Below are 230,686 nucleotides of genomic sequence, written 5' to 3' on the forward strand. Positions count from 1 at the left end.
TCCCCACCTTCCTCACGGTTTGCACCGGCAGTCTGGCTAGAGTTCCCGACATTACTCGCTGGCAACTAACCACAGGGGTTGCGCTCGTTATAGGACTTAACCTGACACCTCACGGCACGAGCTGACGACAACCATGCAGCACCTTGTAATCTGTCCGAAGAAAACTCTATCTCTAAAGCTGTCAGACTACATTTAAGCCCTGGTAAGGTTCCTCGCGTATCATCGAATTAAACCACATGCTCCACCGCTTGTGCGGGCCCCCGTCAATTCCTTTGAGTTTCATTCTTGCGAACGTACTCCCCAGGTGGGATACTTATCACTTTCGCTTAGTCACTCAGTCCGAAAACCAAACAACTAGTATCCATCGTTTACGGCGTAGACTACCAGGGTATCTAATCCTGTTCGCTACCTACGCTTTCGTCCATCAGCGTCAATATATTGTTAGTGATCTGCCTTCGCAATCGGTATTCTATGTAATCTCTAAGCATTTCACCGCTACACTACATATTCTAACCACTTCACAATAATTCAAGACATACAGTATCAATGGCAATTCTATGGTTGAGCCACAGACTTTCACCACTGACTTATATGCCCGCCTACGGACCCTTTAAACCCAATGATTCCGGATAACGCTTGCACCCTCCGTATTACCGCGGCTGCTGGCACGGAGTTAGCCGGTGCTTATTCTTATGGTACCGTCATCAGTCTACACGTAGACCTTATTCTTCCCATATAAAAGTAGTTTACAACCCATAGGGCAGTCTTCCTACACGCGGCATGGCTGGATCAGAGTTGCCTCCATTGTCCAATATTCCTCACTGCTGCCTCCCGTAGGAGTCTGGTCCGTGTCTCAGTACCAGTGTGGGGGATCTCCCTCTCAGGACCCCTATCTATCGTAGTCTTGGTAAGCCGTTACCTTACCAACAAACTAATAGAACGCATAGTCATCTTATACCGCCGAAACTTTAATGTCCAAATGATGCCATTCAAACATACTATGGGGTATTAATCTTCGTTTCCAAAGGCTATCCCCCAGTATAAGGTAGATTCTATACGCGTTACGCACCCGTGCGCCGGTCGTCAGCAAGTAGCAAGCTACCTCTGTTACCCCTCGACTTGCATGTGTTAAGCCTGCCGCTAGCGTTCATCCTGAGCCAGGATCAAACTCTTCATCGTGTATTGTAAATAAATTTAACTCCTCACGACTCGAAATATCTGGTCAATAATAAACTTCTAGTTTTCAAATTCTTTGTAATAATACCCGAAGGTATTAATACGCGCTGTCAATTCAATAAATCAATGAACTTTCTCTACCAATATTAATAATAGAAAACTCTTGTAAATGCTAAGGATTCGAACCCTAAATTAGACTAACTAATCTTCCAAAACATCTCAATAAATTACTTTTGAACTTCGCTAGATATGTTACTGTTTCTCTAAGCGGGTGCAAATATACAACTGTTTTTTAAACTCACAACTTAATCTTAAAAATAATTGAAAATTTAATTTTCAACCCTTAAAAACCAAGCAACAATCGTAATGAACATAACTCCCAAATAATCTCCATTTGTTAGCGGCTGCAAAACTACAACCTTTTTCCTAATCACAAACTATCTTTTTAAAAATAATTTAAATTAAAAATAAGAGACTAATATATGAGATTTGATAAAAAAAGCTCCAATACAATAGTTGTATTGGAGCCTTAAAAAGGCGGCGACCTACTCTCCCACGAGTGCAGTACCATCGGCGCTGACGGGCTTAACTTCTCTGTTCGAAATGGGAAGAGGTGAGCCCCGTCGCTATAACCACCTTAGTTTTAGCTTCGGTTATAGACTATAAGCAGTTGGCTTGCGCCGCTTGCTTAAGGACTATTGCCTAAAGCGTGCATCTTTGATGCACAAATATCTTAACATAAAAGGAAGTAATTAAAGTAATACTTGAAGTATATGGTATAGGTAATCTTACTTATTTAATCTATTAAAAGAGTTTCCTCCTCCGCTATTGCTAGCGGAGGAAGCGTACATAAGCTTACGGGTTATTAGTACTACTCGGCTATGACATTACTGCCTTTACACCTATAGCCTATCAACGTGGTAGTCTCCCACGACCCTTTAAAGAAATCTCATCTTGTGGTGGGTTTCGCGCTTATATGCTTTCAGCGCTTATCCCTTCCCGACATAGCTACCCAGCAATGCTCCTGGCGGAACAACTGGTACACCAGCGGTCAGTCCAATCCGGTCCTCTCGTACTAGGATCAGATCCACTCAAATTTCTTGCGCCCACTGTAGATAGAGACCGAACTGTCTCACGACGTTCTGAACCCAGCTCGCGTGCCACTTTAATGGGCGAACAGCCCAACCCTTGGGACCTTCTCCAGCCCCAGGATGTGACGAGCCGACATCGAGGTGCCAAACCCCCCCGTCGATATGAGCTCTTGGGGGAGATCAGCCTGTTATCCCCGGCGTACCTTTTATCCTTTGAGCGATGGCCCTTCCATGCGGAACCACCGGATCACTATGCTCTACTTTCGTACCTGATCGACTTGTAGGTCTCTCAGTCAAGCTCCCTTATGCCATTGCACTCTACACACGATTGCCAACCGTATTGAGGGAACCTTTAGAAGCCTCCGTTACTCTTTTGGAGGCGACCACCCCAGTCAAACTACCCACCACGCACTGTTCTTCTCACAGAAGTTAGACTCCGAATAAGTAAAGGGTGGTATTTCAACAATGACTCCACCACGCCTAGCGACGCAGCTTCGATGTCTCCCACCTATCCTACACATTACTTATCCAAAGCCAATACGAAGCTATAGTAAAGGTGCACGGGGTCTTTTCGTCCCACAGCGGGTAACCGGCATCTTCACCGATACTACAATTTCACCGAGCTCATGGCCGAGACAGTGTCCAGATCGTTGCACCATTCGTGCAGGTCGGAACTTACCCGACAAGGAATTTCGCTACCTTAGGACCGTTATAGTTACGGCCGCCGTTTACCGGGGCTTCAATTCAGATCTTCGCCGAAGCTAAACCCTCCTCTTAACCTTCCGGCACCGGGCAGGTGTCAGGCCCTATACATCATCTTTCGATTTAGCAGAGCCCTGTGTTTTTGATAAACAGTCGCCTGGACCTCTTCACTGCGGCCCATCCGAAGATGGGCGACCCTTCTCCCGAAGTTACGGGTCGATTTTGCCTAGTTCCTTAGCCATGAATCTCTCGAGCACCTTAGAATTCTCATCCCAACCACCTGTGTCGGTTTACGGTACAGGCTGCTTCACTTGCTTTTCTTGGAACTCGATTTGCTGGATTATCACCTTGACCGTAGTCTCAGTGTACTATCGGAGAGTTACCTCTTCCTTCAACGCACAATTCCGTCTGTGCGCACCAACTTTTCGAATCCGTCGCTTTTAATGTGAGCAGGTACGGGAATATTAACCCGTTGTCCATCCACTACCCCGTTCGGGTTCGCGTTAGGCCCTGACTAACCCTCAGCTGATTAGCATAGCTGAGGAAACCTTGGTCTTTCGGTGTGCGGGTTTCTCGCCCGCATTATCGTTACTTATGCCTACATTTTCTTTTCTGTACGCTCCAGCATACCTCACAGTACACCTTCAACGCAAACAGAATGCTCCCCTACCGATCACTGCTCGTGCAGGATCCCATAGCTTCGGTAGTATGTTTATGCCCGATTATTATCCATGCCGGATCGCTCGACTAGTGAGCTGTTACGCACTCTTTAAATGAATGGCTGCTTCCAAGCCAACATCCTAGCTGTCAAAGCAATCCAACCGCGTTTTTTCAACTTAACATACATTTGGGGACCTTAGCTGATGGTCTGGGTTCTTTCCCTCTCGGACATGGACCTTAGCACCCATGCCCTCACTGCTGATTAACATTTTATAGCATTCGGAGTTTGTCAGGAATTGGTAGGCGGTGAAGCCCCCGCATCCAATCAGTAGCTCTACCTCTATAAAACTATAAATCAACGCTGCACCTAAATGCATTTCGGGGAGTACGAGCTATTTCCGAGTTTGATTGGCCTTTCACCCCTACCCTCAGGTCATCCCAAGACTTTTCAACGTCAACGGGTTCGGTCCTCCACTTTGGGTTAACAAAGCTTCAACCTGCCCAAGGGTAGATCACACGGTTTCGCGTCTACTCAAACTAACTAAACGCCCTATTCAGACTCGCTTTCGCTACGGCTCCGACTCTAAAAGTCTTAACCTTGCTAGTTAAAGTAACTCGTAGGCTCATTATGCAAAAGGCACGCCGTCAGTCCGAGGACCTCCGACCGCTTGTAAGCGTATGGTTTCAGGTTCTATTTCACTCCCTTATTCAGGGTTCTTTTCACCTTTCCCTCACGGTACTGGTTCACTATCGGTCTCTCAGGAGTATTTAGCCTTATGGGATGGTCCCCACAGTTTCATACAGGGTTTCACGTGCCCCGCACTACTCAGGATACCACTATCTGTAACTGTCTTTACTTATACCGGGCTATCACCGTCTATGGCTACTCTTTCCAAAGTATTCTAATTCATAAAGCACAAAATGTCGTGGTCCTACAACCCCAGCAATGCCGTAACATTACTGGTTTGGGCTAATCCGCGTTCGCTCGCCACTACTAGCGGAATCACTATTGTTTTCTTCTCCTCCGGGTACTTAGATGTTTCAGTTCTCCGGGTTTGCCCCATTTCTGGTACTATATCTTCAATATAGTGGGTTGCCCCATTCGGATATCTACGGATCAATTCTTGTGTGCAGATCCCCGTAGCTTTTCGCAGCTTATCACGTCCTTCATCGCCTCTGAGAGCCTAGGCATTCCCCATACGCCCTTAATTAGCTTATTGTACTTATTGCTCTTTTAAGGGCTTATGTATAAAATACATAAACCTTTATATTATAATGAGTTAATCATATTATATTCATATTCTTGCGTATATAACCGGCTAGGTTACATACGACTTCTCGTATTCTTTAATTATTTCCCAATATGTCAATGAACGTTTTCCAATAATCAGTATAATATCTATGTAAATAAAAACGTATTACACTCTCGTGAATCCTGTGTTTTTAAAAACTATATCCTTTATACCTAAGGATGATAACTACTATAAAGTAACTATCTTGGTGGAGAATATCGGAGTCGAACCGATGACCTCCTGCGTGCAAGGCAGGCGCTCTAGCCAGCTGAGCTAATCCCCCATTTTTATGAAATTCCGATGATGACATCAGTTTTCGAATGACGAAGTAATGATTCTCAACTTCTAAAATTTCCTTCAAAATGCAATAAAATGAACATCGCGATTTATTAAGCTTTCGCAAAAGCGTAACTAACAATCAAATACATCTTTTAAAATATATCTACTTATTAATTAGTAGTCTCAGGCAGACTCGAACTGCCGACCTCTACATTATCAGTGTAGCGCTCTAACCAGCTGAGCTATGAGACTGTAATTAAACAATCTATAGTCGTTAAGTAATAGTCTTAAGTATAAAACTATACACTAAAGTCTAACTACTATTTACTTGTTTTATTAAAATTAAATCGACAGCTATTGAAAACTAAAACCTATTTTAACCTTTCGGTCGTAAGTCGTTTGCTGTATGTTAGAGCGCAACGCATTGCGCACTCCACAGGGACAAGCTCTAGAAAGGAGGTGTTCCAGCCGCACCTTCCGGTACGGCTACCTTGTTACGACTTAGCCCTAGTTACCAGTTTTACCCTAGGCCGCTCCTTACGGTGACGGACTTCAGGTACCCCCAGCTTCCATGGCTTGACGGGCGGTGTGTACAAGGCCCGGGAACGTATTCACCGGATCATGGCTGATATCCGATTACTAGCGATTCCAGCTTCATGGAGTCGAGTTGCAGACTCCAATCCGAACTGAGATAGGGTTTATAGATTCGCTCCTGGTCGCCCAGTGGCTGCTCTCTGTCCCTACCATTGTAGCACGTGTGTGGCCCAGGACGTAAGGGCCGTGATGATTTGACGTCATCCCCACCTTCCTCACGGTTTGCACCGGCAGTCTGGCTAGAGTTCCCGACATTACTCGCTGGCAACTAACCACAGGGGTTGCGCTCGTTATAGGACTTAACCTGACACCTCACGGCACGAGCTGACGACAACCATGCAGCACCTTGTAAATTGTCCGAAGAAAAAACTATCTCTAGTCCTGTCAATCTACATTTAAGCCCTGGTAAGGTTCCTCGCGTATCATCGAATTAAACCACATGCTCCACCGCTTGTGCGGGCCCCCGTCAATTCCTTTGAGTTTCATTCTTGCGAACGTACTCCCCAGGTGGGATACTTATCACTTTCGCTTAGTCACTCAGTCCGAAGACCAAACAACTAGTATCCATCGTTTACGGCGTAGACTACCAGGGTATCTAATCCTGTTCGCTACCTACGCTTTCGTCCATCAGCGTCAATATATTGTTAGTGATCTGCCTTCGCAATCGGTATTCTATGTAATCTCTAAGCATTTCACCGCTACACTACATATTCTAACCACTTCACAATAATTCAAGACATACAGTATCAATGGCAATTCTATGGTTGAGCCACAGACTTTCACCACTGACTTATATGCCCGCCTACGGACCCTTTAAACCCAATGATTCCGGATAACGCTTGCACCCTCCGTATTACCGCGGCTGCTGGCACGGAGTTAGCCGGTGCTTATTCTTATGGTACCGTCATCAGTCTACACGTAGACCTTATTCTTCCCATATAAAAGTAGTTTACAACCCATAGGGCAGTCTTCCTACACGCGGCATGGCTGGATCAGAGTTGCCTCCATTGTCCAATATTCCTCACTGCTGCCTCCCGTAGGAGTCTGGTCCGTGTCTCAGTACCAGTGTGGGGGATCTCCCTCTCAGGACCCCTATCTATCGTAGTCTTGGTAAGCCGTTACCTTACCAACAAACTAATAGAACGCATAGTCATCTTATACCGCCGAAACTTTAATGTCCAAATGATGCCATTCAAACATACTATGGGGTATTAATCTTCGTTTCCAAAGGCTATCCCCCAGTATAAGGTAGATTCTATACGCGTTACGCACCCGTGCGCCGGTCGTCAGCAAGTAGCAAGCTACCTCTGTTACCCCTCGACTTGCATGTGTTAAGCCTGCCGCTAGCGTTCATCCTGAGCCAGGATCAAACTCTTCATCGTGTATTGTAAATAAATTTAACTCCTCACGACTCGAAATATCTGGTCAATAATAAACTTCTAGTTTTCAAATTCTTTGTAATAATACCCGAAGGTATTAATACGCGCTGTCAATTCAATAAATCAATGAACTTTCTCTACCAATATTAATAATAGAAAACTCTTGTAAATGCTAAGGATTCGAACCCTAAATTAGACTAACTAATCTTCCAAAACATCTCAATAAATTACTTTTGAACTTCGCTAGATATGTTACTGTTTCTCTAAGCGGGTGCAAATATACAACTGTTTTTTAAACTCACAACTTAATCTTAAAAATAATTGAAAATTTAATTTTCAACCTCTAAAACTAAGCAACAATCGCAATGAACATAACTCCCAAATAACCTCCATTTGTTAGCGGCTGCAAAACTACAACCTTTTTCCTAATCACAAACTATCTTTTGAAAAATAATTTGAAGAAATAAAAACAAACTTTTTGAAGACATTTAAAAGAACAACCGCTTGCTGTTAAGCGGGTGGCAAAGATACACCGAAGTTCTAATCTGACAAGAATATTCTTAGGAAAATTTTAAGAAAAAATGCAACTCACTGTAAACTCAAGAAATAGCTTTTAAAATAATTTGATTGACACCTCAACAACTATAAAAGAACCCTGTTTTACACCCTAAAAACTCAGGGAAACTAGCAATTCCTACCTCAGCAACCATCAAATAGCGGCAAAAACTACCCTAGATATTTTCGCGAAAGCGTAAACTACCTATAAGAAGAAGTTCCACACGATACCAAAACGTATATTAAAGTCTCTATATGGATATCCAGGGGCACTGTAAAAGTCGTTTCCTGTAAAACTACTATTGAAATGTTCTGCTTTTATAAAGATTCTTGTTTGGCGGACTTTCATATTAATAAAGAAGTCCAATAATGGAAAGTTACCTAGCTCCTCTGTGTTTTGTACATAAAACTCAGCTAAGATAGGATCATAGCCATTGAGGTTATACTTAGTAAAGTAGTTTGCTGTGATACCCGTCTGTAAAAACAATGCTTTCTTAAAGAGACGGTCTGTAAAGTAAAAACTACCTCTCCCTACGACATCTGGAACATTGAGCACACCCTCTGCCCCTGTTACGTTTTGATAGGTAGCCGTGAGATCAAGGTTAAACTTACCAAACTTGACATCTCTATTTGCACTTATCTTTAAATGATTTACCGCTTCTCCAGATTGACGAGACGCTACAAGCCCGTCTTCCCCAAGTCCAAAATATGCGTAGTCCTTTATAGTAGACGCAGACGCCTCAAGATTTACGAGACTCTTTGCATCTAGTTGTGCTGCTAGCGTATTTGTTTTTACAGTAGCATAGTTGTCTTGATTAGACCAGTTATAGTTTAAATAATTACTTTGAAACAGTAAGTGATTAAAACTAGCTTGTCTTGCATTACTAAGAATGCTCACAGAGAATCGCTTATCATCTGCTATCGAATATCCCGCTTCTCCATATATATTGTACCCATCAAAATCACCCACCACATTTACCTGTGCCTCTCCTTCTATATCAAATCCCCCAATCCTATTTTTGTAAGCTCCACCCACAGCAATATTTGTACCCTGTAATCTGTTAGGCACACGCTCAGAAACACCATCCCCATCTGCATCTTGAATAAGCACTGCGTTATATCCATAATCATAATACAAAGCGTTTGCTTGAAACTTGAGCTGCCCTAGCTTTTTATCTTCATAAACAGCATTGATCTCATTATAGGTTTCTTCGTGATCTGTTCTATCTGAAAAACTGGTCTGACTAAACGCCTCACCAAAAATTGCATTTGCCGCGTCTTGTCTATAAGTATAGAACTTATTCTCACTATTAAAAATATGCCCGACTCTAAGACTATAATCCTTGAGGCTATCTTTTTTCTGTACAAGATTATAATGATGGTTAACATATATGCGTGTCCCATCAAGTATACTTTCTGCATCCTCAAAGTTTACAGGTAATCTTGATCTATCACTAAAGTCTCCTTCACCACTATTAAACTGCTCTATACCTTGCTCTGTAAGTCCGCCGTTTTCTTGATTTAATAAATCTTGTGCAACCCAGTGTCCTCTTATATGATATCTATCGTTTTTAGTACGATAGCTACTTGCAAATCTAAAGTTACCAGAACTCGTTAAGGCATTTTGATATTTACCTAAACTACGCACTCCTTTATATGCAATAGACATATTAAGTCGTGGATGTATATTTAAGGTAAAGAATGCATCTAGCTGCTGCCCTTGCTCAAAGGCACTTCTGTAAAACAATTCTGTAAGCGGCGTAGGTAGATGATAGTAATTAATATCTTCTACCTCCATATATGCAAAATGTCTAGCCTGCGCTATATATCCCGGTGTAGTACGTCTATTATTAAAGTCATAGATGAGCGTGTTATTAGTTTGCCCAGTGTTTGCAAATGGCAATAAGCCATATCTATCTTTACGCAGGTAATTAAATTTGTAGTCCTTCTTTATGTTAAGTGTAGTATCTACATGCGTAGTATCTCTAGCAATTGATATGATTTTATAATCCTCGACTGGAGGTCTTTCAAACTTCTTTATGTTAGTAGAAGAAACCTCTCTGGCATTAAGAGGATCACTATTATTGTCTTGCTGTATAATACCCGTAGATGACCCTTTAGTAGGAATTCGAGAAATTTGTGCAAAAAGCATGGTTTGCAACAGGCAAAATAATAAAATCAAAACTCCTCTCATACAAAAAAATTATAGCGTCAAAATTACATTTTTATCCTCGAACCTCGTATTTTCAGCTCCACAAAGATGCTTAAACTCAAATATCATACTCATCTCATAGAATGTGGCACGGACGAAGCTGGCCGTGGCTGCCTCGCAGGCCCTGTTACTGCTGCTGCCGTAATGCTTCCAGACAACTTCATTAACGAGATACTTACAGATTCTAAACTTCTCACAGAGAAGAAACGTGAATTACTCAAACCTATTATAGAAGAAGAAGCAATTGCTTACGGATTTGCTCATGTTATGATGAGTGAGATAGACGATATTAATATCCTTAATGCTTCCATCTTAGGAATGCACCGCAGTATTGAAAGTATGATAAGTACGCTTTCGCGAAAGCAAAAAAAACCACAACACATTCTTGTAGACGGCAATCGGTTTAAACCTTTCCCTAAGATTGACCACACCACAGTCATAAAGGGCGACGGAAAATACTTGCCTATTGCTGCTGCGTCTATTATTGCAAAAACTGCTCGTGATGAATATATGAATCTCATACACGAAGAGTTCCCTATGTACAATTGGAAGAAAAACAAAGGATACCCCACCAAGGAACATCGAGAGGCTATACGCAGATATGGTATTACAAAGTATCATCGCAAGAGCTTTAAGTTACTTCCAGAACAATACGAACTAGATTTTACGTTTAAGAATAACAGCTAATCCCTTGTTTAAAAAGTAGTCAATAACAATATGAGGTTCTCAAGAAGTTCTCAAGACTGAGGTTGTATTTTTGAACCCACCTTAAGCGCACTTATGAAATCTTTCTTTTACATACTTTTTAGCCTTGTTATTCTCGCTAGTTGCGATACTACACCAAAGGCATCATCTTCTCTTACTAAATATATACCTCGCAAAGCGGCGGTTGTCATAAAGACTAATGACTTTAAGGATCTTAAAAGTGCACTTGTAAATAATGACCTTATACAAGAGCTAGCTCCTACGGCACTTTATAAAACCCTAGTTAAAGGGCAGACATTGTTTAAAGACATACAACCAGATGGCGAGACCTTGTTGTGTTATACAAAACTAGGCCGTAATGACTATGACATTAGTATGATCACAAAAGCGCATGCTTCGCTTTTTAAAGGAGACTCGCTACTAATGAAAGAAGCAGCACTTAAGGACCCTACTATTAAAACATTAGGCGGAACTGCGCATTATCTTATATATAAGGACGTGCTCATTGCTAGTACATCAAAAATTCTTTTAGAAAATGTATTGAGAGAGGATAACACAGACATCTATGAAGATAACCTTTTTGAAAAAGCATACACCTCTTCTAGCAATAGCGCTACGGCTTCTATATTCATAAGAGGATCAGAAGGTGCTAGCTTGTATAAAAGTCTATTTCCTAATGCAACAGCAAATGCGCTCAAAAATTCGTTTTCTTGGACTGCCGCAGATGTTGACTTGGATAACAATGACATCAGATTGAGTGGTGTTGCGCTGGTGCAAGATTCTACATCACAAAGATTAAGCTTACTTAAAGACACACAACCAGTAGTGAATAGAATTGCATCTATTACTCCTACGGCTGCAATTGCTGTAGAGGCTATCACCTATGACGACTGGCAGCAGTTTAAATCTAGTAAAGCAGATTTTTTAAAACTAGATCTCTCTAAATATACGCTTGCAAGAGAGGATCTTTTTGCTAGTTTCTCAGAGGTAGGAATGATTCATCTGCCTAAAGGGAAAGTAATAGTAGGAGTTTCTACAGATATTACGGTTACTGGCAATGAACTCGCGAGCGCTTCAGAAAAAGCTGAGTTTAGAAAGGTTTCCATCTATGCGATTAATATGGGTTCCGCTTTCGCGAAAGCGTACTCACCTCTACTCAATCTTTCATCTCCTACTTTATACGCATCTATAGATGACTTCTATCTTTTTGCCGAAAATCAAGAAGCTCTAGAAACTGTAATTGCCAACTATCAGAATAAAGCAACCTTATCTAACAGCGCTACCTTCCAGAACACGGAAAGCACTTTAAGTCGTGCGTCTAGTTATTTACATATTTCTAGTCTGAGCAGTAATGCATATAAAGAGCTCGCCTCAGAAGATGGTCAAAAAGTATTAAAAGATATCACTCTGGATGGCTATGATTATAGCGCGCTACAACTCATACAAGAAAAGGACTATTTGCTACTAAATATGGCAATTCTCAAGAACGATGAGGCTACTACAGATGCAAATATTGCTCAAATTGCCAATGTAAAACTAAGCGCAGATATCACAATGACGCCGCAGCTAGTAACAAATCATCGTACTAATGGGAAGGATGTAGTGGTACAAGACGTAAACAACACGCTATATCTAATAAGTAATGCAGGAAAAGTATTGTGGCAAAAAGACCTAGATGGTCAAATACTAGGTAACGTGCAGCAGATTGATTTATATCGTAATGGCAGATTGCAACTCGCTTTTACGACGCCGTCTTCATTTTATGTGTTGGATCGTAATGGTAAAGAAGTGAGTCCTTATCCGCTCTCTTTTAAAGATAACATCACGCAACCGCTTTCTATCTTCGACTATGACAATAACAGTAATTACCGTTTTGTCATCGTACAAAACGATAAAGTACTGATGTATGATAAAAATGCAAAAGCTGTTTCTGGATTTACCTTTAGAGAAGCAGGAAGTGCAATTTTATATCCTCCAGCACATATGCGCATAGGTAACAAAGATTATATCACGATTGCCGAGAATAGCGGGAAGCTGCACATCTTAAATCGCACAGGAAAAACGCGAATTGACGTTAAAGAAAAAATCAACTTTGGAGATACTCCTATATATAAGTATGGCAACAACTTTGAAACCTTTACAGTTAATGGTGAGAAAGTGAGCATTAACACTTCTGGGAAGCTTACCCAGAGTATTTCAGATTTTCAATCGGATTCAAAAATCGCTATTGAGGATAAATTGAAAGTAGGTTTGAGAGAAAACAAACTTGTGGTAAATGGTAAGAAGAGAGAAATTGCCTTTGGGACTTATACTTCGCCTAGTATCTCAAGCACTGGAAAATCACAATACATTGCTATCACCAATACAGAATCTAGCGAAGTCTATATCTATGACAATAAAGGTGTATTACTACCTAACTTTCCTATCTATGGAACCTCTAAGGCAGATGTTGGCTTTTTACGAAGCAATAAGTCTCTAGGTTTTGTAACTCAGGGAGGTAGTAACTCGGTATTGATTTACAAGATTAACTAGCGCGTCGTCCTTATATATATTCCGCGCCCGCTTCTGGAGTTATAAAGTTGGCTTCAAAGAGCGCTGTAAAGTGTTTGAGTAATTTCTCTTTTACTTCGGCTTCGTCTACGGTTGCTTTACCTAGCTCTACATTAAGAGAGGTCACTGCTTTGTCTTTTATCCCACAAGGAATCATCAGGTCAAAGTAGCCCAAGTCTGCATTTACGTTTAGTGCAAATCCGTGCATGGTTACCCAGCGGCTAGCGCGCACACCCATAGCACAAATTTTACGTGCAAATGGCGTTCCCACATCAAACCACACACCCGTTTCTCCAGGAGAGCGTTCGGCCTTTAGTCCGTATTCGGCTAGGGTAAGAATTACCATCTCTTCCAGTAGTCTCAAGTACTTGTGAATGTCTCTAAAAAAGCTATCAAGATCAAGAATAGGATATCCTACAATTTGACCGGGACCGTGATAGGTGATATCTCCACCGCGGTTAATCTTATAAAAACTAGCTTTTTTCTCGGCAAGCTCCTTTTCGCTAACAAGCAAATTAGAAAGATCACCACTCTTGCCCAGTGTAAACACATGAGGATGCTCTACAAACAAGAAATGATTAGGCGTTACCAGTCCGGCGTTTTGTCTACGGTTTGCGATTTTCATATCCACCGTTTTCTTAAAAAGCGTCTCTTGGTAGTCCCAAGTTTCCTTATAATCTCGATTTCCGAGGTCCTGTAAAATGATATTTTTATTCACGGCGCAAAGGTAAGAAAGGGTTGAGAGTATTGAAAGTTTTATTAATTGATTGCTGTTGTGAAAGAGTTCTTCTGGTTTTATTTAGTGTATGTGAATACTCTTATGAAACATCTCCCCTAGCCCCTCTTCAAAGAGGGGAACACTCGCATGAGAATTGCAACGAAGTTGCAAAAATTGAAAGCCCCTCTTCGAAGAGGGGTTGGGGAGATGTCCGCGAGTTGTGAAAAAACCACCCTTCAAGGACGGGGAAAGCTTTTAAAACTAAAAAAACCTCCTACCATATAGTAGAAGGTCTTTATAATAATTATCGTGACTTATTTATCCTCAAGAACCACCTCAAAGTTTTCTAAGGTTTTGTCTGTTCCTTCTAGTAGGGTTTTATAGTCTATGGAGAAGGTTACTGTTTTGCCATCTTCTGAGATTATTGCGCCTTTAGGAGATACGGAGATTACTTTTCTTGGGAATACGTATTCTAGTTCCATAGTAGATTGATCTAGTACTTCGTCCATACCTAGCACCATCTCTTTCATCATATTGTTTTCCGCTTCTCCATTCTCATCTTTAAAGACGGCATCCTCTACGTCTTGTCTTGTCTTTTCAGATAATTCGCTGCTGCCTTCTAGGTGTCTTGATAGCGCTTTAGGGTCTGTTCTTCTAAAGGTATTATCAGTAAAAGTATAGATCACCTTGTTTGTACTCAGCATACTATTTGCTGGGCTACTACTTGCTTGCTCTCCGCCTGGTGTGGTTTTCTTTGCGCTTTCAAATACTTTATCTACATCATATGCGATGCGCTCTATCTCCTTAAACTCTTTGAAGTCTTTTATGACAGTAAGTACCATCACCCCATTCTCCTCGTCTATGTTCATATTCATAGCAAAGTCTTTAAGTGCTTTCACATTCTCTTGCTGTGCAGCTGGTAATGTGGCGATGCTATCCTTGTAGATTTCTAGAAAGTCATTAAACACCATTGTGGTGTCCATCTTTTCCTTCTTCTTTTCTGGGTTACTTGCTCCGCTCTGGGCAGCGATTGCCATAATTTGTGATAAGTCAAATTTAGACTCATAACGACCTCCCATGTCTTCATTAAAAACAATACGCTCATGCATACTACAACTCACCAGTAACACTAAGAGTACTACGAGCAGTCCATAAACCTTTTTACTCATTCCTGTTTTTTTGGATTATTTAATATTACGAGTGCTGCAATTACGCCAGGCACCCAGCCACAGAGCCAAAGTAAGAAAACTATTAATACAGACCCACATCCTTTGCCTATTACAGCTAGTGGTGGAAAAAAGATGGCAAGTAAGACGCGCCAGATACTCATAAGTGAAGTTTTTTTTATCCTCTCCTTCGGTTGGAAAGGTTGATTGATGTACTTAATAAGACGACATAATTTTCAGATTGTTACAATGTTGATTTCTGAGCGGGCTATTACTATCTTTGCGCCGCTCTACCGCTATTTGTGTGTAGCGCTTATTTGCAAAAAATATAAAAGAATTATTACTGTATGCAACTGTCAGAACAAGAACAAGTACGCCGTCAAAAATTATCCCGCTTGCGCGAAATAGGAATCAATCCTTATCCAGCAGCACAATACCACGTTACTCATAGCTCTAAGAAAGCAATCGCAGACTATAAAGAGGGTGAGAAGGTAGTAATGGCAGGTCGCTTGATGCGAAAGAAGATTCAAGGTTCTGCATCTTTTGGAGAGATCCAAGATGGTGAAGGTCGCATACAATTATACTTTAACCGTGACGAGATTTGCCCGGGAGAAGATAAGTCTCATTATAACGAAGTGTTTAAAAAACTACTAGACCTTGGTGATTTCATTGGTGTAGAAGGAACGTTGTTTACTACACAAGTAGGTGAGATAACGGTATCACTTACTGGCTTTACACTATTAAGTAAAGCACTTAAACCATTACCACTTCCTAAAACAGATGCAGAGGGTAACACCTATGATGAGTTTATAGATCCAGAAATGCGTTACCGCCAGCGTTATGCAGATCTTGCTGTAAACCCACACGTAAAAGAAGTATTTGTAAAACGCACCAAGCTTTTTAATGCGATGCGTAACTTCTTTAACGACGCAGGATATTTTGAAGTAGAGACTCCTATCCTACAGCCTATTGCTGGAGGAGCTGCAGCACGACCATTTGTGACGCACCACAACTCACTAGATATGCCATTATATATGCGTATTGCAAATGAGCTGTATTTAAAGCGTCTCATTGTTGGCGGATTTGAAGGAGTGTATGAGTTTTCAAAGAACTTCCGTAATGAAGGGATGGACCGCACGCACAATCCAGAATTTACCGCGATGGAAATTTATGTAGCTTATAAAGACTACAACTGGATGATGGAGTTTTGTGAACAGTTACTAGAGCACTGTGCAATTGCTGTAAACGGAACTACAAAGGCAACCTTTGGTGAGCACGAAGTAGATTTTAAAGCTCCGTATGCTAGAGTAACCATGGCAGATAGTATCAAGCACTTTACAGGTTTTGATATTCTTGATAAAACAGAAGATGAGATACGCGCTGCCGCACAAGGCATGGGTATCGAGGTAGATGAGACTATGGGTAAAGGAAAACTCATAGATGAGATTTTTGGTGAGAAGTGTGAGGGTAACTACATACAGCCTACCTACATCACAGACTATCCTAAAGAGATGAGCCCGCTATGTAAGGAGCACCGTGATAACCCAGAACTTACAGAACGTTTTGAGTTGATGGTTTGTGGTAAAGAGATTGCAAATGCATACTCAGAGCTTAACGATCCTATCGACCAGCGTGAGCGTTTTGAGGCACAGCTAGAACTTGCAAAACGTGGTGATGACGAGGCAACAGCTTCTATAGATTATGACTTCTTGCGTTCATTAGAGTACGGGATGCCTCCTACCTCAGGAATGGGAATTGGGATGGACCGTTTGATTATGTTCTTGACTAATAACCAGTCTATACAAGAAGTACTGTTCTTCCCACAGATGAAACCAGAAAAGAAGGCACTTGATCTTAACGAGAACGAAAAAGCAATTTACGACCTCCTTAAAAAGGAAAGCCCTCAAGAACTTGGTGCACTCAAAGCTGCAGCAGGTTTAAGTAACAAAGGATGGGACAAAGGCCTTAAAGGTCTTACCAAACTAGGCGCTGCCAAAGTTTCTAAAACAGACGAAGGTTTGTTTGTAACCATTGCAGACTAACTCCACCGTCTTGCTATAAAAGACAACCTAAAAACCGACTATCAAATCCCTGCTTTTTAAGTGGGGATTTTTTTATGCGCTTTCGCGAAAATTTGAATTGGTTACCTCGATGCTGTTAGCCCCCAAACTTATCTTCAAGACTCGAACACCACTTTTTAGTAAGATATTGATAAGAAAATAGCCTAATATTTTTCGTTGAATTTTAAATTATATTTGCCGAAAATCAATTATGAAAATTACTTGCATTTTATTGTTTGCTATATTTTTTACAAATAATCTCATTGCACAAGAATGGGAAAGAATTGCAGAAGTTGCTGATGTAAATGGTATGCTATTAAGCAACAACGGTGAAATTCTCTACGAATACAAGGGATCACCTTCACGCTACAATTTTTATAATGTATTAGAAGAAGAAATTTCTTTTGATTATACTGTTGAAGTAGAGCGTCGCGGCCAGTTTTCCCAGAGTACTGACGTGTTTGTGATATTAACCGAAAATGCAGAAGAAATTAATGTCTACTCTAACGATAATGGAAACCTAAGTCTTTCGCAGACTATAGAATATGAGTATTCTGGTCAATCTATTTATCATTTTTATCAAATATCTGGTGATGGCTCAAGTATTTTGGTTTTGAGTAATGTAGAATGGATTCAAAATGAATCACTTGAAAATAGAATCACCAAATATAGTCTTATAAATGGCGAATATACTTTTGATGGTACGTTTACATATACAATGGGAGATGTATATAACGCTGGCACTGAATTTTCGGTAAGTCATGATGGCAATCGAGTTTTGATAAGCTCTCCTGGACCAGGTTCCAATAATGGACTAAATGGAGAGACAAGGATTTATGAAAATATCAATGGAGCTTGGAGTCAGGTGGGTAATACGATAACTGCTTATGCTGATGAATCACGAGTAGCACGACAAGATTTAAGTGCTGACGGTAATAGAATTATTATGACATATTTATTCGACGATACTGCAGCAGAGGATGCGGGTGCAGCACGCGTTTTTGAATATGATAATAGTTCTTGGAACGAAATCGGATCATTTTTCGGAGAACAAGCTTTTGATGCCATGGGACAACGTGTGCAAATCTCTAATGATGGTAAAACGATTGCTGTACAAGCACTTCAGAACAATAATATTGAAGATTCGAGAAGAGCTTACATTAAAGTTCACGAAGAAATTAATGGCACTTGGTTTCAAAAAGGGACTACATTTTATAATCCAGATATAAGTAGATTTTATTTTTACGGCTTTGGCTTTACCCTTTCTGAAGATGGACAACGCTTAGGAATTGACAACTCTTTTGACAATACTGATCCGGATTACGTAGGCACGTACAATGTGTATCAATTTAATGAAAATCTAGGGATTAATAATACGTATTCACTTAGCCATAGTGTACATCCTAATCCAAGTAGTGGGAATTTTAAAATTGAATTCAAAGAATCTCAAGAGTCAGCAACTCTAAATCTTGTTGATATTTCTGGGCGAATCCTATATACTTTTTCCATTACGCAATCTTCACATTTTACAGTAAACGAAACCCTTCCTGCAGGTATTTATTTTCTTACTATAGAGAGTGGAGGATTATCATCTGTAGAAAAAATTATAATAGAATAAACTGGTTCCTAATTTGGCTCAAGTTAGAATAGCAATTTATCATACCTACAATTAGAACGCTTACTTTTTTTAAGCTTAAGTATATCCCTGCTTTTTAAGTGGGGATTTTTTTATGCGCTTTCGCGAAAATTTGAATTGGTTAGCTCGATGCTGATAATTATGCATATTTATTGCATTAATTAACCCAAAGTAAGGTAAACCGTAAAGGAGGTGTATTGGGATGTTGTATTTTAGATTTTTAGTATTAGCTCCTATTCAGCTCAAAACATAATAGAAAAATTCATGCACAAATCTGACTTAAATAGAGTTGTCTTTTACTCAAAAGAAGACATGGCGAGTGGTCATCAACTTCGAAAAGGAGAGCTGATTTTGCGAGCTGAAATAAAATCTGAATACAACGACGTTAATGAAATTTTAGAACTTTATAATATAAAGAAATATATTGATATTGAACTGTTTTTGAATGACTGGACTTCTGAGGATATTTTAGTATTCAAAAATAAAGCAACTGAGTTTGGGAAAATTATTGGAAGATTTATGTCACAAATTAATGACATAAATATTATTGACTTATATAACAAAACTCTTAGAAATTATATTAATTCATTTTGGGAATTAGTTAATAATCAAAATGTATTCAAACGTATTTCTGAAGAAAACTTTCAAAAATTATTATTATACGAATCTCACTTAATTCATATCATTTTAAATCATAAAAATATTGTTGAAAGATACAATGCAACTATAAGAGATTTTCTTCTAACCTATCCTCAGTCTGCTGAGATATTACTTTCAATTTACGAGGTAAAAGATGATTTGAAAAAAAAACAAAAAACTCTTCCTAAAAGTCTCACAGCTATAGACAAAGAAGCTATAATCTTAAATTATTTAAATTCTAACGTAACAAACTTAAATTATGTCGAATTGATACAAAATTTCAGAAACAAAAATGACTTTAAAATTTTAGATAAAACTAGACTAAAAGCAAAACGTTTACTCAAAAAAGAAACTGATAAATTATTTGCTAACAAACAAGGACTAAACTACGGGGTAAAAATTAGTTTCCCTGAAAATCTTAATAAAATCAAAGATGGATTTGTTGATGATAATCTCATAGCTAATTATTCTTATAGTCTAGATTTTATAAAACAAAATAGAGCTACCTATCAATTGTTTCTCAATTTCAAATACTTATTCGAATATCTCGATAATCAAAATAGAATAAATCTTGTCAGTAAGAGAAGTGAAATGGGAGCATTGGAGCGTATAATGGGCGTTCATTCGCAAAATGAATATAGAAGTGGAACATCATTCTCGTTATCTGAAGTAACTTCACACAGCCAAATTTATACTTATAGCCAAGTTCTCAAGAATTTAAGTAATTCATTAGAAAATATTCTTCACCTTACATTTACAAATGTATTCCAAAAAAAATACTCTTTTGCTGACAATGCCAGATTTTCAATTCCAACGGCAACATCATACTTTGAAAAAGTCAGATTATTAGCACCTGAGTTTGAATCCGCGTTGAAACAATTTAAACTCTATGTTGAAGACGGAATTATTGATTTTGAACTTCTGCAAATATCATCTTCACCATCAACCATAAAAGATATTCCCAGTCTAAATTCAAAAAAATATATTTATTTGAATGAAACTAGTGAAGTGATGGTTGGCTGTTCAAATATATTTTTTTCAGACCAAACTCTTTTAGCCTATGTTGAACCATTCAAGGAAGACAAGTATAGTAACTTTTTTGACCTACTAGCAAATGAAGAAGTGAAATTCACTAGTTACGAAGAATATCAAAAACCTAGATTGAACTATCTTATCAAAAACGGATTTATCAGAGTTAATAAAAATAATTTTATACAAATGGTAAATCCTGCTAGGGTTCTAATATTAAAAGATTTATATGAAAATGATGTTGGTTCATATTATAATTACCCAATAGATTTTCAACGAGAAGCTCAAAGAATGGATTCAGAGGATATTATCAATTTTGAAAATTCATTATTCTCAAAAACTGAACAAGATTATTTTAATTATTTTTTAAACAAAAGCCAGTTTACAAATGGATTAGATTTGAGAAATAGTTACCTACATGGAACTCAAGCCGACCCAAATGAAATCGAAAAGCACGAATACGCATATTTCACATATTTAAAATTAATATTCTTAGCCTTTTTAAAAATAGATGATGATTTAAGTATTTATCGTGCTACAAAAAAACAGAACGCAGAAGGCTAATTCGGAATTCAATGCTCATTTAAAAAGTTTGAGAAATTTTAAATTGGTCTTATTAAACGAAAATTACTTTAAGAAATTAGGATCAGTTTTAAACTAACGTTTATTTTCACCCAAAAATGAAAGCCATCAAACCCATACTATATATACTACTCATACTTTCAGTGTTCGCTGCAATAAGAGCATTGCTAAGTCTTGGTTATTATGCACTAGATTGCACAAGTGCTGCTTGTAAGGAGTTTGGGATGATTTTTATCTATATCCTTAGCTTTGTAATTACTTTAAGTATCATTTACATAGCAGATAGACTTAAAGGTGATAAGCGTAAAACAACCTTTATCATTATAGCACTAGCGAGTATCGCTATCAATATAATATTCAGATAAAAAATATCACGTCATAATGCGTCCACCTTACTCCTACCTCATCATCTTCCTCCTACTCCTAAGCACACACATCACCAGCGCTCAAGAAAAACAAGTAGTTGAGTATTTCAATTCAGGTGAGAAAAAAAGTGCGGGGCTTAAAAATGCTGCTGGCTTTCCTACGGGTGAGTGGGTTTATTATAGAAAGGATGGAGCGATAGATACTAAGCTCAGCTTTAATGGCTCAGATAATCCAGTAGGCCCTTTTAAAATGTATTACCGCAACGGGCAGTTGCAAACTAAAGGTTCTTATGCGAGTGAAGGTTTCTATAGTATGGATGGCCCTTACGAGGATTATTACAGTAATGGCCAACTAAGATCTAAAGGAGTTTATAAGGAGAATCGAAGTGTTGGCAGTTGGATGGGGTATTGGGAAAATGGCCAACTCAAATCAAAAATCACCTATAGCAGCGAAGGTGTGATTATAAGTAATACAGAATATCACAGCAATGGCAACTTGAGACTAGATGCTACCTATACTGATAAAGGCGACTTTACCGGCAACCTCAATATTTATTATGAAGATGGAACGCTATTTACCTCTCAAGAATTTGATGCGCTAGGTAACAAGAAAGGCGTGTACACGTCTTTCTACAAGAACGGCAGTATCAAGGAGCAAGGTGAATATGCAGGCATCGATTACTTTAAGAAAAAAGGCGCCTGGAAATCTTTATACAAAGATGGTACACTACAAATAATGGTTACCTATGATAGCCAAGGCAACCGTCTAGAGATTAAACGCTATGACACCAATGGGGATTTGATTCCTGAGAAGGAATGATATAGGAGCTGTTTTCGCGAAAGCGTACTAATTATCTATTTACTAAGTTGAACAATAATTAAAAAAGCAGTCGACTAATTATTCTTTATCCTTCTAGTTACTAACTAGGATCTTCTAGAATTAATCTGAAAAGTAAAAAAGCTGAACAATCAGTTGACTGTTCAGCTTTTATTTAAGTTAATTTATTTTTGAATAATCTGATTCTATTAGTTAGAACGCAATAAACTTCTAGTTACAATCCAAAGAATATGATGCACTATCATCTTTCTGCCAATCACTTGGAATATTGTCTACATCATCTACCTCAATACAACTTAAATTGGGGCTCTCGTTTACGATCATTAATTCCAACATCGAATTATTACCATTCCTTAAATCTAACTGGGCAAGTTGAGAACTTCTTAGGGCTACGAATTCTTCCAAGTTGGGCTGATTAGATAAATCTAACTGTTCAATAAATGTATCACTACAATAAACACCTTTCAAGTTGGTATTTTGCTCAATAAAAAGTGATGTAAGTAAATTTTCAGAAACATCCAATTTTTCAAGATTTACGTTACTACTTACATCAATTATTGTTAGGTTATTAAATGATAAATATAATTCTGTTAATTCTTGGTTTTGAGAGACGTCAACTTGAGAAATAGAATTCCTAGTTAAGTTCAATATACTCAACAAAGGATTATTTGATAAGTCAATACTAGATAAGTTATTATTACTCAAACGAGCACTTTCTAAGTTCACAAATTGAGATAAATCAATCGAAATCAACTCATTATGCTCAATGGATAGTACTTTAACATTAGAATTACCCTCCATATCGAAACTTTCCAACTGGTTGAAACTTAAAAAGATTCTTTCAAAAGAGGAATCTGTTAAGACGGATACGTCTGTGATATTATTACCGACCGCATTTAAGTCTCTCGCATTTGTAAAGTAAACTATGTCACTTAGGCTCGATATCTCCTTCTGCGACAACGACAAAGTTTCAGTAAATAAAGAGGCTTCACATTCAGAAATCTCACCATCTAAGTTTATATCAATAGGTTCAGGGTTGTCTAGTAATGCTTGCTTCAAGTTTGCATCTGTAAAATTTATGTTATCACTTACCGGAAATTCTATTTCGAGAGTATTACTCAGCTCTGATTCTGCTTGAAGATTATCTATTGCCGTAACGTTAATTACAGCTGGATAGTTTGATAAACTAACCTCGGCTGTATACGTAAGGCCTGTTAAATCACTAGCTACAAGAACATCATTAACGTAAACCTTATAAGTAATTGAGTTATTTTCATTTATATCACTTGAGGCAGACCAACTTAGTCCTATCATATTACATTCTTGTTCCTCTAAAGATAAATTAACAGCTGTAGGGGCAGTATTCACCTCTGGTGGCGAAACAACTTCTACACTAACACTGTCATCTTCCGAACTACAGGAAAAAAATGTGGTTACAAGTAAAATAATTGACATTTTGATTAAAGCTTTCATATCTGATTTTAGTTTTTTGATTGGCTGGCAAATTAAGAAATAAAAAAATAAATTGTCAGAATAAACCTACTATTTAGAAATACTCTTTTTAATAAAGAATCAACAAACTATTGGATTGCAAGTTTGCGATTCGATCTATTCAAAGTGATTTGTAGATAGCACTAACCAATTCTTATTTTGGTAACAGTAGTGGTGAGATATGCTTTATAGGAAACTATAAAGAGCTTCATCTACGACAATTAAGGAAAGCTCCTTAACTTCAAACGCTATGACACTAATGGTAATTTGATTCCTGAGAAGGAATGATATAAAAGCTATTTTCGCGAAAGCGTTATTAGTAGCTATCTACTAGTTATTGCACTACCATAAACGGAGTTAAGCTAGTTACCCCTTTGCATCAATTAAGTCTGCAAGATAAAGCGCATCCTTAGACACTCCGCCTAAGGTTGCAGATCCGCGAGTGTACATCCACGGTAGGCCTAAGAAATACAGGCCATCGATGTTGCTTACACCTCTGCGGTTTTTTGGATAGCTATCTGCATCAAGCTCTAAGCCCTCTATCCATTGAAAATTAGGGCGATATCCAGTTGCCCATATGATGTTTTTAATACTAGCTACTTTCTTGTTTTCGAAGATGATTTCCTCATGCATGGCATCTTTAGTTCTACCGCTTATAATGACGTTGTCTCTAGAAAGAATTTCTTTTACATCTGTGCCTATAACAGGCTGAGTAAATGAGCTTATCCTCTTACCCATCCAGCTATACTTATTAAAACTTAGAAAACCTGTGACAGTAAACCACCACCATAATGACTTGCCCAAAATATGCTGCGGTAAGGATTTTACCGTGGTATCTCCAGAAAAAAAGACCTTCCTGCGACCATCTTTTGAGAGTTCGTTTAAGATTTGATATCCAGAGTCTCCTCCACCTACTACGAGCGCATCGCCCTCTTGTAATTGATCGAGTCCTTTGTAATAGTTACTGTGCATCTGCGTGATACTGTCTGCAATTTTAGTATTACAAGGTGGCGTGTATGGCGTGTGAAAAGGACCTGTGGCAACCACCACATTTTTTGCCTCAAGATCACCATCCTTATGTGCGAGGATAAATCCTTTTGCTGTCTTAGTTATAGCAGTAATTAATGTATTAAGTTTTACAGGGATTTCAAAAGTAGACACATAAGACTTAAAATAATCTGCTACTTCATATTTACTTGGGTAATGACCTTTAGGAGTGTCAAATTTTAAACCTGGCAGATGGTTGTATTCGGTAGGGGTAAATAGTTTTAAGGAATCCCATCTGTTTAACCACGACGCCCCTATTTCTTTATCACCATCTACCACCACGTAGTTCTTCCCCATCTTTTTTAAATGGTACGCTATAGATAATCCAGCTTGTGCTCCTCCTATTACTACATAATCTAACATCTGTTGCCCTTCTAATTTTTTGCAAAAATAGACATTAAGAATAGCTTTCCTCCTTTTTATAGCTTTCAATAAAATCAAACACTATAATCAGAATATTTTACTATAAATATTCCGTATCACAATCACTTTTTAGATTATTTTTCATGTACGAAATATTACAATGTGGGTGGTTACGCTTTCGCGAAAGCATACTTATCATAAGGCTAGTTCACGTGCAACTCAAGGCCAATAAAACCACTTCATACAAATAACCCTACCTTTGTAGTCACAAAAAAAATAGCTACAATGAATAATACTCCCCTAAGAACCCTTGTACAAGGCATTCCAAAAACAGAACTTCACCTCCATATAGAAGGTAGTTTTGAGCCAGAATTGATGTTTGAGATTGCAAAGCGCAATAACATCACCCTTGCTTATGATTCTATTGAATCATTGAAAAAGGCATATACATTTAATAACCTTCAAGAGTTTCTAGACATCTACTATACAGGTGCACAAGTACTCTTACACGAGCAAGATTTTTATGATCTTACGTGGGCATATCTTACCACAGTACATAGTGAGAACGTGGTACACGTAGAGGTGTTCTTTGATCCACAAACACACACAGATCGCGGTGTTCCTTTTAAAACAGTAATCACCGGGATTTACAATGCGCTTGAGAAAGCAAAAAGTGAATACGGTATTACTTATAAACTTATCATGTCTTACTTGAGGCATTTAAGTGAGGAAGCTGCTTTTAAAACGCTAGAAGAATCACAGCCATACAAAGCGTGGATAGATGGTGTAGGGCTTGACTCTTCTGAGCAAGGAAATCCTCCTAGTAAATTTAAAAACGTATTTGAAGCCTCGGCAAAAGAAGGTTACAAACTAGTTGCACACGCCGGTGAAGAAGGCCCAGCAGATTATATTTGGGAAGCGCTTGACGTATTAAACGTTGTGCGTATAGATCACGGTAATCGCTGCCTAAGTGATGACGCACTTGTGGAGCGTCTTGTAAAAGAGCAAATTCCGTTAACGCTTTGCCCTACTAGTAATGTAGCGCTTAAGGTGATTGACAAGATGGAAGAACACCCAGTAGCACAGATGCTAGACAAAGGGATTCTTGCGACGATACACTCTGATGACCCAGCTTACTTTGGCGGATACATGAATGAGAATTACTACCAGACAGCAAGTGCCTTAAACTTATCTAAGGAGCAAATCATGCAACTTGCTATTAATGGTTTTAAAGCAAGCTGGCTTACCGAAGATGAGAAAGAAGCACACATCACAAAGGTGAAAGCATACTTTGCTTCCATCGATTAAGTATTTTAATAAGGTTGCGCTTTTGTAAGAGCGCAACCTTATTTCTATCATTCTGTAAGGGACATCTTACCACCAATCACCACCACCTAAGAGACTGATAACTCAATCTTTATAGCTATTTTTGAACCAACTTAAATAGGAATACTATGGAGGTAATAAAAATTATATTCTTTGCGCTTGGCACTTTTTTTGGCGTTGAAGATAGTACCATTGTGGCAGAAGAAACTGCCGTCCACATTGACATTACAGAACAAATTATAACGGTAGATCAACGGGATGTTTTTGCACTCGTAAGCAATGAGAAAGACAGCCTAAAGATTAGAAACACCCTCTACAGAATAGGCAATGCGCAAGCACAAGAAAAGCGCCTTACCTTAAAGGAAAAGTTTGACACCTACGCTTGGTCCACTTCGGAGATAGTGAGCCGTAAAGAAGCAAAGCAACTTGACATTAAACTCAAATTCAAATATGTTGCTAAGGAGCAGCTGAAAGATTTTGGAATAGACTACGTAGAAAAAGATAGCTCCTATGCTATGATTAATATCCCAGCGTGGAATATCAAAACCACTACTGGAGCACTGCGAGATAATTACTGGTACTTTAAGGATAGTATTTCCTTTACCCTTTCGCCCGCTAAGGATATGCCTAAAAAATACCTTCCTCTTAAAAAAGGCTTGTATAATTACTGGGAGCAGGTAAAACCATAAGCATAGATTTTAAGAATTGTTGTTACGCTTTCGCGAAAGCGTAATTACCCACCATCACTACCTATCACCTACAATCCTCATCATCTATATGATGGGGATTTTCTATTTATAATACGGCTATTACATAAATAATTGTTAAACCCTTTTTAATTACTAAACGGTTGGTTAGTTTTGCACAGTAATAAGAAACAAGTGGCTAGAAAAAAGAATTATGATGAGCGTGAAGTAGTCGAAAAGGCTATGAACCTGTTCTGGAAAAATACCTACGAGTCTACCTCTATGCAAATGCTAGAGAAGGAGATGGGTATTAATAAATTCTCAATCTATGCGAGCTTTGGAAATAAGCACGGTCTGTTTATGGCAAGCTTAGCTTATTACAAAGAAAAGGTAGGCGCTATCATTAAGAAGTTTGCTAGCGGCACAAACGGAGTGCAAGATATCAAGCAGTTTTTTATAGACTCTGTGACCATCATTGACCGTGACGGATCGCGCAACGGATGCCTACTTACAAATACCTATAACGAGTTTGCAGTAAGTGAAGACGCTGTGATTCAAGAAGAGATGAATTCCTTTATGAGTAGTATAAAGGAGCTTTTTATTGAAAAACTGAGAATGGACGGTAGTAAAGATGAAGAAACCATTATGCGAGAAGCAAATTTTCTTTTACTAGCCAAACATGGCCTAGCAGCTGCCTCACGAGTAAACACAACACAAGAGATTGAAGATTACATAGAGATGACGTTTAAAAACATCTAACTATTTTTTTACCCTAAAACTAAACGAACGTTTAGATATAATTAACATAAATTAAAAATTGCTATTATGACAACATTAAAAGTTCACAACATCGAGAGTGCTCCACAAGAGAGTAAGCCATTATTAGAAAATTCTTTAAAGTCTTTTGGAATGCTTCCAGGATTACACGGAGTACTTGCAGAGTCTCCACAGATCTTAAAAGCATACCAAGAACTACATGAGTTATTTACAAACTCTTCATTTAACGCAGACGAGTTAACGGTAGTATGGCAAACAATTAACGTAGAGCATGCATGTCACTACTGCGTACCAGCACACACAGGTATCGCAAAAATGATGAAAGTAGATGACGCAATCATCGAGGCTTTACGTAACGAGACTCCACTAGAAGATGCAAAACTAGAAGCACTACGTACATTTACTTTATCGCTTACACGTAACCGTGGTAACGTTTCTCAAGAAGATCTTACTGCATTTTATGCAGCTGGATATGGAGAAAGACAAGTACTAGATATCATCTTAGGATTATCTCAAAAAGTAATAAGTAACTACACAAATCACATCGCAAACACACCTGTAGATGCTGCATTTGAGAAGTTTGCTTGGGAGAAAAAATAAGTAACTCCCCCAACTTAATTAATAATAAGCCTTCCTCAATATTGCAGGAAGGCTTCTTTAAAACAAATCATATGAGTATTTCAATAGAAAATAAAGTAGCATTAGTCACTGGCGCAAATAGAGGTATTGGTAAAGCGATTGTGGAGTCATTTTTAGACCACGGAGCAAAGAAAGTATATCTAGCGGTACGTGATACAAACTCTACAAAAGAACTAGAAGAAAAGTATGGTGATAAAGTAGTCACTTTACAAGCAGATGTGTCAAACACAGCCTCTATAAAAACACTAGCAGAACACGCTACAGATGTAGATGTAGTAGTAAACAATGCAGGTATAGGGACACCACAGTCTATCATAAGTGATGATGTAGAAGAAGATTTTCTTAATCAGCTACAGGTAAATGCTTTTGGATTAGTGCGTGTTGCAAACGCTTTCGCGAAAACTTTAGAAAGCAACAAAGGAGCGCTTGTACAATTGAACTCTATTGCTTCTATCAAGAACTTCTCTCAACTCTCTACATACTCTGCATCAAAAGCTGCATCGTATTCTTTAACACAAGGAATTCGCACAGAGTTAAGTCCTCGAGGAATTAATGTACTAAGTGTACACCCAGGACCAGTAGATACAGATATGGCAGAAAAGGCAGGTTTTGAAAATGGAGCTACAACTTCTGAAATTTCTGAAGGAATTGTAAGCGCATTAAAAGCTGGAGATTTTCACTTATTTCCAGATGATATGGCAAAGCAGTTTGAAAAAGAATATCAAAACTTTTCTGACAACATCGTAACTTCAGATTTTTAAGAAGTACCATCACACTAAAAACATAGATCATGATAAAAGTATCTGTAATGTACCCTAATAGTGAGAGTGTAAAATTTGACACCGACTATTATAAAAATAGCCACTTACCTATGATTCAAGAATCACTAGGTGACGCACTAAAGGGATTAGAATTAGAAGTAGGAATTGCTGGAAGAGCACCCGGAGAGCTTGCTCCTTATGTAGCGATTGCTCATTTAAAATTTGATAGTGTTGCTTCTTTCCAAGAAAGCTTTGCACCACACGGAGAAAAATTTGCAGCAGATGTTGAGAACTACAGCAACGTGCAAGGAGAATTACAAATAAGTGAAATCATAGCTTTGTAATACACCTCTTTTGAAAATAAATTTTTTAAATATTATAGTTTGTGTACTTCTATTATCGTGTGGAGATAATAGAAGTACTCAACAAACTGAAGAGTCAAAAGAATCTGTAGTGACTTTTGATAACAAAGGTCATGAGTTGGTGTATAATATGGTTCAAAAAGTAGGTGACTACAGAAGCCTATTAGACAAGAAAGATGTCATTTACACATACACCTATAAAACTGCTGATGGTAAAGTAGATGTAGCTACAGAAAAATATTTATTTGACGGAGAGCTATCCTACGGTTTATATGATCAACATGAAAGGACAATTCCCCAACTAGAAGGAGCTATAGAGCAAGGATATGATGGGAATGAGTATTGGCTAAAACACGACGAAAAACTTGTAACAGACCAACCTCTTATTGACAAGGTGATGTTTAATAGACCTACCAATTTATATTGGTTTGCAATGATGCCAAAATTACTAGACCCTAATGTAGTGTATCATTATATAGGAGAGACGGTAATTAATGAAGCAACGTATGACATCGTCAAGGTTTCCTTTAATATACCCAATAAGGAAAATACAGATATATATCAAGTATATATTAACCAAGACACAGGTCTCGTAGATCAGTTTCTTTTTACGGTCGCAGCATACAATGTTATTGATGTTCCTTATTTAATGGAGCTCAAATACGAGTCTATAGACGGACTATTAATTCCTACTCAAAGAAAATATCAAAAATCAAACTGGGATGGTGTTGTACTTAATGGACCTTTTACAGAGGTTACTTGGACTGATATCTCTTTCAATAATAGATTAACCATAAAAGATTTCAAAAAATAAAGTTGCTATCGCTATGGAAAAGTTAAGTGTCGACATAGAAGCAATAGCAAAAAATGCTATTAGAGATGTTTTTAGAACTGATACTAGCAAACCTGGTTTTATTCATATTGATTTAGGTAAAGAATCTTCCTCTAGCGAACTAAGAGCTACCATGGTTGCTCTTAAAAAAGAATTATCTAGCTACACAAAAGCGACTTACGATAGACCTTTAAGCTATCACTGGCTTGTTCGTTTTGACCAACAAGTGAACACACCTTTCCACGTAGATAACGCTGCAAATCAATCTTTTTTGATGCTGGGTTATGAACCCACACCTATACAAAGCGAGCTTTATTTAGGAGACTATCACAAGTATGCTAGAGAATGTATAGATGCTCCAAAAAATTATCTTAAAGATTTTACTCCAGTTTTTGAAAATAATCACGAGCATCTTAAACCGTACATTACAAAAGTGGATACCTTGTCAAATAATTCTTATAGTATTGTATTGATAAATAATAGTGTTCCTACTAATCATAAAGAAACACTAGGTACGTTTCATAAAGCAACAATGCGTTCTCAAGATTTCTCAAAAGAGAGAGTGGTAAATTCTATGATTATGAATATGCTTTCTGAACATGAAGAAGCACTCAATGAACCAGATGAACAGCGCTTTATTACAACTAGCGAAATAAGTAAATAGCAAAGAAATGAAAGAAAAATTAAAAATAGATATTGTCTCAGATGTAGTTTGCCCATGGTGTACCGTAGGTTACAAACGCTTAGAAAAAGCAATATCAGAACTTGGCATTGAAGACCAAGTAGAGATAGAATGGCAACCGTTTGAGTTAAATCCTCAAATGCCTGCCGAAGGTCAAAATGTAGATGAGCATATTACAGAAAAATATGGATCAACTGCAGCGCAACAAAAAGAGTCTAAACAACGACTAGTAGATGCTGGAAATGAGCTTGGTTTTACGTTTGACTATTTTGACGATATGAGAATTGTAAACACTTTTGATGCGCACGTACTATTAGAGTATGCAAAGAAATTTGACAAGCAAACAGCATTAAAAATGCGACTTACCGCTTCTTACTTTAGTGAGCGTAAGGATGTATCACAAAGAGAGGTCTTAAAACAAGCACTTCTCGACGTTGGCTTAAATGCAGAAGAAGGTATGGCCTTACTTGAAAATGAAGAAGCTCGTTATGAAGTAAGAACACAGCAAGGTTACTGGAAGAACTTAGGTGTAAATTCAGTTCCTACCATTGTTTTTAATCGAAAGAGTGCGGTTACTGGAGCACAACCTGTAGATTTATTTAAGAAAGTACTCTCAGAACTTATTGCAGAATAAGAGAACAAACATACTACTCTTTGAAATTCGCTTTTCCCTAAAAGCATTTTTAAAGAACATAGAACCCGTACATAATGCTCAAAAAGCATCTTGTGCGGGTTTTTACTTTTGATGCTGCGTGGATGTATTCAAGTAATTACGCTTTCGCGAAAGCGTAACAATACCACTACCCTAGTACTTCCACTCAATTTTTAAAACTATTTTCTCTTCTCCATGAAAAGAAACCACCTCAACTCCGACCTATAGCTGAAGAACTTAATATCATCGCTATGGAACCTTTACAAGAAAAAAGCATAATTATATTTGACGGAGCTTGTAATCTCTGCAATGGTGTTGTGGGCTGGCTCCTTAAATTTGCACCAAGCGAATTGTTTGAATGTATCGCCTTTCAATCTCCAAAAGGACAGCATATTTTAAAAGAATATGGAAGACCTACAGATCGATTAGATACAGTAATGCTTATTGAAAATCAAGAACTACATACACATTCTGATGGGTTTTTAAAGATCATTTCTAAAATCCCAAAATGGAAATCGGTAGCAGCACTACTTGCATTTATCCCAAGAATCATACGTGATTTCATTTACAATACTGCTTCTCGTAATAGACTTAAATGGTTTGGTGCTTCTTCATCTTGTACCATCAATATTTAATATAGAAACCCAACACTCCCTAAGAAGCATTGGGTTTCATCAAACAACAAAAAGCGACACCCGTAGGTGTCGCTTTTTGCTAGTTGTCATTAATACTATCTATAAATTTTACATCTCTCGTATTCTTTTGCACCGCTATGGCCGAAAACAGACTTAATGTAAAAGACATTCCATAAAATCCTTTCTCACTTAATTCTAGATCTGCATTCCATAAACCTACAACGAGTAATAAGATAGAGACGATGGTGACAAACCAACTTATACCATAATAAATATCTGTTACTGGGACTCCTTCTAGTCTATCTCTCACGCTTTTTTGTACAGATACTACGGCAAATAGTCCAAATAATAATACCGTAAAGTAATACCCCTTTTCATTAAGGTACATATCTGCATTCCATAGTCCTACACAAAATGAGATCATCCCGACAAATAACGCACTCCATGATGCACTTATAAAAGCTCCCGTAGGTTTGTTTGAAAATGGTTCTTGTTTTTTATTCTTCTTTTCTGTTACTGGTGTTTCAAATTGATTTTCCATAATAGTTGTTGTTTGTTGTTGTTTAATTGGTAATTCTGATATTCTAAAAAGCTTCCCCCATCCCTAAAGGGTGGCTTTTCTAATTGTAAACCTGATTTTCTCCCTTTAGGGTTGGGGTAAAAAAATCTCATTTTCTAAAAAGCTTCCCCCTCCCTAAAGGGTGGCTTTTCTAATTGTAAACCTGATTTTCTCCCTTCAGGGTTGGGGTAAAATCCTGATTACCTCCCTTTAGGGCTGGGGTGAAATATCGTCTTTAATGATCTCCCCTTCAATTTTCTCTTCCGTTGTTATCTCCATAATGTGATCTCCGCAAGAGTAGCAGTGTGGTAGGTGTGCATAATTTGTAGTTTCACAGCTGTTACAATCTTTAAAGAGTTGGAGACCGCAGTGGCGGCAGTAGTTGGTTACTTTTAGACTTCCCGCCACTCCTTTTTTACCTCCGCTCTGGTGGAACTCATTAATAAGGTAATCTTTACCACAGCTAGGGCACATATGGTTTTCTAATGCTTTCTCGGCAACTTCTTCTTTTATTTGCTTTGATCGCTCTTGAGTAGATTGTTGTAAGTCTTCCTTCTTGCGTTTTATAAATGATTGTAGCGATCGTATTGCATACACTCCTAGAAAGAGAGAAAGTAAAATCCCAATAGTATATCTCACATAACCTCCGTAGCTAGGTAAGTACGGCACTAGACCTACAAAAAAACCGTAGAAAGAAAAGAATACAAAACCACGATATAGCGGCCAGTACGTATGCTTTCTTTTCTTTACAAGCATCCATAAACCTAGCAGCAGTATAGGAAGCACAAATAGTAGACGTTTTAAAAAAATGCTCAGCTCATAACTTCTCACGGCATCATCGTGTAAATTGTACACTACCTCCATAGCCTCCTGCTCTTGCAAGCTATAGACTGCCTGTGTATTTCTTAATGTTAAGATAGCGGCTGCATAAGCAGATTTTTCTTTCTCATAAGATTGTATCACATCTTGAATGGAATCCATCGTTAGGTTGCGCTTTCGCACCTCGGCATCTACTGTAGATGATTGCGTAGCTGTACGTGTAGAAATCCAAGATTTAAAAGAGCGCTGCTCTTGAGATAAGGTAGTTTTGTCTAACTCAAGATTTATTTCTAAAGCTTCCTGACTACGGTATTGTTCATTAATTGAATCTTGTACGGTGCTGTATAGCTTTCTGTAAGTAGCGACATCTGTTTGCGATTCAAAATTTTCTATCGTAGGACGATTATCAGATTCATCAATATCCCAGATAATTCTATTTGCAAGTCCTATTAAAAATGCAGCCAGTAATATACTTATGACGTAGTGTACTACGGTTGTCGTTCTTGACAGTTTTTTGTTGTTAAATTCCATGACCTTGTTGTTTGATTACAGGGCAAAGATGCAGTGATGTAGCAGATAATAAAATCTAACATTTTAATATTACTTATGATATAAATAGAAATACATATCATTAAATACCTATATTTATTAATCTTTGAACAAATAAAACTTACGATTTAAAATGGATATAACAGCTATTATACAATCTTTCTCTACAGAGGACAGTAAGTTATTCAAGGCCTATTTACGTTCAAAAAACAGAAGAACAGACACAAAGAATCTCACATTATACAACCTTATAAGAAAGGGAACTCCTCTCAAGGAGATAGATATTCTGCTCTATGGGAGTGCAAATCGTAATGCGTATCATGCGCTATCAAAAAGGCTACAAGACAGTCTCATTGATTTTATAGCCACTCAAAATTTTGAAAATGAAACCTCAGATGATATGCAGGTTTTTAAATGGATACTCGCGGCTCGTATTCTTTATGAGCAAGATCTCCATAAACCAGCTCAAAAACTTTTAAAAAAGGCAACTCAAAAAGCAAAAGAGCTTGATCTGCACACGGCACTTATTGAAAGTTATCACACCCAGTTCCAGTACAGCCATCTTCATCCAGAGGTAGATTTACAAAAGCTCACGCAAGCCGCACAACAAAACCAGCAGCGATTTATACAGCAAGAACAACTCAATATGGCATATGCACACATCAAGCGTATACTCATATTTGAAGAGCATCTATTAAAAAAAGGAATCCAGAAAACGGTAGAAGAGATACTCGCTGCTTTTCATATTGAAATCAACGAGACGTTCACCTTTAAATCCCTGTACCAGCTGCTTGAAATCATAAATACTGCAGCGCATTTAGATCACAATTTTGGGGACGCTCTACCTTTTATCACACATACCTACAATCTGATAAAGAAAAAAGACATCATTCAAGAAAAGCAGCGCTTTTATCACATCCAGGTGCTCTACTTTATGGCAAATGCTCACTTTAGAGTGCGCGATTTTGAGCAGGCAACGCATTACCTCTCGTTAATGAACACTGAGATGAATGCCGAAAATGGAAAGTGGAAATCCCGCTTTCGCGAAAATTTGCTTCTCATTAACTCCTTCGTTTTAAATTACAGTGGTAACTCCTCCCTGGCAATTGCAGATATAGACAACCACATCTCAACAACAAAACAGAAAGTTGATCCAGATATATTGCTCGCACAAGTAGTGTTTCTCACACAGCAAGGTGAGTACAAAGCCGCTTTAAGTACGCTCAATAAATTTAAACATACCGATAGCTGGTATGAGGAACGACTAGGAATAGACTGGATGATTAAAAGAGATTTACTCTCATTGATTAATTATTATGAGCTAGAATATATTGATCTAGTTCACTCACAACTACGTAGCTTCAAAAGAAAGTATAAAAAAATCATCCTTTCCGAAGTGAGACTGGAACGCTTTATAAAAGTATTTAGCCAGATTTTTAATGATCCGACTATTGTGAAGAAGGCAAATTTTCGCGAAAGCGTAATGAGTCAATTTACTGTAGATTCCCTAAAAGATGAAGATATTTTTATGGTGAGTTTCTTTGCCTGGATAAAGGCTACGCTAGACGGATCAAAACTTTATGAGACCACACTTGCCATGTTGTGATTTTCTTAACAATATAGGGAGTCGCTGGTCTGTACCTTTTACCCACCAAAAAAGGTCAACCGAATGAAAAGAAAATTATCCTATGTGATGGCAACCCTATTTGCCATTACTATCGCAAGTTGTAGCACGTCACAATCTAAAGTTGCCAGCAAGGCAAGTGCTTCAAAATCAAAAGCAAAAGACAGTAAAAATGCCATTAAACCTTATGGCAAAGTCATCACAAAAGACGCAAAGACTGATGAAGGTCTTTTTACCGTACACAAACTAGACGACAAATATTTTTATGAGATTCCAGACTCACTTATGGGTCGTGAGATGCTCATGGTTACTCGTATTGCAAAAACTGCTGGAGGCTTAGGCTTTGGTGGTGGAAAACAAAACACATCTGTGTTACGCTGGGAAGTAAAAGACAAGAAAGTATTATTACGTGTGGTATCACACCAAGTATATGCTGCAGACTCACTTCCTATCTCTGAGGCTGTAAAGAACAGTAACTTTGAACCTGTATTATATGCTTTTGACATTAAAGCGTATCATAAAGACAGTGTTTCTGGTTCTAGAAATACAGTAATTGATGCAACTGGTCTTTTTGAGAGCGATGTAAAGCCGCTAGGTTTACCACAAAGAAGCCGTAAAGGATTAAAAGTAACAAAGCTAGATACTAAGCTTTCTTACTTAGATACTATAAGAAGTTACCCAGAAAACATAGAAGTACGTAGTGTAAAAACGTACGCTTCTTCTGATGCACCGTCTAATAGTGCTACGGGAGTAATATCTCTATTAATGAGTAACTCAATGATTTTACTACCTAAAGAGCCTATGCAACGTCGTATGTTTGACGAGCGTGTAGGATGGTTTGGACGTGGTCAAACAGATTATGGAATTGACGTTCAAAAAAGTAAAACAGTGCGCTACCTTGACCGCTGGAGACTTGAAGTAAAAGACGAGGACATGGCTGCCTTTAATCGTGGTGAGCTTGTAGAGCCTAAAAAGCAGATTGTTTACTATATAGACCGTGCTACTCCAAAAAAATGGATTCCATTTATCAAGCAAGGTATAGAAGACTGGCAAGTAGCATTTGAAGCTGCAGGTTTTAAAAACGCCATCATCGCTGCCGATCCTCCATCTGTAGAGGAAGATCCAGACTGGAGTCCAGAAGATGTACGTTATAGTGTAGTACGTTACCTAGCTTCTCCTATTCCTAATGCAAATGGACCTCACGTAAGTGACCCACGTTCTGGAGAGATTTTAGAAAGTGATATTAACTGGTACCATAATGTAATGACATTATTACACAACTGGTATTTTGTACAGACTGCAGCTATCAACCCAGAAGCTCGCAGTAACGAATTTAAAGATGAAATCATGGGACGATTAATTCGTTTTGTGAGTTCGCACGAAGTAGGTCACACACTCGGACTTCCACACAACATGGGAAGTAGTGTTGCTTATGCGGTAGATGATTTACGTGATCCTGAGTTTACTAAAAAATATGGAACTGCACCATCTATCATGGATTATGCACGTTTTAACTATGTAGCTCAACCAGGAGATGGTGATGTAGCTTTAATGCCTAACATAGGTATTTATGATAAATATGCTATCAACTGGGGTTACCGCCCTATCCCATCTGCAAAAAGTGCAGAAGATGAGAAGAAAACACTAGATAGCTGGATACTTGAGCATGCTGGAGACCCTATGTACCGTTTTGGGAGACAACAAAGAGGAGTAATTGATCCTAGCTCACAAACAGAAGATCTAGGTGATGATGCTATGAAAGCAAGTGCATATGGTATTGCAAATCTTAAACGTATCGTACCTAACCTTATCGAGTGGACCGCAGAAGAAGGTCAAAACTACGATGAGCTAGATAAAATGTATGGTCAAGTATTATCACAATACAACCGTTACATGGGCCACGTTGCTGGTAACGTAGGTGGTGTATATGAAATGTACAAAACGTATGATCAAGAAGGAGCGGTATACACACACGTACCTAAAGCAAAACAAAAAGAAGCATTAGATTTCTTACAGACACAACTTTTTAACACACCAGAGTGGTTACTTGACAACAACATTTTTGACAAGATTGAAAATGCTGGAAGTGTAGAACGTGTAAGAGGCTTCCAGACTAGAACACTTAACAACCTTCTAGACTTTGGACGTATGGCTCGTATGCTTGAAAATGAAGCTATGAACGATGCAGATGCATACTCACTGGTTACTATGATGTCTGACTTAAGAGCTGGTTTATTCTCAGAGTTGAGAAGCCGCCAGGCGATAGATATTTACCGTCGTAACTTACAGCGTGCATATGTAGAACGTCTTGAGTTTATCATGACAGAAGATCAAAGTGGCGGTCGTTTCTTTAGCGGGACTAGAGTAAATGTAGGTCAGAGTGATATACGTGCCGTAGTACGTGCAGAGCTTAAAGATCTTAAACGTGATTTACAAAACAACAGACTTAGAGAGCGTATGAGCCGCATACATGCAGAAGACCTTGTAGAGCGTATCAACATGATACTTGACCCTAAGTAATAATTACAATAGCTTACTTATTAAAACACCCAGCAATCGTATGATCGCTGGGTGTTTTTTTATGGTTCATTTTTATGAGACTACTCTCTTATAGAAGATGCTTGATAGGGTTACGCTTTCGCGAAAGCGTGCTTCGATAAAATCATAATAAAGTCACAAAAAAGTATAATCATTAAACCTTCCTCTTTTTTTAAGGTCATATAAGTGTTCAACAATTAAAAAGTAAAAAAGATGAAAAAGTTAATGATGATGTTTCTAGTACTTGCGACCATATCAATGTCTGCACAAAGAGGTCCAAGGTCTGGAGAAGAAAGAAGAGGTAATGACATGACTGCAGAACAAGTTGCTACACTAAGCACAAAGAAGATGACACTTGCACTTGCCCTAGACGATAACCAGTCTAAAAAAGTGTACACCGTACTTCTTGATCAAGCAAAAGATCGCAAAGCGATGCAAGCAAAGCGCAAGGCAAATAAAGAAAAGCCAGAGCTTACAAAAGAGCAACGTTACGCAATGCAGAATGAGCGTCTAGATAAGCAGATTGCAATGCAAGAAAAAATGCAAAGCATCTTATCTGAAGATCAGTTCAAGCAGTTTAAAAAAATGAATGCTAAGAGAAAAGGAAAGCGTGGTGACAAAGGAAAAAAAGGTCACAAAGAATCACGCAGAGGGAATAAATAATTTTGATTGATTGGTTTATTTTTAGATTGAAAACGGCATCCTTGATTGGGATGCCGTTTTTTTATTATAGTGATTTTGATAAATGATTATGGTTGTTCTCCTTCTAGAATTTTTGAGAAGTCAGTTATATCTGCTTCTGTATATTCTCCAACTCTCAACATAAATGAACCCTTTTCATTAATCATCATAAGAGCATAACAATGTCTTCCACTTTTTAAGTTAAACGTTTTGGTGAAAAAATCATCCTTGTCCTCATAAAAGTCTTTTCTAGACTTTGTAAGCTTTCTTAATAGATTATCTTCAAGCGAGATGTAAATATTTGTGACATTTTTCAATGCTAATTTCCTATAAAACTCATCATTCCAATCATTATCAATTACTCGATATTGATTGCGCGGACAAGTACTTAAAAAAGTTTTAAAATTAATAATAAGCTTGGTTTCTGCTTTCCAATTATAGTTTTGCTTCAGAAATGCCAGTTTATGTTCAGGTATGGAACCTTCAAAAACAAATTCACTTCTTCTATCTACTTGTGCATGGCCTTCAATTGAGAAAGAAAACAATACAAGAACTAATACGATAATATTTTTCATGTCTATAAAATGAGATAAAAAACTTATTTAAGATTGAGAGCTACACTTTTAATGATTACGTCTTACAACGTCTTCCCCACCTTTGCTACTGCAGCAATCGTTTCATCAAGATCTTCATAAGAAAGAGCGTCATTTAAAAACCAGCTTTCATAGGCACTTGGTGCAATATAAATACCCTCTTCAAGTAATCCATGGAAGAATTTCTTAAACGTATCATTATCACCCACCGCAGCCGATTTGAAATCTGTTACTGCGCCTTCGGCAAAGTGTACAGAAATCATTGAGCCAATTCGGTTTATGGTAAAAGTAACTCCACTATCAGTTAAGGCTTTATCAATTCCTTTGTGTAAGTACTCGGTTTTCTTTGCTAGGCTTTCAAAAACATCACTGTTATTAAGCTCTGCAAGCATGGCTAGTCCTGCAGCCATCGCCAGCGGATTCCCACTTAAGGTTCCTGCTTGATATACTGGTCCTTCTGGAGCAAGATGACTCATGATTTCTGTGCGAGCTGCAAAAGCTCCTACTGGTAATCCTCCACCTATTACTTTTCCGAAAGTGACAATATCTGCACGAACATTCATAAGCTCTTGCACACCGCCTTTTGCTAGTCTAAAGCCTGTCATCACCTCATCAAAAATGAGTAGCGCACCATGTGCGTCACATAGCTCACGTAATCCTTGTAAAAATCCTTCGGCTGGGAGAATACAACCCATGTTACCTGCAACAGGCTCTATAATAATTGCTGCAATCTCCCCTGGATTTGCTTCAAAAAGTTCTTTTACATTTTCTATGTTATTATAATCTGCAAGTAAGGTGTCTTTTGCCGTACCAGCCGTTACTCCTGGACTATTAGGAGATCCAAAGGTTACAGCACCACTTCCTGCTTGAATAAGAAATGAGTCAGAGTGACCGTGGTAACAACCTGCAAATTTGATAATCTTCTCTCTTCCAGAAAATCCGCGGGCAAGACGCACTGCACTCATGCAGGCTTCTGTTCCACTATTTACAAAACGTATTTTATCAATTCCGGGAACCATAGAGATGGCAAGCTCGGCTATTTTTGTTTCTATCTCTGTTGGCATTCCAAAGGAAGTGCCTTTTTGTGCTTTTTCTACAACAGCATCTACCACAGGTTTATGCGCATGACCTAAAATCATAGGCCCCCAAGAAGCGATGTAGTCTATAAGTCTGCGTCCATCCTCATCATATAAATAAGCTCCCTTTGCTTCTTTTACAAATACAGGATCTCCTCCTACAGATTTAAAAGCTCTTACGGGACTATTTACTCCTCCTGGTATTACTTTTTGAGCTGCTACAAAAAGCTCACTACTTCTTTTATAAATCATCTAAATATGCTATTTATTGTCTGTACATTTTACACTGCACAATCTTGTACTGTATTTTATTCAAGGATCTAATGTATTAATACCCTCTATCAAATGGTTTGATAAAAAGCACTTGACCTTCAAAGATTTGATCACCATCAATACCATTCCATTTTTTTAGTTCTGGCACCGTTACATCATACATGCGAGATAGACGGAAAAGCGTTTCGCCCTTTTGCACGGTATGTTGGTTATTATTATCTGTCACTTTTTTATAGTCTGCAACATCTTTACCTAGCACTTCACCGTCATAACGATATAACTCGTAACGTTCTACTAGGCTAATTAATTTTTGAGGATACTTCTTATCTGTTGCATATCCTGCAGCACGTAACCCATTTGCCCATCCTTTATAATCATCTTTAGGAAGTTTAAAAAGATCTGTATAACGCTTTCTTCCTGTCAAAAACAAGGAGTGATCTCTGTAAGAAAACTTAGCCAAACTATATTTCCTAAAACATTCACCCTTCGTATCATCGTCATGATAAACGGTCTGACCTTTCCAGTCGTGACATTTAATACCAAAGTGGTTATTTGCTTTTTGTACTAGCTCTCCTTTTCCGGCACCAGACTCAAGAATTCCCTGTGCTAGTGTGATGCTTGCTGGGATTCCGTATAGCTCCATTTCTTCTTTTGCTATATCTGCAAAGTCTTCTATATAACCGTTTACGCCACCCTTAGGAACTGGATTAACTCCATTATCAAGATTGTCATCTGGAGTTGCTGCCTCCTCAACTTTTGGAGAAGGTTGTCTTCTCTCGACGGTACGTGTAGTTTTTGTTCTTTTTTTAGAACGTGTGGCTTTTTTAGAACCACCACAACTTACAGACAGTATTCCTATTAATAAAAGTATGGTAAAACGTTTGAACATATAATTAGTGTATGAGTGGAAGTCCTTTTTTGACTAGCTGGATATTCATTCCTGCAATTCCTTGTAAACCTCCCGTATGAACGGCTAAAATACGAGAATTCTCGCGGAAATACCCACCTTTCATAAGCTCTGAAATACCATAAAGCATCTTACCCGTATAAATAGGATCTAGTAAAACGTGATGCATTGCGTGAAATTCATTTATAAAGTTAACGAGATCACCATTCACCTTTGCATAACCACCAAAATGATAGTCGGCAATAATCTCCCACTGCTCGTTCTTTGCATATTTTCTCACCTCATCTGCTACCCAATCTCCTTTAAGAGCTGGAAACCCTAATGCCTTCTGGTGGGGCTTTAGGCTATTTATGATACCAGAAATTGTACCTGCTGTTCCTATGGGGCAGCATATATAGTCAAAGTCTGTATCATCTTCAGTTAAGATTTCTTCACAACCTTTGATAGCGAGATCATTGGTTCCGCCTTCGGGAATAATAAACGGATTATTAAAGGTTTTTGTTATGCTTTCGCGAAAGCGTAACTCATCTTTCTCACGGTATTCTTGCCTTGATATAAAGTGAAATTTCATCCCACACTTATGTGCAAATCCCAACGTGGGATTACTTTCAAGCGTCTTAGCAAGATTAACACCTAGCTCTTCTCCTCGTATAACTCCTATGGTTTTGAACCCTTCTAACTGTCCGGCTGCTGCTGTCGCCGCAATATGATTTGAGTAAGCTCCTCCGAAAGTGAGTAGCGTATCATAACCTTCCCCTCGGGCTTGTATAAGGTTATATTTAAGTTTTCTAAACTTATTTCCAGACACTGTAGGGTGCAACAAGTCTTCCCTTTTAATAGAAAGGGAGCGTCCATTTGTTTCTGAAATAAATTGATTTTCCGAAGTAAGATTCACGGGTTAAAGATACGCTAGAAAACTCCAAAAAGGACGTTTTTCTAGATAGCTGAGCTCGCACTCACGAGCATAAGCCTCTCTCTCAAAACTGATATTAAGGTAAGCCACATAGTTGTCTCTATACTGTATAAGTCTTATAAAATACTCTATTACATACCATATAAAGAATGGCAGCACAAGCATTTCTGCTTGCTGTCTAATATGGATTTTCTCGTGATTAATAAATACAATATCCTCCTTAAGTTCTGGAGTACGCATCACTATAAATGGCCAGAGAGTAACTCCCACAAAGCGTTTACGCAATAAATATTTATTTACAATTAAAAACATAGGTCAAAAATAAATTAATTATAACATCTAGCATCTTAAGATCTCCTTAATACTTGTACGTTATTACTAATACTATAGACGTTATTCAAAGTCTATGCCGTATCCTTATCTTTGTCTTATGTCCTACTTAAAAAAACATATTCCTATAGAAGACGGCGATTATTACCTAACGCCAGAAGGCTATAAATGTTTTACAGAGCAATACCACCTCAAAAGAGGTTATTGTTGTGAGAGTGGCTGCCGTCATTGTCCATATGGATATAGTAAGAAAACAAACAAACAAGATGGATAGTAGGCTTAAACATTATAGAAAGCGTACTTATAAATCCTATCATCGCGTAGATATACGTTACCCTTAGTGAGTAGAAGCAATTTGTAATCATTGTTTCACTTAACACTCACATCTTATGACTTTTCAAGAACAAATTTTAATGGGTATTCCTGCTAACTTACCACCAGCAAAGGAGTACAACCCATCGATTAATCACGCGCCAAAACGCAAAAAAACACTCTCTCCAGAAGAGGGGAAACTGGCTTTAAAAAATGCACTCAGGTATTTTGAACCTCAACATCATGAAGTACTCCTTCCTGAATTCAAAAAAGAGCTAGATACCTACGGCCGTATCTACATGTATCGTTTTCATCCAGAATATGATATTTATGCAAGACCTATAGATGAATACCCCTCGCAATCTAAAGCGGCAGCGGCAATCATGTTAATGATACAGAACAATCTGGATCATGCGGTTGCACAGCACCCTCACGAACTCATTACCTACGGAGGTAATGGCGGTGTGTTTTCAAACTGGGCACAATATCGTCTTACAATGCAATACCTCGCCCAGATGAATGATGAGCAAACACTTGCCATGTACTCTGGTCACCCTATGGGTTTATTTCCTTCGCATAAAGATGCTCCACGAGTGGTGGTGACTAACGGTATGATGATTCCTAATTATAGTAAGCCAGATGATTGGGAAAAATTTAATGCCCTTGGTGTTACTCAATATGGTCAGATGACAGCAGGAAGTTTTATGTATATCGGCCCGCAGGGAATTGTGCATGGAACTACAATCACGGTTCTTAATGCGTTTAGAAAAATAAAGAAATCTCCTATAGGTGGCCTCTTTGTAACCTCTGGACTGGGCGGTATGTCAGGAGCGCAACCTAAAGCTGGTAACATTGCTGGTTGTATCACGGTATGTGCAGAGGTAAATGAAAAAGCGGTACACACAAGACACTCACAAGGATGGGTAGACGAAGTGATAATAGATACAGACACGCTTGTTAAAAGAGTACAACAAGCAACAAAGAAAAAGGAAACCATTTCTATCGCTTACCAAGGAAATGTAGTTGAAGTTTGGGAAGCTTTTGACACACATAACATCACCATAGATATAGGTAGTGATCAAACTTCTTTACACAATCCATGGGCAGGCGGCTATTACCCTATGGGCTACACTGTAGAAGAGGCAAATGATATGATGGCAAATGATGTAGACCGCTTTCGCGAAAGCGTACAAAGCACCCTCAAGCGTCATACTGCAGCCATCAATGCTCATACAGCAAAGGGCACTTACTTTTTTGATTATGGGAATGCCTTTTTATTAGAAAGCAGCCGAGCGGGAGCAGATGTATTTGCCGAAAATGGTCTCGACTTTAGATACCCAAGCTACGTACAAGATATCATGGGACCTATGTGTTTTGATTATGGTTTTGGACCTTTCCGTTGGGTATGTGCTTCTGGAAAACAAGAAGATCTCTTAAAAACAGATCAAATAGCTTGCAGCGTTCTTGAAGAACTTGCCAAAGATGCTCCTCCAGAAATCCAGCAGCAAATGCAAGACAATATCACTTGGATAAAAGGAGCGCAAGAAAATAAGCTAGTCGTAGGATCACAGGCTCGCATTCTCTATGCAGATGCAGAGGGAAGATCAAAAATAGCACAAGCTTTTAATGATGCAATCGCACGTGAAGAAATAGGTCTTGTGATATTAGGACGCGATCATCATGATGTGTCTGGTACAGATTCTCCATATCGTGAGACGAGTAATATTTATGATGGAAGCCGCTTTACGGCAGACATGGCGATACAAAATGTAATAGGTGATAGTTTTCGCGGTGCTACATGGGTAAGCATACACAATGGTGGTGGCGTAGGCTGGGGAGAGGTTGTAAATGGCGGTTTTGGTATGGTAATTGATGGTAGTAAAGAATCTGAAAGACGCTTACAGTCAATGCTTTTCTGGGATGTAAATAACGGAATTGCTAGACGAAGTTGGGCTCGTAACGAAGGTGCTGTTTTTGCAATAAAAAGAGCCATGGAAAATGAACCTAATCTTACAGTAACATTGCCAAATTTTGTGGATGATCACTTATTAAATAATCTTTAAAACAAACTACTATGAAAGCACTTAGACTTTTACCATTACTAGGAGCCGTACTCTTATTGGCTTCATGTAGCACTGTGCGCGTAGCTTCTGACTACGACAAAGAAACAAACTTTAGCGAGTACAAAACGTTTGCTTTTTACAAACCAGGAATAGACAAAGCAGAGATTTCTGATCTAGATAAAAAACGTGTACTCCGCGCAATTGAATCTGAGATGATGGCAAAAGGTTTTACAAAATCTGAAAATCCTACGGTGCTCGTAAGCATATTTACAAAAGCTAAAGAGCGTATTGATGTATACCAAAACAACTTTGGCTTCCGTGGAGGCTGGGGAGGTTTCTGGGGGCCATGGGGAGGCCCTTGGGGCTGGAACGGTGGTTTTAATAATAATACCGTTGCAAGATCGACTCAGGGCACTTTATACATCGACTTAATAGACGCAAATAAAAATCAGCTTATCTGGCAAGGTCAAGGTACAGCACCACTAGTTACTGGAGATGTAGATAAGCGTGAAGAACGCATTAACCTAATTGTTCAAGAAATATTGGGAGTATATCCTCCACAAGTAGCAGGAAACTAAAACACAGGTTTGAATTAGCCCTTAAACTTAAAAAGCACCCCTAGGGGTGTTTTTTTTAATATGTAAAGTTTATAATTGATAAAGTCATTTTGGTTACAAAGCTCCCAATGTGTCTTTTGTAAACTTACTCAGCACTAAAGTACCACTCATCTCAGCACGCTCTTCTAAAAGTGATGGCCAGTGATTTGTACCTTCCCATAATGCCTTTTTCATAGCGCTTACAGCTTCTGGGTTATAAGAAGCAAGTTTTACGGCTAATGCTTGTACAGCTTCATCCATCAAAATGGACGTCTCAAAAAGTGCTGCATAGAGACCTTTTTCTTTTGCCCATTCTGGGCTATAAAATTCTGTTGCATTCAGTGTCAAGTCGCTTAGTCCATTCAACCCTATCTTGCGTTCAACAGCGGGAGCAATAACAAATGGACCTATACCTATGGTGAGTTCGCTTAATTTTATACTCGCATACTTAGTCGCATAGCAATAATCTGTTGCAGCTGCAAGACCTACGCCACCTCCTACTGCTTTACCTTGAATACGACCTATGATCATCTTAGGGCAAGAACGCATGGCAAGAATCACGCGCGCAAATCCCATAAAGAATTCTTTTCCTTCTACATTATCTTCTATGCTTTTAAGCTCATCAAAACTGGCGCCAGCACAAAAGGTGCGTTCTCCTCCACTTTGTAATACAATTACTTTCACATCTGCATCTTGACCACTGTTGTTTATAGCATTTTCTAAATCTGACAACACTGTACTAGGCATGCTATTGTGTGACGGATGAAAGAATGTGATGGTAGCGATTCCATTTGCTTTTAATGTCTTTACGTAAGGTTGTGTCATTGTATATAGCTGAAGTTAATGTTAGGTAAAAATAGGTAAATAGGGAGTAATGCGTGTTTTGCCAACTCACATTTTCGCGAAAGCGGATACCCAAAAATAATTTAACGCAAACGATTTAGGAAAGCATTTTAATCACGACCAATTCTTCGTAAATTTACTTTATGGAAATACCAGTTACATCAAACCCGTTATTAGATCGTCTGCCTAAGCATTTAGGGCAATATATCAAGGCGCAAGATTATGATCAATACACTCCTATCAATCAGGCGGTGTGGAGATATGTGATGCGTAAAAATGTAGCTCATTTAAGTCAGGTGGCTCATGAGAGCTATATGTCTGGTCTTAAAAAGACAGGGATTTCTATAGATAACATCCCTTCTATGTACGGGATGAATCGCATTCTTAAAGAAATAGGGTGGGCTGCTGTTGCGGTAGATGGTTTTATACCTCCTAATGCTTTTATGGAATTTCAAGCATACAAGGTGCTTGTGATTGCTAGTGACATACGCCAACTAGAAAACATAGAATATACGCCTGCACCAGATATTATTCATGAAGGTGCTGGTCATGCTCCTATCATTGCAAGTCCAGACTATGCGGAGTACCTGCGTAGATTTGGAGAAATAGGTGCTCGTGCGATATCTAACGCACATGATATGGATATGTATGAAGCAGTGCGCAAGCTATCTATTTTAAAAGAAGCCGAAGGTATTGCTCAAGAAGATATAGACGCCGCCGAAGATGAGGTAAACCGCCTGCAGCAAATGACGGTAGAACCATCTGAAATTGCATTAATAAGAAACCTTCACTGGTGGACTGTAGAGTATGGGCTTATAGGAACACTAGAGGATCCAAAATTATATGGCGCTGGTTTATTATCATCACTAGGTGAGAGTAAACATTGCCTTACAGATGCTGTAAAGAAACTACCTTATAGCATAGATGCTGCTTATCAAGAATTTGATATCACGCAGATGCAACCTCAGCTATTTGTTACTCCAGATTTTGGATACTTAATGGAAGTACTAGAAGAATTTGCAGAGACTATGGCACTTAGACGTGGTGGATGGCGCGGAGTTCAAAAACTTATAGACTGCAAGCAACTAGGCTCTATCGAGCTTAACACGGGGCTGCAGGTAAGTGGGAATTTTAGTAATATGATTCAAGATGAAGACAACCGTGTTGTTTATTTTGAAACTCATGGTCCTAGTGCACTTTCTTACAGAGGTAAGGAACTTATAGGGTTAGGAACAGATCATTTTAGAAAAGGATTCTCTTCTCCTCTAGGGAAGCTCAAGCGTAGCTCCATGGCTATCGAAAATATGAGCCCAAGAGATCTTAAGGCATTTGAAATTTACGAAGGCGGCATTAACTCCTTTGAGTTTGAAAGTGGTATTACGGTTACAGGTATGATTACCACTGGTACTCGTAGTGTAGACGGAACCTTACTCGTAGTTCACTTTGATGGATGCGAAGTATCCTATAAAGGCAATAAGCTTATCTCACGCAAGAACGGACCTTTTGATATGGTTATAGGTAGCTCTGTAGTTTCTGCTTTTGCAGGAGCGGCAGATCATCACTCGTTTGACGTAAAAAGTAATGTGAGCAGTACAGCAACCATACACAACGAACTATCTGAAGAGGATAAAAAACTTAACGAATATTACAAGGAAGTAAGAGACCAGAGAGAAGCAAAGTCTTCACAGGAAACTGCGTTACTTACCATATTCAAAATTGTAAAGGAACAATATCCTACAGACTGGCTTTTATCACTTGAGATATTTGAGCTTACGCGAAATAAGGAAGTGCTAGCACACCTAGAATCTCTCATGATTTCTAGAGCAAATATTGCACATCTCATAAAAGACGGACTAAGTTTAGTAATGGAAGACAATGGGGTTATTCAGTAGTTTTTTCGGTAAGAAACAGCGGAAACTTGATGACTTCTTTAGTAGAAATGCTGTTATCATAGATGTGCGATCAAAAGCCGAATATGATAACGGCGCTATTCCAGGTTCTAAATACATACCACTACAATCCATAGCTGCCAATGCCGCAAAAATCAAGAGTTGGGAAGCACCTATAATATGTGTTTGCGCGAGCGGAGCACGAAGCGCATCTGCTACTGCAATTTTAAAAAGCAAAGGGATTGAAGCCATGAATGGTGGTGGATGGCTTTAACTTTATAAAAAAATGAACCCCTAAGGTTTCTTTAAAACCTCATCCAAGGAAATTCTTGAACTAGCTTTTCTTTCTGACTATCTAACTTTGCCAAAAATTTTTGGTGCTGCTCTCCTTCGGCATTAAAAGGTTTATGAGTAATTCCTTGTTGTACTTTTGAGACTTGCTTCATTGTTTGTTGCGCTTTCGCGAAAGCGTACACCTCAACAAATCGTTCCCAAATATAATCTACTGCCTGTGCCGAAGGATGAATCATATCTGAGCCGTAAAAGCGATAATCTCTTAACTCATCCATCATGATTTCGTAAGAAGGGAAGTAAGAAATAGCACTCTTATCAACTAGCTCATGAATTGCAGAAATCAAATGAGATTTACTTCGCGTGTTTTCTACAAATCCATCTTTTATGTGGCGCACTGGAGACACTGTAAAAGTGATGTGAACATCAGGATTGAAGTTAAGTACAAGCTTCACTATACTAGATAGGCTTTGTACAATATCATCTATAGACAAGAGCTCTTTTGCAAACTCCTTTTGAGGAACCTTGTGACAGTTAGCCACCACCTCATCACGTTCAAGATGTCTATAAACCCAAGCAGTACCTAATGTGATAAAGAGATGAGAAGCGCTTTTTAATTGCGTCCTAAGTAATTGCTGTGCCTCTTGAAGATGTATTACAGCCCCTAACCTACTCAAAGAATTTTTATCACTATGCGCATAGTATGACTTCCAGACACCGTCAAGTTCAAAAACATCTTCCTCGGTATATGTTTTGTCTTCAATCGCATCTTGTATAAGGCGCTCAAGCGCTATAGGATTAAATATTATCCCAAACGGATTTGTAACCGATTGGAATTTATAGTAGTCAAGTTTATCCCCTATGTTTTCTGAAAAACAAGAACCCAACAGCAACAAAGTATCATCATACCCAAATGGAGTCGATGATGTAGTAAGTGGCAACTGAGTCTGTAATTTTATCATAACACAAGAAGCAATCTTTATAAAAAAACCATCTACTTATTGAGTCAATAAGCAGATGGCTGTATGTGTATTAAACCAAGTAATTTTTCACTTCGGCTATTGCGGCGTCTATTCCTGCTGGGTTTTTCCCTCCTGCGGTTGCAAAGAAAGGTTGTCCACCACCTCCACCTTGGATGTGCTTTCCTAGTTCGCGCACCACAGTGCCTGCATTCAATTTCTTAGAAGCTACAAGCTCCTTTGAAATGTAGCAGCTTAGTAATGCTTTACCGTCTTGCTCTGTAGCAAAAAGGATAAACACGTTGTCTTTATTTTCTCCTAGCTTAAATGCAAGATCTTTGATTGCTCCTGCGTCTAGGTCTACTTTTTTGGCAAGAAAATCAACACCATCTATATCTGTAAACTCCTTAGCAAGGTCACCGCTTAAGTTTTGAGCCTTCTCTCTTATGAGTGCTTCTACTTGTTTTTTTAATGCAGTATTCTCATCCAGTAAGTTAGTAATTGCTTTTACTGGATCTTGTGCATTTTTAAGCGTAGCTTTTACATTATTGTAAGCCTCCGTTTCTGATGTGAAATAATCTTTTGCAGCATCACTTGTGATTGCTTCTATACGACGTATTCCAGATGCAACAGCACCTTCTGAGGTAATCTTACAATGCCAGATTTCTCCAGTACTTGGTACGTGAGTTCCTCCACAAAGCTCCATAGACTTACCAAAACGGATAGTTCTAACCGCATCTCCATACTTCTCTCCAAATAATGCAATCGCACCTTCTTGTACAGCCTGATCATAAGGAATACCTCGCTGCTCTTCTAGTGATAGATTTTCGCGTATGCGTGCATTTACAAAATCTTCTACCTCCTTAAGTTCCTCTTTAGTCACCTTAGAAAAGTGCGCAAAGTCAAAACGTAAATTCCCGCTATGTACCATACTACCCTTTTGCTCTACGTGCGTACCTAATACCTTACGTAAACCTTGGTGTAATAAGTGTGTCGCAGTATGGTTTGCAGCCGTGCGGCTACGTTGTTTTGCATCTACCACTGCCTTAAACGTTCCATCTGTAGATCGCGGAAGATTTTTGGCAAGGTGTATAATTAAGTTATTCTCTTTCTTAGTATCAATTATATAAACAACCTCTCCATTAGGAGTTTCTAGATATCCTTTATCTCCTACTTGCCCTCCTCCTTCTGGATAGAACGGAGTAAGATTAAATACCAGTTGATATAACTCACCGTCTTTTTTACTCTCTGTCTTACGGTAGCGAGTTATTTTTACCGGTGTTTCTAGCGTATCGTATCCTACAAACTCTTCTTCGGCATCTTCATGTAAGATATTCCAGTCGTCTGTCTCTACCTTGGTTGCTGCACGAGAGCGGTCTTTTTGCTCTTTAAGAGCTGCTTCAAAACCTTTCTCATCAAGCTTTAAGTTTTTCTCACTAAGTATAAGTGCTGTAAGATCAATTGGGAATCCGTAGGTATCATAAAGCTCAAAAGCTTTATCTCCAGAAACGGTATCACCCTTTGTAGCTGCAATCACATTGTCAAGCAGCAGTAATCCTTTATCTAGCGTACGTAAAAAGGAAGCTTCCTCTTCACGTATCACATTTGTAATTAAATTTTTCTGTGATTTAAGTTCTGGAAATGCATCACCCATTTGTTTTACAAGTGTTGCTACAAGCTTGTAAATAAATGGTTCCTTAGTATCAAGGAATGTAAACCCGTAACGAATTGCACGTCGTAAGATTCTACGGATTACATAGCCAGCTCCAGTATTAGAAGGCAACTGCCCATCTGCAATTGAGAATGACACAGCTCTAACATGATCTGCGATTACTCGTACTGCAATATCTATTTCTTCATCATTACCGCACTTTGAGTTTGTGATGGTTTCTATCTCGCTCATTAATGGTGTAAAAACGTCTGTATCATAGTTAGACTGTACTCCTTGAAGTACCATACATAAACGCTCAAATCCCATTCCAGTATCTACATGCTGGTTAGGTAGCTTCACAAGCGATCCATCTGCAAGACGATTGTACTGCATGAATACAAGGTTCCAGATTTCCACGACATGTGGATGGTCCATATTTATGAGGGTCTTCCCGTCTACTTTTGCTTTTTCTTCGGCAGATCTTATGTCTACGTGTATTTCTGAACATGGTCCACAAGGTCCTTGCGCTCCCATTTCCCAGAAGTTATCTTTTTTATTTCCATCGATGATTCTATCCTCATCAATGCGTTGCTTCCAAATATCAAAAGCTTCTTGATCTCTATCTAATCCATCTTCTTTATCTCCTTCAAAAACACTCACGTAAAGACTGTCCTTATCAATCTTAACCACTTCCGTTAAGAATTCCCAAGCCCATGATATTGCTTCTTCTTTAAAATAATCTCCAAAAGACCAGTTACCTAGCATCTCAAACATCGTGTGATGATAAGTATCCTTACCTACTTCCTCAAGGTCATTATGTTTACCAGAAACACGCAAACATTTTTGAGTATCTGACAGTCTTGCATTTTTTGGCGTGGCGTTTCCTAGAAAATATTCTTTAAAAGGTACCATTCCCGCATTTGTAAACATTAATGTGGGATCATCCTTTAAAACCATTGGTGCAGAGGGCACTATGGTATGTTTTTTGGATTCAAAAAAGTCTAGAAACTGTTTACGTACCTCTTGAGATTTCATACGATGGATGGTGTGGATAATTTATTTTATATTTGAACGTTGTTGAGGTTTTAAATCACGCTTTCGCGAAAGCGTACTAAACCCCATAAACAAACCCCAAAAATAAGCATTTTAACTTATGTCTAAGGTAAAATATTACTACGATAGTGAGACACTATCCTACCGAAAAGTAGAGAGAAAAAAGGGACGCACCTTTGGCGCAGCATTGATATTCATTGCAGCGACCGCTCTTATGGGACTTCTTATAACGATTGCTGTGTTTAACTCTGGTGTCGATACTCCTAAGGAACGAAAACTAGAACGTGAGCTGGCAAATATGTCATTACAGTTTGAGATTCAAGAAAAGAAACTTGACCAGATAGAACGCGTACTTGCAAATGTAGAAGAGCGTGATAATAATGTATACCGTGTATTATTTGAGGCTAGTCCTATTCCTGATGAAATAAGACAAGCAGGTTTTGGAGGTGTCAATCGTTATAAAGACTTAGAAGGTTTTGATAACTCTTCTATGATTACAGGAAGTGCAAAACGTATTGATCAGATCACAAAACGACTTGTAATCCAGTCAAAATCTCTAGACGAAATTGCAAAACTCGCCGAAGAGAAAGAAGCGTTACTCAAAACAATACCAGCTATACAACCGGTTCAAAATAAAGACCTCTCACGAGTAGCCTCTGGATACGGAATGCGAGTGCACCCTATTTTAAAATACCGTAAAATGCACAACGGGATGGACTTTACAGCTCCTCCAGGTACGCCAATTTATGCCACGGGTGATGGAAAAGTCACTAAAGTAGGACTAGGAAGTGGTTATGGTAAAATGGTAATTATAGAACATGGTTTTGGCTATAAAACGTATTATGCGCACATGAGTAAGTACAAAGCTACCGTAGGACAGAATGTAAAGCGTGGTGAGATTATAGGATATGTGGGCAATACAGGTCTATCTTCTGGTCCTCACCTACACTACGAAGTATGGAAAAACGGTACGGTAGTTAATCCTGTAAACTTTTACCATAATGATCTTACTCCAGAGGAATATGATCTTATGCTAGCTGCATCATCTATAGAAAATCAATCACTCGATTAATGTATATAGACCTTCCAGAAAAACTGTATTATACTATAGGTGAAGTCTCAAAGGCATTTGATGTAAATGCATCTTTGATACGTTTCTGGGAGAAAGAGTTTGATGTAATCGCTCCTAAAAAAAACGCTAAAGGCACAAGGAGATTTACACCAGAAGACATTAAAAATCTAGAGCTCATTTACCATCTGGTTAAAGAGCGCGGTTTTACACTTGAAGGTGCAAAAACACACCTCAAAGAAGGTAAAAAAGAAATTTTATCAAATTTTGATATTATAAGAAAGCTAGAAGCTGTAAAAGCACAACTACTAGAGATTAAGTCTAATCTCTAAAAACGCTTTCCTTTATAATAATCGCGATAAGCTAGGCCTATAAAAAATAAACTAGTGGTTATTGACAAGAGGCTCATTACAAGATACTGCCCAGACACGAGGTGATATACACCTGCAATAACACCTATAACTCCCATAGCTGCTAGTAAATATAAAAGTTTTAAATCCATAACAATAATACACTACAAATGAGTGTTGCTTTTTTATTTGCAAAAATCAAGCTTATACAACTCTTAGACGGCGAGTTTAACAAAACCTTATTGTCTTCTTATAGTAATTCTTTTTCTTAACTTGCTACTATTGCACGTTACTTGTAACAAATCACAACAAACAACAACTAACTATCAAACCTAATTATATTATGAAAAAAGGACTTATCGCTCTTATTGCCATCGTTGCTGTACTAGTTATAGGAGGCTTATGGCTCGCTCGCACAAATAACAATCTCGTTCCTCTAGATGAAGAGGTAAGTGCACAATGGGGTAACGTAGAAAGCTCTTACCAACGTCGTGCAGACTTAATCCCAAATATTGTAAATACAGCCAAAGGCTATGCAGAGTTTGAGCAATCTACTCTTATAGGAGTTATAGAAGCACGTAGCAAAGCTACCTCAATAAATATTGACCCTTCAAACATTACACCAGCACAGCTTAGACAGTTTCAAGAAGCTCAGTCAGGTCTTACCTCTGCGCTTTCTCGACTTTTAGCTGTTTTTGAACGCTACCCAGATCTTAAGGCAAATGAAAACTTCAAGGAGCTAATCAATGAGCTGGAGCGTACAGAAAACCGTATCAATGTGGAGCGTAATCGCTTTAATGAAAAGGCAAAAATCTTAAACTCTGAGATACGTATGTTTCCTACTAACCTAGCTGCAGGAATTTTAGGTTTTGATAACCGTGCATACTTTGAGGCAGATGCAGGATCAGAAAATGCTCCAGAAGTAGAATTTGATTTTGGCACAAAATAAATGGCATCTACGGTAGAAGACTTTTTAAGTAAAAGTGACGAACAAGCCATTGTTGAGGCTATTAGACAGTCTGAGACTCGTACTTCGGGGGAAATTCGTGTGCACTTAGAACATCACTCTAACAAAGAGGATGCGCTCATACGTGCTCAAGAATTATTTCATTTACTTAAAATGGATAATACTAAGGAAGAAAATGGAGTCCTTATTTATGTTGCTGTAGATGATCATAAACTCGCAATTTGCGGTGATGCTGGCATCAACAAGGTAGTCCCTCCAGATTTCTGGGAGTCTACTAAGGATGCTATGATTGCTCAGTTTACTAAAGGAAACTTCCGCGATGGTCTCATTGAAGGAGTACAGTCTGCTGGAGAGAAACTAGCTGCATTTTTCCCATGGAAGCATGGTGATAAAAATGAACTCCCTGACGAAATAAGCACCTCTTAATGCAAGAAAAAAATAATTTTTTAGGTTCACGCTTTCGCGAAAGCGTACTCTTCTCTCTACTTTTATTGGTACTGAGTATTCCTGCATTTGGTCAATTTAATATTCCTGAAAAACCGACAAAGGCAAATCCGGACGCGGTTTATGATTACATAGGCTTATTATCTGCAGGACAAAAGAGTGCTTTAGAAAACAAACTTATTAAATATAGTGACAGTACCTCAACACAAATTGTGATTGCTATTATCTCTACTTCCAATGGAGAAGGACTTGATATGGTAGGTGCAAAGTGGGGACAGCAATGGGGAATAGGACAGGCAGATGAAGATAATGGCATCCTGATTATTCTCGCAAAAGATGATCGCAAGGTAGATATCAATACGGGGTATGGAATAGAAAGCATCATTTCTGACCGTGATGCAGAGCAAATCATAAATAGAATAATGATTCCTCAGTTTAAACAAGGGAATTTTTATGCTGGACTTGATCAAAGCGCAGATGCAATCTTTGACGGCTTACAAGGAAACTTTAAAGGAACGAGACAAGGTAACGATGGATTTCCCATTCAAGGGATTCTCATGTTTATCTTTTTCATTGTAATACTAATCATCATAAGTCGCAACAATCATCGCGGTGGCGGTCGCAATGGCGGCAAGCGCAGTGTAGGAGGCTCGCTACTAGACGTTATCATACTCAGCAATATGGGACGTGGTGGCTTTGGTGGTGGTGGATCTTTTGGCGGTGGTGGAAGCTTCGGTGGAGGCGGTGGCTTTGGAGGAGGATTTGGTGGCGGTGGCTTTGGAGGTGGTGGTGCTTCCGGAGGATGGTAATTACATCAAAAACAAAATCTCTTAAAATAGCTTTAACACCTACGCTCATCTACACATAACTATCGTTATTATTCAGACAGACAGTAATTATAACATTTATAAAAACATTTGCATTCTTATCTAATGAATTGCGTAACTTTCAGGAAACAACTAATTATTAACACATTAAAACCAATAAAATGGCAGTATTAAAAGTTATAGAAGTATTAGCAAGTTCTGAGAAAAGCTGGGAAAATGCAGCAGAAAACGCACTTAAACATGCTAGCAAGTCAATAAAGAACATCAAATCTCTTTATGTAAACGAGCAAAACTGTGTAGTAGGTGATGATGGAAAAATAAAAGAATACCGCATGAACTGTAAGATTACTTTTGAAGTGAAGTAAATCTCTTTTTAAAATATTGATAAAAGTCCCATCTCTAGATGGGACTTTTTTTGTTTGTATTTTTACAAGACTACCCCATTTTACAAACACACTTACATCTATAATTACACTCCTTTTTTCAATCGGCAAGCACTAAAATTCCCATTATGGAACATCCTTATACTAATGATCTTATACAGGAGACTAGCCCTTATCTCTTACAACATGCCCATAACCCTGTAGACTGGAAACCATGGAATGAGCAAACGCTGGCTCAGGCTAAAAAGGAAAACAAACTCTTATTGATAAGCATAGGTTACTCTTCATGCCACTGGTGTCATGTCATGGAGCACGAGAGCTTTGAAAATACAGAGGTCGCACAACTTATGAACGCGCATTTTATAAATATAAAAGTAGATCGTGAGGAGCGTCCAGATGTGGATAATGTATACATGAATGCTGTGCAACTTATGACAGGCAGAGGTGGCTGGCCTCTTAATGCCATTGCATTACCAGATGGAAGACCAGTATGGGGAGGTACCTATTTCCCAAAAGAGGAATGGACAAGCGCACTTGAGCAAATTGCCAAACTCTATCAAACAGCACCAGAAAAACTCATTGAATATGCAGAAAAGCTTGATCAAGGCATGCAAGAAATGGATGCAATTATCCCAAACGATAGCACCCCAGATTTCAAGCTAGAAACGCTACAAAATGCTATAAGCCAGTGGTCGAGGCAGTGGGACACTAGACAAGGTGGCCTCAACCGTGCGCCTAAATTTATGATGCCTAATAACTATCAGTTTTTACTTAGGTATGCTCATCAAAACCAAGATCAAGAAATTTTAGAATATGTAAATACTACCCTAGAACAAATTGCCTTTGGTGGAGTTAATGATCACGTAGGTGGCGGTTTTGCGCGTTATAGTGTAGATACTAAGTGGCATGTACCGCACTTTGAAAAAATGCTTTATGACAATGCACAGCTAATAAGCTTATACGCGCTAGCCTACACAAAGACTAAAAACCTTTTATATAAGGAAACTGTCTATCAAACCTTAGCATTTATAGCCCGCGAGATGACGACAGAGGATGGAGCCTTCTATAGCGCTATAGATGCAGATAGCTTAACTACAGATGGAATTCTAGAAGAAGGTGCTTATTATGTGTGGACTAAAAACGAGCTACAAACTTTGATAGGTGATGACTTTGATCTTTTTAAAGAATACTACAACATCAACTCCTATGGAAAATGGGAGAAAGACAACTATGTACTCATTAGACAAGATACAGATCAAGATTTTTCTAAAGAGTTTGGTATTTCAATACAAGAAATCATTTCCAAGAAAAATAAATGGCATGAGGATTTATTGCGCTTTCGCGAAAGCAATAAAGAAAAACCTCGTCTAGATGACAAAATCCTAACGTCTTGGAATGGATTAATGATTAAAGGGTATGTAGATGCCTACCGTGCTTTTAACGATGAGGTATTTCTTACTGCAGCATTAAAAAATGCCAACTTCATACACACTAACCTGATGAGAACAGATGGCGGTCTTAATCGTACCTATAAAAATGGAAAGAGCACTATAAACGGATATCTAGAGGATTATGCTGCCACAGTAGATGCCTTTATAGCACTCTATGAGGTCACAGCAGATAAGCAATGGCTTAATAAGGCTAAACAACTTACCGATTACACCTTTGAGCATTTTCAAAATCCAGAAAATGATTTGTTCTTCTTCACATCAAACCAAGATCCTAGCCTCGCAAGTCGAAACACAGAGTTTTATGATAACGTGATTCCGTCCTCAAACTCCATAATGGCGAAGAACATTTTTATGTTATCTCATTACTATAGCGATAATACTTATGGTGATACGGCTAAAGCAATGCTTCATAACATTCAGCCATCTATTGAGCAAAGCCCTACTAGTTTTTCAAACTGGATGGATGGGATGCTTAACTATACCATGCCTTTTTATGAGCTTGTTATCGTGGGAAAAAATGCGGAAGTCCTAAGACAAGAGTTGAACAGCTATTACATTCCTAATAAATTGATTGCAACTAGCACTATCAAAAGTGATCAAGACATCTTTAAGGGGCGATACCATGATGATAGAACATTTATCTATGTATGTGTGAATAATACTTGCCAACTCCCCGTTGAGACTGTGAAAGCCGCGTTAAAACTCATGGAAGTTTAACAGAAGTTTATCCTAGAAGATTATGTAACATGTTTGCTTATATCCAATTTTGTAAAAAATTTAAATATGAGTAATCCTCTGGATCAAGTAAGCGAATACCAAGAACATATAGATCAGGCCATAAAATGGATATGGGACTTCATCCCAGGCTTTTTGAGTGCTATGGTTTTGTTGTTTATTGGTTTATGGGTCATCCGTATTATAAAAAAACTAGTAGCTAAGTTTTTCAAAAGAAAGGACTATGAACCTACACTTGAAAAATTTATTGCAGACCTCATTAACTGGACCTTAAAAATCGTGCTTTTTGTACTTGTGATTACACAAGTAGGTGTACAAACTACTTCTCTGGTAGCTATCATAGGAGCAGCTGGACTTGCAATAGGACTTGCATTACAAGGATCTCTCGCAAACTTTGCAGGAGGAGTTCTTATTTTATTACTAAGACCTTTTAAAGTAGGTGATTTTATAAAAGCACAAGGACAAGAAGGAACAGTAAAAGAAATTTCAATCTTCCAGACAAAGCTTAATACTTTTGGAAACCAACTAGCTATTATCCCAAATGGAAAGTTGTCTAATGAAACTATTGTAAACTTTACAGAAGAAGGTATACGTAAAGAAGCAATCACCTTTGGAATTGATTATGGTGATGATGTAAAACTTGCCAAAAACATTTTACTTACACTAGTCAATGAACAAGAACAAGTAATCCAAGAAGAAGGAAAAGCACCTATGATCGTTCTTGCAGAGCTAGGAGATAGCAGTGTAAATCTATCGCTAAGATATTGGGCAAAAAATGAAGACTTCTGGAATTTACGCTGGTTAGTACTAGAGGAAGGAAAAGAACGTCTAGAAGCTGCTGGAATTACAATACCATTCCCTCAGCGTGATGTGCACGTACACAATGCTGAATAAGAAAAACTAGACAAGACTCCCTTTTGTATCGATTAACGATACATCCATGGTGATAATTATTATATAGAAACTCGCATATATTGATATATGCGAGTTTTTCTATTTTTAGGCTACAAACATTAACAACCTAATAATTAAAACCAATGGAAGATTATCAAAAATGGATTGACCTCGCTATCGAAAAAGGATCAGAATACGGACTCAAAATCCTTATGGCATTAGTCATATGGGTCGTAGGTAAATGGGTTATTGGAAAACTAATGAAGGTTTTCAAGAAAGTGCTCGAGAAAAATAAGAATATGGATAAGACACTTGAGAAGTTTTTATCTAATCTCGTGAGAACTATTTTACTAGTTCTACTTATTATAGCCATTTTAGGACAATTAGGTATAGATACAGCATCTTTTGCTGCTATTCTTGCAGCCGCTGGTCTTGCTGTTGGTCTTGCGTTACAAGGTTCTCTATCTAATTTTGCTGGTGGTGTATTACTTATGCTTTTCAAACCTTTTAAAGTAGGTGATCTTATAGAAGCTCAAGGTGAAGTAGGAGTTGTATCTGAAATTCAAATCTTTACTACCAAGATAGCTACACCAGGAAATAAACTAGTTATTATACCAAATGGTGTTTTATCTAATGGTAATATCAAGAACTACACAGAACTAGGAGAACTACGTGTAGACCTTACAATAGGTGTATCTTACGATGCAGATATTAAGGCGACTAAAGAAGCTCTTATGCGCGCTATGCATTCTCAAGAAAATGTACTACAAGTACCTGCTCCATCTGTAAATATGGGTGAGCTTGCAGATAGCTCTGTAAATTATGAAGTGCGTCCTTGGGCTACACCAGAAAATTACTGGGATGTATACTTCCAAACTATCGAGAATTGTAAAATTGAACTTGACAAAGCTGGGATTGAAATTCCTTATCCACATGCTGTCGAAATACACAAAGAAGCTTAAGAAGCTCTTTCTTAAAAGTAAAAATCCCGTGATACAATATTGTATCACGGGATTTTTTTGCTTTAGTATTATTTCTATTTTGCTTTAGGCTTACCTGCAATAAAATCTTTGAGGTAGTACGGTTCAAAATAAGCTACATCTTCAAGATCATTAGCTTCAAATTTTGTTTGCGCCATCGATGCCATTTGAGTTGATGAAGGCAACTCTCCTATTACAAATCTTGCATTAGGATGCTCACATATCTCTTGGAATTTTTCTACACCATTACCCACAAAGTGAACGATTCCTTTATCTAAATATTCGGTAAAGGATGTTTCATCTAGTATTTGCGCTTGGGTTTCTCTGTGACGATTTCCACTATTATCAAAAACGGCACTGTACACTTCCATACGTCGTGCATCAAGCATTGGTATAATGAGTTCGCCATCGTTTACAGTAAGCTTTCGCGAAAGCGCACCTAAAGTATCAACAGAGATTAGCGGCACATCTAGCGCTGCACAGAGTCCCTTTGTTGCCGAAACACCTATACGAAGTCCCGTATAGCTTCCTGGGCCTTTACTTACGGCAATTGCACTAAGTTTATCTTTAGTAATACCTGCAGCATCAAGCACCTCTTTGATAAATACATGCAATCGCTCTGCGTGAGAATACTTTTGAGCATTATCCTCCTGCATTGCAACTACATTTCCATTAATAGACAAAGCCACCGAACAATTTGTGGTGGCTGTCTCAAGACATAAAATATGTGTCATTGTTTATTCTTCAGATTCGTTTTTTTCTTCTCCTTTTACCTCAACTTTATCTCCAGTTTTGAGCGTTTTAGTTACAAGACTGTAAGGGCCTATGATAATCTCATCTCCTTCTTCTAGACCTGTTAAGATTTCAATTTTAGAGTCATCTTGTATTCCTGTCGTTACGACTTTCAACTTTGCTTCACCACCACTCTTCACAAATACACATTCAAATTTCTCCTCTGCCGCTCCTGCACTTGTTGTAGACTTAGGCGTAGTGCTTCTCGTAGCACTCGTATCTGTTTTTACAACGATAGCACTTATAGGCGCTGCAAGAATATCGTTACGCTTTTTTGTAATGATATCTACCGTTGCTGTCATACCTGGTCTAAAAGGCGAATATGTATCCTTTTTACCTTCTAGCAAGTGCTTATATGATTCTTCTAGAATACGCACCTTTACTTTAAAATTTGTAACCTGATCTGCAGTAAGTGTTGCTTGAGCAGAGTTTGCAATTTCTGTAACAATACCCGAAAATTTTGTTTTTAGGTATGCATCTACCTCTACGATCGTTGAATCTCCTATTGCAATTTTTACAATATCATTTTCATTTACATCTACCTCAACCTCCATATTATTAAGGTTTGCTACACGTACGATTTCTGTTCCTGCCATTTGCGCAGTCCCTACTACACGTTCTCCCAGTTCTACATTAAGCATAGAGATTGTACCATCGCGTGGTGCAAAAATAGAAGTTCGTCCTAGGTTATCTGTAGCCTGCTTTACTTGAGCAGCTACACTCTGTACATTATAAAAAGCACTCTGACGATTTGCTTGTGCGATATCCAGATCAGACTGTGCTCTTTCAAAATCTGCTTTTGAAATTACGCCTTTATCAAAAAGAGGCTTATTACGATTAAAGGTAAGCTTGGCTTGGTTGAGACTTGCTTCTGCTTGTGATAATCCGGCACGGCTATTTTGTAACGCTGCACGACTCTGGCTTACTGCTGCTTGCACTAAGTCTGGATTGATTTTTACAAGTAGGTCTCCTTTTTTTACATCTTGTCCTTCTTTAATAGGAAGATCTATGATTTCTCCAGAAACTTCTGATGATAGCTTTACTTCTATCTCTGGCTGTATTTTACCGGTAGCGGCCACCGTCTCAATGATAGTTGCTCGCTCTAGCTTCTGCACCTCTACAGCCTTGAAATTACCAGACTTACCGAAAGCTCCAGATTTTTTACCTGCGATTAACGCTATTACTACAACAGCAACAATACCTAGTAAAATGAAAAGTGTTTTTTTACTCATTTTGGTTAGAATTTTAGTTCGGTAACGGGAACTCCAAAATAGAGCTCTAATACCTTAATACGGAAAATATAATCATATTTAGAACGCGCAATCTCAATCTGTGCGTTGTCGTAACGTAATTTACTCTGACTAAAGTCAAAGGCATTTGTAAGACCTACATCATAGCGATCTTTTGCATATGCATACGCTAGCTCTTGAGACTCAACAGCTATTTTGGCCGCCTCATAACTTTCTCTTGCAGCTTTTGCATCTGTGTATGCTTGATACACCGCAGTTCTAAGGTTTTGCTCTGCTAGTTCCTTTTGAAACTCTGAGCGCATTACATTTACCTCACTACGTTTTACTTGATTTTTTACACTAAATCCGTTAAACACAGGAACCCTCAAAGATAACCCATAAGAGATACCATCATTGAGGTATAATTGCTCTATAAATGGTAATGGACCTAATTCATCAACTCCTGTAATATTAGGAGACAAACTAGTTACAATGTCACCTGTGTTACCCACAACTCCAATAGGATTTCCAGAATCTATAAAAGGAGTATCAGGATCTATAGAAGTATTAAAACCACTTGATCTATTAGACTCTCTAGTGTTATAATTAAAAAATGCATCTAGTGTAGGGTAAAAACCTGTCTTGCTTATTTCTAAATCTTTTTTGGCTATTGCTTCATTTTGTTCAGCAATTTTAAGATCATAGCGCGTTTCCTTTGCCGTCTCTATTAATACATCTGCCTGAGTATCTAAGATTCCTTCTCCTTGTACTTCATATTCCCCTTCGGCAATATCAAAGTTTGCGATATCCTTTATATTTAATAGTTGAGCTAGGTTTACAAGACCTATGGTAACACCGTTTTCGGCAGCTACTATACGTTGCCTCTCGCTTGCGTCAGTTGCGCGTATCTCTAATAGATCACCTCTAGGCAATACGCCTCCATCTACAAGTTCTTGTGTACGTAATATTTGCTCTTTAGTCACTGCGTTTTGAGTGACAATTACTTTTGCACTTTCTCTCGCAAGTAACACTTGGAGATAAGACACCGCAACATTAAGCGCGACATCATCCTTAAGCTTAGCAATATTATAATCGGCTGCGATTTTAGAAAGTTCTGCTCTGTCTAGTACTTTATGGTTTCTAAAACCATTGATTAATCGCACTCCAGAACTTACCCCAAAAGATGAGTTACGTGTTTGTTGCGTTTCTAAAACTCCAGTAAGTACGTTTTGCGTAAGACCCGTTTGCCAAGAGTTTGATGCGGTACCGTTTAAGGTAGGTAAAAATGCTCCTATTGCATCAGAGCGGTCTATGGCTGCAGTCTCTAGATCTAACTCCGTTTGCTGGATATTGATGTTATTATCTATCGCATATTGCACGCATTCTTGCAGGGTCCACTTTTTCTCTTGACTGTAAGTCGTGAGAGCGAGTAACGCTGTCATACAAAATAAGATGGCTTTTTTCATAATCTTGATTGATGTCCAATATGACTATTGAAACGGTTATATGTTACAAAAACTGTTAATTATTTTTTTTGAGAGGTTGTTACGCTTTCGCGAAAGCGTACCTAAAACACCTCTGCATGGCTATAAAATAGGTTATTATCTAGCCTCTTCCTCCTCCAAATCCAGTAGGAACTTTAAGTTGGTTCCACACCTTGATATTATCTTCTGCGGTGATTCCGCTCTTTACTTCTACAAAAATACCATCACTCACGCCTACCTCAATATCACGACGTTCAAATTCTTGATCGCCAGTAGCGACCTCAACAAATGGCTTTTTAGTTTTAGGATCATATTGTACAAGTGCCTCTTTTATCGAAAGAACATCTGTTGCCTTCTCGAGGATAATACTCGCATTTGCACTCAGTCCTGCTCTAATAAAAGTATCTGAGTTTGTACGATCTAATGTACCTTTTATTTCAAACTGGATAGCTCCATTTTCGGCTACGCCCTTAGGTGCTATATAATCAAGAGTCGCGTTAAAAGTCATATTTTCTATCGCTCCCACGGTGATTTCTAATGGTAAATCCTCTTTTATTTTACCCACCTCACTCTCGTCCACTTTTCCTTCAAAAATCATTTTATCTACATCTGCAAGCGTTGCAACGGTAGTTCCATCATTGAAATTATTGGCTTCAATTACTTGGTTTCCCGTTTTTACTGGAACGTCAAGAATCATCCCAGTAATGGTAGATCTAATCTGTGTAGTGGCAGCATTACCCAGTCCTCTGGTAGTTCCCGTTTTTATAATATCATAATTTTGAGAAGCACTTGTAAGATTCACTTGCTCCTGCTTTACACGCTGTTCTGCTTGATTATATGAATTCTGAATGCCGTCAAAATCATTTGCAGAGATTACTCCTTTATCAAAGAGCGCCTTCTGGCGGTCGTAAATACTCTTTTGGTTTGCCAGAGCAAGCTTTGCTGTTTCAACTCCCGTGCGTGCTCCTGCAATATTATTCTTTGCATTAGTAAGTGATGACGCATTAGGCACCACCTCAATTTGAGCAATAAGATCTCCAGCTTTGATATTATCTCCAGCCTCTACATAAATCTCTTTAATGATTCCAGACACGTTAGGCTTGATAAGTACTTCTTCCTTAGGAACAATGCTTCCAGTAGCTACCGTTTTCTTAACAATGGTACGACTAGTGGCTTGTTCTGTAGTATAAACAATAGGGTCTTGCTTATCCTTTGTGTAGATATACCAAATGCCTGCTGCAAATAATATGACGATTACAATAAGTGTAATAATGGTTCCTGTGCGTTTCATGGTATGAGTGGTTGATTGTGTTTTATTCTATTCTTAATGCGTCTATAGGCTTCATTTGTATTGCCCTTGATGCCGGAATAAATCCAGCTAGTAATCCTGAAACTATCAGGATAGCGAGTGCAACAAAAATGACATTTATATTTACTGATGGGTTTGCAAAATTATCTACTTTTCCTACTTGATCTAAGATGGTATTCATCACCCATATAAATCCAGCGGCAACTGCTATACCTGCCATTCCCGAAATGATAGTAAGTACTAAAGATTCTTGTAAAATCTGAGATTTAATCTCCCATGGAGTCGCTCCAAGTGCTCTGCGCACACCTATTTCTTTAGTTCGTTCTTTTACCACAATAAGCATAATATTACTTATTCCTATAACTCCAGAAAGAAGTACTAATGACCCTACAAAATAACCTACAAAGGTGAGGATAGAGAATAGCCCCATCACACGACCATATGCTTCAGATAGATCAAAATGACCTATCGCTCGTTTATCATCAGGGTGAATAGAGCGCTGCTCTCTCATGGTAGCAAATACTTGCTCCTTAATGTCTGTAATGTTGACATCTTCACTGGCAGTTATTGCCATCCACCCTACGTTATCACCTCTATTAAAAGCTTGTGAAAATGTGGTAAAAGGCACAAAAATGGTATTTGCATCCTCCTCTGCGTCTCCGCTACTTTTTGGGTTTTTAAAGGTACCTACCACTAGAAAGTTTACACCATTTATTTTGATGTAGGTGTTGAGAACATCTTCTCCATTATCATACAAACCCTTCACTACATCTTCTCCTATAACACAAATTTTACGTTTTTCATTAATATCAGAATATGAGATGTAACGCCCAGAAGTAATATCTTGAGGCTGCTGTTTTATAAATTCTGGATAATCTCCGTAGATACTAAAAGCTCCTGTTTTTTCATCGCGCGTCACATTATTCGCACCATTAAAACCACCCAGCTGATTACGTGGTGAGATATATTTAAGTTCTGGATACTTTTCTCTAAGGATCTCAACATCTTCTAGTTTAAAACTAAATCTTCTACCCTTAGGTAGTCCCTTATACGATATAGATGTCCCTTGCGACCACATAAACATAGAGTTTGTGGCAAAGTCACCAAAATCTGCCGAAACTCCGTTCTTAAGTCCGTTGGTTAATGCAAGAAGCAATACCAATATTAAGATTCCCCAGAATACACCAAATGCTGTAAGTAACGTGCGAAACTTATTTGCATTGAGGGCTTCTAATATTTCATTCCAGCGGTCTTTGCTAAACATCTTGTTATACCTTGTAAGGTGCTTTTAATTAAACGTTTGTTCCTCCTTGTATAATGGAAGTATCTTATGAGTACGCTTTCGCGAAAGCGTGATAGTTAATTTTATTCGTCTCTTAGTGCTTCTATGGGTCTAATATTTGCGGCCCTTCTAGCTGGAATATAACCCGCTAGCGCACCTGCAACTATTAATATAATCACTGTTGAAATTGCTGTTGTAAAATCTACTTGAGGAAACTTAATAAAGTCACTATCTATTTGTGGTCCTATGAGTTCCAATAAACCTACGCCTAGAAACAAACCTAAAAATCCAGCGATTGCGGTAATAAAAATAGATTCTTGTAGTATCATCCCAATGATAGAACTAGGTAATGCGCCTAGCGCCTTTCTCACTCCAATTTCTTTGGTGCGCTCTTTTACGATGATGAGCATGATGTTGCTTACTCCTACTACCCCGGCGATAATAGTTCCTATGCCTACAAACCAAAATACCATGCGTATGGTGTCTATAAGGCTATATATTTTTTGTGCTTCCTCAAGATTATAATTTACACGCACCGCGCTTCTATCATCTGGTGATATCTGATAGCGTGACTTAATCTCATCTTCAATACCCTGACTCACTGCTGCAGATAGTGCTACGGCCTCGTCAAAATTGTCGGACATTTTTACGGTAAATGCCATAGATCGCAGGTTGTCTCCTGCATTAAAAACTCTTTGCGCTGTACTAAGCGGAATGAAAATTCGAGATTCCTCGCGTTCACCTCCTGGATCTGTAAAGACTCCAGCTACAAGAAAGTTAATGCCACTTATTTTAATAGTTTCACCGATAGCATCTTCAGCTTTAAAAAGATCATTTTTTACTTTTTGACCTATGATTGCAATTTTTACGCCCTCGTCTTCGTCTTTTTGAGTGAGAAATCTGCCTGCAGAGAGTGTTGCGTTTTCTATAAATTGCTGTCCATAGTTTGCTCCTTCTATACGATAATTACCAGACTCGTTGCCATAGTTTACTTGACCACCCCAGATATTATATAATCCTGTTTTGTGCTCTAAGGCCTCACCAAACTTTGTGTTGACATTTTCATAATCACTGTTATGCATCTGGATACGCCTACCAGGATTAAGACCTGCATATTCCTTTGTAGTAACGCCCGTCCATACATTTACACGGCTTTCGGCATCTTGAGCAAATTGGGTTTTTACACCTTTTTGAATACCTGTACTAAAACCAAGTAAGATTACTAGGATAAAAATCCCTGAAGCCACTGATAGACCAGTAAGAAACGTACGAAGTTTGTTTTTTCCTATGGTCTCAAAAATCTCTTGCCAGCGTTCTACATCAAACATGATTAATTGCCTTTACTTGATTTACGAGTGTGTCATCTATAATACGACCATCTTTTAAGTTTACAATGCGTTTAGTCATCTCTGCGATATCTGGCTCGTGGGTAACAATTAAGATTGTTTTTCCTTCATCATTAATTCCCTGTATGAGATCCATCACCTCATAAGATGTCTTTGTATCCAGTGCTCCCGTAGGCTCATCTGCTAGTAATACTTTTGGGTCACTCGCAAGTGCACGCGCTATTGCGACACGTTGTTTCTGCCCTCCAGACATTTCGCTAGGTAAGTGTGTTGCCCACTGTGCAAGACCTACTTTTTCTAGATAATGCATGGCTCTGTCTGTGCGCTCTGCGCGCTTCATACCTTGGTAGTATAACGGCATAGAGACATTATCTAAAGCATTCTTATAATTGATAAGATTAAAAGACTGGAAGATAAATCCTAAGAATTTATTGCGGTATTGGGCTGCTATTTTTTCATTGAGGTTTTTGATAGGGACATTATCTAGGGTATAATCACCCTCATCTGCCTCATCAAGCATTCCAAGTATATTTAAAAGCGTCGATTTTCCAGACCCAGAAGATCCCATGATTGAAACTAGCTCTCCTTCTTTTACAGAAAAGTCTATACCCTTAAGAACGTGAAGCGAGTTGCTCCCCATCTGATACGATTTGTGAAGACCTTTTATTTCAATCATAGTCAATGGTTTATAACAATATTAACATTTAACAACTTAAATACTGTGAATTTCTTGTTAAGACTATCTGAGATGCAAGCAAGCCTTTATGCTGTAAAATGTATTGAATAGACTGTTTTTGAGAGTTTCTGTTACACCAACATATGTTAGCGTTTTGTTAAAGATAATATTATGCTTTCGCGAAAGCGTAACCCTAATTTTCTTAAACTATTCTTAAAACGAAACCCTCGAGGTCATATTACCGTAAGTTCTATAGTAGATTCACACATACAAACTGAAAACTAACCATTACATATCATCCATTACCAAAACTATCGCCTTTTGCATGGCGGTCTTTTGCTTGCTATCACCTGTACAAAAGGTGGTTTTCCAGCTTGCACACAATATTGAACATGCCATCGCGCAGGATAATCATCACAACCCACCACATCACCACGAGACTCCAGCTAGCAATCACCATGAGAATGATGTTGCTACACACCACAGTCACCGTGTTCTTACTTTTCTTAAATTGGTTTTTAACGATAATGACCAACAGCCTGAGCATTTTAAAAGCGACGAAAAATATAACACAGACAAACAATTGTCACAAACATATTACCCTACTCTAGCAAGTACTACTCCTATTGAGATAGTACATAACTGGTGGTACCTAGAGAAAAAGTACACTTCACAAAGAGATTTGGTTATACAGCCTCCACGGCTGTAGTATTCTCACTATGGAATACTGTTTTTATACTCGTCTATCGCTAGGCTAGTCATATAAACACGCACAAATACATTCAAATCTCAAATATAATTATATGAAATTCTTTCTTGGAGTTATCACGATGCTCCTTATTATCCCATTATACGGCCAGTCTATTAAAGGTGTGGTGCTAGATGAAAATGCTAGCCCAATAGAAAATGCAAATATCTTTAATAAAGAATCCGGACAGCACGCACACACGAATGCTACAGGCTTCTTTAGTATTCCTAAAACAAAAATAGGCGACTCTCTATATTTTTCTAGCCTAGGCTATGAAATCCTTCTTTATGTATTATCAGAAGGTGAAAAACAGTTGCAAATTAAGCTTGAGCCTAAGTCATTTTCACTTGACCAGGTTCTCATCGTATCTGAAGTAAACCAACTAAGCAGAATTGTAGATATAGATGTGCAAAACAATCCTGTGAAGTCATCACAAGAAATATTACGTAAAGTACCTGGACTGATTATAGGGCAGCATGCAGGTGGAGGAAAAGCAGAGCAAATTTTCTTACGTGGTTTTGATATTGATCATGGTACAGACCTCGCGCTTAGTGTAGACGGACTACCTGTTAACATGGTCTCTCACGCCCATGGACAGGGATACTCAGACTTGCACTTTGTAATACCAGAAACTATACAGAATATAGAATTTGGCAAAGGTCCTTTTAATGCTCAGCAAGGTAACTTTGCAACAGCGGGATATATTGATCTTAAACTTAAAGATGTTGTAGAAGACAATTTAATTACTCTTGAAGTTGGCCAATTTAATACCCAACGCCTTTCAGGTTTATTCCCAGTGCTTAATAAAGAGTATAGCTCGTTATACTTCGCATCAGAGATATACCTTACTGATGGACCTGTAGACTCACCACAGAACTTTAATCGTCTTAACTTGATGAGTAAGTATATTTATGCCAAACCTGGAGAGGAAGAGCTAGACATTACATTATCACACTTTCAGAGTAAATGGGATGCCTCTGGTCAAATACCACAAAGAGCTGTAGATGCTGGATTAATAGGCCGTTTTGGAGCAATAGATGATACCGAAGGTGGTACTACGAGTAGAAGTAATATCTCTCTCAACTACACTAAAAACTTAAATGATAGTGACACTTTTAAGACCAATGCCTTTTTATCAAAATATGATTTTGAGTTGTATTCAAACTTCACCTTCTTTCTTGAGGACCCTGTAAATGGTGACCAGATAAGACAGCACGAAGACCGCGTATTAATGGGTGTTCAAAGTTCTTTTGAGCGTAAGGATACAGAGGTTGCTGGTTTTAATCTAGATTATCAAACGGGTGTAGGTTTTAGATATGATGATGTGAATGATGTAGAATTGTCACGCACAAAAAATCGTCGTGAGACACTGGAAAATCTATCCTTAGGTGATGTAGATGAGCTCAACGCATTTGGTTACTTTAATGCCGAATTTAAAAAAGGAGATTGGAACATTAATCCGTCTGTACGCTTAGACTATTTTAAGTTTGACTATGTGAATGAGCTAAGTCCTGTTTATGATAATCGCAGCGAAAACAAGGTAGCCTTTAGCCCTAAGCTTAATGTGATTTACACACCGTCCACTACATTTCAATATTTCCTTAAAACTGGTATAGGTTTTCACTCTAATGACACACGCGTAGTTGTAGCAAATGAAGGTGAAGATATTTTACCAGCGGCTTATGGTGTTGACATAGGTACTATTATTAAACCAGCCGACCGCCTTGTGGTCAATGCTGCATTATGGAGCTTATTTCTAGACCAAGAGTTTGTATATGTAGGTGATGCAGGAATTGTAGAACCTAGTGGACGCTCTCGCAGAGTAGGTATTGAGCTAGGTGCTAGATACCAGTTTAACGATTGGTTATACGCATACTCAGATGTAAACTATACGTATGCTAGAAGCACAGACGAACCTAATGGAGCAGATTTAATACCACTAGCACCCGACTTTACGGCAGTAGGAGGAATTAATGTAGATAACTTAGGTGCGTTTTCCGGATCGCTTTCTTACCGCTTTATTGATGATAGAGCAGCAAATGAAGACAACTCAATCGTAGCAGACGGTTATTTTGTTACAGATATGAATCTCAACTATAAAGTAAAAAACTGGACGTACGGAATTGTGATCGAAAATCTATTTGACACTGAATGGAATGAAACTCAATTTGCTACAGAAAGTAGATTGTTTAATGAGACACAGTCTGTAGAGGAGATTCACTTTACGCCTGGTGTTCCTTTCTTTTTAAGAGGAAAAATCTCTGTTTCTTTCTAAACAAACGATTTGTTTTATTACCTAAAAAAGTAAAGGTGGACGGTTATACCGTCCACCTTTTTTTATTTGGAAAATTACGCTTTCGCGAAAGCTAAAAAAGTCTATCCTTCAAAATCATCTTCTCCTTCACCACCACCTCGGGTACCACGCTCACGTTTCTTCTTTTGATTAAATCTATACGTAAATGCTAGATTAACCGAGCGAACTCTAAACTGGAATTCACTATCACTTGTAAAAGAATCTGTGGTAGTAAGTGATTGTCTCTTACTTGAATTAAATACGTCGCTCACGTTTAAAGCAAGTGTCGCGTTATCATTAAGTATGTCTTTACTAAATGCTAGGTTTGTAAATAAGAAACCTTCTGTATCTGTCTGTGCATTGTTGCTAGGACCTCTGTAGAAAATATTAGTTTGCCAGTCAATTTTATATGGTAAGGTTACTTTTGCACTTCCTCTTGTAAAGAAGCTAAAGTTACTTGCACCATAATCCACACCATTAAAAGAACCGTTTGTTTCAAATAAGAATGCATTTGCACTCAAGTTTAATCGCAACCATTTATTAGGATTGTACAGAACACCTAATTCTGCTCCATAACGCTCGTTTGTACTTAAGTTAATAGGAAGTGTTCTAATGATAGGCACTCCATTTGCAGTTACTAATCCTGTATCTTCTTGAATACGCTCAAAAGAATCTGTCTCATACTGGTAGTACACAGATGATGTAAGTGTCAACTTATCCCATCTTTTTAAATATCCTAGATCATATGCACTTGCAAATGATGGTACAAGATCCGGGTTTCCTTGGAAGATGTTTGCTTCACTTGAACGCGATGGAAAAGGGTTAATAAAACGACCTCTTGGTCTGTTAATACGTCTGTTGAAACCTAAAGTAATATTCTCACGCTCATTAAACTCATAAGTAAGATTTAATGTAGGGAATAAACCATCTGTTTGGTTGTCAAAATCAAGATTAGTACCTAGTGGATTATCATCAGAAATTACTGCATCTACCGTTCCTTGCTGTCTTGTATTTTCATAACGAAGCCCTGCTAAGAAAGAAAAATCACCAAACTTATCTCCATACTGTGTGTAGATTGCGTGTACATCTTCTTTGTAAGTAAAAATGTTAGACAAGCCGTCATCTCTTATAAATGTACCTCCTGCAACATCTTCTTCTAGAAGTGTGTAATCTGTTTCTGTTTCTTCAAAGTTTCCTCTATATCCTATCTCAAACTGAGCAGTCTCACCTATAGGTCGCACATAATCTATTTGCGCTAGGTATTCTGTTTGATCTTCAATCTGAGTAATATCTTCTGTAGGTAGGTTTTCTAAAGTTGGGAAAGAGTTAAACTCTGTAATAAGAGAAGTTTCTGTTTCCTCATCTCTAGCATATTGTAAAGCTGCGGTAAGCTCGTGCCCAGACTCATCAAACTTTGTAATAGAATTAAGTGAGAATTGATAGGTCATGTCCTCTTCATTCTCGCGCTCAAGTCTCGTTCTTGATACTGTCAATTCATTATCTGGTGTAAACTCACTGGTAAAGTTATCTGTACCAGAATCGTTATCTCCTAATCTTAAGAAACCACTTGCAGTTACAGATGTTTTTTCCGTTAGAAAATACTCAATACCTAAGTTAGTATTAAACCCCCCACGGTTTCTATCAAAATCTCTATCCTCTCTAAGAATACGATCTATCTCACTTGTAAAAGTCTGCTCACCATCTGCTCCTATTTCTGATGCAAAATATTGATTTTCGGCAGAAGCATTTCCTGGAGAAGTACGTTTACTATACCCAGTGGTATTAAAAATATTAAACTTATCTGTTCTTAGGTTTATATTTCCTGTGATTCCGTAACGTTCTGGGTAGCCTACATTAGTCTGTATAGAACCATTAAGACCTAATGTTTTCTCTTTCTTAAGTATAATGTTGAGTATACCTGCCGTTCCTTCTGCATCATAACGAGCTGATGGAGATGTAATCACCTCTACACGTTCAATGGCATCTGCTGGTAACTGACTCAACGCATCTACAGATCCAAAACCTGCAATTGCAGATGGTCTACCATTAATTAAAATACGCACGTTTCCATTACCTCTTAAGGCTATAGCTCCATCCACATCCACTGTAACAGAGGGTACATTACTAAGTGCATCACTTACTGTCGCACCACTTGTGGTAAGATCTTTTCCTATATTATAAATCTTTTTATCCAGTCGTACTTGAACTTCTGTAGTCTCTGCACGCACGATTACTTCATCCAGAGATTGAGAATCTATGGCTAGTGTTTGTGTAGGTAAGGTAGTGTCCTTAATAAGACGTTGAGCAGAAAGTACTTTTGTTTCAAACGAGATAAACTCAAACTTCACATCATATACGCCTGCTGGTAATTCTATGCGATATTTTCCAGATGGATCTGTGATCCCCCCTGTTACCACATTACCATCTGCAGTGGCAAATGATACTGTTGCATACTCTAAAGGTATGTTAGTCTCTGCCTCCATTACTGTACCAGTAATAACAACATCTGGTCGATCTCCACCAGGTCGCTGTGCTACAGCAACTAAGGAAAATGACAGTAATAAAAGGGTAATAAAATTTTTCATCCGTTTGATAGTTTGGTTCTAAAATTAGACACGCAAATTACGGATGGGTTTAGTCGGGTTGTCCTAAGGTTTTGTTAAAGAATAATAAGTATTAAACCTTGGAGCAACTAAAGGAAAAATCAACTGAGAGCAAGTGAGTTGAAAACAGTAACTTTTACGACTCAATATGCTTTTCTTGTGACTCACTAGAAGCATTTTTTCTAGATTTATAAACGAAGTAGAAAACACCACCCACAAGGATATAAGGAATTACCATAAGGTACTTTATTCCATTATTTATTCCTTTGGCAGTACTGTTATCCTCTTCAGATTCTAGGACTGCACGACACATGGCGCACTGAGTAGTAGATGCTGCCACTGTTGCATTTAAGTCCGCTTTCGCGAAAGCGCAACAGAAAAACATTACAACTAGTACTTGTTTAAGATTTTTCATCTAGTGGATGTAATAAGGAGAGATCATTAAATACACAATAACACCAGTAATTGCAACATACAACCATATAGGAAAAGTGATGCGTGCGAGCTTTCTGTGTTTATCAAAGCGCTCTGCAAGTGCTCTTACATATGTAAACAATACCAATGGTATGATAATTATAGATAGTGCTATGTGCGTTATCAAAATAAAGAAATACACATAACGTATGATACCCTCACCACCAAAACTTGTAGAGTCTGATGTCATGTGATAAGCAACGTACATCAATAAAAACAATACAGATAATCCGATAGCTGTCTTCATTAAACGCTCATGAAGTGTGCGATTTCCATTTTTTATGGCGCGCACCGCTAGTATCAACACAATAGCTGTAAGTCCATTTATAGTAGCGTAAACTGGAGGCAAGAATGTAAGTGGTTCTACATCTATACCGTAATCCTTAAGCTTAATACCAAATAATATAGCAACGGCTATAGGAATCACTATGGATAAAATAATGATCCAAACTCTGTATTTCTTTTCTGTAGGGTTAAGTGTACTCATAATCTATTTAAGTAATTTCTGTATATCTTCAATAAGTATATCTATCTCTGGCGTTTCTCCTCCTTCTGGCACGTTCTCATTCATAGGGACAAATCCTCTGTAATAAGGTTTAGCATTGCCATATGGGTCTAATCTAGAGCGTATGAAACCATTTTGATCAATAAGTGCAAATAGACCTGAGTGGTATAAGTCACTCTCATCTCCTTCTTCATTAGTAGCAAGATAAAAACCTTCATTAGAAAGCTTTCTAATAACAGAACGATCGCCAGTCATGAAGTTCCAATTAGGATTAGTTACTCCATATTCTTCTTGATACTTTTTAAGCACCTCTGGTTGGTCGTGCTCTGGATCGATAGAGAAAGAAGCAATTCCAAAATCATCACGACCTTCAAACCTCTTTGATATTTCAATCAAATTATGACTCATTGGGATACAAATATCTGTACATCTCGTAAAGAAAAACTCTACTAGGTATACTTTGCCCTTGTAATCTGCATTTGTAATAGTATCGTTATCTTGATTTACAAATGAAAACGGTGGGACTTTTCTATCTACTCCACCTTGATTAATATAGATTAAACCATCTGGTGCATCATTAATCTTCTCACCACCCTCTTGATGCATTCTACCACCGCGGGATACATCATCATTTGCTATGCGCTTGTAAATCTTTGGGATTACAATAATCCCAAAAATGAGCACAATGGCAGCTATTCCTATATATGTATTTTTTCTCATGACTTAATAGCTATTACTTGTTATCTCTGCGTTGCTCAATCTTAGGACTTGCATTATTATTCTTCTTGAGTGCCAGTCTATATTCTGCCAGTAATATTTTTACGTCATCTTTGAGATAACCCATTTCTACAGCTTGTGTAAAATCATAGCCGTACACATTTGCCTTCTTTTCCTCGTGACCAGAACGTAACGCTCTTGCCTTATCTATCACAAACACATTAGGATGTCCGCCATCATTCATCATAGAAAGTGAGGTACCTAGTGTATTAAAATGCTCTTGAGTTTGTTGCTTTGATGCTACGATGAAGCGCATTTTTGAAGTGTCAAAAATACGTGATAATTCTGCTCTTAGATTATCGATCACTTCTTCACTTCCTTCATTTACAAATAAAACCAATTGGAAATCTGTATAACGCTCAAAGTATTTGAATATCATTAAATTCAAATTAGCCGTATAGCCTTCATTGCTTTTAAGCCCATCACCTAGGTAACCAACTAAAGTTATGTGATCATCAAATGTAAGTGGAGCTTCAGGTGTTGTTTCTGTTCTAATTTCTTGGTCTGCATACCTATTAATGTCTGCTACTTCTGGCGTAAGCAAAGGTAAATTTGCAAAGTTGTAAACTCCAGACGCAAAGAAGAGATAGATAAGCACTGGCAGCACAAAAAGCGATATGAGAACGATTTTCTTTTTCATGTTACAAAGATAAATCTCAAGAAGTAATCGAGCTTATAATTGGTTTCAATTTTTATGAAATAACGCTTTCGCGAAAGCGTAACTACAAGACATAAAAAAAGCGACTCGAAAGTCGCTTTTAATTATTTATTAGAAATTCCAGCTCTGGAATCCTGTGTTGTAAACTTCAAAGATGTAATCACCTTCTGTAAGTAATATGAAAACCAAGTAAGATATAAGGAAAATACCTGTCCATACTACTGCTCTTCGTAATCCTTTTACTTCGTCACGCATGTGCATGAAATCCCAAGTGATGTAATATGCCTTTACAATCGTAAGAATTATGAAGATCCAGTTAAGGAGTTTCATTCTTATAAATGTAGTTTCAATTAAAAACTCTGGCTTTATAATACCTAGAACAACTTCTACAGCTGTGATAATAGAGAGAAATATTAATACTCCCCAGATCTTCTGAATGTTATTCTTGAACTTTAATGTTCCTCTAAATATTGCAAGTTTATGTTCGTGTGCCATAATATATAATAGTCTGAAAGGTAAATTAAACTAGGTAGAAGAATGTAAATACAAATACCCATACAAGGTCTACAAAGTGCCAGTATAAACCAACCTTTTCAACCATCTCATAGTGTCCTCTTCTCTCGTATGTTCCAAGAACTACATTGAAGAAAATAATGATATTAATCATTACACCAGAAAATACGTGAAAACCATGAAATCCTGTAATAAAGAAAAAGAAGTCTGCAAAGAGTGGCGCTCCATATTCATTGTGAATAAGGTTTGCTCCTTCTACTACAAGTTTTCCATCCTTAGCTAGTTTGGCAAGAGATTCTTCTCTTGACAATACCGTCTTCTCTCCATTTTCTGTAAGAGTTTGGATACGAATTAATGCATTAGGAGTAGCTTCAAAACCAGCTTTTACTTCTTCAATTGAGTATGTAGTAGGTGCAGCCTCGTCTGAAAACCAAACTCCATTTTTATTAAGGTGTTGCTCTCGCTCTCCTACTTGTGTAATTGCAAAATCACCAAGTGCCATACGCTTACCATCTGTATCAACAAACTGAAGTATCTTACCTCCTTTTGTTTCTACTGCTCCGTAATCACCTTTAATAAAAGTAGCCCACTCCCATCCTTGTGATCCCACGAAGATGATACCACCTATAATTGTAAGGAACATGTAGAATGCTACACTTTTATGCTTTAAGTGGTGTCCTGCATCCACAGCAAGTACCATAGTTACAGAAGACATAATCAATACAAACGTCATAAACGCCACGTATATCATAGGGAAATTTCCGTGTATGAAAGGTACGTGTGTAAATACTTCGTCGGCTATTGGCCAAGCATCAATAAATTTAAATCTAGAAAAACCATATGCGGCTAGAAAGCCAGAAAAGGTTAATGCATCTGATAAGATGAAAAACCACATCATTAGTTTTCCGTAGCTCGCTCTTAGTGGTTTATTACCACCACCCCAAGTTGTTCCCTCGGCGTCGTTGTTTGTCACTGTCGTGTCCATTCGTAAGAATTGGTTAATTTAATGGTTGCAAAAATAAGTATTTTATGTTCAGATATCAACACTGAACCCTCGATTTATAATCGTTTTAGATACGTGTCAATATAACAATGTATCGCTAGTCTACTTTGTTACAAATAAAAGCACAAATAAAAATACCCAAAGAATATCTAAAAAGTGCCAAAACGTTACCCCTAGTGTTAATCCTAAATGTTCTGCTGCAGAATATTTGCCTCTTAAATGATTGATAATTACTGTAATTAACGATATAAAACCAGCAATAAGGTGTGCAATGTGCACCGCAATTATAAGAAAGAAAAACGTAGTTGTAATATTACTAGACGCTCCTGTAAAATAATATCCTTGTTCTTGAAACGCACTAAATCCTGCAAACTGGGAAACCACAAATCCTATTCCTAGCGCTAGTGTAAGCATTAAAAATAAAGTTCCCATTGAATTTTTACCGCTTATGATAGCATTTTTGGCAAGATGTATCGTGATACTACTTATTACGATTAAGACTGTAGAAACTATAAGCGCCTGCGGAAAATCATAGTTTTCTAACCAGTCACGACGTTCCATACTTACAATATATGCACTCGTAAGTCCTGCAAATGTCATACACAAACTTATAATCCCAAACCACAACATCTGCTTTTTAGCACGATCTAGTTTCAACTTTTCACCTCCTTGAGTATAATCCATCTATCTTAAAAATTTATCTATTACAAAAACAATTTGAAGTAGTGTAATGTAAGTCACACTTGAAAGCATTAGTCGTTTGGCTGTTTTTGCATCTCTGTTTTGGTACAATTTAATTGCCCAATACAGCATAAATAATCCTAGTGCCCCAACGATAATTGCAGACACAGGTGTTAAAAATAAATCTCCAGTAACCCCAAATGCAGGTATAATCGAGATAAGTACTGTCCATACCGTGTATAACACGATTTGAACTGCAGTTCCTTTATCACGTTTTCCCGTAGGTAACATAGCAAAGCCTCCTTTTTTATAGTCATCAAAAAGAAACCACCCTATTGCCCAAAAATGAGGGAACTGCCAGAAAAATTGTATCATAAATAACGTCCCAGGCTCTATACCAAAATCGTTAGTAGCAGCAACCCAACCTAACATGTAAGGTATCGCCCCTGGAAATGCCCCTACAAAAACAGATAAAGGTGTCTTCGTTTTTAAGGGAGTATATAACAGTACATACATAAATATAGAAATTCCTCCAAACATTGCTGTCTGAGGATTTATGTAATACAATGTGCCTAAACCTAGAATCGTAAATGTAATTGCTATTAAGAGCGCCTTTTGCTTAGACATCCTTCCGGAAGCTACAGGTCTATTTTTTGTGCGATCCATCAAGGCGTCTAGATCTTTCTCTAGCACCTGATTATACGCATTTGACGCGCCTACCATAAAGTAGCCTCCTACAGCTAGCAGCAACACAATAAACCAGTCTATCTCTGTGGCTCCAAGAAAATATCCTGCAACACTAGAAAACACTACGCTTATAGATAAACGCATCTTTGTGATTTCTTTAAAATCGTACCAGGCAGAGTAGGTATTCGTATGTATGGCGACGTCGCTCAAAGACAGTAGGTTTAGCAATTTTTTAAGTGGTGCAAAGATACTGCCCAAAAGGAATCTGCACAACAAAACGACAAGCATAATAGGTTGTTAAAATTACGCTTTCGCGAAAGCGCAACTACATCAATACGACTACCTTTATAAAAAAACTCAAAAATGAAACACTTTACACTCATTATCATCGCACTAATAACTGCTGCAGCTACTGCACAAGGACGTTTTGACGATGTACAAATTACTGTTGAAAAAGTTACAGATCACATCTATATGCTTCAAGGAGCTGGTGGAAACATAGGAATTTCTACTGGAAAAGATGGCGTTTTTATGATAGATGATCAGTTTGCACCTCTTAGCAAGAAAATCACAACTGCTATTAAAACCATATCTGATCAGCCTGTGAGTTTCTTGGTCAACACTCATTTTCATGGTGACCACACTGGAGGAAATGCAAATTTTGAGGCCACTGGAGCAATGATTGTAGCTCATGATAATGTACGTAAGAGACTAGCAGCCGACGAGAAAACAGCAAATGCGGGACTCCCTGTAATCACTTTTAGTGAAGATGCTACTTTCTATCAAAATGACGATGACGTATTTTTAACCCATGTACATAATGCACATACAGACGGAGATGCGCTTGTTTATTTTGCGCAGAGTAATGTACTACATACTGGAGACACTTTCTTTAACGGCAACTTCCCTTTTATAGATACAAACCGCGGCGGAAGTATTCAGGGAGATATTGATGCAGCAAAGAAAGGACTCATGCTTATCAATGAGGATACTAAAATAATTCCTGGACATGGAAATCTAGCAACAAAAGCAGATTATCAAAAATATCACGATATGCTAGTAGACGTATACACTTCAGTTTTCAAAGCAATGGAAAACAATAAAACCCTTGAAGAAGTAACCGCAATGGAGTCAATCACATCTGAATATCTTACAGACGAAGCGTCTGCAAAGAGTTTTATAACTGGTCCAAAATTTAGAAGTACTGTTTATAAAAGCATCCTTGAGAATATTGACACCAATAAATAATACATCATATGAATCCAACGGCTAAATCCATCAGACCATTTATAGGTGCTACTGACTTTATTTCCTCAAGAAGGTTTTACACTTCCATTGGTTTTAAGGAAACAGTTATCTCCTATAATATGTCACTATTCACAATGGATGACTTTGGGTTTTACTTGCAAGATGCTTATGTAAAAGACTGGATAGACAACACGATGGTGTTTCTAGAAGTGCAACATCTAGATGAATACCTCACACACCTCGAGTCGCTTGATTTGGCTACATTATTTAAAGGCGTTAAGATTTCAAAAATTGTTGAGAATGACTGGGGAAGAGAGTTTTTCTTACACGATCCATCAGGAGTCTTGTGGCATATTGGGTCGTTTACTAATCGCCCGTCTTAATCTACAATATACTCTACAGAATCATACACCAAAGCCGACCAACCATAGTCGGCTTTTTGCTTGTTGAACTTTAAGCCTATTAGCTGCGCACCTTGATATCCTTTAGTTTTATCTATTTCAATATGATTTGCATCTTCCTCTGAAATTACCAAACATAACTTCCCGCAGAATGCATTACCATAAGCAGTAACTACGAGGTAATGTTGCCCAAAGATTTCCTCACGCATTTCATAATAATAATCTACTTCTGGGCTTTCCTTTATCAAGCGATAGAGCTCTGCTTGATATTCCTTACTATTATATGAGTTTGCAGCAAGAATGTGATTGCGCTGTGCGCTTTGACAGTTCTCTTCTTGACAAGAACATAAGAAACATAGCACTATTATCCCCAAGGTGGTGATTCTAGATAACATATCGTTTTAGTGATTGATGAAGTAGTTTCTTGTCTAGAGCTATAACGACTTCATAATCGCAAATATTACACAATCACTTAACAATGCTAGCTAGATTTTAATAATCATAATACCAATTAAACAAATCTGTTCTAAAACCTATGTTGAGCCATAGCGTGTTTGTATCAAATGTATTTGGTGCATCTTGAATATCTGCGTTTACACTACGATAGATAGGATTTGCATACACTTTTAAGTTAGTCGCAGGGTTTATCAAATATCCTAGCTCAAGATCTGCATACATGCTATTAACCTTATTCCCTTGAAAAAATGCAATCCCATCATCTGATGGTCTATTCTCATCATTTCCATAAATACTTCCTCCGTAGTATACTTCATTGATATCTCCTATCTCGACACCTCGAGATCCCACAATAAGTTTTGCAGTTCCAAACCATCGTTCTCTTTCATAACGAGCAATCCCAATAAGTTCTTTAAAATTTGCCCCCCATTGATGTGCTAGCGACTGGTTTGCGTGCCCATAATTAAGTTGGATCTCATTATTAGAATATACATAAGGACGCACTTGATTATACTCACCTTGCAATGTCAGATTCTTAACCCCAAAAGCGTCATAATACTTTGCTCCTAGCTGGAATCCCTGCTTGTTTTTATAACTTTGATTTCCACCTATCACATCACTAGCCGAAAACTCATCTATCACAACTTGACCATATACATTTACACGGTCATTTACTTTGTACTTACCCGTAAGACCTATAAGTGCATTACCACCGCGTGAACCTGTAGAAAACTCTATTGCTCTGTAAAAAATCACTGGATTTAAGAAATTAAAATCAAAGCCTCTTCCATTTTCATCTTCCCATATTACAGATTCAAAGAGTCCTACATTAAGTTTCTTACTTAAGTTCCAACTTAAGTAATGATTACTCATGAACTTTGTTCTAAAGGAACCATCTGCCGTAACTTCCGGCCTTACGTCTCGCAATGATGTCCAAGTATTAGTGTACTTAAATTTCCAAAAGGTGGTGTTTAATTTTAAATAAGGAAAATTACTTGCGTTATCACTAAGCAACAGGGAGCGATACCCATCTCCTATAAACTGCTTTCCGTGACCTAGCTGAATATTAAAATACTTACTGGGTGTATATGATATATAACCTTCGGCTACTGGGTAGTCTAAGTCTCCGTTTGTTCCTTCTTTTGCAATACCACGACCTGGCACTATTGCTGGATTACCTCCATCTGGGCGCAATGACCTTGCGATAGCATCAAAGTATCTAGGGAAACGACCTTGACTTTCATATACAGCAGCAAAAAAATTGAGCTTCTTTCCTAATCCACCTTGAATATACACTGCACGTGTATTATTGTAGGTAAAGCTATCAGACTTCAAATCATCGGTTTCATATCCCAATTGTAAATCGGCTGCTGGGTCTAGGGTGATCCAGTAATCCTCTCCCTGTATTTGCACCATATGCTCATTAGACCATTTTCTCCCAAACCACGTTTTCTTCTCTTTCTTAAGAGCGTCTGTCTTTTCTTGAAAATTATAATACGGATTTACTGTTTGATACAGGTAAGGCTTACTTGCCGTATGCGCATTAGTTCCTACAAGATTTAACTCTTGATCAAACCTACTGTAGACCTGATGCGAGAAAGGAATATTCAGCTGACTCGTATACTCATTTGCTGGATTGAATTTTTGATTTTGAATACGATCATATTCATCCTGCATTGGGTTTTTAAGCGGTGTTTCTTTTTTTGCTTTCGCGAAAGCATCACCTTCATTATCACCAGTATTCATCTCACCTATTTTATTACGTGATAACGGCAATAGCACAGGCATGGTAAACTGCATATATGTAGGCTCTCCATTATAAGTAGCTGGATCAATAATAGGTAGTTTATCAAAAACCTCTTGCGCCGAAGTCTTAAGCGATGCAAAGACCGCATCTGTATACAGCAGCTTAAAACTACCCTCACGAGTAACTTCAAACAAAATCACCATCTTACCCTCGTAATTCTCTTCATTAACCTCTACCGGGACTTCAAGATTATCGATTATAAAGGAAATAAAAGTTTCATTAAAACAAGCCGCAACTTCGCTCACTGGCAAGTCGGCACATTCTGGAAAAACGGGATACTTTTCATAATCACTAGTGGTTACCTGAGCGGTAAGACTACAAGTAGCGAAAACGAATAAAAGAAATACATATTTATGCATGGATGTAGGCGTAATAATTGCGCACGAAAGATAGGGTTTTATACACAAAAAATCCCGTTGCCAGAGGCAACGGGATTATAGTAAAAATGTTCTTATAATTTAATCTTCTATTTGAAATGAGATAGGTAATGAAAAAAGTACCGCAACATTCTCACCTGCTTGTTTTCCAGCAGTCATGTCAGGTAGCAACTTTGTAACTCGCAAAGCCTCTTCTTCAAGTTTTGGATGAGGGGCTTTGGCATTTACATCTACTACTTTCCCAGAAGCATCAATTTTAAATGTCACAAAGATTCTATTTACTCCAGAGAGGCCTAGACCTTCTCCTCTTTCTGCTCTGAACTTTTTAGATACAAATTTAGAAATCTTGGCACTCATGCAATCCTTGCGTTCATCATTTGAGCTTAAACCTTCACAACCCGGATACAAAGGAGCTGTCTCTACTAGAGAAAATATTTTAGCTATTGGCTCATCGTCTACCGTATCATCATAATCAGGAATACGTGGGTCTACAATAGGATCATCTGTGGCATCTGTTGGCTTGAGATCATCTTCAAGGAACTTGGAATCATCTTCCTTTGTCTGGACGTTCTCAAGAATCTTAGGATCTTCAATTTTTGGGAGCTGTACTTTCCTTACAACTTCCCTTTTAGGTTGCTCTACTTTCACTTGGTCAAGAGTAAAAATTTGATCTACGTTTTCCCGCTCTACCGCTATCGCCAGTTTCTTTTCTGGAGTACGCATTTCGATAAAGAAGATGGAAGCTAGAAGTGCTAAGATTAACCCAATTTGAAAATGAAGCGTGGGATTTCTTCGTAAATTTGCCTCGTGCTTGCGGCTTGATTTGTACACGCTGTTTTGGCGAACAGCAGTGCTTTCTTTGGAATTTTCCATAAGATATAGTTTTAAAAATGTTGAACAATTCTTAAAACGAATCAATAAGCAAGCCAAAATTGAGGTCACCTTAGGGCGGCCTCTTTTTTTTTGATATAAGGCACAAAAAAACCATCTCATTGCTGAGATGGTTTTTTTAATATTTAAAAAGTCTTTATGACTTAGTCTTCTACTTTAAATGTAATAGGTAGTGAGTATAAAACTCCTACTGGCTTACCACGTTGCTTACCTGGTGTCATTTTAGGTAATAACTTAATTACACGCTCTGCTTCTGATGCAAGACGTGGGTGTGGAGCACGAGATCTGATATTTACAATTCTTCCAGTTTTATCAATCTTAAAACTTACAAAGATTCTGTTTATTCCAGAAAGACCTAGATCTGAACCTAACTCTGTGTTGAACTTCTTGTTTACAAGCTTGCTCACCTTCTCAGACATACAGTTCTTACGATCGTTATTGTTAGTCATAGACTCACAACCAGGAAAAATAGGCACATTTTCAATAACTGCAAACGGTACATCTGCAATTTCTTCTTCTTCTTCTGCAACCTCTACTTCCTCTACTTCAACGATTTCCTCTTCGGCATCTGTTTCTGTAGACTCTATAATTGTTTCTTCTATTTCTTCTTCATCCTCTACTACCTCAATAATTTCCGGTGCTGGTGGCGGTGGTGGTGGTGGTGGTGGTGGTGGAGTATTCAACTCCGTGATTGGAATTTCTTCGTCGTCTAGATCATCAAGATCAAGCTGACCAATATCAATAGCCACATCATCATAAGTCTTCCACTCGATGGTGATGTACGTTAGTGCGAGTACTGCAATGAGTCCTAGCTGAAAAAACAGCATGCTTCTCTTGCGAAGGTCTGCTTTGGGATTTTTCTTGGGTTCCATAATTAAAGTATTAGTAGAGAGCTAAAATAGCAAAATAAATCTCAGTTGTGAAACTAAAATTACGATTTTAACCCTTTAAATTTCTTAAAAAATAGTAGAAATGTTAAACTTCCGAGTATTACACCTATACTATTTGCAAGTACATCCCACACATCAGGCGTTCTGTATGTAGTTGCACTGCCTTGTAATAACTCAATCACTATGCCATATACCACTAATGCTAAAGCAATTGCTATATAAAAAATTGGCTTTGCCCATTTCTGAGTTACCGAGGTTTTCACGATATGAAAATAACTCAGCCACAGTATGGCTAAACCAAAATAAGCTCCTAAATGTAGGAGCTTATCTATATTTGAAATATTAGTATCTAGTTTTACAGGCTTAACAAGCGACCCTATGCTTAATGCGCAGGTATATGCTATCGCTGTAAAACCAATAAGCTTATCCACCTATAAGTTCTTTGTAAGCATCTGCGCTTAAAAGCTCATCTACCTGTGAAGCGTCAGAAAATTTGATTTTAATCATCCACCCTGCTCCATAAGCATCGCTGTTTACGATTTCTGGCTCATCTTCTAGACCTTCATTAAAAGCTACAATCTCACCAGAAAGCGGTAAGAAAAGATCAGAAACGGTCTTTACTGCCTCTACAGTACCAAAAACCTCATCTCTATCAAGAGTTTCATCAAGAGTTTCTACTTCTACGTAAACGATATCTCCTAGTTCTCCTTGTGCAAAATCTGTAATTCCCACTACGGCTACGTCACCTTCTATGCGTACCCACTCGTGATCTTTCGTGTATTTTAACTCTGCTGGTATATTCATCTTAGTCTGTATTAGTTTGATTTAATTCCGCTTTCGCGAAAATATTCTTTTTAATAGATTAATGCTTACTATTTTCAAATTTTCGCGAAAGCGAACTCATTTAATTAATTTCCAAAATTATACCTCAATGTAAATCCAGACCTAATAGTCGTTTGCGGAAATGCTGTAGATATTGCAAATGTCGAAAAAGTATGGTCATAAAAGAAGAGCGCAGTAAGATTTTTACTCAACGCATAATCTGTTGTAAATCTAAGTCCATAAATATCTTGTCCAGCAGTGGTCTGGCTATTGTCTATATCAAGATATCTGATGATAGTTTCGTTTTGTCTAAGAGAGAAATCTGCCTTAAAGTTGAGATCACTCTTAAGAACCCTACGAAATCCACCAAAGTTTGTAACAAACCTAAGGTCCTTAATACGATATCCTAATCCTAATATATACTCATTACCCTTAATCTCGGTTAAGAGGTTGTTATCAAAGCTTAACCCTAATGCTCTATCTCTTTTAATTTCGGCAAGAATCTTTACAGAGTTTTTCATTTCAAAATCAAGACGAACTAGCGGTGTGAACTGCTCTGTAAGTGTCACATTACTTAATAGCGTTTGATTTAAAAAGTTACCTGCTTGATCTCGCTGTGCGGTCGCAGGGTCTCTATCTGTATTTCTATTATAAGCAAGGTTAGTCAAGTAATTGTTTACAGAATATCCAGCCGTGTAACCGTGCTGAACTGAGAATCTCTTAAACTTATCCTTAAACCACTTCATGTTCATTAAACCGGTATACTTTATATTCCAGTTAGGTAATGGAATACTTCTAAGAAAACCAGTATCTGTTTTATTTACATCCTTACCGCTGTATGCAGCTAAGAAAGCAGGTAACAACACTTTTTGATTAGTACGCCCGAAACCTTCTGGATACCCATCTGCATCTACCTCAAAGGTATTTGTACCGTAAAACTCTCTTGCCAGTCTATTTGCTACAGCCAGTCTGTTTTCTCTAAACGTGTTAAATGTACTACTAGACTCAGATGTACTCTGTGCAAAAGCAGTACCTATTAATACGGTAGATATATTAAAGCGACCAAAACTATTTCCAGTAAGGGATTGATATGCTAAACTCTGCTCGTTAACTCGGTAATTTTCTTGATAGTTTTCTTGAAAAACACGATTTAAGTTAAGATCTATATCAAGATCTTTAAGAAGCCCTATTCTCGCTTGAATAGCAAGATCTCTACTTTCTATCTCGCGATACTGCTGATTAAAATCTTGAAACAATGTTAACCATCCATTACTCGCTGCAAGCTCTCTTACCTCTGCCTGACTTCCGAAAATAAATCCTGGCGTAGGTCTTAAACTTCCTGCAAACCCAACTGATGGTAAATACCCTGGTAAATAGATACCATTACTCTCTTCATAAGTGAGCTGCACTCGTTTAACCGCGGTAAGTAATCCTACCCCTGTATTGAGGGCCTTATCTGATGTACTTAAACCACTCGTGGTTCCATCACTTGAAGCATCTTCTTTTAATTTATCAATCTTGCTATTACGATCATCTTCTGGTGATGGTAATCCTCTAGGTCTAGTGCTAGTAGCACGCTGTTTTTTCTTCTTTGTTAAGCCTACATATTTATAGAGCTTCTCCATATCAAAGGTTCCATTAACAGCATGGGTATTTGTATTCTCCACACTATTTCCTATCTCTGGAATATTGTCTAATACTTGAAATTGTTGCGAACCTCTCTGCCATCTGTAGTTTGCAGTATAAGCGTAAGTAGCAGTAATCCACTCTGTGAACGGAATCTTATCGAACGGTAAGTCATAGTTGAGTTGTAATACTCCAAAATGCGTATCTGGCGTACCTACATCAAAGAACCCTCTATAAATACCATAACCATCTACTTCTTGACCTGCATCATCTAAGAAAGCTGGTGTCCCATCATTATCAAGATAGTTTCTTACAATACGGTTGTGGTTTACATTATAATTAAGTCGCAAACTTTTAGTAATAGGAAAGTCGACAGCATACCCCCAATCAAATAAGTAGTTACGCTGAAATAAACGTGGTACCGCAATATCACCTTCGTTTGCAAATACATCTCTAAACTTCTGCTGATTATACTGGCGCACAACATTAGACTGTACAGCAATATTAGACGGCAAGTAATTAAAGTTTAAATCTTTTAAGAACTTATAGTACTTCCCAGTGAATAGAGAGTCATTTTTTGCAAATGGTTCTACAGGCTTAGCATTAAAACTATAGTTATAAGTACCTCCTAATCTCACATTCTGATCGCGAGATTCTTCTATCTCAAAATCCTTATGATCTGTCTGGTTGTAAGAATATGAAAAAGTAAGATTTTCAATATCATACGGCATAGGCTTACGCTCTGTATCCGTGCGCTCTTTTCTTACTCCTATAGCATTAAAGCTTTGACGTTTTGTATAATCTACAGAGTAATCTTCAATGTTATCTCTCTCCTCTTGACTAGCCGCATTATCTAGTGATGTATCCAACTCAACATCCTCATAAAGCGGATTAAACTTAGGTGTAATACTCTGCTCGCCTATTGCATAATTAAGAGGTAACTGTAATCCCCATTTCTTTGGCAGTAATTGGCCCGCGTTAAGATTTGTCACAATATCATACTGAGTCACATCTTCTAAGCTACGCTCACCTGCGTTTTGCTCTATACTTCCAAAACCTACAGTACTTAAACGTCCTGTTGCAGATACATTTGCAAAATCTGCAATATTTCCATCTACACTCAATACTCCAGCATATCCACCATCATTAGTAAGATCTGATAAGCGTAGCTCATTAAACCAAACTTCTCCACCTATTTCTCCTGGAGAACAACCCATAGCTTGGTTGCTCGTTGGGTTTCCATTTTTTACACCAAGCATTAATGTTCTTACATCACCAAAACTAGGAAGACCTTGAATACCTATACGCAATTGACCTTCTTCATAACACATAGACTCTGGATTGAGAATACGATCACCGTTTTGATCAAAATACGTGATATCATCTGGATCTGATTCTACATCTCCCGCAATAACTTTTGACTTAATAATCTGTAATAATTCTAATGGAAGATCGAGCTCATTTGCCGCTGGCCAGATAGCATCTCTATCTTGGTTAGACACATTAAATGCAGTAGGCTGTAGTGGTAATTCTATCTGATAAAAATTTGAATTAAGGTCGGTTCCCATTCTTATGAAACCTACTAGATTCTGATTATCAAGACCATTGTCAACAATAGGCTCTGCGTGCATAAACATCTTAAGATTTTTATACTGTCGCATGTCGAGATTATAATATTTATAAACTCCTCTTGCGTCTTGCTCTTCAAGATTTTGAACTCTCAAAGAAAGAGACTGCTCGTTTTGCCTGATATTGTTATTGTTGTTATTGAGCCTCTCACGCTCTACCCCTGGAGGTAATGCATAAGGAACTGGCTGTCTTGTTTCGTTTGCCTCAATATTTACGGCAGCTACCTCAAATTGCGTGTTATCCGCATCATTGATTTGCGTGTTCTCATTAGGATCTAACGTTAGTAGGTATCTTCTAAAATCACCACGTACTAAATCTAATGTTCCAAAACGAAGTACAACATCTTCTTGCCAACCACTCATGTACATACGCATAAAACGTATAGACCTAAAGTCATTAATTCCTCCAACTACATTTGTCGCTTGGTTGATTGGCACTCTAAACTGCACCCATCTGGTAGGTAGTTGATTTCCATTTTGAGTAGTGACAGTAAGTTCTCTCACATCAGTTACAAATGGATTATTTTCTATACTTAAAGATGCTGGATTAATAGGTAATTCATATTCAAAATATGCATCTACCGTATTCATTGTATTATCACGGTTTACATCTTCCACATCTGGAAAAGTAGTTGAACCACGATTAGTTTGTGTCACCTCTACCGGAGAGTTACCCTGATTGTTATTATAATCTCTATATCGTTCTATAACGCCACCTTCAGTATTTAAGAAGTAATTATAGTTATCACCTGCAGGATCTGGGAGTCCTGCAAAGTTTGGAAATTCCATTGCCTCCTCTACATCGCTTAGTCCATCATAACCTACATCTTGATTAGTACGCTGCTGGCCTTCTGTGTCAAAAGCATAGACTAAAGATTGATTAGTAGGTACTTTACCCCATACAGTTTCTGAGGTTGACTCGTCTCCTCCTTCATTAGGAAGTCCGTTTTCATATTGTTTTCTTCCATCCTTAAGAATATCTTCAGAGATACTACCTAAGTTAAGTGTAAGGTTTCCTCCAGCATTTGTTGTGTCACCATCTCCAAAAAATGGATCTAGTAACCAGAATTCAACAAATTCTACATTTGCTTGTTCAAAGTCTGTAGAAGTTAACTGCCTTGTAATTCCTCCAAAATTTTGTTGAGGATTAGAAAGCATGCCGTCTTGCGCATCAAGACTAAAGTTATAAGGCCCTCTCTCTTGCGGGAAATAAGCTAAATCAAGCGTAAAAAGTGCCTGTGTTTGACCTGCAATAATATCTTGTTGAGGAAATATCTCATCTCTAAAAACACGTCTTGTTTCTGCTAGGGACAAATCGTCGTCTGAGATGCCACCAGGGCGCTGATTGTTATAAAAAATAGGATCTATAGAATACCAAGCAAATTTCGCTCTTCTATATCCCGTAGCGAGATCACCGTTTGCTAGCTCACCACCAAAACCTACCGGTGCAGATGACAAACTCCATTGTAAAGCTCCTCCAATATCTATTGAAGTTTGTGATCCCTCAAAATCATCCACATAAGAGGTTGCCTCGCCATTAAAATCTGTTCCTTTAGGTTGCCCAGGAATTAGATATGCTACCTCACCTCTAACTGATAGGTTGGAAGGAACATCAGTATCTATATTAGGAAGCTTATTAACCCATCTAGTTAAGAAAGGAAGTTCTGTAGAGTAACTTGCATTTAACCCTACAATCGTATTGTTTATTGGCTCAAAGCTATATGTAGCTTTTTGAGTAAGTGGTCGCTCATTAAGATTTAAGAAAGTACCTCCTACTATAAAATTTTCATTAAACTGGTGTTCTACATTAATCCCTGTAAAACGCTTATTCTGCTGTCCAAAAATAGCATTATTCTCTACCGATGCAGAGATAGGAATACCGGACGCTTCTAAAGATTTATCTAAAATAATAACACGACCTAATTGGTAATTAACCGTATAGTCAAGTCCTTCTACTAGTCTTCTTCCTCCTGCAGTTACTGTCACAGAACCTTGTGGCACATTAAAAGCTCCTAATGGAATACCCTGCTCTTGAGCAGATTTATAACGTCCTTTTAATAAGAATTTGTTCTTCTCGGCATTATCTCTAGCTATTGTTTTTGTAGACTGATATAAAGAAGAATAAACATACTTGTCTTGATGCGGATTATAAGTCTCTGTATTCTCATAAGTTTCTGCACCATCATTTACGCTTAGCAAATCAAATAATGTCTCTCCAAATGGTTCTACAGTTGTAAATACGATACTTCCATTTTGTACATGTACTGTTGTTCCTGGCACAAAATCAAAGAAACCATCTCCTCCTACTTGCGGATCTCCAAAGGTGGTTAGTCTATCAAGATTAAATAATCGTAACAACGTATTACTCTCAAGATCTCCACGATCTTGACCTTCATCCATGGTGTTATCGTTATTAGTCCCATCAAACAATGTAGGTAAAGGGGCTCCACCTACAGGAGTTATGAAATTAATAGGAGAAGGATCTGAGTATACAATGTTCAATCTAAATCCTTCCTGCTCTAATTGAAAAGCACCTAGCGGATAGATGTTTTTCATCATTAAATCCCATATAGGCTCTTGTACATTTGTGAGGTTACTTTTAAGCATTTTAACCACAAGATTAACAGGGCTTCCAGCTTGTCCAGCAGGAATTACGGTATCTAAAATACCATCTCCATTTACATCTTGACCGTTTAAAATACCATCACCATTCACATCTGCATCTGCACTATCTGCAATGTTATCGCCATCTTGATCTGGACGACCTTGTCCAAAATCTGCATCAATAATGTCTGGTCTTCCATCTCCATCTGCATCTGGACGGCTACCCTCGGTAGCATTAATACCGTCATTTGCAAATTCTCCTACTTGATACACTTGACCTCCTACTGTATATTGAAAGGCTACCCCAAGTACTTCATCATTATTTAATCGCTGGCTAAGAGATATGTAACCTAGTGCTGGGTATAATGTAAACTGAGAGCTTTGTAATTGTCTAGCGTTTTCAAGTAATACGTAGTCAGTTCCATCCTGCACTGTAACGTTACCAAAACCTTGACTAGCCGTCGCCACGTCTCTTATTGCTGGTGTAAGAACAGACTGTACAGACTGATCATTTATGCCACGCGGGTTAAAATCATTATTACGGTTATCTGGAAATGCATTTGCAGAGTTATTGATAAAACCAGGATTTGCTCCCGCATCAATCCCTAAGTTTGCTGGGTCAGATTCACCTATATCTTGTAATGCAATTATATTTCGTGCGTTTGTAGTTTGGTTTTGTCTATTTGTAATCCAAACTTCTACCCTAGTTATTTGAACTCCTCTGTTATCAATAAATGGATAGTTCTTAAGAGCATCGTTATAGGTATCTCTAAAGTAATGCGCTAAGAAGAAGTGACGATTTTCATCATAATCTAATGCAGGCACTTCAAAGTCTTGCACAGTTGCACCACCCTCTGCAGTTACAGTTCTAGGTTGTGATTGGTTCTCAGAAAACACAGCCGTTACTCGCGTCTTTCCAAACTGTAACTCAGTTTTAACACCAAACAAACTCTGCGAACCTTGAATAAGTGCGCTATTGAGCGGCATCGAAATATTACCTACTTCAATTTTCTGTATAATATCATCCTCAGTAGGTGTGTATTCTAGCTTAATTTGATTTTGGAAATTAAAGGTAGACTCCGTATCGTAATTTGCTGTAATCTGTAAGCGCTCACCCACTTGACCTAGTAAACTCAAGCTTATTCGTTGATCAAAGTCAAAGGTAAAATTGCTACGGTTACGTGGTGAAAATGCTGGGTTATCTTGTTTTGTAAATAACAGCCCAAGATCCATCTCTACAGATCCCTGTGGTGTAAACTCTATCTTATCTCCACCAAAAATGCTTTTAAATAAATCATTCTCAACATATAGTGATTTTACTAAACTATTGCGGGTATCATCCTCTTCAGACCTACCATCTACTACATTTACTTTCTCTCTAAAATACTGACGCATCTGCTCGTCACGTACTCTTTTTTGATATTCGGCTGGGGTTAAAATTAAAGGATATGTGATATTAAAACTCCCTAATTCCTCGGTAAATATATACCTGTCGAGCGCAGCATCATAAGTGTATTTTGACACTATACTATTAGGATTAGGTAACACTAGGCTACCTAACGAGAAGGTTGTGGCCGTAGAGTCTTGAGCTGCTGCATTCTCCTCTTCTTCCTGCGCCATTGCTACGGAATTTCCTAGAAAGAAAAATCCAACTACAAACAATATCGCTATACGTACATTTAAATAATAGTGTTGCTTCAAAATATGCCTACAGTTTTTTTAATGCTTCTTTGATAATCGTTTCCACGCTTGCGTCTGGCTTTTCTTTTACGATAGCCGTACAGACTTTTTCTGCTTGCTTACGCGCAAAACCTAATGTCTCTAAAGCAGATAACGCCTCTTCTTTGCTAGTATTGCTTTGCACAGCACTTTCACTACTCATATCGTACACCTTCAGGATCTTATCCTTGAGGTCGAGTATTACTCGCTGGGCTGTTTTTGCTCCTATTCCCTTAATACTTTGTATGGTTGCTACATCATTTGAAGCAATAGCTTGTTTTATTTGGTTAGGATCTAGGGAGGACAACATTGTCCTTGCCGTACTTGCCCCTATACCAGAAACAGACAGCAATAATCTAAACATCTCACGCTCCATCACCTCCATAAAACCAAAAAGTGTATGGCTATCTTCTTTAACTTGTAGATGGGTGTGTAACTTTAAAGCCTCGCTATCTCCTAGCTGCCCAAAAGTGTGCAATGAGATATTAATAAAATATCCTACTCCGTTGCAGTCTAGCACTACGTGAGTTGGATTTTTTTCTATAAGTCTTCCGCTTAAGTGAGTGATCATTTAACAAATAATTAAGGAGCGTAAATGTAAGAAAATTATGTCTAGGAGATTGCCAATTTTAATGGTTACGCTTTCGCGAAAATGAAACCACTCAAAACCACGCTTCTTCAATAAAAACTAACGATTAACTCTTTCTCATTTCATGAACAAAAGAACTCACAAAAAAAGAGGTGTAAACATTACATTTTACACCTCTTTGTATCAAATTTTCGCGAAAGCGAAATCTATATATTACTTCTGTTCTTGCGCACGGCGCACTTCTTGTTTTTGCTTTTTCTGAGCGTCAATAACCGTAATTGCAGCCATACTTACCATTTCGTCTACACTTGCTCCTAGTTGAAGTACATGTACAGGCTTGCGCATACCTAATAAAATAGGCCCAATGTTATCTGCCTTTTCAAGCTCCTTAATCACTTTATAGGTAATGTTTGCACTATCTATATTTGAAAATACAAGTGTATTTACTTTTCTTCCTGCTAGTTTTGAGAAAGGAAATTTTGCTTGTAACATTTCCTTGTTAAGAGCAAAATCTGCTTGTACTTCACCATCTACCACAAGATCTGGATAATAGCGGTGCAAGTAAGATACCGCCTTACTCACCTCTGTAGCTTTCTCATGTCCAGAAGATCCAAAGTTTGAATAACTCACCATCGCAACAACAGGCTCAAGACCAAACATTTTTACGGTAGTGGAAGTCATTTGAGCAATTTTAGCAAGCTCCTTTGCTGTAGGATTGATATTTATTGAAGTGTCCGCAAGAAACAAAGGTCCTCTTGATGTCACCATCAAGTTACAAGCTGCTACTTTTTGCACTCCAGGCGCAGTACCTATAACTTCAAGCACAGGCTTTATCACTGTAGGGTAACTACGACTATAACCAGATAACATACCATCTGCATCTCCTTCATTTACCATCATAGAGGCAAAATAATCGCGACGCTTTACTTGACGCCTTGCATCAAGATACGTGATACCTTTACGCTTACGTGTGTTCCAGTAAATATTTGCATAGCGATCTACTTGATCTTTTTCCTCATTAGATAATGGATCTATAATCTCTACATCTGCCTCAAAACCTATTTCTTCCTTGAGCTCAAGTATCACCTCTCTATTACCTAGTAGCACAGGAATTGCAATTCCTTCTTCATGTACAATCTGAGCAGCTTTTAGTACATCCAGCTGGTCTGACTCTGCAAAGATAATACGCTTAGGATCTAGCCTAGCTCTATCAAGCAGTAATCTTACTATCTTATTATCTTCTCCTAGGCGTTCTAATAACTCATCGTTATATGAATCCCAGTCTGTTATAGGCTCAAGTGCAACTCCGCTATCCATAGCAGCTTTTGCAACTGCTGGAGGAATCGTTGTTATCAATCTCGGGTCAAAAGGCTTTGGGATGATATAATCTCGTCCAAAGGTAAATCGTGTTGCTCCGTATGCAATATTCACCTGCTCTGGAACTGGCTCTTTTGCTAGTTGAGCAAGTGCTTTTACAGCAGCCATTTTCATTTCTTCATTTATTGCCGTTGCTCTTACATCAAGCGCTCCACGGAAAATGAAAGGAAAACCAAGCACATTATTAACCTGATTAGGATGGTCAGAACGTCCCGTCGCCATAATAAGATCTGGTCTAGAAGTAATTGCTACGTTATAATCGATCTCTGGCGTTGGGTTTGCCATTGCAAAAACAATAGGATCATTTGCCATAGATCTAATCATATCTGGCGATACAATATTACCTACAGAAAGTCCCAAGAACACATCTGCATCTACCATGGCATCTGCAAGATTCTTGTAATCCTTGTTACTTTTAAATTTCACCTGCTCTGGAGAAAGGTCTGTACGATCTGCTCGTAACAAACCGTTTATATCAAACATTGATATATTTTCTAGCTTAGCACCTAGTAAGTGATATAAGTTCATGCAAGAGATAGCAGCACTTCCCGCACCACTCACCACAATCTTTACATCCTCAATACGTTTACCTGCAATTTCTAATGCATTAAGCATTGCCGCAGCCGAAATAATTGCTGTACCATGCTGATCATCATGCATCACTGGGATATCCAACTCTGCCTTAAGTCTGCGTTCTATTTCAAAAGCTTCTGGAGCTTTAATATCTTCTAAGTTAATACCTCCAAAAGTGGGAGCTATATTTTTTACAGTTTCTACAAAAGCGTCTACATCCTTAGTATCCACTTCTATGTCAAACACATCAATACCAGCAAATATTTTAAACAAAAGCCCTTTACCTTCCATTACAGGCTTAGAGGCTTCTGGCCCTATATCTCCCAGTCCTAAAACTGCGGTACCATTTGTGATTACGGCAACTAGGTTACCCTTTGCCGTATATTTATAAACGTTATTTACGTCTTTTGCAATCTCTAGACAAGGCTCTGCTACACCAGGAGAATATGCTAACGCGAGATCACGCTGGCTAGAATACTTCTTCGTAGGAACTACGGCAATTTTACCTGGTTTAGGCTTTGCGTGATACACGAGAGCTTCTCTACGCTTGTTGCTGTTTTGACTCATAAAGTTGATTTGTATTTGACTTACAAAAATACAGATTTCCTAATACGCCACATAAGCTATAACACATTATAGTTATGAGGTAGGGTTCTATTTAAAATCTAATAACTGCGTTAAGATATCTACATTTTGAGGAAGTCTCCCTACGTGCTGTAGTTTTATTGCAGCTAGTGATAGTGCGATTTTGAGACATCGCTCAACTTCATACTCCTTGATGTATGCAAATAAAAAGCCACTCCAGAAGGCATCTCCTGCACCTGTAGCGTCAAGAATATTTTCTACTCTTGCTGCCGGTAGTTCAATTATTTCTTGAGATTCTTTTTTACGCTTTCGCGAAAGCTTAACCCCATCAGAACCAAGCGTGAGACAAACAAGCTCAACACCAATATCGTTATGAAAGAAATCAAATATCTCATCATGAGACTTACGTTCTTCAAACAAGCGCTCCATATCATCCTCGCTTATCTTCACTAGCGGATTATATGAACAGTATTTTCTAAAGGTTTCCATTGCTTTTTCCCGCTTTAGAAAAATGCGTGGAGAGTAATTAAGATCTATACTCAAAGTGCATCCCGCCTCAAAAGCCTTTTTTGCTTTGGCTAAAATAGTAGTCCGCGCAGGATTTTTACTTAATGCAAAAGCTGTGGTGTGAAAAACGGAGGTCTTTTCAATAAGCTCATCTGGAATTTGATCTTCGGTGATTTTTGTGTCTGCGTAGCGATAGGGAATAAAATCTGGTGTTCCCGTCGTTTTCGATACAAAAATTACACTAGTAGGATTTACAGCATCTGTTCTCACAAGATCTGTTTGCACTCCATTCTCGGCAAGCTTCTCTTCTATATAAAGACCTAAACCATCATCACCTCTAGTTGCAGCAAGCTTCACATTCATCCCTAGACGCGCTAAGTTCATTGCCACATTTGTAGGGCTGCCACCTAGATACCTGTGATAATCTCTAGTTTGATCAATTCTCACTTCCTTTTGGTGACCTATGAAGTCTATCAGAACTTCGCCTACACATATAATATCAATATCTCTATTCAAGCCTTTCTAGTATTTTAATGCACCCTAAGATGCAAATCTATTATTACATAACAAACTACTAATTACTCTGGTTGATTATATACTTCTTGCGCTTGCTTAGGTGTCAACCTAAGTGCTAGAATAGCCGATATTAAGAAAAATACACCAGCAAATAATATGGCGTTTATAGCACTACCACCTAATAAATATTTATAGATAGGACCAAAAGTCACAGTCTCAATAGCCATAGGTATTACAATCATCATATTTAAAATACCCATATAAATACCACGTTTAGTTTGCGGCACAATCTTAGAAACCATTGTGTATGGAATTCCCATCATTGCAGCCCAGCCTATTCCGAATAGAATCATAGGTAACACCACTAAATTTGCATCGCTTATATATGGGATCAAAAACATAGCAAGTGCTGTACCTAGTAAACTTGCTGCATAAATTTTCTTACCTCCATACTTTAACGTGAGCGGTACGAGCACAAGCGCAACGACCATAGTCACAGAGTTGTATGTTAAACTCATTTTTGCAGATTGTGATGCAGCTTCCCCGATAGTAAAATTTAGTGTGTCCCTAAACATAGGTACATTAAACTGCCAGTATACAAATAATGCGTACCACTGAAAAAGATACACACCAGCTACCTTCCACATAAATGCAGGCATAGTCTTTACAGTTTGAGCAATCTCGACAAAAGGATGTTTAAATTTTTGTATAAAAGTTAATCCTCTAAATGCTTCTATTTCTACCATCTCACCTTCAGAAGGTGGTATTTCTTTGGTTTTACTCACAGACCATAAAATGGTAGTGATAGATAATATCGCACCTATAAAAAATGAATAATACAACCACTGAGGTATACTCCCTACAATCTCCTCTGCTACCCCTAGAATTTCTTGAAAATATATGATTGATAGCATCGCAATCACCGTTCCTGCACCTACAAATAGACTTTGCATTTGATAACCAAGGCTTAATTGCTTTTGAGGCAACTTATCTCCTACTAGAGCTCTATATGGCTCCATAGCCATGTTGTTCCCTATATCGAGTATCCAGAGCAATGCAACCGCTACCCATAACACAGGACTAAAAGGAAATGCAAACAAACAGATACTACCTATGAGAGCACCTATGAGAAAAAAAGGCTTTCTTCTTCCAAATTTTGGCGACCATGTTTTGTCACTTATCGCTCCTATAATAGGCTGTACAATCAATCCTGTAATAGGACCTGCAATATTGAGAATAGGCAATAAATCTTCGGCAGCTCCTAGATATAAGAATATAGGGTTTATAGCTGTTTGTTGAAGTCCGAAAGAGAATTGAATCCCTAAGAAACCAACGTTCATATTAAAAATTTGCCAGAATGAGAGGTTAGGCTTTTTAATGGAGCTTAGTATTTTATTCATAAGATAGCGCGTAGTTATTGCAGTGTAGCGACAGTAATATCCGTAATAATTATTAAAATTCGGTTTACCAGGTTTAAAAATTATTACAATCACGCTTTCGCGAAAGCGTAACACATAACCTCTACTGCTTTTTAAGTGCGTTTATATTGCGCTGTAAACCTGAAAACTTTGTCCGTTTTACTGCAGATTTTCTAAAGATTTCTGAAAATACTTCTTGGGTGATTTCTTCCCAGTCCTTTTTTGAATTAGAGAGCAATTCTGGATGAGGGTCAAAAAGCGGCTCACTATGCGCTTTTGAAAAACGATTCCAAGGACACACGTCTTGACACACGTCACAACCAAACATCCAGTCATCTAGATGTGGCTTTGCATAGTCAGGAATTTGATTCTTTAACTCTATCGTAAAGTAACTTATGCACTTACTCCCGTCTACCTTATAAGGCTCAACAATAGCATCTGTGGGGCATGCATCTATACAGGCAGTACAGCTACCACAATGATCTGTTACAGGTGTGTCGTAGTCCAAATCCAAATCAATCACTAGCTCTGCAATAAAGTAAAAAGAACCCGTTTTCTTTGAGAGTAAATTGCTATGCTTTCCTATCCAGCCCAATCCGCTTTTTTTTGCCCATGCCTTATCAAGCACTGGAGCACTATCTACAAAAGCACGGCCATGCACATCCCCTATTTCCTCTTGAATGTTATGTAAAAATTCTTTGAGCTTATCCTTTATCACAAAGTGATAATCGCGGCCATAAGCATACTTAGATATCTTATACGAATCCTCATTTTGAATTTCGTGAGGATAATAATTAAGCAATAGAGAAATAACACTTTTTGAACCCTCAACGAGCTTCGTAGGATCAAGACGCATATCGAAGTAGTTCTCCATATACTGCATCTCACCATTCATATTTTGCTTAAGCCATGACTCAAGTCGAGGTGCTTCTTCCTCTAGAAAACCAGCTTTACTTATACCACAAGACATAAAACCTAGGCGAGTGGCTTCCGCTTTAATGAATGCTGTATGTTTTGCTCGATTTTCAATCATTACTACCTTGGTATAAACTCCAGAAATGCATTTTTAGGCTTCAATGTAATAAGCGGTAATATTTCAATAGGCGTGCTTTTTGGAGCAATCTTGAACATAGCCACTAGCTCAGTAACGGCTAGTATCATCTCATACATAGCAAAATTATTACCGATACACATTCTAGGTCCTGCGCCAAAAGGGAAATATGCCGGATGCTTCATTCCTGCATTATCATCAAATCTAGTAGGATCAAATTGATCTGCTCGCTCCCAGAAGTCTTTATGTTTATGTATTTCTATCACAGAAAATAGCAAATTAGAACCCGCAGGAACCTCCATACCGTTATGCTCATCATCTTCAATATTCACACGATCTATAAAATATGCCGGTGGATACATACGCATGGTTTCCTCCAGCACTTGCTTAGTAACCGTACATTGTCTTAAAAACTCATTGAGAGTGGTGGAGTTCGCTTTCGCGAAAGCGTATTCTTCATAAATCTTATCTTGCCAGATAGGATTTCTAGCAAGTAGCTCAGCTGTAAATGTAAGTGCGTTTGAAGTAGTCTCATGACCCGCCGAAAATAAAATGAGAATTTCATCGATGAGCTGCTCTTCCTCCATAAATCCGCCATCCTCATATTGAGAATCTAGCAGCATATCAAGTAGATCACCAGGCTTGTCACCGCTATCCTTGCGCTCTTGTACAAGTTCCTTTAGAATCACCCTCGCCTCTTTTGTAAGAGCGAGATGCTTATCTATAGGTCCACCATATTTAAAATACCATGCCTTAAATGGCTGGCGAAGTTCTTTTACAAGCATCTTTTGTGCTTGCTCTGTGATGTATTGTAATCTATTTATTTTGTCTCGATCTACATCAGTTTTAAACAATGCCTTAACGACAGTCATAAATGCAAGGTCATTAAAAACTTCAAACACATCAAAAGGCTTATGCGTTTCAACACGTATTAGTTCTTCTTTAATTACCTCATGCATTGCATCAAGTAATTGTGCTAGCTGCTTCTTATGAAAAGCTGGCTGTATAAGTTTACGTTGTTTTTTCCAGTGGTCGCCCTCTGCGGTGAGCAGACCTTCCCCAACATATTTTGCTAGGTCCTTAGTTTGGATAGGTGATTTACTATAATTGCGCTGATTTTTTTGAAGTGCATATTTGGCAAATTCCGTATCTCTTGAAAAGACTACATCATTACCAAAACCAAGCTTTAGTTTGAAAGTATCACCTTTTGACTCAAAGTTTTCTTTATGAAAAGGCAGAGGGTTTTTAAGGATACTTCCCGCATTGGCAAGAAATTTAAACACGGATACTGCTGGAATTTTATCTGGCATATAATGTTTTATAGGATCAATTATAAAGATACGGCTTGATTAAAATTAAGATAATCCAGGCTTTCAAAAAATATGAATCATCCACTTTCAATAAACATACTTTACCACTATAATTAAAAGAGTCCGCCCTGCACAGGTCCTTTTACACGACCTAAATGCCTATAAGCTTCTTCGGTCACTTCTCTACCTCTAGGTGTACGCATTATAAAACCTTGTTGTATTAGGAATGGTTCATATACTTCCTCAATTGTTTCTGCACTCTCAGATACTGCAGTTGCAAGGGTTGTTATACCTACCGGTCCACCCTTGAACTTATCTATAATAGTCGCAAGTATTTTATTATCCATCTCATCAAGACCATGTGCATCTACGTTTAATGCCTCAAGACTATATTTTGCAATAGCAATATCTATACGCCCGTTACCCTTGATCTGAGCAAAATCACGCACACGTCTCAATAACGCATTTGCGATACGAGGAGTTCCTCTACTCCTCCCTGCAATCTCCACAGCAGCTTCCATAGAGATAGGCACTCCTAATATACTAGAGCTACGCTCAACGATAGTAGTAAGCAGTTCTGTAGTATAATATTGTAATCTGCTTGAGATACCAAAACGTGCGCGCATAGGTGCTGTAAGCAGTCCTGAACGCGTTGTTGCACCCACTAGTGTAAATGGAGCAAGATCTATCTGAACACTTCGAGCATTGGGACCTGTTTCAATCATGATATCGATACGATAATCCTCCATAGCTGAGTATAGATACTCTTCTACTATTGGACTCAATCTATGTATCTCATCAATAAAGAGGACATCTCTCTCATCGAGATTAGTAAGTAATCCCGCAAGATCTCCTGGCTTGTCGAGTACTGGACCTGATGTGATCTTGATATTTACATCAAGTTCATTGGCGAGAATATTTGCAAGGGTGGTTTTACCTAAACCTGGAGGACCATGAAACAATGTATGATCTAAAGCTTCTCCTCTTTGGTTTGCTGCTTGAACAAATATCTTCAAGTTTTCTAGCACCTGATCTTGTCCCGCAAAATCATCAAAGGATAACGGTCTCAATGCCTTTTCGACATCTACATCTTCTCTAGAAAAACCATCGTTTGTGGGGTCTAAATGTTCATTCATAAGTAGCAGTGATTTCAATCAAAGATAAGGAATAGTGTTGGGTCATGATGGATACATAACAATGAGCACTCACAAAATTATACATTGCATTAGTCCGCTTTCGCGAAAGCGTCACAACAAAAAACCCACTCGATGGAGTGGGTTTTTAAAACTAAATATTATAATCTAGTGATTCATTTCTTCTTCATTAGGTTGAAGAGGCATGGTCTGTGGGATAAAATCTTGACCAGGTATTACGTAATCTGAACCATCTTTATTCAATTTAGAATAATCATATGGCCAACGTTGTACCTCTGGAATTGCTCCAGCCCAGTTACCGTGAATATGTTTATGTTCCGTAGTCCATTCTAACGTGTTAGACTTCCAAGGGTTTTGCGCTCCTACTTTTCCATAGAACATAGAATGGATAAAGTTATATAAGAATACTAATTGTGCTCCTGCAGTTATGAATGCAAAAATACTTATAGCCTTATTTACGTCTAGTAAATCATCAAAATATGGGAAGGCTGAGTTTGTATAATAACGTCTTGGAAGACCCGCCATTCCGATAAAGTGCATAGGGAAGAAAATACCGTATGCTCCAATCACTGTGATCCAGAAGTGAACGTAACCTAAGTTTTTGTTCATCATCTTACCTTCAAACATTTTTGGGAACCAGTGGTACACTCCTGCAAATAGTCCATAAAGGGCAGATATACCCATTACTAAGTGGAAGTGAGCAACTACGAAGTAAGTATCGTGTACGTTAATATCTAATGTAGAATCTCCAAGGATAATTCCTGTAAGACCTCCAGATATAAACGTAGATACAAGACCTATAGAGAATAACATTCCAGGGTTGAACTGTAGGTTACCTTTCCATAAGGTCGTTATATAGTTAAAAGCTTTTACTGCGGACGGTATCGCGATAAGTAAAGTTGTAAATGTAAATACCGATCCTAAGAAAGGATTCATTCCCGAGATGAACATATGGTGACCCCATACTATAGTTGACAAGAATGCTATCGCAAGAATAGAAGCAATCATCGCACGGTAACCAAAAATAGGCTTACGTGAGTTAGTTGATATAATCTCAGATGATATTCCTAATGCTGGTAATAATACAATGTATACTTCTGGGTGACCTAAGAACCAGAAAAGGTGCTCAAATAATACAGGTGAACCTCCAGAATTATGTAATACTTCTCCACCGATATAGATGTCAGACAAGAAGAATGATGTTCCAAAACTTCTATCCATGATAAGCATTAATGCCGCAGAAAGTAATACTGGGAATGAAACAACACCAATAATTGCTGTTACAAAGAATGCCCAGATTGTAAGAGGAAGTCTAGTCATAGACATACCTTTAGTACGTAAGTTTATTACAGTTACAACGTAATTCAATGATCCTATTAGTGAAGAAGCAATGAAAATAGCCATTGAAACTAACCATAGTGTCATTCCCATACCTGAAGCAGGGATGCTATTAGGTAATGCTGATAATGGAGGATAAATTGTCCATCCCGCTGCAGCTGGACCAGACTCTACAAAAAGAGAAAGAACCATGATTACTGAAGAAAGGAAAAATAACCAGTAAGATACCATGTTCAAGAATCCTGAAGCCATATCTCGAGCTCCAATTTGAAGTGGAATCAATAAATTACTAAATGTACCACTCAAACCAGCGGTAAGTACAAAGAACACCATGATGGTTCCATGTATCGTAATAAGTGCTAAATAAATATTTGGATCCATAACACCATCTTTACCCCAGTCTCCTAAGAGTACTTCGTAAATAGTGAACTGGTGATCTGGCCAAGCAAGTTGAAGACGGAATATCAATGACATCCCAATACCTATAATACCCATTATCAAACCAGTAATTAAGTACTGCTTTGAGATCATCTTATGATCTGTACTAAAGATATATTTTGTTACAAATGTTTGCTCGTGGTGGTGCTCGTGATCGTCATGACCATGATCTGCTGTTGGTGCGTGTGCTGCCATACCTTGATTCTTTAGTTAATTTTTCTTTTTCTTTTTTTTACTCTTGAGCCGTTGCTAAAGAACTACCAAATGTCTTTTGTTCTGCCATCCAAGCATCATACTCTTCTTGGGTTTCAACAACAATCTTCATCTGCATGTTATAATGCGAAGCTCCACAAATCTTATTACATAGCAAGTAATAGTCAAATTCGTCATAAGCATCTATTGGACCGTCTCCAGCTGCAATAGACTGTTTGTTTTTCTCTTTTCTAATATCCTTAATAGTCGCCATCTTATCCTTCATGTAATCCGTATCGCGTATTTCAGCAGTGGTTTTTGAAGGTGTGAATGAGAACTGAGTAATCATACCTGGCACTACATTCATCTGCGCTCTAAAGTGTGGCATATAAGCAGAGTGAAGTACATCTTGAGAACGTAACTTAAAAATCACTTGACGTCCTACAGGAAGGTGTAACTCTGTAGTGATCTTATCATCCATTGCATCTGCATCACTCTCATCTACTCCGACAGTATTTGCTCCTTCAATGAATCTTACGTTTGCATTACCTAAGGTATTATCTTCTCCAGCATATCTAGCTTGCCATCCGAAACGTTTTGCATAAAGCTCAACTACGATAGCATCTTCATCCTCCTCAAAGTTCATAATATCTGACCAAGTAAAAAGACCATATATAATTAAACCTGCAAGAACGATTACTGGGATTATCGTCCAGATAAACTCTAATTTATCGTTATCTGCATAAAAAAGTGCTTTCTGCCCTTTCTTACCGCTATACTTATAAGCAAAATAATGCAACAATGCTTGTGTTATAACCTGCACAAACATAATGAGTGCTAATGAGATAAATAACAAATTGTCATAATCTGCTCCGTGTTCTGAAGACGCTTCTGGCAGATAAAATTTACTGTAATTAATAAAACAGTATGCCATTATAAAATAAAATACAACTGCAAACCATAGCATCAATTTACCATTGATACGATTGTCTTTGTCGTCAGCTACTTGAGCTGTTTCGCTATTAGTCTTCTTATTAAACTGTGATAGTTTAAAGATCTTCGACATTTGCCAAAGTGTGACTACAAATAGAATTACTACGATGAGTGCTAATAAACCTGTCATTGTTTTCTAACTTCTTTATATCAATATTCTAATAATGAAAGTGTTTACTTTCTTCAATAAGCGGATTGCGCTTAGGCTCTAACGGACGTTTTGTAAGCGACGTAAATACAATCAATACAAATAATCCAAAGAAGAACATAAGTGATCCTAACTCTACAAATCCAAATGACCAAGCTTGCCCAACTGTACCAGGCATAACCATGTTATATATATCCACATAGTGACCTAATAAGATAACGATACCAGCCATAACAACGAACCAGTTTACACGTTTGAAGTCACTATTCATAAGAATTAATAGTGGAAAAAGGAAGTTCATTATAAGCATTCCGAAGAATGGCAAGTTATAATCTTCTATACGCTGTATGTAGTATGTTACTTCTTCTGGAATGTTTGAATACCAAATAAGCATGAACTGAGAGAACCATAAGTATGTCCAGAAAATACTAAATCCAAACATAAATTTAGCAAGGTCATGAATGTGACTATCATTTACACTCTGTAAATAACCAGCACCTTTAAGTATCATAGTTATTAGAGCGATAGTTGTAATACCACAAACCATCATTCCTGCAAGTACATACCATCCAAATAGCGTACTAAACCAGTGTGGGTCTATAGACATAATCCAATCCCATGACATCATTGACTCAGTATATAAGAAGAATACTAAGAATGCCGCAGCAAGTTTAAATGACTTCTTATGTGATTTGTTATCTGTTGCTTCATCTTGCTCCTTAGAAAACTTTACAGCAAAGAATCTATATGCATTCCAACCTGCAATAAATATTACAGCTCTAATCAATAACCATGGAACATTTAACCAATCTGATTTACCAGCAATTAATTTATCATAGTTTTCACTAGTTGGATCTGTAATACCATCTGCCATCCAGTGGAAGATATGGTTGAAATGAAAACCAGAAAGAGCTAACAAAATCAACATGATAATACTTCCAGGTAACAAGTACCCAGTAATACCTTCCATCACTCTAAGCAATAAAGGAGACCATCCAGCTTGTGCTGCATATTGAACAGCGTAAAACGCTAGACACCCTAATGAAATCATAAAGAAAAAGAATGCCGCAACATATACTGCAGACCATGGCTTATTCTTATAACCGTCTAAAAGGTGTTGATTATGTTCAGCTTCGCTCATTGCATGACCTTCTTCAGCTTGATGACTAGCAACTGCATGATCTTCACCGTGACCTTTTGCAGTAGCAATAGCTTCGTGTGTATCATGACCGTCACCAGATACTGCTGTATCATGACTCTCTCCGTGATCATCACCAGCGTGCATAGCTTCAATATCTGCTATTGACGAAGGCATATACATCGCATCTACTGCAAATAATAACGCCCCTACTACCATAAAAATGATAGCTGATAATTTTAAGTTCTTAGATAATGTGTACATATCTTAAATATCGGTTGTTCCGTTAATTAGTTTTATTCGTGACCTTGAGCATTCATTGGCTCTGATTCTGGACCAGGAATTGCATCTACTGCACCCTCGTTTAAATCAGTATCAATTTTACCTTCAGTCATCTCAGAGATAATTTCAGAGGCTGTAAATTCCTTCTGTGGCTTACCATCTAACGCATCTTTAAGACCCATTACATAATGATCAACCATCCAGAGTTCATCTTCTGTCATCTGAGATGCATATGACCCCATAGAGTTGATACCATAATACATTACGTGGTATACACTACCTTCAGTAACAGCTCTACCTGCATCATTGTAAGCAGGCACCCCCAGAATCTTTTCGCGTTTAGCAAGATTCCCTTTACCGTCACCTTTAACACCGTGACAGATTGAACAATAAATATTATAAAGTTCGTTACCCTTTACATAATTGTCTTCAGTAAGAGGAAGTGGATTTTTCAAGTTCGCTTTCGCGGAAGCTTTACCTTCTGGAGTATTTTCAAAATCGTAAGGCATCCAACCTCTCATTACAGATCCCTCTGCTGGCTCTAGTGCTTCATAACCATCAGGAAAAACCTCGTACTTACCGTAAGTCTCATAACCTACAGACTCATACATATTAGGCATATACTGATAGTTAGGTTTATTATCATCTTGACAAGAGATTACACTTGCAAAGGCAATTAACAAAACAGCTATTTTAAATATATTCTTCATTGCGTTGGCTTATGCTTCGTTTGCAATTAAATTAATCTCTACGGCTCCTGTTGTAACTAAAAAGTTTGCGAGCTCTTCTCCATCCTTACCAGTTGCGTCAATCTCCATAAGGAAGTGATCATCTGTTGTACGTACATCTGGATTTTCAGCTTTCTTAAATGGCCATAATTTACTTCTTAAGTAAAAAGTAATTACCATCAAGTGAGCGGCAAAAAATACAGTAAGTTCAAACATGATAGGCACAAAAGCCGGCATGTTCTCAATGTAACTAAAAGAAGGTTTACCACCAATGTTCTGTGGCCAATCCTCAATCATTATAAAGTTCATCATTAATGTCGCTACTGTAATCCCAACACACCCATAAAGGAATGCTGTGATAGCAAGACGAGTAGGTGCAAGACCCATAGCCTTATCAAGTCCGTGCACAGGGAATGGCGTAAAGATATCATTGATATGAAGATGCTTCTTCTTTACCTCCTTGACAGCGTTCATAAGAACATCATCATCCGTGTATATTGCGTGTATAACTGTAGATGCCATACTTAATTATTTAAGATTGTTAGCTTGACCAGCCCAGTCATCGCGCTCTGCACGACCAGGAAATGATCCAGTTAGATTATCAAGTAACGTGTACTCATTAGAAGTCATTCTGCTTACCTGCTCATAAGTATAAATACCAAGAACATTAAGCTTCTCCTCCATTTTAGGTCCAATACCGTTAATCACTTTAAGATCGTCTGCTTTCTGTGTTGCAGCATCAAATGAACCTAGACGGTCAGTTAATGAATCAGCACCATGATTATCTTCAGCAATAACAGTTTCCCCTTTAGATAATTCTTGTGGCTTTGCAATGTATGCGCCGTCAAGATTAATTTTTACAGGCCCACCAGAAGTACGAGGATCTGCTCCTGTACCTACTAATGATTGTCCCGACTCACGTAATTTCTTGTAACGCTCTCCAGAAGACTTCATGATTGTCTTTACTTCTGCTTGTGCAATCACTGGGAATGTACGAGCATACAACAAGAACAATACAAAGAAGAAACCTATTGTACCAATAAAGATACCTATATCTACAAATGTAGGTGAGAACATCGTCCATGATGATGGTAAGTAATCACGGTGAAGTGAAGTTACAATAATCACAAAACGCTCAAACCACATTCCTATGTTTACTACAATTGAAATAATGAAAGAGAACATTATAGATCTTCTCAATTTTGGGAACCACATAAATTGAGGAGAGAATACATTACATATCATCATACTCCAATATGCCCAAGCATAAGGTCCAGTTGCTCTGTTTAAGAATGCATACTGCTCGTACTCTACACCAGAGTACCAAGCCATAAACAACTCAGTTATATAAGCAACACCTACTATAGAACCTGTAATCATAATTACGATATTCATAAGTTCGATGTGCTGTACTGTTATATAGTTTTCTAAACTCACAACCTTACGCATTATGATAAGAAGTGTATTTACCATGGCAAAACCAGAGAATACAGCTCCCGCAACAAAGTAAGGAGGGAAAATAGTAGTGTGCCATCCCGGTATAACCGAAGTTGCAAAGTCAAAAGATACAATCGTGTGTACAGAGAGTACTAATGGTGTTGCAAGACCTGCAAGTACCAATGATACTTCTTCAAAACGCTGCCAATCTTTTGCTCTACCAGACCAACCGAAGGCTAGTAGACTGTAAATCTTCTTTTGGAAAGGCTTTACAGCTCTATCACGAATCATCGCAAAATCAGGAAGCAATCCAGTCCACCAGAATACTAGCGACACAGAAAGGTATGTAGAAATTGCAAATACATCCCAAAGTAGCGGTGAGTTAAAGTTTACCCATAGAGAACCAAATTGGTTAGGTATAGGTAACACCCAATACGCTAGCCATGGACGCCCCATGTGAATAATAGGAAACAAACCAGCTTGTACTACAGAGAAGATAGTCATCGCCTCTGCCGAACGGTTAATTGCCATACGCCACTTCTGACGGAATAATAATAGTACCGCAGATATCAATGTTCCTGCGTGCCCGATTCCTACCCACCATACAAAGTTGGTAATATCCCAAGCCCATCCTACGGTTTTGTTTAGACCCCAACTACCAATACCGTTTGTTACAGTATAGATAATACAGCCTATTCCCCATAAGAAAGCAACAAGTGCGATAGAGAATACGATCCACCATGATTTATTAGCTCGTCCTTCAACAGGAGCGACTATATCTAAAGTTACATCGTGATAAGTTTTATCTCCGGTAACTAGTGGTCTTCGTATAGGTGCTTCGTAATGCGCCATAATCCTATATAATTAGTCTTTAGATTAGTTGTTTTTATGCTTCTTCTGTATTACGTACCATTGTCTGGTAGAATACATTAGGTTTTGTTCCTACATGCTCAAGCAAGTGATACATACGATCATCTGTTCTAAGCGTTTCAATTTCACTCTCCTTATCGTTTATATCTCCAAAGGCAAGAGCTCCACTTGTACAAGCGTTAGAGCAAGCTGTAGCAAACTCTCCGTCTTTTACTTTACGTCCATCACGCTTTGCATCAAGAATAGTCTTCTGTGTCATTTGAATACACATAGAACATTTCTCCATAACTCCTCGTGAACGAACTGTTACGTCTGGGTTAATTACCATACGACCAAGGTCGTTATTCATGTGGTAATCAAACTCATCATTCCCGTTATATAGGAACCAGTTAAAACGACGCACTTTATATGGACAGTTATTTGCACAATATCTAGTACCTACACAACGGTTGTACGTCATGTGGTTTTGACCTTGCTTACCGTGTGCAGATGCTGCAACCGGACAAACTGTTTCACATGGTGCGTGGTTACAGTGCTGGCACATGATAGGCTGGAAAGCAACCTGCGGGTTTGCCGCTGGATCTTCTAGCTCACCAAATCCTCCAAGAGAACCTTTATCTCCACCTAAACCACTAAAATCGTTTTTCTTAGTATCATCAAGCTCAAACGTCTCCTCAGAAGAGTAATATCTATCAATACGTAACCAGTGCATATCGCGACTACGACGTATTTCTGACTTACCTACTACAGGAACATTGTTCTCAGCGTGACAAGCAATCACACAGGCACCACAACCGGTACATGCATTTAAATCTATAGCAAGATTAAAGTGATGTCCAACAGAACGATCAAATTCATCCCAAAGATCAACTTCTGGTGAAGTTACTTCATATTCTATATGACCTTTACTCACTTCTGGCATTACATTCCAAGAGTGCTTATCTTTTGTATTAAAGATCTCAAGTGTAGTTTCTTTTACGATATCCCCACGACCCATCAATGTATTATGAAGTTGCACAGATGCAAATTCATGAACACCACCTACTTTTTCAATAGATACTTTTTGAGTTGTCTGGAAGTTCTGCATTAACGGAAATGCATTTACACCCGTTTGCATCTCCTCTTGAATTCCGTTTTTACGACCATAACCTACCGCAAGTCCTACAGAACCTTTAGCCTGACCAGGCTGAATCATTACAGGAACATTCTCTAAGGTAACACCATTTACAGTGACATTTGCATAATGACCGTTAAGACCACCGTTTGCATTGTGACGTGCTTCTGTGAAGAATGTACTTCTATCAAACCACAATCCTTTCTCTTTGGCATCTGCCTCAGACATTGTCAAGTAGTTATCCCAAGTACAACGTGTTAACGGATCTGGCATCTCTTGCAACCAAGGGTTGTTTGCCTGTGTACCGTCACCCATTGATGTCATTGTGTATAACGTCAATTCAAAATCACCAGTTCCTTCTTGTAAAGTGCTCGATAATCCAGCATCTGAAGTGATTGATGTATTTGAAGGTGTCACCGCTTTCGCGAAAGCGTTAGTTTCAACAACACCAGCTTGAACAGACTTATTAAAAGGAAGTCCAGCCGAAGTCATTGTATCCTTAAGATACTCGTAATATGTTTTATCCTCACCCATCCAAGTCAACAAACTCTGTTGAAATTGACGTGTGTTGAAAATTTCTTTTATTGTAGGCTGCTGAAGGCTTACCTCTCCCATTTTGATCTGCACATCTCCCCAAGATTCTAGGTAATGTGGTACAGGAGCTATATGAGTAGATAAAGCTGCAGTCTCATCTGCTCTTATAGAACAAGCGACAGAAACTTCTACCTTCTTAAGACCTTCTGTAAACTCTGTAGCATTAGGTAAACTATATACAGGGTTTACACCCGCCATAATAAGAGTTCCTACTTGCCCAGCATTCATATCTTTTACAAGCTGCGTCATCTTGCGTGCATCTCCAGAGCGAGTCATCTTAGGCTTAGCAGTGTCCATTACAGACTTGCCAGCATTAAAATCAAGCGTTATTTTTTGAGTTGCCACATCTTGCACTCCCGTTATAAGAAGTCCGTTATCTCCAGCAGCAAGTAATGCCTTACGAGCTTGAGCGACTTTTGCCTTTATTCCCTCTGGTAAACCAGATACAGAACCACCAGCAAGAGCTTGTACTATTAATTTTTGTTGCGATGGTGTAGATGGCACACGAACATCTGCATTTGCACCAGAAAGAGACATGTTTGCCTCAAACTGGAAATGCTTAGACATCTTTCCATTTTTAGGAACACGCTTCTTACCGTAAGCAGAATCATATCCACCACCATTCCAATCTCCTACAAAGTCTGCACCTACAGCAACTATAACATCTGCTTTAGCAAAGTCATAATCCGGTAATGCACGGAAACCGTATTTCATTTCAAAAGCATCCAAAGCAAATTGCTCTCCAGCAGCATCGTACGCTACGTGCGATACATTAGGAAACTTAGCTTTAAATTCTTCTATAAGTTTATCTGTAGAAGGACTTGCAAATGTTTGCGTAAGCAACACTGCTTTCTTCCCTCCTTCAAGCGCACCTACAACACTCTTATCTATATCTGACCAAGAAACCTCTTCACCAGCTGCAGTAGGGAATTGCGCACGATTAGTATCATACATTCCTAATACAGATGCATGAACACGAGCATTTGCTCCGAAACCACCTTTAGCAAGATCGTTATTCTCAATCTTGATAGGGCGACCTTCGCGTGTCTTTACAAGAACACTTGCAAAGTCAAAACCATCTGCAATTGTTGTTGCATAATAGTCTGCTACACCAGGAACTATTTGCTCCGGCTGCACTACGTAAGGAACAGATTTAATAACAGGACCTTCACAAGCTGCGAGGGAAGCTGCGGCAGTAGAGAAACCTACATACTTCAAGAAATCACGACGTGTTGTTTCTGAAGCCTCAAGCGTTTCCTTATCACCTAAAAATTCATCTGTCGGAATTTCTTGTACAAACTCATTCTGTCTTAGCGCCTCGATAGACGAGTCTCCTTGGAGCTCATCGACACTTTTCCAGTATTTCTTGTTTGATGACATATACTTAATTTATTAATTGTGATCTTCTTTAGATCGATAATTCGTTTTGGTTAACATACACACCCTATTAAGGCATGCTAGATACTATTCTAGTAGTGACACTTACCACATTCTAGACCACCCATTTGAGCAGCAGTCACTTTCTCAACACCATACTTCTTTGCAAGCTGCTCGTGAATCTCCGTGTAATACTCATTACCCTCAATCTTCACGTTAGTCTCACGGTGACAGTTAATACACCATCCCATTGTAAGAGGAGCATGTTGATACATAACTTCCATCTCTTCTACAGGACCGTGACATTTCTGACACTCAATACCTGCTACACTCACATGCTGAGAGTGATTAAAGTATGCAAAATCTGGAAGATTATGAATACGAACCCACTCTACCGCCTGAGTTTCCCCAGTGTAAGATTGTGTTGACTCATCCCAACCAACAGCTTTATAAAGCTTTTGGATTTCTTTATCGTAAAATTCTTTTGAGTAATCCTCAGTAACAGATGTAAACTCAGACTCAGGTCCAGCAACTTCTGCGATAGACTTGTGACAGTTCATACAAACATTTAAAGAAGGTATCCCCGAGTGCTTAGACACACGTGCAGATGAGTGACAATACTTACACTCAATAGCATTTTCACCAGCGTGAATTCTGTGTGAATAATGAATAGGCTGCACTGGCATATAACCCTGATCAACCCCTATTTGAGACATCCATCCATATGCAAAATACGCACTACCCAATAAAAGGAAGATTACAGAAACAAGTACTAAGAATTGATTTTCAACAAATGCTTTCCAGATAGGCTTACGCTTCTCTTCTGCTTTCAATTCGATTCCTTGAGCCGACGCAAACTTATTAAGCGTGTTGTTTACTAAAAATAATACAGCAATAAGAAGCAACAGAACAAATCCAAGAATTGCAAGAATCAAGTTATTTGAAACTCCACCACCTTGATTTCCATCTGCACCCCCTACTGGAGCAACTCCAACTGACGCTTCTTGTTTTGGCGTATCCGTGTAAGCGAGGATGTTATCTATATCCGCATTAGACAATGCAGGAAAAGAGTTCATCACTTTATTACCGTTTTCCTCATACACTTTTACCGCAAGTGCATCTCCAGACTTGATAAGCCCTTGACTATTCTTAATCCACTTATACAACCACTCACGGTCATACTTCTCAGAAACCTGATGAAGTAATGGACCCGTCATAGGCTTATACAGTTTATGACAAGCAGCACAATTTGCCTTGAATAAAGCTTCACCAGCCTTAGCATCAGCAACAGGCGCGTCTTGCGCAAAAAGAGAACTAGAAAGTGTAAGAATCACCACCACGGCTAGGGTAAGGACTCTTGAGAATGAATTTTGGCGTTTAACCTGTATCATATTAATATTGAATTAGCTTCAAAAAGATGGCACGATTTTTAGACAAATAAGATTGTTAAGAGCCTGTTAATCTCGCACGCAAAATGGTTAGCAAAAATACTACACAAACTGCATTCTCAAAGACACCTTACAAGGGTTCTTATTAATTTATAACAGTTCTAAATAATAATTTTAATTTGTTTAAGTTTTAATCTTTTACCTTTACAAAAAATAAAACAATTATGAACGGCATTACGTTTAAAAACATACAATTAGCACTAGCCGCCGCTGTGTTTTCTTTCGCTTTCGCGAAAGCACAAACCGCACAATCCACTATAAATCAAGATGAAAGAATCACTGAACTTCTTGATTTGAAAAGTAACCTTGAGAAGGAAGGTAAGTTAACAGATAGATATAAAATACAACTCTATTCTGGAAGCTTAAATACCGCAAGCTCAACATTAAAAAAATACAGAAATCGTGTAGGGACATGGTCTTCGTCTATAAAACACGAAACCCCTAACTATAAAGTATGGATAGGAAGTTTTAGAAACAGACGCGAGGCAGACAGAGCTCTTATGGAAATCAAGAAAGACTTTCCAAGCGCTTTCATCTTCAAACCAGATGGTCGCGACTAATCAATCACGACACCAATTACACACCCTTATCAACTTAACTGTTTTTAAGGGTTTTTTTATGCTTAGTTCAGAAAACATAGTTCCCTCCAGTAAAACGCATTAGAAGATGCTCATAAAGGCCAAATCGCATCAACCACAACTTCTCTAACAGCTCATCCTAAGCCTTACCAAACCTACTATTGCAATCAAAAAACTACTCTTAATTGAGATATCGACAGACAGCACAAGCAACAGTATAATTAGCCCGTAACACTTTCGCGAAAGCGCATAAAAAAATCGCTTAAGATTACTCCTAAGCGATTTATATAATTAAGTATTCTGTAATTCTATTTAAGCTTCTTCTTTACAGCTACTTCTTGGAATGCTTCGATTACATCGTCAATTTTAATATCGTTGTAATTCTTAATCTGCATACCACAGTCATATCCTTTTGATACTTCCTTAACGTCATCCTTAAATCGTTTTAAGGCCGCAAGAGTGCCAGTATACACCACTACACTATCACGGATAAGACGAATGTTTGAATTTCTAAAGATCTTACCGTTCATAACCATACAACCTGCGATTGTACCCACTTTAGATATCTTGAATGTCTCACGGATCTCTGCAGTACCAGTTATCTCTTCTCTCATCTCTGGAGAAAGCATACCTTCCATTGCATCTTTAAGATCGTTTATCGCGTCATAGATAATTGAGTATGTACGGATATCGATTTCTTCTTTATCTGCAACCTGTCTCGCATTACCTGCTGGTCGAACGTTAAATCCAATAATTATCGCGTCTGAAGCAGAAGCTAACAACACATCACTCTCTGTAATGGCACCAACACCTTTGTGTATAATGTTTACTGCAATTTCCTCAGTAGATAGCTTCTGGAAACTATCTGTAAGTGCTTCTACAGATCCATCCACATCTCCTTTAAGAATAATATTAAGCTCCTTAAAGTCTCCTAATGCGATACGACGGCCTATTTCATCAAGTGTAATATGACGTTGTGTACGCACGTTTTGCTCACGCTGTAGTTGCGTACGCTTCGTTGCAATATCTTTTGCTTCACGCTCATCTGACATCACAACAAACTTATCACCAGCCTGAGGAGCTCCATCAAGTCCTAAAACTGAAACTGGAGTAGATGGACCCGCTTTTTTAATTTTCTTACCGCGCTCATCATGCATTGCCTTCACCTTTCCAGATGTTGTACCAGCTAATACATAATCACCCACTGAAAGCGTACCTGCCTGCACAAGAATAGTAGATACATATCCACGTCCTTTATCAAGGAAAGCTTCAACTACAGTTCCATTTGCATTTCTATTAGGGTTTGCCTTAAGCTCAAGTAGTTCTGCTTCAAGTAATACTTTTTCAAGTAATTCCTTAACACCAGTTCCTTTCTTTGCAGAAATTTCTTGTGATTGTATTTTACCTCCCCAATCCTCTACTAGAAGATTCATTTGAGCAAGTCCTTCTTTTATTTTCTCTGGATTTGCTGCTGGCAAATCTATCTTGTTAATTGCAAAAACGATAGGCACTCCCGCTGCTTGTGCGTGAGAGATTGCCTCTTTAGTTTGTGGCATTATACTATCATCTGCTGCAACTACGATTACTGCGATATCAGTAACCTGAGCACCACGTGCACGCATTGCCGTAAAGGCTTCGTGACCTGGAGTATCTAAGAATGCTACTTTCTTACCATTTTCAAGTTGCACACCATAAGCACCAATGTGCTGTGTGATTCCTCCACTCTCACCTGCAATAACGTTTTCTTCACGTATGTAATCAAGTAAAGATGTTTTACCATGATCTACGTGACCCATTACAGTTACAATAGGAGCTCTTTCAACAAGATCTTCTGGCAAGTCAACTACCTCTTCGATAGAATCCTCAATGTCTGCATTTACAAATTCTACTGTATATCCAAACTCATCTGCAACAATAGAAATCGTTTCTGCATCAAGACGCTGGTTCATTGTCACCATCATACCAAGTGACATACACGCTGATATAATTTGAGTAACACCTACATCCATCATAGTAGCAACTTCACTTACCGTAACAAACTCTGTTACTTTAAGGATTTTACTTTCTATATCCTGCTGTGCCTGATCATCCTCTGTCTTTTGACGGTGTTGATCACGCTTATCACGACGATATTTTGCTCCTTTTCCTTTGCTTGACTTTCCTTGAAGTTTTTCAAGAGTCTCACGGATTTGTTTTTGTACTTCTTCTTCAGTAGGCTCTGCTTTAACAACACGACCTCTACCTTTACCAGCGTTATTTCCGCCTCGAGAATTATTACTCCCACGCGTATTATTTCCTCCAGGTTTTGAACCACCTGTAGTAGTTCCTGGCTTTGTAATACGGCGACGACGTTTTTTCTTATCGTCTGAAGCAGATGATTTTTTCTCAGGTTTTTTAAACTTAGAAAGATCAATCTTCTGTCCTGTAAAGTTAGGACCGTTAAGTTTTTTATAATCCGTCTTGAGAACTTCGTCCCCTAAACGCACTTCTTTTTCCTCTTTCTTAGCTTTAGAATCCGCAGGTTTTGCCTCTTCCTTTTTAGCTACTGGAGCTTCCTTTTTCTCTGGCGCTTTAGCTTTGATTTCAGATTTAACCTCTTCTTTCTTTGCTTCGACCACAGGAGCTGGAGTTTCTTTCACTTCCACCTTTGGAGTAGCCGCTTCTTCAGTCTTCACCTCTTTTACAGGCTTAACCTCTTCCACTGGCTTCACATCTTCTACAGCTTCTTTTTTAGCTTCCTTACGGTCTGCTATATTTCCTGCTGGTTTACTAAGATCGATTTTACCCACTTGCTTTGGTCCGCTAAGCTGTGCTTTAGCCTTAACAACCTCTTGCTTTTTAGGCGCTTCGGCTTTTGCCTCAGCTTTTGCTTCGATCTCAACTTCTCGAGCGGCGCGCAGTGCCTCCTTCTCTTTCTCTTTTGCTTCGGCAACTTCCTTAGAAGCTACTTTCTTATTGGCATCCGTTTGAAATTCCCCCGAAAGCACCTCGTAAACCTCCGTAGTGATTTTCGTAGTCGGACGCGCCTCTATCTCGATACCTTTGGTTCCTAGGAACTCAACGGCACGATCAAGAGAAATGTTCATTTCTCGTAATACCTTGTTTAATCGCATTGTTGCTGCTGCCATAAACTGCTCTAAATTTTATTCTTAACCTACTTACTTCCGCTTGTAGGGTACTCTATTCTTCAAATTCTGCCTTGAGGATTCTCATCACATCAAGAACTGTTTCTTCTTCTAAATCTGTACGACGTACTAGATCTTCTGCATCTTGCTCTAATACGCTTCTTGCGGTATCAAGACCAATTTTCGCGAAAGCTTCAATTACCCACGCTTCTATCTCATCTGAAAACTCTGTAAGCTCAACGTCTTCCTCTACACCTTCTCTGTAAACGTCAATCTCATATCCAGTAAGCTGTCCAGCCAAACGAATGTTATGACCACCGCGACCTATAGCCTTACTCACCTCTTCAGGCTTAAGAACTGCTTGTGCGGTTTTATTTTCCTCATTAATCTTAATACTTGTAATACGCGCAGGACTCAAAGCTCTAGTAATGTACAAGTTAAGGTTTGTTGTGTAATTTATCACATCAATATTCTCATTTCCTAACTCACGTACAATACCGTGAATACGAGAACCCTTCATTCCAACACAAGCTCCTACAGGATCAATACGATCATCATAAGAGTCTACTGCTACTTTTGCCTTCTCACCTGGAATACGCACAACTTTCTTAACAGTAATTAAACCATCAAAAACCTCTGGTATTTCAGATTCAAATAACTTCTCTAAGAACAATGGAGAAGTACGAGACATAACGATTGAAGGCTTATTACCTTTTAACTCTACACTCTCAATTACTCCACGTACATTTTCTCCTTTACGGAAGAAATCTGAAGGTATCTGACGATCTTTTGGTAAGATAATCTCGTTTCCATCATCATCAAGTAAGATTATAGCTCTATGTCTAATATGGTGCACCTCTGCAGTATACAACTGACCTTCAAGCTCTTTAAACTGCTTGTAGATATTAGTGTTATCATGCTCGTGAATCTTGCTAATTAAATTTTGACGCAATGCCAAAATAGAACGTCGACCTAAGTCAAAAAGCTTCACCTCCTCAGACACATCTTCTCCTACTTCAAAATCTTCTTCAATCTTGCGAGCATTAGTTAATGAGATCTCTTCGTTATCATCTTCAACCTCGCCATCTGCCACAACCACACGGTTACGCCAGATCTCAAGATCTCCTTTATCAGGATTTATAATAATATCAAAGTTATCATCACTACCAAAACGTCGCTTTAACGTACTTCTGAACACCTCTTCTAAGATGGCCATTAAGGTTACACGATCTATTAATTTATCGTCCTTGAATTCTGAAAAAGAATCGATTAACGCTAAATTCTCCATATCAACATTTGTTAAAATTTAATCATCACTTTTGCTTGAACTATCTCACTGTAAGGGAACGTTTCTATCTTTTCGACAGTTACTTTTCCTTTACCTACAGGCTTAGGCTCTCTTGTTTTCCAAGTAAGCGTAATCTCTGCATCTGTCGCCTCGGTCATCAATCCTTCGATTTTCTCACCATCCTGCGTCTTCACTTCTAGGTGTCTACCTATATTCTTTTTGTACTGCCTAGGGATTTCCAAAGGGCTTGTTGCGCCAGCAGACATCACTTCTAGAGAGAAGTCTTCTTCCTCACGATCTAAGTTATGTTCTACCTTACGACTCACCGCCATACAATCCTCAACTGTCACACCACTATCACCATCTATAATGATTCTAACCTCGTTATTCCCTTGAATATCAAGACTAATCAAAAATAAACTTGGATTTTCATCCAGTGCTTCTTGTAGTAAATTGGTTACTTTTTCCTTCAACATATAAGCCTATAAAAAGAGGGGACCGCTGTCCCCTCTGTATTCACTTCGTCTTTCAACGGTGCAAATATACTACAAATTATCCGTTTTTAAAAGCCTAAAACCCTGCGTATTATTTTGTAAATTTAAGATGCCTTTCTTAATGAGTATTTACATCTGTTCTACGAGACGACAGGGCGTCTATCTTGATAGTCAGATTCACTAAATAATTGTTAGCATGATTAAAAAGATACTTGTACCCACAGATTTTTCTGAACAGGCCGAAAACGCATTGCGAGTTGCCGCAGATCTAGCAAAGAAACACAATGCCTCAATCAATCTACTACATATGGTAGACCTACCCATGACTCTTGTAGATGCGGTCACTGGAAATCAAAGCGAACTTCCCGAAGCAATTTTCTTCATGAAACTAGCCCATCAAAGATTTGAATCCATGATGAGCGCACCTTTCTTAGACGGAGTTACCATCGAGGAAAGCGCCGAATTTGATGGCGCCTTTGAAGGAATAATGGATTATGTAAATAAATATCAATCAGACATTATAGTAATGGGATCTCATGGTGATAGCGGTTTACACGAATTCTTCGTTGGCTCAAATGCAGAAAAGGTTGTGCGTAATTCTAAAATCCCTGTATTGATTATCAAGAATAGGCACGAGCAATTTGAGATTAAAAATTTTATTTATGCACTAGACTTTCAGGCTGAGAATCACAATGCATTCAAACAAGCTATTGCCTTCGCCAAAACAAATAATGCACAACTCCACTCTCTTTACGTAAATACCCCAGGAGATTTTAGATCAACCCACGAAGTTGAAGAACAAATGAAAAAATTTATGGATATAGAAGGACATGTAGAAAACTGCACCTTAAATATTTACAATGACAATACGATAGAAAGTGGGATCCTTCATTTTGCAGAAATGATTGACTCTGGCCTTGTAGGTATCGCAACCCATGGCCGCAAAGGTCTCGCTCACTTCTTAAATGGATCATTAAGTGAAGGACTTGTAAATCACGCAAAACGACCCGTTATCACTTTCAGGATTTAAAATATAGTTTAGAGCACAATTCATTACTGAATATTTGAGGGAATATTCACTCTTGATGTGCTCTAGATTTTTTATGCTTTCGCGAAAGCGTAAAATAAATCAATGCCCCTCCCTCAAAGCATTAATTAATTCCTCCTTATCCATTTTACTACGGCCGTCTATGTCTAGATCTTGAGCCTGCTTGTACAACTCCTTTTTAGAGCGCTCTTCATAAGGCTTTGAAGCGCCTCCCTTCTTACCAGCGTCAGGAGTATTAGCAATACGCGCAGCTTTCTCCTTACTCATTCCCTCATTCTTTAATGCTTCGTATTGCTTCTCATTCATAACTGATGGTCTACTGTCCTTATCCATAATTGTTTGTCTTTTCATCTAAAGTTACTCTTTTGACTCACTAAAGCCATTAGCTTTTAGAATAGTATAACTTTTTTAAGAGACTTTATGAAATTGAAGATGATGAAAGCTAAAGGGAACATAAACTAGCAATGTATAACTATGCAGATATAGTTGAGCGCGTAGTTTTATAAGTAAGAATACTATTAAAAACTTAAGCGCATAAAAAAAACCCAACCTAATTAAAGGTCGGGTTTCTCGTTGGCCCACTAGGTTTCGAACCTAGACTCTTCTGCACCAAAAACAGACGTGTTGCCAGTTACACCATAGGCCACTATTTTTTGATAGCGAGTGCAAATTTAAACCAAAGTTTTAATAATCCAAACATTATTTTAAAAAAAATCTGATTTTTTTTATGACAAATCATCACCCAACGCAAAGCATGCTACTCAAATATTTGAAATTGAATTAAATATGCGACTCTAGACAGAAAAAAAAGTTTTTGTAGGGCCAATAATTAATGCCTCTATCGCGTTACCACAAATCACACGTATTGCTTAACTTCGTCCCTTTACAAAATATAAAATATGACCGACTTCAATTTTGCGAAGTATAATAAGATATTAGGCTGGGCAGTATTTGCCATTGCCCTTATTGTTTACTCTCTTACAGTAGAGCCTACAGCGAGTTTTTGGGATGCAGGTGAGTACATATCCACCTCCTCAAAACTAGAAATAGGCCACCCACCGGGAGCACCACTATATCAAATACTAGGAGCCTTTGTTTCTATTTTTGCACCAGATGCCACCTACATAGCACTTGCTGTAAATTATCTCTCGTGCCTCACAAGTGCGTTTACCATACTTTTCATGTTCTGGTCGCTCACCTTATTAATCACAAGGTCGCTTACTATTAATGCAGAACTTATCACAAAAACAAAGCAACAAGCAATTCTTGCTAGTGCGGCTATAGGCGCTCTTGCATTTGCGTTTACAGATAGTTTTTGGTTTAATGCCGTAGAAGCAGAGGTATATGCCCCAGCAGCGGTGGTACTCTCTCTTTTATTCTATTTAGGATTGTTGTGGGAGCGTGACATGCACGAACCAAGAGGAAATCGCTGGCTCATATTGATATCCTTTATTGTAGGACTCTCATTTGGTATTCACTTTATGGGATTACTTACCATCCCAGCAATTGGCTTACTATATTTCTTTAAGAACACAGAAAAAGTAACTGCCAAAAATCTTATCATAGCACTCGTTATCGTTGTAGCCATATTGATGTTTATTTTCAAGTTACTACTACCTTACACTTTATCATTATTCGGATATTTAGAAGTATTCTTTGTAAACTCTATGGGACTACCTTTTAATAGCGGTACCATTATAGCAGGTTTACTTCTTATAGGTTTATTTGTTTACGGATTTAAGCTTTCGCGAAAGCGTAACAAACCACTTCTCAACACCATGCTACTTTGCATGCTTTACATTTTTATAGGGTTTTCTAGCTGGATGATGCTTCCTATACGTGCAAATGCTGGTACTACTATTAATGAGAACAACCCATCAAACGCTCGATCATTACTTGCTTACTATAACCGTGAGCAATATGCCGAAACAAAACTCTTTTATGGACCACAATTTACCTCAGATTATTCTGGGCTAGATCCAGATACACCATATCTCGATAAACCGAAGTTATACGAGAAAGACGAAGCGCTTGGAAAATATGTTGTAGTAAATGAATGGCGTAATGCAAAGCAAAATCTTGATGATGCGCACAATGCCATCTTACCAAGAATGTGGAGCCCAGAAAACAATGCAAACTACATGCAATATACGGGTCCTTTGAAATTCAGTATCAAGTATGATCCTGATATGCCAGAGGAAGATCGCCAGTATCTTCAAGATGTTGTAACTCAGTTTAAGATAGATTACAGAGACGGAAAGGTAAATTATGAAGGTTATGATGCCTTTTTAAAGAGTCAAATAGGGAGTTACCTAGATGTAGAGAAGCCTTCTTTTGCAGCAAACATGAATTATATGTTTAGCTTCCAGTTTGGGTATATGTACTGGCGCTACTTCATGTGGAATTTTGTAGGACGACAGAATGATATACAAGGTAAAGGCGATGACTTTAACGGAAACTGGATTTCTGGAATAGACTTTATAGACAGTATGTTCTTGGGGCCACAAGACAATCTACCGTCTGACGTTGCCGACAATAAAGCTCGTAACACCTATTTCTTTCTCCCTCTATTACTAGGGTTATTAGGTCTTCTTTTTCACGCAAGTAAAGACTGGAAACGTTTTGCAGTATTACTAGTCTTCTTCTTGTTTACAGGTCTTGCTTTAAAAGTATATTTAAATGAACGTGCTTTTGAACCTCGTGAGCGTGATTATGCCTTGGTGGGATCCTTTTACGTCTTTGCGATGTGGATAGGCTTTGGAGTGTATGCACTATTTGATATTGTAAAAGATTTTATAAAACCTAAAATAGCAATGCCTATCGTGGCTGCTATATGTTTACTTGCTGCTCCTGTATTGCTAGCCTCTCAAAACTGGGATGACCATGATCGATCTGGAAGGAAAACGGCACTTGCCATGGCAAAGAAGTACCTAGACTCTGTAGATGAGAATGCCATAATATTTACCATAGGAGATAATGACACATTTGCACTCTGGTATGCTCAAGAAATTGAGGGATATCGTACTGACGTGCGTATTGTAAACACAAGTTTAATTAATACAGACTGGTACTACGACCAGATGAAGAGAGCGGCTTATAAAAGTCCGCCGGTGCCTAGCTCGCTTACACATGATAAGTATGCAGCTTCTAATCGTGAGGCACTATTTTATCAAGAAACCAAAGATTCTATTATCCCTATCTCACAATGGATGAACTTTGTTGCTAGTGATGATCCTAGAACAAAAGTAGAATATACTAAGGGACAGTTTTTTAACACCTTCCCTAGTAAAAAGGTACGTATTCCTGTAGATAAGGAAACTGTACTTAAGAATAAGATAGTGCCAATGGATGATGCAGATCAAATTGTACCGTACATAGACATTGAACTTAAAGGAAATGTTCTTTATAAGAATAGGCTTCTTATGCTAGACATCATTGCTAGCAATAACTGGGAACGACCTATTTACTTTACCGGAGGAAGCTTTGGTGATGATGACTACTTGTGGATGAAGGACTACTTGCAACTAGATGGTGTAGCTTATAAACTTATTCCTATAAGAACTCCTATCGACCCTCGTAATCCTTATGATATGGGACGTGTAGATGCAGATAAGATGTATGACATCGTAAAGAAATGGTACTGGGGTAACAGCGGAAGCCTAGATATCTATCACGATCGTGAGACGCGCACTAATGCTATTACCTACAGAGGTAACATGGCACGTCTAGTAGAGCAACTTCTAGCAGAGAATAAGCCAGAAAAAGCTAAGGAAATCATGGATCTCGCGATGGAAAAAATGCCAGTAGACATCTTTGAATTTTATACGCTTGTCGAGCCATATATCACTGGATATTATGAGATAGGAGAAACACAACGTGCTCAAGAAATATGGAAAGAAGTTGCTGCTAAATATCAAGAGCAACTCACCTACTTTAGCAACGTAGATGAAGAGCTTCAATACAAATATTATGAAGAGATCTTGACTAATATTGAAAAGTACAGAAGTCTTGTAGACCTTCTTATTATAAATGATGATAGAGAACTGTTTGAAAAAGAAGCAAAAGTCTTTGATAACTACATGCGCACGTTCCCATATTTAATGGGCGATGATGATGAAGGAGAAGAAGTTCCTCAAGAATTACTTGAAACACTACCTAAACCGTCCATTGAGATCCCAGCGCAAGACAGTGTAAAAGATGAAGTACTAACAGACTTAAACTAACCTCAACGATGCAGGAGCGTATTTTACCATGGGCTTTATTAATAGGCTATATAATTATCCTACTGCTTATAGACTTTTTTGTACTTCATAAAAAAGGGACAACCATAAGCGTTAAAAAAGCATCGTACGAGACTATCTTTTTTATAACTAACGCCCTTCTCTTTGGAGGGCTTATTTATTGGTTTTATAGCTCAGGACTCGTAGCAAATCCTTATGATTATTCTGGCACAAAAGCAGTAGTCACCTACTTAACAGGTTATCTGGTGGAGCTATCGCTCAGTGTAGATAATCTATTTGTGATTGCAGTAATCTTCACCTCTTTTAAAATACCAAGCCAGTTCCAACATAGACTGTTGTTTTTAGGGATTTTAGGTGCCATCATATTTAGAGCACTACTTATAGGGGTAGGCATTACTCTTATTAATAAAATACCTGGAATGCATTTCATTTTTGGAGGCATCCTACTCTTTACAGCGTTTAAGATGCTTAAAGATGACCAAGAGCCTGTAGAGAATGAGGAGCCAAAAGGGCTTGCAAAATGGTTTAAATTTTCAAAAATAATAGACGGAGATAATTGGGTCACTACAGTAGATGGAAAGCGTGTTTTTACAGCCTTATTTGGCGCACTGGTTACTATAGAACTCACAGACTTATTATTTGCCTTAGACAGCATACCAGCAATACTAGCTATCACAAAAGACCCATTTATAGTATACAGTTCAAATATATTTGCCATTATGGGCTTGAGATCACTCTATTTCTTCCTAGCTAATATGCTAGAGAGATTTAAGTATCTTAAGTATAGTGTTTTTATAATACTGCTATTTGTCGCTGCAAAACTTATTGTAGGTCATTACTATCCGTTCCCAGAATGGTTATCGCTCGTTGTTATTTTTGTTTGTCTAGGCGCAGGAGTTATGTACTCTCTTAGCAAAGATCAGACACGACTATAGATGAGCTTTTTAAAACCTTCTCGAGTGCCTTCTATTTTTACTTGGTTGTATCCAAGTTGGTATTTATGGAGCAAACCTAAAGGCAAGAAAACCATCTACCTCACCTTTGATGACGGACCTATTCCTGAGGTGACCGATTTTGTTTTAGATACGCTTTCGCGAAAGCGTGACAACCCCATTCCTGCTACTTTTTTTTGCATAGGGGATAATGTGCGTAAGCATCCAGAGGTGTTTAAAAGAATCCTTGCCGAAGGTCACGCCATAGGAAATCACACCTACAATCACTTACAGGGATGGAAAACAGATAACGATACGTATTTAAAAAACACACAGCTCGCCGAACTTGAGATGAGTAAGCATATAGAACGTAATCCTGATACATTATCAAGTACGCTATTTAGACCACCATATGGAAAAATAAAGCGCACTCAAGCATCTGCATTGCGCAAGATGGGATATAAAATTGTAATGTATCGTGTAGTTGCTTATGACTGGGAATCAAGCCTTACTCCAGAAGCATGTTTACATAATGTAATTGATACTGCAAAGGATGGAGATATTATCGTTTTTCACGACAGTGTAAAAGCATATAAGAACTTGCAGTATACACTTCCTAAAGTTATTGAGTATTTTGAAAATGCTGAATTTAGCTTTGGGAAATTATAATGATGTTAATAAGAATACTCTTCCATAATACCAATAATGGTATTTGCATCTAGCTCACCGCTTTGACGCCATATCATCTCTCCGTTTTTATAAATAATAAGTGTAGGCAAAGCTTTAATGCGCAGTGCTTCGGCAAGCTTGTTATTCTTATCTACATCTATCTTAATCACTTTTCCCTTATCGCCTATTGCAGCAGCTACTTCCCTAAGTACAGGATGCATTGCCATTGAATTCTCATTCCAGTCTGTATAGAAGTCTAACAGTATCGGAATATTTACGTCTATAAGTTCTCCAAATTTTGACATACCTATGGATTTTATTAATCAATTAAGGATTACGTGCTTAGTAAAGATAGCACATTCTTGGTATTATGCGTTTGCACTACCTTTTTTCAACTCTATAACAGTTATCTCAGGCCATATTCCTACCCTTCCAGGAAAAGCGAGATACCCAAAACCACGGTTTACATTTATATACTGCTTTGCATCTTCATAGATACCTGCCCAGTATTTATAGCGCCACTTTACAGGACTCCATTTAAACCAACCTGGTATCTCAATACCAAATTGCATGCCATGCGTGTGACCACTGAGCGTTAAGTGAAAATGGTCTGGATGGTCTTTTACCTCAAACTCCCAGTGTGAGGGATCATGACTCATTAATATCTTGAAGTCTTTCTTACCTATACCGCTTATTGCTTTATTGAGATCTCCTGCTTTTTTGAATCCACCCTCACCCCAGTTTTCTACCCCTACAATTGCAAGTCGCTCACCTCCTCTTTCAATGAAATGATGTTCATTAAGTAATAGCTTGAAATCCATTTCTTTTTGGATTTCTTTGAGCCTATTGAGGTTATCTATTTTTGCTTGAGGCGTAGGCCACTCTACATAATCACCATAATCATGATTTCCTAAGACAGAGTACTTTCCATCTTTTGCACGCAAACGAGCAAAAGATTCTTGCCATTGATCCATTTCGCTCGCCTCATTATTAACCATATCTCCAGTAAATAAAATAGCATCACTCGCCTGCTCATTGATAAGATCTATGGCATAATTTACCTTCTCCTTATTATCAAAGCTTCCGCTATGTATGTCACTTATCTGAGTAATCTTATAACCATCAAAGGCAGCTGGAAGATCATCAAAGGTGAGTGTATACTTGAGGACTTTAAAGTTATAACGCCCTTTTATAACACCATATAAAATAGATGCAAATGGTATTGCTGCTAGCCCTAATGCAATCTGACTTACAAATTTACGGCGGGAGGGGATTGCTTTCCCTTCTGAGCTTGTAGAGATTCTATTCACTCCGCCGCGTATGAGTCTAAAGATATCTTCACCAAACATAGTTGCAATAATTACTAGCTTACAAACAATGAGAATGATAAATGACACCACAAAAAATTGCGTCAACGCACTCATGTTACGTCGTCCACCAGTTGAGAATTGATAAATCATCCCTCCTATAATAAAGACGGTAATAAGAAAGTATAAAATGGTTCCCCAGCGGCCTTTTACAAGAAATCTAAATGCCTGATAGGCATATATATCTAAGGCAATCACGAATAGGATAATAAAAATAAATCTGAGCACAGTTTATGAATTTAGGCAAAAATAGAGGGTGAACTATTAGTAGAGTTCCGTTTCACGTTTCTTTAACTATAAAGGTATTATTTACATACGCTTTCGCGAAAACGAACCACTATACAGTAACTTCTAGAATTTTTGCATGACTACTTGCAAATGAAAGTTCATTTACAACTGCTGGCAGCACTACTGTTTGTCCTTTTTTAAATGCATACACCTCATCATCACATGAGAACGTTGCACTACCATCTACACACATAAGGATTGTAAAAGAATCCTTATTACTGTAATCCCTTGTTGCTTCTCCTTCTAGGGCTAATAATGTTGTCTGGAAGTATGGTGTTTCCATGATAGACACAGCAGTGTTTACCTCCGTTTTATAAGGAGTATTGTAAGTGTCATATCCTTTTAAGTCTATCACATCGATAGCTTCCTCACTATGCAAATCTCGCAAAGCTCCTGTTTTTGCATCTATCCTATTGTAATCAAATATGCGGTAAGTAACGTCAGAGGTTTGCTGTATCTCGGCAAGTAATACTCCTGCACCTATAGCATGTACTCTACCCGTAGGTATGTGGAAGATATCGCCCTCTTTTATATATTCTGTATGTAATAGATCAACTATGTTTCCGCTTTTTACAGCTTCTTCATATTGCTCTTTTGAGGTATCCTCTTCAAAACCAACAATGATGCTTGCATCATGATCTGCTTGCATGATATACCACATCTCATTTTTTCCAAAAGAGTTATGGCGCTCCTTTGCTACTTTATCATCTGGGTGAACTTGTATAGAAAGCGGAGTTTTTGCATCTAGAAATTTAATAAGCAAAGGGAAATTTGTACCAAATCTCTCAAGCACAGAAGCTCCTAAAAATTGAGCTCCAAAGGTGGTGATAAGATCATGTAACGTATTTCCAGCAAGCGCTCCATTTGACACTTGTGTCTCACTACCTTCTACATCAGAAACCTCCCAAGATTCACCTATCTGATCCCCACTAAACTCTTTATTGAGCTCTGTGCGCAACTTATCACCACCCCAAAGACGGTATTTAAAGTGTGGAGTAAAAAATAGGGGATATAGTTTCATAGTCTAAATAGGTCGCAAATATACAGCTTACCTTAAATTTTTCTATCACTTCTATTTCTTGATTCGCTATCTGTATTTTTGTAAACACTATGCTTAAATTAAAAGATGTACTATTTCATATTTCTAACCGCTTTACAATAGGTCCTATCAACTTGTCTATCAGCCAAGGTGATCATATCGCGCTCATAGGAGAAAGTGGTTGTGGTAAGACTACCTTACTTAAAATGATTTATGGACTTTATGACCTAGATGAAGGATTTATCACGTGGAATGAAGAAAAAATCACAGGCCCAGAGGATCATCTCATACCAGGAATGCCTTTTATTAAATATCTTTCTCAGGATTTTGACCTCATGCCTTTCACCTCGGTAGCAGAAAATATTAATAAATATTTAAGCCGATTAGAGCCTGAAGCGAGCAAGGCGCGTACAGATGAGCTCATGGAAGTGGTAGAAATGACGGCATATGCAAATGCTCACGTAAAAACACTCTCTGGCGGTCAAAAACAACGTGTTGCACTCGCACAAACGCTAGCTAAGGAACCAGAATTACTATTGCTAGACGAGCCATTCTCACATATAGACAACTTTAGAAAAAACAAATTACGTCGTAGGTTGTTTAGCTACTTGAAAAAACAACAAATCACCTGCCTTGTTGCAACGCATGATAGTACAGATGTACTTGCATTTATGGATAAAACAGTAGTGATGAAAAGCGGAAAAGTAATCGCCCATGAGGAAACATTAAAACTATATAAAAACCCGCCCAACTATTATGTTGGTTCGCTTTTTGGAGATATTAATGAACTACCTAAAACTTGGTTTTTTAAAGATTATCAAGGTGATGCTGCCCTATTATTGCATCCTCACGAGATTACTACAGTTCCAGATGGAAAAATAGCAACCGTTATAGATTGCTATTTTATGGGTTCACACTATTTGGTAACCGCTATGGTAGGAGATAAAACTGTTCTTTTTAACGCATCAGTTTCATATTCTACGCATAAAGATGTCACACTAGGCTTAAGAATTAATACACCGAAGTAATGGTAATATCGCTTTCGCGAAAGCGTACTACATCACCTTTTTTCTTACTCAGTAATAACTGCCCCATAGGAGATGCAAGTGCTATCGCATAATAAGGTCTTCCTTCTATTTTTATTTCTCCTGCCGAAACTGAGATAAAGAAACGATTTGTAGAAGTATGAACTACGCTACCTAGACGCACGTAATCACTCTTTACCTTTATATCAACTTTAGATAAGGCATCTTCTATCTTGCCTATTTCTTTAAGTTGCTCACCCGCTTGCTCGCGATCTATCTGTAGCATTGCCCTTCCAGTCTCATGCTTATCTCCTGCTGAACTCTTAGTCTCATCTTCTAGAGATTCCATAATATCTGCAATCACGGTTTCCACCTTATTGCGACGGTTTACAATCCACTGCGTGCACTTTGTAAAGAGTTCTAATTTTATTTCTTGATGATTCATAAATTACTTCCCTATGGTTATGTGACAATAAACCTATTATACGTGTAAACACACAAAAGGTTACAATTGCTAGCTATAAAATTCTAAATTAAATCTGCGAGATTCTTACCTATGGTGCTTCCTATGGCAACTCCCATTCCTCCTAGACGTACTCCGCAATAAGTATGTTGAGATATTTTCTTAACGATGGGCTTTTTTTGAATACCCACACCCATGATACCACTCCATCTATGATAAATAGTATGAGGGGTATTAGGTAAAATCACCTCAGCGAGCAGTCGTTCTAATTCATTTTGAATAAGTGCTGTTTGAGAGATCTCCATCGTTTCCTCTCCTTGTATGTCTAGGTTTCTCCCTCCACCTAGAAGAATTCTGTTATTTATATTTCTAAAGTAATAGTATCCTCTATCAAGGTGAAAAGTGCCTTTCACTTTGAGTTCTGGAATAGGATGTGTGATTAACACCTGTGCTCTCGCAGGTTTTACTTCGCTAAGTCCTAGCGTGCTTGCAAAACCGTTTGTAGCAATAAAGAGCTTTTTTGTATAAAATGTATTATAATCCGCTACAACTTCTACACCTTCAGCTCCTCCTTTATAAGACTTTACGGTCATACTATTTAATATGAGTATCCCTTTAGCATGTGCGAGTTTGAGAAGTGCACTCATCATCATTCCCGTATCTATCTGCCCTTCGCAATTATTAAAAATCACCTTATTTTCTATACCATCAAAACCAAATGCATCATCCTGCAGCGTGTACACTTCTTTATTAAAAATAGGAAATAGCAACTTATTTATGTGAGCTAGATTCTGTACACATTCCTCATACAGCACGGTATCATTTGAAGTGAAAAGCTCATAACCTCCATGCTCTTGATAGTCTATTTGTTCATCTCCAAGCATACTTCTCAACAGTTGTAAACCTTCCACACGTTGTTTAACTAGAGAGATCACCTCTTCTTCTGAGTGTGTTTTGAGATCTTCTAGTAATTCTGAAATACTTCCAAAGCATGCAAAACCAGCATTTTTTGTACTCGCCCCATTAGGAAGTAAACCTTTTTCTAGAATAACTATTTTTGAGTTGGCATCTTTTTCGCGTAAGCGTATTGCACACATTAAACCCACAATACCGCTGCCTACAATGGTGTAATCTACATTATTAAACCACGATTCTCGCTCCCAGAAACTTAGATTCATTAGATATTTTTCATTAAAAATACGTGTTCTATGTTAGTGCCTCAAATTTCTCTCGTCTAACACTCGTATGACAGCGCAGGCAATTACTACGATCTTACTAGCTTTTATAGCATTTTCACTCCCAGAGCCGAGAATGTATAGCAAGCTATATCATGATGATGGCACCATTCAAGCAGAAGGATGGATAATGGGAGAGCAAAAGGTAAAATACTGGAAATTTTATCACGAGAATGGAACCATCGCCGCCGAGGGACATTATCAAACTAATAAGAAATCAAAGTACTGGCATTATTACGATAATCAAGGAAAACTGACTAAGGAAGGGCATTATGAGGACGGAATTGCCCAAAATTGGTGGATTTTTTACGACCTTGCGCGCCAAGAAACTAGAAAAAGCCAGTACGTTGACAATCATTTACATGGTTTCTGTCTCGTATATAAAAACAAAAAACTTTTTAAGGTAGAAAAATACGAGAAGAATCAATTAAAAGGCGCGTGGACAAGCATACGTGATTTCCGCCGCGATAATCCTGATGTATCACTCTACTAGCGTTATGACTCCCCTTATTAAAGTAATAATACCAGCTTACAACGAGCAAGACTCCATAGGTCATGTGCTACGAGACATTCCTACTGCTGTGAGTGAAGTTATTGTAGTAAGCAATGCATCTACAGATAATACAGAACAAGTCGCGAGAGAAAATGGCGCTACGGTATTAAGAGAAGAACGCAAAGGTTATGGATACGCCTGCCTCAAAGGCATGGAATATATAGCCACTATGGGTGTAGATGATATTGCACAACGCCCAGACATCGTTGTCTTTCTGGATGGTGATTATAGTGATTATCCAGAAGAGCTTACTAAGATAGTTGCCCCTATTATCAATGGAGATTACGACATGGTTATAGGTGCTAGAGACAAACGCTTTCGCGAAAGCGGATCAATGACCACTCCTCAGATTTTTGGAAACTGGCTTGCTACAACCTTAATGACGCTATTCTTTGGAGCAAACTTTACAGATCTGGGTCCTTTTAGAGCTATGAAATATGATAGCTTACTAGCTTTACAGATGGAAGATAAAACCTACGGTTGGACGGTTGAAATGCAACTCAAGGTTTTAAAGAAAAAGATGAGTTATATAGAAATCCCGGTAACTTATCGCAATCGCATAGGTGTTTCTAAAGTCTCTGGTACCGTAAAAGGTGCAGTAATGGCAGGAGTTAAAATACTAGGATGGATTTTTAAATACAGTTTTAAGAAATGATATTAGAAACCGTTATTATTGTTATTTACACGATTTCGCTTATTATCATATTTGCGTATAGCTTATCCCAGCTCAACTTACTTTTTAATTACTTGCGCGCACAACGCAAGAAAGACGACGCTGTCTTATTTAATTTTAAAGATCCTGCACAAATTCCATTTGTAACGATACAGCTTCCAGTATATAATGAACTGTATGTAATGGAGCGTTTACTAGATAATATTGCCCTCTTAGACTACCCTGCAGATAAGCTTGAAATCCAAGTGCTAGATGATAGTACAGATGAGTCTTTTGAAACCACAAGAAATCACATAAAACGCCTTAGCGATAAAGGACTAGACATAAAACATGTTACTCGTACAGACCGTTCAGGTTTTAAAGCCGGTGCTTTAAAGGAAGGACTTAAAGTTGCAAAAGGCGAATTTATCGCCATATTTGATGCAGATTTTCTTCCAGAACCTAACTGGCTACAGCGCACCGTTCCTTACTTTAAGGATCGCAACATAGGCGTTGTACAAACTCGCTGGGGACATATAAATAGAGATTATTCTTTGCTTACAAAAGTGCAGGCTTTTGCACTTGATGCACATTTTACACTAGAACAAGTAGGTAGAAATAGTAAAGGACATTTTATAAACTTTAATGGAACTGCTGGCTTATGGCGCAAGCAGTGCATAGAAGATGCTGGAAACTGGGAAGGTGATACCCTTACAGAAGATCTTGACCTAAGCTACCGTGCCCAACTTAAAAACTGGAAATTCAAATACCTAGAGGATGTAGAAACTCCTGCAGAGCTCCCAGTAGTAATAAGCGCTGCACGCTCTCAACAGTTTCGATGGAATAAAGGTGGAGCAGAGAACTTCCAGAAAATGTCTAGAAAGGTTTTAACTAGTAAAACCATTTCTCCAAAAACTAAACTACACGGTCTTTTACATTTATTAAACAGTACCATGTTTTTAAATGTGCTCATTGTAGCGATATTGAGTATCCCCATGCTCTACATCAAGAACGAATACGCACATTTAAAGCCATATTTTTATGTAATGTCTTTCTTTGTGATAAGTAGTGTGATTTTCTTTATCTGCTACTGGTTTATGTTTAAAAGTATTTATGGCGGAGGTTTCAAGCAATTTTTAAAATACACGGGGATGTTCTTTGTGTTCTTTAGTATTGCTATGGGATTCTCACTTCATAACTCTATTGCAGTAATAGAAGGTCACCTAGGTAAACGAAGTGATTTTATACGTACGCCTAAGTTTAATATAAGCGAACTCAAAGACTCTTGGAAAGGCAATAAATATCTCAAAAAGAACATATCTATCAATGTAATTTTTGAAGGACTTTTGATGTTGTACTTTGGTTTTGGGATGTACTATGCATCTGTCGTAGGTGATCAAGGTGGTGACTTTGGATTGTTCCCTTTTCACTTTATGTTATTCATGGGATTTGGTTTTGTTTTTTTTAAATCACTTACGAGTAAAGCGTGATAGAACGTCTTTGGAAATATCAAAAAACTCCTATCGCACTAGCGATTGTTTCCTTAGTTACCTACTACCTCTTTGCTTTTCAACTAGAAAGAGCTAACACCACACTCCTACTAAGTCTGTACAGCATACTTTTTGCTTGCTTTTACTTCATAGTAAGCAAAGGTAAAAATGACTTCTCTTTGCTACTCGTTTTTGCAGTAGCATTAAGACTCATATTTATACCTGTAATCCCAAATCTCTCTCAAGACTTTTATCGCTTTATATGGGACGGACGCATGTTTACACAAGGTCTCAATCCATATTTAACAACTCCACAAAGCTATATAGAAGCAGGTAATCTCCAGATTGTAGCGCAAGCAAGACAGCTCTATGAAGGAATGGGAGCACTTAACGGAAGTCACTTTACAAATTACCCACCCGTAAACCAACTTATATTTGCAATTGCAGGATTATTCTCTGGCAATAGCATCATTGGCGCAGCTATCGTTTTTAGAACAACTATTATTCTAGCAGATGTTGGGATTATCATTTACGGCAAAAAATTATTGCAAAAACTAGGATTACCCATCCATAATATCTTCTGGTATGGGCTCAATCCCTTTATCATTATTGAAATGACTGGCAATCTGCATTTTGAATCTGTAATGTTATTTTTTGTCGTCTTATCCTTGTATTTACTGGCCCAAGGTAAGTGGGTATTAAGTGCTGTGATGATTGCATTATCTATATCTACTAAGTTATTACCGCTACTCTTTCTGCCACTTTTCATGCAATACTTCTTAACTCGTGGTGATAGAAAAACAACCCACTTTAGAAGCTCTTATCCTTGGAAAGTCCGCTTTCGCGAAATAACAAAAAACCTACCTCGTCTCGTTTATTTCTATTTGATTGTGATTGGAGTAGTCATATTGACCTTCTTACCATTTCTCACAAATGAGTTTGCCGAAAACTTTGGAGCTTCCATTGCGCTATGGTTTAAGAAATTTGAGTTTAATGCTAGCGTCTACTATATCATTAGATACATAGGTTATCAAACGATAGGTTGGAATATCATAGGAGATGTTGGCCCTTTATTGCCTAAGATCGTGTTAGGTTTTCTGATAGTTATAGCCTTTTTTAGAAATAACAGATCATTACAAGCAACTATTACCGCTATACTTATTGGTATCTCCTTTTACTTTTTAATGTCTACCACTGTTCATCCTTGGTATGTGGCTACGCCTTTACTTTTGTGTGTCTTTACACGTTATAGATATCCACTAGTATGGAGTGCTACTGTGATGCTAAGTTATGCCGCATACGGTGCAAATGGTTTTAATGAAAACTTATGGCTAGTGGCTATAGAGTATGTTGTGGTAATTGTATTTTTTATCTGGGAAGTTTATAGACCTTCTAAAGTTACTGTAATGGCAAAGACCGCCATTGAGAGCTAAACTATTTTCCTACCTTAATCATTTCATACACTTTTCCAGCCTTCCTATCTTTATAAGCCTTACTTGTTCTGGCATTATAATTAAAATCGAAGTCTTGAACATACGTTGCTCGATAGCTATTAAACTTTTCTGCAAGAACAGTTTCACAATCTGAACATAATAGCAAGTAAAAGCTCTCGTCTTCCATTACGGCTTCTAAAGAGTCAATCATAATGATTTTCTTCCCAGCTTCCCAGAACACCTCAGGTGCGCCCATTTCAAAACTGTACAGTCGTATGCTGCTTTTTAATACCTCATCGTTAAATGCGCTGTAATATTCATTAAACAGGTTGTTTTTAAGGACAGATAGACTTCCTATCGCTGTACAAATAACAGCGAGGACTATAAGGACAAAAACATGGTATATATTTTTACGTATCAAAGCACGCATGATATAAATTGCAACTATAAAGACTACCAGAAAAGCGATTACAGCAATAACATCTACAGTTATTAAGTTCGTTACTGCTAGATATATTAATGCAAGAGGTGCAGCTATAAATATTAAAAACAATAAGCCCCCATTAAAATACACGGGGATAATCTCTTTTCTATCTTTTAATTCGCTAAAACGTTTTACGAGATAAGTGACATAAAAACCAACATTCATGGCCAGTGGTATAAGCACAGGCATAAGGTATCGAGATTTTTTCTCTGGAATAACAGAAAGAAGTACGACAGCGATAATGGTCCACAAAAATGTAAAACGATATGCTTTTCTATTAGGAACTCTAGTCTTCAGATAAGGATACAATAGACTTATAAATGCTGGAATTGTCCATAATCCGCTTTGTACGAAAAAGCTCCAGTAGTAATAATAAGGCCTCACATTATAACTCGTCCAGTTTCCTGTTTCTTTGGAAGCTATTGCTGCAAAGGTTTCCGGATCTATAGCACGTACATAGCCGTACCAACTAAACCCTAAGAGTAATCCTCCTAGCAAAACGAGCACTACTGGCAACCACTTTCTCCGTTCTGTTTCTCTTCTATAGACTACGACATAAGCAATCAGAAATGGCAAAAACAATACGTATAAAGAAACAGGACCTTTACTCAGCACAGAAGCTCCTATACATATAGCAGCGAGAAGCCAAGTAGTTATATTCCCTCGTAATGCATCTTGACTCAATCCTTTGAAAATACAGTAGATTGCCGTAAGCATAAATGCATGTGCATATATATCCCATGGCGCTTCAAAAACTATAAGAATAACATATAATGACGTTATACTTACCAGTGCATTAATAAGACTATTGCGCTTAGTAAGAGTCAGCTTTCGCGAAAGCGTATATATCATACTCCCCAACAACATCACCATTAGTACTGCTGGAAAACGCATTCCCCACACACTATTTACACCAAAAATAGCTCCAGAAATTGCCGATAGCCAAGTGGGCAGAGGCGGTTTTTCATAACGTGGCTCACCATTCATAGTAGTGAGTATCCAGTTACCATCTGCAAGCATTTCTCGGGCTGTCACAAAGTTACGAGCTTCCATAATGGTCACTTCTAGCACATCAAGAAAAGGCAATAATAAAACTCCAACCACGATAATGATTGTTAGAATAGGCCGCTTTTCTATGAGTGTGATCAAGCCTTTTGAGATTTATAATAAAGATAAATATTGCGTGCGTAGATAAATGTTCCCAGCCCATAAGAGAGCACCATCACATAATCTACACGGTATAAGAAATACAGCAACGAGAGAAGTCCTCCCGTAAAAGAAAACAACCAGAACCCAAGAGGTAGTGTTGCTTCTTTATTCTTTTCTGCATGAAACCACTGGTACACAAAACGAAGTGTAAATAATACTTGCGCTACAATTCCAAGGGTAAGTAGCCAAGTGCTCATTTCCTCTTTTGAGAACAATGCTGCGAGGTCAAACTTACCATTATTCCACCCGTATGCAATAATCCCGATAGGAATGGCAATGATTAAAAACTGAGACCATTTAGGTAACAATTTCCACTGCTTTTGGATTTGTAAATTTCTTATGTAAATGATATATCCCAGCACCTGACCCAGCATGAGCGGGAAGTCTGTGCGGAAGTAACCATAAATAAATAGTACAAAAGATCCAGAAAGACTAAGCCACCAGAACGTAAGCGGTGTAACTACTTTTTTCCTCTTTTCAGATAACAACCACTGCGATAACATACGCCCTCCAAAGAGAAGCTGCGCAAGTACGGCAAGTAGCGACAGACTATCCACGGTTTGTACTACCTACTTTATAATTGATGTACTTCTTCTTCATCCAGAGATAAGCAAAGCAATCCATAAGTGGACCTAATAATCTATTCCAAACACCAAATTTTGCCTCTCCAGCAATACGCGGGAAGTGTCTTACAGGAACTTGTTTTACTTTTCCATGTTGCAATAAAATCATTGCAGGAAGAAAACGGTGCAATCCTTTAAACATAGGTATGCGCTGGGCGTACTCCGTTTTTATAATTTTAAGCGGACAACCAGTGTCATCCATCCCATCATGTGTAAACGAACGGCGTATCCCATTTGCGATCTTAGAAGACATGTTTTTTACAAACTTATCCTTACGATCTGCACGCACGCCAGTCACAAGATCATAGGGTCCTATTTCTTTAATAAGCACATTAAAATCTTCTGGAGACGTCTGTAAGTCACTATCTATATAACCTACGAGTTCTGTATCTGCGTGATCAAATCCGGCTTTAATTGCGGCACTTAGTCCGCAATTTTCTGTAAATGCTATATATTCAAAGTCGGCATTTCTAGCGCAAATCTCCTTGATGATATCAAGACTCGTATCCTTAGAACCATCGTTTACAAACAGCACCTTACTCTTTGCAGAGGCCGTTTTAAAATAAGTTACAAACTCAGACTCTACCCTTGCGAGGTTCTCTTCTTCATTATAAACTGGGACTACGATGGTAAGACGATACTCCATAAAAACCTATCCGTTTTTAAGGTTTACAACCTCTTGTTTCGTTAAGTGTCTCCAGTGACCTCTAGGTAAATCTTTCTTTGTAAGTCCCGCTATAGTAACACAGTCTACACGAACCACCTCGTAGTTAAGGTGTTCAAAAATAGTGCGTATAACACTATTCCCAGTATTTCTAATACGAAGACCTACTTCCTTTTTTGGCGCTCCATCTACATAGCTTATCTCATCTACAGTTATGGTTTTACCATCAATTTTAAGACCCTCATTGATTCGCTCAATATCTGCACCTTTCAAGTTGTTAGAAAGTTCCACATGATATAACTTATCTACTCCTTTTTTAGAATTTGTAAATTTCTGTACAAGTTCATCATCATTAGTAAAAAGTAATAATCCCATCGCATTACGTCCTAATCTACCTATAGGTTGTATACGAGATTTAGTGGATCCTGCAACAAGATCCATAACTGTATTTCCTTTATCATTACTTGTTGTAGTTGCAAAGCCTTTAGGCTTGTTAAGCAACACATAAGCTTTTGCCTCAGGATTGATACGACGTCCATCAAAACGAACATCATCCTCTAGTTTTACTTGATAACCCATCTCATTAACCACCTTACCATTTACGGTAACTTGACCTATAGAGATATACATATCTGCCTCACGACGAGAACAAATACCTGAGTTTGCTATATATTTATTAAGGCGCATCGTTCCGTCATCCTTCTTTCTAGGCGCTTGTCTTTTTGGTGCATCAAAGGCTATATCCTTAGGTTTTCCTACTGGTTTATTCGCTTGTTTACGCACGGGTTGTGTCCCTCTAGAACCACTCTTTTGCTTTCCGCCAGCGCCACTACGCCCAGATGGTTTTCCTTTTCCTCTATTATCTGCTCCTCTGCTCATTACATTATTGTTTAAGCTGCAAAGGTAAGATTTACTCCGTACTCTTTTACTACCTAGTGAGCATAATAATAAGTTGCTCGCTTTCGCGAAAATTTGACCTCATTACAAAGAAGCTTTTATTAACCTAAACAAGCCGAACCTCCCACTCTCATTACATCTAAAACTATTCCAACATCTACATAAGTACTGCCCTATTAAAATCAAAAGTTTCCTCCTAACCTACTGGCACAGAACTTGATTCCCCCAACCTGTTCAACATTTTAAAACTTTATACATTATGAGAAGACGCACTACTCCCGAAGTAAATGCAGGATCTATGGCAGACATTGCCTTCCTCTTGCTTATTTTTTTCTTGGTTACCACAACTATAGAAAAAGACAAAGGCATCGCACGGCAGCTTCCGCCAGCGATTAAAGACAAGACCGAGGTTCTTATCAAAAACAAGAACCTCTTTGAAATCATTGTGAACGCAGATAATATGCTGCTGGTAGAAAATGAACGTATACCGCTTGAAGCTTTAAGACAATTAACCATTGACTTTCTTGATAACGGAGGCATTCCATCAAGTCAAGATGGATATTGTGATTACTGCAAAGGCAGTAGAGATCTACTCTCGTCAGATAATCCTCAGAAAGCTGTAATCTCTATTTCGCCAGATAGACTTACAAACTACAATACGTATATCGCGGTACAAAATGAGATTTCAAGTGCTTATGAGTTTTTAAGAAATAGAGAAGCACAACGCTTATTTGGCATTGACTTTACAGCTACAGATAAGGCCATAAAGAATGGTACTTACAAAGGAGATGTACCAAAAAAAACAGCACAATTAAAACAAGTGCGAGCTATGTTCCCAATGCTTATCTCAGAAGCAGAGACTTCAAAAGAGTTAAGGATTTAAAATACCTATTCAAACAATAAAAAAGCGGCAGAAATCTTCAAGTGATTTCTGCCGCTTTTCAATTAGTCATTAAAGGTTACCGTGCTTTGACGTTCTCTGTTAACTGTAAGCTTTGTTACATCTGGACGAGAATAATGCCCAGAAGGATCAAAGTTTTGACGTTCCTCATACACCCTATTAAAATCTAAGGTGTGATATATATTACCTTCTGTTTCAATATCTGGAGGTAAGATGAATTCGCCATCTGGTCCTGCAATGCAAGAACCACCGTTTGATGAACGCTCTGGACCGCGTTTTAAAATTTCATTGAGGTGAGGAGTATCTTCCGGAAAGTCTGTAGCAATTGCCATTCTGCTGGACACAGAGATTACATAACTACGAGATTCTCTGGCAATAAATCGTGTGATATCTTTCGTATTGTAATCACTTCCTGGCCATACGGCAATATGCAAATTTTCACCTTGTGCATACATAGCAGCACGTGGTAAAGGCATCCAGTTCTCCCAGCAATTAAGACCACCTACAGTAAATTGTTTAAGAGGATGCACTTTTAGACCGTGACCGTCTCCTGGCGCCCAAGTTAATCGCTCGTCATAGGTAGGCTGCAATTTGCGATGTACAGATTGTATTTCTCCATTTTCATTGATATACACTAAGGAACAATATAAACTTGCTCCTCCTCTATCCATTGGTTTTTCTATAATTCCAAGATATATTGCAATATTGAAATGTTTCGATAATGCACATATTTCATCTAGATCGCCTCGTTCTATATCAACCGCATTTCTTGCGTAGTGCGCATGTAATTCCTTCACCACTTTTGTATCCCATGCCGCACCATCTGTGAGTGATAACCAATATGGATATCCAGGCAACAACCCTTCTCCAAAGACAATGAGTTCTGCCTCATTTTCGACAGCTTCTTGAATTGCAATTTTTATTTTTTTGATCGTCTCTTCCCTATTCCCCCAGACGGGAGCAATTTGAGCAAGAGCAACTTTTAAATGGTTAGGCTTTGACATATATATAGTTTAAAAAAGTGACGATGTTAAAAGTACTAAATAGTAGTCGGCTTCATGGGGTTACGCTTTCGCGAAAGCGTACTTATTTCTTTCAATACCATTCACAAAATTTGAGATACAATCCATATATTAGGAATTATTCCATAATTTTGTTTTAAATCCTCTTGCTATGAATTTTGAACGTATTAAAGAAAAGCTCAACATCCTCGCAGATGCTGCAAAATATGATGTCTCTTGCTCTTCTAGTGGAAGTAAGCGTGCAAATAAAAATAAAGGCTTAGGAGATTCTAGTGGGATGGGAATTTGCCATACCTATACAGAAGATGGACGATGTGTCTCGTTATTGAAAATCTTACTTACTAATCATTGCATTTTTGACTGTGCCTATTGCGTGACTCGTAAAAGTAATGATGTAAAACGTGCCGCTTTCAAAGTGCAAGAGGTAGTGGATCTCACCATTAACTTTTATCGTAGAAATTATATTGAAGGCCTATTCTTAAGTAGTGGTATTTTTAAAAATGCCGACTACACGATGGAGCGTCTTGTTCTTGTTGCTAAGAAACTACGTCTCGAAGAAAATTTTAATGGTTATATCCATCTCAAATCTATTCCTGGGGCGAGTGACGAGTTAATGAGAGAAGCAGGACTTTATGCCGATAGACTTTCTGTGAATATTGAAATACCCACCGAGCAAGGTCTCAAATTACTTGCTCCAGATAAAAAGCGTGAAGACTTTATCAAGCCTATGCGTAAAGTGAAGAATGAAATCATACAGTATAAAAGCGAGAAAAAGCTTATAAAAAGTACTCCTATATATGCACCTGCTGGACAAAGCACCCAAATGATTATAGGTGCTACTGACGAGACAGATGCACAGATCATGTACACAAGCGCATACTTTTACAAAGAATTCCAGATGAAAAGGGTGTACTACTCTGGATACATCCCTATAAGTCATGACGAGCGATTACCTTCTATAGGTACAGATGTGCCAATGTTACGAGAAAATAGATTGTATCAAACTGACTGGCTATTGCGTTTTTATGGATTTAGCATACAAGAGCTGCTTAACAAAGAGCATCCTAATCTTGAAACAGATATCGACCCAAAATTAAGTTGGGCACTACGCAACTTACAGCACTTCCCTGTAGATGTAAATCATGCAGACCGCAGATTACTCGCTCGCATTCCTGGTGTAGGAATGCGCTCTGTAGATAAGATTATCAACGCTCGTAGATATAGAAAACTAGGTTGGGAACATCTCAAAGCCATAGGTATCTCTATGAATCGCGCTCAGTATTTTCTCGTTTGCGCTTCTTCAAAATTTGAGGCAAAAGACCGTACCGCTGCACAACTTAAAAGTTTAATCATGGGAAACTCTTCAAGTAAATGGCGAGGTGCTTACAGCAGCCAACTTAACCTTTTTGAATCTAATGCAAATGTAACTGTGTCGTAAGATGGGAATGATAGATCAATATATCTATGATGGAACTTTCGAAGGTTTTCTCACTGCAGTATTTGAAGTTTATGACCGCAAACCTATACGAGTAAAAATTGTAAGCGAGCGACTAGTAACCGTAAATTTCTTTGATGAAGAGCACACTATTTACACAGATCAAATAAAATCTGATCGCGTGTGGAAAGGCATTGAAGATAAAATAGGAAAGAAAGCTGGGAATCTCATCTACAAAGCATTTTTAAGTGAGCAATCAGATAGAGAGCAGGTACTTTTACGTATCATTAAAAGGGGATTTAAAGGCGAAAATGTAACAGATAACTTTGCAGATATCGACGTTTTGAGACTTACCAACTTGGTTAAAATTGTAGGACGCGAGAAACATAGAATGGATGCCTTTATAAGATTTAGACTCACTAAGGACAACGTTTATTTTGCAGAGGTAGAACCAGATTTTGACACATTACCACTCAATGCCATCCACTTTAAAAATAGATATGCAGATCAAAAATGGCTCATCTATGATCGCTGTAGAAATTATGGGATTTTTTATGATTTAAAGACTGTCAACTATGTGCAGCTTGAAATCTCAAATGATATTAATAGTAGTCTTGCTGCGCCATTTTACTTCACACATGATGAAATGCACTATCAAGACTTATGGAAAAACTATTTTAAAAGCACCAATATTCCGTCTCGTAAAAACATGAGATTACACTTACAGCATGTACCTAAGAGGTACTGGAAGTATTTAAGTGAAAAACAGCCGTAAATTGGGTCATTACGCTTTCGCGAAAGCGTAACTATAACAAGTAAATAATAAACTAGCTCGTTAGTTAAGGTTGCGCTTATCTACAAAAAAGCGCTTCATGATACTTTCACACTCTTGAGCGAGCACTCCGCTTTTTACTTTTGTCTTAGGATGTAAAGTGGTACCCATCACATCATAACCACGCCTCAAATCTTTTGCACCATAAACAATTCTCCCTATTTGACTCCAGTAGAGAGCACCAGCACACATCTGACAAGGTTCTAAAGTAACATACAACGTACATTGCTGAAGATATTTACCACCTATAAAACTAGAAGCACTTGTAATCGCTTGCATCTCTGCATGTGCGGTTACATCTGTTAAGCGCTCTGTGAGATTGTGTGCTCTGGCAATAATCATGTTATCAATTACCACCACAGCACCAACAGGGATTTCACCTTGATCAAAAGCGGCTTGCGCTTCTTGCAAAGCCTTCTTCATAAAGTAAGTATCATCATAAGGTTCTAGCATGTATCCTGTTTTTAATAATATAAAAATACATATTCAAGATGTACCTTTGTAACATGCCAGAGAGTATTCTTGATACTATAAAAACACCGAGCGATTTGCGTCTATTGACGCAAGAGCAACTACCCCAACTTGCCGTAGAGCTTCGTCGTTTTATTATTGATATTATTGCGACTAAGGAAGGTCATCTAGGCGCTAGTTTAGGAGTTGTAGAACTTACAATTGCCCTACACTATATATTTAATACCCCAGAAGACAATCTTATCTGGGACGTGGGTCACCAAGCTTATGGACATAAAATACTAACGGGACGTAAAGATGTTTTTCATACTAACAGGCAAAAGGGCGGCATAAGTGGTTTTCCTAACCGTATGGAGAGTGTGTATGACACCTTTGGCACAGGTCACAGTAGCACTTCCATCTCTGCAGCGTTAGGTATGGCGATGGCCGCAACATTAAAAGACCAAAAAAATAGACATCACATCGCCGTAATAGGAGATGCCTCTATAGCCAGCGGTATGGCTTTTGAAGGATTGAATCATGCCGGAGTAACTGATGCTAACCTACTAGTGATTCTTAACGACAATGCTATAGGAATTGACCCAAGTGTGGGAGCTCTTAAAAAGTATCTAACTAATGTAAAGAAGGGCACTGCTAGAGAAGACAACATCTTTGAAGCGCTTAATTTTAAATATTTTGGCCCAGTAGACGGTCATGATTTACCTAAACTACTAGAAACCTTAGAGGCTCTTAAAAAAGTAAAAGGTCCAAAATTCTTACATGTAATTACCACAAAAGGAAAGGGACTAGCCCTCGCCGAACAGGAACAGATCACCTATCACGCACCTGGTAAATTTGATGCCATTACTGGAATCAGAGTACAGAAAGAGGAAATAGCAGAGCCTCCAAAATACCAAGATGTTTTTGGGCATACCATTGTGGAGCTCGCTACACTTAATAAGAAAATAATAGGTATTACACCTGCCATGCCTACAGGCAGCTCTCTTAAATATATGATTGCCACCTTTCCAGACAGAGCATTTGATGTAGGTATCGCAGAGCAGCATGCCGTAACGCTTTCGGCAGGAATGGCTACAGAGGGGATGGTTGTGTATTGCAATATCTACTCTACTTTTTTACAACGGGCATACGACCAAATTATTCATGATGTGGCGCTGCAAAATCTACCTGTGATTTTTTGTTTAGATCGCGCTGGCCTCGTGGGGCAAGACGGCGGAACTCATCAAGGTGTTTTTGATCTAGCATATCTCAATTGCATTCCTAATCTCATTATATATGCTCCAAGTGATGAGATTGCGCTTCGCAATATTTTATATACAGCACAGCTTGGATTAGAGCATCCTATTGCCATACGATATCCTCGCGGTCGTGGTATTCATATAGACTGGCAACTTCCTTTTAAAAAGATTAAAATAGGTGAAGGGCGCTGTATTCAAAAAGGCGAAAAAGTTGCTATTATAAGTATAGGAAGCATTCTAAAGAATGTTATAGCAGCAGTAAAAAAGTCAGAACAAGCATTTGGTGTTTACGACATTGGTTTTCTAAAACCTATAGACACTGACCTATTAGACGAGGTTTTTAAAACCTACAAGCATATAATTACTATTGAAGATGGCTCAAAAATAGGCGGCCTAGGAAGTGTTGTGGGTGATTACGCTTTCGCGAAAGCGTACAAAGGTAAACTCACCGTCCTAGGAATACCAGACGCGTTTATAGAACACGCCACCGTAGATGAGCAATATGAAGAAGCTGGAATATCTGTAAACGCAATTACTAGCCTTCTTAAAAATCTTGCATAAAAAAATCGGCAGACTATATGAGTCTGCCGATTATAAAGTCTTAAGATTGAATATTACCCATTAATATTCATTCCTTGAAGTTGCTCAAATATTTTAACAGATTTACTATCTGTCATCACAGACACTTGATTACAAATCTCTAAGAGTTCTTGATACAAAGTATAATCACCATCTGACCTTGTTTTAAACAGCTTTAAAACAAGATTGTCATAATGTGTGGGCGTTGCTGTAATTGCATTGCATCTTGCAGATAATAAAGTGTTTAAAATTTCATAACCCGCTATTTCTTTTGAAATCACCTCGTCACTCTCATAAATATTTGAAATACTTATTTTGAGAACGTCATTGATTTGCGCTTCATATTTAGATTTATCCAGCAATGCCTTATCAAATACTCCTTCTAGGATAGCTTCTTCATTTTTCATAAAAATAGCAACTGCTTCATCTATAAGAGTTCCTATTGCGAGTGCTCTCAGATAACCTACTCTTGCCGCTTTATCTGTAAGTGCAGAATATTTAGAGCTATTTATATGAGGAACAAGTTTTATAAGATATTCTAGAGCATATTCTTCCGGAATGAGTCCTAAGTTAATACCATCTTCAAAATCTATGATGGTATAGCAAATATCATCTGCCGCTTCTACTAAGAAGGTAAGTGGATGTCTCGCATAACTTATATCCTTCCCATGTCTAGTCTGGATAAGACCTAGTTCTTCGGCTACATCTTGAAAAGAGGCTTTGTCATCTTGAAAGAAACCATATTTTTTATCTGCAATATGATTTGTAGGTTTGTGTGGGAGCGATTCTTTTGGGTACTTCATAAACGTACCTAAAGTAGCATATGAAAGTCTTAAACCTCCATCTGCACCAGGACGAGATTCCGTTAATATTTTAAATCCATTTGCATTTCCTTCAAATGTGCATAGATCTTGATATTCCTTATCTGTGAGCTCTGCCTTAAATCGCTTACCTCCACCATTTTTAAAATAGTCACCTATAGATTTTTCCCCAGAGTGACCAAAAGGAGGATTCCCAATATCATGTGCTAGTGCAGCTGCAGCTACAATTGCCCCAAAATCATTCATCTTATAACCGTGAACCTCAGAAAGGTGTGGGTATTTTTCTAGAATCTGCTTCCCTACTTGCCTCCCTAATGATCTTCCTACAACAGCGACCTCTAAACTGTGAGTGAGTCGTGTATGAACAAAATCAGTTTTAGATAAAGGGATTACCTGCGTCTTGTCTTGTAAACTTCTAAAAGCCGAAGAAAATATAATACGATCATAATCTACTTCAAAACCTAGTCGCGATTCGTCTTGTTCGGCACGAAGGCGTTTGTTTGTATCTCCTTGCCTCTTAAGTGAAAGCAGTCGTTCCCATTGCATCATTTTTTTCAATCCTTTGTTAGCAAGGGGAAAGATAGTCTTTTTCTACTTTTTTTTGATTGGTTTACGCTTTCGCGAAAGCGTAAAAAACATGACACCTAAAGAATTGCATAACAGTCTTAACGTTGAGATAACACTAAAATTACAAGAAGCTAATGCAACTATAACAATGAGGTAACTTCAAAAAAAGATAATGCTAGCATCTTTGCATCGAAGATTTTAAATGACAATCAAATCGAAAACCAACATGAAAAAATTAATTTTTAGTCTAGCCTTATTAGGTGGAATTTTAACGGGATGTTCAAGTGATGATGATCAACCTATCGTAGTAACTGAAGTTCCTGGAACTGGAGGAGGTGATGATACAGATAGCGTAGACACTACACTTTCTGGAAACATCACAGAAGACATGACATTAACAAATGACGCTATATGGCAACTAGATGGGCGTGTTATTGTAACAGCTGGAAATACGCTTACAATAGAGCCAGGAACAATCATTAAAGCATTTGCAGGTCAAGAAGCAAATGCGTCTGTTTTAATTATTGCACGTGATGCAAAAATAGAAGCAAATGGAACAGCTACTGCTCCAATTATTATGACATCTAGTGCAGATGGTATACAATTAGGACAAACAGAAGGAACTCTTGATGAAAACACTCGTGGTTTATGGGGAGGACTTATCGTATTAGGTAACGCACCTATCTCTGAGGATGGTGATGTAGAAGCGTCTCAAATTGAAGGAATACCTGCTAGTGATACTAACGGTCTTTATGGAGGTACTGATGCAGCAGATAACTCAGGAACTATAACTTATGTTTCAATACGTCATGGTGGTACACTCATAGGTGAGGGTAACGAAATTAACGGACTTACTTTAGGTGGTGTAGGAACAGGAACTACTATTGATCACGTAGAGGTTGTAGGAAATGTAGATGATGGTATCGAATTTTTTGGAGGTACTGTTAATGCTTCAAACCTTTTAGTTTGGGCTCAAGGAGATGATGGTCTTGACATTGACCAAGCATATGCAGGAACTGTAACAAATGCAGTTGTAATTGCTGGAGATATCTCTGATCACGCTTTGGAAATAGATGGACCAGAAGGATCTTTAAACGGTGCTTTCACACTTAACAACATTACGCTAATAGGAAGTGCAACTGCTCCAAACGGAGAATATGCAGACTATAGAGATGGTGCACAAGGAGCAACTAACAATGTTTTTGTAACAGGATTCCAAGATGGTAAAGACGTAGAATTAGATAATAATGGAGTTGCTCAAAACTACATTAGTGGATTAATTTCATTTACAAACTGGATCGTAGAAGGAGTTACTCCTGCAAATTCAATTTTTGTTGAAAAAACTGGAGACGGTGAAGAAACTATTATTTCTCCATCATTTACAGATCAAGCTGCAGATTGGACAACAGCTGGAACAACTGGAGGTGCAGATCTTACTGTATTTGCTTGGACATTTGCTGCAGCAACTACATCTGGTGTAATTGACTAAATAATACAAAGGAGCTTTAACATCCCACACGCATACAAACTATACAATAATATAGATTGCCCGCCATTAATGGTGGGCAATCTTATGAATTATAACATAATGAAAACCGTTTTATATTCACTCTTACTTTTACTGTCTGCAATAACTGCAAATTCTCAAACGGGAATTATCGCTGGTACTATTAATGATGGACAGCTCAATGACATATTGCCCTTTGCAAATGTTATTGTTCAAGGAACAACAAAGGGTACTACTTCAGACTTTGATGGGAAATACACTTTAGAGATTGCTCCTGGAACCTATGTCATAGAATTTTCTTTTGTTGGATATAATACACAGCAAATTTCTGAAGTGATTGTCACTGAAAATAATACTACAAATCTAGATGTAACATTATCTGGAGCATCATTAGACGAAGTTATCATCACATCTACTAGTCGTCAAAATACAGAGCAATCAGTTTTAAATCTTCAAAAAAAATCGGTTCAATTGCTCGATGGATTGTCATTAGAGAGTATTAAGAAAAGTGGCGCTAGTAATGTTGCTGCTGCAGTAAAGAACATTCCTGGAGTATCTGTTCAGGGTGGAAAGTATGTATATGTAAGAGGTCTAGGCGATCGTTATACAAAAACCATACTCAATGGTGTAGATGTACCTGGACTTGATCCAGACAGAAACACACTACAACTTGACATTTTCCCTTCTTCGATTTTGGAAAATATCATAGTTGTAAAATCCTCTACAGCAGATCAACCAGCAGATTTTACTGGTGGTGTAGTTGATATAGTTACTAAAGACATCCCTAACGGAAAAGAAACTAGTGCTTCTATAGGCCTTGGCTATAATCCTAATTTTCACTTTAATGATAGCTACATAAGTAACGAATCTAGTGGAACAGATTTTCTAGGTTATGATAATGGACAGCGAACTAACCCTTTTAATGAAAATCAGGTATTTGACTTTCCTACAAACACGCCTAACACTGCTTCTTTTCTAGCAGGTAGACTTAATCCTGTACTAGCTGCACAGAGAGAAAACAGTGGGGCAGACTTCAACTTATCTTTTACTACAGGAAACTCTTATGATGTAGGTGATAACAAACTTGGATACCTTGCTTCTGTTTCTTACCGTAATGAAACCACATATTATGATGATTATGTAGATGGACAACGTTTTAGAAAAGATACCGATGCAAGCATTTTTGAACTAAATACAGACAGAACACAACAAGGTGAAAGAGGAGAAAACAATGTTCTTATAAGTGCACTAGGTGGATTGTCTTATAAAACTGACAACTCTAAATACCGCCTTAACGTACTACACATTCAAAATGGTGAATCTGGTGCTTCACTACTTAGTCAAACTAACAGAATAGACAACAGTAACACCATTAAGAAGGACATCTTAATTTATACAGAACGCGCTCTTACAAATGTACTTTTAAGTGGAAAACACACTAATGAAGATGCCACTTGGACAACGGAGTGGAAACTATCTCCTACTTTTTCAAGAGTAGACGATAAGGACTTCCGTACAACTCCATTTCTAGTTAATGATGAAGATGGGAGCTTTACAATAAGCCCGAGTGAATCTGGTGATGCTTCACGTTTTTTCAGAAATCTTGATGAGATAAACCTAGCTGGTAAATTAGATGTGACCCGCAAACATGAACTATTTGCAAAAGATGCAAAATTCAAATTTGGTGCGGCATATACTTACAAGCAACGTGATTTCAAAACAGTACGTTTTGCAACACCTTTTAGAAACTTCAATAGCGCTCTTTTAAACGGAGACCCTAATGTAATACTAGGACAAAACATATATAATCCAGATTCTGATAGTGGTTTCTTTGTGAGAAGAGATTCTAATGATAATGATCAGTACGATTCAAATATCAATGTAGGTGCATTATACTTATCAGAAGAACTTAGACCTGCTTCATGGTTTACAGCAATTGTGGGATTACGTTTTGAAAAATTTGACCTGATTTATACGGGACAAGATCAACAAGGAAATGTTTTTAATGACGAAAGAATCTTAGATAAAGCAGATTTATTTCCTTCTGCAAATTTAATTTTTGATCTTAACGAGGATGGGAATAAAAAGATTAGAGCATCATACTCTAGAACTACAGCACGCCCTTCATTTAAAGAAGCTTCACTTGCACAAATATTTAATCCTATTGAAAACGAACTTTTTATAGGTAATATAAATTTACAGCCTACTTACATAAACAACTTAGACCTAAGATATGAGATTTATGGAGCTAGTGATAAGAAGTTTAACATAGGAGATTTTGCAGCAATTAGTGGTTTTTACAAAAGCTTCAAAGACCCTATTGAACTAACATTTTTTGCTGAGGCAACGGGACAGGTAACACCACGTAACCTAGGAGATGCAGATGTAATAGGAGCAGAAATTGAGCTACGTAAAAACCTAGATTTTATAGGACTTAACAACTTCTCGCTAAATGTAAACTACTCTATTATTGAGTCTGACGAAACATACAATGAAGACGAGAGATTGTTGAGAGAAAACTTACTGAGAGATGGAGAAACTCTTGACTCTGGAAGAGTTTTACAAGGACAATCACCATTTTTATTAAATGCTGGTATTGCTTTCGAATCTGAGGATTCCGCATGGAAATCAAGTCTGTCTTACAATGTTCAAGGTAAAACACTTCAAATTGTAGGAGCAGGAGAAATTGCAGATGTATATACACTTCCTTTTAATGACTTAAAATTCAATATTTCAAAGTCATTTGGAGAAGATCAAAATCAAACAATCACATTTAAAGCAGGAAACTTACTTAATGATGATCGTGAGAGTGTTTTTCAATCTTACAAAGCAGAAGATCAGTTATACTCTAAGTGGAGTCCTGGACAAGATTTTAGCTTAAGCTATAGCTTTAAGTTCTAATGAACTATTATTATCTAAATTAGCCACAAAAAAAGGTCTCCATAATTGGAGACCTTTTTTTATTAGTATCGTTTTACGCTTTCGCAAAAGCGCTATTATCTATTACTAGCTACTTTGGAACCTTCATTTTTCCAAGTATTAACAGAAGCTACTCTTGAATCTTGATAGTCTACCTCAGTAAGTTTATCACTTGACCAAAAGAACCAAGTACCTACTTTAGTTCCATTGTCATATTGAGCTTTGGCAGTTTTATCTCCATCACGGTTATAACTAATCCATTGTCCAGTAACCTGTCCTTCCTTAGTATAAAAACCTGTTTGACTAACTTCACCATTATCAAAATATAAAGTTGCCTTAACTAGGTCTCCTACTTCTACATATGTAGGCTTATTGTTTTTTTCTTGAGCTTGCATTGAAACAACCATTAAAAATGCAACTGCTATCATCATTATCTTTTTCATAATTTGGGATTTTAATTTTTCTATGATATAAATGTAACACAAAATTTACATAAAACAAACTTTTACATAACATTTTATTTACATTGAATTAACATTACGCTAGTAACCCACTGATTTATAATGGGTTAATTTTGTTTTAAATCATATTTTAATCTACATCTCTTTATTGTTCACAAGCTGCTAGTGTACTGCGAATACTATAAATTTGCATTATAGTTCAACGTAAAAAGTTATTATCTTTCGCTCGATATAACCTTTACATAACGCTTAATCTTTTTTTAATTAAGATTTTTGCCACCTTGGCTTTTCAGCTTACATTTTATGGAAAATATTTACATTTTTATGATTGCTGCGTTGGCAATTCTCGCAATTGCAGATTTGGTAGTCGGAGTGAGTAATGACGCAGTAAACTTTCTAAATTCTGCAATAGGATCTAAGGCAGTTACTTTTAAAACAGTGATGATTGTGGCTAGTGTGGGTATCGCTTTTGGCGCGCTCTCCTCTAGTGGTATGATGGAGGTTGCTAGGAAAGGAATTTTTGATCCTAGTCAGTTTTATTTTAATGAGATTATGATCATCTTCATGGCTGTCATGATTACAGATATTATATTGCTTGATATCTTCAACAGCCTTGGTATGCCTACCTCTACAACAGTCTCTATAGTATTTGAACTACTTGGAGCCTCTGTGGTTATGTCCATTATTAAAATATCAAACAATAGTGATTCTCTTGCCCAGATAGGTGAATATATCAATACAGATAAGGCAACGGAGATTATATTAGGTATACTACTCTCTGTTTTTATCGCCTTTACTATAGGAGCCATTATACAGTTTTTAACAAGATTCCTCTTGACTTTCAATTTTGAGAAAAAACCATCTTGGATTGCTGCTGTTTTTGGAGGTATTGCAGTTTCATCTATTTCATACTTTATAATTATTAAAGGATTAAAAGGAGCAAATATTTTACCACCTGAGTTTAGTAGCTGGGCAAATGATAATTTAATTCAATTCTTAGGAGCTAACTTTATTCTTTGGACCGTAGTCTCTTGGGTGTTTCATGCAATTCTTAAACAAAATATATACAAACTTGTTATCATCTTAGGAACCTTTGCGCTCGCAATGGCCTTTGCTGGTAACGACTTAGTAAACTTCATAGGGGTTCCTATGGCTGCCTATAATTCATTTATAGCTTGGTCTGGTTCTGGAATATTACCAAGTGCATTCAGCATGGAGCAGCTTGCCGAAAAAGTACCTACACAACCTATTTTACTTCTGGTTGCTGGTTTAATCATGGTTCTTACATTGTGGTTTAGTAAAAAAGCAAGACGCGTTGTAAAAACCTCTGTAGATTTATCACGTCAAGATGAAGTAAAAGAGCGATTTAAGCCTAACTGGGTTTCACAACACTTAGTACGGGGAGTTATCATTGCAAATAATGGTGTTAATAAAATATTACCTGCAAAGCTGCGCCAAAGCATAAACAAGAGCTTTGAACCATCTACTGTAATCCACACAAAAGCATCAGAGGCACCCGCTTTTGATATGGTGAGAGCTGCCGTAAATCTTGTAATTGCAAGTGTTCTTATATCAGTAGCTACTGGACTTAAGCTTCCATTATCTACAACTTATGTTACTTTTATGGTTGCTATGGGTACTTCCCTAGCAGATCGTGCTTGGGGAGCAGAAAGCGCTGTTTATAGAGTTGCTGGTGTTCTTAATGTAATAAGCGGATGGTTCTTGACAGCATTTAGCGCATTTACCGCGGCAGGTATTCTAGCATACTTAATGTATCTAGGAGGGAATATTGCCATCATAGGCTTATTCTTCCTTGCTATTGCCATGCTCGTAAGAAATTATTTATCTACTAAAAAGAAAAATAAGGAAGCAAAAATTGAAGAAGACCTTCGTAAAGCAGAAAGTAAAACCATTTCTGGTATTATCGAAGAAAGCGCAGATAACATTGCAAAAACGATTATTCGTACTGACAAAATTTATACAGGAACCCTAAAGGGTCTTGCTAAAAATAAGGTAGGAAGCCTCAGAAAGAGCAGAGCCACTGTCGAAAAACTTAATGAAGAGATAGATGAGTTGCGTAATAATATTTTCTATTTCATTAAAAACCTAGAAGAAACAAGTGTACGAGGATCAAACTTCTACATAGAGATATTGGGATATCTTGAAGATATCACTCAATCGCTTGAGTACATAGCAAAAGTGAGTTACAAGCACGTTAACAACAATCACAAACCGCTACGTTTTAATCAAATTAGAGATTTACAAGAAATAGACAACAAGCTGTGTGACTTCTTACAAGAAACAGCTCAAGCTTTTAAAGACCGTAATTACAACAAAATAGAGAAGCTTTTAGGTAGAAAACAAGAGCTTTATGGTCACGTAACAGATAAGATTCAAAAGCAAGTAGAGCGCACACGATCTGAAGAGTCTAGTCCTAAAAATACCACCTTGTACTTTGGTCTATTATTAGAAACTAAAGATCTTATAGAAGAGATCATGAACTTACTTGAACTCTATAATACCGAGCACAAAAGATCAAAATAAAGTGTATCACACATGTATATCAAAATGCCAGAAACATTATTTGTTTCTGGCATTTTTTATTTGTGATGTAGATACGCTTTCGCGAAAGCGTAATCATACCCTGCAAAAAGCATTATCAATTGATTTAAAGCTTGTTTATTACTAAAGTAAGGCAATATAGTCGAATAACACCTAAAAACGGCTCAAAGCGTTAAAGCTTACTAAAAACGTCTGTTAATCTTACTTAAGACAAAATGAAATAGCAGCAGTAATCCTTAATATTATCATCTAACCAAAAATTAATACTATGGCAGATATAGTTAAGGACGAAAAAGATCCAACAGATGAGTATTTACTTCAAGATAATAAGAAGACACGCTTTGGCGCGACTTTTATAATTATAACATTAGTAATACTAATCATTGCAGTGGTAGCAACTTACTTTGCATTAGGATTATAATATATTTAAACGGAAATTCTAAGGTATAAATGCGATTGCTAAAAGGATACACACAATAATAATGATTGTAATTTTCATAATTATGATTTTGAGGATTTATACATAGCAAATATGCACCTCATTTATTAAAAATTAACGGGGTATTTACCCCTAATCCAATCGAAATCAAACCTTTTGAACTAGAATGCAAAACATAAAAAAGCCCGAATTCCATATGGAATTCGGGCTTTTTATTATCTATAACTTTTTCGCGAAAGCGAATATAAATTATCCTTTTAGTGAAGCAGAAAGGTACTCACGGTTCATACGTGCGATGTTTTCTAGAGATATTCCCTTAGGACACTCAACCTCACAAGCACCAGTGTTTGTACAGTTACCAAAACCTTCTTCATCCATTTGCTTTACCATGTTGAGAACACGAGTAGTTGCCTCTACTTCTCCTTGTGGAAGTAATGCAAACTGACTCACTTTTGCTCCTACAAATAGCATAGCACTAGAGTTTTTACAACTTGCAACACAAGCACCACAACCGATACATGTAGCCGCCGCGAATGCGTCGTCTGCATTTTCCTTTTCGATAGGAATCGAGTTTGCATCTTGTGTGTTACCAGAAGTATTTACAGATATAAATCCTCCAGCATGCTGTATGCGGTCAAAAGAAGAACGATCTACCATAAGATCCTTTATAACAGGGAATCCCGCTGCTCTAAAAGGCTCTATAGTGATAGTATCACCATCCTTAAATTTACGCATGTGCAATTGGCAAGTAGTTACAAGTCTATCTGGACCATGCGCCTCACCGTTAATAAACATAGAACATGAACCACAAATTCCCTCACGACAATCGTGATCAAATGTTACAGGTTCATCTCCTTCGAGGATAAGCTTATTGTTAAGCATATCCATCATTTCTAAGAAAGACATATCTCCATCGATACCATCGATTGGGTACGTTACTATGCTTCCTTTAGCTGTGGCGTTTTTCTGGCGCCATACCTTTAGCGTTAGTTTCATCGTCTTCTTATTTATAGCTTCTTTGTTTTAACTCAATATTTTCAAACTCTAGTTCTTCTTTATGAAGAACAGCATCCTTAGGTGCTCCTTTATATTCCCAAGCAGATACAAATGTGAAGTTTTCATCATCACGAAGTGCTTCTCCTTTTTGTGGTCCATCTAGCTCAACAGACTCTTCTCTAAAGTGTCCACCAGCAGATTCGTTACGTGTTAATGCATCTTTTGCAAATAACTCACCTAGCTCTAAGAAATCTGCTACACGAAGTGCTTTTGCAAGTTCTTCGTTAAACTCATTCTGTCCTCCAGGTACACGTACTTCTTTATAGAAATCACTACGTAGTTCTGCAATCTCATCAATGGCGCTCTGTAGATCTGTCGCATTACGTGACATACCACATTTGTTCCACATAATCTTACCTAACTTCTTGTGGAAGTAGTCTACAGATTTTGTTCCATTGTTATTTACTAAAGCATCTACCTGCTTACGCACGTTTTGCTCTGCTTCTTCAAACTCTGGAGTATCTGTTGGTATAGGTCCTGTACGTATATCATGAGATAAGTAGTCACCTATTGTATATGGTAATACAAAATATCCATCTGCAAGACCTTGCATAAGAGCCGAAGCTCCTAAACGGTTTGCGCCGTGATCTGAGAAGTTTGCTTCTCCTATCGCATATAATCCCTCTACAGAAGTCTGTAAGTTATAATCTACCCATAATCCTCCCATTGTATAATGTACCGCTGGGTAAATCATCATAGGTGTTTTGTATGGATTCTGATCTACAATCTTTTCATACATCTGGAATAAGTTTCCGTATTTGTTACGTACTACTTCTGTTCCTAATTCTGTTACGACTGCTTTGTCATTTGCATCTTTATGCTGCACGTATGCTTGTTCCTTACCGTAACGCTCGATTGCGCTAGCAAAGTCTAAGTATACTGCTTCTCCAGTTTTGTTTACTCCAAAACCAGCATCACAACGCTCTTTTGCAGCTCTAGATGCTACATCACGTGGTACTAGGTTACCAAAGGCTGGGTAGCGACGCTCTAGATAATAATCTCTCTCGTCTTCGGTAAGCTCTGTAGGCTTCTTCTTCCCTTCGCGTATTGCAATCGCGTCTTCTTTTTTCTTAGGCACCCATATACGACCATCATTACGTAGTGACTCAGACATAAGCGTTAACTTAGACTGGTGATCACCAGAAACTGGTATACATGTAGGGTGTATCTGAGTATAACAAGGATTTGCAAAGTAAGCACCACGTTTGTGTGCCTTCCATGCTGCCGTTACGTTAGAACCCATTGCGTTTGTAGAAAGATAAAATACGTTTCCATATCCTCCAGTTCCTAATACAACCGCATGTGCAGAGTGACGCTCTATTTCTCCAGTAACTAGGTTACGAGTGATAATACCACGAGCTTTACCATCTACCTTTACGACGTCTAGCATCTCGTGACGGTTATACATTTTTATTTTACCACGACCTATCTGACGGTTCATAGCAGAATATGCTCCTAGTAGTAATTGTTGTCCTGTTTGTCCTTTTGCATAAAAAGTACGACTTACAAGTACACCACCAAAAGAACGGTTATCTAGCAAACCACCATAATCACGTGCAAAAGGAACTCCTTGTGCTACACACTGATCAATAATGTTTGTAGAAACCTCAGCAAGACGATAAACGTTTGCTTCACGTGAGCGGTAATCACCACCTTTTACCGTATCATAAAATAAACGGTAGGTAGAGTCACCATCACCTTGGTAGTTCTTTGCTGCGTTAATACCTCCTTGTGCTGCAATAGAGTGCGCACGACGTGGAGAATCTTGAAAGCAAAAAGCTTTTACGTTATAGCCTAGTTCTGCAAGCGTTGCTGCTGCAGATCCTCCGGCAAGACCTGTACCTACTACAATCACATCAATAAGACGTTTGTTTGCAGGGTTTACAAGGTTAATTTCATTTTTATAGTTAGTCCACTTATCAGCTAGTGGTCCTTGGGGTATTTTAGAATCTAATGCCATAGCTTTATTTTTTAGTGAGGAATTTGATTAAAGTGCAGGTATACTGCAATAATTATAAATCCTACAGGTATTGTAATTGCCCAAACTTTAGCAAACTTTGAAAGTCCAGCAGAGTATTTATTATTAAATCCTACCGACTGGAATGTCGATGCAAATCCGTGCCATAAGTGAAGTGCTAGTAGCACAAAAGAAATCACATATAGTACTACACGTACAGGGCTTTCAAATTTGTGAACAGTCTCTGCATAATATCTTGTAGGATCTTCTGGATGCGTTTCTACATATTTATGAATCATTTCTGGAATCCAGAAGTCATAAAAGTGAAGTCCTAAGAAAGCAAGCACCACAAGTCCCGAAAGAATCATGTTACGTGATGTCCAAGGTGCATTTGCACTTCCTTTATACTGTGCATATCCTACTGGACGTGCTTTTCTGTTTTGCAGTTCTAACACAAATCCCATCACGAAGTGAAAAACCACTCCGAATATAAGAACAGGCTGCAATCCATATTGTACTAGCGGGTTAGACCCCATAAAATGCGACCACGCATTAAATGTATCTGGCGCAATAACCGCTGTACTGTTAATTACAAAGTGCTGTGTTAAAAAGACAACTAGAAAAAGACCTGATAGCGCCATGGCTACCTTTCGGCCAATCGAAGATTTTAATAATCCGCTCATTTAATTTTTGGTTTGGAATAATCTATACAAAAATACGGCGCAAACGTTGTTTTGGCAACTATACAAGGAAAGCATTGTTATTATTTAGAATCATTATAAGAAAAAAACACAACTATGTTCAACACTAAAAGGTAGACATTGCAAAAACTCCATTTTACGTTCAACATTTTCAATATTATTGAAAACTTTTAAGAGAGATTTATAAATTTTTACGCTTTCGCGAAAGCGTAATTTCAATTCCAAAGACCTATTTCAGTCAGATTTACTATGACATTTTAAACTTATGAATAGACGCAACATAACCAAGGATTACATCTTCTCTTCGGTAATCAGTGTCTTTTTAAAACGAAAAACCCCGTACACTTGGTACAGGGTTTAAAAAATCTTGTCTAATTATATTATTTAATCTCTAAGGTAGTTTGCGCTGCATTACTATTACCTCCTCCACCATCAAGGGAAACTGTATACACTCCTTTTGGGAGATAATATTTACCACTTTTGGCTTTCTGAATGTCTAATGAAGAGTTTGCCATTTCAAGTATCTTCTTCCCTTTTTCTGCTATAGAAAGATCGTAATTAAACACATTAAGTCCCGCCGAAGGTAGTAATGCTACTCGTTGCACTTCTTTCCCCTCTGCATCCTTAATGACCATAGAAAATTTACCTGCGTTGCTTGTGTAGTAATTGATTGCAACATTTGGCTCGTTTGGTGCAGACCAGCTGCTCCAACTATTACCCCATCTCCCGCTTGATCTTACACTAGCAATGTCAAATATTTGAGCATTTGCCCCTGTATTTACTTGCTGTATAGGTGCTAGATCTGCTCTGTATATGCTTCGGCCGTGCGTTCCTAGTAATAGGTGATTTGCCTTTTTCTGGATTTTCATATCGTGAACTGCTACTGCTGGTAGCGGTGCAGTGGTTTTATCTGATACCGCTTTCGCGAAAGCGTTATAACTCTCACCGCCATTCATGCTCACATAAGCACCATTATCTGTACCTACGTAAATGATATTTTCTTTTACAGGATCTTCGATAATCACATTTACAGGAGACATAGGAATCCCTGCAGAAATATTCCTCCATGTTTGCCCGTAATTATCAGATACGTAGATATACGTTGCAAAATCATCCCAGCGATATCCATTTAAGGTAGCATATACTCGCTCCTTCTTATGCTCTGAAGCCACGACACGTGATACCCACAAATCTTTAGGCAATGTGTTACTAATCACTTGCCAGTCGCTTCCGCCATTCTTTGTTACAGAAATCTTACCATCATCACTTCCTGTGTATATCAACCCAAATTGAAAAGGAGACTCTGAAACTGAAGTAAGAGTTCCATAAGCCACATTACCAGGCTTACCGCCATGTGTAAGGTCTGGGCTTATTGCAGTCCAGCTATCACCTTGATCCATAGATCTCATGAGTTTATTACCTCCTAGATATAAAATATCCTGGTTATGAGAACTTAGTAAAATAGGCGTTTGCCAATTAAAACGATATGGCTTCTCTCCTAGTGTATGCTTTATATCAAATCGCTTATTTTCTCCCGTCTCGCGATTAATCCTGAAGTAGTTACCAAACTGAAATCCTGTGTACACAATATTTGCATCACGACTATCTACTTGAACTTGCATACCGTCACCACCCATGATACTTTCCCAAGGATACTGCCCGCTTTGCAACCAGCCTCTACTTTCTTGTGCAGTACTAGGAGCTACCCACACACCATTATCTTGTAATCCTCCATATATATTATAAGGCTCCTCATTATCTACTTGAATAAAGTAAAACTGACCAACAGATGGATCATTTGCCTTTATCCAGCTAGCACCATCATCATATGAAATATTTATACCTCCATCGTTTCCATTAATAAGATGATTTTCATTTTTAGGATTAATCCACAGCGCATGGTGATCTGAGTGTACGTTAGGAGCATTGATACTTGTAAACGTCTTTCCGCCATCTTTAGACTTTACAATGGGCACACCGTAAATGTAAATATCTTGAGCATCTGATGGGTTTACATTAATCTCTCCAAAGTAATACCCGTAGCTGTAATACAAATCCTCTATATATCCCTCGTGAGTCTTGCTCCAAGTTGCTCCACCATCATTAGATCTATACACCTCTGCTCCTACTACAGGTGTATCAAACATTTGAATATTTGCAGTTTCTAAGTAAGTGGCAAGATCTACTGGTTGTACATCTCCTTGACGCACCATAGATTTCACATTTGCAGCACGATATTTTTCTTGAAAGCCATTTCGCTTTAAGTAGTCATCTAATTTCTTGTCATCAAGGGCTAATAATGCATCTTTAGACATTGTTTTGAAATCGTCTTTTTCTAATTTACTTGATGATGACGATTTCTTTCCCTCACCCTCACGTCGAAACTGGCTATCATGCACTGCATACACCGTATTTTCATCATAGACAGCAATACCTATTCTACCAACACCATCACCAGAAGGGAATGAGTTAAGCTGTTGCCACGTATCTCCACCATCTGTACTCTTATAAATTCCAGATCCAGCACCCGCTCCTTCGAAGTTCCATGCCTTGCGGTCCTTTTGCCATGCCGAGGCATACATCAAATTAAAGTTAGCCGGATCATTATCTATATCTATAATTCCCGTTTTATTATCAATAATTAAGGTTTTCTTCCAGGTCTTACCACCATCCTTTGTTTTATAAATTCCTCGCTCTTCGTTATCTGAATATAGATGACCTAGTGCTCCTACGACAACCTCATCTGGATTAGATGGATTTATTAAAATACGTCCAATGTGGTGACTATCTATAAGCCCCATATTTTGCCACGTTGCTCCTTTATCTGTAGATTTCAATAACCCGATACCCGCATAACTAGATCTAGATGCGTTATTCTCTCCAGTACCTACCCATATAGTTCCGCTTTTCCAGTCCACAGTAACTTCTCCTACATTTTGCGTAGGTGCATTATCCATTACCGGTATAAAAGTGGTTCCGTTATTATTAGTGTACCATAAACCACCACTTGCATAGCCTGCATAAAACTCTGAAGGCATATCTGGATTTACTGCAATATCTACAATACGACCACTCATTACCGAAGGCCCTATGTTTTCAAAAGGGATATTTTTTACAATACTATTACTAAGCGACTGCTCTTTTTGGAGCACTGCCTGTTCTTGTAATTGTATCGAGGTCGCTGGTTGTTGTGACTGCCCTTTAGTAAGTGCGAAAAGAACCGCACTTGAGGCAAGGAAATAACGTAATTTCATTTGGTTTGGATTTTATAAGGCAATGAAAATACGGAAAGGACTTATTTTAAGAAAACTTTTGGTTTTTGTTTAACACGTCATTACGAATAGTAGGCATTATTAAGGTAATAGATAGGAAGTATTGATAGCATGTTTTCGCGAAAACGTATCCAAATTTGTACTTTTACAATAGTAGATTAATGAATAATAGATACACCGCAAAAGGTCACAATTATGAAATACGACTTAATAGATAATACCCTTTTTATAAAAAATCGCAAGAACTTTATGGCTCAAATGAAGCCTAAAAGTCTAGCTGTTTTTAATAGTAATGACACTTACCCAGTAAGCGCAGACTCTACTCTTCCTTTTGAGCAGCATCGTGATATTTTTTATTTAAGCGGCGTTGATCAAGAAGAGTCTATCCTTGTTTTATTTCCAGACTGTCCTAAAGAGCAATATCGTGAGATTCTTTTCTTAACAGAGACTAATGATCACATTGCTGTTTGGGAAGGAGAGAAGCTTACAAAAGAAAAAGCACTAGCAACTTCTGGAGTTAAGACGGTTTTCTGGCTTCAAGACTTAGAAAAGGTTTTTGCAGAGCTTATGACGTATGCAGATACTGTGTATGTAAATACGAACGAACACTATCGCCAGTCTGTAGCACTTGAGACTAGAGAAGATCGTTTTACAAAATGGTGGAAAGCAAAATATCCAGCACACAGTGTTGCAAAAAGTAACCCAATCTTACAACGTTTACGTTCTGTAAAAGATTCTATCGAGCTAGATCTAATGCAGAAGGCTTGTGATATTACTAATAAAGGTTTCCGTCGCGTTCTTGGATTTGTAAAGCCCGGAGTCTGGGAATATGAGATTGAAGCAGAGTACATGCACGAATTCTTACGCAATCGCTCTAAGAAGTTTGCTTACACACCAATCATAGCTTCTGGTAATAGCGCAAACGTACTTCACTACATTGAAAATAAAAATCAGTGTAAAGATGGAGAACTTATCTTAATGGATGTAGGTGCAGAGTATGCAAACTACTCGAGTGACATGACAAGAACTATTCCTGTAAACGGAAGGTTTACTGATAGACAAAAAGATGTTTACAATGCAGTGCTACGCGTAAAAGATGAGGCTACAAAAATGCTTGTACCTGGCACTATGTGGGAGCAATATCATGTAGAAGTGGGTAAACTAATGACTTCTGAGTTATTGGGTCTAGGTTTACTAGACAAAGCAGATGTACAGAATGAGAATCCAGACTGGCCTGCTTATAAGAAGTATTTCATGCACGGTACTTCTCACCACATTGGTCTTGACACTCATGATTACGGATTGCTACACGAACCTATGCAAGCTAACAATGTGTTTACTGTAGAGCCTGGAATATACATTCCAAAAGAAGGTTTTGGGATACGTCTAGAGGATGATCTGGTAATCCAAGAAAATGGAGCTCCAGTAAATCTTATGGGTGACATTCCTATCACAGTTGAGGAGATTGAAGATCTTATGAATAAGTAAAATAAGTACGCTTTCGCGAAAGCTACCAAATAACAAAAGCCCGTTTTCATAATGAAAACGGGCTTTTACAATCAAAGGAACTTCTTAGTTTGCTACGGGAAGAGAAAATACATAACGCTGCAAAAGCTCTAGAGCGCTACGCTTATCTTCTGTTGCGACTAGCAATGATATATTGTGATCGCTTCCACCGTAAGAAATCATGCGCACTTGCACGTCTTGAAGTACTTGGAATAACTTGTGTGTATCTGCATGGCGATTTACCTCATTACCTACGAGACAGATAATAGTCTGATTTTTATCTACCACCACTTGTGCAAATTGTAACAACTCTGCTTGTATGGCATCAAGGTGCGTAGTATCATCAATCGTGAGTGACACCGCAATTTCTGAAGTGGTAATCATATCTATAGATGTCTCATAGCGCTGGAAGATTGCAAACACTTTACTTAAAAATCCATGCGCTAGTAGCATCTTACTAGATTTTATTTTGAGTGCTGTGATTCCATCTTTGGCAGCGATTGCTTTTATCCCTTCCCCTTCAGATCTATGAGTAATCACTGTGCCAGGGGCATCTGGCTCCATCGTGTTTTTAAGTCTTAACGGTATACGATCCTCTCGTAATGGCTGCACTGTTTGCGGGTGCAAAATTTTGGCTCCAAAATAAGCCAACTCTGCCGCCTCATCATAAGAGAGCGCACCTATAGCTTTTGTTTTCTCAACTTCCCTAGGGTCGTTATTATGAAAGCCATCTATATCTGTCCAGATCTGCACCTCACTCGCTTGTATTGCAGCTCCTATTATAGTTGCTGTATAATCACTTCCTCCACGTTGCAAGTTTGAAATCTGACCGTAGTAATTGCGGCATATAAAACCTTGGGTGATATACACGACGCTGTCATCAGTCTGCTCAATTACTCGACGTAAGTTTTGCGCGATGTAAAATTGATCTGGCTCATGCTCTTTATCAATTCGCATGAATTCTAGCGCAGGTAACAAGACAGCTTTAAGCCCTTCTTGCTCTAGGAAATGACAAAATATAAAAGTAGAAAGTAATTCTCCTTGCGCTACAATTGCCTCGGCTTTTTGATCACTAAAATCTTCAGATGAAAGTCGCTCTATCTCTGCAAATATTTCGTCTACATAACCTATCACAAGAGGTTTTAGCCTTTTATCTGTAATTAACTGCTCCACCACATCGTCATACCTTGACTGCAGGCTGCTACGTAGCTCACTTGCCTCAGTAAGATTTGATGCTCTTGCGGCATTTGCAATTTGGACTAAAGCATTTGTAGTACCAGACATTGCAGAAAGCACTACTATTTTAGGAGTTGGCGTATCAATAATATGTCTTACAGAGATCATATTTTCTGTAGATCCAACGGAGGTACCCCCAAATTTTAAAACTTGCATACGTGTTATTTTTAGGTAAAAGTATTTCAGAGTTAGATTACCACCACATAAATGAAGAAAATAGACTAATTTTGAACAAAATGTTAACTATATAACGATTTGAATACTATATCCGACTGCGTATCAGAGATTATCGCACAGCAACCTTACCTAGAAGAGGCATTATCACAGAAGATTATTAACTATGCCGCTCTCGCTGAGAATCTTAATCCTCAGGTCTCACAACTACTTAAGAAACCTGTAAAAGACGGGGCTATATTAATGGCGCTACGTCGTTATGCATCACCTACAGACACTCAGAAATCGCTACGCTTAAAGGAAGTACTTAGTACGCTAGGTGATATCACAGTACGTTCTAAGCTTATTGTGTTTACTTTTCAAAATTCTGGTACACTTATCCAGAATCACGCTCAAATATTGAGCACTATTGCTAAAAATACGCAGGTATTCTATACGTTTACACGTGGTATTCATGAAAGCACACTCATAAGCTCTTCAAGTGAGGAGGAGAACATTCGCAATCATTTTGAGACAGAAAGTATTCTTGGATTTCAAGGTAACTTATCTGCTATAAGCATAAGGCTTCCACAGGGTAACACTGCTGTTGCAGGTTTATACTACCAGATATTTAAGCGTTTGGCTTGGGAGGGTATTTCTTTACAAGAGGTTATTTCGACCACTAATGAATTTATTATTCTCGTAGAAGACCATCTTGTTGATCGTGCGTTTTCTACTATTAAGAAGTTACAGTCTTAGATGGTACGCTTTCGCGAAAGCGTAATAGCACTCACCACTATATAAGTGACCACAGCAGGTAATAACCAGCCTAAACTTACGGTACCTAACGGAATCATTTCTTGCAGCACCTTCATCTGATCACCAAAACCTACAGAGGCCCAAAAATCTGGTGCGCTAAAAAGTATGGTCGCAATTACTACGGCTCTAAACACAACTGGTGCCGTCCACCTTCTAGGCATTGCGTTAAGTAATATTAGCACGATAGTGATAGGGTAAATAAACATAAGTGCTGGCACAGCAACTATAATGATAGAATTTACATCTAGTTGCCCCATTACAACACCAAGTATGGCTCCTAGAATTGCTGTGATTGTATAAGCTACTTGCGAGTTCCCTAGGATTCCTTTGACAAAATCTGCAGTACCTGTTACGATTCCTACGGCTGTAGTAAAACAAGCTAAACTCACTAAAACAGCAAGCACCTTTGTGCCTATCACTCCTAGTGTATCTGTACTAAGAAGGTTGAGAAGTGCCGTACGATCTGTCATCTCTATACCTCCACTTCTTAGAGCACCTAGATAGATAAGTCCTCCATATATTAGTAACAATCCTATACCTGCAATGATGCCCGCTCTAGTTAACAAACGTTGCTTTGCTCTACTAGAACCCTTTTTAAAACCAAGAGAAATCACAATGACTCCTCCTACAACCACTCCACCTATGGCGTCAAAAGTTTGATAACCTTCTAAAATCCCACTAGTGAGTGTACTATCAAAAATAGATGCACGCATAGGTTCATACTCTCCAAATATGCCAATACCAATTACCAAAGCTAAAATAATGAGAATAGCAGGTGTAAGATATTTACCCACAAGATCCATCATCTTAGATCTATTGAGCACAAATAATAAGACTAGCCCGAAGTAAATTGTACTCCACAGCCAACTAGAAATATCAAAATATGGAGCTATTGCCATCTCATATGTCACAGAGGCTGTACGTGGACCTGGTAGTGCGATAGAAATAGCATAGACTACAATTGCATATAAGAGCGCAAAGAGTGGTGAGACTTTATTTGCAAAATCAATCAATGTTCCTTGTAATCTTGCATGACCATAAATTGCGAGAATAGGTACTACCACAGCAGAAATAAGAAAACCTGCCAACACAAATAACCAAGAGCAACCCGCATTATAACCTAGAAAGGATGGCAAGATTAAGTTCCCCGCACCAAAAAAAAGTGAAAATAAAGCAAAGGCTGTGATGAAGGTTTGTTTGGTCATTCTCATAGGTTGCGTGATATTTGCCCACCAATATAGAACTAATGACTATTAACCACAAAGGTGCTTCCATATTTTATACAGATCAAGGAAAAGGATCACCCGTAGTCTTACTACACGGATTCTTAGAAAATCACCAGATGTGGGACCATTTCCTTAGTGTTTTGTGTGAGCAACACCGCATTATCTGCATTGATTTATTAGGTCACGGATTTTCGGAGTCGGTGGGTTACGTGCATAGCATGGAAGAAATGGCTGCGGCAGTTGCTGCCGTTACAAATCAATTAGAGCTTAAAGACATTTCGATAATAGGACACTCTATGGGAGGTTATGTGGGTATCGCTTTCGCGAAAGCGTATCCAGAATTTGTATCAAAATTATGTCTTCTTAACTCCACTCCAGAACCTGATGATGACGCTAGAAAAAAATTGAGATCACGGGCAAATGTGATGGCAAAAAAACAATATGAGCAACTTGTTAGAATGTCATTTATAAATCTTTTTGACAAAAAAGCAAGTACAAATCATACGGCAGAAATAAACAATGCACTTCAACAGGCACTCAACACACCTGTGCAAGGATATATCGCTGCAAATTCTGGAATGAAAGATAGACCAGACAGTTCTGAGTTTTGGAAAACAACCTCTATAACAACTGGAATGATTTTAGGTAAATCTGATTTGCTCATTGATGCTGAAATTCACGAGCAAAGCTATAAAGAGGACACAAATTTCTTTGTTATTATCGATAGTGGGCACATGTCACATATTACTAATGCTACAGAGACTATTAATAATATACTTGACTTTCTATCTGCTTCGTCTAGCACTTGACAAGCTAGTTATCAAGATGATTAGGCAATTTTCTCGTATGAAGAAGCACTAATTAAGGGTGAAAAGATATTTTGACGACATAATCAAATGTTAAAATTTTAAGTATTTAATCGGTAAATTTGTGTATTTCACAGATTAATTCTTAATTTGTGTATCCCAAATCAACCCCTATAATGAAAACAATTGACCTCAACTCAAAAAAACAAAACATCAACCCACTCACTACTGTAGGCTGTAAATTATTTGGACATAAGTATAGAATCATAAAGCGTTACGAGTCTAATCTAAAGGAATTTGAATGCTCACAGTGTAAAAAACAATACACGCTAGATGGCTATGGTCATTACACACCATTGACACCTAAGTTACGTCGCATCAATGAGGTATATGAAGAGTTTTACATGCGTAAACTTGCTCGCACCTCCTAGTCTTCTTTTTGAAGAGCATTCCATCCACGGGCAACTAGAGGTATTTTAGTATCTGCTCGTGTGATGAGGTGTATACCTTCTTTCTCTTCTGTCATATGACCTATAATAGAAAAATTAGGGTTTGCTTTTATTTTTGGAAAGTCGTCTTGACTAATAGTAAATAGCAACTCGTAATCTTCTCCTCCACTTAATGCGATGGTAGTACTATCAAGTTCAAACTCCTCACAACTACTTATAACTTGGGGATCTAAAGGAATTTTATCTTCATAAAGATTACATCCTACACCAGAGTTTTTACAAATATGCAGTACTTCTGATGAGAGACCGTCGCTTATATCAATCATTGACGTAGGCTGTACTTCTAGAGATTCTAGAATCCCTCTTACATCTTTACGAGCCTCTGGTTTTAATTGGCGCTCAATCAAATAACTATATTGCTCAAGATCTGGCTGGTTATTAGGATTTACCTTAAAAACTGCCTTTTCTCTCTCTAGTATCTGTAACCCCATATAAGCTGCCCCTATATCTCCAGTCACTACTAGTAGATCTCCAGCTTTGGCAGTAGATCTCTTTGCAATTTTCTTAGGTGCTGCGTGGCCTATTGCCGTAACACTTATTACTAAACCTACGTTAGACGAGGTAGTATCTCCACCTATAAGATCTACTTTATAGTTAGTACACGCAGTTTGAATGCCTGCATATAATTCTTCAAGTGCCTCTAGTGGAAAACGATTTGAAACAGCGATTGAAACTGTAATCTGAGTTGCCTCTGCGTTCATAGCATACACGTCAGATAGATTTGCCATCACTGCCTTATAACCTAAATGTTTTAATGGTACGTAACTTAAATCAAAATGTACACCCTCTACAAGAAGGTCTGTAGTAACAATAACCTGGCTTTTAGGAAACTTCAACACTGCAGCATCATCACCTACACTTACTACCGTGCTTTTATGATGAATTTTAAAGTGCTTTGTTAAGTGATCAATAAGACCAAATTCTCCTAATTCTGAAAGCGAAGTGCGCTCTTGATTTTTATCTTCTAACATAGCTGCAAAGATACTTAAACATCTTCTTTTATCACTTTCAAAATAGGACAGCTAGTATTACAAAATATAGAAACACTTATTCCAATTTCATCTAGAAGTGAAATTAAATATTTTCTTGATTATTTAATTTTAAGGGAGAAAAGAGGTAAAAAAATAGGATATCACAGATAAAACAGCCATATTTTCATAAAGTATTCTTAAAAGCCAGCAATTGCGTAGGTTAGCTAGAATTGTTTAAGTAATTTAACCTAAAATTAAACAATTTCCTATGGACCTCTTACAACAAGCAGAAGTATATGAAAATAGAACGATGAGTCATATGTCTACTAGTGATCGAGTAGCAGCATCACGCGAAGGCAAAAAATTGATTCTTGCTATTAATGAAATATACAAGAAAACAAAAGACAGTAAACTTATGGACGTTATGAAGCGTCTTACTGTAAAAAAGAAGAAAATCGAAAAACGTATTAAGGGCAGACTAGCTGCATAATATGTTAACTATATAATTATTTCCAAGAGCGCTTTACGGCGCTCTTTTTTGTTGGGAAATCACTTGGCACTTCTTGTGTTACTTTCCCCGTAGCTGCCCACTCTGCTCCTCGCTGCAAGGTCGTAATAAAGCCGACACTCTCCATAGAAATATCCATATGTCCTAAGGCAGTATGGAATACACGTCCACTTTCATAATTTACAGTCATAATAAGAGGTTCTCCTCTACCTGAACCTTTATTTTCTGGAGCCCAAGGCTGTGCGTTTCCCTCTACGTCTGAATATGCGTAGTATAACACATTTACATTTTCGGCAGGGCCGCGTAAACGATCGTAGAGCTCATCCTTAGTATGCATCCACTGTTTAGGCAATCCTCTTGTGATAGGATGTAATGTATCCCAAGCTGTAAGAACAAATTCTTTTTCTGGACCGTGTGAAGATTCCTCACCATTGCTTGGTTCAATCTTAAGTTGTTCTTCTTCGTTAATGTAAATCTGATTAAGTCCATCGTGTGGGCGATTTCCCCAGCCACCTACACCTATCATCTTATTAAATGCCGGCCAGTCTCCCCAAGAATTATTTGCTCCATGCACAACCACAAGACCTCCACCATTCTTCATATAAGATTCAAAATCTTCTTTTGTATCCTCAGGCCAATTTGCAGTTTTGTCACCAAAGTTTGATAAGATCACATCATATGTATCAAATTCGGGCTTAAAAGAAGCATCGGCAATGATGCTATCTTTCACTTCATGTATTCGTGCATCATCCACTTTATAATTTTCAACTAGTTGTGTGATACTGTCGTGATTGAGTCCGTCTACAATACCGTGATGTGGACCTTGATACGTATAAGCGGTTCTATAAATATCAACCTGAAAAAGACCTGTTTCTTCCAGATATGATTTCATCATCATTGTTGTCTTGGGCCATACTCCATGGTTGTTTTGACCGTCTACAATGAGCGCTCTAAGTTGCTTAACTGGTTCGTCTATAACCTGCTTCTTATCTTCAGCCTGATTGCAACTAGTAATAAATAGTATACAGAAACTTATTTTGAGTAACATTTTGACACGCATAATATCTTATTTAGATTCCTAAAAATACTTACAAAATAATAAAGAGGATAAGCACGCTTTCGCGAAAGCGGACTTTTAAAATAAAAACATCTTTGCAATAGCACCTATGAGCACAATAATAAGAACGTAATATGCTACTTGATCTGCCCATTTATTCTTACTAGCGAAACGAGCCGTAAGAAATCCTCCTGTAGTCTGCCCTATTGCCATAATGCCCCCCAGTTTCCAATCAATGAGCCCTTGGTAGTGAAAAATTGCAATTACAAAGAGCGTATAAAGTCCTATTACAAAACTTTTAAGCGCATTACTTTCTATGATGTTAAAGCGCATCCCTAACACCATTATTATGAGGAAAAACACACCCATACCCATCTGGATAAATCCTCCATAAAATCCTAGTGCAAGAAGTAGCGGGAAATAGACATACCATTTAGGTTTAAACGTTAAATCTGTTTCCCTCAACCAGCGCTTGGGCTTCACTAATACAGCTAGCAGCATGAACACCATCATGAATTTAAACACTGCTCTAAACTGCTCATTACTTACATTTATGGCAAGAATAGCCCCAGCAATTGCTCCTATAAAAATGGGAATGATATATTTTTTATTCTTTGCGATATCAAGCCTTCCATTCTTATAAAAAACCCACGAAGTAGCCGAACATTGGGTAAAAATCCCAATACGGTTAGTTCCATTTGCAATATTGCCTGGCAGCCCAAGCACCTCCGTAAGAATCGTTAAGGTAATGGCGCTTCCATTTCCTGCAAGGGTATTGATCCCACCAGCGATAAGACCTCCTATTATAGCAATAATATATGTTTGTACTTCTGTCAAAATATTAAAATTCGAGTGTGATTCCTCCAAAAATAGTGAGTCCCGGCGCAGGCTCATAAAACCTTCCTCCAAAGGCATTAATACGCACATTATCCGTGTATTTTTGATCTAGCACATTATTTACCCCAATGTAAGGCTTTAACCTGACCTCTCTAAATAATGTCTCGTAGCTTGCTCTCACATTAACAAGCTCATATCCATCTATGGTAGTCTCGTTGCTATCTTGAGCAAATTGCTCTCCTATAAAGTTTGTGCTCACGCTCGCGTTAAAACCATTGCTCCCTGCATATTGTAATCCTACACTAGACATATGCTTTGCAATTCCCGGCAAGAAATTACCGTCAAAATCTCCGTTTGGCGTTTCAAATTCATCGTAAGTGAAATCTGAGTAGGTGTAAGAACCCGTAGCGTTTAGCCAACCGTTTCCTAAGGGTAATGCTCTGTATGAAGCCTCAACCTCAACACCATGACGCTTAGTTTTTCCTGCATTTCTAAAAAACTCACGATCTGGAAATTCCGCCAACTCAAAAGGCACTAAATCATCTTTTGTGTTTATCAAAAACGCAGCGAGTTGATATTGCAACTTACTTGCAATAGTCCCTTTTAAACCCACTTCAAAGCTAGCTGCCTTTTGAGCTTTTAGATTTTCATTAAATCCTATAGAACCATCAGGATTTGATGATAATTCTGATAATGATGGTGTCTCAAAACTTGTTGCGACATTCATGTATGCAGATAACGCTTTCGCGAAAGCGTAACTAACACCAACACTAGGGTTAAAAGAATTTAATGTAAGACTTCCAGAATCATCCCCATTATCCAGTAAATCATCATCTGCCGAAAGTTTGTTGTAATCAAACCTCGCTCCGGCTGTAATCAATAATTTACCTAGCGAAAGGTGGTCTGTAACATAAATACCTAGGTTAGTAAATTTCTCGCGCTGTCCTAGCGTTTGACCTCCCTCTTCTCCATCAAGGTTTCTAAACCTGTTTCTGCGATCATTTTGATAAGCAAAGTCGTATCCTGCGCGTATGGTATTCTTATTTTTCTTGTAAGTAATACTCGTTCCTTGCCCTAAGTAATTGCGTGATAAGTCTACAATACCACCAAATTCAAATGGCAACAGCCCATTAAACTGTCGGTTGCTATAAAAAGCATAGGCATTTACGGTGGTATTCTCATTCTTATTCCACGCTAGGCTGGTTCCTACTTTAAACTGCTCTATAGCCTCACCAGTTTTAAACTGCACATTTCTATCTCTCGCCTGTCTTCTATTAGCGTTAACTTCCTCTAGCGTCAATCCGCCAGGATCATCTGCCTGTGGTGAATCTGCATAATTAAGAATAGCCGTTAAAGAAGTATTCTCGCCTATTTTAAATTGCCCTTTAAAATTGGTGTTTATTTGCTCAAAACCACTTTGATCTCTGTAACCATCGCTAGTCGCATAATTACCGTGGAAGGTATAGTTTGCATTTGCATCTCCTATGGTAGCCGTGGCTTGATAATTTTGAAATCCAAAAGCACCTATTCCAGCTTTTACTGAGGTGCTATTTCCCGCCAGGGTGTCAAAAGATTTTGTAGCAATATCAATTACACCACCAGATGCATTCCCATAAAGGCTAGCACTTGCACCTTTTGTAATCTCAATACGATCAATAATCCCAAGGTTAATATTATCTAGTTGTCCTTGCCCATCTGGAGTAGTCTCAGGAATCCCATCTACAATAAGTTTTATGCCTCGTATTCCAAAACTAGATCGTGCTCCAAAACCACGGATTGAAATTCGTAAATCCTGAGCAAAGTTGTTTGCATTTTGAGTAAACACACCTGGCACTTGCTGCACATACTCTTGTAAGGATAATTGCTGTCTAGTAGCATCTTCCTTGCTCGTGGTAATCACCGAAACGGCTGCCGGTATCTGCTGTACATTACTCTTAATTCTCGATGAGGAAATTATAATTGTATCAATAGTCTGATTAGGTATAGATCCCGTCTGACTATAGGCACCATAAAAGAATGCAATCGAACAGATAAAAGAGGTGATAATATTTTTCAAGGGTGGCAATTTTTGGCGAAAAGTACTGCCTATAAGAAGAAACTCAAAATAAAGCTACATTTACTTATGTAAACATGTTCATGATATGAAACGATTATTACAACTTAAAAAATGGATTTATAAGCAATTAAATGCAATAACTCCTGGTGCTATTGCCACTAGAGGTGCCGCAAGAGGACTTTTTACAGGGACCTCCATTATCTTTTTGATTTTTGCGATCCACGCTATACAAACGATGGGTGACACTACACTCATACTATTACAGCTCGCTATTCTTATAGGGATTGTACTATCTGTATACTTAGGACTATGGGTGCTTAAAAAGCTCACTCGCATTCCTAAAATTCTCCAGCTAGCACTACTGATCACTACACCACTCCTTCTGCTATCATTATCAGAAGAACTTGTTTACTGGTTATGGGCTGTGATTACACTTGCAACCGCAGGAGCTGCTATTGCTGTCCTTACTAGCAAAGGATTTAGACAGAAGACTATTATAAAAAAAATAATAACACTTCTGGGAGGAGTACTCGCAATTACTGGATGTACGCTCGCGATTTTGGGACTCGCGCCTGACGGTTTTGACATGAAACCAATAGCAAATGCGGCTGCACTAAGTTCAAATAATATTGCACCAATTGAAGCTCCCTCTCCATCTTTAAATGGCAATTACAAAGTACAGACATTAACGTACGGTAGCGGTACTGACAAACACAGACCTGAATATGGAGAAGACGCCACTATGATCACAAATACTATAGATGGAGTACCGTTTTTAGATAATTGGGAAGGAATGAGCGGATGGTATAGAGAACGTTTTTGGGGATTTGACGCTAGAGAACTTCCTATAAATGGTAGGGTGTGGTATCCAGAGGGAGAAGGCCCATTCCCACTTGCATTAATTGTTCACGGTAATCACTCCATGCATGACTTCTCAGACAAAGGTTATGCGTATCTAGGAGAATTAATGGCATCAAGAGGATTCATTTTTGCATCTGTAGATCAAAATTTCATCAATAGCAGTTGGTCAGATATTCCTGAAGGTCTTGAAGAAGAAAATGATGCTCGTGGCTGGATACTTCTAGAACACCTAAAAGCATGGCATGAGTGGAATAAAGATTCAGAAAGTAAATTTTATAACAAAGTTGACACCACGCAGATAGCATTACTAGGTCACTCTCGAGGCGGTGAGGCCGTTGCTCACGCCGCCTTACTAAACAAGCTTACACATTACCCTGATGATGCAACCATCGCTATGGATTACAACTATAATATCAACACTATCATTGCGATTGCTCCTGTAGACGGACAGTACGAACCTGGGAATACCCGCACATCACTTAAAGACATCAACTACTTTGTGATGCATGGCGCTCAAGATGGTGATGTAAGTTCTTATGCAGGATCCAAGCAATATGAACGCATCACATTTTCTGACAGTACAGATTACATAAAAAGCGGACTTTATATACAAGGAGCAAATCATGGACAGTTTAATACTAGCTGGGGAGATAATGATGCGGGACTTTCTGTAACGCAGTTTTTAAATAACAAGCAATTGCTTCCCAAAAAAGATCAAGAAGAAATCGCCAAGGTTTATATAAGTGCCTTTCTAGAGGCAACACTTAAAAATCACAAGGAATACCTACCATTATTTATAGATGCTCGCAAAGGGAAAGAATGGCTTCCCGAAACCATCTACTTTAATCAATATGAGGATAGCTCTTTTGAGGCTATCGCAACCTTTGATGAAGATTTTGATGTTGTGACTACGGTAGACACTACCACAATTATAACAACGCAACACCTAAGCGTCTGGAGAGAACAAGAAATAGCACTAAAATGGGGAGAGAAAGGTAGTCGCGCGGCATATGTAGGTTGGCATTATGATGATATTGAAGAAGGAACAACACTTCCCGACAGCATCGTTGCTAGTTATTCATTTGTTTTCAAAAAACCGCTCAGCACCATAGACAGTAGCAAAGTATTTACATTTTCACTAGCAGAATCCACTGAAAATACAAATCCAAAATCAGGTGGAAAATGGATAAACGATGAAAACAACAATATAAATAAGGAACCATTACTGACTAACAATATCGCTAACAACAGTGAGGAACCTACCGAAGATAGTATAGATGGTGGTGAAGGCACAGAGTTCCCAAAAGAACCTATTGACTTTACAGTTATTATGGAGGACACCGCTGGAAACACCGCTTCTATGTGTTTAAGTGACTTCTCTGCATTACAAAAGGAAATAGGTGTGCGAGTATGGAAGTCTCAATTCATAGAAGAGGAAACACTCTCAGAAAATGTATTCCAGACTTATTATTTCCCACTAGCGGACTTCCAAGATCGCAACAAGGCTCTTGATGTAAAAAAAATTGTGAGTATCTCGTTCGTTTTTGACAACACTTCAGAAGGTGTAGTTGTTTTAGATAATGTTGGTTTTATGAAACGATTGTGATGTAGGTACGCTTTCGCGAAAGCGTATTAAAAACAGTATAAACACAAAAAAGAAAGACCCGCTATCACAGCAGGTCTTTCTTTTTATGTGCTTTACCCAACATACATTGAGCAATACTCTTGATCTTTTATAGATTACGCTTCACAACTCGCGCAGTCTTTCTTCTGCTTGAATTTTTGTGCTGCATTCATACTGTGCTGGTAGTATAAAGATTTTAACCCTAGCTTCCATGCAGTCACGTGGATCTTGTTAATCTCTTTTACTGGCATTTCTGGATGCACAATAATATTTACAGATTGTCCTTGATCAATGTGATTTTGACGGTTTGCTGCTTGATAGATAATATCCATCTGGTCAATTTCTGAATACGTTTTAAAAGTATCCTTCTCATTCTCACTCAAAAACTCTAAGTGTTGTACAGATCCATCCATATCACGGATACTTCTCCACACGTCTGTAGTATTCATTCCCTTTTCTTCAAGAAGTTCTACTAAGAATGGGTTCTTGATAGTAGTCTTAATTTTTGCAATATCCTTTACATAAATATTAGACCAGATAGGCTCAATTCCTTGAGACACTTGACCTAGTATAAAAGCAGATGATGTTGTAGGTGCAACCGCATTAAGTGTCGCGTTACGTCTACCATATCCTTTAAGTACTTCTGGCTCTCCAAAAGTTTCGGCAAGCTCTTCTGATGCTTTATAAGACTTCTCTTTAATTACTTTAAAGATCTCACTGTTAAGGTTAAATGCTTCTTGACTATTGAAAGGTAACATTCTAGATTGTAATAATGAGTGCCATCCTAGTACTCCTAAACCTAATGAACGGTTAGCCTTTGCAAAGTTGTAAGCACGCTCCATAAATAAGAACGTCTGGCGATCTTCTCTTGAATCTGAATCTCTATATCTTTCTAATTTCTCTAAGAACTCAGTAATTACTGCATCTAAGAAATACACCATAGTTTCTACAGCATCTGTATCCTTCCACTTATCGTAGTGTAATACGTTAACCGAAGAAAGTACACATACGAAAGACCAGTCATCATTAGAAGGTAACATGATCTCTGTACAAAGGTTACTTGCATAGATTTTGTGATCTTTGTCCTTATACACATCGGCAGCACCATTGTTTGCGTTGTCTGTAAAGAAGATGTATGGGTATCCCATCTCTCCTCTAGACTGCAATACTTTTGCCCATAATGCACGCTTTGCACTATCTCCTGCAATCATTTCTTCCATCCACTCGTTTGTCACAGTCACACCGTGAGTAAGCTCTTGGATGCTATTTCCTTCTGTTCCTATTTCTAAGAACTCTTCAATATCTGCATGCTCGATAGGTAAGTAAGGAGAAAAACGACCACGTCTTACAGATCCTTGACTCACTACATCTACCATAGATTCAAAAAGTTGCATGATGTGTACAGAACCAGACGCTTGCCCGTTGTTCTTTACATCTGCCCCTCTTGGTCTTATTTTACCAAAATAACCAGAAGTACCACCACCTAGTTTTGACATCATTCCTACTTCAGACTGTGTGTACAAGATGTTACCCATATCGTCAGAGATATGTGACCCGAAACAGCTTATAGGAAGACCTCTTTCTTTTCCAAAGTTTGACCATACTGGAGAAGCTAGTGAGTAAAAACCTTCAGACATATACCCGTAGAATTTATCACTAAATCCTGGCATCCCTAAAATATCTTCTGCTCTATCTGCTACTTCACGTATACGTTGCTCTGGAGATACTCCAGGGCTTAAATATCCTGCACCTAAAAACTTGCGACTATTTTCTGTAAGCCATTCAAATCCGGCTCCTTCACCTTCTGTTTTATTAGACAACGCTTCTTTACGAGCAGCTAGTAGTTCATTTTCTTTTCCTGCTGTCGTTGCAGAAACTTGTCCTTTAATTAGTTCTTGATCGTTCATTTAAAATAGGTCGTCTTCGGTTATACTTTGTGCTCTTTTTGTGTAGTTGACAGATCTCTTAACAAAGAAATCGCCATGTTTGGTTCCTATGATTTCATCATCAAACCACTCTGCATCTTTTAATAAAGTCTGGTCAACTTCAAAAACAGGCTCAATACCAATACTCACAAGAGATTTATTGAATCTGTCTTTTATAAATTCGTTTACAAGCGCTTTAGGTAAGAAGTCTAATTCTCCAGCTTCAAAAATCCAGTCTACAATATTGCTTTCTGCTTTGAATGCTTCCTTACACATTTCTTGTACGGTTGCGCTATGCTCTGCATCAAACCACTCTGGATTTTCTGCTTTAATAATTTTTATAATATCAATACCAAAATCACCGTGTATCTGCTCCTCCTTAGAAGTTGCCTCTACTACGTTTGATATTCCTTTAAGCATGTTTTTATGCTTATTAAATGCCATGATAATTAAGAACTGAGAAAACAGTGATACGTGCTCAATAAAGAGAGAGAATAATAAGATAGACTCTGAGTATTCTTTATTGTCTTCACTTTTTGCATTCTTAAGTGCCGTCTCAAGGTACTGCACACGCTTCATCATTACTGGCTTTTTCTTGAGTAATTTAAACTCTTTATTAAGACCTAGTATTTCAAGAAGGTGTGAGTATGCATCTGCGTGACGCACTTCACTCTCTGCAAATGTTGCTCCTACCGCTCCTACTTCTGGCTTAGGCATTTTGTGATAGATATCTCCCCAAAATCCTTTTACTGCAACTTCTATTTGAGAGATTGCTAGCATTGTATTTTTAATAGCACTACGCTCTACATCTGTAATACGAGTTTTGAAATCTTGAATATCACTCGTAAAGTTATACTCTGTATGTATCCAGTAAGAGTGTCTTATTGCTGGAACGTAATCATATAATTGTGGGTACTCGTAAGGCTTAAGATTAATACGCTTTTCAAAGATGTTTGTTTTACGCTTTTGCGCTTGTTCATCACGGTACAAAATGTACGTTTTTGCAACATCTACAAACTCCTCACTTAACATTAACTTACGCTCTACAAGATCTTGTATTTGCTCAATAGTAGGAATGTAACCAGCGTCAAGTTCCTTTCTCTTCTTAAGGTCGCTATAAACCATATCAGAAATACGTTGTGCATCTTCAGGACCTCCATGTTCAATAGCTGTCATGGCCTTAAGAATGGCACTTGTAATCTTCTCTTGGTGAAACGGTTTCGTTTGAAAGTCGCGCTTGACGATGTGGGTAATTTCCATAGCTATATTGAGTATAATAATTAAAATTATGCGGATAATAAAGGTCTACTTTTTATGGGCTCAAACCACCGTTTATCTTTCAACGTTTTCAACAGGATATTCACAATTGCCATTTTACTAGGCTTCACAAAGGTTTCATTTTCACGCTCATCTCTGTCATCAAGTCTATTTGCATATGATGACACGATTTACACAAATCTATCAACATTAGGGTGTGGAAAACTTAGTCAAAAATCTTAGCTTTTATATTAGGTTCTCACAGTCATTTCAAGTAGAAATGACACCTCGCTTTCTTACATACTCACAAACGCAAAGCGTTAGACTTATCGCAGTGGCGCACCACACCATAACAACCATCACTGCCCGCCAGAAACTAATACAACCACTCCTATACACCTATAAGAAAACCCTATCGCACTATGCATTAGTTATATGTTAGGAATCGTGTAAAAACGAGACCTAAACCTTATATTTGCAAACTATTTATAACGATATGATTAAAGTAGATTCACAAGCAAAAACTAAAATCGCAAGCCTCATGCAGGAAGACGGTTTTGATGTAACTACAGACTATGTGCGCGTAGGCGTGAAAAGTGGTGGTTGCAGTGGTTTATCATACGATCTTCATTTTGACAAAACGCATCAAGAAGATGACAAAGTCTTTGAAGATAATGATGTAAAGCTAATCGTAGACAAGAAGAGCTTCCTTTATTTAATAGGCACTACACTAGAATATAGTGGTGGACTTAATGGAAAAGGATTTGTTTTTAACAACCCAAATGCACAGCGCACCTGTGGATGCGGAGAAAGCTTTTCTCTATAATAACTTAGTTGGTTACGCTTTCGCGAAAGCGTAACCAATTTAAAACCTATTACAGTTTTCTTGATGACACCCTAGAACAAGAAAACTAGCATACCATGAAAAGTCACCCTTAGGGCAGGAATACTTTTCTATCACACATTGAAAAAAGAAACATGGCATATACTGAAGATGATTTAAGGGAAGAACTAAAAACCAAAGAATACGAATATGGTTTTTTTACAGACATTGAGTCTGAGACATTTCCTGTAGGATTAAACGAAGACATTATACGAGCTATTTCTAAGAAAAAGGATGAGCCGCAATGGATGACTGAGTGGAGACTTGAAGCATACAAGGTTTGGCTATCTATGGAAGAGCCAGACTGGGCAAACGTAAATTACGAGAAGCCAGATTTTCAAGCAATCGCTTATTACTCTGCTCCCGTAGCTGTAGACCCTAATAAAACACTAGATGATGTAGATCCAGATCTACTCGCTATGTATAAAAAATTAGGAATCTCTGTAGATGAGCAAAAGAAAATGAACAACGTCGCGATGGATATCGTGGTAGATTCTATCTCTGTAGCAACTACTTTTAAAAAGACGCTTGCAGAGAAGGGAATTATTTTCATGAGCATCTCTGAGGCTATTAAAGAGCACCCAGAATTAGTACGTAAGCACTTAGGAACTATCGTTCCTGTAAAAGATAATTACTACGCAGCATTAAACAGTGCAGTATTTTCTGATGGTTCTTTCTGTTACATTCCTAAAGGTGTAAAATGCCCAATGGAACTTTCTACATACTTCCGTATTAACCAAGGAGGAACTGGACAGTTTGAAAGAACACTACTTGTAGCAGACGAAGGTAGTTATGTAAGTTACCTTGAAGGTTGTACTGCTCCTAGTCGTGATGAGAATCAACTGCACGCCGCCGTTGTAGAACTTATCGCAATGGATGATGCAGAGATTAAATACAGTACCGTACAAAACTGGTACCCTGGAAATGCAGAAGGTAAAGGTGGAGTTTACAACTTTGTAACAAAGCGTGGTCTTTGCGAGAAGAATGCAAAAATCTCATGGACACAAGTCGAAACAGGATCTGCGGTGACATGGAAATACCCTTCTTGTATTCTTAAAGGAGATAACTCTATAGGTGAGTTTTACTCTATCGCAGTGACAAACAATCACCAGCAGGCAGACACAGGTACTAAGATGATCCACCTTGGAAAAAACACCAAGAGTACGATTATATCAAAAGGTATCTCTGCAGGAAAATCTCAGAACTCATATAGAGGTCTTGTAAAGATTAATGCAGGAGCTACAAACGCTCGTAACTTCTCGCAGTGTGATTCTCTATTAATGGGTAACGAGTGTGGAGCACACACTTTCCCATACATTGAGACTAAAAATAAAACTGCTCAAGTAGAACACGAAGCTACTACTAGTAAGATAGGTGAAGACCAAATATTTTACTGTAACCAGCGTGGTATTGATACAGAAAAGGCAATTGCTTTAATTGTAAACGGATTCTCAAAAGAGGTACTTAACAAACTCCCTATGGAGTTTGCTGTAGAAGCTCAAAAGCTACTTGAAATTAGCCTTGAAGGATCTGTAGGATAGTATTTATTTACTATTACAATTAATAACTAAATGAAGATTATTAAAATAATGAAAAACATACTATTAATTGCTGCTCTTGCCATCACTACAATTTCTTGTGAAGAATTCAAGAAAGGTTATGAAGACGGAAAGCAAAAAGCAGAAGACCAAAAGGAAACAGCTGCCGCTGAAGAACTTCCTGAGGTAACTTTATATAAACTAGACGGTGGTACTGTAATGGCAAATAACTTAAACTTATTTGCACAAGGCGACACGTACAAAGGAGAATCAAAAGAGCTTGCAGATGCATTTTTTGTAATCAAGCATCCTAAAGGGACTCTGTTATGGGATACAGGTTTACCAGAAATGCTTGTAGGTCAAGAACCATATACTCCAGAAGGAGGTGCTTTTACAATCTCTCGTAAGGACTCCATAACAACTCAACTTAAAGGTATCGGGATGACACCTGAGGATATCGATATGATTGCGTTTTCTCACATTCACTTTGATCACACAGGTGCTGCAAATCATTTTGCAAAAGCTACATGGTTGGTTCAAGAATCAGAATATGATTTTGCAAACGGAGAAGACATCAAAGGAAATTCATTTTATGCGCCAGATAGCTTTAACAAGCTTACAAACGTAGAGAAACTGAATGGAGACAAGGACGTTTTTGGAGATGGCACTGTAGTTATCAAATCTATGCCAGGACACACACCGGGTCACCAAGTGTTGTTTTTACGTTTAAAAGAGAACGGACCTACATTACTATCTGGTGATGTTTATCATTTTGAGCAAAACCGAAAAGATACGATTGTACCTCAGTTTAACTATGATATTCCAGCAACAGATCAAAGTATAAAGGATTTTGAAGCTTTCGCGAAAGCGGAAAATGCAAAGGTGATTATCCAGCACGATGCAGGAAACTTTGCACAAACGCCAGCGATACTTAATTAAGGTATGAAAAAGGTTGTCTTTTTATTGATAGCAAGTCTTGCACTTGTATCCTGTAATCAGAAATCTACCGAAGACTCGTCTTCTACCTCATATGAAGTTATCGAAGGTGAGTTTATATATCTAGTAGATGCTGCAATCATTAAGGGTGATTCCTTTATTTATGGCGTAGCTCTAGATGATAAAATGCACGAACTAGCAACCATAGTCAAACCATTACAACGTGATGAATATGATATGGTGCCAGTTGTTATAAAGGGTATTATTAATCCTAAGCCTACTAATGAAGAAGGCTGGGATTTTATAGTAACCATTAAAGAAATAGTAGAAGTTAAAGCACCAACGGCTGACACTTCAATTAAATTAGAAGCAGGAGACAAACTCAAGACAGAGGGTGGTTCCATTAAAGTAGAAAGCGGTAAATAATCGCACAATAAGAACGTAGAATTATGTTATCAGTTAAAGATTTACACGCACGAATTGAAGAGAAAGATATCCTTAAAGGTATTAATCTTGAGATAAAAGCTGGCGAAGTGCACGCTATCATGGGACCAAACGGTTCTGGAAAAAGTACACTCGCTTCTGTTATTGCAGGAAAAGAAGAGTATGAAGTAAGCGGTGGAGACATCGAACTTGAAGGAGAATCAATACTAGAAATGGATCCAGAAGAAAGAGCCCACGAAGGTGTTTTCTTATCTTTTCAATATCCTGTAGAGATTCCTGGAGTTTCTGTAACTAACTTTATCAAGACTGCGATAAATGAAACTCGCAAAGCAAAAGGCCTAGAAAATATGCCAGCTAGTGAAATGCTTAAAAAAATCAAAGAGAAGGCAGAACTTCTTGAGATGGATCGTAAGTTTCTTTCTAGATCATTAAACGTAGGATTCTCTGGAGGAGAGAAAAAGCGTAATGAGATTTTCCAAATGGCGATGCTAGAGCCTAAACTCGCTATTCTAGACGAGACAGATTCTGGTCTTGACATTGACGCACTACGCATTGTTGCAAATGGTGTAAATAAATTAAAGAGCAAAGATAACGCAGTACTAGTGATCACTCACTACCAGCGTCTTCTAGAATACATCGTTCCTGATTTTGTACACGTTCTTATGAATGGAAAAATTGTACGTTCTGGAGGAAAAGAGCTTGCTCTTGAACTTGAAGAAAAAGGATACGACTGGTTAAAAGAAGAAGTGGGAGCGTAATACGTTTAGACAACTCATAAGAGATATTCCCAATAAAAATATCCCTTATACTTAACTGTCTAGATTCATAACTTAGAAAAGATGAGTTTAAAAGATAAATTAGTAAGTAACCATATCGTACTTCAAGAAAGTATTGATGCAGATTCTCCTATATACGACATTCGTAACGAGGCCATCAAGACTTTTGAAGCAGAAGGGTTTCCTACAAAGAAATTAGAAAACTGGAAATACACATCTCTTAACAGCATTCTTAAGGAGGATTATAACATCTTCCCTAGTAAAGAAGCTGCACTAGACTTTAAAGATGTAAAGCAGTATTTTCTTAATGATGTAGATACTTATAAAATCGTTTTTGTAGATGGGGTGTATAGCTCATTTCTTTCAGAAACTACGCATGATGGTATTGATGTATGCACCATGGGTGCAGCACTATCAAAGCCAAAGTACAAACAAGTTATAGACGTTTACTTTAATAAGATTGCAAAGGGAGAATCTATGGATTCTCTCAACACTGCATTTGCAAAAGATGGCGCTTACATCTACATCCCAAAAGGAAAAGTAGCACAAAAGCCTATCCAGATTGTACACTTTGCTACAGGAGCAAATGATGCAATGATGCTACAACCACGTAACCTTATTGTTGCCGAAGAAAATTCTGAAGTACAAATTATAGAGCGCCACCAGAGTCTTACAGACAAGAAAGTGCTTACTAATGTTGTTACAGAGATCTTTGCAGATAAAAGAGCGCTTGTAGATTACTATAAAATTCAGAACGACAACTTAAGCGCTTCCCTTGTAGATACTACAGAGATAGAGCAGCACAAAGAAAGTATTGTTTCTGTGCATACTTTTTCTCTAGGTGGAAACATCACTCGTAACAACCTTAACTTTTATCAAAAAGGAGAGTACATGGACTCTATCCTTAAAGGTATTACGATTATAGAAGGAAAACAGCATGTAGATCACAACACACTAGTACACCACATTACTCCTAACTGCGAGAGCCACCAGGATTACAAAGGTATTTTTGCAGATAAATCTGTAGGAGTATTTAATGGAAAAGTGGTTGTTGAGAAAGAAGCTCAAAAAACAAATGCATATCAGTCTAATAATAACATATTGTTGAGTGATACAGCGACTATCAATTCAAAACCTCAATTAGAGATTTTTGCAGATGATGTTCGTTGTTCTCACGGTTGTACTATAGGACAACTAGATGAAAGTGCTCTTTTCTATTTACAATCTCGTGGTATCGGAGAAAAAGAAGGACGCGCATTATTGATGTATGCCTTTGCAAACACAGTATTATCAAGTGTAAAAATTCCTCAGTTAAAGGAAAGAATCACAAAACTTATTGCTAAGAAAATCGGTGTAAACATCGGCTTCGAGCAGTAGGACATTAGACCCATATATTAAAAGCCGTTACTCTCTAGTAACGGCTTTTTCATTTTAAACACAATACGTACTGGGGTAGTCTAAAAGTAGTCCAGTTTGTATCTTTGTAACAAAGAAAAATGCTATGCTAGACATTAAGAAAATACGCGAAGATTTCCCTATTCTCAAAAGAGAAGTAAATGGAAATCCGCTTATTTATTTTGATAATGCCGCCACTTCACAAACTCCACAAGTGGTGATAGATGCTATTGTAGATTACTACTCAAACTATAATGCAAATATCCATCGCGGCGTACACTCACTTTCTCAAGAAGCAACAGACGCTTATGAGGAGGCGCGTATTAAAATTCAAAAGCATTTTAACGCAGCAAAGCCTTACGAGATCATTCTCACTGCAGGAACGACACATGCTATTAATCTTGTGGCACATGGTTTTGCTTCCATACTAAAAGAAGGTGAAGAGATTTTAGTTTCGGCGCTAGAGCATCACAGTAATATTGTACCGTGGCAAATGCTTTGTGAGAAAACTGGAGCTATCCTTAAAGTAATACCTCAGACAGAAAGCGGTGAACTGGATATGGACGCTTTCGCGAAAGCGTTATCTCCTAACTTAAAACTAGTCTTTGTAAACCACGTATCTAACGCCTTAGGAACCATAAACCCTATAGAGCATATTATCAAAGAAGCTCATAAAGTAGGCGCTGCAGTTCTTATAGACGGCGCACAAGCTACGCCACACATCAAACCAGATGTGCAAGCACTAGACGCCGACTTCTACGTATGTTCTGCTCATAAAATCTGCGGTCCTACTGGTGTGGGTATTTTATACGGAAAAGAAGAATGGCTTACCAAATTACCTCCTTATCAAGGTGGTGGCGAGATGATAGATCAGGTAAGTTTTGAAAAAACCACCTATGCTGGTTTACCTCACAAATTTGAAGCAGGAACGCCTAATATTTGTGGAGGAATTGCAACGGGCGCAGGTCTTGACTATATGAATGCTATAGGTTTTGACAACATTGCAAGCTATGAAAATAAGCTATTGCAATATGGAACAGAGAAATTACTAGAAATAGAAAACCTAAAGATTTATGGCACTTCTGCACATAAAACTGCCGTTATTTCTTTTAATGTAGGCAATATACATCCTTATGATATAGGGACTATACTTGATAAACTAGGTATTGCCGTACGTACAGGTCATCACTGTGCACAGCCTATTATGGAGTATTATAAAATACCAGGAACCGTGCGCGCTTCTTTTTCTTTTTATAATACCAAGGAAGAAATAGACACCTTTGTAACTGGATTAAAACGAGCGGTCACCATGCTCTCATAATATCTAGCAGAACATCGTTTTCAGACATTGTTATATTGATACAGGTAAATTCACATATCACATTATCGCCCGTCACCCTAGTTGATCAAGAGCGATTATACAATTTAATGAAAAGGGTGTATCCATCTGCATATGCGCATTTTTGGAAAGATGATTGCTCGTGGTATCTCAGTCATATTTATAGTAAGGAAAACTTAGAACAAGAGCTTAGTGATGCAAATAGTATGTATTACTTCGTGCATTATAACGATGAGACAGTAGGCATATTAAAGCTTATTAAGGATTGTACATATCCACCACTAGCTTCTGAGAAAGGCTTTAAAATACATCGTATTTACCTAGATCCGTCAGTTCAAAGGAAAAGTGTAGGCAAAGCCCTGATGGATTATACACAAGAAGTCGCAATAGCGCAAAAACACAGCCTCATCTGGCTTGACGCTATGGATACACATATGCAAGCACAGCGCTTTTACAAGAAACTAGGATTTCAAAAGACAGAAAAACAAAGACTAGATTTCCCATTATTACATGACGAGCATCGCCCTATGTGGTTTATGCATAAAATGCTAGACTCGACAGAATGACAGTTAATCTTCTGGGCACTATCTTTGCAAATACTCTTTTACTATGAAACACACATATTACATAATCGCTTTAACAATAGGCCTCTTTTTAAGTAGCTGTGCTACCGAAAAAAAGGAAAGTGAACCTGATGTAAAAGCGCCTAGATTTTCGGGATACTACACACTTACGAGTATAGAAGAGACACCTATTACAAAACAAGGAATCACCTTTAATATAGAAAGTCAAAAAAGAAGAATAACTGGTTTTTCTGGATGCAATTCCTATAACGCTGCGTTTACGCTTACTAAGGATAAATTAGATATTACAGATCCGTTATCTACTAAGAAAGCATGTCCTGCAGAAGCTATGGACTTAGAGAAAAAAGTATTTAAAAATCTCATCAAGGTAAATAGGTACACTCTTAAAAACGGAACACTTACTTTATACAATAAAGATCAAGTACTTTTCAAAGCAACATCAACAGCAATATAATTATGGCAAGTATAAAAGAAATACAAGATGAAATCGTTGATGAGTTCAGCATGTTTGAAGACTGGATGCAACGTTATGAGTATATGATAGACCTAGGAAAATCACTTCCCATGATTGATAATCAGTTTAAAACTGACGATTATATTATAAAAGGTTGCCAGAGCAAGGTTTGGGTACACGCAGATATGACAGACGGCGAGATTGCCTTTACTGCAGATAGTGATGCGATTATTACAAAAGGAATCATAGCGATACTTATACGTGCTTTTTCTGGACAACCGCCACAAGCAATTATAGATGCAGACACTTCGTTTATAGACGAGATAGGACTTAAAGATCACCTCTCTCCTACCCGTGCAAATGGACTTGTGAGCATGATTAAGCAGATAAAGCTATATGCTGTAGCCTACCAAACACAACTGAATTAGATTACAAATTACGCTTGCGCGAAAATGTGATGCAATTCACCATTATTAACTAAATAAAAGAGACTGCATTGCAGTACAACAATACATATGGAAGTAAACACAGAAGAGTTAGGAGACAAGATTGTAAGAGTACTAAAAACTATTTACGATCCTGAAATTCCTGTAGATATTTATGAGTTAGGATTGATTTATGATGTTTTTGTAAACGAAGACATGGATACTAAAATCCTTATGACGCTTACTACACCTAACTGCCCAGTAGCCGAAACATTACCACTTGAGGTGGAAGAGAAAGTAAAATCTCTCAAAGAAGTAAAAGATTGTGAAGTGGAAATCACGTTTGACCCACCATGGACACAAGACCTTATGAGTGAAGAAGCAAAACTAGAATTAGGAATGTTATAAAAGTATTGTGATGCGTTTTAAGCTTATAGATTAAAACGCATCATCACTTTTTAATTACATTATTATGGCAGAAGAAATCATAAATAGAGTCGCCGGGAGTAAACTCATCACTTTTGATTTGGAAGATTTATATCCCAAAGGAAAGAGAGAAACACTAGACATTTCTGAATGGTTAGACCAAGGATTTATTTTACGTGAAACTCAGTTTCGCGAAAGCATAAAAAATCACGATTGGCAGCAATATTCGGGCTCATTTGTAGCTTTACACTGCAGCACAGATGCTATTGTTCCAGCGTGGGCCTATATGCTTGTTTCTACCCATTTACAGGATATTGCACAAAAGACCATCGTAGGGTCTCTAGAACTTCTAGAAACTATTCTTTACACCACAGCTATTGCAAATCTTGATACGACACCTTATCAAGGTGTTCCATTGATTATAAAGGGGTGCTCTAATAAACCAGTACCTCCTAACGCATATTTACTGCTTATAGAAAAACTTCAGCCTGTGGCACGTAGTATTATGTTTGGAGAAGCTTGCTCTACCGTCCCCCTCTTTAAGAAGCGCGCTTAAAAATTGTCTTGACATCCATACACTCCCTGTGTATATTTACTTTCTTAATTTATAAGTAAGTCCCTATGAGAACATATCTTTTTTTACTGCTACTAGCCACAAGTAGCATTCTAGTCGCCCAGACGAAGACCAAGAAAAAAGATTCTCTTCCTGATGGATGGAAAAGCAAAGGACTTGCAGAATTACTTTTTAGCCAAAGTGCCTTTAATAAGGAATGGCAAGGTGGAGGTACTTCTAACATCGCTGGTAACTTTAATATAAGCTGGGATCTCAATTATAAACGCAATAAACTTACGTGGGATACTAGACTCACGTCTATACTTGGTCTTGCTGCCACAAAAGATCAAAAATTTGTACGTAAAACTACAGACAGACTCGAGTTAAACAGCCTTGTAGGTAGTAGAATCAATAAATCTAACTGGTACTACTCCGGAGTTTTTAACTTTAGAACGCAAATGGCGCCTGGTTATGAATTTTTTGACCGCAATATTCTTGATGATGATGGAGAGATTATCACCACTGTACAAGATAGAAGAGAAATAACAGACGCCTTTTCTCCAGCCTATATCCAGGCAGGACCTGGTATACTTTGGAAAAAAAGCAATGACTTTACAGTAAACCTAGCACCCGCTACGTCGAGACTCATTTTTGTACACTCTAAATTTACAAGAGTAGACGAGACAGACCCTGTAGCCTTAGCTGCTTACGAACCATTCTTTGGTGTAGCTGCAAATGAGAATACCCGTTTTGAATTAGGATCATCATTAAGTGTGTATTACAAAGAAGAGCTTTTTGAAAACGTGGTTTTTGAAAACACCTTAAACCTGTATGCAGATTATCTGGAGAAGGTAAAAAATGTCGACTTAGATTACACGCTAAATATCGCCATGCAAGTGAATAAATATGTCACTACTAATCTCGCACTACAACTCATTTATGATGAAAATGCAGTGAGCGGTTTACAAGTGCGAGAAGTACTTGGAGTAGGACTTAAGTACGCTTTTCTTGAGTGGAAATCTTAAATAGCACACCACTTTACAAAACTATTTTTACTAGCTAACGATTAATGTCATATTTAATCGATAAAGAGATAATACCATTAATTTACATGGGATTAAACAGCGCAGTTTTTATTTAATTATATCTTTGCGCTACAAATCTTAACTAATAATTATTATGAAAAGACTTATTGTTTTAGGAGCAGCTATACTCCTCACAATCAGCGCGCAAGCACAAACAGAAGAAGAATTAAAGGCGCAACAAGCTCCTAAGAAAGCAGAAATTGCAAAGCTTCAAGGAGAAGTAAATAGTTTACAAGCACAAATCGATGCCCTTCCAGGATGGAAATACGGAGCATTTGGAACTATAGGAGGAAATTTCTCTGAATTCAGTAACTGGTATTCTCAAGGTACGCCTAACGTATCTTCTGCAAACATTGGTATTACTGGTAATGCTTTTGCAAACAAACTAGAAGAAAAATACTTCTGGAGAAACAGCCTTAGCGTAAACTTAGGGTGGGTAAAATTTGACGATAAAGATAACGACAGCCCAGAAGAAGATGATAGCTTTAGAGAGACTACAGATGTTTTTAATGTATCTTCTTTATACGGTTACAAACTAACTGACAAGATCGCTGTATCTGCATTAGGTGAATACAGAACTACTTTATTAAACAACTTTAACGATCCAGGTTACTTAGATCTAGGTGTTGGTGCTACATGGACTCCTATTCCTAATCTTATTGTTGTGGTACACCCACTTAACTACAACTTTGTTTTCAGCAAAGGAGAGTCTGTTTATGAGTCTTCATTAGGAGCAAAAATTGTTGCAGATTACACGCGTCAGATTGGTAAAATTGCATTCAAGTCTAACTTATCTGCTTTCCAAAGCTATGAGTCTAGCGACTTATCAAACTTTACATGGATTAACTCTTTCAGCTACAAACTATGGAACCAGATTGGTGTTGGTTTTGAATTTGGTTTAAGAGGAAACAGACAAGAGGCAGTAAACTTTGCTAATAACAATTTACTTGCTGTAGATCCAGCTGCTACTACTTTTGAAGTAGGTGATAGCGCTGTAGATAACAAGATACAGTCTTACTACCTTTTAGGACTTACGTATGCATTCTAAGTAATTGCAATACTACTAGCTTTAAGGCTAGTGATACATAATAAAAATGCGAGCTCTCACAGGCTCGCATTTTTGCTTTGTAGCAACTTCATAATATAAAAGATTATGAATACCCAAAACCTTCTAAAATGAAAAAACCAGCCTAAAAAGGCTGGTTTTTGTCGGGGTAGCAAGATTCGAACTTGCGACCTCCTCGTCCCAAACGAGGCGCGATAACCGGGCTACGCTATACCCCGAGTATTTAACGGGGTGCAAATATAATAAAATCTATTATATAATCACAAACTTTATTGATCAATAATTTTAAATTTTACTCTATTCTTATATAACTCTCGCCTTCGGCCCTATTTCCATCTTCATCTAGCTGTATTTGCTGGTAGCTATTTGCTCCCATCACTAGCTCAAATCTAAAAATCTGAGTCGTATCTACTATATTCATCATAGGACCAGAAGCGTATTCTAACCGCTCTACTAGAAAACCATCTGTCACCTTATATGTCCCATACCCAAACCACTCATTACTATCTGAAGGATCGTTACGCGTCCACATCACCTTTCCCTTACTATACATCTTCACCTGCCTATAGCCATTCTCATTGGGCAACATTTCTGAGAGCATCCCATTTTCATACATCTGCTGGTTTTCTAATTCCCACACGCCTTCTAAGATCATCGCAGGTTCATCAGTATTCAATCCATCACTTGTTAAAAGTGTAGCACCCATCACATAAAAGCAAAGCATCATTAGTGTTTTCATAATATTTGGGTTTAGTTAATAATTTATTTTTCAACACTTTAAGGTACGAAAAAATTAATAAGATATGCGTTGAGCGTTTTTTTGAACCACGGTATTTCCCTAATGATTACGCTTTATTATATTTACGCGCATAAAAACGGGTAGTAGCTTAGTCCGGTTAAAGTGCTGGTCTGGGGGACCAGAGATCGGAGGTTCGAATCCTCTCTACCCGACTTAAAGTAGATACGTGGTGTTTATTTTACGCTTTCGCGAAAGCGTACTCCTCTCAACCCTATTAATCTCAGTCTTTTTTAAGATATTTAACCTGTGAATACAAGACAGCGTTTAGACAGAGCTTACAAAGCAGCAAAGGAAATACCATTTTCTGATGCCGATAAACTAGTTTTCTTTTCCGACTGTCACCGCGGAGACAAAAGCTTTGCCGATGATTTTGCGAGAAATGAGAATATCTATTACCACGCGTTAAAACATTATTATAAAGAAGGTTATACTTATTGCGAGCTAGGGGATGGTGATGAGCTATGGGAAAACAGCTCCTTTGAAAGCATCTTGCGTGCACATAAAAATGTCTATACATTACTGCAGAAGTTTCACTTTGAAAAACGACTTCACCTCATCTGGGGAAATCACGATATGGTATATCGCGATAAGAACTACGTTCAAAAACATTTGAGCACTTATTTTGATCCTAAAGATGGCAGAGAAGAGGTTTTATTTAAAAATCTAGAGTATCATGAGGCATTGATATTAAAACATCAGGAAAGCGCTCAAGAACTCTTTTTATGCCATGGTCATCAAGCCGACTGGCTGAATTATCATGGATGGCGCTTCAATAGATTTCTCGTGAGAATCTTATGGAAACCACTTCAAATATTTGGCATCTCTGATCCTACGAGTCCTGCAAAAAATTACAAAGAGCTCATAAAAGTAGAGCGACGTATTAAAAAGTGGATCACAGAAAATAACAATCTACTCACCATAGTAGGGCATACACATAGACCTCGATTTCCAGAACCAGGAGATATTGCTTTTTTTAATGATGGTAGTTGTGTTCACCCGCGTAGTATCACAGGCTTAGAAATAGAAAATGGCGCTATCTCTCTTATAAAATGGCATATTACCACCACAGAAGAAGGCCACCTGCATGTAAATCGCGTGCTACTAGAAGGGCCTCAAAAAATTAGGGATTATAAAACTAGCTAGTTTTATAATCCCTTAATATAGTTTTTAATAAGATAATTTAGTTCTACTCCTCTGGCGCAAGTGTTACTCGTAATCCATCCATATCTGGATGTATATGAAGCTGGCAACCTAAACGGCTATTATCCTCTACATGAAAGGCTTCTGCAAGCATTGCTTCCTCGTCATCACTCATCTCCGGCAACACGTGATCACTCTCAACATAACACTGGCAAGAAGCACACATCGCCATACCTCCACAAATACCTATGGTACCTTCTGGAGCGAGCTCATAAGAGCGCACAACCTCCATTAAGTTCATATTCATATCTGTAGGAGCATCAATCTCGTGAGCAACGCCATCGCGATCTGTGATTGTAATTTTAATATCTGTCATGGATCGCGATTTATGCGTTAATACCCTTGTAATAAATGAATGGTCGTATGGTTAGTCTATAGCTTTAACTACAGCTTTAGGAGCTTCTTTCTTTGTTCCGTCAAACCCTGTTACTCCACCTACGGTCGTATATTTCATCACATAACGTTTATCTGGAAAGATACGCTGGTAAGCACTCTGACACATTAACGTTGCTTCGTGAAAACCACAAAGTATTAACTTCAATTTACCCGGATATGTATTTACATCTCCTATTGCATAAATACCTGGGATGTTCGTTTGGTAGTCTAAACTGTTATCCACTTTAATAGCATTCTTTTCAATCTCGAGCCCCCAGTCTCCTATAGGACCAAGTTTTGGTGCAAGTCCAAAAAGCGGTATAAAATGATCACAAGGCTCATTAAAAGTATCTTCACCTTGTTTGATAGTCACTCCGTTTACATGCGTATCCCCTAGTACATCAACTACCTCTGCAGGAGTGATTAATTTAATGCGCCCCTGGTTTTTAAGTTCTTGGACTTTCTCCACACTATCAAGAGCACCACGGAATTCATTACGACGGTGCACTAGCGTCACTTCACTAGCAACATCTGCTAGAAAAATACTCCAGTCCAAAGCGCTATCTCCACCACCGGCGATTATCACTTTCTTGTCACGGTACAACTCAGGATCTCGTATAATATACTCTACCCCGATATCTTCGTAATTCGCTATATTAGGAATAGGCGGTTTACGAGGCTCAAAACTCCCTAATCCACCTGCAATTGCTACAACTGGCGCGTGGTGTTTTGTTCCTTTATTTGTGGTAACTATGAAGCTCCCATCTTCTTGTTTGTCTATAGTTTGAGCACGCTCTCCTAGTGTAAATCCAGGTTGGAAAGGCTCTATTTGTTTCATTAAATTATCTACAAGATCACCTGCTAGCACTTCTGGAAATGCAGGGATATCATAAATAGGCTTCTTAGGATAAATTTCAGAACACTGCCCTCCTGGTTGAGGAAGTGCGTCAATAAGATGACATTTTAACTTTAGTAATCCTGCTTCAAAAACGGTAAAAAGCCCTGTAGGACCAGCACCTATAATGAGTATATCTGTTTTAATCATTGATTCTTATTAATACGCTTTCGCGAAAGCAAAAATAAATACATCCCCTATCTAAGAAAATGACCTTTATCAGTCTTACGCCTTAACATTAATAACTTCTTCTATCTGAGGAGCAAATTTTTTAATAGTCATCTCCACACCACTTTTAAGGGTCATTTGATTTACAGAGCATCCTACGCAAGCTCCTTGCAATTGAACACGTACAATAGTATCGTTTTCTATACCTAAAAGGGTAATATCTCCACCATCACTCTGTAAAAATGGACGAATTTCTTCTAGTGCATCTTCTACTTTCTGGGTTAACTCTGCTCCGGTCATAATTAATTCTTTACAGCAGAACAACCTGCCATGGTAGTAATCTTTATAGCCTCTGTAGCTGGCAAACTCTTGTTGCGTCGTACGGTTTCTTCCACTACATTTTTAGTAAGCTCATCAAAGGCTAACATTGTAGGCGTATTTGCTTGTAATGCAGCTGGACGACCTATATCTCCAGCTTCACGTATGCTTTGCACTAATGGTATCTCCCCTAGTAAGCGCACTCCTAAATCTTCGGCAAGGTGCTTTGCTCCTTCTTTTCCAAAGATGTAGTATTTATTATCTGGCAACTCATCTGGTGTGAAGTAAGCCATGTTCTCAACAATACCAAGTACTGGTACATTGATACTCTCTTGCTGGAACATTGCTACACCTTTCTTTGCATCTGCAAGTGCCACCGTTTGCGGTGTACTTACAACAACAGCACCCGTGATAGGTAGTGATTGCATAATGCTTAAGTGTATGTCTCCTGTTCCCGGAGGAAGGTCTAGTAGTAAGAAATCTAGTTCTCCCCAAGCAGCATCAAAAATCATTTGATTTAAAGCTTTTGCTGCCATAGGTCCTCTCCAGATAACCGCTTGATCTGGCTTAGTAAAAAATCCAATTGAAAGTACTTTTACTCCGTAGCTCTCTACAGGCTTCATTTTTGACTTACCATCTACTGTAACAGAAAGTGGTCTCTCATTTGCTACATCAAACATAATAGGGACAGAAGGACCGTAAATATCTGCATCCAGAATTCCTACTTTGAATCCCATCTTTGCAAGTGTTACTGAGATATTTGATGTTACTGTAGATTTACCTACGCCTCCTTTTCCAGAAGCAATAGCTACAATATTTTTAATGCCAGGAATATCCTTTCCTTTTATCTCGTTACTTTCATCTTTGGCTGGTGCGTTGACTTTTACGTTAACCTTCACTTGTGCTTTTGCAAACACTTTATCGTGTATGGTTTTCATAATATCTACCTCTGCTTTTTTACGTGCTTGTAGCGTTGGGTTATTGATAGTAATATCTACTATCACCTCATCACCAAATGTAAGTACGTTTGTAACAGCACCACTATCTACCATATTTTCTCCAGCACCTGGAGCTGTTATGGTTTTTAAAGCCTCAAGAATATCGTTTTTTTGTAGTTTCATTGTCGTGTTTAAGCAATTCTGAATAATCTCTAATTAGACTGATTCTAAATGCAAAGATACAACCGCAAGGAGGTATATTCCAACCTTTGAAATTTCAAATTATTTGACATTTCAAGTTTGCTTAATCACAAAATATTTAATTGATTTTTAAGGATTCTCTGCCTTACGCTAGAAGTCTTGATACAACTCCACACTAGGATCCCAGAAGTGCTTTTTAAAGGCTACAATTTTATCATCTATCACTTCTACTCCTTCATTTTCTAGCAGCTGCTGCATGAGGTTGGTTTGCGGGAAGTGATGCTTACCGGTAAGTAGTCCCACACGATTTACAACTCTATGGGCAGGAACTTCACTATACGTGTGTGCCCCATTCATTGCCCATCCTACCATGCGACTACTTTTCGCTGCCCCTAGATACTTTGCGATAGCTCCATAACTTGTTACACGGCCATAAGGTATCTGAGCTGCGACAGCATAGACCTTTGTAAAAAAGTTTTCGGTTTTTGGGGCGTAATTCATTCGAAGTAAATGGTTCTTATCAGTGTGATGATCATCAATATTACCATCAGACACGCCATAAAGTAATTAGAATACTTTGTAAACGTGGTTGCTCTGTTTTGAATTCTAGCAAAGAATATTACATAAAAATATAATGCTGTAAAGGTACCCAGTGCTGCAGCTAGCACAAATAGAGCAATAGCTACAATATCATATTCTACTTTGCCACTCACATTTAATGCAGCTCCAAGTGCACAGAAATAAGGTATGGGCAAAATATTAAGCGCCGAAATCATCATCCCCTTACCAAGACTCTTGATGCCTCTATTTTTAGAAAGCTTGACTTTAGGGACTTTTCCGCGCTTTGCCTTCATAAAGAAGAACACTGCCATAATCAAGAAGATTACAAGTCCTGTTCTCAATAACATATTCTGTACAAATGGATTGCCAAAAATATATTTAGCCAGTAATACCGCAATAAGTGCTTGTATAATAACAATAAACGAAGCACCTATCGCGACCAGTAATCCATTATTACGACCACGCTCAACGCAAGTTTTTGCAACCGACATATTGATTAGACCAGGAGGTATAACTCCTGCTAAAGCAGCAAAGAATGTGATTAAGAAGAGTTTTGTTATCTCCAAGGCTAGCGTTTACTTAACTCTAAATTTAATATAAGTAATTGGTTTTCCTTGTTCTAGATATTGTTTTTCATAAAAAGTTTGAATACCTACCACTTCCTTGGGAGAATATTCATTCTTGTATACATTATGATTTGCCTCTAAAATCTCGTGACCTTCGCCATGAAGTAGCCCTAAGGTATAACCATGCATAAACTCAGAGTCGGTTTTTAAGTTTACACAACCGCCTGGCTTAAGAACACGCTTATACTTTTGGAGAAACTCCGTATTAGTCATTCTGTGTTTTGTACGCTTGTACTTAATTTGAGGATCTGGAAAAGTTATCCATATTTCATCTATTTCCGCTTTCGCGAAAGCGTACTCTATCAACTCAATTTGCGTACGCATAAAACCTACGTTAGTCAAGTTGTCTTCGATAGCGGTTTTTGCTCCTCTCCAAAAACGAGCACCTTTGATGTCAATACCTACAAAGTTTTTATCTGGATATGATTGTGCAAGACCCACAGAATATTCCCCTTTACCACAGCCTAGCTCGACCACAATAGGGTTATCATTCTTAAAAAAGTCTTTATTCCATTTACCCTTTAATGGGAATGTACCATCTACGAGTTCTTCTCTCGTAGGTTGTACTACATTTGAAAAAGTCTCATTTTCTCTAAAACGCTTAAGCTTATTTTTACTTCCCACAGGTATATTTAATGTTTTGGTAAAATTAAGGAAACTTTTAGTAGTTAGAAGTGTTAGATATTTGCATTGTGAATTATAAAAAACACATACTAGTTGCACCCCTCAACTGGGGACTGGGTCACGCTACGCGATGCATCCCTATAATTCACACCCTATTATCTCAACAGTATAAGGTAACCATCGCTAGCGATGGTCAAGCCTTGAAACTGCTTACTAAGGAATTTCCAGAGCTTGCGACCGTCACTTTACCGTCGTATAATATTGAGTATTCTGAGAAAGGATCACATTTTAAAAGAAAGCTAATTGCAGATCTTCCTTCCATAAGAAGAACCATAAAAGAGGAACACAGAGATCTTGAGGAACTTATCTATAAGTTGGGCATAGATGGTGTAATTTCTGATAATAGACTTGGATTATATACTAAGAAAGTGCCCTGTGTGATTATAAGCCACCAGCTGCAGGTCTTGAGTGGTAAAACCACTTGGTTCTCATCTGCTGCACATAGAATGTATCTCCAAAGATTTAACGAATGCTGGGTTCCTGATGTAGCCGGTGATATAAATTTAAGTGGCGTCTTAGGACATCCACAAAAAAAATTATCTATCCCTACAAAATATATAGGCCCTTTGAGCAGAATGAAATCTTCTGAGGAAGAAATTATATATGACTATATCGCCGTGTTGTCTGGACCAGAACCACAGCGCACTATGTTGGAGGGTATTATTATCGCGCTTTTTAAGAAAGCCAGTGTAAAACTACTTATTGTGCAAGGAAAGGTCTCCACTGAAGAGCAGGTTGATAAAATAGGCGCTAATATTAAGGTTGTAAATTTTCTAACTACTGCTGCATTAGAAAAAGCGATTAATCAAAGTAGGTATGTAATTGCACGATCTGGATATACAACAATCATGGACCTTGCTGTAATGAAGAAAAAGGTGTTTTTTATACCTACGCCTGGTCAAACTGAACAAGAATATCTCGCCGAATTATTAAAATCAAAAAAAATTGCTCCCTACTGTACACAAGACAGTTTTAAGAGCAAGGAGCTACCTAGATTAAAAGTATATCCTGGCTTTGAGCAAGGGATACCTTCTTATAATTTAACTCAATTCTTCGGCCTTTTCAATGGTGAAGGAGAACTCAGAACCCACTCCAAATTCGCTTTCAACATACACTCTTTCTTCATGCGCTTCAATGATGTGCTTTACAATAGAGAGTCCTAATCCCGATCCACCTACCTTACGGTTACCAGATTTATCTACACGATAAAAACGCTCAAAAAGCCTAGGTATGTGTACACTTTCTACGCCTTCTCCATTATCTGTAATACGCACGAGGACTTTATTCTGGATTAAGTCTTGTACACTTACTTCTGTCGTTCCGTTTTCTTTACCGTACTTAATAGAGTTCTCTATAAGATTAGTAAGCAACTGCTGTATGCGCTCCTTATCTGCATTGACCATCACACCTTCATCATAAGGCGCGTCAAAAGCAAGCGTGATATTTCTTCTAGCAGCTTTCATTTCTAGCATTTCAAAAGTGCTACCTACTAACTCAATAATATCAAAATACTCGTAGTTAATATTAAGATCGCCTACTTCAAGCTTTGTAATCATATCTAGATCATTAACTAGATATATGAGGCGCTCCACACCTTTTTCGGCACGTTGCAGGTATTTTTTACGTACGGCTTTATCATTAATAGCCCCATCTAGTAATGTAAGAATATAACCCTGTACCGTAAACAGCGGGGTTTTTAATTCATGAGCTACATTTCCTAAAAAATCACGTCGATACTCTTCTTGAATGCGCAGGGATGATATTTCTATTTTCTTACGTTTTGCATAACGCTCTACTTCCTCAGATAAGGAAGCCATGTCTGTAGTTATATTATCTGGTGTAAAACTTACATCCTCAAGAAGTTTTATGTTATCATAAATCTCCTTTACTCCCCTGATAATGAAAAACTGCGTTCTATAATGAATAATTAAAAAAGAAACTACAAAACATAGTCCAATCCCAACAACTAGCGCTTCCCAAGATGGCTCACCATCACGGAATAACTCAAGCGTTACAATTAGTATCGCAAATACTATCGATATGTAACTCGCTGTAATAAGAGAGAATGAGTAAGACTGCTTATCTCCTGCGGCCATTAAATCACAAATTTATAGCCTACACCTTTTACGGTTTTAAAAGACTCATCACCTATTTTTTCTCTAAGCTTACGTATATGTACGTCTATCGTTCTACCACCTACTACTACTTCTAGCCCCCAGACTTTATCAAGTATATCTTCACGAGTAAATACTTTACCTGGTTTTGAGGTTAATAATGATAATAATTCAAATTCTTTGCGCGGCAGTGACAGTTCTTCTTTGCCTTTATACACCTTATATTCTTCTCTATTTATTACTAGGTTACCCACTTTTGTAATTTGAGAAGAAACTTCTTCCTCTTTAAACCTGCGCAGTAATGCTTTTACTTTACTTACTAGCACTTTAGGCTTAATAGGCTTTGTGATATAATCATCTGCACCAGCATCAAATCCTGCTACTTGAGAATAATCTTCTCCTCTAGCAGTGAAGAATGTGATGATAGTTTGATCTAGATCACTATTTGCACGTATTACTTCACAAGCTTCTATACCATCCATCTCTGGCATCATCACATCAAGAATAATTAAATGAGGTGAGTGTTTTTTTGCAAGCTTTACAGCCTCTACTCCGTTTGACCCAGTTATAACTTGGTAACCTTCATTAGATAGATTATAACCTACTATTTCAAGAATATCCGGTTCATCGTCTACAAGAAGTATTTTTAGGTCCTTTTTTTTCATGCTTTAAATATTATACGCCTAGTGTAAATATACGTTGTTTTAGTCTTTTGATATACACTGCAATGTATTAGCAAAATTACCGGTACTCATGTTAAGAGCATTAAGATTTTGTTAAGTTTTTCTATAATCACAACTATTGGCAAGGTAAAATTAAATCATTTAACTACATGATTAACAACACATCACTTCTAAAAAAATATTTTATCACAAGCCATTTTTAATCATTAAAACCACTCACCCGTCATCAAACTTCATAAAAAACTAGCTTAATATGGGTAGATATGTTTTATATCTTTGCACAAACACTATTCTCAATGCCCCAACGGTCTATTTTTGATATCACTACAGATGCACAATTTGAAGAAGCTGCACTGGAGGCATTTCACTTTCAATTTGAGAATAATAACACCTACAGATCTTTTTGTGACTTGCTCTATAAACACCCTAGTGAGATAAAAAGAAGCAGAGACATTCCTTTCTTACCTATTCAATTTTTTAAATCGCATACCATTCTAACGGCTGGATCAGAGACTTCGGCTGTATTTAGTAGTAGTGGGACTACGGGGAGCATCACTAGCAAGCACCATGTTGCCGACTTAAGCTTGTATGAGGATAGTTTTAGGCACGCTTTCGCGAAAGCGTACGGAAACCCAAAAGATTATGTAATCCTAGCATTACTACCATCCTATCTAGAAAGATCTGGATCTTCCCTCATATATATGGTAGATGATTTAATAAAAACTAGTGATCACCCTGACAGTGGTTTTTATTTAAACAACCTCAACGAACTTGCAAATAAACTAGACTCACTAGACAAGGCAGGGCAAAAAGTATTACTTATAGGTGTATCATTTGCACTTTTAGACTTAGTAGAATCCCATCGCTTTAATCTTAAGAACACCATTATAATGGAAACTGGTGGTATGAAAGGACGTCGCAAAGAATTAGTGCGTGATGAACTGCATGAAATACTTTGCAACGGTTTTGGTGTGTATTCAATACATAGTGAATATGGGATGACTGAGCTATTAAGTCAAGGCTATTCTAATGGAAACGGGATATTTACCACACCTCCATGGATGAAAATCATCACTCGAGATACAGAAGATGCCCTAAGCTTATTAGACGGCACAAAAACTGGTGGTCTCAATGTAATTGACTTAGCCAATAGATTTTCTTGCCCCTTTATAGCCACTCAAGATCTTGGACGAGTATACGAGGATGGCAGCTTTACCGTAATAGGTCGTTTTGACAACTCAGACATACGAGGCTGCAACCTAATGTCTCTGTAAAATGTAATCTTGCTAAAACTAATTCGACTTACTTTACGTACGTATTACTAAAATAGCAAGTTTATGAAATCACTATCATTTATTCTCGTAGCATTATTTACAATAGTCGCTACTGCGCAGAAAACGGATTATAACCTTAAAAAAGGATATGTAGCCGAAGGATATGACGTGACAGAATATTTTAACAATAAAGCGATAGAAGGAGATAAAGAGTTTACCACAACCTATGATGGTGCAAAATTCCAATTTGCAAGCCAGGAAAACTTAGAAGCTTTTAAAAAATCTCCAGAAAAATTTATTCCTCAATATGGAGGGTATTGTGCATATGCCATTGCAGATAAAGGAAAGAAAGTATCTATAGATCCAGAAACTTTTCAAATACTTGATGGCAAGTTATACCTTTTTTATAATTCATGGGGGACTAATACTCTTGAGAGCTGGAATGAAGAGGGAGCAGCCACTTTAAAGAAAAAAGCAGATATTGAGTGGGAGCGTGTAAGGACTAAAAATTAAGAACGACTTTATAATAGATTGGTTAGTTAGTTAGAAAGCCCCAGATGTTCACTTGAACACTGGGGCTTTCATATTTCTAATAGTAAAGTTTTTATCTCAACTAGATTGCTCTAATAACAAAGTAGTTTTTCTTACCTCTTTGAAGCAGTACAAAGGTTCCATTTATTAAATCTGTAGTCTGGATAGTATAATCTTCTCCTACTTTTTCCTTATTTATCGAGATTGAGTTTTCTTTAAGTGCACGTCTCGCTTCTCCATTAGATTTTAAAAATCCAGTCTTTTCTGCAAGTGCTGCGATAATATCTAACCCACCTTCTATTTCAGATTTTTCTATCTCTGCTTGTGGTACACCTTCAAAAACATCTAAAAATGTCGCCTCATCAAGAGACTTTAGATCATCACTTGTACTTTTACCAAATAATATATTTGAAGCTGCGATTGCTTTTTCTAGCGCCTCTGCATCATGTACCGTAGTAGTCACCTCCTCTGCTAGTCTCTTTTGTAAAGCTCTCTGATGTGGTGCCTCTTTATGAGCTGCAACAAGTGCTTCAATCTCTTCTCTATCTAAAAAAGTGAAGATTTTAATATACTTCTCTGCATCCTCATCTGTTGTATTTAACCAGTACTGGTAAAATTTATATGGAGATGTTCTTTTTGCATCTAGCCATACATTACCTCCTTCACTTTTTCCGAATTTACTTCCATCAGATTTTGTGATAAGTGGGCAAGTAAGCGCATATCCTTTTCCGCCTCCTATACGGCGTACTAATTCTGTACCCGTAGTAATGTTACCCCACTGGTCACTTCCTCCCATTTGGAGTGTAATTCCTTCGTTTTTATATAAATGCAAGAAGTCATATCCTTGTACCATCTGGTACGTAAACTCTGTAAATGACATACCATCTGCATCTTCACCAGTAAGTCGGTTTTTTACAGAATCTTTTGCCATCATATAATTAACAGTGATATGCTTACCTATGTCACGGATAAAATCTAGAAAAGAAAACTCCTTCATCCAGTCATAGTTATTCACTAAAAGTGCCTGATTTTCTGCACCCGAAGTAAAGTCAAGAAATTGCGACAATTGGTTTTTCACACACTCTTGATTGTGACGTAATGTTTTCTCATCAAGAAGATTACGCTCAGAAGATTTTCCAGATGGATCTCCTATCATACCCGTAGCTCCTCCTACTAGTGCAACAGGTCTATGACCAGATCTCTGATAATGTGCCAGTAACATAATAGGAACTAAATTTCCAATGTGTAATGAGTCTGCCGTAGGGTCAAAACCTACATATGCAGAGCGCATTGCTTCCATTAAATGTTCTTCGGTTTGTGGCATCACATCGTGTATCATCCCACGCCACTTTAATTCTTCTACAAAATTCTTAATCATTGCTATTGTATTTAGGCAGTAGCAAATATAAAAAGAAGGATGTGACCATGGCTATTGTTTCTATTAAAAAGACAAATCATGTATACACTCCATATAATCAAGAATTAACTCATGAGATGTATCTTTACCATATGATTTTAGTTACTGGGAGTACTGGACTTGTAGGCAAACATTTACTGTTGAGCCTCACACAAAAAGATCAAAGCGTTAGAGCTTTGTACCGAAGCGAATCTAAGAAGGCGGAGGTTGTTTCTTTTTTTGCTTTCGCGAAAGCGGAATCTCAATTACACCGTATAGATTGGGTTCAAGGAGATATTACAGAAATACCCAGCCTCACTGCCGCTTTTAAAGATGCAACCTATGTATACCATTGCGCGGCACTCATTTCATTTGACCCTTACCAATTTAAGGAGCTCACTAAAACAAATATTGAAGGGACAGCAAATGTTGTAAATCTAAGCCTAGCAAATAATATCAAAAAACTAGTGCATATAAGCTCTATTGCCACGCTGGCAAGCACACCAAACAATCCAATTACAGAAGATAATTTCTGGGATCCAGACGCCCAAAACTCAGTATATGCACTCACAAAAAATGGTGCAGAGATGGAAGTATGGAGAGGAACACAAGAAGGATTAAACACAATTATTTTAAATCCCGGAATCGTAATAGGTGAAGGAAACTACCAGACCGGCAGCGGAAAGTTCTTTAATCATATTCTTGAAGGAAAAGCTTTATATCCCACTGGAGGTAGCGCAGTGATAGATGTAAAAGACTTAGTAGCATTAATGGAGAAAGCTATGAATAGCACCCTAGCACAAGAAAGGTATATTGCGACTGCTTACAATGTCACTTATCGTGATTTACTAGAAGAAATAGCAAAGACCTTAGGTAAGAAAGCACCTAGTAGCCCTTTAAGCAACGGCTTACTGCAATTTTTAAACTTCTTAGACTCGATAAGAGGCATATTTACTCGTAAAAGGCAAATAACTAAAATAGGCTACAAGTCATTGCAAAGACAGACATTGTACAGTAATAATAAAATAATAGAAGCGTTTGATTACATTCCCACTCCGCTAGATGTGACTTTGTCACGTATAGCGCTACATATTAATCAAGCTCGCTAGAATCTTCTTTAACTTGTATAATTTTTCTACTAAAAGTATCAGTAACCAAACGCCTCGGGATCTCTTTAAACTTAGTAGAATCTTTTTGTTTGAACTTTGCTTTTACCTCTTTTGCTTTTAAAGTCCTCAGAGAATCTTGCTCTTTTTTCTGCACTGTTTCTATAGAGTCATTTACTTTTAACTCTGCCTGTACTCTTGCAAGTACTTTTGCGTTTATTCCTTTGTATAAATCTACATCTGCTGTGTAATACGCTAGATTTTGTGCGTAGGTAAGACTGTCAATATCAAACTTATCATAAATGTAAGTTTCTGGCTGAATTCCTAAAAGTTTAAGTTGCGCAACATTATAACCTCTAGCACTAGATATAAGTACAGATTCATATAATATGCTCTCCATGGTATTCTCATCGATAAAGTTACCTGGCTTTTCTACAGGTGGAATGTCTTGACAACTTATCAAGCATAAAAGACCTAGAAATAAAGCATATAATCCTCTCATTATCTATCAAACGTAAGACGTTCACCAAAAAGTTCATCGTATACCTTAAAGTTTTTATGCGCAAGGCGTCCATTTACAAATGTGTGTGTTATTCTAGACTTAAAAGTAGTCCCTTCAAAAGGAGACCAGCCACACTTATAAAGAATATTGTCTTTTTGTACCGTCCAAGGCGCATTTAGGTCTACAAGCACAAGGTCTGCTTTATAACCTTTACGTATATATCCTCTTTTTTCTACTTGAAAAAGTATTGCTGGGTTATGACACATCTTCTCTACAATCTTCTCTAGAGAGATTTTTCCTTGATGATAAAACTCTAACATTGCTGGTAAAGCATGTTGTACTAGTGGGCCGCCACTAGGAGCTTTTGTGTAGACGTTATTTTTCTCTTCTAAAGTATGCGGAGCGTGATCTGTGGCTATGACGTCAATCTTATCGTCTAGCAACGCTTGAAATAACTCATCCCTATCCTTAGAAGTTTTTACTGCTGGATTCCATTTAATCTTAGATCCTTTCTCATCATAATCTTCATCAGAAAACCAAAGATGATGAATACAAACCTCTGCTGTAATTTTCTTTTCGGCTAGTGGAATACTGTTATCAAAGAGCGCTGTTTCTTTACCCGTAGATAAGTGAAAAACATGAAGTCTCGCTCCCGTTTTCTTTGCTAGCTCTATTGCTCTAGATGAAGATATATAACAAGCCTCCTCACTTCTAATTATAGGGTGAAGATTCATAGGTATATCATCACCATAGCGCTCTTTATATATAGCTAGGTTTTTTCTAATGGTCTCTTCGTCTTCACAGTGGGTTGAGATAACCATGTCTGTAGACTTAAAGATCTTTTCAAGCACAGCCTCATTATCAACAAGCATATTACCTGTAGAGCTACCTAAGAACAATTTAAGTCCTGCAACATTCTTCTTGTCTACCTTTAAAATTTCTTCTAGGTTATCGTTAGTTCCTCCAAACATAAAAGAATAGTTTGCTGCAGACGAGTTTGCTGCAATCTCAAACTTTTCTTCGAGTTTTTCAATCGTAGTGGTTTGAGGCGCCGTATTAGGCATTTCAATAAATGACGTAATACCTCCAGCAACAGCAGCCTTAGATTCTGTAGCTATATTTCCTTTATGAGTAAGCCCAGGCTCTCTAAAGTGCACTTGATCATCAATAATTCCAGGTATAAGGTAAGTACCCTCTGCATCAAAAATATGCACATCACCAGATTTTGCACTTATACTCTCTGCAATTTCTTCTATAATGCCATTATGTACTAACACGTCACCTCTAAAAATGGTTCCTTCGTTAACAATATGAGCATCTTTTATTAAAATCTTTTCCATAATTATTTTTTAAAAAGATGTTGTAATCGCATTTTAACAACACCAAAAATCGCCTCAGAAATAATACCTGAACTCATTTTACTCTCCCCTTTAGTTCTATCGGTAAACACCACAGGAACCTCTACTATTTTAAACTTTTTAAGATATGCTTTATACTTCATCTCTATCTGAAACGCATATCCTACAAATTTTATATTCTCTAGATCTATTGCTCTAAGCACCTTATGATGATAACAAATAAATCCCGCCGTAGTATCATAGATATCCATCCTTGTAATAAACCTCACATATCTTGAGGCTCCCCAAGAAAGTAAAACTCTCCCCATAGGCCAGTTTACCACATTAACTCCCGTTACATAACGAGACCCAATAGCAAGGTCTGCACCATCTTTAACACAAGCATTATAGAGCCTTATTAAATCATTTGGGTTGTGTGAAAAATCTGCATCCATCTCAAAAATATATTCATATTCTTGATTAAGTGCCCATTTAAAACCCGCTATGTATGCTGTACCTAACCCATTTTTTTTGGGTCTATTTAAGAGAAATAATTTCCCTTTATATAATTCTTGAAGTTCTTTTACCTTAGCTGCTGTTCCATCTGGAGAGTTATCGTCAACCACTAGAATATGGAAAGCGCGTTGTAACGCAAATATATTGCGCAACAGCCTCTCTATATTTTCGATTTCGTTGTAGGTGGGTATGATAACTACAGCGTTTGCCATGCAATCTTGTTTGAGGCAAATGTACTTATTTTAATAAGGTCATTACACCTCAGGAGCACCTTTTGGTATAATTTGTAGTATTTTTAACGCTCTAAAAAAACTCCTCGATTTGGAAAGCAGTCTACGTCTTATTACATATCAAAACTGGATAACAATAATCATTGTAGGTTGTGTGATATTACTAGCCGCTATCAAGTTTTTTTATCAAGCAAGATTCTCAGATTTTATAAACGTAGTAGGTGCAGATCGCTTTTTTAGCACAAGATCCAAGGGGATATTTATATTACACCCGTTACAGATTGTGTTACTCGCGATACAATTTACAGGAATCTCCCTTTTGTTTTACCTAGCCTACTGCTCTATAGCAAGACTTCCTTATTCAAAGAACTTTGACATTTTTAAGTATATCTTTTTGGGATACTCCGTCTTTGAGATTGTAAAATTCTTACTAGAAAGATTTATAGCATATGTTTTAAATTTTGACAAAAAAATGCAGTCCTTTTTTTACAAACGACTTAATGTGAAGCACCTTTTAGGCCTATTTGCGCTTTTAGGAAGCGCCTTTATTGTCTACCAACTGCAAATTCCTTTTTATTTCATTTACAGCATCCTAGGTATAGTCATTACTATTTACACTATTTCGCAATTTTGGCTCATCCGCAAATACAAGAGTGACTTTTTTAGGTTTCCTTTTTATTTTATTTTGTATTTTTGCACTCTCGAAATTGGACCCTACTTTATTTTGTACTCATTCATCGCAAAACAGTAGCCCAATTAAAAAAATGAGTGTTTATGAAAGTGAAAACTATCCTCGTTTCGCAACCAAAGCCTAAGGTTGAAAACTCACCTTATTTTGAGCTAGAACAAAGACAACGCGTTAAAATAGACTTCATCCCTTTCATCCATGTAGAGGGTGTCTCTGGTAAGGAAGTTAGATTACAAAAAGTTGATCTTAAAGACTACACTGCAATCATACTTACAAGTCGTAATGCCGTTGATCACTTCTTTAGAATTGCAGAGGAAATGCGTTTTAAAGTTCCAGATACCTTAAAATATTTTTGTCAGAGTGAAGCTGTTGCTTATTACTTACAGAAATACGTAGTATACCGCAAGCGTAAAATATATGTAGGTAAACGCACATTCCCAGAGCTTATTCCATTAATCAAAAAGCATAAGAATGAGACATTCTTATTGCCATCATCAGATAAGTTCAAACCTAACGTTCCAGAACTTCTAGATGCTTTAGGTGTAAAATGGATGCAATCTACTTTTTACAAAACAGTAGTAAGTGACCTTTCTGAATATGAAAATGTATTTTACGACATATTAGTATTTTTTAGCCCAAGTGGTATTCAATCATTATTTGAAAACTTCCCTAACTTTAAGCAAAACGACACACGTATTGCCGCTTTTGGGAACACCACAGTAAAAGCTGCCGAAGAAGCAGGGCTTAAAGTAAATATCCAAGCACCTACACCAGAGACTCCTTCTATGACAATGGCTTTAGAGAAGTACATTAAAGATGTAAACAAGAAGTAATATTCTTCTATTGTATATAAAAAAAACCTGCTCATGGAGCAGGTTTTTTTTATGCTTATTAATGAAATGTATTACCTAGATAAGCTAAGCGTAAACCTCCTCGCGTTTTATCTCACTCAATATACCATCCCAAAGATTTAATCGCACTTTTAATGCTTCCTTAGATACAGCGATTACTTCATCCCATTTATTGTTATCATCTCCACATAAATGTTCAATCATTTTCAGCGCCATAGGCCCATGCTCATCTTCATCTAGCTCAATGTGGCGATCAAAATAATACTTAAAATCAGATAAATCCTTTGCCGGGAAGTTCTCTTCTATCTCTCCAATAATTGCGGTAAACATTGCTGGAATTAGGTTTTCACGACCAAAGGTAAATGCCGCAGCTATCTCATGTAAGTTACCCTTATCTATAATATCAAATGTAAATTTCAAAAACTGACGTACACTAGCTGGCAGATTTTCGATAGCCTCATGTATTGCGATTACATCAAAATCTGTAGCAACTAGATTATCTATTGCAACTGTACTCGCACCAGCTTTTTGCATAGCATCGATGTACATCTCATAATGGCTCTGTCGCTCCCCTTTTGCATTTATATCTGTCTCCTCGGCAAGAACAATTTCATTGATTAAATATCGAGTTTCGGCATTTCCTACTGGCTTCCATGGAGTTTGTGTACACGTTAATCCATTTTGCAAAGCCTTCAGTAAAGACATAAAATCCCATACAGCATACACATGATGCTCCATAAAGACCAAAAGATCATCTGGAGTTTTTATCTCTTTATACAAAGGATGGTTAAGCAATTGTTCTTGAAGCGGTTGTATTTCTTGTGTGACGTGTGAAATCATTTGTAACATTTTTAATATATATAATACGTATATAATCGCACTGTGGTTCTTGTAAACAGACGACAAATTTACGTTTTTAAGAAGGTAAATTGGATTTTTACGCTTTCGCGAAAGCGTAATTAAACCATAAAAAACACTTCCTTAACATTTATAGACAGTTACTGTTTAAATCCCCTTTGATATATTTATTTTTGCACATCTCAAACAGAGCAAGAAATGTACAGAACGCACAATAATGGAAGCCTAAGAGCTGCCGATGTAAATAAGGAAGTTACCCTCGCAGGATGGGTTCAAAAATCTAGAGATAAAGGATTTATTATTTGGGTAGATCTACGTGATCGCTACGGAATGACGCAACTTGTTTTTGACGAGGAGCGTACCGATGCATCTATCATGGAGCAAGCACGTAAACTAGGACGCGAATTTGTAATTCAAGTTACTGGAACCGTTATAGAGCGTGATTCAAAAAATCCAAATATTGCTACTGGAGATATCGAGATTTTAGTATCAAAACTAGAAGTGCTTAACGCTTCACTTACTCCTCCTTTTACCATAGAAGATGAAACTGATGGTGGTGAGGATGTACGTATGAAATACCGTTACCTAGATATACGCCGTAAGCCAGTGCGTGACAGCTTGATCTTTAGACATAAAGTTGCATTAGAAGTACGTAAATATCTTTCTGATCAAGATTTTATCGAGGTAGAAACACCATACTTAATCAAGTCTACTCCTGAGGGAGCTCGTGACTTTGTAGTTCCTTCTCGCATGAACGAAGGACAATTTTATGCATTACCACAATCTCCACAAACCTTCAAGCAATTGCTTATGGTGGGAGGAATGGATAAATACTTCCAGATTGTAAAGTGTTTCCGTGATGAAGATTTACGCGCAGATAGACAACCAGAGTTTACACAAATAGACTGTGAGATGGCTTTTGTAGAGCAGGAAGATATCTTGAACATCTTTGAAGGACTTACACGCCACTTACTTAAAGAAGTAAATGGTGTTGAGATTGAAAAATTCCCTCGCATGCTGTATGATGATGCAATGCGTTTATATGGTAATGACAAACCAGACATCCGTTTTGGGATGGAATTTGGAGAACTTAATGAGGTAGCACAACATAAAGACTTTGGCGTTTTTAATAATGCAGAGCTCGTAGTAGGTATTGCTGTCCCAGGAGGAAATAGCTATACTCGTAAAGAAATAGATAAACTTATAGACTGGGTAAAGCGCCCGCAGGTAGGAGCACTAGGAATGGTGTATTCTCGTTGCAATGACGATGGGTCATTCAAGTCTTCTGTAGATAAATTTTATGACCAAGAAGATCTAGCAAAATGGGCAGAAGTAACTGGAGCTCAAAAAGGAGATCTTATCTGCATCCTTTCTGGAGAGACTTCAAAAGTTCGCGCTCAAATGAGTGCATTACGTATGGAGCTAGCAACACGTTTAGGACTAAGAGATCCTAAGGTATTTGCTCCATTATGGGTAATAGATTTCCCATTACTAGAACTAGATGAAGAGACTGGGCATTACCACGCAATGCACCACCCATTTACATCTCCTAAGCCTGGACAGATAGAACTACTTGACACAAAACCAGGAGAGGTAAAAGCAAACGCATATGACCTAGTACTTAACGGTAACGAAATAGGAGGAGGATCTATACGTATACACGATAAAGAAACGCAAGCTATCATGCTACGCCACTTAGGCTTCTCTGAAGAGGAGGCTAAAGCACAGTTTGGCTTCCTTATGGACGCTTTTGAATATGGAGCGCCACCACACGGAGGTCTTGCTTTTGGACTAGATAGACTTGTCGCTATTCTAGGAGGACAAGAAACTATCCGTGACTTTATTGCCTTCCCTAAAAATAATAGTGGTCGTGATGTAATGATAGACGCACCTGCTTTTCTTGATGATGAGCAAATGAAGGAATTGAATTTGAAGTTGAGAGGGTAATGATTAAGAAGGTTATTAAAATAACGCTAGTAACCTTAGTAGGTTTATTTCTTATTGTGGAGGTGGGTATACGTATCTATAATTACAATATCTATGGAAAGTACGATGTAGATGAAGCTAAATACCCTCACGCAGTAGGATATATAAATCAATCTAAAGCACTTTATAATAATACTTACGAACTATGTAATGGGGATGCAATCTATGATATTCATTCACCACAGCATTTAAAAGTTTTTAAAAATTCTAAAAAAAGCTTTCGCGAAAATGTTAGTAGCAATTTTGATAGTTCACTTTATTCTGATTCTGGATATGTGACTTTTCGGTTTATTATAAATTGTAATGGGGAGCCTGGATGGTTTAATATTCACCAAACAAATCTCAATTATGAAGAAACAGCTTTAAGCGAAAGTCTTGTAAATGATTTATTAGATTTTACTAAAAATCCTGATTATTGGGACGTAAGGATCATAGGCACTGAAGCTGTAGATTACTATATGTATGTAACGTATCGAATTGAAAATGGAAAAATTACTGAAATACTTCCTTAGCACAGCACTTGTATTCCTTTTTGCCTGCACCGGAGAGGATACAAGTAATATGACCGCTTCAGAAAGGGCTAGTCTTTCCATGAAGACCCTTAACGAAGGTGGACATCTGTTTCAAGGCTCTCCAAAGAGCATGACGAGATTGGAAAAAGCTATAGAAATAGACCCCAACAACTCAGATGCACTACGTGAATTATCAGTTGCGTATCTCAAACGGGGTTTAATGGCCGATTGGAAAATTAGATATGACAAAGCAGTAGATGCAAATCCTGAAGTTTGGATTCCAATGAGGGGATATTTACATCTGTTGTTTCATAGAGATTATGATGGAGCTATTGCAGATTTCAACACAGCAGATTCTCTTACTCCAAAGTTCAAGGACGCTCCTCAAGGACAAAGCATTGATTACTGGCGAGGCATTGCCTACTTAGGAAAGAAAGATTATGATAATGCAATCAAAAATTTCGAAAATCATATTGCCCTCGAGACTAATAATGCAGGTGAAGATTGGATAGAGACCACCACATTCTTATATCTTGGTATCGCATACTATTACAAAGAAGATCACATAAATGCCGACAAGAATTTTGACAAAATCCTAATGTACAATAGAAATATTTCGGCAGATGGCAATTACTACAAAGCAAAAACACTCGTAGCTAATGGTAACAAGAAAGATGCTTATAAATATGCAACCATAGCTCTCCAGCAATTTAGAAATGGGAGCTACAATCAGCATGACTATGTAGAAGTTATTGAACAGCTATACGAATCTGACATTTTAGAGCTAATCAAATCATTAGAAGCAAAACATCTATAAACCTACAATTTTGGAAACAGAAGAAGAACAAAGCAACTCTAAAGTATTTAAAACTGTTTTAAAAACGATAGCAATCACGATGGTTAGCATCTTGGTACTAGCCATCATTGCTTTTTTTATAACCATTACATTCTTTGAATAAATGAACAAAGCTCGACGTATTTTCATCATTGTTCTTTTCTTTATTCTAGCAGCGATGCTTGCATATGGCTTTTACTGCAAAGACAATGTAGACGCAGCTTTGGGTCATAAGTTTATTGGCCTTTCTATTGCAGGTGGTTTTTTCATTTTAATGCCCACTTTTATTTATCACCGCTGGAAAGATCGCAAAGTGGCAGACTATATGCTCACAGATGACGCTTTTAAAAGAATGAAAGAATTTAACAATTCCAAAGATAAAAAGCGCTGAATTTAAAGAGTTTACATTAATATAATATTGGCAAAAGTTTTGGTTACCAAATAAAAGTGTAAGTTTGCACTTTATTAATACATATTTTATAATGGAAGGAACAGTAAAATTTTTCAATGAGTCAAAAGGTTATGGTTTTATAACTAACGACGACACCGGTAAAGACATCTTTGTACACGTTACAGGTCTTAACGGGGAAACTATCAACGAAGGAGACAAAGTTGAGTACGTAGAAGAAGAAGGAAGAAAAGGATTAACTGCTGCACAAGTACGTGTACTGTAGTTATCAAGATAGATAGATACTTTTTTACGATTACAAAAGCTCGCCTATGGCGGGCTTTTTCGTTTACAACAACTTTATAAAAGTATAGTTTAGAATATTCTATTAAGCACCACACTCGCATCTAGAAGTACTATACAGAACACCCCAGCTACAATAATAAACTTCAAAATATTGTGAAGTAGCACATAGTGAGGTCTTGCCACAGACCTCCATAAGATGGCTAGAAACAATAACAACAAAGCCACACTCCCATAAAAGTAGTAGCTCATATACCCTAACTTAAAGTGGTTTATTAAGAAAAAGATAGGAACTATTGTAAGACCTCCTAGAATAGTAAGCAACCACTTTGAGGTAGTAGTTCCATAAATAACAGGTATCGTTCTATAGTTCTGAACGAGATCACCTTTTAAATTCTCTAGATCTTTTACCATCTCGCGCATGGCAATAACTAGAAACAGGAATGAACCGTGCACAAAAATCACCGGAGCAAGATTTCCGTAGTAAATAAACACGGCAAAAAATGGAGTAATCGCGAGTGTTGCCGCTACTAGATTACCTACAAAAGGATATTTTTTGAGTTTATGTGAGTAAATCCATATTCCAAAAATATAAAGCGCATAAAATATCACTGCTCTAAAGGACACATAACTAGCGGCTATGGCAGCTAGAAAGTTGAGCACAAAATATATAGACAGCTTTGTGTTTTGACTCACGAGCCTGTCTAACATGGTCTTTTTAGGCCTATTAATCAAGTCTTTTTCTGAATCGTAAAAGCTATTGATGATGTAACCTGCTGCGATGGTAAAAACGCCAGCGAGCACTAGGAATAAGAGATTGAGATCAAATATGATTTCGCGTAAGCGTAAATCTGGCGCTAGTATAAATATAGATGTGAGATACTGTGCAATGACGATCACCAGAATATTGTAACCGCGCACCACAGAAAAGAGGCTAATTAACTTAAGGATAAAACGTTTGTTTTTTCTCGAAAGCATTAGTTGCCTTTTAAGTAAATAGTATGAATTATTAGAAGGTATAAACCACTTCTAGCTTGTGTCCTTTAAGAGCTTGTTGTGCCTTTTCTAAGTCTTCTGTAAAACCAAGCATGTAACCACCACCTCCAGAGCCACAAAGCTTCAGGTAATAGTCATTAGTATCTATTCCTTGCTTCCATAAATCATGGAATTTTGCAGGAATCATAGGCTTAAAGTTGCTAAGCACCACTTTAGATAATTGCTTTACATTACCAAAAAGTGACTTTACATCTCCCTTTAAAAAATCATCTACACAAGCATCTGTATGTTTTACAAACTGATCTTTAAGCATTGCTCTAAAACCATCTTGCTTCATACTTTCCATAAAGATATTTACCATAGGAGCAGTCTCACCTACGATACCACTATCTAATAAGAATACAGCACCTGTACCCGTTTGTGCTTGAGAAGGAATCCCAGCAGCTTCAATATGATCTTTACTATTGATAAGAATAGGTAAGCTTAAATAGCTATTAAGAGGATCTAACCCAGAAGATTTACCGTGAAAGAAAGACTCCATACCGCCAAAGATTTGCTTCAAATTAAGCAACTTCTCGCGTGTAAGATTTTCTAACACTGTGATTTTATCTACTGCATATTTATCATAAATAGCCGCTACTAGTGCACCACTACTTCCTACCCCGTAACCTTGAGGTATACTAGAATCAAAATACATCCCTGCATCTACATCTTCTTGCATTTGATCAATATCAAATGAAACAAGCTCTGGCTGCTCAGTTTGTAAGTTTTTTAAGTAGATAACAAAACGTGCAAGATGCCCGTTTGATGCAATTGCATCATCATTAGGATTCTCTTCTATTTTAAGGGCTCCGTTATAGAAGTTATAAGGAATAGCAAGACCTTTAGAATCTTTTATGATTCCATACTCGCCGAACAATAAAATTTTTGAATAAAAAAGTGGACCTTTCATAATGGGGATCTCCTAATGAGTTACACAAATTTACAGTTTTTTTGCTCCATTACCCACACAATCATCAATATAGTGGCTGTTTTGGCAAAATTTTGAAAGTTCGCTAGCTATAAATTTCTGAACAGACTCCTTTTCATTTTCTGGATATAACACATGAACATTTGCTCCAGCATCAAGTGTAAAGCAAATTTTTGAACTTGTTTCATTACGGTAAGCCCAGATTTCATTTATTATCTCGAGTGTTTTAGGCTTCATCAAGATAAAGTATGGATGACTCGTCATCATCATAGCATGCAGTGTGAGTGCCTCACTTTCCACGATTTTTATGAACTGATCTACATCACCTTGCTTAAAAACTTGCATCAAGCTTGATAAGTTTTCATGTGCTTGGGTAAATCTCGCTTTCGCGAAAGCGTGACCATGCATTAAATCATGCCCTACAGTACTACTCACTTGCTTCTCACCTTTATCTACAAGCAAGATGGTATCTTGATAATTATGGAATTTCTCATGAATTTCTCCTTCGTAAGATGTTCCATAAAAGTTTGTGCTCCCTTCTATCTCTGCATGCTTACCCCAAACCACAAGAGGACCTTCTATACTTCTACATGCGCTTCCAGAACCTAGTCTAGCAAGAAAACTTGCCTTCTCATTAAAGAAAGTATCTGTCATGGCTACCTCCATACCTCGCTCCATTTCCATAAGACAGAGTGCAAGTGCACTCATACCAGATGCAGAACTCGCAATACCAGAACTATGAGGAAAAGAATTAGATGTCTCAATTTTATATTCATACTCCTTTACAAAAGGCATATAAATAGCTATACGCTCAAAAAACTTTGCAATTTTCGGCTTGAAATCTGGCGCTGCTTCTCCATCTAAATAGATCTCAAAAGGAATCTCGCCAGAGCTATTACTATTCTTTTTATAAGATAGCGTTGTTGTTGTATGGCAGTTAGACAGGGTAAAACTTATGCTTGGATTTTGAGGTAACTGCTCGCCATATTTTCCCCAATATTTAACAAGGGCTATATTACTAGGAGATTGATAACTTACAGATCCTGCAGGTAAAACTTGGTAATCACCAGAGGGTATAAAATCGCTTTCGGTCATTGAGTTTAAGTAGAAATTTATACAAAGATAGCAATATCAACCTTTAGAGACGTCTAAGATTATTTACTACCTTTAAGTCTTAACCAATTTATTTTATGGACAAAGATTTATTAATTCGCATTGTTCTGAGTATAATCATTTGCCTTCTTGTAGGCACTATAGGCGCTCTAGCAACCCAAAGCAGTATAGATACGTGGTATGTAGGTCTTATGAAACCTAGTTGGAGTCCGCCTAACTGGATCTTTGCACCCGTATGGATTATACTTTATATCATGATGGGTATAGCCGCAGGTATTGTGTGGAATAGAGGTTTTTACCACAAGTGGGTGAAAGTAGCTTTATACCATTTTGGTTTTCAGCTTATACTTAATGGATTGTGGAGCATCATATTCTTTGGACTAGAACAACCTTTCTTTGCACTACTCACCATTTGCGGCCTTTTTATCTTAGTCATATTAACGATAAAATGGTTCAAAGTTGTAGACAGATGGAGCGCAGCATTACTAATTCCTTATATATTATGGCTCGCCTTTGCCACAGCTCTTAATTTTGAAATCTGGCGTCTTAACTAGAAAGTTCTAACAGTTTTATGATGGTTTTATAATTGCGGGTTGTAGCAACCACGTTTAATTTTTTTTCAAAAAAAGTATTTGTCGCCTTTGCTTTCCCGTACCCTTTCTCCGGATAAAGGTAAACACAGTTTTGAGTAGCTACAAAATGTTCGTTAGGTAACTCTAAATTATTTACAAGCGCTTTATGTTCTGTGCTAGGTATGGTATGCAACAATGTAAAATAACTTGACTCTATATATTCTGGTGAGAGCGCATAGTTCTTATAAACCTGAGTGAGCATTTTACGAGTTAAAACAAACACTGGCAACTCAAAACCGTATGTATCCACAATAGTTTTCTTTAAAACATCTGCTATCTCGTCTATATCTTTCTCGTGAGATTTAAATATAATATTCCCACTTTGTATATAGGTCACTACCTCTGTATATCCTAGCGAAGTAAAAAGAGTTTTGAGGTCTGCCATTTTGATTTTTCTATGACCTCCTACATTAATTCCGCGCAGTAAACATATATACGTATTCATAAATCTTCTATCAAGAATCTATAGCCTGAGCAGCAAGGTAGCCTCCCGTCCATGCATTTTGAAAATTAAAACCACCTGTAATTGCATCTATATTGAGCACCTCACCTGCTAGATAAAGATTTGGGACTTTTTTGCTTTCAAAGGTTTTAAAATTCACCTCTTTTAAGTTGACACCTCCCGCAGTTACAAACTCTTCTTTAAAAGTACTTTTCCCGCTTACGCGAAAACGGGATTGCGTGAGCGCTCGGCTTAAAGACTGTAATTGCGCCTTCGTGAGTTCTGCCCACTTAGTAGCTTGCTGAATCCCTGAGGCGATTAATAAATTATGCCACAAACGCTTAGGCAGCTCTAGTTGTGCGTAGGTAAATGGAGACTGTTTTGCGTGTTGCAACTTGAGCTCTAAAAGCTCATCTAAAGCATCTTCTTGTGTAAGAAACTGTAGCCAGTTTACTTGAATCTCAAATTGATATTTCAAATTGGCAAGTTCTCTTGCTCCCCATGCAGAGAGTTTTAAAATGGCTGGACCGCTCATTCCCCAGTGGGTAATAAGTAAAGGCCCTTCAGATTTCTGTTTGGTTCCTAGCACCTTTACAGTGACATTAGTTGCCAGTCCCATGAGACCCTCTATCTTTTCATCTTTAATATTAAATGTAAAAAGTGATGGCACTGCATCTGTGATAGAGTGACCTAGCTTTTGCAATAATGACCACATCTTAGGATTACTTCCAGTAGTCATCACAAGGTGATTGCATATAAAATCCCCTTTATTAGTCTTTACATAAAACGAATCTTCATTTGAAATTCTCGCTTTCGCGAAAGCGGAATTAAAACCAACATCTTGCACAGAATGATTAGTAAGTACTTCAATATTATGCTTATGAGCCTCTTTTAAAAAACAATCTACAATTGTAGATGAAGAATCTGTGATGGGGAACATTCTCCCATCTTCCTCAATTTTGAGTTCGACACCTCGCTCTTCAAACCAAGCAATAGTATCACCAGTCATAAAAGTGTGGAAAGGCCCTAATAATTCTTTCTGTCCTCTAGGGTATTTTTTCGAAAGTTCTTTAGGTATAAACTCTGCATGCGTGACGTTACATCTCCCACCACCAGAAATTCTCACTTTAGTAAGCACTTCTTTTCCTCTCTCTAGAATAGCAATTTTGAGTGTTGGCTTTTTTTCTGCTATGTTAATTGCAGTAAAAAAACCAGCGGCACCACCACCTACAATAAGGACGTCAAATTTATTCATTTACAGTATTTGGTATGACACGAGTGTCAAAATTAAGATGAGTTTTAGGGCTCAGAATATAAAACTCCCAAGCCTTTAATGGAATTTCTTGTGTCTCGCTTATAGCTACATCTTCACCAGTGAGTGCATTGACATAAGCTCCAGACAGCGGTATTTTTGTAGTTATTAATGAACTTGAAAAGTTACCTATAAACAAAAGCTGATCGCCTTCTTTCTCTCTGCCAAAGGTAAGTATCTCAGGATTGCTAGCTTCTATTTTAATAAGAGACGCTTTAGTTTTTCCGCCGTGTAGAGATTTACGATTATTCTTTAACTCTCCTAATTTTTTAAGCAATTCAAAGTAACTTCCTTTCTCCTTTGGAATACTGTCCTTTTCAAAAAACTGTAATCTTTTATCAAGGTCATATTCTTGCCCACTATATATGAGAGACATGCCAGGCAACATATAGGTAAGTGTGGTAAAGATCTCTTTATTGTCTGGCATGCGCTCACCTAGCGTTCCTGCCCAGCTATTTTCGTCATGATTTGTAACAAAGTACATATTCATATCATTTTGAGCTAGCGTTTGATCATACTGCGCGAGTAGCGTCCAGAAGTCCTCTACACTTTTTTCTTCTTTGGCTATTTCATTAAGTAAATGATGCATCTGCCAGGCGTAGTGCATATCAAAACCATTTGCCATAAGATCCTCTTGCTCTGCTTCTGCCAGCATAAAGAGCGGTGACTTTATTTGCTCAAGAGAATCTATTGCTCTCTTGAAAAATGGTACTGGCACTTTATGAGCAACATCCATTCTAAAACCATCAACATCATGTTCTTGTACCCAGTAAGATAAATCTGCAATCATCTCATCGCGCATCGCTTGATTATCATAATTAAGATCTGCCACATCTGTCCATCCCCACGATTTCCCGGTTGCTGTATCTATAGGGTCAACAATTTCTCCTTTATCATTTTGTGTATACCATTCTGGGTGCTTTGTAATCCACGTGTGATTCCATCCCGTATGATTAGGCACCCAGTCAAGCACAACCGCTATTCCATGTTCATGAGCAACCTTAATCATATTATCCACATCTTGCAAAGTCCCAAACTCCGGATTCACTTCTCTAAAATCTGAAACTGCATAATAGCTCCCCAAGCTTCCCTTTCTATTAGTTTCAGAAATAGGAAAAATAGGCATCACCCAGAGTACCTTGATCCCAAGTTCCTTTAATACAGGTATATCTTTTGTAAAAGATGTAAAAGTTCCTTCGGGAGAATACTGCCTTATATTCACCTCATAAATTACGCCTGACTCTTCCATAGTTTCATCAAACTGGAAAGAGGTGTTTGATAACGCTTTCGCGAAAGCGGGAGTTTCATTTGAAGTATTGAATTCACAAGAACATAGTGTCGTAACAATTACAGCTAAGCTTAAAAAATGCTTTTTCATAAGTTTCCATTTTGTGTGAAATTAGGCTAATAATACAACCTAATCAAAGTTAACCAAATGCTATGCAGCTGGGGTGACATATGACTTAAACACAATTTTGAGTAATTATATAAAAAAAGTTGAGCTATTTAAATCATAATATGACAATCAAAGCAATCAAATATTATGGTATTCTTACAAATCAACCCTTGTTCACACGAAATCGTTTTCGTAACTTTATGGGGGTACACACACTATCTTAACATAAAATTTGCATATTTTTAACCCTTATAAAGTGTACAAACACTCAAATAAACTAAGCAAACTAATTTTAAACAAGATTCTTATGAAGAAAGTAATACTTAAAAGTATGCTCTTGTTTGTTGCAATTCTCTTTGTAGGAATTGCCCAAGCCCAGACGGTGACTGGAACAGTTACTGAGGAAAACGGCCCATTACCGGGAGCAAATGTTATTGTAAAGGGTACTTCAAACGGTGCAACTACCGATTTTGATGGAAACTACAGTCTTAATAACGTACCAAACGATGCGACACTCGTTTTTAGTTACGTAGGTTATGCTACTCAAGAAGTAGCTGTAGGTGGAAGAAGCACAATTAACATTGCTCTTGCTTCAGATAATGCACTTGATGAAGTGGTACTTATCGGTTATGGATCAACAACTATTAAGGATGCTACGGGAGCCGTAGACAATGTAGGTTCGGAAGACTTTAACCAAGGTGTAATACAAACACCAGAACAACTTATACAAGGTAAAACTGCTGGGGTTCAAATTTCAGAATCTTCTGGAGAGCCTGGTGCTGGAGTATCAATACGTATACGTGGTAATAACTCTATACGTTCTGGAAACAATCCTTTATTTGTAGTAGATGGTGTACCTCTTGCTGGAGGTGGAGCACCTGGTGTAAATACTGGAGGGATCGCACAAGCTAGCGGAGGAAATCCACTAAGCTTTATCAACCCAAATGATATTGAGAGTATCTCTATATTAAAAGATGCATCTGCAACTGCAATTTACGGTTCACGTGGGGCAAACGGAGTTATTATTGTACAAACTAAGGGAGGCCGTGGAGCTTCTAAAGGTGTTTGGGAGATTAACTCATCTGTAAGTTCATCTAAGGCAGCAGAAAGATATGATCTACTAAACAGAGCAGAATTTCTTGAAGCAATTGGAGATATCCAAGGGGCTAGTGACCAATTGATAGGTAATGCAGATACTGACTGGCAAGATGTTTACTTACGTAACTCTTTCTCAAGACAGACAGACTTAAGTTACTCTAAGAGTTATACTGGAGGTAATGTGCGTGCTTCTTTTGGATATGGAAATAACAATGGTGTTGTTGAAAATTCTTCACTAGAAAGAATATCTGGAAGACTTAATTTTTCTCAAAAGTTTTTTGATAATAAATTAACTGTAACTGGAACAGGTAGTATCTCTCGTATTAACAGAGAGACTGCACCTTTAAATGGTGGGGCAGGATCCAGAGGAGACATAATAGGTGCTTCTATCTCTGCAAACCCTACTTACCCTCTTAATGATGAATTTTTCGAACAAACTCCTGGTATTTTCAGCCCTGTAAACTATTTAAATAGTTTCCAAGGACTTTCTGAAAGTGATCGTTTTCTTGCTAACTTATCTCTAGATTATAATTTCACTGAAGAGTTTAGTGCTAAAGTAACGGTGGGTTATGACAAAACAGAATCTAACACGACAGGTGTTGTAGCTTCTTCTATTTTAAATACTCAAGGAATTACTGGTATAGGTCGTGGAGATTACAACATTAATAATAATGAAAATAGGCTTCTTGAAGCAACGCTTAACTACAAAAAAGATTTTGGCAATGTTAATCTAGACTTACTTGGAGGTTTCTCTTACCAAGAGTTTCAAAGAGATGGAATTTTCTCTAATGGTGCAGGATTTAACACTACTGACCTTAGTGCTATGAGAGGGCAGCTTATCAACCAGTACAATATTTTAAATGGTGTTGTACCAGGTAATGCTCAAGTTTTTGGATACGGTAATGATGGAAGTTTTGTTACAACACTTCTTCCTGAGGTTCAAACAGGACTTACAATTCCTGAAGGATTTAATCGCTTACTACCAGCATATATTGCAGGTCGTTATGATAATGCAGATGAGTTACAATCTTTCTTTACAAGAGCCAACTTAACCTTCAATGAGAAGTTCTTAGTTACTGCAACTTTTAGAGCAGACGGATCTTCAACTTTTGGAGATGAAGAGCGTTATGGATACTTCCCTTCTGGAGCATTTGCTTGGAAGCTTGATCAAGAAGACTTTGTAGGAGACAACATTTCTACACTTAAGCTTCGCCTTGGAGCAGGAATCGTAGGTTCACAAGAAGGATTAGGTTATGGTCAATTTACTACTAGAACTCAAGCTAACTTTACAGGCATCGACAATGATCTTAACGTTATTGGTGGTGGAGGTAATATACCTGGAACTTCTCCTGTAGGTGATGTAAATCCTGGATTAAAATGGGAAGAGACTACAGATTTTAACGTAGGTCTTGACTTTGGTTTTAATGATGATCGTCTTAATGGTTCTTTCAACTTATATCGTAAAGAAACTAATGACCTTTTATTACTTGCCGAAACAGCTGCTCCTTCAAATGTTGCGACAGCATTTGGTAACTTAAGCGATGGAACTGTTGTTAACCAAGGTGTTGAATTATCATTAAACTACAACTTCGTAGATACTGAAGACTTTGGGTTTGACGCATCATTCAACATAGCTTATAATAAAAATGAAGTGCAAGATACTAAGCGTATTATCCAAACTGGAGCTATACGTGGTAATGGTCTTACTGGAGCTTTTGCTCAACAACTAGAAGCTGGACAGCCACTATTCTCATTCTACATGGCAGAATTTACCGGATTTGATGAGAATGGAGACCCTACTTACTTAGATTTTGATGGTGATGGTGTAGGTGATCCAGACGCAGATAAGTTTTTTGTAGGAGAAAACGCTGTACCTAAGGTTACTTCAGGTTTATCTCTTAGTGCTCGTTACAAGAACTTTGATCTTAGCACTTACTTTAATGGACAATTTGGATTCTCAGTATATAATGCTACAGACAATGCATTCTTTACTAAATCTGCATTAATCATTGGAAAGAACGTAACACAAGCTGCTGCAAATAGCCCAGAAAACCCTAACTCATCTGTCGCAGTATCTACTCGTTTTCTTGAAAAAGGAGATTTTGTAAGATTACAATCTGCTTCACTAGGCTACAACTGGCCATTAAGCGGAGATGGAATGTTTGATTCTTTACGTTTGTCTTTTACAGGTCAAAACTTATTCTTAATTACAAGCTACAGCGGTCTTGATCCAGAAATTAGCTCTGACACAGGTGAGCTAAATGCATCTAATATTCCAAGCGCAGGAATCGATTATGCACCATACCCAAGAGCTCGTACTTTTACACTTGGTGTAAATGCTAGATTTTAATAAAAAAAGAAAAATTATGAAACGAAACATTAAACTAAATGCAACCCGCTTCATAGCGGGAGCATTTATGATCGGAGCGCTGGCGACATCGTGTACTGATCTAGAAATCGAAAGCACAGATTCGGTTATTACTGGAGAAAGCTTTAACGGAGTACTTGAGCCTGCATCTTTTATAGATAACATGTTTAACAACATTAATGGTCAAATAGGTGATCAGGCAAACATCTTTGCACTTCAAGAAGTGACAACCGATGCAGCTCTTATACCGACAAGAGGATCTGACTGGGGAGATAATGGTATCTGGAGACAGTTACACCAGCACAACTGGTTAACTACTCACCAGTTTATTCAATCTGCCTTTTTACAGTGGAACACAACACACTTTCAAGCTGCACAGATTCTTTCTGAGCTATCAGTAAATGCTACTGCAGAGGATCGTGCTAACGCTTACTTTTTAAGAGCATTGGGTATGTGGGTTGTTCTTGACAACTGGGGACAGGTACCTGTACGTGATCCAGAACTTTCATTATTTGAAGATCCTATCGTACTTAGAGGTGCAGAAGCGGTTGATCAGATTGTATCTGACTTAAATCAGGCTATTGATCAGCTTCCTGCCGGAGCTCCTATGACTAACAATAGTAGACCAAATAAAGCCGCAGCAAGGTACTTACTAGCAAAGGTGCTTCTTAACAAACACATTTACTTAGATACTGAAGCTGCAAGTGCAGACATGAGTCAAGTAGTATCACTTGTAGACCAAATTAACGGAGAAGGATACGATCTCGTAGAAGGATATTTTGATATTTTTCGTGAGTCAGGAGATAATGAGACTATCTGGTTCTTGGGAGCTCAGGTAGGTAATCGAATTTGGAATGGACTTCACTACGCACAAACTAGTGAGCGTGACAACACCGGTGGTGGATGGAACGGCTTTGCAACATTATCTTCTTATTATGATCTTTTTGAAGGAGACTCAGAAATTAACGTAGAAGGAAGTGGTCAAGAAGAACGTAGAGGTGTAGTTCCTACAGGTGGTCAGCCAATTGGAGCATGTGATGGATGTACAGACAATAATGGAGATGGCATAGCAGATGCATCACATATTGGTGTTGGATTCTTAATAGGTCAACAATATGCTGCAGATGGAACACCACTACAAGACAGAGCTGGTGCTCCATTAACTTTCAAAAGAGACTTTAAAGATGGAGATGGTAACGTAAGTCTTATAAACAATGATGAGACTACAGGTATACGTTTACAAAAGTATGCTGCTCGTTATGGGTCTTTTAACTCTCACGAGATTTTCTTTAGATATGCAGATGCACACCTAATGAAAGCAGAAGCACTTTTCCGTTCTGGAGGAGATGCTACACCATTAGTGAATGAACTTCGTGTACTAAGAGGAGCTACTCCACTTGGCTCTGTAGGAGCTCAAGAACTTATAGACGAGAGAGGACGTGAATTATATGCAGAATTATGGAGACGTAATGACTTAATTAGATTTGGACAATTTACTGCAGACTGGGAACTTAAAGCTCCAGGCGCTGTAGGCGATGAAACTAGAAACCTCTTCCCTATTCCAGCAAGTCAGGTAACATTAAACCCTAATCTTACACAAAATCCAGGCTACTAAACTTGGTGATTTAATTAGCTTAAAAGAGGGTTAGATGTTATCTAGCCCTCTTTTTATATATACAACTTAGACGTACATCATCTTGAGACAGGTTTTTACATTTATAGCTTTAATCTTCTTCATACTTTCATGTAAGGACAAAAAAACAGATGTACGCTTTATACTTAAAACAGATTCAGGTATAACATTCAAGAATGATTTATCTCCTGACTCAGATTTAAATATTTTAAATTATCTCTACTACAATAACGGAGCAGGTGTAGCAACTGGAGATTTTGATAATGATGGATTAATAGACATTTATTTCACTTCAAATCAAGGACCAGATAAACTATATCACAATCAATCCAATCTTACTTTTAAAGATATTACAGCACAAGCAGGCATCTCTAATGATACTGGCTGGACTACGGGTGTAACTACTGTAGACATCAATAATGACGGACTACTAGACATCTACGTATCCAAAGTAGCCAGGCATTTAAAGCTTAAAGGGCATAATCTTCTCTACGTAAATCAAGGTCTCAACAATGGCCAACTTACTTTTAAAGAAGAATCAAAAAAATATCAATTAGATCTATCTGGATTATTTACTCAATCTTCATTTTTTGATTACGATAATGATGGAGATCTTGATGCCTATATCATGGGGCATTCGTTATATCCTAATGCATATTTTGGTCGAGGAAGTCAGCGTACAAAGGTGGATAGCATCAATGGAGACAAATTATTAGAAAATCGAGACGGTGTTTTTATAGACGTTTCCGCGAAAGCGAATATATTTTCATCTAGAATAGGTTACGGACTAGGACTTGCCATAAGCGACATAAACAACGATGGTTATCCTGACAATTATATAGGTAATGATTTCTTTGAAGATGACTATCTCTACATTAATCAAACTGACGGAACTTTTAAAGAGGTCAATACCACAGAAGGAAAGTTAGGTCACACTAGCCATTTTTCTATGGGTAATGATATTGCAGATGTGAATAATGATGGTTTTACTGATATTCTATCTGTAGACATGCTGCCAGAGAATTTAGAAACCTTAAAATCTTCTGGAACGGAATTTAACTTCCCTATATTCCAAAATCAGTTACGTCAAGGATATCGACCTCAATTCATGCAAAACACTTTGCATATCAATCAAGGGAAAGAGCAATTTTCTGAAACTGCTTTTTTGAGTGGTATATCAAGTACGGAGTGGAGCTGGTCTCCCCTACTTGCAGATTTTGATAACGATGGTGATAAAGACATATACATTACAAATGGTATCATAGGTGCAACAAACGATATGGATTTTGTGAATTTTATCTCTAACGAAAACATTCAAAAAAGAATAGGAAGCCGCATGACTGACAAGGAACTTCCGCTATTAGAAGAAATACCACAAAAGAAAACAGAAAACTATTTCTTCTCAAATAATGGTGATGGCACGTTTAAGAACACCTCAAAATCTTGGATAAAGAGTACTACCTCCTTTAGTAACGGAAGTAGTTATGCAGATTTAGATAACGATGGTGATATAGACATTATCGTAAATAATGTAAATGAGCAGGCGTATCTACTAGAAAACAGAACCCAACAATTAAAAGATAGTGTACATTATCTGAAGATTCGTTTTAAAGGATCTGCTCAAAACACCTTGGGTATCGGAGCCAAAATTGAGGTTTACACGCCAACAGACTATCAATATTTTGAAAACTACACTACTAGAGGATACTTATCTTCTGTAGCGCCCGAGTTATCAATTGGTTTGGGAAAACACAAAAGCATCGATTCTCTCACTGTTATATGGCCAGATAACAAGACCCAAACCTTGAAAAACTTAAAAACAAATCAACTTATTACGCTAACACATAATGCTTCTTCTGTACTCCCATCTAGCCAAAAGGAAACATTAAAAGCACAAATAACTGACAGCATTATACCTTTTAAACATATAGATAACGCAACACTCGAATTTAGCAGGAATCCTCTTGTACCTTATGCATCTACTAACCTGAGTAAAGCAATTGTTGCAGGAGATTTAAATAATGATGGACTTGATGACATGGTTGCTCTTGGTTCTAAAATAGGAGAATCTACCACTTATGTACAGACATCCTCAGGTACATTTAACGAAGTACATCTCCCGGAGAGTAATAAACATCAAATACATGAGGACATTGATGCTGTCATTGCAGATATAAATGGTGATTCCTTAAACGACTTAATTATAGTAAGCGGTGGGAATGAAATAAAATCTGGCAAGCCTCTTCAACCAAG

Annotated in this window: 197 protein-coding genes, 5 tRNA genes, 4 rRNA genes and 1 pseudogene (2 of these 207 running past the window's edge); 94 read left to right on the forward strand and 113 right to left on the reverse strand. The window is 37.9% G+C overall.

All coding sequences use genetic code 11. The features are described 5' to 3' along the window. From SJY37_RS02460 to SJY37_RS02490, 7 genes are all read right to left on the reverse strand, one after another. Positions 1–1,179: ribosomal RNA gene (locus SJY37_RS02460) — 16S ribosomal RNA — on the reverse strand; it reaches 345 nt to the left of the window's first position. 529 nt (positions 1,180–1,708) lie between these two features. Further along, positions 1,709–1,816 (reverse strand): 5S ribosomal RNA (gene rrf / locus SJY37_RS02465). A 206-nt stretch (positions 1,817–2,022) separates the two neighbouring features. Further along, positions 2,023–4,848: ribosomal RNA gene (locus tag SJY37_RS02470) — 23S ribosomal RNA — on the reverse strand. A gap of 279 nt (positions 4,849–5,127) precedes the next feature. Then, a tRNA-Ala gene (locus SJY37_RS02475) sits at positions 5,128–5,204 on the reverse strand. A 174-nt stretch (positions 5,205–5,378) separates the two neighbouring features. Next, positions 5,379–5,452, reverse strand: a tRNA-Ile gene (locus tag SJY37_RS02480). Between the two features lie 200 nt (positions 5,453–5,652). Further along, positions 5,653–7,176, reverse strand: a 16S ribosomal RNA gene (locus SJY37_RS02485). The 16S, 23S and 5S rRNA genes sit together here with 2 tRNA genes alongside, the layout of an rRNA operon. Positions 7,177–7,933: 757 nt before the next feature. After that, positions 7,934–9,880, reverse strand: a complete 1,947-nt coding sequence (locus tag SJY37_RS02490) for a putative porin (protein ID WP_379952798.1) — start codon at positions 9,878–9,880, stop codon at positions 7,934–7,936. 108 nt (positions 9,881–9,988) lie between these two features. Here SJY37_RS02490 and SJY37_RS02495 point away from each other — a divergent pair, with 108 nt between their 5' ends. Both SJY37_RS02495 and SJY37_RS02500 read left to right on the forward strand, forming a co-directional pair. Then, positions 9,989–10,627, forward strand: a complete 639-nt coding sequence (locus SJY37_RS02495; protein ID WP_379952799.1) for a ribonuclease HII — start codon at positions 9,989–9,991, stop codon at positions 10,625–10,627. Between the two features lie 93 nt (positions 10,628–10,720). Then, entirely contained in the window at positions 10,721–13,177 is a 2,457-nt protein-coding gene (locus SJY37_RS02500) for a hypothetical protein (protein WP_379952800.1), read from the forward strand. 10 nt (positions 13,178–13,187) lie between these two features. Here SJY37_RS02500 and lipB read toward each other — a convergent pair whose 3' ends face one another. The 3 genes from lipB to SJY37_RS02515 form a co-directional block, all read right to left on the reverse strand. Then, positions 13,188–13,913, reverse strand: coding sequence for a lipoyl(octanoyl) transferase LipB (lipB, locus tag SJY37_RS02505; RefSeq protein ID WP_379952801.1), 726 nt, complete (start codon positions 13,911–13,913; stop codon positions 13,188–13,190). Between the two features lie 314 nt (positions 13,914–14,227). Beyond that, the gene (locus tag SJY37_RS02510; protein WP_379952802.1) at positions 14,228–15,082 is read right to left on the reverse strand and encodes a hypothetical protein; all 855 of its coding nucleotides are present in this window, start codon (positions 15,080–15,082) and stop codon (positions 14,228–14,230) included. Next, positions 15,079–15,243, reverse strand: a complete 165-nt coding sequence (locus tag SJY37_RS02515; RefSeq protein WP_379952803.1) for a YqaE/Pmp3 family membrane protein — start codon at positions 15,241–15,243, stop codon at positions 15,079–15,081. Before SJY37_RS02515 ends, SJY37_RS02510 begins: the two co-directional genes overlap by 4 nt. Before the next feature lie 183 nt (positions 15,244–15,426). Here SJY37_RS02515 and lysS point away from each other — a divergent pair, with 183 nt between their 5' ends. The 5 genes from lysS (at position 15,427) to SJY37_RS02540 (ending at position 22,210) form a co-directional block, all read left to right on the forward strand. After that, positions 15,427–17,121 carry a lysine--tRNA ligase gene (gene lysS / locus SJY37_RS02520; RefSeq protein WP_298329135.1) on the forward strand — a complete coding sequence of 565 codons (1,695 nt, stop codon included), beginning with the start codon at positions 15,427–15,429 and terminating at the stop codon, positions 17,119–17,121. A gap of 229 nt (positions 17,122–17,350) precedes the next feature. After that, positions 17,351–18,757 (forward strand): T9SS type A sorting domain-containing protein, encoded by a 1,407-nt coding sequence (locus tag SJY37_RS02525; RefSeq protein WP_298329138.1) that lies wholly within the window; start codon positions 17,351–17,353, stop codon positions 18,755–18,757. 282 nt (positions 18,758–19,039) lie between these two features. Then, positions 19,040–21,007 (forward strand): hypothetical protein, encoded by a 1,968-nt coding sequence (locus tag SJY37_RS02530; RefSeq protein ID WP_298329141.1) that lies wholly within the window; start codon positions 19,040–19,042, stop codon positions 21,005–21,007. Positions 21,008–21,123: 116 nt separating this feature from the next. Further along, positions 21,124–21,390 carry a hypothetical protein gene (locus SJY37_RS02535; RefSeq protein ID WP_298329144.1) on the forward strand — a complete coding sequence of 89 codons (267 nt, stop codon included), beginning with the start codon at positions 21,124–21,126 and terminating at the stop codon, positions 21,388–21,390. A 16-nt stretch (positions 21,391–21,406) separates the two neighbouring features. Then, on the forward strand, positions 21,407–22,210 hold the full coding sequence (locus SJY37_RS02540; RefSeq protein WP_298329147.1) for a toxin-antitoxin system YwqK family antitoxin: 804 nt from the start codon (positions 21,407–21,409) through the stop codon (positions 22,208–22,210). 228 nt (positions 22,211–22,438) lie between these two features. Here SJY37_RS02540 and SJY37_RS02545 read toward each other — a convergent pair whose 3' ends face one another. Continuing rightward, positions 22,439–23,701 (reverse strand): hypothetical protein, encoded by a 1,263-nt coding sequence (locus tag SJY37_RS02545; protein ID WP_298329150.1) that lies wholly within the window; start codon positions 23,699–23,701, stop codon positions 22,439–22,441. Between the two features lie 384 nt (positions 23,702–24,085). Beyond that, positions 24,086–25,129, reverse strand: coding sequence for an NAD(P)/FAD-dependent oxidoreductase (locus tag SJY37_RS02550; protein WP_298329153.1), 1,044 nt, complete (start codon positions 25,127–25,129; stop codon positions 24,086–24,088). Between the two features lie 285 nt (positions 25,130–25,414). Here SJY37_RS02550 and SJY37_RS02555 point away from each other — a divergent pair, with 285 nt between their 5' ends. The 10 genes from SJY37_RS02555 to SJY37_RS02600 all read left to right on the forward strand — a co-directional run bounded on the left by SJY37_RS02555 (position 25,415) and on the right by SJY37_RS02600 (position 32,481). Continuing rightward, on the forward strand, positions 25,415–26,437 hold the full coding sequence (locus SJY37_RS02555; protein ID WP_298329156.1) for an adenosine deaminase: 1,023 nt from the start codon (positions 25,415–25,417) through the stop codon (positions 26,435–26,437). Between the two features lie 146 nt (positions 26,438–26,583). After that, the gene (locus tag SJY37_RS02560) at positions 26,584–27,144 is read left to right on the forward strand and encodes a hypothetical protein (RefSeq protein WP_298329159.1); all 561 of its coding nucleotides are present in this window, start codon (positions 26,584–26,586) and stop codon (positions 27,142–27,144) included. Between the two features lie 192 nt (positions 27,145–27,336). Continuing rightward, entirely contained in the window at positions 27,337–27,900 is a 564-nt protein-coding gene (locus SJY37_RS02565) for a TetR/AcrR family transcriptional regulator (protein ID WP_298329162.1), read from the forward strand. 66 nt (positions 27,901–27,966) lie between these two features. Continuing rightward, positions 27,967–28,518, forward strand: a complete 552-nt coding sequence (locus tag SJY37_RS02570; protein WP_013751119.1) for a carboxymuconolactone decarboxylase family protein — start codon at positions 27,967–27,969, stop codon at positions 28,516–28,518. A gap of 71 nt (positions 28,519–28,589) precedes the next feature. Further along, complete coding sequence (locus tag SJY37_RS02575; RefSeq protein WP_013751118.1) at positions 28,590–29,318, forward strand: SDR family oxidoreductase; 729 nt, start codon at positions 28,590–28,592, stop codon at positions 29,316–29,318. 29 nt (positions 29,319–29,347) lie between these two features. After that, positions 29,348–29,662 carry an EthD family reductase gene (locus tag SJY37_RS02580; RefSeq protein ID WP_298329169.1) on the forward strand — a complete coding sequence of 105 codons (315 nt, stop codon included), beginning with the start codon at positions 29,348–29,350 and terminating at the stop codon, positions 29,660–29,662. A 10-nt stretch (positions 29,663–29,672) separates the two neighbouring features. Continuing rightward, on the forward strand, positions 29,673–30,494 hold the full coding sequence (locus SJY37_RS02585; RefSeq protein WP_298329172.1) for a DUF6503 family protein: 822 nt from the start codon (positions 29,673–29,675) through the stop codon (positions 30,492–30,494). Between the two features lie 13 nt (positions 30,495–30,507). Next, on the forward strand, positions 30,508–31,176 hold the full coding sequence (locus SJY37_RS02590; protein ID WP_298329174.1) for a hypothetical protein: 669 nt from the start codon (positions 30,508–30,510) through the stop codon (positions 31,174–31,176). Positions 31,177–31,183: 7 nt separating this feature from the next. After that, entirely contained in the window at positions 31,184–31,828 is a 645-nt protein-coding gene (locus SJY37_RS02595) for a DsbA family oxidoreductase (protein WP_298329177.1), read from the forward strand. Positions 31,829–32,097: 269 nt separating this feature from the next. Then, on the forward strand, positions 32,098–32,481 hold the full coding sequence (locus SJY37_RS02600; protein WP_298329179.1) for a thiol-disulfide oxidoreductase DCC family protein: 384 nt from the start codon (positions 32,098–32,100) through the stop codon (positions 32,479–32,481). A 79-nt stretch (positions 32,482–32,560) separates the two neighbouring features. On the opposite strand, the gene yiaA is transcribed toward SJY37_RS02600, so the two are convergent. Together yiaA and SJY37_RS02610 are read right to left on the reverse strand one after the other, a co-directional pair. Continuing rightward, positions 32,561–33,022: an inner membrane protein YiaA gene (yiaA, locus tag SJY37_RS02605; protein WP_298329182.1), complete on the reverse strand. Its 462-nt coding sequence runs from the start codon at positions 33,020–33,022 to the stop codon at positions 32,561–32,563. A 228-nt stretch (positions 33,023–33,250) separates the two neighbouring features. Next, complete coding sequence (locus SJY37_RS02610; protein ID WP_298329184.1) at positions 33,251–34,390, reverse strand: hypothetical protein; 1,140 nt, start codon at positions 34,388–34,390, stop codon at positions 33,251–33,253. A 151-nt stretch (positions 34,391–34,541) separates the two neighbouring features. Between SJY37_RS02610 and SJY37_RS02615 the strand changes: the two genes are divergently transcribed. The 3 genes from SJY37_RS02615 to SJY37_RS02625 all read left to right on the forward strand — a co-directional run bounded on the left by SJY37_RS02615 (position 34,542) and on the right by SJY37_RS02625 (position 39,233). Beyond that, a complete protein-coding gene (locus tag SJY37_RS02615; protein WP_298329187.1) occupies positions 34,542–36,014 on the forward strand; it encodes a hypothetical protein in 1,473 nt (490 codons plus the stop codon). Between the two features lie 63 nt (positions 36,015–36,077). After that, complete coding sequence (locus SJY37_RS02620; protein ID WP_298329190.1) at positions 36,078–38,552, forward strand: zinc-dependent metalloprotease; 2,475 nt, start codon at positions 36,078–36,080, stop codon at positions 38,550–38,552. A gap of 231 nt (positions 38,553–38,783) precedes the next feature. Then, positions 38,784–39,233, forward strand: a complete 450-nt coding sequence (locus tag SJY37_RS02625) for a hypothetical protein (protein WP_298329193.1) — start codon at positions 38,784–38,786, stop codon at positions 39,231–39,233. An 86-nt stretch (positions 39,234–39,319) separates the two neighbouring features. Here SJY37_RS02625 and SJY37_RS02630 read toward each other — a convergent pair whose 3' ends face one another. The 5 genes from SJY37_RS02630 to SJY37_RS02650 all read right to left on the reverse strand — a co-directional run bounded on the left by SJY37_RS02630 (position 39,320) and on the right by SJY37_RS02650 (position 43,325). After that, complete coding sequence (locus SJY37_RS02630; RefSeq protein ID WP_298329198.1) at positions 39,320–39,826, reverse strand: hypothetical protein; 507 nt, start codon at positions 39,824–39,826, stop codon at positions 39,320–39,322. Between the two features lie 62 nt (positions 39,827–39,888). Beyond that, complete coding sequence (gene hemL, locus SJY37_RS02635; RefSeq protein ID WP_298329201.1) at positions 39,889–41,172, reverse strand: glutamate-1-semialdehyde 2,1-aminomutase; 1,284 nt, start codon at positions 41,170–41,172, stop codon at positions 39,889–39,891. Positions 41,173–41,248: 76 nt separating this feature from the next. After that, positions 41,249–42,082, reverse strand: coding sequence for a glucosaminidase domain-containing protein (locus SJY37_RS02640; protein WP_298329205.1), 834 nt, complete (start codon positions 42,080–42,082; stop codon positions 41,249–41,251). A 4-nt stretch (positions 42,083–42,086) separates the two neighbouring features. After that, positions 42,087–42,995, reverse strand: a complete 909-nt coding sequence (locus SJY37_RS02645) for a 1-aminocyclopropane-1-carboxylate deaminase/D-cysteine desulfhydrase (RefSeq protein ID WP_298329208.1) — start codon at positions 42,993–42,995, stop codon at positions 42,087–42,089. A gap of 3 nt (positions 42,996–42,998) precedes the next feature. Further along, a complete protein-coding gene (locus SJY37_RS02650) occupies positions 42,999–43,325 on the reverse strand; it encodes a hypothetical protein (protein ID WP_298329211.1) in 327 nt (108 codons plus the stop codon). Positions 43,326–43,443: 118 nt separating this feature from the next. On the opposite strand from SJY37_RS02650, the gene SJY37_RS02655 reads away from it, so the two are divergent. The 3 genes from SJY37_RS02655 (at position 43,444) to SJY37_RS02665 (ending at position 46,296) form a co-directional block, all read left to right on the forward strand. Next, positions 43,444–43,617: a DUF5522 domain-containing protein gene (locus tag SJY37_RS02655; RefSeq protein WP_162533589.1), complete on the forward strand. Its 174-nt coding sequence runs from the start codon at positions 43,444–43,446 to the stop codon at positions 43,615–43,617. Between the two features lie 115 nt (positions 43,618–43,732). Then, positions 43,733–45,718, forward strand: a complete 1,986-nt coding sequence (locus SJY37_RS02660) for a urocanate hydratase (RefSeq protein ID WP_298329222.1) — start codon at positions 43,733–43,735, stop codon at positions 45,716–45,718. A gap of 11 nt (positions 45,719–45,729) precedes the next feature. Beyond that, positions 45,730–46,296, forward strand: coding sequence for a DUF4136 domain-containing protein (locus SJY37_RS02665; protein ID WP_298329226.1), 567 nt, complete (start codon positions 45,730–45,732; stop codon positions 46,294–46,296). 93 nt (positions 46,297–46,389) lie between these two features. Here SJY37_RS02665 and SJY37_RS02670 read toward each other — a convergent pair whose 3' ends face one another. Beyond that, complete coding sequence (locus SJY37_RS02670) at positions 46,390–47,139, reverse strand: enoyl-CoA hydratase/isomerase family protein (RefSeq protein ID WP_298329229.1); 750 nt, start codon at positions 47,137–47,139, stop codon at positions 46,390–46,392. 161 nt (positions 47,140–47,300) lie between these two features. Here SJY37_RS02670 and SJY37_RS02675 point away from each other — a divergent pair, with 161 nt between their 5' ends. Together SJY37_RS02675 and SJY37_RS02680 are read left to right on the forward strand one after the other, a co-directional pair. Next, positions 47,301–49,049 (forward strand): aromatic amino acid hydroxylase, encoded by a 1,749-nt coding sequence (locus tag SJY37_RS02675; RefSeq protein ID WP_298329233.1) that lies wholly within the window; start codon positions 47,301–47,303, stop codon positions 49,047–49,049. Then, positions 49,033–49,320 carry a rhodanese-like domain-containing protein gene (locus tag SJY37_RS02680; protein ID WP_298329235.1) on the forward strand — a complete coding sequence of 96 codons (288 nt, stop codon included), beginning with the start codon at positions 49,033–49,035 and terminating at the stop codon, positions 49,318–49,320. Before SJY37_RS02675 ends, SJY37_RS02680 begins: the two co-directional genes overlap by 17 nt. A 31-nt stretch (positions 49,321–49,351) precedes the next feature. Here the strand turns inward: SJY37_RS02680 and SJY37_RS02685 are convergent, their stop codons facing one another. Both SJY37_RS02685 and alaS read right to left on the reverse strand, forming a co-directional pair. After that, on the reverse strand, positions 49,352–50,299 hold the full coding sequence (locus tag SJY37_RS02685) for a GSCFA domain-containing protein (RefSeq protein ID WP_298329238.1): 948 nt from the start codon (positions 50,297–50,299) through the stop codon (positions 49,352–49,354). Between the two features lie 70 nt (positions 50,300–50,369). Next, positions 50,370–52,982: an alanine--tRNA ligase gene (gene alaS, locus SJY37_RS02690; RefSeq protein WP_298329241.1), complete on the reverse strand. Its 2,613-nt coding sequence runs from the start codon at positions 52,980–52,982 to the stop codon at positions 50,370–50,372. A gap of 118 nt (positions 52,983–53,100) precedes the next feature. On the opposite strand from alaS, the gene SJY37_RS02695 reads away from it, so the two are divergent. Together SJY37_RS02695 and SJY37_RS02700 are read left to right on the forward strand one after the other, a co-directional pair. Then, positions 53,101–54,072: a M23 family metallopeptidase gene (locus SJY37_RS02695; protein ID WP_298329244.1), complete on the forward strand. Its 972-nt coding sequence runs from the start codon at positions 53,101–53,103 to the stop codon at positions 54,070–54,072. Then, positions 54,072–54,401, forward strand: a complete 330-nt coding sequence (locus tag SJY37_RS02700) for a MerR family transcriptional regulator (protein ID WP_108877080.1) — start codon at positions 54,072–54,074, stop codon at positions 54,399–54,401. Before SJY37_RS02695 ends, SJY37_RS02700 begins: the two co-directional genes overlap by 1 nt. Here SJY37_RS02700 and SJY37_RS02705 read toward each other — a convergent pair. Continuing rightward, complete coding sequence (locus SJY37_RS02705; RefSeq protein WP_298329248.1) at positions 54,398–54,571, reverse strand: hypothetical protein; 174 nt, start codon at positions 54,569–54,571, stop codon at positions 54,398–54,400. The genes SJY37_RS02700 and SJY37_RS02705 overlap by 4 nt on opposite strands. A 191-nt stretch (positions 54,572–54,762) precedes the next feature. Here SJY37_RS02705 and SJY37_RS02710 point away from each other — a divergent pair, with 191 nt between their 5' ends. From SJY37_RS02710 to SJY37_RS02740, 7 genes are all read left to right on the forward strand, one after another. Continuing rightward, positions 54,763–55,368: a LemA family protein gene (locus SJY37_RS02710; RefSeq protein ID WP_298329251.1), complete on the forward strand. Its 606-nt coding sequence runs from the start codon at positions 54,763–54,765 to the stop codon at positions 55,366–55,368. Further along, the gene (locus SJY37_RS02715; RefSeq protein ID WP_298329254.1) at positions 55,369–55,812 is read left to right on the forward strand and encodes a TPM domain-containing protein; all 444 of its coding nucleotides are present in this window, start codon (positions 55,369–55,371) and stop codon (positions 55,810–55,812) included. Beyond that, positions 55,812–56,639, forward strand: coding sequence for a YgcG family protein (locus SJY37_RS02720; RefSeq protein WP_298329257.1), 828 nt, complete (start codon positions 55,812–55,814; stop codon positions 56,637–56,639). The genes SJY37_RS02715 and SJY37_RS02720 overlap by 1 nt, the downstream gene beginning before the upstream one ends. Before the next feature lie 179 nt (positions 56,640–56,818). Beyond that, positions 56,819–57,022 (forward strand): dodecin family protein, encoded by a 204-nt coding sequence (locus tag SJY37_RS02725; RefSeq protein WP_013751093.1) that lies wholly within the window; start codon positions 56,819–56,821, stop codon positions 57,020–57,022. Positions 57,023–57,168: 146 nt separating this feature from the next. Beyond that, positions 57,169–59,208: a thioredoxin domain-containing protein gene (locus SJY37_RS02730; RefSeq protein ID WP_298329262.1), complete on the forward strand. Its 2,040-nt coding sequence runs from the start codon at positions 57,169–57,171 to the stop codon at positions 59,206–59,208. Between the two features lie 66 nt (positions 59,209–59,274). Beyond that, entirely contained in the window at positions 59,275–60,120 is an 846-nt protein-coding gene (locus SJY37_RS02735) for a mechanosensitive ion channel family protein (RefSeq protein ID WP_298329265.1), read from the forward strand. A 143-nt stretch (positions 60,121–60,263) separates the two neighbouring features. Further along, the gene (locus SJY37_RS02740; RefSeq protein WP_298329268.1) at positions 60,264–61,082 is read left to right on the forward strand and encodes a mechanosensitive ion channel family protein; all 819 of its coding nucleotides are present in this window, start codon (positions 60,264–60,266) and stop codon (positions 61,080–61,082) included. 74 nt (positions 61,083–61,156) lie between these two features. Here the strand turns inward: SJY37_RS02740 and tsaB are convergent, their stop codons facing one another. From tsaB to SJY37_RS02775, 7 genes are all read right to left on the reverse strand, one after another. After that, positions 61,157–61,834, reverse strand: a complete 678-nt coding sequence (gene tsaB / locus SJY37_RS02745) for a tRNA (adenosine(37)-N6)-threonylcarbamoyltransferase complex dimerization subunit type 1 TsaB (protein WP_298329271.1) — start codon at positions 61,832–61,834, stop codon at positions 61,157–61,159. Positions 61,835–61,837: 3 nt separating this feature from the next. Next, the gene (locus SJY37_RS02750; RefSeq protein WP_298329274.1) at positions 61,838–63,124 is read right to left on the reverse strand and encodes an efflux RND transporter periplasmic adaptor subunit; all 1,287 of its coding nucleotides are present in this window, start codon (positions 63,122–63,124) and stop codon (positions 61,838–61,840) included. A 5-nt stretch (positions 63,125–63,129) separates the two neighbouring features. After that, the gene (locus SJY37_RS02755; RefSeq protein WP_298329276.1) at positions 63,130–64,587 is read right to left on the reverse strand and encodes a TolC family protein; all 1,458 of its coding nucleotides are present in this window, start codon (positions 64,585–64,587) and stop codon (positions 63,130–63,132) included. A 139-nt stretch (positions 64,588–64,726) separates the two neighbouring features. Continuing rightward, on the reverse strand, positions 64,727–65,896 hold the full coding sequence (locus tag SJY37_RS02760; RefSeq protein ID WP_298329279.1) for an efflux RND transporter periplasmic adaptor subunit: 1,170 nt from the start codon (positions 65,894–65,896) through the stop codon (positions 64,727–64,729). 22 nt (positions 65,897–65,918) lie between these two features. Next, entirely contained in the window at positions 65,919–67,178 is a 1,260-nt protein-coding gene (locus SJY37_RS02765) for an ABC transporter permease (protein WP_298329282.1), read from the reverse strand. A gap of 101 nt (positions 67,179–67,279) precedes the next feature. Next, positions 67,280–68,524, reverse strand: coding sequence for an ABC transporter permease (locus tag SJY37_RS02770; protein WP_298329285.1), 1,245 nt, complete (start codon positions 68,522–68,524; stop codon positions 67,280–67,282). Further along, the gene (locus tag SJY37_RS02775) at positions 68,517–69,218 is read right to left on the reverse strand and encodes an ABC transporter ATP-binding protein (RefSeq protein ID WP_298329288.1); all 702 of its coding nucleotides are present in this window, start codon (positions 69,216–69,218) and stop codon (positions 68,517–68,519) included. Before SJY37_RS02775 ends, SJY37_RS02770 begins: the two co-directional genes overlap by 8 nt. Before the next feature lie 325 nt (positions 69,219–69,543). Between SJY37_RS02775 and SJY37_RS02780 the strand changes: the two genes are divergently transcribed. Next, a complete protein-coding gene (locus SJY37_RS02780; RefSeq protein WP_298329291.1) occupies positions 69,544–69,927 on the forward strand; it encodes a hypothetical protein in 384 nt (127 codons plus the stop codon). A 94-nt stretch (positions 69,928–70,021) separates the two neighbouring features. Beyond that, entirely contained in the window at positions 70,022–72,241 is a 2,220-nt protein-coding gene (locus tag SJY37_RS02785; RefSeq protein ID WP_298329294.1) for a TonB-dependent receptor plug domain-containing protein, read from the forward strand. Between the two features lie 101 nt (positions 72,242–72,342). Here the strand turns inward: SJY37_RS02785 and SJY37_RS02790 are convergent, their stop codons facing one another. From SJY37_RS02790 to cyoE, 9 genes are all read right to left on the reverse strand, one after another. Then, a complete protein-coding gene (locus SJY37_RS02790; RefSeq protein ID WP_379952805.1) occupies positions 72,343–74,844 on the reverse strand; it encodes a TonB-dependent receptor domain-containing protein in 2,502 nt (833 codons plus the stop codon). A gap of 154 nt (positions 74,845–74,998) precedes the next feature. Then, entirely contained in the window at positions 74,999–75,277 is a 279-nt protein-coding gene (locus tag SJY37_RS02795) for a hypothetical protein (RefSeq protein ID WP_298329300.1), read from the reverse strand. Beyond that, a complete protein-coding gene (locus tag SJY37_RS02800; RefSeq protein WP_298329303.1) occupies positions 75,278–75,823 on the reverse strand; it encodes a DUF420 domain-containing protein in 546 nt (181 codons plus the stop codon). It lies immediately after the preceding gene. A 3-nt stretch (positions 75,824–75,826) separates the two neighbouring features. Next, positions 75,827–76,561, reverse strand: a complete 735-nt coding sequence (locus tag SJY37_RS02805) for an SCO family protein (RefSeq protein ID WP_298329305.1) — start codon at positions 76,559–76,561, stop codon at positions 75,827–75,829. Between the two features lie 13 nt (positions 76,562–76,574). Further along, the gene (locus SJY37_RS02810; RefSeq protein WP_298329308.1) at positions 76,575–77,258 is read right to left on the reverse strand and encodes a hypothetical protein; all 684 of its coding nucleotides are present in this window, start codon (positions 77,256–77,258) and stop codon (positions 76,575–76,577) included. Positions 77,259–77,387: 129 nt separating this feature from the next. After that, a complete protein-coding gene (locus SJY37_RS02815; RefSeq protein WP_298329310.1) occupies positions 77,388–77,771 on the reverse strand; it encodes a cytochrome C oxidase subunit IV family protein in 384 nt (127 codons plus the stop codon). A gap of 25 nt (positions 77,772–77,796) precedes the next feature. Then, entirely contained in the window at positions 77,797–78,774 is a 978-nt protein-coding gene (locus tag SJY37_RS02820) for a cytochrome c oxidase subunit 3 (protein WP_298329313.1), read from the reverse strand. A gap of 120 nt (positions 78,775–78,894) precedes the next feature. Continuing rightward, the gene (locus SJY37_RS02825; protein WP_298329316.1) at positions 78,895–79,476 is read right to left on the reverse strand and encodes a cytochrome c oxidase subunit 3; all 582 of its coding nucleotides are present in this window, start codon (positions 79,474–79,476) and stop codon (positions 78,895–78,897) included. Then, on the reverse strand, positions 79,477–80,448 hold the full coding sequence (gene cyoE / locus SJY37_RS02830; protein ID WP_013751072.1) for a heme o synthase: 972 nt from the start codon (positions 80,446–80,448) through the stop codon (positions 79,477–79,479). 75 nt (positions 80,449–80,523) lie between these two features. Between cyoE and SJY37_RS02835 the strand changes: the two genes are divergently transcribed. Beyond that, complete coding sequence (locus SJY37_RS02835; protein WP_298329322.1) at positions 80,524–81,408, forward strand: MBL fold metallo-hydrolase; 885 nt, start codon at positions 80,524–80,526, stop codon at positions 81,406–81,408. Positions 81,409–81,416: 8 nt separating this feature from the next. Then, positions 81,417–81,791, forward strand: a complete 375-nt coding sequence (locus SJY37_RS02840) for a glyoxalase (RefSeq protein WP_298329325.1) — start codon at positions 81,417–81,419, stop codon at positions 81,789–81,791. Here SJY37_RS02840 and SJY37_RS02845 read toward each other — a convergent pair. The 22 genes from SJY37_RS02845 to SJY37_RS02950 all read right to left on the reverse strand — a co-directional run bounded on the left by SJY37_RS02845 (position 81,788) and on the right by SJY37_RS02950 (position 115,749). Beyond that, positions 81,788–82,204 (reverse strand): hypothetical protein, encoded by a 417-nt coding sequence (locus SJY37_RS02845; protein ID WP_298329328.1) that lies wholly within the window; start codon positions 82,202–82,204, stop codon positions 81,788–81,790. The two genes, SJY37_RS02840 and SJY37_RS02845, sit on opposite strands and share 4 nt — an antisense overlap. Before the next feature lie 97 nt (positions 82,205–82,301). Then, positions 82,302–84,431, reverse strand: a complete 2,130-nt coding sequence (locus SJY37_RS02850) for a gliding motility protein RemB (protein WP_298329330.1) — start codon at positions 84,429–84,431, stop codon at positions 82,302–82,304. Between the two features lie 99 nt (positions 84,432–84,530). Beyond that, entirely contained in the window at positions 84,531–85,322 is a 792-nt protein-coding gene (locus SJY37_RS02855; protein ID WP_298329333.1) for an energy transducer TonB, read from the reverse strand. 161 nt (positions 85,323–85,483) lie between these two features. Beyond that, complete coding sequence (locus SJY37_RS02860; RefSeq protein ID WP_298329338.1) at positions 85,484–86,212, reverse strand: energy transducer TonB; 729 nt, start codon at positions 86,210–86,212, stop codon at positions 85,484–85,486. A 59-nt stretch (positions 86,213–86,271) separates the two neighbouring features. Further along, positions 86,272–86,661, reverse strand: coding sequence for a VanZ family protein (locus SJY37_RS02865; protein ID WP_298329341.1), 390 nt, complete (start codon positions 86,659–86,661; stop codon positions 86,272–86,274). Further along, entirely contained in the window at positions 86,654–87,034 is a 381-nt protein-coding gene (gcvH, locus tag SJY37_RS02870; RefSeq protein WP_298329344.1) for a glycine cleavage system protein GcvH, read from the reverse strand. The genes SJY37_RS02865 and gcvH overlap by 8 nt, the downstream gene beginning before the upstream one ends. 104 nt (positions 87,035–87,138) lie before the next feature. Beyond that, on the reverse strand, positions 87,139–94,611 hold the full coding sequence (sprA, locus tag SJY37_RS02875) for a cell surface protein SprA (RefSeq protein WP_379952807.1): 7,473 nt from the start codon (positions 94,609–94,611) through the stop codon (positions 87,139–87,141). Between the two features lie 7 nt (positions 94,612–94,618). After that, on the reverse strand, positions 94,619–95,200 hold the full coding sequence (gene ruvA / locus SJY37_RS02880; RefSeq protein WP_379952808.1) for a Holliday junction branch migration protein RuvA: 582 nt from the start codon (positions 95,198–95,200) through the stop codon (positions 94,619–94,621). 231 nt (positions 95,201–95,431) lie between these two features. Next, positions 95,432–97,735 (reverse strand): NADP-dependent malic enzyme, encoded by a 2,304-nt coding sequence (locus SJY37_RS02885; protein WP_298329350.1) that lies wholly within the window; start codon positions 97,733–97,735, stop codon positions 95,432–95,434. 87 nt (positions 97,736–97,822) lie between these two features. After that, positions 97,823–98,776, reverse strand: a complete 954-nt coding sequence (locus SJY37_RS02890; RefSeq protein ID WP_298329353.1) for a carbohydrate kinase family protein — start codon at positions 98,774–98,776, stop codon at positions 97,823–97,825. A gap of 62 nt (positions 98,777–98,838) precedes the next feature. Then, complete coding sequence (locus tag SJY37_RS02895) at positions 98,839–100,176, reverse strand: MFS transporter (RefSeq protein ID WP_379952809.1); 1,338 nt, start codon at positions 100,174–100,176, stop codon at positions 98,839–98,841. Positions 100,177–100,297: 121 nt separating this feature from the next. After that, positions 100,298–101,227 (reverse strand): tRNA epoxyqueuosine(34) reductase QueG, encoded by a 930-nt coding sequence (queG, locus tag SJY37_RS02900; protein WP_379952811.1) that lies wholly within the window; start codon positions 101,225–101,227, stop codon positions 100,298–100,300. Positions 101,228–101,229: 2 nt separating this feature from the next. Further along, positions 101,230–102,555, reverse strand: coding sequence for a cytochrome P450 (locus SJY37_RS02905; RefSeq protein ID WP_298329360.1), 1,326 nt, complete (start codon positions 102,553–102,555; stop codon positions 101,230–101,232). Between the two features lie 113 nt (positions 102,556–102,668). Then, the gene (ruvB, locus tag SJY37_RS02910; RefSeq protein WP_298329362.1) at positions 102,669–103,691 is read right to left on the reverse strand and encodes a Holliday junction branch migration DNA helicase RuvB; all 1,023 of its coding nucleotides are present in this window, start codon (positions 103,689–103,691) and stop codon (positions 102,669–102,671) included. A gap of 165 nt (positions 103,692–103,856) precedes the next feature. After that, positions 103,857–105,680, reverse strand: coding sequence for a cbb3-type cytochrome c oxidase subunit I (locus SJY37_RS02915; protein ID WP_298329365.1), 1,824 nt, complete (start codon positions 105,678–105,680; stop codon positions 103,857–103,859). Between the two features lie 37 nt (positions 105,681–105,717). Beyond that, positions 105,718–106,800 carry a cytochrome c oxidase subunit II gene (locus SJY37_RS02920; RefSeq protein WP_298329369.1) on the reverse strand — a complete coding sequence of 361 codons (1,083 nt, stop codon included), beginning with the start codon at positions 106,798–106,800 and terminating at the stop codon, positions 105,718–105,720. Between the two features lie 28 nt (positions 106,801–106,828). Further along, positions 106,829–108,220, reverse strand: a complete 1,392-nt coding sequence (locus tag SJY37_RS02925; RefSeq protein WP_298329372.1) for a quinol:cytochrome C oxidoreductase — start codon at positions 108,218–108,220, stop codon at positions 106,829–106,831. A 32-nt stretch (positions 108,221–108,252) separates the two neighbouring features. Beyond that, on the reverse strand, positions 108,253–108,948 hold the full coding sequence (locus SJY37_RS02930; RefSeq protein WP_298329375.1) for a cytochrome c: 696 nt from the start codon (positions 108,946–108,948) through the stop codon (positions 108,253–108,255). A 9-nt stretch (positions 108,949–108,957) separates the two neighbouring features. Beyond that, positions 108,958–109,488: a DUF3341 domain-containing protein gene (locus SJY37_RS02935; protein WP_298329377.1), complete on the reverse strand. Its 531-nt coding sequence runs from the start codon at positions 109,486–109,488 to the stop codon at positions 108,958–108,960. Between the two features lie 6 nt (positions 109,489–109,494). Then, entirely contained in the window at positions 109,495–111,258 is a 1,764-nt protein-coding gene (gene nrfD / locus SJY37_RS02940) for an NrfD/PsrC family molybdoenzyme membrane anchor subunit (protein ID WP_298329785.1), read from the reverse strand. 31 nt (positions 111,259–111,289) lie between these two features. Further along, the gene (locus SJY37_RS02945; protein WP_298329380.1) at positions 111,290–114,361 is read right to left on the reverse strand and encodes a TAT-variant-translocated molybdopterin oxidoreductase; all 3,072 of its coding nucleotides are present in this window, start codon (positions 114,359–114,361) and stop codon (positions 111,290–111,292) included. Between the two features lie 89 nt (positions 114,362–114,450). Beyond that, positions 114,451–115,749, reverse strand: coding sequence for a c-type cytochrome (locus SJY37_RS02950; RefSeq protein ID WP_339846823.1), 1,299 nt, complete (start codon positions 115,747–115,749; stop codon positions 114,451–114,453). A 221-nt stretch (positions 115,750–115,970) separates the two neighbouring features. On the opposite strand from SJY37_RS02950, the gene SJY37_RS02955 reads away from it, so the two are divergent. Next, complete coding sequence (locus SJY37_RS02955) at positions 115,971–116,366, forward strand: SPOR domain-containing protein (RefSeq protein ID WP_035335615.1); 396 nt, start codon at positions 115,971–115,973, stop codon at positions 116,364–116,366. 326 nt (positions 116,367–116,692) lie between these two features. On the opposite strand, the gene infB is transcribed toward SJY37_RS02955, so the two are convergent. The 3 genes from infB to rimP are packed head-to-tail and all read right to left on the reverse strand — an operon-like array spanning position 116,693 to position 121,273. After that, a complete protein-coding gene (gene infB, locus SJY37_RS02960; RefSeq protein ID WP_298329388.1) occupies positions 116,693–119,512 on the reverse strand; it encodes a translation initiation factor IF-2 in 2,820 nt (939 codons plus the stop codon). A 52-nt stretch (positions 119,513–119,564) separates the two neighbouring features. Further along, positions 119,565–120,797, reverse strand: coding sequence for a transcription termination factor NusA (gene nusA, locus SJY37_RS02965; protein ID WP_298329393.1), 1,233 nt, complete (start codon positions 120,795–120,797; stop codon positions 119,565–119,567). An 11-nt stretch (positions 120,798–120,808) separates the two neighbouring features. Next, complete coding sequence (rimP, locus tag SJY37_RS02970; RefSeq protein ID WP_298329396.1) at positions 120,809–121,273, reverse strand: ribosome assembly cofactor RimP; 465 nt, start codon at positions 121,271–121,273, stop codon at positions 120,809–120,811. A gap of 214 nt (positions 121,274–121,487) precedes the next feature. On the opposite strand from rimP, the gene SJY37_RS02975 reads away from it, so the two are divergent. Next, the gene (locus SJY37_RS02975) at positions 121,488–122,321 is read left to right on the forward strand and encodes a universal stress protein (RefSeq protein ID WP_298329399.1); all 834 of its coding nucleotides are present in this window, start codon (positions 121,488–121,490) and stop codon (positions 122,319–122,321) included. A 99-nt stretch (positions 122,322–122,420) separates the two neighbouring features. Here SJY37_RS02975 and SJY37_RS02980 read toward each other — a convergent pair whose 3' ends face one another. Beyond that, positions 122,421–122,672, reverse strand: coding sequence for a Rho termination factor N-terminal domain-containing protein (locus SJY37_RS02980; RefSeq protein WP_298329788.1), 252 nt, complete (start codon positions 122,670–122,672; stop codon positions 122,421–122,423). A gap of 240 nt (positions 122,673–122,912) precedes the next feature. Continuing rightward, a tRNA-Gln gene (locus SJY37_RS02985) sits at positions 122,913–122,985 on the reverse strand. Between the two features lie 253 nt (positions 122,986–123,238). Between SJY37_RS02985 and SJY37_RS02990 the strand changes: the two genes are divergently transcribed. The 3 genes from SJY37_RS02990 to SJY37_RS03000 are packed head-to-tail and all read left to right on the forward strand — an operon-like array spanning position 123,239 to position 128,181. After that, on the forward strand, positions 123,239–126,562 hold the full coding sequence (locus SJY37_RS02990; RefSeq protein WP_298329402.1) for a DUF2723 domain-containing protein: 3,324 nt from the start codon (positions 123,239–123,241) through the stop codon (positions 126,560–126,562). An 8-nt stretch (positions 126,563–126,570) separates the two neighbouring features. Beyond that, complete coding sequence (locus SJY37_RS02995) at positions 126,571–127,515, forward strand: TerC/Alx family metal homeostasis membrane protein (protein ID WP_298329405.1); 945 nt, start codon at positions 126,571–126,573, stop codon at positions 127,513–127,515. Next, positions 127,516–128,181 (forward strand): polysaccharide deacetylase family protein, encoded by a 666-nt coding sequence (locus tag SJY37_RS03000; RefSeq protein ID WP_298329408.1) that lies wholly within the window; start codon positions 127,516–127,518, stop codon positions 128,179–128,181. It begins immediately after the preceding gene. Positions 128,182–128,186: 5 nt separating this feature from the next. On the opposite strand, the gene SJY37_RS03005 is transcribed toward SJY37_RS03000, so the two are convergent. From SJY37_RS03005 to SJY37_RS03015, 3 genes are all read right to left on the reverse strand, one after another. Beyond that, the gene (locus SJY37_RS03005) at positions 128,187–128,486 is read right to left on the reverse strand and encodes a co-chaperone YbbN (protein ID WP_298329410.1); all 300 of its coding nucleotides are present in this window, start codon (positions 128,484–128,486) and stop codon (positions 128,187–128,189) included. A 63-nt stretch (positions 128,487–128,549) separates the two neighbouring features. Further along, entirely contained in the window at positions 128,550–129,776 is a 1,227-nt protein-coding gene (locus tag SJY37_RS03010) for a metallophosphoesterase (RefSeq protein ID WP_298329412.1), read from the reverse strand. Positions 129,777–129,885: 109 nt separating this feature from the next. Next, a complete protein-coding gene (locus tag SJY37_RS03015; protein WP_298329415.1) occupies positions 129,886–130,857 on the reverse strand; it encodes a type I phosphomannose isomerase catalytic subunit in 972 nt (323 codons plus the stop codon). Between the two features lie 89 nt (positions 130,858–130,946). Here SJY37_RS03015 and SJY37_RS03020 point away from each other — a divergent pair, with 89 nt between their 5' ends. Continuing rightward, complete coding sequence (locus SJY37_RS03020; protein WP_298329417.1) at positions 130,947–131,903, forward strand: ABC transporter ATP-binding protein; 957 nt, start codon at positions 130,947–130,949, stop codon at positions 131,901–131,903. On the opposite strand, the gene SJY37_RS03025 is transcribed toward SJY37_RS03020, so the two are convergent. Further along, a complete protein-coding gene (locus SJY37_RS03025; RefSeq protein ID WP_013751029.1) occupies positions 131,887–132,345 on the reverse strand; it encodes a hypothetical protein in 459 nt (152 codons plus the stop codon). The genes SJY37_RS03020 and SJY37_RS03025 overlap by 17 nt on opposite strands. 83 nt (positions 132,346–132,428) lie before the next feature. Beyond that, positions 132,429–133,541 (reverse strand): FAD-binding oxidoreductase, encoded by a 1,113-nt coding sequence (locus SJY37_RS03030; RefSeq protein WP_298329420.1) that lies wholly within the window; start codon positions 133,539–133,541, stop codon positions 132,429–132,431. A 67-nt stretch (positions 133,542–133,608) separates the two neighbouring features. On the opposite strand from SJY37_RS03030, the gene SJY37_RS03035 reads away from it, so the two are divergent. The 4 genes from SJY37_RS03035 to SJY37_RS03050 are packed head-to-tail and all read left to right on the forward strand — an operon-like array spanning position 133,609 to position 137,726. Continuing rightward, positions 133,609–134,091 (forward strand): toxin-antitoxin system YwqK family antitoxin, encoded by a 483-nt coding sequence (locus SJY37_RS03035; protein ID WP_298329424.1) that lies wholly within the window; start codon positions 133,609–133,611, stop codon positions 134,089–134,091. Positions 134,092–134,095: 4 nt separating this feature from the next. Beyond that, on the forward strand, positions 134,096–134,806 hold the full coding sequence (locus SJY37_RS03040; protein WP_298329427.1) for a glycosyltransferase family 2 protein: 711 nt from the start codon (positions 134,096–134,098) through the stop codon (positions 134,804–134,806). After that, positions 134,803–136,293: a cellulose synthase family protein gene (locus tag SJY37_RS03045; RefSeq protein ID WP_298329430.1), complete on the forward strand. Its 1,491-nt coding sequence runs from the start codon at positions 134,803–134,805 to the stop codon at positions 136,291–136,293. The genes SJY37_RS03040 and SJY37_RS03045 overlap by 4 nt, the downstream gene beginning before the upstream one ends. Beyond that, positions 136,290–137,726, forward strand: coding sequence for a mannosyltransferase (locus SJY37_RS03050; RefSeq protein WP_298329431.1), 1,437 nt, complete (start codon positions 136,290–136,292; stop codon positions 137,724–137,726). The genes SJY37_RS03045 and SJY37_RS03050 overlap by 4 nt, the downstream gene beginning before the upstream one ends. A 1-nt stretch (position 137,727) precedes the next feature. Here SJY37_RS03050 and SJY37_RS03055 read toward each other — a convergent pair whose 3' ends face one another. The 4 genes from SJY37_RS03055 to SJY37_RS03070 are packed head-to-tail and all read right to left on the reverse strand — an operon-like array spanning position 137,728 to position 141,585. Next, positions 137,728–139,359, reverse strand: a complete 1,632-nt coding sequence (locus tag SJY37_RS03055) for a glycosyltransferase family 39 protein (RefSeq protein WP_298329435.1) — start codon at positions 139,357–139,359, stop codon at positions 137,728–137,730. Next, positions 139,356–139,976 carry a lipid-A-disaccharide synthase N-terminal domain-containing protein gene (locus tag SJY37_RS03060; RefSeq protein ID WP_298329438.1) on the reverse strand — a complete coding sequence of 207 codons (621 nt, stop codon included), beginning with the start codon at positions 139,974–139,976 and terminating at the stop codon, positions 139,356–139,358. The genes SJY37_RS03055 and SJY37_RS03060 overlap by 4 nt, the downstream gene beginning before the upstream one ends. Next, positions 139,969–140,688, reverse strand: a complete 720-nt coding sequence (locus SJY37_RS03065) for a glycosyltransferase family 2 protein (RefSeq protein ID WP_298329441.1) — start codon at positions 140,686–140,688, stop codon at positions 139,969–139,971. The genes SJY37_RS03060 and SJY37_RS03065 overlap by 8 nt, the downstream gene beginning before the upstream one ends. Before the next feature lie 6 nt (positions 140,689–140,694). Then, positions 140,695–141,585, reverse strand: a complete 891-nt coding sequence (locus tag SJY37_RS03070) for a pseudouridine synthase (protein WP_298329443.1) — start codon at positions 141,583–141,585, stop codon at positions 140,695–140,697. A 277-nt stretch (positions 141,586–141,862) separates the two neighbouring features. Between SJY37_RS03070 and SJY37_RS03075 the strand changes: the two genes are divergently transcribed. Beyond that, complete coding sequence (locus tag SJY37_RS03075; RefSeq protein WP_298329446.1) at positions 141,863–142,486, forward strand: biopolymer transporter ExbD; 624 nt, start codon at positions 141,863–141,865, stop codon at positions 142,484–142,486. Between the two features lie 62 nt (positions 142,487–142,548). On the opposite strand, the gene SJY37_RS03080 is transcribed toward SJY37_RS03075, so the two are convergent. Then, the gene (locus tag SJY37_RS03080) at positions 142,549–143,508 is read right to left on the reverse strand and encodes a carbon-nitrogen hydrolase family protein (RefSeq protein WP_298329449.1); all 960 of its coding nucleotides are present in this window, start codon (positions 143,506–143,508) and stop codon (positions 142,549–142,551) included. A 169-nt stretch (positions 143,509–143,677) separates the two neighbouring features. Here SJY37_RS03080 and SJY37_RS03085 point away from each other — a divergent pair, with 169 nt between their 5' ends. Continuing rightward, positions 143,678–144,964: a putative DNA modification/repair radical SAM protein gene (locus SJY37_RS03085; RefSeq protein WP_298329452.1), complete on the forward strand. Its 1,287-nt coding sequence runs from the start codon at positions 143,678–143,680 to the stop codon at positions 144,962–144,964. 7 nt (positions 144,965–144,971) lie between these two features. Further along, on the forward strand, positions 144,972–145,736 hold the full coding sequence (locus tag SJY37_RS03090; protein WP_366519239.1) for a TIGR03915 family putative DNA repair protein: 765 nt from the start codon (positions 144,972–144,974) through the stop codon (positions 145,734–145,736). Positions 145,737–145,796: 60 nt separating this feature from the next. On the opposite strand, the gene SJY37_RS03095 is transcribed toward SJY37_RS03090, so the two are convergent. Continuing rightward, positions 145,797–146,246 (reverse strand): nucleoside deaminase, encoded by a 450-nt coding sequence (locus tag SJY37_RS03095; protein WP_298329458.1) that lies wholly within the window; start codon positions 146,244–146,246, stop codon positions 145,797–145,799. Positions 146,247–146,284: 38 nt separating this feature from the next. Between SJY37_RS03095 and SJY37_RS03100 the strand changes: the two genes are divergently transcribed. After that, a complete protein-coding gene (locus SJY37_RS03100) occupies positions 146,285–148,063 on the forward strand; it encodes a 1-deoxy-D-xylulose-5-phosphate synthase (RefSeq protein ID WP_379952812.1) in 1,779 nt (592 codons plus the stop codon). A 53-nt stretch (positions 148,064–148,116) separates the two neighbouring features. Here the strand turns inward: SJY37_RS03100 and dgt are convergent, their stop codons facing one another. After that, the gene (gene dgt / locus SJY37_RS03105) at positions 148,117–149,448 is read right to left on the reverse strand and encodes a dGTP triphosphohydrolase (protein WP_379953354.1); all 1,332 of its coding nucleotides are present in this window, start codon (positions 149,446–149,448) and stop codon (positions 148,117–148,119) included. Between the two features lie 247 nt (positions 149,449–149,695). Between dgt and SJY37_RS03110 the strand changes: the two genes are divergently transcribed. Next, on the forward strand, positions 149,696–150,958 hold the full coding sequence (locus SJY37_RS03110) for a hypothetical protein (RefSeq protein WP_298329463.1): 1,263 nt from the start codon (positions 149,696–149,698) through the stop codon (positions 150,956–150,958). An 84-nt stretch (positions 150,959–151,042) separates the two neighbouring features. Then, positions 151,043–153,877 carry an outer membrane beta-barrel protein gene (locus SJY37_RS03115; RefSeq protein ID WP_379952813.1) on the forward strand — a complete coding sequence of 945 codons (2,835 nt, stop codon included), beginning with the start codon at positions 151,043–151,045 and terminating at the stop codon, positions 153,875–153,877. 95 nt (positions 153,878–153,972) lie between these two features. Here SJY37_RS03115 and SJY37_RS03120 read toward each other — a convergent pair whose 3' ends face one another. Then, positions 153,973–154,338 (reverse strand): toxin-antitoxin system YwqK family antitoxin, encoded by a 366-nt coding sequence (locus SJY37_RS03120; RefSeq protein ID WP_041295652.1) that lies wholly within the window; start codon positions 154,336–154,338, stop codon positions 153,973–153,975. Positions 154,339–154,659: 321 nt separating this feature from the next. Here SJY37_RS03120 and SJY37_RS03125 point away from each other — a divergent pair, with 321 nt between their 5' ends. Then, positions 154,660–156,900: an inorganic phosphate transporter gene (locus tag SJY37_RS03125; protein ID WP_298329471.1), complete on the forward strand. Its 2,241-nt coding sequence runs from the start codon at positions 154,660–154,662 to the stop codon at positions 156,898–156,900. Between the two features lie 286 nt (positions 156,901–157,186). Then, complete coding sequence (locus SJY37_RS03130) at positions 157,187–157,339, forward strand: hypothetical protein (RefSeq protein WP_013751007.1); 153 nt, start codon at positions 157,187–157,189, stop codon at positions 157,337–157,339. 267 nt (positions 157,340–157,606) lie between these two features. On the opposite strand, the gene SJY37_RS03135 is transcribed toward SJY37_RS03130, so the two are convergent. From SJY37_RS03135 to SJY37_RS03150, 4 genes are all read right to left on the reverse strand, one after another. After that, positions 157,607–158,353: a succinate dehydrogenase/fumarate reductase iron-sulfur subunit gene (locus tag SJY37_RS03135; protein ID WP_108877159.1), complete on the reverse strand. Its 747-nt coding sequence runs from the start codon at positions 158,351–158,353 to the stop codon at positions 157,607–157,609. Between the two features lie 7 nt (positions 158,354–158,360). Next, positions 158,361–160,373 carry a fumarate reductase/succinate dehydrogenase flavoprotein subunit gene (locus SJY37_RS03140; RefSeq protein ID WP_298329477.1) on the reverse strand — a complete coding sequence of 671 codons (2,013 nt, stop codon included), beginning with the start codon at positions 160,371–160,373 and terminating at the stop codon, positions 158,361–158,363. An 11-nt stretch (positions 160,374–160,384) separates the two neighbouring features. Further along, the gene (locus SJY37_RS03145; protein ID WP_108877161.1) at positions 160,385–161,053 is read right to left on the reverse strand and encodes a succinate dehydrogenase cytochrome b subunit; all 669 of its coding nucleotides are present in this window, start codon (positions 161,051–161,053) and stop codon (positions 160,385–160,387) included. Positions 161,054–161,451: 398 nt separating this feature from the next. Beyond that, positions 161,452–164,325, reverse strand: coding sequence for a glycosyl hydrolase (locus tag SJY37_RS03150; RefSeq protein ID WP_298329484.1), 2,874 nt, complete (start codon positions 164,323–164,325; stop codon positions 161,452–161,454). A 213-nt stretch (positions 164,326–164,538) separates the two neighbouring features. On the opposite strand from SJY37_RS03150, the gene SJY37_RS03155 reads away from it, so the two are divergent. Next, positions 164,539–165,831 (forward strand): aminopeptidase P family protein, encoded by a 1,293-nt coding sequence (locus SJY37_RS03155; protein ID WP_298329487.1) that lies wholly within the window; start codon positions 164,539–164,541, stop codon positions 165,829–165,831. Between the two features lie 84 nt (positions 165,832–165,915). On the opposite strand, the gene SJY37_RS03160 is transcribed toward SJY37_RS03155, so the two are convergent. Next, positions 165,916–167,241 (reverse strand): aspartate kinase, encoded by a 1,326-nt coding sequence (locus SJY37_RS03160; RefSeq protein ID WP_108877165.1) that lies wholly within the window; start codon positions 167,239–167,241, stop codon positions 165,916–165,918. A gap of 99 nt (positions 167,242–167,340) precedes the next feature. Here SJY37_RS03160 and SJY37_RS03165 point away from each other — a divergent pair, with 99 nt between their 5' ends. Then, positions 167,341–167,997, forward strand: a complete 657-nt coding sequence (locus tag SJY37_RS03165) for a hypothetical protein (protein WP_298329493.1) — start codon at positions 167,341–167,343, stop codon at positions 167,995–167,997. Here the strand turns inward: SJY37_RS03165 and brnQ are convergent. Then, positions 167,994–169,268, reverse strand: a complete 1,275-nt coding sequence (gene brnQ, locus SJY37_RS03170) for a branched-chain amino acid transport system II carrier protein (protein WP_298329495.1) — start codon at positions 169,266–169,268, stop codon at positions 167,994–167,996. The genes SJY37_RS03165 and brnQ overlap by 4 nt on opposite strands. A 35-nt stretch (positions 169,269–169,303) precedes the next feature. Between brnQ and SJY37_RS03175 the strand changes: the two genes are divergently transcribed. Further along, positions 169,304–170,092, forward strand: a complete 789-nt coding sequence (locus SJY37_RS03175) for an alpha/beta fold hydrolase (protein ID WP_298329498.1) — start codon at positions 169,304–169,306, stop codon at positions 170,090–170,092. Between the two features lie 173 nt (positions 170,093–170,265). Then, positions 170,266–170,520, forward strand: coding sequence for a hypothetical protein (locus SJY37_RS03180; protein WP_298329502.1), 255 nt, complete (start codon positions 170,266–170,268; stop codon positions 170,518–170,520). Here SJY37_RS03180 and thiL read toward each other — a convergent pair. Beyond that, positions 170,517–171,569, reverse strand: a complete 1,053-nt coding sequence (thiL, locus tag SJY37_RS03185; protein ID WP_298329505.1) for a thiamine-phosphate kinase — start codon at positions 171,567–171,569, stop codon at positions 170,517–170,519. The genes SJY37_RS03180 and thiL overlap by 4 nt on opposite strands. 268 nt (positions 171,570–171,837) lie before the next feature. Between thiL and SJY37_RS03190 the strand changes: the two genes are divergently transcribed. Beyond that, positions 171,838–172,059, forward strand: a complete 222-nt coding sequence (locus tag SJY37_RS03190; RefSeq protein WP_013750994.1) for a hypothetical protein — start codon at positions 171,838–171,840, stop codon at positions 172,057–172,059. A 16-nt stretch (positions 172,060–172,075) separates the two neighbouring features. Here SJY37_RS03190 and SJY37_RS03195 read toward each other — a convergent pair whose 3' ends face one another. The 3 genes from SJY37_RS03195 to SJY37_RS03205 all read right to left on the reverse strand — a co-directional run bounded on the left by SJY37_RS03195 (position 172,076) and on the right by SJY37_RS03205 (position 176,027). Continuing rightward, the gene (locus SJY37_RS03195) at positions 172,076–173,137 is read right to left on the reverse strand and encodes a ThuA domain-containing protein (RefSeq protein WP_298329511.1); all 1,062 of its coding nucleotides are present in this window, start codon (positions 173,135–173,137) and stop codon (positions 172,076–172,078) included. A 75-nt stretch (positions 173,138–173,212) separates the two neighbouring features. Further along, positions 173,213–173,971, reverse strand: a complete 759-nt coding sequence (locus SJY37_RS03200; RefSeq protein ID WP_298329514.1) for a sulfite exporter TauE/SafE family protein — start codon at positions 173,969–173,971, stop codon at positions 173,213–173,215. Positions 173,972–173,975: 4 nt separating this feature from the next. After that, entirely contained in the window at positions 173,976–176,027 is a 2,052-nt protein-coding gene (locus SJY37_RS03205; RefSeq protein WP_298329517.1) for a TonB-dependent receptor, read from the reverse strand. A gap of 85 nt (positions 176,028–176,112) precedes the next feature. On the opposite strand from SJY37_RS03205, the gene SJY37_RS03210 reads away from it, so the two are divergent. Continuing rightward, positions 176,113–178,494, forward strand: coding sequence for a hypothetical protein (locus SJY37_RS03210; protein ID WP_298329519.1), 2,382 nt, complete (start codon positions 176,113–176,115; stop codon positions 178,492–178,494). A 134-nt stretch (positions 178,495–178,628) separates the two neighbouring features. Here the strand turns inward: SJY37_RS03210 and SJY37_RS03215 are convergent, their stop codons facing one another. Together SJY37_RS03215 and SJY37_RS03220 are read right to left on the reverse strand one after the other, a co-directional pair. Continuing rightward, a complete protein-coding gene (locus SJY37_RS03215) occupies positions 178,629–180,419 on the reverse strand; it encodes a ribonucleoside-diphosphate reductase subunit alpha (protein WP_298329522.1) in 1,791 nt (596 codons plus the stop codon). Then, positions 180,420–181,697 (reverse strand): ribonucleotide-diphosphate reductase subunit beta, encoded by a 1,278-nt coding sequence (locus tag SJY37_RS03220; protein ID WP_298329525.1) that lies wholly within the window; start codon positions 181,695–181,697, stop codon positions 180,420–180,422. Positions 181,698–182,190: 493 nt separating this feature from the next. Here SJY37_RS03220 and SJY37_RS03225 point away from each other — a divergent pair, with 493 nt between their 5' ends. From SJY37_RS03225 to SJY37_RS03290, 14 genes are all read left to right on the forward strand, one after another. Then, complete coding sequence (locus SJY37_RS03225) at positions 182,191–182,520, forward strand: iron-sulfur cluster assembly accessory protein (protein WP_013750987.1); 330 nt, start codon at positions 182,191–182,193, stop codon at positions 182,518–182,520. 152 nt (positions 182,521–182,672) lie between these two features. Further along, a complete protein-coding gene (sufB, locus tag SJY37_RS03230; RefSeq protein WP_298329528.1) occupies positions 182,673–184,118 on the forward strand; it encodes a Fe-S cluster assembly protein SufB in 1,446 nt (481 codons plus the stop codon). 48 nt (positions 184,119–184,166) lie between these two features. Continuing rightward, positions 184,167–185,054: an N-acyl homoserine lactonase family protein gene (locus tag SJY37_RS03235; protein WP_298329531.1), complete on the forward strand. Its 888-nt coding sequence runs from the start codon at positions 184,167–184,169 to the stop codon at positions 185,052–185,054. Positions 185,055–185,057: 3 nt separating this feature from the next. Continuing rightward, the gene (locus SJY37_RS03240) at positions 185,058–185,477 is read left to right on the forward strand and encodes a hypothetical protein (RefSeq protein ID WP_298329534.1); all 420 of its coding nucleotides are present in this window, start codon (positions 185,058–185,060) and stop codon (positions 185,475–185,477) included. Between the two features lie 23 nt (positions 185,478–185,500). Continuing rightward, positions 185,501–186,253, forward strand: coding sequence for a Fe-S cluster assembly ATPase SufC (gene sufC, locus SJY37_RS03245; protein ID WP_013750983.1), 753 nt, complete (start codon positions 185,501–185,503; stop codon positions 186,251–186,253). 81 nt (positions 186,254–186,334) lie between these two features. Continuing rightward, positions 186,335–187,648, forward strand: coding sequence for a Fe-S cluster assembly protein SufD (gene sufD / locus SJY37_RS03250; protein ID WP_298329539.1), 1,314 nt, complete (start codon positions 186,335–186,337; stop codon positions 187,646–187,648). Positions 187,649–187,772: 124 nt separating this feature from the next. After that, complete coding sequence (locus tag SJY37_RS03255; RefSeq protein ID WP_298329543.1) at positions 187,773–188,987, forward strand: aminotransferase class V-fold PLP-dependent enzyme; 1,215 nt, start codon at positions 187,773–187,775, stop codon at positions 188,985–188,987. Between the two features lie 107 nt (positions 188,988–189,094). Then, on the forward strand, positions 189,095–189,571 hold the full coding sequence (locus SJY37_RS03260) for a GNAT family N-acetyltransferase (protein WP_298329546.1): 477 nt from the start codon (positions 189,095–189,097) through the stop codon (positions 189,569–189,571). A gap of 43 nt (positions 189,572–189,614) precedes the next feature. After that, positions 189,615–190,043 (forward strand): META domain-containing protein, encoded by a 429-nt coding sequence (locus tag SJY37_RS03265; protein ID WP_298329549.1) that lies wholly within the window; start codon positions 189,615–189,617, stop codon positions 190,041–190,043. 2 nt (positions 190,044–190,045) lie between these two features. Continuing rightward, entirely contained in the window at positions 190,046–190,471 is a 426-nt protein-coding gene (locus SJY37_RS03270; RefSeq protein WP_013750978.1) for a SufE family protein, read from the forward strand. A gap of 87 nt (positions 190,472–190,558) precedes the next feature. Next, positions 190,559–190,876 carry a DUF59 domain-containing protein gene (locus SJY37_RS03275; RefSeq protein WP_013750977.1) on the forward strand — a complete coding sequence of 106 codons (318 nt, stop codon included), beginning with the start codon at positions 190,559–190,561 and terminating at the stop codon, positions 190,874–190,876. 64 nt (positions 190,877–190,940) lie between these two features. Next, positions 190,941–191,450 (forward strand): DUF2480 family protein, encoded by a 510-nt coding sequence (locus SJY37_RS03280; RefSeq protein ID WP_144782316.1) that lies wholly within the window; start codon positions 190,941–190,943, stop codon positions 191,448–191,450. A 65-nt stretch (positions 191,451–191,515) separates the two neighbouring features. Then, positions 191,516–192,472 carry a DUF3078 domain-containing protein gene (locus tag SJY37_RS03285; protein WP_298329554.1) on the forward strand — a complete coding sequence of 319 codons (957 nt, stop codon included), beginning with the start codon at positions 191,516–191,518 and terminating at the stop codon, positions 192,470–192,472. Between the two features lie 154 nt (positions 192,473–192,626). Continuing rightward, complete coding sequence (locus SJY37_RS03290; protein WP_298329558.1) at positions 192,627–193,580, forward strand: DUF3078 domain-containing protein; 954 nt, start codon at positions 192,627–192,629, stop codon at positions 193,578–193,580. 161 nt (positions 193,581–193,741) lie between these two features. Here SJY37_RS03290 and SJY37_RS03295 read toward each other — a convergent pair. Beyond that, positions 193,742–193,816, reverse strand: a tRNA-Pro gene (locus SJY37_RS03295). Between the two features lie 74 nt (positions 193,817–193,890). Beyond that, a complete protein-coding gene (locus tag SJY37_RS03300) occupies positions 193,891–194,337 on the reverse strand; it encodes a hypothetical protein (RefSeq protein WP_298329561.1) in 447 nt (148 codons plus the stop codon). Between the two features lie 137 nt (positions 194,338–194,474). Between SJY37_RS03300 and SJY37_RS03305 the strand changes: the two genes are divergently transcribed. After that, a tRNA-Pro gene (locus SJY37_RS03305) sits at positions 194,475–194,549 on the forward strand. 94 nt (positions 194,550–194,643) lie between these two features. After that, positions 194,644–195,540 carry a metallophosphoesterase family protein gene (locus SJY37_RS03310; RefSeq protein ID WP_298329564.1) on the forward strand — a complete coding sequence of 299 codons (897 nt, stop codon included), beginning with the start codon at positions 194,644–194,646 and terminating at the stop codon, positions 195,538–195,540. 43 nt (positions 195,541–195,583) lie between these two features. Here the strand turns inward: SJY37_RS03310 and SJY37_RS03315 are convergent, their stop codons facing one another. The 7 genes from SJY37_RS03315 to trmB all read right to left on the reverse strand — a co-directional run bounded on the left by SJY37_RS03315 (position 195,584) and on the right by trmB (position 200,303). Continuing rightward, on the reverse strand, positions 195,584–195,913 hold the full coding sequence (locus SJY37_RS03315; protein WP_298329566.1) for a 2Fe-2S iron-sulfur cluster-binding protein: 330 nt from the start codon (positions 195,911–195,913) through the stop codon (positions 195,584–195,586). A 51-nt stretch (positions 195,914–195,964) separates the two neighbouring features. Then, entirely contained in the window at positions 195,965–197,017 is a 1,053-nt protein-coding gene (locus SJY37_RS03320; protein WP_298329569.1) for an NAD(P)/FAD-dependent oxidoreductase, read from the reverse strand. Positions 197,018–197,092: 75 nt separating this feature from the next. Beyond that, entirely contained in the window at positions 197,093–197,335 is a 243-nt protein-coding gene (locus SJY37_RS03325) for a NifU family protein (protein ID WP_108877190.1), read from the reverse strand. 2 nt (positions 197,336–197,337) lie between these two features. Further along, a complete protein-coding gene (locus SJY37_RS03330) occupies positions 197,338–198,474 on the reverse strand; it encodes an Mrp/NBP35 family ATP-binding protein (RefSeq protein WP_298329574.1) in 1,137 nt (378 codons plus the stop codon). Between the two features lie 168 nt (positions 198,475–198,642). Then, positions 198,643–198,993 carry an MGMT family protein gene (locus SJY37_RS03335; protein ID WP_298329577.1) on the reverse strand — a complete coding sequence of 117 codons (351 nt, stop codon included), beginning with the start codon at positions 198,991–198,993 and terminating at the stop codon, positions 198,643–198,645. Beyond that, entirely contained in the window at positions 198,990–199,619 is a 630-nt protein-coding gene (locus SJY37_RS03340; RefSeq protein ID WP_298329580.1) for a LysE family translocator, read from the reverse strand. Before SJY37_RS03340 ends, SJY37_RS03335 begins: the two co-directional genes overlap by 4 nt. A 9-nt stretch (positions 199,620–199,628) precedes the next feature. Further along, positions 199,629–200,303, reverse strand: a complete 675-nt coding sequence (gene trmB / locus SJY37_RS03345) for a tRNA (guanosine(46)-N7)-methyltransferase TrmB (protein WP_298329583.1) — start codon at positions 200,301–200,303, stop codon at positions 199,629–199,631. A gap of 707 nt (positions 200,304–201,010) precedes the next feature. On the opposite strand from trmB, the pseudogene SJY37_RS03350 reads away from it, so the two are divergent. Further along, positions 201,011–201,340 (forward strand): annotated as a pseudogene (locus tag SJY37_RS03350) (glycosyltransferase); the annotation flags it as partial. A gap of 63 nt (positions 201,341–201,403) precedes the next feature. Here the strand turns inward: SJY37_RS03350 and SJY37_RS03355 are convergent. Together SJY37_RS03355 and SJY37_RS03360 are read right to left on the reverse strand one after the other, a co-directional pair. Further along, complete coding sequence (locus SJY37_RS03355) at positions 201,404–202,459, reverse strand: cell wall metabolism sensor histidine kinase WalK (RefSeq protein WP_298329585.1); 1,056 nt, start codon at positions 202,457–202,459, stop codon at positions 201,404–201,406. Then, a complete protein-coding gene (locus SJY37_RS03360; RefSeq protein WP_298329587.1) occupies positions 202,459–203,142 on the reverse strand; it encodes a response regulator transcription factor in 684 nt (227 codons plus the stop codon). Before SJY37_RS03360 ends, SJY37_RS03355 begins: the two co-directional genes overlap by 1 nt. 314 nt (positions 203,143–203,456) lie before the next feature. Here SJY37_RS03360 and SJY37_RS03365 point away from each other — a divergent pair, with 314 nt between their 5' ends. Both SJY37_RS03365 and SJY37_RS03370 read left to right on the forward strand, forming a co-directional pair. Next, on the forward strand, positions 203,457–204,434 hold the full coding sequence (locus SJY37_RS03365) for an acyl transferase (RefSeq protein ID WP_298329590.1): 978 nt from the start codon (positions 203,457–203,459) through the stop codon (positions 204,432–204,434). A 63-nt stretch (positions 204,435–204,497) separates the two neighbouring features. Further along, entirely contained in the window at positions 204,498–204,947 is a 450-nt protein-coding gene (locus SJY37_RS03370) for a YHS domain-containing (seleno)protein (protein ID WP_298329593.1), read from the forward strand. A gap of 100 nt (positions 204,948–205,047) precedes the next feature. Here SJY37_RS03370 and tyrS read toward each other — a convergent pair whose 3' ends face one another. Continuing rightward, positions 205,048–206,343, reverse strand: coding sequence for a tyrosine--tRNA ligase (gene tyrS / locus SJY37_RS03375; RefSeq protein ID WP_298329596.1), 1,296 nt, complete (start codon positions 206,341–206,343; stop codon positions 205,048–205,050). Between tyrS and SJY37_RS03380 the strand changes: the two genes are divergently transcribed. Further along, complete coding sequence (locus tag SJY37_RS03380; RefSeq protein WP_379952818.1) at positions 206,343–207,470, forward strand: NAD-dependent epimerase/dehydratase family protein; 1,128 nt, start codon at positions 206,343–206,345, stop codon at positions 207,468–207,470. The genes tyrS and SJY37_RS03380 overlap by 1 nt on opposite strands. On the opposite strand, the gene SJY37_RS03385 is transcribed toward SJY37_RS03380, so the two are convergent. Genes SJY37_RS03385 through SJY37_RS03395 form a run of 3 tightly spaced genes read right to left on the reverse strand, consistent with a single transcriptional unit; the run spans position 207,454 to position 210,034 of the window. Next, positions 207,454–207,969, reverse strand: a complete 516-nt coding sequence (locus SJY37_RS03385) for a DUF4296 domain-containing protein (RefSeq protein WP_298329602.1) — start codon at positions 207,967–207,969, stop codon at positions 207,454–207,456. The two genes, SJY37_RS03380 and SJY37_RS03385, sit on opposite strands and share 17 nt — an antisense overlap. Continuing rightward, positions 207,969–209,309: a dihydroorotase gene (locus tag SJY37_RS03390; protein WP_298329605.1), complete on the reverse strand. Its 1,341-nt coding sequence runs from the start codon at positions 209,307–209,309 to the stop codon at positions 207,969–207,971. The genes SJY37_RS03385 and SJY37_RS03390 overlap by 1 nt, the downstream gene beginning before the upstream one ends. 2 nt (positions 209,310–209,311) lie before the next feature. Continuing rightward, a complete protein-coding gene (locus SJY37_RS03395) occupies positions 209,312–210,034 on the reverse strand; it encodes a polyprenol monophosphomannose synthase (protein ID WP_298329608.1) in 723 nt (240 codons plus the stop codon). Positions 210,035–210,143: 109 nt separating this feature from the next. Here SJY37_RS03395 and SJY37_RS03400 point away from each other — a divergent pair, with 109 nt between their 5' ends. Together SJY37_RS03400 and SJY37_RS03405 are read left to right on the forward strand one after the other, a co-directional pair. Then, positions 210,144–210,803 carry a DUF4271 domain-containing protein gene (locus SJY37_RS03400; protein WP_366519240.1) on the forward strand — a complete coding sequence of 220 codons (660 nt, stop codon included), beginning with the start codon at positions 210,144–210,146 and terminating at the stop codon, positions 210,801–210,803. Positions 210,804–210,826: 23 nt separating this feature from the next. After that, positions 210,827–211,573, forward strand: a complete 747-nt coding sequence (locus SJY37_RS03405) for a uroporphyrinogen-III synthase (protein ID WP_035335512.1) — start codon at positions 210,827–210,829, stop codon at positions 211,571–211,573. Between the two features lie 84 nt (positions 211,574–211,657). On the opposite strand, the gene SJY37_RS03410 is transcribed toward SJY37_RS03405, so the two are convergent. After that, positions 211,658–212,431: a DUF3050 domain-containing protein gene (locus SJY37_RS03410; protein WP_298329613.1), complete on the reverse strand. Its 774-nt coding sequence runs from the start codon at positions 212,429–212,431 to the stop codon at positions 211,658–211,660. A 216-nt stretch (positions 212,432–212,647) separates the two neighbouring features. Between SJY37_RS03410 and aspS the strand changes: the two genes are divergently transcribed. From aspS to SJY37_RS03440, 6 genes are all read left to right on the forward strand, one after another. Further along, the gene (gene aspS, locus SJY37_RS03415) at positions 212,648–214,396 is read left to right on the forward strand and encodes an aspartate--tRNA ligase (protein WP_298329616.1); all 1,749 of its coding nucleotides are present in this window, start codon (positions 212,648–212,650) and stop codon (positions 214,394–214,396) included. Beyond that, positions 214,396–214,947: a hypothetical protein gene (locus SJY37_RS03420; protein WP_298329619.1), complete on the forward strand. Its 552-nt coding sequence runs from the start codon at positions 214,396–214,398 to the stop codon at positions 214,945–214,947. The genes aspS and SJY37_RS03420 overlap by 1 nt, the downstream gene beginning before the upstream one ends. After that, positions 214,919–215,764 carry a tetratricopeptide repeat protein gene (locus SJY37_RS03425; RefSeq protein WP_298329623.1) on the forward strand — a complete coding sequence of 282 codons (846 nt, stop codon included), beginning with the start codon at positions 214,919–214,921 and terminating at the stop codon, positions 215,762–215,764. The genes SJY37_RS03420 and SJY37_RS03425 overlap by 29 nt, the downstream gene beginning before the upstream one ends. A 10-nt stretch (positions 215,765–215,774) precedes the next feature. Next, positions 215,775–215,906 (forward strand): hypothetical protein, encoded by a 132-nt coding sequence (locus tag SJY37_RS03430; RefSeq protein WP_298329625.1) that lies wholly within the window; start codon positions 215,775–215,777, stop codon positions 215,904–215,906. Continuing rightward, positions 215,907–216,173 (forward strand): hypothetical protein, encoded by a 267-nt coding sequence (locus SJY37_RS03435; protein ID WP_035335508.1) that lies wholly within the window; start codon positions 215,907–215,909, stop codon positions 216,171–216,173. Between the two features lie 91 nt (positions 216,174–216,264). Continuing rightward, on the forward strand, positions 216,265–216,456 hold the full coding sequence (locus SJY37_RS03440; RefSeq protein ID WP_013750944.1) for a cold-shock protein: 192 nt from the start codon (positions 216,265–216,267) through the stop codon (positions 216,454–216,456). An 89-nt stretch (positions 216,457–216,545) separates the two neighbouring features. Here the strand turns inward: SJY37_RS03440 and SJY37_RS03445 are convergent, their stop codons facing one another. From SJY37_RS03445 to SJY37_RS03455, 3 genes are read right to left on the reverse strand one after another with little or no spacing between them, the layout of a single operon-like run. Further along, a complete protein-coding gene (locus SJY37_RS03445; RefSeq protein ID WP_298329635.1) occupies positions 216,546–217,451 on the reverse strand; it encodes a geranylgeranylglycerol-phosphate geranylgeranyltransferase in 906 nt (301 codons plus the stop codon). Positions 217,452–217,482: 31 nt separating this feature from the next. Further along, positions 217,483–218,421, reverse strand: coding sequence for a mevalonate kinase (locus tag SJY37_RS03450; RefSeq protein WP_379952819.1), 939 nt, complete (start codon positions 218,419–218,421; stop codon positions 217,483–217,485). Positions 218,422–218,451: 30 nt separating this feature from the next. After that, the gene (locus tag SJY37_RS03455; RefSeq protein ID WP_379952820.1) at positions 218,452–219,534 is read right to left on the reverse strand and encodes a diphosphomevalonate/mevalonate 3,5-bisphosphate decarboxylase family protein; all 1,083 of its coding nucleotides are present in this window, start codon (positions 219,532–219,534) and stop codon (positions 218,452–218,454) included. A 95-nt stretch (positions 219,535–219,629) separates the two neighbouring features. Between SJY37_RS03455 and SJY37_RS03460 the strand changes: the two genes are divergently transcribed. Continuing rightward, positions 219,630–220,106 carry a TspO/MBR family protein gene (locus SJY37_RS03460; RefSeq protein ID WP_013750940.1) on the forward strand — a complete coding sequence of 159 codons (477 nt, stop codon included), beginning with the start codon at positions 219,630–219,632 and terminating at the stop codon, positions 220,104–220,106. On the opposite strand, the gene SJY37_RS03465 is transcribed toward SJY37_RS03460, so the two are convergent. The 3 genes from SJY37_RS03465 to SJY37_RS03475 are packed head-to-tail and all read right to left on the reverse strand — an operon-like array spanning position 220,099 to position 223,316. Then, entirely contained in the window at positions 220,099–220,629 is a 531-nt protein-coding gene (locus SJY37_RS03465; RefSeq protein WP_298329644.1) for a DUF1697 domain-containing protein, read from the reverse strand. The genes SJY37_RS03460 and SJY37_RS03465 overlap by 8 nt on opposite strands. A 10-nt stretch (positions 220,630–220,639) precedes the next feature. Further along, positions 220,640–221,881 (reverse strand): NAD(P)/FAD-dependent oxidoreductase, encoded by a 1,242-nt coding sequence (locus tag SJY37_RS03470; RefSeq protein WP_298329648.1) that lies wholly within the window; start codon positions 221,879–221,881, stop codon positions 220,640–220,642. Then, positions 221,874–223,316 carry an alpha-amylase family glycosyl hydrolase gene (locus SJY37_RS03475; RefSeq protein ID WP_298329650.1) on the reverse strand — a complete coding sequence of 481 codons (1,443 nt, stop codon included), beginning with the start codon at positions 223,314–223,316 and terminating at the stop codon, positions 221,874–221,876. The genes SJY37_RS03470 and SJY37_RS03475 overlap by 8 nt, the downstream gene beginning before the upstream one ends. Before the next feature lie 325 nt (positions 223,317–223,641). Here SJY37_RS03475 and SJY37_RS03480 point away from each other — a divergent pair, with 325 nt between their 5' ends. The 3 genes from SJY37_RS03480 to SJY37_RS03490 form a co-directional block, all read left to right on the forward strand. Beyond that, on the forward strand, positions 223,642–226,782 hold the full coding sequence (locus SJY37_RS03480; protein WP_298329654.1) for a SusC/RagA family TonB-linked outer membrane protein: 3,141 nt from the start codon (positions 223,642–223,644) through the stop codon (positions 226,780–226,782). Between the two features lie 16 nt (positions 226,783–226,798). Next, positions 226,799–228,415, forward strand: a complete 1,617-nt coding sequence (locus SJY37_RS03485; protein ID WP_298329657.1) for a RagB/SusD family nutrient uptake outer membrane protein — start codon at positions 226,799–226,801, stop codon at positions 228,413–228,415. Positions 228,416–228,497: 82 nt separating this feature from the next. After that, positions 228,498–230,686: the 5' portion of a VCBS repeat-containing protein gene (locus SJY37_RS03490; RefSeq protein ID WP_298329659.1), read on the forward strand. 1,096 nt of this gene lie beyond the right edge of the window; the window shows 2,189 of its 3,285 coding nt (coding positions 1–2,189); its start codon is at positions 228,498–228,500; the stop codon falls past the right edge of the window.

This window comes from Dokdonia sp. R78006 (genome assembly GCF_042466145.1).
GTDB lineage: Bacteria > Bacteroidota > Bacteroidia > Flavobacteriales > Flavobacteriaceae > Dokdonia.

Excerpts from the sequence above, each read along its gene's own strand:
- SJY37_RS02980 (WP_298329788.1), bottom strand. The coding sequence starts at position 122,672 with ATGGATAAGGACAGTAGACCATCAGTTATGAATGAGAAGCAATACGAA.
- SJY37_RS03330 (WP_298329574.1), bottom strand. The coding sequence starts at position 198,474 with ATGAAACTACAAAAAAACGATATTCTTGAGGCTTTAAAAACCATAACA.
- SJY37_RS03390 (WP_298329605.1), bottom strand. The coding sequence starts at position 209,309 with ATGGAAAAGATTTTAATAAAAGATGCTCATATTGTTAACGAAGGAACC.
- SJY37_RS02835 (WP_298329322.1), top strand. The coding sequence starts at position 80,524 with ATGAAACACTTTACACTCATTATCATCGCACTAATAACTGCTGCAGCT.
- SJY37_RS02525 (WP_298329138.1), top strand. The coding sequence starts at position 17,351 with ATGAAAATTACTTGCATTTTATTGTTTGCTATATTTTTTACAAATAAT.
- yiaA (WP_298329182.1), bottom strand. The coding sequence starts at position 33,022 with ATGGAAAATCAATTTGAAACACCAGTAACAGAAAAGAAGAATAAAAAA.
- SJY37_RS02815 (WP_298329310.1), bottom strand. The coding sequence starts at position 77,771 with ATGGCACACGAACATAAACTTGCAATATTTAGAGGAACATTAAAGTTC.
- SJY37_RS02955 (WP_035335615.1), top strand. The coding sequence starts at position 115,971 with ATGAACGGCATTACGTTTAAAAACATACAATTAGCACTAGCCGCCGCT.
- SJY37_RS02825 (WP_298329316.1), bottom strand. The coding sequence starts at position 79,476 with ATGGATTATACTCAAGGAGGTGAAAAGTTGAAACTAGATCGTGCTAAA.
- SJY37_RS03475 (WP_298329650.1), bottom strand. The coding sequence starts at position 223,316 with ATGAAAAAGCATTTTTTAAGCTTAGCTGTAATTGTTACGACACTATGT.
- SJY37_RS02780 (WP_298329291.1), top strand. The coding sequence starts at position 69,544 with ATGGCGGTCTTTTGCTTGCTATCACCTGTACAAAAGGTGGTTTTCCAG.
- SJY37_RS02720 (WP_298329257.1), top strand. The coding sequence starts at position 55,812 with ATGCAAGAAAAAAATAATTTTTTAGGTTCACGCTTTCGCGAAAGCGTA.
- SJY37_RS02905 (WP_298329360.1), bottom strand. The coding sequence starts at position 102,555 with ATGCCAGATAAAATTCCAGCAGTATCCGTGTTTAAATTTCTTGCCAAT.
- SJY37_RS03035 (WP_298329424.1), top strand. The coding sequence starts at position 133,609 with ATGACAGCGCAGGCAATTACTACGATCTTACTAGCTTTTATAGCATTT.
- SJY37_RS02930 (WP_298329375.1), bottom strand. The coding sequence starts at position 108,948 with ATGAAGAATATATTTAAAATAGCTGTTTTGTTAATTGCCTTTGCAAGT.
- SJY37_RS03195 (WP_298329511.1), bottom strand. The coding sequence starts at position 173,137 with ATGCGTGTCAAAATGTTACTCAAAATAAGTTTCTGTATACTATTTATT.
- SJY37_RS02570 (WP_013751119.1), top strand. The coding sequence starts at position 27,967 with ATGACAACATTAAAAGTTCACAACATCGAGAGTGCTCCACAAGAGAGT.
- SJY37_RS02705 (WP_298329248.1), bottom strand. The coding sequence starts at position 54,571 with ATGGATTTAAAACTTTTATATTTACTAGCAGCTATGGGAGTTATAGGT.
- SJY37_RS03255 (WP_298329543.1), top strand. The coding sequence starts at position 187,773 with ATGCTAGACATTAAGAAAATACGCGAAGATTTCCCTATTCTCAAAAGA.
- SJY37_RS03095 (WP_298329458.1), bottom strand. The coding sequence starts at position 146,246 with ATGCTAGAACCTTATGATGATACTTACTTTATGAAGAAGGCTTTGCAA.
- SJY37_RS02840 (WP_298329325.1), top strand. The coding sequence starts at position 81,417 with ATGAATCCAACGGCTAAATCCATCAGACCATTTATAGGTGCTACTGAC.
- SJY37_RS03075 (WP_298329446.1), top strand. The coding sequence starts at position 141,863 with ATGAGAAGACGCACTACTCCCGAAGTAAATGCAGGATCTATGGCAGAC.
- SJY37_RS03425 (WP_298329623.1), top strand. The coding sequence starts at position 214,919 with ATGGAAAAATTACTGAAATACTTCCTTAGCACAGCACTTGTATTCCTT.
- SJY37_RS02510 (WP_379952802.1), bottom strand. The coding sequence starts at position 15,082 with ATGAGTAAAAAGGTTTATGGACTGCTCGTAGTACTCTTAGTGTTACTG.
- SJY37_RS03465 (WP_298329644.1), bottom strand. The coding sequence starts at position 220,629 with ATGAATACGTATATATGTTTACTGCGCGGAATTAATGTAGGAGGTCAT.
- SJY37_RS02545 (WP_298329150.1), bottom strand. The coding sequence starts at position 23,701 with ATGAAAGCTTTAATCAAAATGTCAATTATTTTACTTGTAACCACATTT.
- SJY37_RS03125 (WP_298329471.1), top strand. The coding sequence starts at position 154,660 with ATGGAAAATATTTACATTTTTATGATTGCTGCGTTGGCAATTCTCGCA.
- dgt (WP_379953354.1), bottom strand. The coding sequence starts at position 149,448 with ATGCAATGGGAACGACTGCTTTCACTTAAGAGGCAAGGAGATACAAAC.
- SJY37_RS02710 (WP_298329251.1), top strand. The coding sequence starts at position 54,763 with ATGAAAAAAGGACTTATCGCTCTTATTGCCATCGTTGCTGTACTAGTT.
- SJY37_RS03175 (WP_298329498.1), top strand. The coding sequence starts at position 169,304 with ATGACTATTAACCACAAAGGTGCTTCCATATTTTATACAGATCAAGGA.
- SJY37_RS03115 (WP_379952813.1), top strand. The coding sequence starts at position 151,043 with ATGAATTATAACATAATGAAAACCGTTTTATATTCACTCTTACTTTTA.
- SJY37_RS02820 (WP_298329313.1), bottom strand. The coding sequence starts at position 78,774 with ATGGACACGACAGTGACAAACAACGACGCCGAGGGAACAACTTGGGGT.
- SJY37_RS02995 (WP_298329405.1), top strand. The coding sequence starts at position 126,571 with ATGCAGGAGCGTATTTTACCATGGGCTTTATTAATAGGCTATATAATT.
- SJY37_RS02655 (WP_162533589.1), top strand. The coding sequence starts at position 43,444 with ATGTCCTACTTAAAAAAACATATTCCTATAGAAGACGGCGATTATTAC.
- SJY37_RS03110 (WP_298329463.1), top strand. The coding sequence starts at position 149,696 with ATGAAAAAATTAATTTTTAGTCTAGCCTTATTAGGTGGAATTTTAACG.
- SJY37_RS03360 (WP_298329587.1), bottom strand. The coding sequence starts at position 203,142 with ATGAAAAAAAAGGACCTAAAAATACTTCTTGTAGACGATGAACCGGAT.
- SJY37_RS02920 (WP_298329369.1), bottom strand. The coding sequence starts at position 106,800 with ATGACAGGTTTATTAGCACTCATCGTAGTAATTCTATTTGTAGTCACA.
- infB (WP_298329388.1), bottom strand. The coding sequence starts at position 119,512 with ATGGCAGCAGCAACAATGCGATTAAACAAGGTATTACGAGAAATGAAC.
- SJY37_RS02770 (WP_298329285.1), bottom strand. The coding sequence starts at position 68,524 with ATGTTTGATGTAGAACGCTGGCAAGAGATTTTTGAGACCATAGGAAAA.
- SJY37_RS02550 (WP_298329153.1), bottom strand. The coding sequence starts at position 25,129 with ATGTTAGATTATGTAGTAATAGGAGGAGCACAAGCTGGATTATCTATA.
- SJY37_RS03015 (WP_298329415.1), bottom strand. The coding sequence starts at position 130,857 with ATGAAACTATATCCCCTATTTTTTACTCCACACTTTAAATACCGTCTT.
- SJY37_RS03335 (WP_298329577.1), bottom strand. The coding sequence starts at position 198,993 with ATGAATTACGCCCCAAAAACCGAAAACTTTTTTACAAAGGTCTATGCT.
- SJY37_RS02575 (WP_013751118.1), top strand. The coding sequence starts at position 28,590 with ATGAGTATTTCAATAGAAAATAAAGTAGCATTAGTCACTGGCGCAAAT.
- SJY37_RS02765 (WP_298329282.1), bottom strand. The coding sequence starts at position 67,178 with ATGTTTAGCAAAGACCGCTGGAATGAAATATTAGAAGCCCTCAATGCA.
- SJY37_RS03290 (WP_298329558.1), top strand. The coding sequence starts at position 192,627 with ATGAAAAGACTTATTGTTTTAGGAGCAGCTATACTCCTCACAATCAGC.
- SJY37_RS03435 (WP_035335508.1), top strand. The coding sequence starts at position 215,907 with ATGAACAAAGCTCGACGTATTTTCATCATTGTTCTTTTCTTTATTCTA.
- SJY37_RS02500 (WP_379952800.1), top strand. The coding sequence starts at position 10,721 with ATGAAATCTTTCTTTTACATACTTTTTAGCCTTGTTATTCTCGCTAGT.
- SJY37_RS02895 (WP_379952809.1), bottom strand. The coding sequence starts at position 100,176 with ATGAATAAAATACTAAGCTCCATTAAAAAGCCTAACCTCTCATTCTGG.
- SJY37_RS02560 (WP_298329159.1), top strand. The coding sequence starts at position 26,584 with ATGGAGGTAATAAAAATTATATTCTTTGCGCTTGGCACTTTTTTTGGC.
- SJY37_RS02735 (WP_298329265.1), top strand. The coding sequence starts at position 59,275 with ATGAGTAATCCTCTGGATCAAGTAAGCGAATACCAAGAACATATAGAT.
- SJY37_RS03300 (WP_298329561.1), bottom strand. The coding sequence starts at position 194,337 with ATGAAAACACTAATGATGCTTTGCTTTTATGTGATGGGTGCTACACTT.
- SJY37_RS03410 (WP_298329613.1), bottom strand. The coding sequence starts at position 212,431 with ATGATTTCACACGTCACACAAGAAATACAACCGCTTCAAGAACAATTG.
- SJY37_RS03355 (WP_298329585.1), bottom strand. The coding sequence starts at position 202,459 with ATGGCCGCAGGAGATAAGCAGTCTTACTCATTCTCTCTTATTACAGCG.
- SJY37_RS02800 (WP_298329303.1), bottom strand. The coding sequence starts at position 75,823 with ATGAGTACACTTAACCCTACAGAAAAGAAATACAGAGTTTGGATCATT.
- SJY37_RS03080 (WP_298329449.1), bottom strand. The coding sequence starts at position 143,508 with ATGTCAAAGCCTAACCATTTAAAAGTTGCTCTTGCTCAAATTGCTCCC.
- sufD (WP_298329539.1), top strand. The coding sequence starts at position 186,335 with ATGAGTTTAAAAGATAAATTAGTAAGTAACCATATCGTACTTCAAGAA.
- SJY37_RS02490 (WP_379952798.1), bottom strand. The coding sequence starts at position 9,880 with ATGCTTTTTGCACAAATTTCTCGAATTCCTACTAAAGGGTCATCTACG.
- SJY37_RS02615 (WP_298329187.1), top strand. The coding sequence starts at position 34,542 with ATGGATATAACAGCTATTATACAATCTTTCTCTACAGAGGACAGTAAG.
- SJY37_RS03150 (WP_298329484.1), bottom strand. The coding sequence starts at position 164,325 with ATGAAATTACGTTATTTCCTTGCCTCAAGTGCGGTTCTTTTCGCACTT.
- SJY37_RS03135 (WP_108877159.1), bottom strand. The coding sequence starts at position 158,353 with ATGAAACTAACGCTAAAGGTATGGCGCCAGAAAAACGCCACAGCTAAA.
- SJY37_RS03370 (WP_298329593.1), top strand. The coding sequence starts at position 204,498 with ATGAAATCACTATCATTTATTCTCGTAGCATTATTTACAATAGTCGCT.
- rimP (WP_298329396.1), bottom strand. The coding sequence starts at position 121,273 with ATGTTGAAGGAAAAAGTAACCAATTTACTACAAGAAGCACTGGATGAA.
- ruvA (WP_379952808.1), bottom strand. The coding sequence starts at position 95,200 with ATGATCACTCACTTAAGCGGAAGACTTATAGAAAAAAATCCAACTCAC.
- SJY37_RS02665 (WP_298329226.1), top strand. The coding sequence starts at position 45,730 with ATGAAAGCACTTAGACTTTTACCATTACTAGGAGCCGTACTCTTATTG.
- SJY37_RS03040 (WP_298329427.1), top strand. The coding sequence starts at position 134,096 with ATGACTCCCCTTATTAAAGTAATAATACCAGCTTACAACGAGCAAGAC.
- brnQ (WP_298329495.1), bottom strand. The coding sequence starts at position 169,268 with ATGAGAATGACCAAACAAACCTTCATCACAGCCTTTGCTTTATTTTCA.
- SJY37_RS02795 (WP_298329300.1), bottom strand. The coding sequence starts at position 75,277 with ATGAAAAATCTTAAACAAGTACTAGTTGTAATGTTTTTCTGTTGCGCT.
- nusA (WP_298329393.1), bottom strand. The coding sequence starts at position 120,797 with ATGGAGAATTTAGCGTTAATCGATTCTTTTTCAGAATTCAAGGACGAT.
- SJY37_RS02530 (WP_298329141.1), top strand. The coding sequence starts at position 19,040 with ATGCACAAATCTGACTTAAATAGAGTTGTCTTTTACTCAAAAGAAGAC.
- SJY37_RS02790 (WP_379952805.1), bottom strand. The coding sequence starts at position 74,844 with ATGAAAAATTTTATTACCCTTTTATTACTGTCATTTTCCTTAGTTGCT.
- SJY37_RS03420 (WP_298329619.1), top strand. The coding sequence starts at position 214,396 with ATGATTAAGAAGGTTATTAAAATAACGCTAGTAACCTTAGTAGGTTTA.
- SJY37_RS02740 (WP_298329268.1), top strand. The coding sequence starts at position 60,264 with ATGGAAGATTATCAAAAATGGATTGACCTCGCTATCGAAAAAGGATCA.
- SJY37_RS03130 (WP_013751007.1), top strand. The coding sequence starts at position 157,187 with ATGGCAGATATAGTTAAGGACGAAAAAGATCCAACAGATGAGTATTTA.
- SJY37_RS03215 (WP_298329522.1), bottom strand. The coding sequence starts at position 180,419 with ATGAACGATCAAGAACTAATTAAAGGACAAGTTTCTGCAACGACAGCA.
- gcvH (WP_298329344.1), bottom strand. The coding sequence starts at position 87,034 with ATGAATATACCAGCAGAGTTAAAATACACGAAAGATCACGAGTGGGTA.
- tsaB (WP_298329271.1), bottom strand. The coding sequence starts at position 61,834 with ATGACACATATTTTATGTCTTGAGACAGCCACCACAAATTGTTCGGTG.
- SJY37_RS02850 (WP_298329330.1), bottom strand. The coding sequence starts at position 84,431 with ATGCATAAATATGTATTTCTTTTATTCGTTTTCGCTACTTGTAGTCTT.
- SJY37_RS03140 (WP_298329477.1), bottom strand. The coding sequence starts at position 160,373 with ATGGCATTAGATTCTAAAATACCCCAAGGACCACTAGCTGATAAGTGG.
- SJY37_RS03070 (WP_298329443.1), bottom strand. The coding sequence starts at position 141,585 with ATGAGCAGAGGAGCAGATAATAGAGGAAAAGGAAAACCATCTGGGCGT.
- SJY37_RS02625 (WP_298329193.1), top strand. The coding sequence starts at position 38,784 with ATGAAAAAGTTAATGATGATGTTTCTAGTACTTGCGACCATATCAATG.
- SJY37_RS02495 (WP_379952799.1), top strand. The coding sequence starts at position 9,989 with ATGCTTAAACTCAAATATCATACTCATCTCATAGAATGTGGCACGGAC.
- SJY37_RS03090 (WP_366519239.1), top strand. The coding sequence starts at position 144,972 with ATGATAGATCAATATATCTATGATGGAACTTTCGAAGGTTTTCTCACT.
- SJY37_RS03145 (WP_108877161.1), bottom strand. The coding sequence starts at position 161,053 with ATGAGCGGATTATTAAAATCTTCGATTGGCCGAAAGGTAGCCATGGCG.
- SJY37_RS02695 (WP_298329244.1), top strand. The coding sequence starts at position 53,101 with ATGTCTAAGGTAAAATATTACTACGATAGTGAGACACTATCCTACCGA.
- SJY37_RS03025 (WP_013751029.1), bottom strand. The coding sequence starts at position 132,345 with ATGAATCATCAAGAAATAAAATTAGAACTCTTTACAAAGTGCACGCAG.
- SJY37_RS02715 (WP_298329254.1), top strand. The coding sequence starts at position 55,369 with ATGGCATCTACGGTAGAAGACTTTTTAAGTAAAAGTGACGAACAAGCC.
- SJY37_RS03325 (WP_108877190.1), bottom strand. The coding sequence starts at position 197,335 with ATGACCGGAGCAGAGTTAACCCAGAAAGTAGAAGATGCACTAGAAGAA.
- SJY37_RS03460 (WP_013750940.1), top strand. The coding sequence starts at position 219,630 with ATGGACAAAGATTTATTAATTCGCATTGTTCTGAGTATAATCATTTGC.
- hemL (WP_298329201.1), bottom strand. The coding sequence starts at position 41,172 with ATGATTTATAAAAGAAGTAGTGAGCTTTTTGTAGCAGCTCAAAAAGTA.
- SJY37_RS02540 (WP_298329147.1), top strand. The coding sequence starts at position 21,407 with ATGCGTCCACCTTACTCCTACCTCATCATCTTCCTCCTACTCCTAAGC.
- SJY37_RS02630 (WP_298329198.1), bottom strand. The coding sequence starts at position 39,826 with ATGAAAAATATTATCGTATTAGTTCTTGTATTGTTTTCTTTCTCAATT.
- SJY37_RS02680 (WP_298329235.1), top strand. The coding sequence starts at position 49,033 with ATGGGGTTATTCAGTAGTTTTTTCGGTAAGAAACAGCGGAAACTTGAT.
- SJY37_RS03480 (WP_298329654.1), top strand. The coding sequence starts at position 223,642 with ATGAAGAAAGTAATACTTAAAAGTATGCTCTTGTTTGTTGCAATTCTC.
- SJY37_RS02860 (WP_298329338.1), bottom strand. The coding sequence starts at position 86,212 with ATGGAACCCAAGAAAAATCCCAAAGCAGACCTTCGCAAGAGAAGCATG.
- SJY37_RS03280 (WP_144782316.1), top strand. The coding sequence starts at position 190,941 with ATGGCAGAAGAAATCATAAATAGAGTCGCCGGGAGTAAACTCATCACT.
- SJY37_RS02730 (WP_298329262.1), top strand. The coding sequence starts at position 57,169 with ATGGAACATCCTTATACTAATGATCTTATACAGGAGACTAGCCCTTAT.
- SJY37_RS02685 (WP_298329238.1), bottom strand. The coding sequence starts at position 50,299 with ATGATAAAATTACAGACTCAGTTGCCACTTACTACATCATCGACTCCA.
- SJY37_RS03210 (WP_298329519.1), top strand. The coding sequence starts at position 176,113 with ATGAAACGATTATTACAACTTAAAAAATGGATTTATAAGCAATTAAAT.
- SJY37_RS03235 (WP_298329531.1), top strand. The coding sequence starts at position 184,167 with ATGAAAAACATACTATTAATTGCTGCTCTTGCCATCACTACAATTTCT.
- SJY37_RS02660 (WP_298329222.1), top strand. The coding sequence starts at position 43,733 with ATGACTTTTCAAGAACAAATTTTAATGGGTATTCCTGCTAACTTACCA.
- SJY37_RS02650 (WP_298329211.1), bottom strand. The coding sequence starts at position 43,325 with ATGTTTTTAATTGTAAATAAATATTTATTGCGTAAACGCTTTGTGGGA.
- SJY37_RS03005 (WP_298329410.1), bottom strand. The coding sequence starts at position 128,486 with ATGTCAAAATTTGGAGAACTTATAGACGTAAATATTCCGATACTGTTA.
- SJY37_RS02760 (WP_298329279.1), bottom strand. The coding sequence starts at position 65,896 with ATGAAACGCACAGGAACCATTATTACACTTATTGTAATCGTCATATTA.
- SJY37_RS02990 (WP_298329402.1), top strand. The coding sequence starts at position 123,239 with ATGACCGACTTCAATTTTGCGAAGTATAATAAGATATTAGGCTGGGCA.
- SJY37_RS02675 (WP_298329233.1), top strand. The coding sequence starts at position 47,301 with ATGGAAATACCAGTTACATCAAACCCGTTATTAGATCGTCTGCCTAAG.
- SJY37_RS03240 (WP_298329534.1), top strand. The coding sequence starts at position 185,058 with ATGAAAAAGGTTGTCTTTTTATTGATAGCAAGTCTTGCACTTGTATCC.
- SJY37_RS02925 (WP_298329372.1), bottom strand. The coding sequence starts at position 108,220 with ATGTACACATTATCTAAGAACTTAAAATTATCAGCTATCATTTTTATG.
- SJY37_RS03120 (WP_041295652.1), bottom strand. The coding sequence starts at position 154,338 with ATGAAAAAGATAATGATGATAGCAGTTGCATTTTTAATGGTTGTTTCA.
- SJY37_RS02845 (WP_298329328.1), bottom strand. The coding sequence starts at position 82,204 with ATGTTATCTAGAATCACCACCTTGGGGATAATAGTGCTATGTTTCTTA.
- SJY37_RS02515 (WP_379952803.1), bottom strand. The coding sequence starts at position 15,243 with ATGAGTATCTGGCGCGTCTTACTTGCCATCTTTTTTCCACCACTAGCT.
- SJY37_RS03180 (WP_298329502.1), top strand. The coding sequence starts at position 170,266 with ATGAAAACAATTGACCTCAACTCAAAAAAACAAAACATCAACCCACTC.
- SJY37_RS02535 (WP_298329144.1), top strand. The coding sequence starts at position 21,124 with ATGAAAGCCATCAAACCCATACTATATATACTACTCATACTTTCAGTG.
- SJY37_RS03470 (WP_298329648.1), bottom strand. The coding sequence starts at position 221,881 with ATGAATAAATTTGACGTCCTTATTGTAGGTGGTGGTGCCGCTGGTTTT.
- cyoE (WP_013751072.1), bottom strand. The coding sequence starts at position 80,448 with ATGCTTGTCGTTTTGTTGTGCAGATTCCTTTTGGGCAGTATCTTTGCA.
- SJY37_RS03065 (WP_298329441.1), bottom strand. The coding sequence starts at position 140,688 with ATGGAGTATCGTCTTACCATCGTAGTCCCAGTTTATAATGAAGAAGAG.
- SJY37_RS03220 (WP_298329525.1), bottom strand. The coding sequence starts at position 181,697 with ATGGAAATTACCCACATCGTCAAGCGCGACTTTCAAACGAAACCGTTT.
- SJY37_RS03085 (WP_298329452.1), top strand. The coding sequence starts at position 143,678 with ATGAATTTTGAACGTATTAAAGAAAAGCTCAACATCCTCGCAGATGCT.
- SJY37_RS03315 (WP_298329566.1), bottom strand. The coding sequence starts at position 195,913 with ATGACAGATATTAAAATTACAATCACAGATCGCGATGGCGTTGCTCAC.
- SJY37_RS03450 (WP_379952819.1), bottom strand. The coding sequence starts at position 218,421 with ATGAAAGGTCCACTTTTTTATTCAAAAATTTTATTGTTCGGCGAGTAT.
- SJY37_RS03160 (WP_108877165.1), bottom strand. The coding sequence starts at position 167,241 with ATGCAAGTTTTAAAATTTGGGGGTACCTCCGTTGGATCTACAGAAAAT.
- thiL (WP_298329505.1), bottom strand. The coding sequence starts at position 171,569 with ATGTTAGAAGATAAAAATCAAGAGCGCACTTCGCTTTCAGAATTAGGA.
- SJY37_RS03260 (WP_298329546.1), top strand. The coding sequence starts at position 189,095 with ATGAAAAGGGTGTATCCATCTGCATATGCGCATTTTTGGAAAGATGAT.
- alaS (WP_298329241.1), bottom strand. The coding sequence starts at position 52,982 with ATGAAATCTCAAGAGGTACGTAAACAGTTTCTAGACTTTTTTGAATCC.
- SJY37_RS02610 (WP_298329184.1), bottom strand. The coding sequence starts at position 34,390 with ATGGAATTTAACAACAAAAAACTGTCAAGAACGACAACCGTAGTACAC.
- SJY37_RS02640 (WP_298329205.1), bottom strand. The coding sequence starts at position 42,082 with ATGTTCAAACGTTTTACCATACTTTTATTAATAGGAATACTGTCTGTA.
- SJY37_RS03155 (WP_298329487.1), top strand. The coding sequence starts at position 164,539 with ATGAAATACGACTTAATAGATAATACCCTTTTTATAAAAAATCGCAAG.
- SJY37_RS02885 (WP_298329350.1), bottom strand. The coding sequence starts at position 97,735 with ATGAGTCAAAACAGCAACAAGCGTAGAGAAGCTCTCGTGTATCACGCA.
- SJY37_RS03275 (WP_013750977.1), top strand. The coding sequence starts at position 190,559 with ATGGAAGTAAACACAGAAGAGTTAGGAGACAAGATTGTAAGAGTACTA.
- sufC (WP_013750983.1), top strand. The coding sequence starts at position 185,501 with ATGTTATCAGTTAAAGATTTACACGCACGAATTGAAGAGAAAGATATC.
- SJY37_RS02950 (WP_339846823.1), bottom strand. The coding sequence starts at position 115,749 with ATGATACAGGTTAAACGCCAAAATTCATTCTCAAGAGTCCTTACCCTA.
- SJY37_RS03455 (WP_379952820.1), bottom strand. The coding sequence starts at position 219,534 with ATGACCGAAAGCGATTTTATACCCTCTGGTGATTACCAAGTTTTACCT.
- SJY37_RS02700 (WP_108877080.1), top strand. The coding sequence starts at position 54,072 with ATGTATATAGACCTTCCAGAAAAACTGTATTATACTATAGGTGAAGTC.
- SJY37_RS03365 (WP_298329590.1), top strand. The coding sequence starts at position 203,457 with ATGCCCCAACGGTCTATTTTTGATATCACTACAGATGCACAATTTGAA.
- SJY37_RS02755 (WP_298329276.1), bottom strand. The coding sequence starts at position 64,587 with ATGAAAAAAGCCATCTTATTTTGTATGACAGCGTTACTCGCTCTCACG.
- SJY37_RS03270 (WP_013750978.1), top strand. The coding sequence starts at position 190,046 with ATGGCAAGTATAAAAGAAATACAAGATGAAATCGTTGATGAGTTCAGC.
- SJY37_RS02775 (WP_298329288.1), bottom strand. The coding sequence starts at position 69,218 with ATGATTGAAATAAAAGGTCTTCACAAATCGTATCAGATGGGGAGCAAC.
- SJY37_RS03100 (WP_379952812.1), top strand. The coding sequence starts at position 146,285 with ATGTACCTTTGTAACATGCCAGAGAGTATTCTTGATACTATAAAAACA.
- SJY37_RS03030 (WP_298329420.1), bottom strand. The coding sequence starts at position 133,541 with ATGAATCTAAGTTTCTGGGAGCGAGAATCGTGGTTTAATAATGTAGAT.
- SJY37_RS02600 (WP_298329179.1), top strand. The coding sequence starts at position 32,098 with ATGGAACCTTTACAAGAAAAAAGCATAATTATATTTGACGGAGCTTGT.
- SJY37_RS02670 (WP_298329229.1), bottom strand. The coding sequence starts at position 47,139 with ATGACACAACCTTACGTAAAGACATTAAAAGCAAATGGAATCGCTACC.
- SJY37_RS02595 (WP_298329177.1), top strand. The coding sequence starts at position 31,184 with ATGAAAGAAAAATTAAAAATAGATATTGTCTCAGATGTAGTTTGCCCA.
- SJY37_RS02620 (WP_298329190.1), top strand. The coding sequence starts at position 36,078 with ATGAAAAGAAAATTATCCTATGTGATGGCAACCCTATTTGCCATTACT.
- SJY37_RS02580 (WP_298329169.1), top strand. The coding sequence starts at position 29,348 with ATGATAAAAGTATCTGTAATGTACCCTAATAGTGAGAGTGTAAAATTT.
- SJY37_RS03285 (WP_298329554.1), top strand. The coding sequence starts at position 191,516 with ATGAGAACATATCTTTTTTTACTGCTACTAGCCACAAGTAGCATTCTA.
- SJY37_RS03190 (WP_013750994.1), top strand. The coding sequence starts at position 171,838 with ATGGACCTCTTACAACAAGCAGAAGTATATGAAAATAGAACGATGAGT.
- aspS (WP_298329616.1), top strand. The coding sequence starts at position 212,648 with ATGTACAGAACGCACAATAATGGAAGCCTAAGAGCTGCCGATGTAAAT.
- SJY37_RS02555 (WP_298329156.1), top strand. The coding sequence starts at position 25,415 with ATGAATAATACTCCCCTAAGAACCCTTGTACAAGGCATTCCAAAAACA.
- SJY37_RS02750 (WP_298329274.1), bottom strand. The coding sequence starts at position 63,124 with ATGAGTAAAAAAACACTTTTCATTTTACTAGGTATTGTTGCTGTTGTA.
- SJY37_RS02590 (WP_298329174.1), top strand. The coding sequence starts at position 30,508 with ATGGAAAAGTTAAGTGTCGACATAGAAGCAATAGCAAAAAATGCTATT.
- SJY37_RS03385 (WP_298329602.1), bottom strand. The coding sequence starts at position 207,969 with ATGAGAGGATTATATGCTTTATTTCTAGGTCTTTTATGCTTGATAAGT.
- SJY37_RS03225 (WP_013750987.1), top strand. The coding sequence starts at position 182,191 with ATGATTAAAGTAGATTCACAAGCAAAAACTAAAATCGCAAGCCTCATG.
- queG (WP_379952811.1), bottom strand. The coding sequence starts at position 101,227 with ATGATTGAAAATCGAGCAAAACATACAGCATTCATTAAAGCGGAAGCC.
- SJY37_RS02810 (WP_298329308.1), bottom strand. The coding sequence starts at position 77,258 with ATGAAAAAGAAAATCGTTCTCATATCGCTTTTTGTGCTGCCAGTGCTT.
- SJY37_RS02915 (WP_298329365.1), bottom strand. The coding sequence starts at position 105,680 with ATGGCAGCACACGCACCAACAGCAGATCATGGTCATGACGATCACGAG.
- SJY37_RS03320 (WP_298329569.1), bottom strand. The coding sequence starts at position 197,017 with ATGATTAAAACAGATATACTCATTATAGGTGCTGGTCCTACAGGGCTT.
- SJY37_RS03045 (WP_298329430.1), top strand. The coding sequence starts at position 134,803 with ATGATATTAGAAACCGTTATTATTGTTATTTACACGATTTCGCTTATT.
- SJY37_RS02855 (WP_298329333.1), bottom strand. The coding sequence starts at position 85,322 with ATGGAAAATTCCAAAGAAAGCACTGCTGTTCGCCAAAACAGCGTGTAC.
- SJY37_RS02935 (WP_298329377.1), bottom strand. The coding sequence starts at position 109,488 with ATGGCATCTACAGTTATACACGCAATATACACGGATGATGATGTTCTT.
- SJY37_RS02785 (WP_298329294.1), top strand. The coding sequence starts at position 70,022 with ATGAAATTCTTTCTTGGAGTTATCACGATGCTCCTTATTATCCCATTA.
- SJY37_RS02945 (WP_298329380.1), bottom strand. The coding sequence starts at position 114,361 with ATGTCATCAAACAAGAAATACTGGAAAAGTGTCGATGAGCTCCAAGGA.
- SJY37_RS02725 (WP_013751093.1), top strand. The coding sequence starts at position 56,819 with ATGGCAGTATTAAAAGTTATAGAAGTATTAGCAAGTTCTGAGAAAAGC.
- sufB (WP_298329528.1), top strand. The coding sequence starts at position 182,673 with ATGGCATATACTGAAGATGATTTAAGGGAAGAACTAAAAACCAAAGAA.
- SJY37_RS03000 (WP_298329408.1), top strand. The coding sequence starts at position 127,516 with ATGAGCTTTTTAAAACCTTCTCGAGTGCCTTCTATTTTTACTTGGTTG.
- SJY37_RS03440 (WP_013750944.1), top strand. The coding sequence starts at position 216,265 with ATGGAAGGAACAGTAAAATTTTTCAATGAGTCAAAAGGTTATGGTTTT.
- SJY37_RS03445 (WP_298329635.1), bottom strand. The coding sequence starts at position 217,451 with ATGCTTTCGAGAAAAAACAAACGTTTTATCCTTAAGTTAATTAGCCTC.
- lysS (WP_298329135.1), top strand. The coding sequence starts at position 15,427 with ATGCAACTGTCAGAACAAGAACAAGTACGCCGTCAAAAATTATCCCGC.
- ruvB (WP_298329362.1), bottom strand. The coding sequence starts at position 103,691 with ATGAATGAACATTTAGACCCCACAAACGATGGTTTTTCTAGAGAAGAT.
- SJY37_RS02805 (WP_298329305.1), bottom strand. The coding sequence starts at position 76,561 with ATGAGAAAAAATACATATATAGGAATAGCTGCCATTGTGCTCATTTTT.
- SJY37_RS03405 (WP_035335512.1), top strand. The coding sequence starts at position 210,827 with ATGAAAGTGAAAACTATCCTCGTTTCGCAACCAAAGCCTAAGGTTGAA.
- SJY37_RS02975 (WP_298329399.1), top strand. The coding sequence starts at position 121,488 with ATGATTAAAAAGATACTTGTACCCACAGATTTTTCTGAACAGGCCGAA.
- SJY37_RS03020 (WP_298329417.1), top strand. The coding sequence starts at position 130,947 with ATGCTTAAATTAAAAGATGTACTATTTCATATTTCTAACCGCTTTACA.
- tyrS (WP_298329596.1), bottom strand. The coding sequence starts at position 206,343 with ATGATTAAGAATTTTGTAGAAGAATTAAAGTGGCGTGGGATGATACAC.
- SJY37_RS03395 (WP_298329608.1), bottom strand. The coding sequence starts at position 210,034 with ATGGCAAACGCTGTAGTTATCATACCCACCTACAACGAAATCGAAAAT.
- SJY37_RS03485 (WP_298329657.1), top strand. The coding sequence starts at position 226,799 with ATGAAACGAAACATTAAACTAAATGCAACCCGCTTCATAGCGGGAGCA.
- SJY37_RS03265 (WP_298329549.1), top strand. The coding sequence starts at position 189,615 with ATGAAACACACATATTACATAATCGCTTTAACAATAGGCCTCTTTTTA.